This window comes from Paenibacillus sp. DCT19 (assembly GCF_003268635.1).
Lineage (GTDB): Bacteria > Bacillota > Bacilli > Paenibacillales > Paenibacillaceae > Paenibacillus.
Window position 1 is genome coordinate 1509555 of record NZ_CP029639.1, and the last position, 230686, is coordinate 1740240.

Sequence of the window (230686 nt, forward strand, 5' to 3'; positions counted from 1 at the left end):
CCGCCATTTCTCAGTATATTGAATGGATATGTTTAACCTATCACTGTCATAATATACACGCTGTTTTCAGTTTCAGTCCTAGTGTTAGTGTGCGTATGTAAAGTTTTATCTATGCAAAACGTTACGATTAGGGTCAACATTGGGTATCTATGATTAGTTACTCGCTTAATCGTCAAAGATGATGGAGTGAACGTGTAACGGGAAGATGTTTTTGTCACTGAGGGGGAAGTTGAATGTTCTGGCTGCTTATCATATTGCTTATTTTTATTTTTCAAGCAGGCACCATTTTGTTGCTGGAATTCCGTAATCCGGCGAAGGCTGTAGCCTGGTTATTTATTTTGTTTTGCGTTCCCCTGATCGGTTTCGTTGTCTATTATTTCGTCGCTCAGGATTACAATAAACGTAAAAAGCTCCGTAAAGGAGGCTCACGCATTTTTCGTGAGATTAAAGAAACGATATGGCAGCAAGCTCATATCATCGAGGATGCACAGCAGATGAAGGATGACCGTTTTAAGCATCAGCATCGGTTATTCAATTTATTATCTCATCTATCTGAAAGTCCGATAACAGGCTGCAATCGAAGCCAAGTGCTAACGAATGGTGAAGAGGCATTTGCCGCAATGCTGAAAGAGATGGAACAAGCTAAGCATCACCTACATGTCGAATTTTATATTTTCCGTGATGATGTAATTGGTACGAAGTTTCAAGATGTGATGATCCGTAAAGCGCAAGAAGGCGTGAAGGTTCGCTTTATCTGTGATGGGCTCGGAAGTCACAAGATGAGCTGGAATTTTATCCGCAATCTTCAGGAAGCTGGTGTGGAGTTTCATTATTTTCTTCCACCGCTCATTGCTACGATTGATCGCCGGGTCAACTATCGCAATCATCGCAAAATAGTGGTGGTGGATGGACGGATTGGCTTTGTGGGCGGAATCAATGTTGGTGATGATTACTTAGGTCAATATCCAGAGGTTGGATTTTGGCGTGATACCCATGTGCAGATTGAAGGAGATGCCGTCTATTTTCTGCAAAATACATTTCTCAACGATTGGAAGCTTGCTTCCGGTGAGCAGATTACAGAGCCGCAGTTAACAGAGCTATTCCCTCCGCATATATGTAGTGGTGATGAACGCATTCAGATTCTAGGCAGCGGTCCGGATCAGGACTGGGATGCGATTCAGGAGATGTGTTTTGGTGCTATATCGGTAGCTTGTAAACGAATCTATATTACGACTCCTTACTTTATCCCTGACCCTGCATTGTATGAGGCACTTAAGACAGCAGCCGTTAGTGGGGTGGATGTGAAAATTATCATTCCATATCAATCGGATTCTCGGCTTGTGCATCTGGCCTCTCTGTCTTATGTCGAGGAGCTGCTACGTGCAGGTGTGAAGTTTTATCAATATCGGAAGGGCTTCGTGCATGCCAAAGTTATGATCGTGGATGATCTGCTTGCAACTGTAGGCACGGCAAACATGGATATGCGGAGCTTCTTTTATAACTTTGAATTGACTGCCGTGTTGTTCGAGGCTTCGGCTATGGATCATTTAATCCAAGATTTTGAACGTGACCTGCACGTTTGCAGCACAATCGACGTAAAGGTTTTTCAGCAGAGATCACAGTGGCAAAAAGGGGCAGAAATGCTTTCTCGGATGCTTTCACCGCTTCTTTAGCCGTTTTTAGCCCGATTTCTGAAGATAAGTTCACTTTTTGTGAATTTATCTTCTTTTTGCTAACTATTTTGCTCAAATTTGATCTTTTATGATATAATAGATATATAAATCATGTCTTGGCGAAGGAGGGGAGTCTGCGGGAAAACAGGCTCCCTTTTGCTCTCTTTTGGAAGGGTGAACCGGAATGCAGACGATCTTGAATCCATTTTATATCGCCTTTAGGTGCGTGTGCTTAAATGATATATAAAATGGATTCACAAACTGATTTAACGGGGGGATACCATGTCTAATGTAACAGTAAAAGAATTAACATCTAAGGCAGCCGACCGCGGCGTCAAAAGCTCGGTGTTTACATTGAAGCTTCTGCAACGCATTCTAATGATACTCGTTGGTGCTGCACTTATGGCTGTATCACTTGAAGTATTTCTCGTGCCAAATGGCGTTATCGATGGCGGGATTACAGGGATCTCGATTATGGTGTCAGAGCTCACGCATCTGCCACTCGGGATATTCCTGACCTTGCTCAACTTGCCTTTTCTTATTCTAGGTTACAAACAAATTGGTAAAACGTTTGCGTTATCTACGCTGCTTGGGATCGTAGTGATGTCCATTGGGACGTCATTATTGCACAAAGTGCCCGCATTGACGCCAGGAGAGCCGCTGCTCGGAGCAGTATTTGGCGGATTGATTCTAGGGGTAGGTGTTGGTCTGGTTATTCGTTCGGGTGGATCACTTGATGGAACCGAGATCGTTGCTATTTTGCTAAGCGAGAAGTCACCATTATCGGTAGGACAGATCGTATTGTTCATTAACGTATTTATTTTCGCTGGTGCAGGATTTGTATTTGGCTGGCCAAATGCACTGTACAGCATGATTGCTTATTATATTGCGATGAAGATGATCGATATTGTCAACGAAGGATTGGATCAATCCAAATCCGTATGGATTATCAGTGAGAAGTATCGGGATATCGGATCTGCGTTAACAGACCGTCTTGGACGTGGTGTAACCTTTCTCGATGGAGAAGGTGGATTCAGTGGGGATGAGAAGAAAATTATTTTTGTCGTTATCACTCGTCTCGAAGAAGCCAAGTTGAAATCAATCGTAGAAGATTGGGACCCACAAGCCTTTGTAGCGATTGGTAATATACATGATGTGAAGGGCGGACGTTTCAAGAAAAAAGGTATCCATTAGCGAGTTTAATAGCTGAACTGAATGACAATAAACAGCGAGTGCTGGAACGTAATGCACATGTTGTTAGAACAATAGCCGACATCCTTGGTTTGAGGGTGTCGGTTATTTCTTTTTGAGATGTTGGATGATCAGCTCTACCGGCTGAGGTTCAACAGCAGCAATCAGGTCTCCCATCTGTGCAAGCCGTTCAACGATGTTCATCAGATGATAATCTTTGACCGACACATCGTTACGGACTTCCTCCCAGGTGAGAGGTGTGGAGACGGTACCGCCTGGTTTAGCTCGCGGCGTATAAGGGGCTGCCAGCGTTTTCCCGCCATAGTGTTGAAGATAGTCAAAATAAATACGATCCCCGCGATCCTTTTTGAGTCGTTCTAGCGTGAACAGGTTGGGGTGTTTCTGTGTAACATATTTGCCTACAAAGTGGCCGATGTCTCGCAGTTCATCAAAGGTAACGCCCTGACGGATGGGCACAATGATCTGAACACCTGTAGCACCAGAGGTTTTGGGAATAGAACGAAGACCAAGAGACGTGAGCGTTTCCCCTACGATCTGAGCAGCCTGCATGATTCGTGGCTCGTCCTCTTGAGAAGGATCAAGGTCGATCATCCATTCGCAAGGTAAATGACTTCCGACCGCATGAAGGGAAGGATGGAATTCAAGGGATGCCAGATTACCAAGCCAGAGTAATACCGGCAGAGAATTCATCACCACATAATTAATACCTTCGTGATTCTCCGTATGGACAAATTCAGGAATAGGCTCGGGGCATTCTTTTGATAAAAAAATTCACCGCCCACACCATGAGGATAACGAATAGTAGTTAGTAATCGATTGCTGGTGTATGTGAGCAGATAAGGTGCAAGTGCTGCTAACTTCTGTAAATAGATGGCTTTTGTTACCCCGGCTTCAGGCCATAATGGTTTATTGGGATTTGTCACCGTAATCTCCATGCCGTCAATCATAATCGTTCCTTTGATTGTATGTGCCATCCGATCTGCCTCCTATCCCGGTCAAATGTGTATTCACGGATTATTGGTAGGTTATTTTGTCTTCTCTTATCTGTGTGAACGTTTAGTTGATATGATATACATAGAGCTACACTTCCTACGGCTCTTCATGCATAAGCTGACTGGCTGGGCAATCCTCCCGTGTAACTTCGGCAAATGTCTGAATGCTTGGATGGCGCAACGTCCGGTGATGAGTCAGCTCCATGTATTGCACTTTGACTCCGATCTGTGGCTCGATCCACGTCGTCTCTGCACTTCGTTCAGGTATGTTATGAAACGGATTGGTCTCACGAATCAGAGGCTGTATATCTGTAGTGAGCTTGCGCCACGTATCAGAGTTTAGCTTGCCTGTACCAACATGACCGATATAAATAAAGCGTGATCCATCATACACCCCAACGGCTATTGCATTAACAATGCCACTACGAAAAGTAACGCCCCCAATCATGGCATAGAGATCATGCATGATTTTCACTTTCTGCCAGCGTGAATCCTTACCACGGATTCCATACGTGCTGGAGAGATCCTTACAGACGATGCCTTCCATCTGATGCTGTCTCATAACAGTCAATAGGGCGGCTGGATCGGACATATTGGTGACCTCTTGCACATGGGAGGATGGAGTTAGCACCTGATGGAGCAATTGCTGGCGCTGGACAAGCGGCTGATCGGTAACCCATTTTCCATCACAGTACAAAATATCAAACACCATATACGTTATCGGCATTTGATGAACCGCTTGCGCGATTGCATCTGGTTTACTCATGCGATCCCGGCGCAAAACATGATAAAAGGAAGGTTTGCCAGTGTCGGGATCTAAGGCGATAATCTCACCATCCACAATGTAAGTCGGAGCGGAGCAAATATTGCGGCTCAGAGCAAGCTCTGGATACTGCAATGTTCGTTCATGCTGTCTTCGGTTAATCAGCCTAAGCCCTTCACCGTCCTCATAAGCAAGCATACGCACACCATCCCATTTGACCTGGGCAATCCAATTCGATCCGGTCGGTAGAGTTTGTTTTGATATGGGTTCAAAGGGGGTGATTGGAGTGAACATATGTATAGGCTCCTTTCCAAATAAAAGAAGTTATTCAAAACAGTGCGCTTTTGATTACGAAGGATGCCTGATGGCATCTCAGCGCCCGATATGGGGTTCAGCCGAACAATGCTTATATTTTTGACGAACGGAATCGGAGCTTATGTATAAGAATAAGCAGCAAGGGAAGAGCAATTCCACACGTAAGATCCCAGTCGATCCAATAGGGAATGACGACTTTGAGATAGTAGGTTTCGTTTGGCGAAATAAGGATAGACATACTAAAAATGATCAATGCGCTAGGTAAGATGAGTGAGCGGTAGCTGGGCAATCGGAATAGATGGGCAATTCCTGAGATAAAGCCGTAAAAAAACAAAATGGCTTTGAAAAAAACTGCGATAATCCATACGCATGCGATAAAGGCTTCCATTCGCTGTAGAAAGTTGCCTATATTAATTTTCTGAGCCAGCATAAACGAGGCAAACCAGTAATGCTGTGTTAGAAAAGAACCCATGACTAACAAACTCATGGTCAACGTTAGTGTCAACATTAATCCGCCAATCATACCTGTGAGTAGAATATCCTTCTTCATATGGGGCTTTTGATTCGTGTAGGGAAGCAGCATCATAAAAATACATAGTTCACAATAGGGATAGGTTAGTACAGCGACAAAACCTTTCAAAGGATCTAAAATGCCGTTGGAGAGAACAGGTTTGATGTTGCTCAGTTGCACTTGAGGAAGCAGTAAGACAAGCAGAATGATGAGGAATAATACAACCAGAGGAAGGAACACCTCCGCAGTTCTCCCTATGCAAGCTATCCCCTGTATCAGTCCCCATGCAAGTGCACCAACAAAGATTAGATCGATCACCCATATGGGCGATGAAGGTAAGATCTGAGTAGTCATGAAATCGCCAAGTTCCCGGATAAAGGTAGACGCACTGATTAGAAAATAAAACAAATAAAAACAACTGAACAGAGCACCGATCCAAGAACCAAAAGTTTGAAGTGTATTTTCAATCAGGTTCATTCGTGGATTAAGATTATAGGCGGCCAGAAAGAGGATTAATACGCCCATGCCGCCCCCAACGCCAAGTATCGCTGACAGCCACGCGTCTTCATGTGCGTAGGAAGTTATCATGGCAGGGAATACGAGGATCTGTTCTCCAATCGTACAGAGGAATAGCAGGATGGCCAGTTGCCTGACGTTCAACCTTCCCTTCTCAATCATGTGTTATCTCCTTCGAGTATCTTCATTATCTTGAGCATGTGGATAGGATGCACGAAAAGTACCATTTTTATAATAGGTTGTTCAAAACGTCCGCTTTTGATTACGAAGAATGCCTGACGGCATCTCAACATCATGAACACCATCAATAAAAAATCCCGAACAACGGGCAGATCCTCCATGGCGTGAGAGGGTACCGTATGTTCGGGATTTGTAGAATGTGTAGTGTCAATAAAGCATAATGTGAAACTTATTTTTCTGCCGTTAGACGAATGTGAATCTGCTGCGGATCGACGGTAAACCACACATCATTTTGTTGTGTTAATGTCGCTCCGGCTTCACGTAGCTGCTCTACAGCCTGATTGCGTTCCGCCTCGCTGGAGTACACAATCGTAAAGTATTCAATACCTGTAGCATCGCTAGGATTCACAGGTGCTCCTGAACCTGCCCAGATATTGAGGCCGATATGATGGTGGTATCCACCTGCAGAGATGAATAGTGCTGACATGTTGGCGAAATTACCGACGATATCAAAACCAAGTACACCATGATAGAAGCGGCGTGATTCTTCCAGACTACGTACGTGGAAATGAACATGACCTATGACAGTGCCTACCGGAAGTCCTGCCCAAGTTTCATTCGCAGATAGGTCAAACAAACCTTGAACATCGACGGGATCAGTTCCCATGATGTAGTTATTATCTGCATCGCGCCGCCATGTGTCCCGCGGACGATCGACATAAATTTCGATACCATTAAGGTCAGGATCAGAGATGTACAGTGCCTCACTTACAAGATGATCCCCTTGCCCAATCTCAATACCTGAAGCAGCGAGGTTGCGCAGAGCCAGGCCAAGCGACTTACGATCAGGCAATAGGATTGCAAAATGGTACAAGCCAGCAGACGAACGTTCAGGCATCGTAACAGCGTTAGGAATTTCCTCAAGACGCAAGAGCGAGTGCTGTCCATCTACGGTAAACGTTGCAACAGAATCCTTCCGTTCCAGCAGTTTCAAACCTACCACTTGCGTATAGAATTGAATGGAGCGCTCCAGATTGCTGATTCTCAGACTAACTTCGCCTAGATGGGTAGTAGCGGGAATTTGATAAGGTTGGGTCATGTTGATTCCTCCTGAAATGAAAATGATTTTGTGTTTAGCTATTAAGTATTTGTAAGAATTCAGAGTTAATATTAATCAAGATTGGGATTGAAAACTGCTATTGAGTGTTGCGATTAAATGTACTGAAAGCTAGAGATGACTTTAAAATTGCAAATAAGTTACTTTTCATAAGTTAATATAAAATATAAATTGACTTTCGTCAAATGGTTTCTGGGTGGAAGAGAACTCGTATAAAGCTAATCAGAAGGCCAATTTTGACATTTGGTTTAATCAAATTAAGTTTGCTGCCACTAAAACATAAATCCGGCTGGAGCGCCGGATTTAATGGAGTTCTTATTGAAAATTCATGAGTTATGTCTTCTTCGGAGTCGTTTTTCTCTTTTTCGCAGGCGCAGGAGCAGTATCGTTTTCGCCCCCGGCGACAGCTTGAACGGCCGTTTTTTTCGGTGCACGTTTCTTCGGCTTGGCTGTTGATGTACCAGGATCAGTTGGGATCGGCTTAACAGCCTCGATACTTGCCTGCAGGGCGGCCATTAGATCCATTACATTAGCCTCCGGTTTGGCAGGAGCGATCTTAATCTCTTCACCCGCAACCTTGTGATTAATTAGATCCAGCAATTTCCCCCGGTAATCATCCGTGTATTTGCTAGGCTCAAATGGGGTAGAGAGTTGATCAATCAAGAGCTTCGCCATGGTCAGCTCCTTCTCGTTGACTTGCTGTACCTCGGGCAGATTGGGAACTTGTGAGACGGGACGGATCTCATCTGGATAGAATATCGTCTCCATGGAGAGACAATCCTCAAGGACACGAATAGCGGCTAGGCTGCTTTTGGAGCGGATCGAAATTTTGGCAATCCCGATCTTGCCTGTATCTCGCATGGCGTTCATTAATAGCTGATAAGCGTTCCCTCCCGCCTGATCGGGAGATAGATAATAAGTCTTTTGAAAATAAATCGGGTCAATTTCAGTTAGATCCACGAAATCGAGAATCGTGATGGTTTTGCTAGTAGAATCGTTGAGCGCTTCCAATTCATCTTTTTCGAACAGAACAAATTTGCCCTTCTCATATTCGTACCCCTTGGTAATCTCTTCCCACTGCACTTCAACTTCACAGGAAGGACATTTGCGAACATAGGCGAGCGGGCTACCACAGACTTTGTGAATGTAACGCATGGAGATGTCTTTGTCTTCGGTAGCCGAGAACATTTTGACAGGCACGTGTACAAGTCCAAAACTGATAGCACCTTTCCAGACAGTATGCATAGGTATCGGCTCCTTCGTAATTAAAAGTGAACTTTTTGAACAACCTCTTATAATTGCGTGTTCAAAAAGGGTGTTTTTCAGTACCGAGAAGATGGGATGAAGCTAGAGCTGGAGTAGCGGAGCGTAGGCAAACCTACGTGAGCAACGGACATATCGGCTGAATCCCATATTCGACGTAGAGATGCTTTAGGCATCCTTCGTAATCAAAAGCAGACTTTTTGAACAACCTCTATAAGAAACAGTATGGGCATTTCCGTGTACGGATAACCGCTTCATTCCATGGATCATGTGCTGAGTATGCTTCAGCAAGAGTGGGGGATGATAACAGAAACATCCTTGAGATCAATCTGTAGATCAGGCAAGAGCTGGAGAGTGGTCTTCATCATAGGATGAGCAATGGTAACTATATCTAACCTAGGAGGTGTCTCATGAAGAATGGACGTGATGAAGGGGAGGCTCATGCTCACACATTTTCACCTTATCCTCTTGCAGCATCGGAAGGGTCCGAAGATTTCCACACGCCTGCGACATCTGTTAATTGGGAGGCCGTGACTTCAGAGGAATTACCGCTTGACCGGGAATCGTTCATGCTCGATATTGATCGCATGGTCAATGAGGGGCTCGGCGGAGGTCAGGTAACCGATGATAATGGTTATATAGGGGAGAGCACAACCGATACGATGGTTCGTGAATCACATGATGATCCGGAAGGGGAGTATGAGTAAGATGATGGATGTTAAGCGTGCCAAAGCGATATATGATTCCGAGGATACGATTGCTGTTACGCTCGAAGGAGATCCCGTTTGGATTGAAAGCGTTGATGAAGCCAATGGGATGGCTACCGTACAGGTAGGAAGTCGTCCTGGTAATACGCAAACGGTTCGTGTGGATCGACTGGAGGAGTAGCAACTAAGTGTTGTAAACGTTCAGTGCATGAAAGATGCCGTACAAGTGGTTTCGATTGGCGGGTATAGGTCATGATTCCAGAGAAGACAAGCTGATTTTGGTACGACGCTTGCCCCGAGTATACTCCTGCCCTAATTATATCTGAGCGTGCTTTATGACAAGGTTGGTCAGCCGCAGATTCGCAGATATAGTTCGAGATAAGACCGGTGCCATCAGGTGCCGGTTTTTCGTTATTTTAGCGGGGATATCATGCTCCGTTCATTTCTCAAGTGTTGCGGGGAAGAAGGTGACCGATATAATAGTCTTCAAAGTGAACTCAGGCGGCAGAGCCGTCAAAGGTGGGGCGTAAATTGAATCAAGAGCATGAGCAGTGGGTGTATGATTCCCATGGCATTTCAGATACAGAAGCGCTCGCGTCTGCACTCGCTGGACAGGCAATGGCTGGTATGGTGATTGCACTGGATGGTGATCTGGGCGCGGGCAAAACGGCATTTTCACAAAAGTTCGCCTGGCATTTGGGTGTGCAAGGTGTAGTTAACAGTCCTACGTTTACATTGATTAAGGAATATGAGGGACGATTGCCTTTATATCATATGGATGTATACCGTATTTCATTGGAAGAAGCGGATGAGCTTGGACTAGATGAATACTTCTATGGAGCCGGAGTCAGTCTGGTGGAGTGGTCAAGTATCATCCCTGAGCTACTCCCGGAAGAGCATCTGCATATACAGATAGAAACGACCGGGCCAGAGGATCGTAAGATTACGCTGGATGGATACGGTGAGAAGTATGCCGCCATATGCCGGCAGTTCAGACAGAATGGAGTTTAATAAAATGATGGAAGATTTACAAAAAAAGCCGCGTCAGCGGTTTTTGGCGTTGGATACGTCTACAGCGGTGATGGCTGCCTCAGTGATGGAGGATCACACGCTGCTTGAGGAACGAAATGAACGGGCAGAGCGTAATCATTCCGTGCATGTTGTGCCCGTAATGGAGCAGCTCTTGGCTGCGAGTGGAACACAGCCCGGACAATTAGACGGCATTGCCGTTGGCATTGGGCCAGGATCATACACAGGCATCCGCATTGCGGTGACGGCGGCCAAAACCCTTGCCTGGGCATGGGACATCCCCGTTGCCGGGGTGTCCAGCCTTCAGGCAATGGCCTGGGGCGGCTGGCATCATGGCCTCGCCGCCAAGGCCGAAGCTGCGGCAGAGGAACCTGCCGCAGCAGGGGCTGGCGGAACGCCATCCGCGGACGAGGGCAGCCAGTCGGCTGCCAAGGTCCACTGGATCGTTCCGCTCGTGGATGCGCGGCGCGGTCAAGCGTATACCGCGCTGTTCGCCTCCGCCGGGAGCGATGCGCCCCGGCGGCTTGAGCCTGATGCCATCCGCAAGATGGACGGATGGCTGGAAGCCCTCGCCGCCCGCATCGCGGAGGCGGCGCCGGGAGAGCGGCCCGCTGCCGTCTGGCTTGTCGGCGATGCGGGGCCAGTCGAAGCTGCGGCTGCGCTGCGCTGCCCAGCAGATACGGCGCTACAGCTCATTCCATATGAGCTGGAAGGCCGTTGGGTCGGGCGGCTTGGCGCCGCCGCGCTGCTTGCAGGTCAGCGGGATGACGTGCATGCGCTGGTGCCGAACTACACCCAGCTGGCTGAGGCGGAAGCCAATTTACTGCGAAAAGGCTGAAGGGGGTACGGCGAGCGGATGGATCATTTGACAGAAAACGACCAGGATGCAACGCTCCAGTTCAGACTCATGACACTTTCGGATATTCCCGATGTCATGGTCATTGAGCATGAAGCATTTACGTTGCCTTGGACGGAAGAAGCGTTCCAAAATGAATTAACGCACAATCATTTTGCTAAATATATGGTTATGGAAATAGACGGTACGGCAATCGGCTACGCGGGGATGTGGACGATTATGGATGAGGCGCATATCACGAATATTGCGGTGAGACAGGCTTATCGCGGACGCAAGCTTGGCGAGAGATTGCTGGATGAACTGATGAGAACGGCAGCCTATCTGGGCATGGAACGGATGACGCTGGAGGTAAGGGTTTCGAACTTAGTGGCTCAGCGTTTGTATGAGAAAAAAGGGTTTGAATCGGCAGGCATACGCAAAGGATATTACTCCGACAACATGGAGGATGCGATGATTATGTGGGCGAATTTGCCATCTACAGGCCGAGACGGCGCAGAGGAAGGAAGCGTAACGGATTCATGAAGGAACTGAGTGAGAATCAACAAACACAAACGGCTCCATGCTACATTTTGGCGGTGGAGACGAGCTGCGATGAAACGTCTGTGGCAGTGGTCAAGGATGGTCGGGAAGTGCTGTCCAACTTGATCTCTAGCCAGATTGAGACACATAAGGCATTTGGTGGCGTTGTGCCTGAAGTGGCTTCACGCAAACATGTGGAAGTAATCACATTAATGCTTGAACAGGCCATTGAAGAATCAGGCATTCGTCCAAGAGATTTAAGTGCCATCGCCGTAACGCAAGGTCCGGGACTCGTGGGTGCGCTGCTTGTGGGTATCGTTGCAGCCAAGACGCTGGCTATGGCGCTGGGTAAACCGCTAATTGGAACCCATCATATTGCAGGACATATCTATGCGAATCGTCTGACACAAGAACTGAAGTATCCTGCGATGGCGCTTGTCGTATCGGGTGGACATACGGAGCTTGTGCATATGGAATCCGAAGGTAAGTTCAAACTGATTGGTCGCACACGGGATGATGCAGTAGGTGAGGCATATGATAAAGTGGCTCGGGCATTGGGTTGTCCTTATCCTGGTGGCCCGCATGTTGACCGGATGGCATCAGAGGCAGAGCAGGTTGTACCATTGCCTAGAGTGTGGCTGGAAGCTGATTCATATGACTTCAGTCTCAGCGGATTGAAATCAGCAGTACTCAATGTGCTGAATCAGGCCAAAATGCGCGGAGAAACCCTGGAAGCTTCTGCTGTGGCGAGAGGGTTCCAAGAGGCTGTCGTTGAAGTGCTGGTTGAAAAAGCCGTCCGTGCCGTCCGGCAATATGGCTCACAACAACTGTTGTTGTGTGGTGGTGTTGCGGCAAACCGTGGACTGCGCACGGCATTGCAGGAGCGGTGTGAGCGGGAAGGGCTTGAATTGTTAATTCCACCAATGGTGTATTGTACAGATAATGCTGCCATGATTGGAGCTGCAGCATACCTGAAATGGCAACGTGGAGAAATTTCCGAATTCGATGCCAAAGCCGATCCAGGGTTATCGCTGGAGGAATGGTCTGTGCAATCCGTATAGAGGTTGTTCAAAAAGTCCGCTTTTGATTATGAAGGATGCCCTGAGGCATCTCAGCGCCCGATATGGGATTCAGCCGAATGTCAAATGTAACAGTTGACATTCGGATGTGAAGAATGTATATTAGTTACAAATTTAAGCAATAGGTTCTTCTGAACGATAATAGAAAACGCGATGAACAGGAACAGTAAGGAATTTTCCCGGTTGTAGAGAGCTGCGGGTTGGTGCAACGCAGTCGACGGAAGACCTGAAACTCACCTGGAAGCGGAACGATGGAACACGGTTACTCTCTTAGAGAAGCCGAAGACCGATTAACGGTCGAAAGTACATGGTTACGGGTTGCCTCCGTGAATGGGCCGTTGCCTTGAATCACCGGATAGAATGACGGTGGATGAATGGCAATAACTGAGGGGGCTTCTGACGACTTCGGGTGATTCTATTGTGTGCATAGCATACAAGAGTTACGCGAATGAATCGGAGAAGTCAACAAGAGTGGTACCGCGAAGGTGAACAGCCTGTCGTCTCTTGCATATATGCATGAGGTGGCAGGCTTTTTTGATTTTAATTTATCCAATATCAGATAAATGTAATGAACGGGAGCAGTACAAGGATGAGGCGCACAGAGAGCTGCGGGTTGGTGCGACGCAGTGGCATAATTCCTTAGAATCTCGCCCGGGAACAGAGCTATGGATACATGGAAAGACGATCTGAGTATCACGATACTTCCTTGACGGTAGTAGATGATCTAAGTCCATGTTACACAGCGACGGCTAACCTCCGTTATGGGGTGTTTCTCCGTTTTGGTCGTGTTGCGGCTATACTGCCTGTCCGCCAGATCATAAACGGAGACGACGAGGTGGATGGTGATTCGGCTTAGGCCGTAGCCATCAAGCAAGAGTGGTACCGCGGAGGGGAGAATAACCCGCCGTCTCTTAATGGAGATGGCGGGTTATTTGGTTTTGCTGCCGGCAGCAGGGTGGGCATGGAAATTAGAAGCGCTTATGAGAACTGATACTTCTGGTGTGTAAGTCGACGTACACGCTAGAGCCAACGGCATGACATAACCTATTGATGGAGGCTGATGATATATGACAACGACTAACAAACGGCACATTGAGATTTTTGATACAACACTGCGTGATGGTGAGCAAGCACCAGGAGCGAGCTTACAGCCCGAACAAAAAATTGAACTGGCACATCAACTAGCTTCTCTGGGCATTGACGTCATTGAGCCTGGATTCCCGATCTCCAGCCCAGGGGAGTTCGCGGCGGTTCAGGCGATATCCAGACAATTGCAGAACGTAGAGATTTGTGGATTTGCCCGTGCTGTAAAAGGTGATATTGATGCAGCGGTGCGTGCAACGGCTGATGCTGCACGACGCAGAATTCACCTGTTCATTTCTTCTTCAGATATTCATATTGAGCATCAACTGCGTCGTCCACGCAGCGAAGTTGTAGCTACTGCACGTGAAATGGTTTCATACGCAAGACAATTCAGCGATATCGTAGAATTTACGGCGATGGATGCGGCTCGCACCAAAATGGATGACCTGATTGAAATGATTGAAGTGGTCATTGAGGCTGGGGCTTCGATCATTAATCTGCCAGATACGGTTGGTTATGCACTGCCACATGAATACGGGGAAATGTTCCGCCGTGTACGCGAAGGCGCCAGAGGTGGCGATCAAGTTCGTTACAGTGCTCATTGTCATAATGATCTGGGTCTTGCGGTGGCGAATAGCTTGGCTGCCATTGCGAATGGGGCTTCTCAGATTGAAGTGACCATTAACGGTGTTGGCGAGCGGACAGGTAATGCAGCATTGGAAGAGCTGGTTATGGCACTGGAAACGCGGGGTGATGTGCTTGGAGCAACAACGAATATCAAATTGGAGCAGCTGTACGAGACATCACGTCAGATCAGCCGAGCGATGCACTTCCCGATTGCCTATAACAAGCCAGTCGTAGGACGTAATGCCTTCCAGCACGAATCAGGTATCCATCAGGATGGGCTGTTGAAGAATCGGAACACATACGAGATTATGGACCCGGAAGCACTCGGTATTCCGCGTAGCATGATTATTCTGGGTAAGCATTCGGGGCGTCATGCCTTGAAGGATCGGGTTCGTAAATATGGATTTGAGCCGGATGAACAGCAAATGGAGCAGCTCTACAACGTATTCAAAGAAACAGCCGATCAGCAAAAAGTAGTAAGTGATGATCAGCTGCTGCAGATGGTCAGCCAGACGATGAATATTCCTGCACAGGATTATGAGCTGGTCGAATTGCAGGTTACGGCAGGCAGCATGACGGATCGTATGGCTGCTGTACGTATGCGTGCAGGTGGAGTGGAGCAATCCTATTCCGCAGTAGGAAGTGGGCCTGTAGAAGCGGCCATTCATGCGATCGGTCAGAGCATCTCTGACGATATCACATTTGTGGATATGGAGATTCATGCCTTGAGCGGAGGAGAAGAAGCGAATGCTGAGGCGGCAGTTACAGTGGAGCGTGCGGGTCGTGAATTCAGAGGAACCGCTATACACAGTGATATCGTGATGGCTGCTGGACTTGCGTATGTGGCTGCATGTAATGCGGCTGGACTAAAAGCAGAATCATCCGAAAGTGGAGAGGTCGCTCACGTATAAAATGGGCTCCATTCAACGGCAACAGTTTGGAGATCGGTTTGTCGAATTGAAGGAGTGAAATATCAAGCCATTACTTCAGTTTGTCAAGATGTGATTATAGTTATCCACATATTCAGGATAAATTGTGGGTAACTAAGCTAGAGCCAAACCAGTGTAGTTTTCGAAACGATAAGGTTTTAGGGGATAGAATCCGAGGTGTATATCCACAAACTTGTGGATAATGTGCATAAGTTGGTGGATAAATATGGTTTTTTGTTGAAAATGCGATTCTACCGCCGTTTAATTAAGCCTGTTAAGCTGCTTGGTATCTTGCTTAATTGTGGATAAATGCGTAGCTTGTTCAATAAAAAATATTTTTCAAAATTCGAGTGGATTTGACAAATGGGAAATGATCAGGTTATGGCTGACCCACTTGAATATAATCAACAAAAATGGGGCTGACTTAAGAAATCTCTCTTCGCTCCAAGCGCTAACGAACCTACCGCATCTTAATAAGCGGATTATCTTGCTATGCAAGATGTAACGAGCCTCAGTAACGCTATTCCTTCGTATAATGGTGTCACAACCTAAATAATGGACTGAATCCATGAAATAACGACTCTATGATTCGTTAGATATCAGATTTGAGAAAATAGGAGAGAATAGCGTGTATCAGGTTCATTAGCTTAAAAAGACGCTAAAAGGGATGTCCCTCGTCATGTTTGTGACTTTGGGAGATCCCTTTTAATGTGTGAATATTGCATGCATCGTAGGTGATAAAGTAACGCAATGCTTCATTAGAATACTTTATTGCAAGTATGAATATCTATTCCAAAGCGAGTGCTTCCCATTCTTCATAAGCTGTCGCCACTTGCTGTTTAAGCTCCTCGGACTTGGCCTGAAGCTCCTGTAGCTTCATGTAATCCTGATAAACTTCAGGTAGAGCCATCTGTGCCTCAAGCCCTGTAATCTCATCCTCAAGCTCCGCAATTTTCAACTCTAGCGTTTCTTGTCTGCGTTGTCGATTGCGTTCTTCCCGCTTCGCTTGTTTATCCGCTTCAAAGGATGCAGCGCCTGATTTCTCCGTTGATGAGGGAGCAGTGCCCGCTTTAGGCGAGAGTTTGGCAGAAGCTGCCTTGGCTTCAGCGGCTTCACGCGCGATATCTTCCAGCTCCTGTTTTTTCTCTACATAATCATCGTAATTGCCGAGGTAATGCTCCGTTCCACCTGGATGCAATTCAACGATTCGCTCCGCCATTTTATTGAGGAAATAACGGTCATGGGAGATGAACAGCAACGTACCTTCGTAGTCCATGAGGGCGGCTTCGAGCACTTCTTTGGCGAATAGATCCAAATGGTTCGTAGGCTCGTCCAGAATCAGCATATTGGCTTCCTTAAGCATGAGCTTAGAAAGGGAAACACGCGCCTTTTCCCCGCCGCTGAGCGAGGAGATTTTTTTGAGCACATCGTCACCGCTGAACAAGAAGTTGCCCAGAACCGTACGAATACGAGCTTCCTCCATGCCAGGATAAGCACCCCATAGTTCTTCCAACACGGTGTTGGTAGGAGTTAAGCCTGTTTGCTCCTGATCATAATAGCCGATCTGCACCTTGGTTCCCCATTGAATATCTCCGGCTGCCGGGCGCAAGCTTCCTGTTAGGCATTTGAGCATGGTAGATTTACCAATCCCGTTAGGCCCAATCAGGGCAACGGTCTCTCCCCGTCGCAAGTCGAAGGAAACATTGCGGAATAGGGGCGAACCCTCTTCATAAGCAACAGACAATTGATCCACTCGAAGAACTTCCTTGCCCGACATGACGGCTGTTTCAAAAGAAAAGTGAGCCTTCTTCAGATCGCCCATCGGTTTGTCGAGACGTTCCATTTTGTCGAGCGCTTTGCGCCGACTCTGTGCGCGCTTGGTTGTTGAAGCACGAACAATGTTTTTCTGTACGAATTCTTCCATCTTGGATATTTCATCTTGCTGTTTCTCATATTGCTTCATCTGTGTTTCATACTCAGCCGCTTTGAGCTCCATATATCGACTGTAGTTACCTGTGTATTTTCTGGAACGGTGCCGTTCGATTTCGACGATGGTTGTAACCAGTCGGTCGAGGAAGTAACGGTCGTGGGATACGACCAGCAACGCGCCTGAATACCCTCGAAGGTAATCCTCCAGCCAAGTTAGGGTAGGAATGTCGAGATAGTTCGTCGGTTCATCCAGCATGAGAAGGTCAGGTGCTTGTAACAAAATACGAGCAAGAGCAAGTCGTGTTTTTTGCCCACCGCTCAGCGTAGCAATCGGCGTGTCTGCGGCGAATTCGCCAAAACCCATCCCGTGCAGTACGCTTCGAATGCGAGTCTCCATCTCATAACCGCCATGATCCTTGAACCAATCGGAGCGCTTTGCATAACGTTCCAGCAGCTCCACATATTTTTTCTCATCCTCCATGAAGGCAGGGTCGGCGATATCTTGCTCCATCTGTCTTAATTCAGCCTCAGCTTGGGTTAGATGGGCGAAGACGTTCATCATCTCTTCCCAGATGTTGCGATCGGAATGCAGTCCACTATTTTGGGCGAGATAACCAAGCGTTGTTTCTTTTGATTTGAAAATTTGCCCGCCATCATAGGACATCTCACCCGCAATAATTTTGAGCAACGTTGATTTGCCTGCGCCGTTTACACCGACGAGACCAATTCGTTCACGTTCTAATATTTGTAAGTTTACGCCGTCCAAAATTGGATCGACACCATATCGTTTAATAATTCCGGATACTTGTAATAACATAAAATGAAGTTCCTCCATCGGTCCAGTACGTGATTTGATAACAATAAGTGCGTGTTCAAAAAGTACGGTTGTCAGTACCGAGAAGATGGGATGAACTTTTTGAACAACCTCTATAGTCCAGTTTACATGAAATACAGATCAAATGCACCGCTTGGGAGCGGGGGGCCGTGTAGTCTTTTTGGACAATCAATGATAAACTGAAAGAAGGCATGTTAATTCATGAGTATTTTGCAGAAAATGATTCATGATAACCATTTCAACGAGATGACATCACGTCATAACATATAAATATGATTATTAATGCGTGCTTTTTTCACCTTTCACATCAACAGGAGGGTATTCAAAACCATGCAGGATCGGATGGAACACAAGAGCGAGCTTCGTTCTCGGCTGAAGCAAAGTCGGGATCTGCTGGATGAATCGCTTCGTCTCCATGCGATGGGGGACATAAGCCTTGTGGTGAAGCGGGAGCTACAGCGATTGAGGCTGGACAAGCCAAAGTTAACGATCTTTAGCTATTTGTCCTATCGCAGCGAAGCAACGACAGCGTTTTTGTTTGAAGATGGCTGGAAGCATGGGGATGTGATGCTAGCTCCCAAAGTGCTGGCGAACCCCACTCGGATGGAACTGAGGAGGGTGGCTGGAGAACAGGATATTGAATCAGGAGTATGGGGCATACCCGAACCTAAAGATTCCTGTGAAGTATTGCAGCCGGAGAATTGGCCGTATATCGATCTTGTCATTGTGCCTGGTCTGGGGTTTGATCGTCAGGGTGGCCGGATTGGTTATGGTGGCGGTTATTATGACCGTTTTGCCGAGACGTTGGCAGTCCAATGTTCCCAAGCGGGTCAAAGACCACAGATGGCAGCACTTGTGTTACCAGGGCAATTGCAGGACGAGATTCCGATGGAACCACGCGATCTGCGACTGGATCTGTTGATGACGACCGAAGGTGTACTACATATCAATAAAGGGTTGTGATGGTATTGAGTTCAGATGTACACAATGGACAGACTTCCGGAGGGGAGTTTACCCATTTTAATGAACAGGGACGGGCTCGAATGGTTGATATTTCGGGCAAGGAGGCGACCGTTCGTAAAGCAGTGGCGGTGTCCAAAGTAACGATGCAACCAACTACGCTTGAAGCGATTCGTGAAGGACGCATTGGTAAAGGAGACGTATTGGCTGTTGCTCAAATCGCAGGTATCCAAGGGGCTAAGAAAACGTCAGACTGGATTCCGATGTGCCATCCTCTTGCACTTACAGGTGTAGATATCCGTTTTCACGACAACGGTGTGGATGAGATACAGATTGAAGCAACGGTTAAAACCGAAGGTAAGACTGGGGTCGAGATGGAGGCACTTACGGCAGCCTCGGCTGCGGCGCTAACGATCTATGACATGTGTAAAGCCTTGCAAAAAGATATGATTATCGGTCCGACCATGCTGCAATCCAAAAGTGGTGGAAAAAACGGGGATTTCAATCGTTAAGTGCGTGTTCAAAAGCGGACTTTTTGAACTACCTCTTAAACGGACATTTATTTTCATAAAGGAGAAGGGTGATCTTTATGGTGTGGAGAACAGCAATCCTGACAGCCAGCGACAAAGGGGCCCGCGGGGAACGTGAGGATACGAGTGCACAAGTCATCCGGGAGCTTGTAGAAGAAGAACTGGGTGGGGAGATCGTAGAGTACCGCATCGTTCCTGATGAACCCGATGAGATTATCGCGGCACTAATTGAGATGACAGATTACTTCCATGCAGACCTAGTACTGACCACAGGGGGTACGGAGCTTGCGATTCGCGATATTACCCCGGAAGCGACAAGACGGGTAATTGAGAGAGAAGTTCCAGGTATGGCTGAAGCCATGCGTTACAGTGTCATGAGCAAAAATCGTTCTGCCATGCTGTTCCGCGGCTTGTGTGGTATTCGTGGACGAACATTGATCGTCAATTTGCCTGGTACGCCTAAGGGGGTACACGAGCATTTGGCAGCCATTATGGATCAGCTTCCAGAGGCACTACTCATGGTTACAGGACAGTTTAAGCAATAGATTGAGCATGAATCTCCATAGGTAATCCATTCATAAATTTTGAATAATTTATGAATATTATGGGTTATGTAAGTGGTTACATCTGTGGTATGATTGGCGTAAATCAACATTGTTGTTGTTCTTGATCATTGGATTCTTATGAAACAGAGTTTCTGAGCCTTGCAGAAGGAGGAGTATCCATGGGAAGTGCTATAGGTCCAACAGGTTTTATTTTATTAGTTGTTGTGGCGCTGTTGTTGTTTGGTCCAAACAAGCTTCCTGAACTGGGACGTGCAGTTGGCCGTACTTTTCGTGAATTCAAAGACGGCGCACGCGAGATTATCTCGGATGATGACGCATCCAAGCGCAAGGAGCAGGAAAAGGCCAAGCCACTGGCATCGGAGAGTGCACCTGTAGATAAGCCTGAAGACAAACGCTTGCCGGAGTAATGACGGCCATGAATGAGAATTCCCTTCCTGCCGGAAGGGTTTTGTATTTTAAGCTGGCAATAATGGGGGGCAGGCATGACGCAGCAGACAGAAGAAATGACAATTGTGGAACATTTGAGCGAGCTGCGCAAGCGGCTGATTTATGTGCTGAGCGTTTTTGTTTTAGGTTTAATTGTAGGATTTTTTGTAGCAGATCCCGTGTATGAGTACTTAACGAAAGCCGAGTCGGTTAAAGGTTTTGTTCTGCACGCCTTTTCTTTCTGGGATGGTATTGGCATCTATATGAAGATTGCGGGACTGTTTTCGCTTGTTGTGACATTGCCATTTACAGTGTTTCAGATCTGGAAATTTGTAAGCCCGGGGCTACGACCTATTGAGCGGAAGGCTGCATTGAAATATGTACCGTATGTCTTTCTTCTGTTCCTGATTGGTCTGTCGTTTGCCTATTATGTTGTCTTCCCGATGGCACTTGCGTTTACAACATCGATTACGGAGAAAATGGGACTTGTCGAGACATATGGGATGAAGCAATATTTCAGTTTTCTGTTTGGCATTGTGCTGCCTGTATCTTTGTTGTTCGAGCTTCCACTGCTCATCATGTTCCTGACAGCAATACGGATTCTGAATCCGACCCGTCTTCGCAAAATGAGAAGAGTGGCTTACTTCATCCTGATCTTCATCGCTGTAGTGGTTACACCACCGGATTTTATCTCAGATCTCCTAGTGATGATTCCCTTGCTTTTGTTGTATGAGTTCAGTGTGTTTCTATCGGCCTTTGTATATCGTAAGCAGTTAGCTGCCGATGAGGCGTCAGAGTCGCGCTACACCCAGGCGAGTGACGAGAACAGCATGAATAGCTAGATGAGCTTGGAGGACAGACAAACCTGAAGAAGGTATAACTAGAACTTTTCGTTGACCACAAAAGTTTGAGTGCAGCCGTCGGAGGGTAACGCTGTCCTTGAAGGGTTCTATATTCCTGTTTATGTGTGTCGTTCAACCGACTTATATCTTCATCCCATCTTCTCGGTACTGAAAACCGACCTTTTTGAACATGTACCTTAAAGGACAAGCAGGCATATTTTGCCGAGCAATGGATACAATGGAAGAGGGCTGAACACTCCACGGGGATAAGGCTTGTTATTGTCTTGCGTTTGAATTGCACGGTATGAAGGAACAGAGATTCTAGTGCATTTCAGAGGGTTCGGTGTAAAGAGAACGTAAATTATCACATGAATTCGTGAAAAGGACTTGAAATCATGCTTCAAGTTGAGTATCATAAAGTTGGTTGTTAGCACTGAACACTGTCGAGTGCTAATACATAGCTACAACCTACAATGTAACGTTATATAATTTCAAAAGGAGGCTATTTTTCATGATCAGACCTTTAGGTGAACGCGTATTGGTAGAACCATTGGAGCAAGAGCAAACTACTTCTTTCGGGATCGTACTTCCGGACTCTGCTAAAGAGAAGCCACAAGAGGGTAAAGTAATTGCTGTTGGCGCTGGAGTGCTGAAAGACGGCGTACGTGTAGCTCTGGAAGTGAAAGAAGGAGACCGCGTAATCTTCTCCAAATATGCCGGTACAGAAATCAAATTCGAAGGTAAAGAATATTTGATTATGAAAGAGAGCGACATTCACGCGATTCTCGACTAATTCAAATTTTATCGGTTAACCGAACCATATAGCAGTACCATTTTACACAATATACTAGGGAGGTTTTCTTAACATGGCTAAAGACATTAAATTCAGTGAAGATGCTCGTCGCTCTATGCTTCGTGGTGTAGATGCATTGGCTAATGCAGTAAAAGTAACACTCGGTCCTAAAGGCCGTAACGTTGTACTTGAGAAAAAATTCGGAAGCCCGCTCATCACGAATGACGGTGTAACCATCGCTAAAGAAATCGAACTGGAAGATGCATTCGAGAACATGGGTGCACAACTGGTTAAAGAAGTAGCAACCAAAACAAACGATGTTGCCGGTGACGGTACAACTACAGCAACTGTATTGGCTCAAGCGCTGATCACAGAAGGTCTGAAAAACGTAACTGCAGGCGCTAGCCCAATCGGTATCCGTAAAGGGATCGACAAAGCGGTTAAAGCTGCGGTTGCTGAATTGCAATCCATCTCCAAACCAGTTGAAACGAAACAATCCATCGCACAAGTTGCAGCAATCTCTGCTGCTGACGAAGAAGTAGGCGAACTGATCGCTGAAGCTATGGAAAAAGTAGGTAAAGACGGCGTTATCACTGTAGAAGAATCCAAAGGATTCGCAACAGAGCTTGAAGTGGTTGAAGGTATGCAATTCGACCGTGGATACATCTCTCCTTACATGATCACAGATACGGACAAAATGGAAGCTGTTTTGGACAATCCGTACATCTTGATCACAGACAAAAAAATCTCCAGCACGCAAGACATCTTGCCATTGCTTGAGAAAATCGTTCAACAAGGTAAACCACTCGTATTGATCGCTGAAGATATCGAAGGCGAAGCATTGGCGATGTTGGTTGTGAATAAATTGCGTGGTACATTCAATGCTGTAGCTGTTAAAGCTCCAGGATTCGGTGACCGTCGTAAAGCGATGCTGCAAGATATCGCTGCTCTGACTGGTGGCCAATTGATCACGGAAGAACTGGGTCTGGATCTGAAATCCGCTGTTGTGGAACAACTGGGTACAGCTCGTCAAATCCGTGTAACGAAAGAAAACACAATCATCGTTGACGGTGCTGGTAACAAATCCGATATCGATGCACGTGTAAGCCAAATCCGTACGCAATTGGAAGAAACAACTTCCGAGTTCGACAAAGAGAAACTGCAAGAGCGTCTGGCTAAATTGTCTGGCGGCGTAGCAGTAATCAAAGTTGGTGCGGCTACTGAAACTGAATTGAAAGAACGCAAACTGCGCATCGAAGATGCCCTGAACGCAACTCGCGCTGCGGTTGAAGAAGGTATCGTATCCGGTGGTGGTACTGCGCTTCTGAACGTATATCAAGCTGTTGCTGCTGTAGCATTGTCCGGCGATGAGCAAACAGGTGTGAACATCGTACTGAAAGCTCTAGAAGCACCAATCCGTACAATCGCTGCTAACGCTGGCGAAGAAGGTTCCGTAATCGTTGAACGTCTGAAAAAAGAACAAACAGGCGTAGGCTTCAACGCTGCGACTGGCGAATGGGTTAACATGATCGAAGCAGGTATCGTTGACCCTGCGAAAGTAACGCGTTATGCATTGCAAAACGCTGCTTCCGTAGCAGCAATGTTCCTGACGACTGAAGCGGTTATCGCTGACAAACCAGAACCTGCAAGTGCTGGTGCTGGAATGCCTGACATGGGCGGCATGGGTGGAATGGGCGGCATGATGTAATAAAGGTGTAAAAACCTTTGTTAATGCCTTAACGAATGAAGGCTCCCGAGAGGGAGCCTTTTTTCATGTGAATTAAATTAAGATATAGTGAGATTGAAATTCTTACCATTTACTAAGAAGTGAAACCTAAAAGATTATTGTTCGTATGTACAATGATACATAAATGAGAATTTCAGGAATTAAGGAGGAACTTTTTTGCGAAAGAGTACAAAATGGGTATTGTGGATATTAGGTTTAATGCTCGCTGCGATTTTTATTAATTTTTATATGAATCTATATAGCTTGGGTTTTGCTCTAATTGGGGTGCTGTTTATGGTATTTACGGGATGGGGGTTTCTGGTGAAGCTGAAGAATGACGTTCGCCAGCACGAGGATCATCATAGAAGAATGCATGAATCTGTGAACGATGATATTGAGAGATACACCAGGTAAATTAACGTTCTAGATACCTGACATAGAAATAAGAGATGCTAAGCCCACGCACAATTAATTCGTATAATGAAAGAATAGGGACTCCCGTTAGGGAGTCTTTTTAACTTTATAGGTTGAAAACAATAAAACTTTTATGAGAATTACATATTGCTCTGAAAAGAAAATTTGAGTAATATAAACATATGAATAAGTGTTCATGTATTGAAGTGTAAAATGATAATGGAGATGATACATATGTACGATGTATTGGTAATCGGAGCTGGGCAAGCAGGGTTAGCAGCAGGTTATTATCTCAAACAATCAGGATTAACTTTCTTGGTCGTTGATGCAGGCTCATCTATTGGGCAATCTTGGCGTACACGGTACGACTCTTTGCAGCTCTTCACTCCACGAATGTATGATGAGTTACCCGGAATGCCTCTTCAAGGAGATCGTCATGGCTTGCCGAGTAAAGATGAAATTGCAGATTATTTTGAAAAGTATGCTGAACAAATGCAGCTTCCGATCAAGTTAAATTGTGCAATTACCCGTCTCTCTATAGAAGATGAAATTTATTATGCGGAAACTACAGAGGGAACGATTACAGCGCGCAATGTTATCATTGCAACTGGGCCTTTCCAGGTTAAAAATGTTCCTAGCTTTGCGAATTCATTATCTGAAGATATTGTTCAACTTCATTCCTCGGAATATAAAAACCGCTCTCAATTGGTTCCGGGAACAACAGTTGTCGTTGGTGGCGGCAATTCAGGTGCCCAGATTGCAGTAGAGTTAGCATCAGATGATAGACAAATAGTGTACATATCCCTAGCTCGACAGATTACATTTAAGCCATTACATATTATGAAACGAAGTATATTTTGGTATTTGGAAAAGACCGGATTGTTACGTGCGGGTACTGAACGTATGAAGGGGAAGTGGTTACGCAATCAGCCTGAGTATGTATACGGCTACGAGTTAAAAGAGCTGATTGCCAAAGAGCGAGTGAGCATGCGTCCGCGAGCTACCAATGCGATAGATGACCGTATCCTATACGAGGATGGTAGTGAGACAAAAATAAATAACATTATCTGGGCAACGGGTTTTCAGCGAAATGATCGTTGGATTGATATTCATAATGCTTTTGATTCCGATGGGGGAGTCTTGCACGAGAGAGGCATATCGCCAGTTGCTGGACTGTACTTTGTAGGATTACCTTGGCAAACATCGCGTGGTTCGGCGTTGCTAGGCTGGGTTAAATACGATGCTCAGAGTATCGTGAATGCTGTCCTTCAGAGCTAGAACGAACGAATATGGTATCTCATATTTTGGGTATATACCTAAAAGGAGGGATCATATGAAATTAATCAAAATGGCGTGCATGACTTGTTGTATAGTACTAGCATCTCTTTTATCAGCTTGTGGTGCGGATAATATTCTACACGGGAAGAGTGATCATTGGGATGTGTCCCTTCAGCGATCAACGGGTTCATTCAATATTGTCTACATTGGGGAAGAAACCAAGCTTAAGGATATCGAGTACGACATCTCTGGCACGAATATTAAATACCAGGGGAAAGCTTCTAATGAACAAGAGGTACCCTTCCATATATCCGGCCCCATCATAAGTAACGCGGATAAAACAAAAGATCCGATTACGTTTAGAATAAGCTGGAATGATCAAAGCGAGAGTGTGACCTTTGAATAGCTCTCGCTTTGGGAGGTGTTACACGGTTGAAGTGGGCACAATTATGGATTTAGCGGATTCCTAGCTAACACATCAATTACTTTTATTGATCATACTTTACACAATGAGCCGTCCTTCATAGGACGGCTTCTTGCACGTGTGAGACTTACTCCACCGTTGTTATTTCAAAAACGGATGTCCCATCATTTTGAATCTGGAAGCGATATTGGAATCCATCTCGTATCGTCGTTCCATCAAACTCACTCTGATTCACATCACGCTCTAACAATCCGATATCCTGAATAACGTCTTGCGCATCGTTATAGGTATATTCACTGTGAGTGGTTAGGATGAGTGTAGCGATAGCAGTTAGCAGTACGCCACGTGTCGGCTCATTGACATTACCAGTTCCATATAGCTTAATTTCCTGTATTTGTTCATCTGCATTGACTATTCCGATCATGCGCAGTTCGTCATTGAATGCATATTCAAAAGTAGGAGTAGCCTGATCCGCAGATGATTCATTCATGGTTAGTCGAGTAATCGCCAGCCCGTTTAATCGGTATTTTCCTACAGCAGCATTGAACTTGTTTCGGAAATCGCCAGCAGTCATTTGGAATCCAGTAGTATTGTTCGGACTTGAAGCATCGTCGTTACTTTGATCCGACGCAGTACCGGAATTCTGCTGTGTTGTCTGCTCTGAACTAGGCTGTGAAGAGTCTGGAGATAATACCAACATGCCATACATACCTATGGAAGCCATTACGAAACAGAGCGTCGTTAGAATGATATGCTGGATGTTTATCTTGTTACGTTTTCTCATCGATAAGATCATGCGTACAAGAAAAACAAAGAAAGCTAATAATCCAATAATCCATATTACGGTAAACAAAACTTGCAAATTCTCACCTCGTAATCTCTCAATTGATGAAAGCTCATCTATATTCTATTGTTCCAACATTCATTATAATGTTTCTTCGAGTAACTTTAAACTGAGCATGTACACTCACACAACGAACATTATGGATCACATATCTCACATCTCCAGCATACATTCTCAATTCAAACATCACTTATCAAGCATCTCGCATCATGCATCACAGATCTAGCTTCATTCATCACGGGCAAAAAGCACTGCCAGCATACAGCTAGCAGTGCTCTTCTTAGACTTTCCTAACTTACATCTTCTATATAACTTGAACTAAAGAATATTTACACTTGCCACTCCAATGACAGAACAACCTTACGATCGCTGTTATCCCCAGATTTTTTTAATTCCCTCTATAAGGGGAAAATCCGGGGATAAAGGCGACCGCTCCGCTTCTTCAGGTTATTTCTGTCCTCTCCGTTTCCGTGTAAATGTTTAGTTCAATTTATATAGTTATACAGGTTTAACCGTAAAGGTGAAGTGGTACGCACGATTAGCGGGCAATGTATATTCCGCATGAGTTGGCGCACCCCAGCTATCATCTCCGCCTACGCCCATTTGTTTGTAATTGATGCGGGCAACAGTCTGGGTGCTCTGAGGTAGTTTGTACACATGGTCATGTGTCTCAAGTTCCTCAGGCGTCCACGGCAATGCATTAATCTCGAATGGTGTTGCTGATTCGAAGCGGACACCGTTTGTGTTATCGCTGGACGTAATTTCAGCATAACGTACATCGGTTTTGTTACCGCATTCCTGTGGTCTCAGGTACGGAACGAATTGATCGCGTACCGCTCCAGTGTAATATCCTAATCGTGCACTGGTCAGCCGGTCTGCATAGTTATCGTGTGGCCCTCTACCATACCAAGCGATTGTATCCAGCTGGTTATTCAGTTGCAGCAGCATGCCGAATTCCGGTAGCTCGGGTAATCCTTCACCTGGAATAAGATGCTGCTGTATTTCCAGCGTGCCATCTGGGAGCATCTTGTACGTAATGGACAACGTGCACCCTGGATGTGCATTCCACGTATAATCGCTCGTCACGATGCAATTTTGTTCATTCACTTGGTGTTCGAAGCGAATTAATTGGCTAGTCGCGTGTGCATCCTTCCAGAAGCCGGAACGCTCTGGGAGACCGTTACCTAGATCATTATCTGTCACAGCACGCCAGAAATTAGGCCGGACAGGTGCAAGCAATTGCTCTTGCTTGTTGATCTGATAGGAGGTAAGCGCGCCTGTAGTTTGGTCAAAAACAAACGATACATGTTCACTACTTACGCTCAACTCGTTCTGCACATCCTCTACGAGTAACGATTTACCCTTGCCTTGCTCTGCTGCCTTGTTTGGTTGCAATCTTGGCGATACAACGAACTGATCCCAAGCGACCTCATGACCTTCGCCTGCCCATTTGGTTGCAACTTTGGTCACGAGCGACACGGTTAACACCGCTTCTTGGAACAGATCTGCCGATAGTGTATAAGGAATCCGGATTTCGCTTGAGTCTCCAGGTGCCACGGCAATGTCAAGTTGACCGTTCTCAACAGGTTTACCATCGTGTAATAACGTCCATACAAGATCGTATTCGCTCAGATCGGTGAACAGGAAGAGATTACGGATACGCAAAATACCCTCCTGTACATTCACGGCTTCCATGCGAACATTTTGGTAACATTTCTTCACTTCTTCAAGCTTCGGTGTAACTGAGCCATCTGCCAGGATCAGTCCGTTTCCGCAGAAATTACCATCATGCGGTGATTCTCCGAAATCCCCGCCATAGGCGAGATACTCAATCCCATCTGCTGTAGTTGTGAGCAGCGCCTGGTCGATCCAGTCCCAGATAAAGGCTCCCTGCAGAATATCATAACGGTCAAATACATCCCAGTATAAGTGTAATCCACCACATGAGTTACCCATGGCATGGCTGTATTCACAGATGATATAGGGTTTCTTCGGCACCTTCAGCTGGGCATATTCCTCTACTTGTTGAGGTTTGATATACATGGTTGACTCAATATCACTCGCTGAATCCGAAGGTCGATAATGGAACGTTCCCTCGTAATGAACGAGTCTTGTTGGGTCAGCCTGTTTCAGATGATTGTACATGGCGATGAAGTTGTCGCCACCGAAGGATTCATTACCCAATGACCAGATGATGACGGACGGATGGTTCTTGTCCCGTTGGAACATCGAGTTACAGCGATCTAACACATTCTCTCGCCATTCTGGCTTGCTTGCAGGAATGTTGTTCTCATTCAGTTCCTTTTGTCCGTAGTACCATGATCCATGTGTCTCCAGATTCGTCTCATCAATGACATAGAGGCCGTACTCATCACACAGCTCGTACCAGAGCGATTGGTTAGGATAATGTGAGGTGCGAACAGCGTTAACATTGAAAGATTTCATCAGCTCAATGTCACGGATCATATCCTCAGCGGTAATCGCACGTCCTGTTTTCGGAGAGAATTCATGGCGATTAACGCCTTTGAAAACAATACGTTGACCATTGATTTTCATCAAACCGTCCTTCAATTCAAACGTACGGAATCCAACGCGGGAACGAACCGCTTCAACCGTTTCACCATTGTCCGTCTGGATAGACAGAACTACTGTATATAGATTGGGGGATTCTGCACTCCATTTCAGTGGATTGGTAACCTCGGCAGATAAGCGAACACTCAGTTCGTTATCATTGGCAAAAGAAACAGCCGCACGTAATGGTTGATCCAGCACCGCTTGATCCTGTGCATCATAGAGCTGTGCCTGCACGTTCATGCCATCTGTAACGCTGGCATTGTGATTGAACAGTTTCACATCGATCTGTAGCTCAGCATCCTGATAGGCTGCATCAAGGTTAGTCTGTACGAAGAAGTCAGCAATCTGAACCGGTGAAGGGGAATACAGATATACGTCACGGAAAATCCCGCTCATCCGCCAGAAGTCTTGATCTTCCAGCCAGCTCGCATCACACCAACGGTACACTTCCACGGCAAGTGTATTCTCGCCATCACGTAGATACGCACTAATGTCAAATTCCGAAGGTGTAAAGGTGTCTTCGCTATAACCGACTAATTCGCCGTTAACCCACACATAGAACGCAGATTCAACCCCTGCGAAATGGAGAAGAACAGGGCGATCCTTCCAATCAGCAGGAACGGAGAACGTTCGGATATAAGAACCAACAGGATTGTAGGTTGTTGGTGCGAATGGTGATTTTAATTCTGGCTCACGCTCTGACCATGGGTAACGGATATTCGTATATTGTGGGTAATCATAGCCTTGAAGCTGCCAGTGCGAAGGAACCGGGATCTCGTCCCACTGGCTATAATCGTAATTCGTCTCGTAAAAGGACGTGATTCGAGCATCTGGCGTTTCCGCAAAAGCAAACTTCCACACGCCATTCAGGGACTGGTACCAAGGAGAAGATGTTGCTTTATTGTTCAATGCTTCCGCAATAGACGGAAATGGCATCATTGAAGCATGTGCCTGTAATCTGCCAACTTGAAAGATTTCAGGATTATTGTTCCATTCAGGATAACCATTGGCTGGAGGGGTGTAGTTCAATTTGTTTCTCATCACAGCAACTCCTTCAATAATGTTATAATATTGTCATTATAAAATTGAAAAGGCACTTATGAAATAAAGAATATTGCCCACATCTATCACAATATGAAACTAAATTGACAAGGTGGTGAACTAGTGGAAACTCAATTTAGGTTTGGAAAAATAGACGAGACCTCTCGTTTGCCGATATATATGACTACAGTAGGTTATTGGGAGCATCAGAAGGACACAGATCGTCCGCAGGGCTTCCCTGATTATCAGATCCATCAGGTCATTGAAGGGCAGGGAAAGCTGATTATTCAGGATGAAGAGCATATGGTCGGCCCGGGTGATGTGTTTTTCTTATACCCTGACATTCCGCATCGTTATCTGCCTATAAGTGATCGCTGGGAGCTGGCATGGATATCCTTTCAGGGGCGAGAGGCAAGTGAGTTGCTCTCGTATGCGGGCATTACCCATTCACGCGTATGCAGATTGACATCCAACAAGCTATTACAAGGGTTACAGCACATGCTTGTGAGAGAAGAGAATGTGGAAGATACCCAGTATGAAATTGAATGCTCCAAGTGGTTGTACGCCCTGCTGCTGGATCTTAAATCAATGCTGATCGCGCCAGCTAACCAGAATGATGAGTTACAGCGTTTAAAGCCTGTGTTGCGATATATCGCTGAGCATCTGGATCAGTCGTTGTCTCTAGCCGAGCTGGCCGAAGTGGCTGTTGTATCCCCGCAGTATTTGTGCCGCTTGTTCCAGCGGGCATTATCCACCAGACCGTTGTTCTATGTGAATCAACAGCGTATTAATCGCAGCAAGCAATTGATGTTTAGTGAGATGCAGCTGCGAATTTACGAAATTGCCCATCGGGTTGGGTACGAGAATGCCAGTTACTTTTGCGCCATGTTCAAAAGGCATACCGGCATGAGCCCGGAAAGCTTCCGTAAGCTACATGGATTGCAATGATTTCATTAACATCTTATCCGTTGGTTCAACTTATATGGAAGGTGTATGCGTCACAGCGTATACTTCGCTTAAATGAAACGCCAGATAGATTTTCATCCAGCCTTCTGAATCATTCAGATCAACACCTAGAATCTCTTCTATTTTACGTAGACGTAAATAGAGTGTATTGCTATGAATATGCAATCGTTCGGCCGTGGCCTGAACGGAGCGGTTCTCGGAAATATAGGTTTTGAGCGTAAGTTCGAGCTCCCCGATTTCTGCTGCTGGAGCGGTGCTAGAACTTCATGAATATAGTTTTCAATATCCGACGTCTCTTGATTGAGGAAGAGCTTGTTAATGCCAATATCCTCATAGAGCATTATGCCTACTTTATTACGCTTCAGCAAAAAGGAAAGTGCGCGTGTAGCCTCGTCATTGCTCTTGGATACATACTCCAGGCCACGATACATGCCGCCAATTCCCATCAAGAGTTGCGGCGTCTTGGAGGTAGTCCATTTCTGGATGGCGACTTCAAGTGTGCTAATGACGTGCAGCCGGATTTTGGGATCGGAGGCGGCAGCCAGAATCGTTATTTTATTGTGCGTATTAAATAGTAGATGCTCTGTTGTGCCTAACTCCTTGTCGGTAAAGCCAATCAGCTTACGAACCCAATTTTCCGTTGTTTTCATATCCAGGTGTTCACTCTGAAGCTGAACCTGAATGACGAATAAGGATTGATGGGTGGGTAAATGAAAACTGGCAAGCCTGCTCTCTAACTGCTGAGGTTCCCGATATTGAACGAGATCACCGAAATAATCCTGGTTTTTGCGATATGTCATCTCCGTCAGAGAGTAGGTATTCATCATATTCAATGTGACAATAGCTCCGCCCTGTTCCAAAATAACATGGTCAAGCTGACGCAGGGGATGATGCAGGTCAATGAGGAAACAACCGAGCACAAGCGCACCATATACGATCGGATATAAATATACGTCGGGATGCCCATCTCCAGGCAATGACACAGGGTCGAAGCTGTTCTCTATCAAGCTGTAGATATTGATCTCATGAAGCACAGCACTCTCAGGTATCGTAGGATACCAATCGTTTCTCGCCATATCAATATAATAGGTAGGCAAGTTAAGCATCGAACCTACCTTCTCAATGGTATGACCTAAAGAACCGTGTTCAATCGATAGTTTGGTAAACTGATTATGAATTTCATTGCGGCTTACAAGATAACGATTCTTCTCCAGTAGCTCAGAATACATGGTTGCGTTCGAGATGGCGATCGCCGCCTGATCTGCAAACCCTTGCATCACGTTCAGATCATGCGGGGCAAAACGCCTGTATTGCGTGAATTGATAGACGAGCATGACCCCGATTTTCCGCGTGTTCATTGTGACTGGAACAGCAATCATGCCTTTAGCCACACTACCGTCGGGTAACGCACTAACAATAATACTGGCTTTCTCTGGATTAACGTTATCCATATCTCTGTACGCCTCTTCCGGGTTACTGTATATACGGCCGATGCCTTCCTCATATACCTTCCCAGTAATTCCTTCATCGATCTCTCCTTGATACTGAAACACACTATCTTGAAAACCAACCTTGGCTCTGGGAATCATTTTGCCTGATTCGGGATCAACCATCATAAACAAACCACAGGATAGGGATGGGATTACTTTTAGCGCATTCTCCATAATTTTCAGCAACAGATCGTTCAATTCTAGTGAACAGGTAAGCTCTCTTAGCCCCGTCATCCAGCGCTCATTATGTACACGCTCCTTCATAATCTGCTGTTTGAGCAGTTCTTCCCGGATCAATGATTCCAGACGTTCACTCTGTAAGAGGGTCAGCTGCTTCTGAGTATCGACAGCAACACGAATATGGCAATGGGATAGAAATTCAAACGTATATTTAAATATTTTCCACTCTGAACCTGGAGGTATTTCCTCGATATTGTCGGGCATCTCTCCTACAAGCAGCCAGTTATTCCACTGAACATCATAATCATCCTTGAGCCATATGCCATATCGACAGGTGCCAAAGCTAAGTGTCATAAAGGAATGTATCGTCTCATTTAACATGGGTGCGACTCCTTTCGTGTGCCAATACATAACATTAGTCATATCAATTTTAAACGAAGGTTCTTCTTCGCTGTGTATATCACCATCAATATCTATATAAAACTGTTGGTATCAACAATGACATTATACAATTGCAACTTATATAATGTCAGTAACTTTAACGCAATACAATTTCATCGTAGTACAACAGTAGAGCTGTAAATCGAACGTGTGCACGTAATCTTTAAGTTCAACTTAACTTTTACACGAGAACGGAGAGGACAGAAATAACGTGAAGAAGCAAAGCGTTCGGCTGAAAGCTTTCTGAAAGAAAGCTACATCGGAAGCATAGGCTATCCCCGGATTTTCCCTTTGGAGAAGGGGATCAAAAAAATCTGGGGATAACAGCGATCGGAAGGTTATTCTGTCATCGGAGTGGCAGTGTAAATATTCTTTAGTTGAACGTACAACCAAATCTGAAAACGAGGTGGAGTATTGATGAGTCCAATGATTGCTTTTACAGGTGCATTGCTAATAGATGGACAAGGTGGAGAGCCTGTTGCCGATAGTGTGGTTCTGGTAGACAACGGTAAGATTAAAGAGGCAGGTGCCAAGGCAACAGTACAGATTCCAGAAGAAGCTCAGATTGTCGACGTGACTGGAAAAGTTATCATGCCAGGATTGATCGATGCACATGTTCACGTACATGGAGCGAAAAATCTGAACATGGCAGCAGTGGCTCTTGAGCCAAATGAACTTCAGATGGGGAGAGCATTACAGGATTTACCCAAGCTGATTAACGCTGGATTCACAACGGTTCGGGATGTCGGCAGCCATGTCGCTGTGTATATTCGTGATTTAGTCAAAGAAGGTGTCGTTAAAGGGCCACGGATCAAAACGTCTCGTCATATGCTCAGTCAGACAGGTGGACATGCAGATATTCATATGATTCCAACGGAATTGAACATTTTCACGACATGTGACGGTGTGCCAGAAGTCATTAAGGCCGCACGCACGCAGTTCCGTGAGGGTGCAGATTTTATTAAAGTATGTTCGACAGGCGGGGTGCTGTCTGAGAAGGATGATCCACGCTGGTCACAATTCCGCTTGGATGAACTGAAGGCGATTGTCTATGAAGCTGAGGCGGTACAGTCGTATGTAGCATCACATGCACAAGGCACACAGGGGATTAAAAATGCGTTGCTTGCAGGTGTTCGTACGATTGAACACGGAATCTACATCGATGAAGAAGGCATCGGTATGATGCTGGATCAGAAGGCTATTCTCGTTCCAACACTAGCTATCGTGCATCGGATTATCCAAGAAGGGCATAAATACGGTGTACCTGAATTTGGCATTCGCAAAGCCGAGCGTGTATACCAAGAGCATATTGAGAATATGATCATCGCACACAAAGCAGGTGTGACCATCGCAGCGGGTACGGACTTCTGTTCATGTGCACCGGTGGAGCACGGTGGTAATGCGCTCGAAATGCGATTGCTTGTAGATGATGTTGGCTTCACACCAATGCAGGCCATTGTGGCTGCAACGAGAGATGCGGCCAAAGCGATGCAGATGGAGGAGGAGATCGGCACCCTTGAAGCGGGCAAGTCAGCAGATCTGCTGGTTCTGAATGTGAATCCATTGACCGATATCAGTCTGCTTGCTAATACAGCCCATATTGAGCAGGTCTATTTATCAGGTGAGCGCTTGAAATAATAAGCAGACAACATAGAGAATGGGGAGAAGTCACCATGTTTAGTCAACCGATTTATATCGCCACGATATTACTTGTCATTTTAGCTATAGGAGAATTAGTCTCCATCTGGTCGAAAGCACGAATTCCTTCCTTGCTCGTTATTCTAATCGGTTATCTACTACTGAACTGGGCCGGATTCTTTCCGCAAGGCGTGGTGTCGAGCTCTGCACTGAGCGCGTTCGGGGCGTTGATGGTGGCTCCGCTTATTGTTCATATGGGAACCTTGATTCCATTGAAACTGATTCGTTCGCAATATAAAGCGATATTGATTTCACTGTTCGGATCACTTATAGCTACAGGGCTCATTTTGTTAATTGTAACGCCATTTTATGGTTATCCTACAGCCGTTGCCGGATCAAGCCCGGTGGTCGGTGGTATTATCTCTTATCTGATCACGGCTACGAAGCTGCAGGAGATGAATCTCGCGCATCTGATTACGATTCCGGCGGTTATTTTGGGGATTCACTCACTCGTGGGCATGCCGCTCGCAACGAATCTACTTCGGAGATATGCACTGAAGCTACAGAAACAGGGTGCTTTTGAGAACAAGACTCCATCGTCAAGTAACGTAAATATTAAGGAAGCGAATGTCAAAACATTTCTTCCGCAGCGTTTCCACACGGCACCAATCTTGCTATTGTTCTTGTTTATTATGGGCAGTCTGTCCATCTATCTTGGCAATATAACCGGGCTTAGCTACAGTATTTGGGCTCTGCTGTTAGGTGTTATTGGACATCTTGTCGGGCTATTCCCATCACGGATTCTGGATAAAGCCAGTACGTCAGGCATTGCTATGATCGGTCTGATTATCGTGGTTATGACAAGTATGGAGTCGATTACGGTGGATGCAGTGGTCAGCTCTATTATTCCCGTATTGTTCATTATCGCAGTCGGGGTGGTTGGGGTAATGATCGGAGGATTCCTTGGTTCTAAGCTATTCAAATGGGACCCGCTGAAAGGTTTGCCAGTAGCGTTAACAGCTCTATTTGGTTTTCCAGGGGACTACATTATCTGTGAAGAAGTGAGTCGTTCTGTTGGACGTGATGAGAATGAACGTCAAGCGATTCTGGATGAGATTTTGACACCTATGCTGGTCGGTGGATTTACAACAGTCACCACAGCTTCTGTATTAATTGCGTCAGTATTGATCAAGACACTGTAAGAGGTTGTTCAAAAAGTCCGCTTTTGATTACGAAGGATGCGCGAGCGGTATCTCAGCGTTGGTTAGTTTAATTTTCTTTATAAAATTGATCTTCTCTTCATCCCAATTTCAGTTTCTATTAAGGTTCGAGGGCTAAGATAAGTCTTGTAAACCCCTTCTCGTGTTAAATAGATGTGTGACTGGCTCCGCCCGGATCGTCCGGCGGGGCATTTTTTTTGTATCTTTGGCTGTGTAGGGTTATGTGATGATGATATGATAGAAGCATACATAATGGGTATACAGAGCAGAGAGATGAAGAGGAAGGAAGGGTTCTCATGGATGTAACGCTGCATACGATGTTTCGACCAATCCAGATCAATGGTACGGATGATCAATCGTATTATGTAGAGAGAATGCCTTCTCCTGATCTGATGGCGTATATTGCTTGCTATTGGGAATCAGGTTTTTTTCGAACAGTGAAGAGAACATATTGCCTAAGCATACGAGTGGATTACCCACTCGGGTATTGCCAGACGGTTGTACGGATATTCTTATAACATATGATGCGGCTCAGTCGAAGCATACGTTATCGTATTGTGGAAACTACACGCAGCCCCTCGTATTTCCCCAAGGAGTAGGTGTGGTTCCGTCCGGGGATTATACGTTTGGTGTGCGCTTTTTTCCTGGAGGGGCTCGGTCATTTCATGGCTTGCCACTGGATGCGTTCACAGATCTGAGGATCGCCCTTGAGGAATGCTGGCCTACGCAGGTGGAGGAACTTCGGGAACGCCTGGCTGCAACGAACAGCTTCCATGAGCGGGTGCGACTTATGGAGGGAACGTTGAAGCAACTGTCGGTACGTATCTCAGCATACGAGCAGGATCTGATGAAAAATGTTCTGCACCGTATATTCAGTGATGGCGGCAGTATGAATGTGCATGAGCTCGCCATGCGTGAGGTTGTGAGCGAGCGGCAATTGCATCGTAAATTTGCAGGCTGGATTGGCATTAGCCCCAAGCGGTTTAGCGAGATCGTTCGTTTTCACCGTGTACTGGCGAGCATTCATCAGAATCCGGTGAGTGATTGGGCGGCCTTGGCGGTTGAACATGGATTCTATGACCAAGCACACCTGATTCGTCACTTTCGTAAATTTTATGGAGATACGCCACGGATCGCTGCTAAGGAGCATCATTTGATGATGTCCGATTTGTACAATAGATTAGACAAGCCCTCGGTTATACTTAAATCCTAAGATGAATGATAAAGGAGACAACTGATATGAATGGAACTATGCAAATGAGAGATCATCTGCTTCGAGAGTTGGAAACGGGCGTGCGGACTGGCGCATCACTTATCCGTCTGATTCGTCCTGAGGATTGGGCATACCGTCCACAGGATAATATGCGTTCTTTGGTGGAGCTGGTGCACCATTTTATTCAAATTACCGCCTCGGATCTTGCCATCATGCAGGAGAAAGGCGAAGCAGAGGTAGGACAAGTTGAGAATAGTCTAGCAGGCATTGAGGATATCGAGAAATTAGAAGCAACGCTGTGGAGTAATCTAGAAGCGTACAAAGCTTATATCGTTTCACTCAGTGAAGAGGATCTATTAACCCGTTCTACCAAAGCTTTTTATATGGAGCACGGACACCTTCAGGCGCAGTGGCAGATTGAGACGTTAACGCATGTATTCCATCACCGTTCCCAGCTCTATAATTATCTCAAGCAGCAGGGGCATGAGTTAAACTTCTTCATGTTATACGCGTAAGCGCAGGAGATTTATAATCTACTATCAATGAAGTTTGTGTATGTAATTCAGTGCGTTTCTACGTTGAACATAAAGTACGCATTGCAACAGCTCTACCGGATGGTTCGGTAGGGCTTTTTTGCGTTTCAGTCGATCATCGAGTCTTGCTTCTATGAAGTCTAGCAAAAATAGACGTTATAACACTGGCATTTTACCGTTACAATACTAGATTTCAAACATAGAATACCGTATCAAAGCAAAAAGGAGGTGATTCACATGGCTATCCTTTTACCAATTCAGTATTACAATCTTCCAGCGGGTGTAGGTAAGTCCTACTACGAAAATCTGGCTGGAGGCTCCAACGCTACTGTAACAGTCAACAACAATGGACCATTCCCGTATCTCTTGTGATTACTCGTGTCAATGAACCAGTTGTCACTTATGTTGTTCCTGTAAACAGTAGTCTTACGATTGGGGCGGGTCATGTGTTAGTTTTCGCGTTGCTAGCGAATAATGGAGGCGCGGCTTCCGGAACGATTCAATTCGCTGTAGCTGATTTCTAATGCAGACTTGACTGTAGTACACTAACAAGCCCTTGTCTGGTAGGTTATCCTGCCAGGCAGGGGCTTAATTTTTGATAGTGCTAGTTTTGTAGAAAATGGTATGATGTGTAAGCTTGTTATATTTACATAACGCTGTTATAAGAATGAGCGCTTCTTGCACAGCACGAAAGGAAGAATTAAATGTTGAACAAAATGTTGAAGTACATGTTGGGGATTACGTTATGTCTGTCACTGATCTTGCCTGCTGCGAGCACACAGGCAGCTTCTGCCATGACCACGCTGGATTTTAGCAATGGAGCGACCTATTATGGGGAAACGAAGAATGGTAAACCTCATGGTGATGGAACGATGACATGGAGCAAGAGTAAGACTTACAGTGGCAACTGGGTGAATGGCAAACGTTCGGGTTACGGGGTGTACCAGTTAATTACGCGTGACGAATACAGCATTACGACCCTTAAATACGAGGGGAATTGGAAGAATGATAAGAGAGATGGCAAGGGTCAGCTAGAAATCAAGGAAATATCTAATGAAGCAACATTGCTTGAGAATCAGATTCGAACAGGGACGTTTGCCAAAGATCAGTGGGTTGCAGGTTATGATGTTCGACATGGAGAGTACGATCCGCCGTATTCTTTTATGTACAAGGACGCTAAGATGAGCCTGGAGATGATGGGTTCACCAGGGAATATGTTAGCAGGGTTAAAGAGCGGGTATTTCTTCTCATTCAAGTATAAAAAGGGAAATGTCTATCGTAATGTCGGTGTGGGTGATGAGTTTAGTCAGAAGCAGTTTGCTACATTTATTAAGAGTATAGAAAAAGAAATCAAACCACACATCGATCAATTCGAGAAGCTGGCTAAGCAGCTGTAGACGTTATTCTCTTGTTTAACCTAGCTCCCATGCGATTAATTCATTGTAAATGAACCAGTGAATTCGTCATACCAATGGGAGGGTGTAAGAGCATGAAGGAAACTATGAGAAAAGAACGAGCAACGTTTCTTGAAACCGACCGTCTTGAGTTCGCGACATGGACTGAAGAAGACCGTCCTTTGGCATCTGCGCTTTGGGGTGATCCAGAGGTGATGAAGTGGATGAGCAACAAGGGATTTCTTAACGAAGATGAGGTTGAGGCAAGACTCACGCAAGAAATGAAACGGCAGCAGGAAGAGAATATGCAATACTGGCCGATGTTTGACAAAGAAACGGGTGTATTGGTAGGCTGCTGTGGGCTTCAGCCATATTCATCGGATGAGTTCGTGTATGTATTAGGTGTTCATCTGACACGGGATCATTGGGGGCAAGGTTATGCGACAGAGGCCGCTCAGGCGGTGATCCGATATGCATTTGAAGAGTTAGGTGCTAAGAGGCTCGTGGCAGAACACCATCCAGAGAATCAAGTATGCAAAGAAATGCTGCTTAAGCTTGGTTTCACTTATGATCGGGATGAACTGGTCGAGCAGACAGGGAAGATGCATCCATTATATCTGTTGCAGAGTCCATCCCAGAGATAAGATTAATGATTCGTTGAACTTAACATTAGGAAGTATAGCGCTCACACAATGGTACTCTCTTGGCAACTCGTAATGAGTTACGTCGAATGGAGTCCAAATTCATCGATTTTTTATTTCATTTTCAGCTTCTATTAAGGTAGCGAGGGTAAGATATTTCTTGTAAACCCCTTCTCGTGTTAGATAGATGTGTGACTGACCCCGCCGGACGCCGGTGGGGTATTTTTTTGTTTGATTTTGAAATAAAACAGATAAACAAACATAAACAAAAATAAATAAAATAATTTAACGATAATTTTATTGACTTATAAAGATAAACAAAGGTATAATGAATGTGAAAAAAGGAACTTAATAGTACGTGGCAAGCCAAAAAAATGATGTAATCTAAGGAGAGAATGATCATGAACGTGACCCTTACGAATAAAACGAACGAAACGGATCGACCTGCTGGCTGGAATATTCCATTCATCCGTGAGATGGCCGAAATTACACAGCATATGTGGAAAAATGGCTGGGATGAACGCAATGGTGGTAATGTCAGCTATTTGCTGGAGGAAGAAGAGGTTGCTCAGTATATCGATATTCATCAGGTCATCCGTACAATTAAACCCGCATTTGCTGTGCATGAGCTGGCAGGGAAATATTTTATCGTAACGGCTTCGGGTAAATATTTCAAAAATGTGCTTGCTGATCCAGAGAGTAATCTCGGATTACTGCGTGTCTCGCAGGATGGACAGGAATTGGAGGTATTGTGGGGCTTGAAGTCGGGAGCCAACCCGACCAGTGAGCTGCCTACCCACTTCATGAGTCATATCGAACGTTTGAAAATCGACCCGAATCACCGGGTTGTCATGCACAACCATGCGACCAATGTACTGGCGATGACATTCATCCATGAACTGGATGAGGCGAAGTTTACGAAGACGTTATGGCAGATGTGTACGGAATGTGTGGTTGTATTCCCGGACGGTGTAGGCATCATTCCGTGGATGATCCCGGGATCGAATGAGATTGGACGTGAGACGGCTGAAAAAATGAAGAAGTATCACGCAGTGATCTGGCCACAGCACGGTATTTTTGGTACAGGGACAACGATTGACGAAGCTTTTGGACTCATTGAAACGATTGAGAAGGCTGCCCAGGTGTATATGCTGGTTGCTGGTCATGAGATCAAACAACGAATTACGGATGAACAGCTGACAACCCTCGCTGAAGCTTTTGGCGTGACCCCACGTCCAGGCATCATCGGCACATAATATATGTATTGCTCGTAGAGGAATCTTTTACGAGTGAAAAAGGAAATGGTCTTTGGTTCAATGAACCGAAGTCCGTTTCTTTTTTTTTTGGCATCCAAACGTCAATTTAGCTCAAAAAAGTTCAAATAGATCATAAAGAATGGCTTTGTTATTCATTATTGAATTGTAGAATGCATTATCTCACGCTGACGAATTTCGGGTGAAATGACGTATTGTTATTGCGCTCGCGATTTTGCATAATAACAATGCTTCACACATGAAAGACGGAAGGAAGTCATGATCATGATTGGCAAAATGAAGAGGGTCTTAATAGGCAAGCCGATGAAATCGGCGCAACTGGATGGGGAGAAACTGGGGAAATGGAAGGCTCTCGCGATTCTATCCTCGGATGCATTATCGTCTGTAGCCTACGGTACGGAACAGATTTTACTGGTGCTCGTTGCGGCTGGATTTGCCGCTCTGTGGTATTCCGTCCCGATCTCCATCGCTGTGCTTGGCTTACTTGTCATTTTAATATTCTCTTATCGGCAGACGATATTTGCCTATCCTACAGGGGGCGGGGCGTACATTGTAGCGAAGGATAATTTGGGCACAACGCCAAGCCTGATCGCCGGCGGATCATTACTAGTCGATTATATCCTCACGGTTGCGGTAAGCTCATCTGCAGGAACCGACGCGATTACGTCGGCATTTCCCGCTCTACATGATCACAGCATAGCAATTGCGCTGTTGATGATTGTATTTTTAACCATAATGAATCTAAGAGGGGTCACAGAGTCGGCATCCGTGCTGGCGCTCCCGATATATCTGTTTATCTTCTCCATTGCAATACTTATCATCTCTGGTGGGATCAAGTTCTTCACTGGAGGTATGCATGCAGCAGCACCTGAGTTCGGAACCAGTCTATCACACGTAAGTATATTCTTATTGCTTAAGGCATTCAGCTCAGGTTGTTCTGCACTAACCGGGGTGGAAGCTGTAAGTAATGCCATTCCGAACTTTAAGCAGCCTGCGGAGAAAAATGCAGCAGGAACTTTGCTGCTGATGGGGTGTATTCTTGGCGCAATGTTTATCGGCATTACCTTGCTCGCTTTTGGTTATGGCGTGAAGCCTGATCCTCAGGCAACGGTTATTTCACAGATTGCTGAAGCAACGTTTGGCAGAGGCACGATGTATTTTATCATCCAAGGTGTGACAGCACTCATTCTATTCCTGGCTGCGAATACGGCATATTCGGCTTTCCCGCTGTTGTCGTTCATGATGGCGAAAGACAAATATATGCCGCATATGTTCATGGTGAGGGGAGATCGCTTAGGCTTCTCGAACGGTATTATTTTTCTAAGTGTAATGTCTGCATTGCTCGTGGTTGGTTTCAAAGGCAATACGGAAAGTCTCATTCCCCTCTACGCGGTGGGTGTGTTCATTCCATTTACGTTATCCCAACTGGGCATGATGATTCGCTGGATCAAAGTCAAACCATCAGGCTGGCGGACGAAACTACTTGTTAATACGGTAGGTATGCTGACGACCTTGTCGATCACCTTAATTTTTATTTTCACCAAGTTCACACAGACATGGGTTATCTTTATTTTTCTACCACTCGTCGTTTATGGCTTCATGCGCATTCACCGTCACTATTGCAACATTGCTGATGAACTGCGGATTGACATCCAATTAGAGAAACCGATTCGAAAAGGAAATACGATTGTGATTCCAGTGGCTGGTATTACACGGGTAGTGATGAATACGATCAGTTATGCCCAGACGATGTCGGATAACGTTGTTGCGCTATACATTGGTTTCGATGATGAGGCAATTCACAAGATGGAGAAAAAGTGGGAAGAATGGAACCCCGGTGTTCGCCTTGTGGTGGTGAAATCCAGATACCGTAGCATTATGGGGCCATTGAAAAAATTCATCGATACCGTAGAGTGGAAAACATCCGAGACGGATCACATTACCATTCTTATCCCGCAATTCATCACCAAGCATTGGTGGCAAAATGTACTGCATAATCAAACAAGCTTCATGATTCGAACCTACTTGATTAATTACAAGGACGTTATTGTAACAACTGTTCCTTACCATCTTAATCGATAGACGTATGACAAGAGAGGTAGAGATCTATACGTGCAGTGGAAGCTTTACTCCGTTGTTAGAAGTGCTAATATCCTTACGAAGCAATAACCAGAGTGCATTTGTAAATTGTTATTTTCCAGTTTTGTGTTAAATGAGTGATGATCCAGGAAATGAAATGTTCATTTCGCTTTTACAAAGACAGCCGCATGAAACTTCCCGAATGAAGGGAGGACATGCGGTTTTTTTGTCATTTTATCCATTAATATGGAAGCCGTTTCAAGATGCTCCGTTTGGTAAACCCCCTTGTCAACGATTAACATTACGTTGATTCAGAATGGATTCTGCAATGATGTTGAACTTATAGACTGATTAAGGTGGTTATGACGCTTGAGTCATGACCGAATGAGCTAATTGAGGGGGAAGAAAATCCGATGAGTGAGCTTGATAACCGGATCGGCTTGCCTGCTACCAGTCGGCGTATATCGAAGACAAGTGAGCGCCGTACGGCTTCGCTCCGAGTAGGGCGGATGCGGGAGAATATGCTGGCCTATGGTTTCCTGGCACCATCGCTGCTTTTGTTCGCAGTGTTCCTGTTCTATCCAATGTTTAAGTCTGTGTACCTCAGTCTGCATTCAACTGATCCTACGGGACAGATTGCTGCCTATGTAGGACTGGACAACTTTAAGGCGGTTTTCCAATCCGGGCTGTTTCTTCAAGGCATGAAAGTGACGTTGCTGTTTGTTTTGTTCACGGTGCCAACGGGCATCCTGGCCGCTCTCATTCTGGCTGCGCTAACCCATAACAAATTTAAGGGAATGCGTGTTTTTCAGTTTGTGTTTTCTCTACCCGTTGTATTATCTGTAGGTTCGTCCGCAGTCATCTGGAAGTTTCTGTTCCACCCGACGCTGGGCATGCTGAACTATTTATTAGGAAAAGTCGGCATTGATCCGATTCCTTGGCTAACCAGTCCGGATTGGGCACTAATCTCCATTTCGATCATGACCATCTGGATGAATCTTGGATTCAATTACATTATTTTGTCCAGTGGATTGCAAGGCATCCCGGATGAAATCTATGAGAGTGCGAAAATGGATGGAGCAGGACCATTGCTTACATTTCGCAAAATCTCAATGCCGTTGCTGTCACCTACGCTGTTTTTTGTCAGCGTGGTTTCCATCATTGGTGCGTTCCAGTCGTTTGGTCAGATCAACATTCTAACCCGTGGGGGACCGATGGACAGTACGAATGTATTCGTCTACTCGATCTATCAGGAAGCCTTTGTTAATTTCCGTTTCGGAACAGGTAGTGCGCAGGCACTGATTCTGTTCGCGGTCATTATGCTTCTAACCCTAATTCAGTTCAAATGGGTAGAAAGGAAAGTACATTATCAATGAGAACTCCATGGATTAACACCTTATTGTATGTGCTTCTCACGATCTGTGCGGCACTGGTGCTGTATCCGGTCATGTATACCTTCTTCATGGCTGTGATGACGCCCGAGGATGCAAGTGCCTATCCGCCGCATATCATTCCGCAGTCGATTGATCTGTCCAACTTCTCCGAAGTATTCGATATCGTGCCTATTGGTACGTTTATCTGGAATACTTTCCTGGTTGCGGGACTGACCATGCTGGGGCAATTGATTACGGCGAGCATGGCTGCATACGCTTTTGCCAAAATGCAGTTTAAAGGGAAAAACGTCATCTTCAGTATGTTTGTCGCGACGATGATGATTCCTTGGGAAGTCACGATGATTCCAAACTATCTAACGGTTCGTAGTTGGGGCTGGCTTGATACGTATCAGGGCTTAACCGTTCCGTTCCTGGCTACGGCGTTTGGTACCTTCCTGCTAAGACAGTTCTTCATGCAACTCCCCAAAGAGCTGTTTGAAGCAGCAAAAATTGATGGCTGTGGACACATTCGATATTTTGTATCGCATGTACTACCGCTGTCTCGCCCAGCGCTTGGAACACTAGCGATCTACTCGTTCCTCAGTATGTACAATTCGTATCTGTGGCCGTTGCTCGTAACGAACACCCCAGAGATGAGAACAGTACAGATCGGGATCTCGATGCTGGAGTTCCAGGAATCCACTGCATGGAATCTGGTATTTGCCGGCACGGCGATGGTCATTCTACCATCCTTGTTGCTGCTGGTGTTTGGGTTGAAACAGCTTGTCCGCGGGATGGCGGCTGGCGCATTGAAGGGTTAATTCAATCAGAGCTTTACCACCATTGAAAAAGGTTCTTGCATTCCAATGCTACGAGCGAGTAAACCAGGCTCAAGCTTAAAATCAATTTATGAGTAATTGCGAAGGTAATGGAAGGAACGAAATCGATTCTGAAGAAGCAGCGCGTTTGCGTTTATCACCGGATTTTCCCATTTAGAGAATGGGGAGAAAAAATCTGGGGATAACAGCAATCGGAAGAACGATTCGTTACTGGAATGGCCACTTCGCATAACTCCAATGAACTGATTTTTGAAATGAGCCCAAAAAAAGGAGAGAGATCATGGTAAAGGGATTTGGTTTGAAAAAAAGAGGAACGTTCGCATTAATGTTGGCAGCACTGATGTTAGTTATCTCCGCATGTGGTACCAAAGCAGACACAAGCAGCACGCCAGCGGCTGGTGGACAAGCAGATGCCGCTGCAGCTACGACTGAGCCGGTTCAATTGAATTGGTGGCACTCCATGTCCGGTGCAGGGGAGAAAGCGATCAATCAACTTGCATCCGACTTCAACGCTAGTCACCCTGACATTCAGGTAAAAGCGATCTATCAAGGTAAATATGATGAGAGCTTGAATAAGCTGAAAGCATCGATGGGATCAGACAGCGGCCCTGACATCATCCAGGTATATGAGATCGGAAGTAAGTTCATGATTGACTCTGGCATGATTACGCCAGTACAGCAATTTATTGATAAAGATAATTTTGATCTTTCTCAATTGGAGCCAAACATCATTCGTTATTACACCATTGATGGTAAATTGAACGCGATGCCTTTTAATACATCAAACCCAATTCTCTACTACAACAAAGACATGTTCAAAGCAGCGGGCTTGGATCCAGAGAACCCACCAAAGACATATGAAGAGTTCGAACAAGCAGCTAAAGCACTGGGCAAAGACGGTAAACCAGGCGCTTCCATGGCGATCTATGGCTGGTTCATGGAGCAATTCTTCGCTAACCAGAATGCAGATTATGTAAACAATGGTAACGGTAGAGACAGCGCAGCTACTGAATCTCTGCTGAACTCCGAAGCTGGTGTGAAGACATTATCGTGGTGGAAAAAGATGATCGACGAGAAAACAGTATCTAACCTCGGACGTAGCACAGATGATACAACAGCAGCATTCACAGCACAACAAATTGGTATGACACTGGATTCTACGGCTGGATTGCGTAAAATCGTAGAAGGTTCTGGCGGTAAGTTTGAGCTTGGAACAGGATTCTTGCCTCGCCCAGCAGATGCAAAAGATGGCGGCGTTGTCGTTGGCGGTGCAAGCTTGTACATCATGAATAACAAATCCGATGCACAGCAACAAGCAGCGTGGGAATTCATCAAGTATTTGGCGACACCAGAAGTACAAGCGAACTGGAGCGTTGCGACAGGATATTTCCCAATTACGACAGCAGCTTACGATCAGCAAGTATTAAAGGATAATATGGCGAAGTACCCGCAATTCCAGACAGCAGTCGACCAATTGCACGCTTCCGTTGATTCGACAGCAACTTCTGGCGCAGTTATGGGTGTATTCCCAGAAGCAAGACAAATTGTCGAAGGAGCAATCGAGACGGTTCTGAATGGTCAAGGTGAACCTCAAGAAGCTCTGGATGCAGCTGCGAAGCAAATTACAGATAAGATCGCACAGTATAACAGCACAGTGAAGAAATAATGTTAGATTAATCTCATAACTACAACTCAGATGCGGCGGTCGAACATGATCGTCGCATCTCTGTGTTCAAACTGAAAATATCATGTGGGCCTTAAGTCGGATGAAATAAAGATAAACTAAGGATGATCATTGGAAAGATGGTATCGTAAAATGTCGAAAAGATAATAACTATGCACTGAATTTGTTAACTTTTCTGACGTTAATTAGTCATATATGCATAAGTGTATAGTGCGAAAAGCTAAAAAAGTCACGAATTTGAACGGAAAACTGCCTGAATTGAAGTTTTTATTTAACATATATTTTATTTTTGTGAAGTCTATGTTCTATTTTCTATCATTTCATAAAAATAATGTTTACATATAATTCCGGTTCAGTTATCTTATATTTGAACTAATGTACAAGCTGTCTGAACAAATGATTGTCAAAACGAAGATACGGGGGTAGGTAAAGGATGTATAGTAAACAAATGAAGAGTTGGCTCAGGTTATTCTTAGCCATGGTTCTATTGGTTACAGGTACCATACCAATCGGTGTATTCAACAGTAAAGTCGCCGCAGCAGATGAGCCATTGACGGTTGGACAAGCACTCGCTCTTCCTTCAGATGATAGGCCTGCTACAATTGAAGGCTATGTTGTAGGGACCTATAGTAGCGGTCCAAAAGTAAATGTGAATCCGCCCTTTGTAGACACAAATTTTGCAATTGCTGAAAGCCCGACAGAAACAGACATTAATAAAATGATGCCTGTGCTGGTACCCACATCTGCTCCTCGCACCATTTTTGGTCTTAATAGTAATCCTCCTTTGCATCAATCAAAAGTACGCATTACAAACGGCACGTTATCTCAATATTTTTCTACTAAAGGTTTACGTACTGGTACATCGTCAACCTTCCAACTTATTGATGAAACACCTGAAACAGAAGTGGCCAATGTCACTGCTAATCCATCCTCCGGAGAAGTTCCGACGGGCACACAGATCACTTTGGCAACAACTACAGTTGGTGCCACCATTTACTATAAGCTGAATAATGAAGTTGAGTTTCTCCCCTACACTAACCCCATCATAATAAATGACACTACACACATTGAAGCCTATGCACATAAAGAAGGATTACTAGATAGCGCCATCACTCTGCTAAATTACACGATTGTTGACAACACTCCGATTCCAATCGTTGAAGCCAGAAACAAGTCTGAGAATTCTTCGGTTACTGTTCAAGGTATTGTTACGTACCGAGAAGAGTCCGGAGGCATGGCAAACCTCTATATTCAGGATTCCAATGCAGGAATCGTAATACGAGGAACAGATTCTACAGTTGAACTAGGTGATCGGATTGAAGCATATGGCTCACTCACCGTATATAATGGCTTACTTCAGGTAGAAAAAGATAAAGCCGGATTCCCTGGCGGTTATATCAAAATCGTGGATAAGGCTCAAGAAATACCAGAGCCAATCTTACTTACATCTAAAGATTTTGCAACTGCTGCTGGTGGAGGGAAAGGCGCAGGAAGCATATACGAGGGGATGCTTGTCGAAGTGAATGCGGTCACTGTGACAAGAAGCAGCAGCTCCACGTTTTTTGCGACAGATGACGATGGTGGAGAAATTACGATTTATGCGAAAAACAGTCCTACTGCTCTAGCCGCAGGCAAAACATACGAAAAAGTGACAGGAGTCATGACGTACCACACTAGTTATGGGCTTGAACTTATTCCGCGTACCGCAGCAGATGTTGTCGAGAATCTGCTTTCTGTGACAACCAACGTACCTTCAGGTGGAATTGTCAAAGGCTCGACCGTGACATTATCTTCTCCGATGGCAGGGGCAGAAATATATTACACAGTAGATGAGAGCGAACCAACTACGTCATCCGTTTTATATAGTCAACCTATCACTATCAATGAGGATTCCATTATCAAAGCAATTGCTGTGTTCAATGGAAGAGAGAGTGATGTATTTAGTTTTACTTATAAGGTTCTTCAGCAACTGGATAACCTTAGAATTCATGATATTCAAGGGGCATCACATGCATCCTTATACGATGGATTGGCTGTACAGAATGTCGAAGGTATCGTAACCCATGTAGTCAATGGAAGTTCATTCTACATGCAGGAGATCCCTGAGATGGAAGATGATAATGAGGATACATCTGAGGGATTCTGATATATAAACCGACACATGGTATGAATGTAGGCAATAAAGTTAAGGTGTCTGGACAGGTGAAAGAGTATGCAATATCAGCGACAGAACTGGCAACAACTGAGATTGTAGCTACAACAATTACAGTTGAGGATACAGAGCAGCAGCTACCTGAACCAGTTCTTCTGGGAAGTAAAGGACGAATCATTCCTAAGGTGATTGATTCTGATCAGTTTGGCGAGTTCAATCCCGATATGGATGCAATTGACTTTTATGAAAGTTTGGAAGGAATGAGAATACAGATCGATGAGGCAACCATTATTGGACCATATTCCAGTGAACCGGGTCTAGCTGTTGTTATAGATAATGATCCGAACAATCCGCTTCGTACACCTGCTGGTGGTGTCATCTTGACCGGAGACGGTGCAGAAGCGTTTGAAAGTTCACTTAATCCACAGCGATTATTTATTAATAAAAAACCCCCACACGCGGTTAAAACTGGAGATAAGCTCACTGATTCAGTTAGAGGAGTCATGACTTATTCCAATGGTAATTTTAAGATCCTCCCTGAGGGGAATCTTCCAGCTATTACTTCAGGTGGGTTAGAACAAGCAATAACGAAGATTGAACAGACGAATAATAAGCTGACAATCGCAACCTTCAACGTTGAAAACTTCAGCCAGAAGGATGCAGCAAGAGCTATGAAAATCGGTGGTATTATCGTCAATAACCTGAAAAATCCGGATATTATCGGCATTATGGAGGTACAGGATAATGATGGTGCTACGGACAGTGGAACAACAGCTGCGGATGCGAGCTTCCAGACCTTAATTAACGCAATTGCTTCGAATCATGGGCCGACCTATAAATATACGGATATTGCTCCGGAAAATAACAAGGATGGCGGGGCACCAGGCGCGAACATTCGTGTAGGCTTCTTATACAACGAATCGCGTGTTTCGTTGAAGGAAGGAATTAAAGGAAGTGCAACAACATCCATGCAGGTAGGTGTTGACGGTAGTCTATCCAATAATCCTGGCAGAATCGCGCCTAATGATGAAGCTTTCGCTAGTTCTCGCAAACCGCTTGCTGCGGAATTTGAATTTAACGGTGAGCGTGTAGTTGTGATCGCCAACCATTTCAATTCCAAAGGTGGAGACTTGAAGCCTTTTGGAAGTATACAGCCTGCGACAAGAAGTAGCGAAGTTCAGCGCGCGAAGCAAGCGACGCTCGTAAATGGATTTGTGAAAGAGTTATTGAACAAAGATCCTGACGTTAATGTCGCGGTTCTCGGTGATTTCAATGACTTCCAGTTCTCCAAAACACTGAACATTCTCGAAGGAGATGAACTGGACAATCTGGTGAACGATCTACCGGAAAATGAGCGCTATTCCTATATTTACGATGGAAACTCTCAGACACTGGATCACATTCTGGTGAGCAAAAATGTGTCTGATACGGCAGTCATCGAAGTTGTGCATGTGAATGCCGATTTCGAAACAGCAGATGGACGGGTGAGTGACCATGATCCATTGCTGGCTCAATTAAGCATCGGTGATGCTGCGGAAGAAGGCGACTTCAATCTACGTGTATTGCACACTAATGATACACATGCACATTTAGATAATATCCCTCGCCGTGTAACGGCGATAAAGGAAGCACGCAACGATAATACACTGGTGCTGGATGCAGGAGATGTATTCTCAGGTACGCTATACTTCAATCTATTTAATGGTCTGGCGGATCTGGAGTTCATGAATATGATTGGATACGATGCGATGACCTTTGGTAACCATGAGTTTGATAAAGGTACAGGTGTGCTGAAAGATTTCATTGAACAAGCTGAGTTCCCATTCGTGAGTGCTAACATTAACTTTGGGAAAGATGCGAATCTGAGTGGCCTGTATAATGAAAGCATTGGCAAACCGGGGGAGGACGCCCAAATCTATCCGGCTATTATTACAGAGGTAAATGGTGAACAGGTCGGGATTTTTGGTCTGACTACAGCGGATACGGTATCTCTATCCTCACCGGGAGATGAGCTGAAGTTTGAGGATTACCGAGCGAGTGCCCAAGCCACGGTGGACATGCTGCAACAGGAAGGCATTAACAAAATTATCGCCCTGACACACTTGGGTTACTCCGAGGATCTGAAGCTGGCTGAAGCAGTAAAAGGCATTGACATTGTAGTAGGCGGCCATTCACATACAATTCTGAAAGAACCGATTGTTGTGGGAAGCGAGGATGAACCTACACTGGTTGTGCAGACTGGGGAGTATGACGTTTCTCTTGGAAAGTTGGATGTTACGTTTAATGAAGAGGGCGTATTGAAGAAATGGAATGGTACATTGCTGAGTCTTGATGCAAAGGACGCCGCGGGTAACTATATCTACGAGGATGACTCTGTTGCCAAAGCGAAGCTTGCTGAATACGCACCGCAACTGGAAAAATTCAAGAAAACCGTGATCGGCAAAACCAATGTATTTCTGGATGGAGAGCGCAACAGTGTGCGTAAGCAGGAAACGAACCTGGGGAATCTAATGACAGATGGCATGCTGGAAAAAGTGAAATCGATCGTGAAAGAGAATGATGTCAAAGGGTACGTAGCTATTCAAAATAGTGGCGGCATTCGAGCTTCCTTCAAGGAAGGCGACATTACGCTAGGTGATCTGCTCACGGTGATGCCGTTCGGGAATAATCTGTCCGCGCTGAAAATGACAGGTAAGGAAATTACCGCTGCGCTTGAGAACGGTGTAAGTGGAGTGGAAACGGGAGAAGGACGCTTCCCGCAAGTATCTGGAATGCGATTCTATTACGACTCCACCAAACCAAATGAGAAGATTGATTCTGTCACGAACCAAGTAACACAAGTAGGCAAACGGATTATCAAAGTGCAAATTAAGAATGCAAACGGAACGTATACGGATATCGATCCGAATGGGTATTACATCGTAGCGACGAACTCCTTTATGGCCAACGGTGGAGATTTCTATCGTGCAATGAGAGCTGCTAAGGATGACAATCGATTCTACGAATTGAATCTGGTTGATTATGAAATTTTCAATGAACACCTTGATCGAGTAGGTCTGGTAAATCAAGCCACAGAGGGACGTAGTACTGACCTAAAAGGTGGCTCATTGCCAGGGGAAGGAAGTAACCCTGGTAATGGTGGTGGCAATAATGGAAGTAATCCCGGAAGTGGTAACGGGGTGGAGGTGGTGTAACGACACCAGCACCAACGACACCAACCCCGGCACCAAGCAATCCAACACCATCACCAACGCCTACACCAGTTCCAACGAACCCAACACAGCCAACAACTCCACCTTCAGGTTCGAATGGTTCTACAACACCAGGTGTGGTTTTGGGGGATGTGGGGAGTCATTGGGCAAGTGCTGCTATTCAGCAGGCCATTTCCAGGGGAATTGTGAATGGGTATCAGGATGGAAACTTCCGTCCGAATGCTCCAGCTACACGCACTGAATTCATTGTTATGTTGGCAAGAGCATTTGAACTTCCGGCCAGCAACAAAGCGTTGACGTTTAAGGATGCTGCTGGGATACCTGCTTGGGCACAATCTTTTATCGCTCAGGCTGTGGATCAAGGGATTATTAGTGGTTATACCGACGATACATTCCGCTCATCAGGCAAAGTATCGCGTGTAGAGATGACGGTAATGCTGGTTAGAGCTCTTGGGCTTCCGGTAGAATCCAATCCTACACTGAGTTTTGCGGATGCAGATCAGGTACCTGCTTGGGCAGCTCCTTATATCGCTGCAGCCTATGAAGCGGGTCTCGTAAAAGGAACAGGCAAGAACAAGTTTAACCCATTGGCTGAAGCTACTCGGGCTGAAGTGGTGACATTGCTAATGTCAGCAAGTGAGCTTCAATTACAGCCATAAGGTCTGGTATTCTATAGTTACAGAGCAACAGTATATGTGATAGAAAAGTAGCTTGCAGGAATTCATCTTGCGAGCTGCTTTTTTGTGCAAAATAAACCATATGATATATGTGTTGGGGAGTAGTGGATCAGTGTAACGAAAAAGATTGACACCCTAGCGGCTCCTATCATATAATCAGCACGATAAATTGATAATGATTATCATTAATGATTAGGGGAGAAAACAGAGATGAAAAAGAGAATGATCCTGCCGTTGATTGTGATCATGTTGTTCGCGATCATCGCCAGCGCCTGCGGTAACGATGCTTCAAACAATGCTACCAGTAACAGCAATCAGGAGACGGCTGCTGATACGACAAGTTCAGGTGCTGCTCAGGAAGAAACAAAGGACACAATTACCTATCAGTCTGAAACTGGCCCAGTAGAGATTCCGGCCAAGCCCGAGAGAATCGTTGCTCTGTCTAATGGCCCCAATATACTTTCTATGGATGTAACACCAGTGGGTGTAGATGAATGGACTGCGGCGAATCCGCTGTTCAAGGACAAATTAAAAGATGTTGCCATCGTAACGGATTCAGATCCAGAGAGCATCGCAGCATTGAATCCGGATTTAATCATTGCTGGTTCAACGATGAAGAATCTGGAGCAGCTGGCTAAGATTGCACCTACTATTGTGTATACGTGGGGCAAACTCGACTACTTGGATCAACAGTTAGAGATCGGTAAAGTACTGAATAAAGAAGCTGAAGCACAAGCTTGGGTGGATGATTTCACAAAAAGAGCCGAGGACATCGGCAATGAGATCAAAGCAAAATATGGGGATAACGTAACGGTATCCACAATTGAAATATTTGAAAAAGAAGTATTTGTCATGGGAGATCACTGGGCGCGGGGAACCGAAGCGTTATATCAAGCCATGAAGCTGAATATGCCGGAACAAGTAAAGAATGATACATTACAAGAAGGCTATCACTCCTTATCACTTGAGGTTCTTCCTGAATACATGGGTGATTTCGTTGTTGTCAGTAGAGATATGACTCGGGATAACGAAATTATGAAGTCTACCATTTGGAGCAATATCCCTGCTGTTCAGAATAAACACGTCATTGAATTGGAAACCAAAGCTGTCACGTATAGTGATCCAACTACACTAGAATATGTATTGAATATTTTCAAAGAAGCATTTCTTGGCGAAACGAAGTAACGAGAAGGGCTTATGAGTTCTTTTACAAGTACAACGATTTAAAAGGAAACATTTACGTTCACGCACAAGTTTGGGCGTCTCTTTTTTCATAATGAATTAAAAACAAAACAACCTTCTCGATGATCGAGAAGGTTGTTTTGTTGTATAAGAGCAGGATAACACTCTTTGTTTTTTCCAAATTCAGGTTGATGCAACTCGAATTGGTTTAATTATCTTTTAAATCTTCAACTGAATTGATGTCCATGTAGGTTGGAACTACCAGTCCTTGTTTCACACCTGTCATGCTTACAGCAATATCGTCGATCTTGTCTCCGTACGAATCCCAATAGTCGCCGTGAGTGAGTGGCAACCAAACAGCTGGAGAAGCATCGATATCTCCTGCTGCCAAGCCTGCCCACATAGGACCTGCTTCGACTTGCAGTGCTTGAACGTTGTAACCTAGATCCGTCTCAAGGACATATTTCAGTAGATTCGTACTTGCAATCTCAGAGTCCCATGCAACATAACCTAGACGTAGCGTATCACCCTTAACAGGTGTAAGTCCTTTGATCCATTCCTCAATTTGGTCTGGATGTTTCTCAGCATAAGTCTTGGCAGCTTCTTCAGGGGAAATGCCTTTTTGAATGTCGACCATGATTTCACTCATTTCGTCGGCAGTCCAATTAAAGCGAGAGAAGAATTCATAAGCCACAGGATGATCTTCTTTTATTCCCTTACGACCAACAGTGTGAACTTCCTCTGCGTCCCCGAAGATTTTGTCGGGATCATCCAGATACTTGAGATCATACTGATTGAACATCCAGTGAGGTGTCCAACCAGTAACGATGATCGGTTCTTGATTTTTGTAAGCTTTGTCCAGAGATGCAGTCATCGCTGCGCCAGAGCCTTCAACTAGATTCCAGTTCGTTAAACCATAATTCTCAATGGCATTTGCTGTAGCTTTCATCAGACCTGCACCTGGGTCAATCCCAACGATTTGGTGATTAACCTCGTCGCCTACATTCGTACTTGCTGTTGGAGCAGCAGTAGAAGCAGCAGCGCCTGTTTCCAGATCTTCAATGGAATTAACATCTGTCATATAACCTGGAACCACAAGACCTGTACGTACACCCGTCATGTTAGCACCAAGATCGTCAACCTGATCTTTGTACCGATCCCAGTAGTCAGCATGTGTTAGTGGCAACCATGCTGCCGGAGAGGCATCTACGTCACCAGAAGCAACACCTGTCCACATTGGACCTGCTTCAACTTGAAGGGCATTAACCTTGTAGCCAAGTTTTGTTTCCATCACATATTTCAGAAGGTTTGTACTTGCGATTTCGGAATCCCAAGCAACATAGCTAAGTTTAAAGGAATCGCCATTTACCGGTGTCAGACCTTTCGTCCATTCGTCGATCTGATCGGCATGTTTCTCAGCATAATCTTTAGCTGCATCTTCTGGCGATGTACCATCCTGGATGCCAATCATCATTTCACCCATATCATCGGATGTCCACTTGAAGCGGGACAAGAACTCATAAGCGACAGGGTGATCATCTTTTAGGCCTTTACGAGCGATGGTATGAATTTCTTCAGCATCCCCGAAGGATTTTTTTGGATCTTCCAGATATTTAAGATCATATTTGTTGAACATCCAGTGCGGAGTCCAGCCTGTAATGATAATCGGTTCTTCATTTTTGATGGCTTTATCCAGCGTAGCAGTCATTGCTGCACCAGAGCCTTCGATGAGCGTCCAATCTGTAAGATTGTAATCCTCAATCGCTTTTGCAGTTGATTTCATGATACCGGCACCTGGATCGATACCGATAATTTGATAGTTCACTTCATCACCTACAGCATTAGCTGCTGCGTTGTTTCCGCCAGCGGAAGTTGTACCGCCTACGAAATACTGGGAGAAGCCTGCGAGGAGCACGACGAGTGTCGCTACAGAAGTAATCCATGCTTTTTGTTTCGATGTAACGCGTGACGTCTTCTTGCGACCTGGCATGAATAGATTCTGTGTGAATCGGTCAAGCACAATGGCAAGCACGACAACAGCGAGACCTGCTTCAAAACCTTTACCAATTTGCAGTTGAGTAACGGCACGATATACTTCGGCACCAATACCTTGCGCACCAATCATGGACGCGATAACGACCATAGAGAGGGACAACATGATGGTCTGGTTAATACCGGACATTACTGTAGGTAAAGCCAGCGGAAGCTGTACTTTAAACAATTTCTGTGCAGCAGTTGAACCAAATGCATCAGCTGCTTCCACCAGTTCGCCAGATACCTGCTTGATTCCGAGGTGAGTCAGACGAATTGTTGGCGGAATTGCAAAAATGACAGATGCAATAACACCTGGTACAACACCCAGGCTAAAGAAAGTAACCGCAGGCAGCAAGTAGACAAATGCAGGCATCGTCTGCATGAAGTCAAGTAGCGGTGTAATAATTCGTGCCGCCGTTTTGCTGTATGCCAGCCAGATACCAATCGGTACACCGAGTAGGATGGAGATTAACCCGGAAGTAATAACGAGACCGAGTGTATCCATTGATTGAGACCAGTACCCGAGGTTATCTACAAGTAGGAATCCGATCACTGTAAATAGGGTCAGTGGGAGTCGTCCCACAATAAATGCAAGAACACCTAATATCGCAATGAACAGGAGTGGGTGGGGCAGCATAAACAATCCTGAGAAATATCCGACCACGCTCTCAATAACAACAGAAATAACTTTAAACAATCCGGAGAGCGAGGAGCTCATCCAGTCAACGATGGATTCAATCCACGATGCTAGTGGTATTTTGGGAATCATTCACGAGTTCCTCCTTTACTGCAACTTCACCGCTAAGAGCACCCAGCAGGGCACCGCGGACGATAACACCTTGCAGACGGCCATTCTCACCAACAACGGCAAGAGGCACATGGGCAGAACTTGTAATTTCAAACAACTCATGAATCAACGTTTCAGGTGGAACGGTTGGTCCATCCGTAATAAGGATGTCGTTCAATGTCTTACTCTCACGCATTGCACGAGAAGCATCCTCAGCCGTAATGACACCTAGCAATTTCTTCGAACGGTCAATGACAAACAGGTTGGAAATACCACGTTCGCGCATTAATTCGAGGGCAACACGAGGACCACGGTCTAACGTAATCGTTTCTGGGCGACGCATTACGTGAGAAGCGGTAAGGACTTTGGACAAGTCCACGTCTTCGACGAAGCGGGCCACATAGGAGTTGGCCGGTTGAATCATGATTTCTTCCGGTGTACCGATCTGCACGACGGCTCCATCTTTCATAAGAGCAATACGATCGCCGATGCGCAGCGCTTCGTCCAAGTCATGGGTAATGAAAATAATCGTCTTTTTCATTTTATCCTGAAGCTCAATCAGTTCATCCTGCATATCACGGCGAATCAGTGGATCGAGGGCGCTGAAGGCTTCATCCATCAACAGCACTTCTGGATCATTGGCAAGTGCACGGGCAAGACCTACACGCTGCTGCATACCACCACTGAGCTCATCCGGCATTTTGTCTTCCCAGCCTTTTAGGCCAACTAGCTCAAGCGACGTTTTTGCTTTTTCACGTCGAACTTCTTTGTCCACTTTTTGGACTTCAAGTCCATACTCTACATTATCGAGAACGGTACGGTGCGGGAACAACGCAAATTTTTGAAAAACCATGCTGATTGTTTTCCGGCGTACTTCGCGCAATTGTTCTTTGTTCATCTTACGTAAATCTTTGCCATGAACGAGAATTTCTCCAGATGTTGGTTCGATTAATCGATTAAACATACGAACCAGTGTGGATTTACCACTACCGGACAAGCCCATGATAACGAAAATCTCGCCTTCTTTGATCTCCATGTTGACCCGATTGACACCAACCGTTATCTGTTTTTCTTTGGCCAACTTTTCTTTACCCCAACCTTGCTCTAACAATTGTAATCCTTGCTCGGTTTGGGGGCCAAACAGTTTACTTACATTCTTCACTTCTAGTATGGTCATGTTTTCACCCCTTCTGATGTGTTGTGCACTTCGAACGGCTTACAGCATCCACAAGCCCATACACTTGTGCGCCCAGCCACGAAATCCGGTAATCGTTGCTTCGCTTCCCGTCTTTCTGGGTAACGTTTTGTATTCTAACAATACTTAACCAGTATATCAACCGAATAAACAGTACATAATGTTTGTACAGTAAAAACTGTACAAAGTTTTCCTCCCATATGCTCAGTCTATCTCCTTATTCTGGCTAATTAGACACCTTTACTTTTCAGAATGCTTTTCCTAAAATAGAAAATGGGTTGAATTGAAGTTAATTTTTTTGGTTAAAAGAGAGTCATAGGCAAATGTATCTTGGCAAAGTTACCATTTTAATACATTGGGTGATCAAAGCCCTCTGGCGTATAGGATGTCCGGCCGGATGCTTTCCCATGTAAGCAGGACTTTGTAAGGGTGCAATTATTTTTGCCGAGACTGGTAATGTTCAGAATGGAGGTTGCAAGCATGGGCTTGGACCATTTACAAGAAGAGCAGCAGGAAACAGTTCTCAGAATCCGGAAACGCGTCATTGAAGCGATTGGGCGCAATATGGATCTATACGGCGTTACGCTGTCCACCGGACACTTATACGGTTTACTTTTTTTGCAGACAAACCAATGACCCTTGATGATATGGGACGGGAAATGGAAATGAGCAAAACAAGCATGAGTACCGGCGTTCGCACCCTGCTGGATCTAAAAATGGTGAATAAAGTATGGAGTAAGGGTTCGCGTAAAGATCTATATGAAGTGGAGTATGACTGGCACCAAACGTTTACAGACTATTTCGTCATTAAATGGAGAAAAGCGGTGGAGAGCAATCTTCAGACTCTGCGCAAATCCATTGAAGAACTCAATCGTTTAATTCGTGACTCGGATGAACAAGCTGACGCGGAGCTACTTCATATTCTTATGGAGGACAAGCAGAAAATGCTGCAAGCGGAGGCCTATTACAAATGGCTTGATCGATTAATTGATACAATGGAAGATGAAGAAATATACAAGCTTGTCCCTCGGGAAGAAGTTCAAGAACAGTCCTGAATTTAAACAAGATTCCCAACACAAAAAGGCGTTCTCCACATGGAGGACGCTTTTTCTGCGATTATAATGTAAATGCTTGCCATCAGGCATACTTCGTAATCAAAAGCGAACTTTTTGAACAACCTCTTATAGAGTCCAAGCCGTTTGAGAAAAGGCTGTATACTGCTGGGCAATCTGCTCTAACTCATTCATGATCTGAATCTGCCCGCGAGGTGTCCAGCATATCTCAAACCAATGATGAATCTCATGGACATTACCATGAAGTACAGCAGGTGAGCGGTTCCAACCTGTCGTCTGCTTCATTCGGCGCAGCACTTTTTCACTGGCAGCAAGGGTAGGCACACGCTGAATCAATAGGTGATCCGTATCGAGTAATGGGGTACTCTCTGCCAAGAACTCACTTTGTGATTGTTGTGGCGGGACAAGTTGTGCAGGTTGCAGCCCCAGCTCACCATATAACAATTCCGGCAGTGGATGATCAAATGTACCTTGTATGCGAACGAGTTGTGATGTCACTTGAACAAGCGTAATACGCTCGTTAGCGAAATACGTCTGTAGACGCTTGCTCGTTTCCAAGATTCGGAAGGCTAACTCTTTAATATGAAATAACGCCTGTTTCTCTCTTCCGACCAGTTCTCCGATTCGAAGATAACTTTCGCGCCAGTCTTGCACCTTGTTCAAGATCACAGTGGGTGCAATGCTTTTGAGTGAATCCACATATGCCTCATGATACCAATCGGCAATGATTAAATCAGGCTTAGCTCTGCGAAGTTTATCTAATTGCATAGTGAACTGACGATGGGATTCTTTATCAACGACTTCTCTGTCACTCCATGCGTTAACTGATGCAACCGCCTCAAGACCTAGGGAGGACAGGTGTTCAGGCAAGGCAAGCACCGATGCGGTGGCGACTTTTAATTGGTTTTGCTTCATATATAAACTAGGCGATATGCCCACAGTTTGTTTGAATTTGCGATTGAAATAATATTCGTTGCCGTATCCGACGGATTCTGCGATCTCTTTAATAGAACATTCATTTTGTTTTAATTGTGATTTGGCTTTGCAGATTCGAAGTCCGTTGAGATAATCGGTGGGGGACATGCCCTTAGCCTTTTTGAAGCTTCGAGAATAAGAGCTAGGCGTTAGGTTGGCGATTTTGGCGAGTTGATCCATGCTAATCCCGTCTCCCATGAAGCGGTGCATATATCGAATACTGCGCTCAAGCGCCGGATCAACTCTTTCTTGATTCGTTTCTAGCCGATGCTCTGAGACATACTGGAGCAATTCATGGAGCTGGCTATGTATGCTAACAAAATGATCTTGCGTCACACCACGATATGCATCGTACAGTTGTTTAAAACGCGCCACGATCTGATGTTCTTGACGGACAAGTATTCTGCCTGTATGCCAATGCAGCGGAAGCCCAGGAACAGATGTCATTTTCCATTCACCATGCACTTGCTGCACAATTACCGTGCTCATACTCACCAGAATAAACTCCGTTATATTGGACGTTGAGGTAGCCTCGACGTGTGTACCTTCTTCTAAGACAAACAGTTGATTAGCCGTAGCTGGATAGAGTTCATCATTAAGGGACAGAAGCCCTTCACCTTGTAAAACAAGGCACAGCATCGGACGGGACACCGCTCTGCTATTTACACGGAAATTCTCTCCACGTCGAACCCGGCACATGGAAGAGAGCAACGGCAGAGATGAAGTTTCACCATTGAAAGAAAGCTGTTCAGTCATACCGACCATCCTTTTTAGCTCATTTTCTTAATGATAACAATTATCATTCTCATATGGAAGTGTTTTTTGAAATAGAATAACGTATAAACAAAAAATACCCTGAACCTCATGAGGTTCAGGGTATTTCTACAAGCATTAGTATGAATGCTGCTTAGTTTGATGTAACCAATCGGATATCGTCAAGATATACGTCACTAAGTGCTTTTTTGCCTGTGCCGTTGGCATTTACGTGGTACAAGCGATAGAGGTCATCCGCATTGATATAGAACACGCCTGGCACATTGTTTCTAAATAGGAAAGTATCCCACTCTTCGCTGGTAAGCTTCGTCACCTTGAAGGCTGTTGTTACAGAGTAAAGTCCGTTGTTGCCTGAGATGTACACCGTAGTTGGTGTGCTGTTGGTGTACTGATTGGATGCATAGGTTACGTTGTTCAGGTTCAGGGTAGTCGATTTGGATACCTTGTTGCTAGTAAACGTTTTGCCGTAAGCTTTTTTGTCTGCATCAATGATGACTACTTTATCTGTTCCTAGGGCTGTTACTTCTCGAACACTCTTGCTGTGAACCTGGAAGGTCTTGCCCGCAGAAGTCAGAGCGAAGGCTTTACCTGTTGCATAGTTATAATCCTTGTTGCTATCAAGCACGATGCCTTTGTTATAAACGTAAAGGTTGTTTCCCCAGCCACCGGAGTACACCGCGTTCACATCGAGCTTAGACTTAGGGTTAACCGCCGTACCCTTGCCCGTATTATAGTTTACTTTGTACAGAACCATTGCATTGGTGGAATAGAAATCCTCGTAAGGGTTCGTATTCAGCATCACTTGCAATTCATTTTTGGCTTCATTCAACAGGTAACGACTCTCTACAGCACCAGATGCGATCCGTTGCACGGCTCCGCTACCATTGGAAGCTTTGGAGACAAACCATGTGTTGCCATTCACGAGACCGTTGTAGTATACACGACCTTTACTGACAGAGAACATCGGGAATTCTGTATCGGCTTTATCAGCAATCTTCGTAGCAGAAGATGCAGCGCTATTACCGTTTGCCCGATAGATCTGCCCTGTTGTATCTAGATAATAAATGAATCCGTTATCTGTGTAGTAGTCCAGTACACCCGTTGCATATGTTTCTGCAGCATCACTTGATCCATCATTCGGCACTCTAAGCAACGTTGTAGAAGACTTGGATTGCAGGTAATAGAGATATGATCCTGCCTGAACTGGATCAGTACCTTCATAATCGATCAATACTTCAGTAGTTTCACTTCCATCCCCAGTTACCTTGTAGAGAACACCATCCGAATCATAATACACGCTGGACTGACTAAGCGTCGCAGCTTGTACCTCAGCACCACCAACAAGTGTTGCTCCCCCCACTAGTGCACAGATCAGCAATGCTCCCATGGAGCGCTGCAATTTGGCTAACCATTTGTTCATAATGCAATCGTCACCCTTCTTCATGTTATATATGTATAGACCTTTAAGTTATATCGGTAAACAAGGGAAAAAATGTTACAGTTCCCAACTCCATCAGGCCTAAAATGAAATTGAATTTCACAAAAACTACTTCTCGGTGTCCTTCTGTGCAGGGGATGCCAATCCTGTTCTAAAGCATTCCCGATGCAAATGGAGCATGATAACATTCGGTGTATCCTAGAGCAGAGGAGTAATGGCAAATGTTGAATATGGCGATCATTGGATTTGGTAATGCTGTTGTCAATTATCACCTGCCTTATCTGGAGAGATCAGATAACATCAAGGTGAAGAAGATCTATCGGCGTGAGGAAGATCGGATTGGAGATACAGAGAGAGAAGCGTATTATCCCCATATTACGTTTACGATGGATTTCGATGACGTACTTCAAGATAACGAGATTGAATTAATTGTTGTAGCAACACATGTGGACAGTCACATTGAATATGCGAAGCAAGCCTTGGAGCATGGAAAACACGTATTGGTAGAAAAACCGTTTGCTGCAACGTCAGCCGAGGCACAGGACATTTTCGAGCTTGCTGAGCGCAAAAATCTAATCGCTATGGCGAATCAGAACCGCAGATTTGATGGGGACTTCTTGACTTTGAAGAACGTAATCGAGAGTGGAAAATTGGGCAATATCCATGAAATCCAATCTCATTATGATTATTTCAAACCATCCTGGATCAGACCTGGGTTTGGGTTAATGCATGGTTTGGCTGTGCATACCATTGATCAGATGGTATCTCTATTTGGTAAAGCGGATCGCATTCATTATGATGTCCGAAGTCTGGTTTATCCGGGTCAGGCGGATGATTATATCGACATTGATTTTCACTATGGCTTGACCAAAGTAACGATTAAATGCAGTCTGCTAGTCAAGATTGCACATCCCAAGTTTATCGTTCATGGTGACCGTGGTAGCTTCGTTAAATATAGCAGTGGCCATCAAACCAAAAATGGGGAAGGACCAACGCAGGTATCCTTTGAAAGAGAGCCTGAAGAGAATTGGGGCACTCTGACTTATGTAGATGATGAGGGAGAAACTCATACCGAGAAAGTACCTTCTGAAATTACGGATTATGGGCTTTTATATGAGAGATTAGTCCAGGCGATCCGGCATCAAGGGGAATCACCGATCAAGAATGAAGAGGTATTATATGTACTCGATATATTAAAAGATGGGGTCGAGGCTGCGAAGCAAGCCCAATCATACAACTGAACTTAACCATATAGACCTAGTAGGAGTCGCTAATACTGCCCATATATAGGATATCGAAAAGATAGAGCACAGAGACCATAGTGGACATCTTGGAAAGACGTAGCTGTTCATAATATCCATGGGTAAGAAGCGTTTCAGTGCACTGTCTGGACAGAGTTGAATGATTGTTGCTCGTGACTGCGATGACCTTCATGGACTTCTGACTAAGAATTGTGGCTGCATCAATCATAGACAGATTCTCTCCTGTATGCGATATGACAAATGAAAGCGTCGTCTGACTAGGAGTCATGGTGTTCAAATAATGCAAATTAGGACTATTATGAGCAATGGCGGATATGCCCAGTTCGTTCATCTTGGTGCAGGCCTGTTGGGCTAGATAATAGTTCATGTCATTACCATAGATATCAATCCGACTTGATTGTCTCACCCAATCTATAATTCGTTGCAGAACAGAGGGATTTAATAGACGGCGAGTTTCATTCAGTGCTTGTTCATAGAGGTAAGGAACGGATTCAATAGCTGCGAGCACATTACCTTGTTCGGCGATTAGCTGATCCTCAGAGCGGAATGGAGGAGAACTAGGCTGATATTCCAGCGCAAGCTTCAGTTGAAAGTCTGGGTACCCTTGGGTACCCAGTTTTTTGCATAAACGAACGATTGTCGAAGAGCTTGTATAGGTTAACTGAGCAAGTTCATGTGCCGTTGACTGAAAAACAGTGTGGGGATTGTTCAAAATAAAGTCGACAATATGCTTTTCTTGTGTCGTTAGTTTCTCTGCATATTTTAATTTTTGAAGTAGCCGGGATTCCATTCTTGCTCTATGCCTCCTACTAACATTCTGAGTATAAGTAAACCTTCTGATATCATAACCTTTGGGTTTTGTTTTCTCAATGATATGCAGGAGGTGTCCCGGCACCAAGGTTTGTCTCCTAACGTATGATGCTCCTTGATTTTGTTGAGCGCATTCTGATCGTTTTGCACCTTTAGTCCCAAGCGATCAACATAACTATGAACCAAAAGTCTATTGAATTCGGGTCCCAGGTTTGTTTTCATCCGTTCTGCTACCTAGTATCCTGATATATAAGGTGAAAGAAGCCGTTTCAGTGCGATTGCCATTGTGGTAATGATAGGGTAGACCCCCAATTGATCTATATAAAAAACCGTAATATTCGTCTAACGCCGGTCTTGGTGAGCAAGGCCGGCTTGACGCGTGGTTTTACCTATCAGATCGAGCCTATTGTCGCTGAAACAGTCTATTTATATGTATACATATTTAATTCGTCTAACACATCGAATTCCATATAGGTTATGGAGTCTTTCATGTAGTCGGACTTTAAGGAAGGTGAACGAATATGACAGCATCTAATGAGTATCGCTTTCAGGTTAACCTGAGCGGAATGATCCAGATTTTATCGAATCACTTGTACAGTAGCCCTAAAGTATTTTTACGTGAACTGATGCAAAATGCGACGGATGCGATTACAGGCCGCGCGGAAGTGGAGCCGGGATTCAAGGGGAATGTTCGAGTGGAGCTTACAGGTACCGGTGAACAGTTAACGATGATGGTAGAGGATAATGGCGTCGGATTAACTGAAGCGGATATCCATGAGTTTCTGGCGATGATTGGTCAATCATCCAAGCGGGACCCACAGTCACTTTTACAAGGAGAAACCTCATTTATCGGCCGGTTTGGAATCGGGCTATTATCCTGCTTCATGGTGAGCAATGAGATTGTCATGCTGACACAATCTGTGAAGGGCGGACCATCCATGGAGTGGAGAGGGAAGCCAGATGGTACATACACAATTCGGCAGCTGGACACACAATTATCCCCGGGAACCAAAGTATATTTGCGCTCCACGCTCGAAGCAGCCCATTATTTTGAAAAGGATTATGTACAACAGGCGTTATTCTATTACGGCGCTTTGCTACCTTACCCAGTTACGATAGACAGTGAAGGTGTGCAGAGCATCGTGAATGCTGAGTCGCCTGATTGGCTAATTGCGCCTGAACGAGCGAGAGGGCGGAAGGCCGAAGTATTGGCCTTTGGTGAGCGATTGTTAGGTGAGAAATTCCAAGATTTTATTCCACTGACAACCGCCTCAGGGCGCACAGGGGGGATTGCTTACGTATTGCCCCATGCTGTGAATTTGAACGTCAAGCGTTCACACCGCGTTTATCTGAAACGCATGCTCGTATCGGAGAAGGCAGAGAATATTTTGCCAGAGTGGGCATTCTTCGTGAAATGTCTGATCTGGACAGATGAACTTCAGCCGACGGCATCACGGGAGCATTTTTATGAAAATGAGAAGCTGGAAGAGGTACGCTCTGAATTAGGAGACGCGCTTCGTCAGGGGCTCGCTGATATGGCTGAGACTCAGACTGAACGATTACAGAAGATTATTCGTCTACATGCGCTGTCTATGAAGGCTCTGGCTGTGGAGGATATGGAGTTCTTCCGCATGATTCACCGCTGGTTGCCGTTTGACAGCACCCGAGGCCACCGGGAATTAGGAGAAATATTGGATGAACAGGAGACACTCTATTTCACCACAACAGTAGATGAGTATCGTCAGATTCATCATGTTGCTTCCGCGCAGTCCATGCTGGTTATTAATGGCGGTTATATATATGACAGTTCACTAATGGAGAGCCTGCCTATGGTGGCAGAGAACGTCAAGACCGAACGGATAGAGCCAGATGAAGTGTCGATGAGCTTTACCGATGTGCCGCCAGCTGAACGCAATCGTTATTATGATGCTTTGCGTCTTGCGGATTCAGCCTTACAGCGTTTTCGCTGCCGAGCAGAGGTGAAAGGGTTCAAACCGACCGATCTGCCCGTGCTGTTCACACTTTCACAGGAATCCTCAACGCTACGTGCACTTGAGAAAGCAAGTGAAGAGACTACGGATTTATTTTCTTCTGTACTTGGCTCTCTATCTTCAGGCATTGGATCTGCAGGATATTCAACGTTATATCTGAATGTAAGTAATCCCGTAATACAGCGGGTATTAACGTCACCGGATGCTCAGATGACACCGATTGCCATTGAAATGTTGTACGTGAATGCATTGATGATGGGTCATTACCCGATGAACCGCCAGGAGCTTGAAGTAATGAATCAAGGCATTGTTCGTTTCATTGATTGGGGTCTGCAGGCGAATACGAAACCACAGGAGGGAAATGAATGAGAACGGAGATGGATTTTGAAGATTTAATGGAAGAGGCTTATGGGCTTCCGAACGGGCCTGCCAAACTGGGGATGTTAGAAGAAGCAGCTAGAATAGCTGATCTGAATAATATGGAGGAGGAAGCGTACGAAGCGCGTTCCGAAATTGTTGAGGTGGCTTCCTTCTGTGGCTATCCGATGAAAGCCTTGATTGCATTCTCCTGGCAGTTGGGGAAATTCGATCAGCAGCCGGAGTTATATGACGAGGAAACATTGATGTGGTCATATAAATGGATTCTAGGGAAAATGACGATCTTCCCTGAAATTTCACGTGATAAAATTATGGAGCTGCTCGAAGACTTCGGACGTCGTTTCCAATCCTTTGGATATAGTGATCGTTCGTACTGGTATTATCGCTTCCGTGTCTATATGGATCTCGGTGAATTGGATGAAGCAAGCGCGAGCTATGCCAAGTTCATAGACCTCGAACGTGACTATATGAGTGATTGTGAGGCGTGTGAGCAGGATGAGATTATGCGTTACTGGGACAGAATGGGTGATGATGAGAAGGTACTGCAGACAGCCAAGCCCATCTTGAAGGGTCGCATGAGCTGTGCCGAGATTCCACACTTGACCTTGTCCGAGGTTCTTATGCCATTATATCGATTGGGTAAGATAGAAGAGGCGCATGTTCACCAGAAAAAGGGCTATCGACTGATTAAGGGACAGAATGATTTTGTGCAAAGCTTCGGCGAACAGATGGAATTCTTGACGTTAACTAATCCTGCGAAGGGTATTGATATACTGGAGGAAAGCCTTGTGCTGGCGATGGATCATGAAGATCCTTTTGCCAAAATGGTCTACTATGCGCGTGCTGCTTCGCTATTACGGCGCTGGGCAGAAGAGTCACCTGGCTATCGCTTGCGCCTACCCGCATCGTTCCCATATGAAGGAGATCCAGGCGATCTGCCTAAGCTTGCAGATTATTTCGAAGATTACGCTAAGTCAATGGCAGAACGATTTGATCAACGGAATGGCAATCGCCACGTTTCATCGTTGTTAGAGAAGCGTTAAACATAATCATAGTGTAGAACAGCTTTAATGTTCCAACTATTCATGTTCGATAATGCCAGGCGTGCATGTGGCTCATGGCGGGATTTCCAATCCTGCCACGAGCTTTTTTTTATTTGCTAAATGGAATTAAGATTTGCTTGCACGATAGACCTCACGATAATAGATGCCGATGAGGATAACCCAGATTCCAGACAGGACGACAATAGGGAAAGGGGCAAAGGAGAAAAAGATAGAATAGAGCACCATAGAGATCATTCCAATACTAAGGAGGACATTCATGGCGCGGAAGGAACGGTAGGCTGCGCGATAGACAATCCATTTCTCACCTTCATCTAGCTTATTGAAGTGCTCTTGATGCATGTTACGTGCATTGATATCTAGCGTACGATCTGGGAAATAAGTATTATATCGTTTAATTGTTATGTTTTGTAGCAAAACTACTGTAAATATGGCGATGCCAGAAGCAATTAAGTTAATGAGATTGAAAGTTTCAGGAGAGTTAACGACTGTCTGTGTTGAAGCGAATAATGACAGGGAGAGAGCTAACCACGTAAACGACAGGATTACATTAAAACTGCTAATAATCATCGCTCTTCCTAATGAACGTTCAGCCGGTGAATCCAGGGAATCAGCATCACTAGGGAGATCTTCTTCCAGATTAGGGCTAGTAGGCATACGAGTCAGAATCACTGTATTCCATGCAGCGAACATCAGAAATAAGAAGCCAAGTATGCCGAATAGGAGATCATAATCGTAGTATACAGAGAGCTTCCAGTTTAGATCGCTCGGTGCATTCAGTAATCCACTAGCAGTTAAGAAACCAACAAGCGCGCCTCCAGCCATATACATCAGCAGACGTAACCAACGGTGTCTCGATTTTACGGTTGCAGTTGAATTGGTCATGTTAATCTCCACCCTTCAATTCAAAAATTTGTTCAACAGGTTCATTAAAAACTTTGGCTATTTTCAATGCCAGAACGACAGAAGGAGAGTAATCTCCGCGTTCAATGAGGGCAATGGTTTGACGAGAGGCGTTGATTAATTTAGCCAGTTCTGCTTGAGATAGACGGTCTCTGGCTCGTAACTCCCGCACGTGGTTGTGTAATTCTTCCATTTACTCACCTCCTAATTGGATTGTATATTATAATATACAATTTGTAAATGATAATATACAAAATAAATACGATAATATACAAATAAACAAGGATACAAAGTAAAAAAAACCTCCGCGAAACTTTATTCGGAGGGAAAGTAGATAAGCAGTATATAAAAGTGAATTCCATTTGAACGATGTCTTACTTTCAGGCTTGGAACCGACCAATTAAGAAGCATCTGCATGACCTACAGAATCATGTTGAGTTGGTGTAACTGGTGATCGCAACGTCAACGTCCGACGGAAAAAGAATAGAGAAGCGATTCCCAGCAGCGCATAGATGGCTGCCATTCCGTATGAAGGGACGAAGGCACCAAGCGTGAGTCCCAAGCTTCCGAGCAGTGCAGCTACGTTATAGCTCATGCCGTCAACAGCCATATAAGCAGCTCGATTGGAATCAGGGATCATACCTGCAAGCAGAACTTGCCGCACAGGAGAATACATCAGCTCTCCAACCGTAAGTATTACGGTGCATATGATGAGCAATAACGTCCAGTTACTGAATCCGAGAAAGGCAAAACCAGCAGTGTACAGACACATGCCAACCGTCATCACTTTTCGAGAAGGAAACCGTCCCATCCATTTGGTGAAAGGAATAGCAATGAGCACAACGAGTACGGTGTTGATCGCCATAATGAGGCTGAACATTTGCAGACCTGTGATATCCCACTGAAACAGCTGAGCACTGAATTCGTTTTTTAGCCTAACCGCAATATACTTGTCTAATTGGAATTCCAAAGAGAAGGCAAGCACAGTAGCGGTAAGGAAGACCATAAATCGCTTGTCTTTAAGGACATCGATGTATGTATAGAAGATGTTCTTTGGCATGGTTGGTATTGCCATGTGAGACAAAATTGTATGTCTTCTATCCATTGTTTCATGAATATGAAAGATAAGGATAACCAAGGTGACCAGGCTCTCTACCCATACAATACTAAATAGAATGAAACGCAAGGATTCAAATAACAGTCCCCCCATCAAAGCACCGATCGTAACGGCTGCGTTGGTTGTCCAATATTGTAGTCCATATACATAATGGCGCTCAGGTTCACTGCTCACATCGACAATCATGGCATTGGCTATCGGAACCGTGATCCCGGAGCTTAGGCTACTAAGGAAAAACATCAAGCAGGTTAAAGGAACTGAATTCAACCACGGCGAGTTAGCGGCAGCTAGCCAGAACAGAGCGAATACCTGCAGCAGTTGAGCGATGACCATCAATTTCTTTCTTCCGATTCGATCAGACCAATATCCCGCCCATAACCCAACCAGCATGGACCCGATAATGTTAAATGTCAGTAACAAGCCTGCCCAGCCTGCGCCAATCTGAAGACTCAGGTAGATTGCCATAAAAGGAATGATGGATTTCTGCGTTAGATCCGTAAAGAAATCGGTGATGATTCGGATCTGAATATTACGATGTAAGTCGATGTATCTCATATGGTTTCAGTCTTCCTTTCATTGGTGAAACGGCTTTTCCTGAGTATAATGAAGAAAAACCTGAAGAAAAACTGTAGGAGTTCAGCGATGAATTTCAGATTTTAATGAAGGCGATGAAAGGCTGGGACGGTTGTGGAAGTGACGGAACATTATATCCAACTACGGTTGATCTTTTCCCATGTTCATGAAGAGGAAGAAGTAGAGATAACGATGGGTGTACTAGCAACTCATTTGTGCTGTACCATGCGTAATATGAATTTAATCATGAACAAATTTTTGGATAACGGTTGGGTCAGATGGAGCCCGCAGCGGGGAAGAGGCAAAAAGTCGATACTTGTTTTTCGTTTATCGTTACAAGAAGTGGCTGGGGAATGGTTTGAACGTCTACTACATAACAACAAAATAGAAGAAGCATACGCACTGGCTGCATCGTTACCGTTCCTCATTCGAGAAAATGTAATGCGCAGGCTACAGAGTCAATTCGGTCTTCGTTCGGATCAGAGTGCTCGGGGAGGGTGGACACACTCCGTATTCCACAGGAAACGTCGTTCGAGACGTTAGATCCAACCCAGGCTGTTGTGTGGGGCGATGTGGGGATCGTTGCAGAAGTGTTCGATCGCTTGGTGCGTTACAATGCAGAGCGCGATGTTTGTGAGCCAGGACTTGCGATGGCATGGGAGAGCAATCCTGAGGGAACGGAATGGACGTTTTATTTACATAAAGGAGTACTCTTTCACCATGGCAGAGTCCTTGAGGCAGAGGATGTGCAGTATACCTTTGAACGCATCTTATCCAGTGTGGACAACCCATGTAAAGCCTTGTTTGGTTCGATTCAGATGGTGGAGACGTTCGACGATTTGACGGTTCGCTTTATGCTGAAGGCACCCAACTTTATGTTTCCTGATTTGATGAGCAGCATAAATGCATCTATTTTGCCACGAGATGTTGAGATAAACCCGCTTCATCCGATTGGTACAGGACCGTATCGCTTGGTTCGAAATGACCCGAACATCCTGGTTCTGGAGGTCTTCTCTTCTTATTTCCGAGGGCGTGCGTTTATCGATCGTGTAGAGGTATGGCAGCTTCCGGAAGCAGGGCGGGGCGAATCCGTGATCAGACAGGAGCTGTTTCCAGACGGTAACCCACATGCGGTACAGCATGAAGTACAAGGCGGGGTTTTTATGACGTTTAATATGCGCAAAAGCGGCCCCCATCTCGATATCTCTTTTCGTCGTGCCATACGAGAGCTTATGCATCCACAAGCGATGGCGGATGCTTTGAATCGTCCAGCGATCCAGCCAACATATAGTCTGGTTCGTAAGCATGACCAAGGGAATCAGCGGGAGGAAGAGATGAATCCGTTGGATGCAGAGAAGCACCCGAGAGAAGTGACGATGGAACAACAGAAGTGGAATGAAGTGGAGGAAGATATGGCTCCAAATGTAGGTGTAGGCATTGGCGTAGATGGATCTTCTCTGGTAAGAGCTTCGGCATGGTTGAAATGTAGCAATTACGCAGGAGAGACGGTGAACGTGTGGGTTGAAGAGGGCGTGAACATGGAGCATGACATGGTTTGGTTCGCTAAACGGTGTGAACAGATTGGTCTGCATGTAAACATTGTACCTGGCGATGTGGTCAAGGCCATTTACCATAACGAGTTACAGGCGTACGACCTCATATATACTGGAGAAGTCTTTGACGATCATGTGGTGAGGAGTCTCATTACGATGTATACGTTCCAGAAAACGCTCTTTCTCAGTGTAATGGATGATCATTGGAGACATGAGTTGGAGCGGGGTTGCGACCAGATCGTGGCGATGCAGAAGCCAGAGGAACGGATGGAAAGTCTGCTGCAACTGGAGGATCGACTAATTCAGGAGGCGATTTTGCTGCCCGTGTATAGCTTCAGTGAGGTGCATTCACATCATCCATCGCTGCGAGATTATCACGTGATGGGGTATGGTATGCCGGACTTGCGGCGGTTGTGGGTGAAACGCAGTCCTACTGCGCCTGAAGAGTCCTCCAGCTATTCGGCCTATATCCCGCTGTGGTAAGTGATCACTACAACGGGATGGTCGAATATTAGAAGGACGTTTAATCTCTATTCTAAATCCTACCTTAAACTCATGCGTAAGATGGTGCTCAAGGTATTAGGCGTTACTTTTGGGCATTAACAGCAGCTTTTGAAATAGCTTTGGTTTCAACTTTAGTAAATGTAACTTCATTTGCATTGGGCTCCGTCAATAATGGAATCTGGAGAGATTGAATATAGTTCTGATCATCTAAGGTGAATGTGAGCGGGAGCTTCTGTCCCTGTCCCTGTTGAACAAGCTCAACATCGAAGGTTTCGTTGCCAATGTACTGCATACTCATGTCTAAATCGTTAATTGTGGCACGTAATCCGCCTTCAGCAGTGGGTTCGATCAGGATATCGCCATATCCAAGATGGTTGTAAACGCCAGTATAATCGGATATGAGACGTTCCAAGGGTTGAACTTCCGTTTTCTCGAAGTCTGTTGTCTCCTGATGTTCGGATTCTACAAAGGCTATATCTTCTGTAGTTTCGGATGCGTTCTCTGGCTGTGAGCCCTCCCCATTGATGAGTTTGGTCAATCTATCGCTCCAGTCGATTGGTTCCAGTTCAAGTAATCGATCAATAATGTTATAGGAAACGGTATAAGGCACTACGCTGCCATTGCTATTACATAGCACAACAACGCCAATCTGTTCTTCTGGCAGAAAGGCAACCTGGGAGGTAAAACCGTCAATCCCTCCGCCATGATGAATCATTCGATGACCACGATAGGATTCAATGGTCCATCCCAATCCATAGGTGCTAATAGGAACTTCTTTACTACGGAATGATGAATCACACGGCATATGCGGGTCATGCATGGTCTCCATTTCCTCTATGGAAATGAGCGCTTTGCCATCATGCTGTCCTTGATTCAGTTGGAATTTTAACCAGGAAACCATATCTATGAGATTGCTGTTAATCGAGCCAGCAGGGCCAATCGTATCGATATTGCGATAGGGAATTCGAATATGCTGTTCATCCTTCTCCATATAAGGTAAAGCATATTCAGGCTGGAGCTGCATGAAATCCACAGACAGGACGCTTGAATCCATCCCAAGTGGACGCAGTAACGAATCCTCCAATACGCTTTCCCATGATGCTTCCTTTAGTAGCCCGATCAGATAACCTGCTGTCATATACATCATGTTCTGGTACTGCCACTTATTCCTGAAATCCTCATTAGGCTCCAAGTATCGTAGACGATGAACGAGCTCTTCTCTCGAATGAGGAGAGTTATACCAAGCCAGCTCGTGTCTTGGAAGTCCAGAGTGATGGCATAATATATCCCGGATCGTTAGCCGCTCCGTCGCTACCGGGTCGAACATTTTGAAATCAGGCATATATTGCACAATCGGCGTGTCCCAGTTCAATAGCTTTTGGTCTACAAGTATAGCGGCAGTCGCTGCTGTAAAAGCCTTGGTAGATGAACCGATTGCAAAGAGCGTGCTTGGAGTTACGCCCAGCTTGGCTTCAAGGTCACGATAGCCATACCCTTTTTGCCAGATCACCTCATTCTTGTGCACAACCGCAACGGCTGCGCCCACACCTTTCCAGTGTTTCATTTGTTCTTCCACATATTCATCCAATCCATCCAGCAATGAGTGAAGATTAGTTGTTGTCATCCGTTACCCTCCAATGATATGAATTAGGTTTTCAATAAAAACAAGATGATCGTAATCTAGTAGGTATTTCCCTACATCAACTATCCCTTTTCTGTATAAAAAAGGCATCCTTCCCGAGACGGATTTGATCCTAGACCTTAGGAATAAATACGAGCAGATGATGCTTGTCAAACTAGTCCGCATAAATCGAACAAGTCCCTCATAGACATGTACTAATCAAGTAGGGGTTCTGCATCAAGCACAGCCCTGAAGTGAAAACAGTGCTAAAGGGGATGATGTCATGCGCCGAATATCATGGATGCTTGCCATGGTATTGGTCTTATCGGTCTTGCTTGCCGCTTGCGGGAAGAAGGATGCGGCAGCCGTGGTCAAAGATCTGAACGAAGTCGTAGGTGAGATGGAAAGTTACCAGGGAGCAGGCGTGATGACGCTGCACACTGGGGATACGCCGCAGCAGTACAAGGTCGAGGTATGGCATCAGAAGCCTTCCTATTATCGAATTGCGTTAACCAATGCCAAGAAGGATATAACTCAGATCGTATTACGTAATGATGAGGGTGTGTTTGTACTCACGCCAAGCCAGAACAAAAGCTTCCGATTCCAAAGCAATTGGCCAGATAATCAAGGGCAGGTTTACTTGTACGAAACGTTGATTCGCAGCATTACGGGAGATTCGACTCGTCAGTTTGTAGATGAGAAGGATAGCTACGTGTTCGATGTTGCTGCCAATTACAATACACATGCATTGGTTAGACAAAAAATCTGGCTGAATAAGGCAGATTACGCGCCTAAACAGGTGGAGGTATCCGATTCCAATGCCAATGTTGTGGTCGATGTGAAATTCGATAACTTCAAATTCGGTGCTGAATTTGGTAAGGATGCGTTTGATATGCAGCGCAATATGACCGCAGCTACAGAAGGGAATATTGGAGAAGGTGCTCCTGCGAATCAGGCGAAAGAGGAAGGCAGTGCTACCAATCCTCAATCATCAACGGAACAACAGCCGGCATCTGATTCAAGTGGTGAAGTAAGCGACGGTCAGACTGGCATTAGCGGAAGTGATGAGCAAGAGGGGGCTCAAGACCCGGCAAGCACAGAGCAGGGTACAGAAGAGCCAACGATGACAGTGCCAGAGGATAGCGAAGGTTTTGGTGTGATCGAACCAACGTATGTCCCTGAAGGTGTCAAACTGAAAGACGATCAAATTGTTGAAGAATCAGGTAACTATTCAGTACTGCTGCGCTACGAAGGGATGTATAACTATACGATCTTTGAAGCTAGACCACAGGACAGAGCTGTATCGCTTGCTCCATCCCGTGTTGTGGATCTCGGATTCACTTGGGGCATGATGAGTGGAGACGCACTGCAAACTTTAACGTGGATGTACGATGGGATCGAGTACCGGATTACAAGTGCAGATCTACCAGAGAATGAAATGAAACAAATTGCACTATCCATGCAGGAGCAGTCCGGGAAATAATATGATAGCGAACTTTTTGAACAACCTTTTGAAGTGCGTGTTCAAAAAGGTCGGTTTTCAGTACCGAGAAGATGGGATGAAGATAGAAATGGAGTAGCAGAGCGTAGGGAAACCTACGTGAGCAACGGACATTTCGGCTGAATTCCATCTTCGACGCTGAAATGCCGTGAGGCATCCTTCGTAATCAAAAGCGGACTTTTTGAACAACCCCTTAAAAGGTATAGTTGTCATAACAGAAGGAATGCTAAGAAGCATCGGAGACTTGTTCTCCGGTGCTTTTGTGTTGTTCACGCTTACTACTGCAATCGCATAGAATGGCGATACACGTCAGATCAATAATTCAAAAGACGCTTCTACGCACGAGGAACCGGGTAAGTAATACGGTATAGACGGACATATTCTATCGTGAAATAAGAATATTCTCAGACAATGTTCAGTCTATCTGCCGTTTTCTTCCTTAATTCCGGGCTACGTTATGACAAGGTCATTACATTTGAATGAGGCATATATTCAACTCATTTGACAGTCACATGCTTGAGCATTACGATGGAGTCTGATGCGTGAGCCGGATTAAGACGATTAGAGAAGGTGACAGAACGTGCAAGAACAATATCGGCCGACCCAAGCGGAAATTAACTTGGATCATCTGTGTGACAACGTAGAAGCTTTCCGTGAGGCATTGCCGAAAGGGATGAAGCTCCTTGCTTGTGTTAAGGCCAACGCTTATGGACATGGAGCTGTAGAGACAGCGAGAGGACTTGAACAATATGGGGTCGATTATTTGAGTGTTGCTTTTCTAGATGAAGCGCTCGAATTGCGTCAACATGGGATCAAGCTTCCGATTCTCGTGTTAGGTTATACACCGCCGGAAGGTGTTGCTGTAGCCTGGGAACATGATATTACAATTACCTTGTACAGCCGGGAAGTGCTGGATGCGATTCGAAACCTGAATGCAGGCACGTCCCTCGGAAAATTGAAGGTGCATATTAAAATTGATAGTGGTATGGGGCGGCTAGGCTTGCTGCCTGGTAAGGATGCAGTAGCCTTCGTACAAGAAGTAGCTTCGCTGGATCAGGTAATGCTCGAAGGCATGTTCACTCACTTTGCGAAGGCAGATGAAGTAGACAAGACCTATACACTGGAGCAGTATCGACGGTTTCAAAGCGTTGTGGAAACGCTGAGGGATCAGGGATGTGTCATCCCGATTATACATACGGCAAACAGTGCCGCCGCCATTGATACACCGAATCTGTCTTACGACATGGTTCGTGTGGGAATCAGTCTGTACGGATTGTATCCGTCTGCTGAGGTGAATCATCAGGTGGTGAAGCTGTCCCCGGTATTGACACTGAAGACGAAAGCGGTTCTGGTCAAAACGCTACCACCCCACTGGGGCATCAGCTACGGAACACGCTATGTTACACAGGAAAATGAACGAATTGCGACCCTGCCTATTGGCTATGCAGATGGATTCTCAAGAATGCTGACAGGCAAAGCACAAGTGCTTGTACGTGGACGCCGTGTTCCCGTTGTCGGTACGATCTGCATGGATCAGTGTATGGTGTCGCTACAATCTTTCGCTGAAGAAGCGGAAGAAATTCAAGTCGGCGAAGAGGTTGTCCTCATCGGCCACCAGTCTGGCGAATGTATAACCGTAGACGAAGTGGCAGCCCAGCTAGGTACGATTCCATATGAAGTGATCTGTATGATGGCACACCGTATTCCGCGGATCTATCTGCGGGATGGCATAGAAGTTGCCAAGGTTAATCCACTTTTGACCTTCTAAACAGGTTAACTGGACGCTATTCCCAATAAACTTTTTTTCAGAACAGAAGGAAAACTGTCGGAGCATCTCGAATTATGTATGACGATAAGGATTTATAATCCTGGAAAAGAGATGTTTGGTCTGTACGAATATTGTTCCCCGTGTTTATAATGGAGTACAGCATACTTGATATACGCGGGGCATATATATTCCTTTGTATAAAAGTTCTGGAAAAACGTAATACTGGTTCACAATGGCGAAAGGTTTGTGGGGGTGGAAGAAAGGTGGCCAACTTGCAGAACACCAAGCGAATCATGATCAGTCTGCCTGATCATCTTTTGCAGGAAGTGGATGGCATCGTAGCGCTGGAGAACTCCAACCGCAGCGAATTGATTAGGCAGGCCATGAAGCTGTATCTGACGGAACGGAAGAAGCGGTATATCCGTGAGTCTATGCAGCGTGGGTACATGGAGATGGCGAAGATTAACCTAACCATGGCATCCGAGGCCTTTCACGCGGAGGAAGATGCGGACAGCACTCTGGACCGCTTAGTTAGCGGGGTGTAGACATTGATCGTAAAACGCGGTGACGTTTTTTTTGCGGATCTTTCTCCCGTTGTCGGTTCCGAGCAAGGTGGAGTCAGACCGGTGCTGGTCATCCAGAATGACATCGGTAATCGATTCAGTCCAACTTGTATTGTGGCGGCGATTACCGCCCAGATCCAAAAGGCAAAGTTGCCGACGCATGTAGAGATTGATGCGGCGGCACATGGCTTTGACCGGGATTCGGTTATTTTGCTCGAACAAATACGGACGATTGACAAGCAAAGATTGACTGACAAGATTACTCATTTGGACGAGGAGACCATGAAGTTGGTTAACGAGGCCTTACAGATCAGTCTGGGCTTGATCGATTTTTAAGGGTGAAGCAGTTGGTTGAGACTGCCCACCCGCCGTTGACAACGGGAAGTGCCTTAGGTCATCTTGGGCATAACCAATTCAAGTGTATGTTCCAAAGGTATCTTTGGAGCAGCCTTGGTATAGTGCATGTTCAAAAAGGAAGGTATTCAGTACCTTTTAAGGCAGTAATTCACAGGAGCGTACAGCAGCCAATCGGCAGCGGTACGCTCTTTTGAATAAAGCTGGATGAAAGCGTAGAACATTGTCCATCTTTTCGCTATAATGAAACCTGAGAAACCGTTTACCAAAAAGACAGATATAGAGGTGGAGGAGACATATGAGCATTTATATCAATCAGGAGAAACTTCAATTCCATTTACAAACCCGCAATGCAAGTTATGTATTTCAAGTATTGCCTTCAGGGTATTTGGTGCATTTGTACTACGGCAAAAAATTACGCGATACCGATCTGAGCTGGTTGCATGTTCGGACAGAACGCGCATCGTTCAGCCCTAACCCGGTGCCTGAGGATCGGACAATCTCATTCGACACATTGCCAGTGGAACTGCCAGTGTATGGAACGAGCGATTTCCGTAACCCGGCCATCCAACTCCAATTGGAGAACGGCTCAACAATCTCAGAGTTTACCTACACAGGTCATCGCTTGGAGAAGGGTAAACCTTCGCTTGAAGGACTACCAGCAACATATGTAGAAGCTGCGGATGAAGCAGAGACATTGGTCATTGAATTGCAAGACCGTGTTGCTGGCATCAAGATCGAGCTTTCTTATACAGCCTTTACGGCATTTAATGCTATTACACGTTCGATGCGTGTAGTAAATGAGAGCGCTACCGCTGTGAACGTCTTGCGTGCACTTAGTTCTTCAGTTGATTTCCCGCACGCGGATTATGAATTGCTGCAACTGTCGGGTGCTTGGACACGTGAGCGCGACATCGTTCGCAGACCACTTGCTTCCGGTTTACAAGGTGTAGAGAGTCGTCGCGGTTCAAGTAGTCACCAGCAGAATCCGTTTATTGCCTTGATGACGCCAGGGACGGACGAAGACCAAGGTGAGGTATATGGATTCAGCCTCGTCTATAGCGGAGGCTTCACAGCACAAGCGGAAGTGGATCAATTCTTCACGACACGTGTGTCGCTGGGTATCAATCCGTTCGACTTTAGTTGGAAGTTAGAGCCACAGGAAGCCTTCCAGACGCCTGAGACGGTTATGGTTTACTCGGATGCAGGGCTTGATGGAATGTCTCAGTCCTACCATGAACTTTACCGTGAGCGCCTTGCGCGTGGTCAATTCCGGAATGCGGAGCGCCCTGTTCTTGTTAACAACTGGGAAGCAACATACTTTGGCTTCGATGCAGACAAGATCGAACAGATCGCACGTGCGGGACAGAAGCTTGGTATCGAGCTGTTTGTACTGGATGATGGTTGGTTTGGGCACCGGGATAGCGATAATTCCTCCCTGGGTGACTGGATCGTAGATAAGAATAAATTACCACAAGGTCTGGATGATCTCGCGAATCGGGTGACGGGTCTAGATATGCAGTTCGGACTGTGGTTCGAACCTGAGATGATCTCTCCTGATAGTGAGCTGTATCGTGCACACCCAGACTGGTGTCTACATGTGCCTGATCGTCGCCGTACAGAAGGACGTCAGCAGCTGGTACTCGACTTCTCCCGTCAGGATGTGCGTGATGAGATAGTGCGCATGTTGAGTGACGTACTGGGCTCTGCACCGATCTCCTACGTGAAATGGGACATGAACCGGAATATGACAGAAGTAGGCTCTGCGTTGCTGCCAGCAGACAGACAGCGTGAGACGGCACACCGTTATATGCTGGGATTGTATGAGGTGATGGAGCGAATTACGAGCACATTCCCGCATATCCTGTTCGAAAGTTGTTCAGGTGGTGGCGGACGTTTCGATCCAGGTATGCTCTATTACATGCCGCAAACTTGGACAAGTGATAATACCGATGCGGTATCCCGTCTGCGTATTCAATATGGTACGAGCCTTGTGTATCCAGTAAGTTCGATGGGATCACACATCTCTGCTGTACCGAATCATCAGGTGAACCGGATTACGTCACTGGAGACGCGTGGACATGTAGCGATGTCAGGTAACTTTGGTTACGAGCTGGACTTGACTCGTTTCACTGAGGAAGAGAACGAGATTGTAAAAGCACAGGTTGAACTGTACAAAGAAATTCGGGGTACGATTCAATACGGAACATTCCGTCGCTTGCTCAGTCCGTTTGAAGGAAATGAAACAGCATGGATGTTCATCGCACCGGATGGCAGCGAAGCGGTTGTGTTCTATTTCCGTGTGTTGTCTGAGCCGAATGCGCCGTTGCAGCGCCTGAAGCTGAAAGGATTAGACCCTAACGCGGATTACCGTCTGAAGGGCAGTGAAGAGACACTCACTGGCGATGCCTTGATGTATGGCGGTATCGCAGTTGGTGCAGCGTCTGGAGATTACCTGAGCGAAATGTTCCGTTTTGAGCGAGTATAATTTTAGAAGCTATATCAAAGATGCTAATTACATTACACGAGAACGGAGAGGACAGAAATAACGTGAAGAAGCGAAGCGTTCGGCTGAAAGCTTTCTGGAAGAAAGCTACATCGGAAGCATAAGCTATCACCGGATTTTTCCCTTAGGAGAAGGGAAGTCAAAAAAATCTGGGGATAACAGCGATTGGAAGGTTATTCTGTCATCGGAGTGGCAAGTGTAATACGCTTTAGTTCGTTTGATATAGCAAATCCAAAGTAATACTTCGCTTTTATAATTAGTATGGAGAAGACCGGGATGCGTCGAAATGACGTTTTCCGGTCTTTTTTGCCCGTATGCTGCATGCTAGTTGTCGATTAAACTGGGGGATTGGAGAGTGGATAAACTTGTAAGCTCGCCTCATGCTGGAAATTTAAACGGGATTTTGTGATAATATAGGGAAGAAGAATCTGCACGCGTGTAGATTCCATACTGTGATTATTGCAGCGAAGCTGCCCTGGACGTGCTTCTAATGATCGATTCAGGAAGGAAAGAGGGATTTATTTGTCTGAACAGGAAACGGTTCTGGAACCTAATGAAGAAACGATAAAGGCTGAACGCCACGAGCGAATCATTAAGCAGGTAGCCAAGGAACTGGCGCTACCCTGAAGCAGATCCGGACGACGTCCGAGCTTCTGGATGAAGGCAACACAATTCCGTTTATCGCTCGTTACCGTAAGGAAATGACTGGAGAGCTGGATGAGAACCAGCTACGAAATATTGAAGAACGCATCGTATACTTGCGTAACCTCGAAGACCGTAAAGTGGAAGTTATCCGTATTATAGACGAACAAGGCAAGCTGACCAACGAACTGAAGCAGTCCATCACTCAAGCTGTGAAGCTGCAAGAGGTCGAGGATCTGTATCGTCCGTATCGTCAAAAGCGTAAAACGCGCGCCAGCGTAGCCAAAGAGAAGGGTTTAGAGCCGCTCGCTACCTGGATCTGGAGTCAGCCTAAACAGGGAGATGCACTGGAAGAGGCGGCTCGTTATATCAGTGCTAAGCTTGGCGTAGATGACGCTGAGGCTGCGTTACAGGGAGCTAAGGACATACTGGCAGAGAACATTGCGGATGATGCTGCTATTCGTGCATGGATTCGCCGATACACATTAGATCACGGGATGCTGACTTCCGAAGCGAAGGATGCGGAGCAGGAGTCCGTGTATGAAAATTATTATGAGTATCGTGAATTAGCGAAAAAAATGCCACCACACCGTATCTTGGCGATTAACCGTGGTGAGCGTGAAAATATTTTGAAAGTCGGTTTGGACGTGGCAGCAGATCCAGCTCACCGTCACATGGAAGGTCAGATTATTAAGGGCACCTCTGCTGTGCAGGACATTTTGCGTGCAGTCATTGAAGATGCTTATAAACGTCTCATCGCACCTTCCATTGAGCGTGAAGTTCGCGCAGAATTAACGGAAAAAGGGGAGACCCAGGCAATCTCCGTATTCTCAGCTAATCTTCGGAACTTGTTGCTCCAGCCACCGATTCATGGTAAACGTGTGCTTGGTGTCGACCCTGCCTATCGTACAGGTTGTAAACTGGCAGTCGTTGATGATACGGGCAAGCTGCTGGAGGTTGCTGTAACTTATCCAACCCCGCCACATAATAAGAAACGTGAAGCAGCAGAAGTGTTCCACCGGATGATCAAACAGTATGATATCGGTCTGATTGTGATCGGGAATGGTACAGGATCTCGGGAAACCGAGCAGTTTGTGGCCGAGATCATTCAGGAGAATGGCGATGAAAGTCTTGTATATCTGATCGTTAACGAGGCTGGCGCAAGTGTGTATTCTGCATCCAAGCTGGCTCAAGATGAATTCCCAGATCTGGACGTTGCTGAGCGTAGTGCGGCTTCCATTGCTCGTCGAGTACAAGATCCGCTGGCAGAACTGGTCAAAATTGATCCTAAAGCCATTGGTGTAGGTCAATACCAGCATGACGTTTCTCAGAAAGTTCTCGAAGAGAGCCTCAAAGCGGTTGTAGAATCTGCCGTTAACCATGTTGGTGTTGATGTGAACACGGCATCTCCTTCACTGTTGTCCTATGTGGCTGGGGTGAATGCAACCATTGCGAAAAATATTGTGAAATACCGGGAAGAGAATGGCCGCTTCACCAACCGTCGTCAGTTGCAGAAGGTGCCTCGTCTCGGAGCAAAAACTTATGAGCAATGCGTTGGCTTTATGCGGATTGGTGAAGGGGAGAACCCGCTGGATCGTACACCAATTCACCCAGAATCCTACAAGGTTGTGGATCAGCTGTTCAAAGAGCTTCAGGTGGAATTGGACAAGCTGGGCAGCAAAGAACTGGCTGAACTGCTCTCAGAGCAAAAGGCTGATCAGTTGGCTGTAAAACTGGATGTCGGCGTGCCGACACTTCGCGACATTTTGGACAGCTTGCAGCGTCCGGGCCGAGATCCACGTGAGGAGATGCCATTGCCAATCTTCCGTACAGACGTATTGAAGATTGAGGATCTCGACGAAGGTATGGAACTACAGGGTACGGTTCGTAATGTTATTGATTTTGGTGCCTTTGTAGATATCGGTATTAAGAGTGATGGACTTGTCCACATCTCACAGCTCAGCAATGGCTATGTTAAACATCCGATGGATGTCGTTTCCGTCGGTGATAATGTAACGGTATGGGTTATGAATGTAGATACCAAAAAAGGCCGTGTAGGTCTAACGATGAAGAAACCAGCTTCGGCTAAGTAGTTTCCTCAAAGTGCATGTGGGACAAGTGTATGTAGTACAAAGTGCATGTTGAATAAGTACAGATGAAACGATCAAGTATCGATAATGTACGTTTGGAAATGATAGAACAGCCTTCCCAAGTGACAATGTCATTAAGTTTATTTTATCTTAATGACATTGCTCTTAGGGAAGGCTGTTTTTGGTCTGGTTGGATTGTCCTGTGGACTGATTAACATTCGAATGATAGATCACTGATAATATCAATGATAAGTTATATAGAGGAAGAGTAGTTGATCGGACGGAGAAGGGTGGAGCGTTACAGCATCGTTCTTAGAGTTCGCTGTCCGCGCTGCGTACTGTACCACTTTTTGGTTTGTTGCGATAAAAGAACCAACATTCATTAAGTAGCTTAATCTGGCGGCTGTCTTTTTTGTGGAATGCACGCATGAGCTGGTTGCAGAGCCATTGAGGCAAGGGTATCTCCTCCTCTTGCATAATTCATCTGTATGTTAGCATATGTGATAACAGCCTGGCCTGTGCAAATGAACCATTGACAATAGGAAATTCAGGTAGGGGTTAATCGAATATGGATAGCGTGCCATTGTGGTCTAGAGGTACATAGCAAATAAAACGCACACCCATACATGGGAATGCGTTTTGTTTAAGCCGTGTTAACTTTTACAAACAAATTCAGTTGAATTATAGCGCTTCCATCTCTTCTTCATACCATTGTTCCAATTGAGCTTGAAGTGCGCGAATCTCAGTGAGTAAGGAAATTAACGGATAATGGCTCTCATGTAATTCGGCGAAACTACGTTCGAGTGCATTGATGTAGTCTAGACCTCCAACAATTGAGAGTTGTTCATCCAGCAGATCCAGTTGGTCACATTCGGCAATCGCTCGAGGTAGAACGGGTACGTTGGATGCGGTTAGTTTATCGATCTCTTTGTGTAGGCGCAGATTAAGGGCGCTGAGCTGATAAGCATAGTCGGCAGGCATTTCTACAAATTGTAATTGCTGTTCCAGTTGCAGGATGACGTAGCGCATTGTAGGCATAACTAGTATTAATCTCCCCTCATACATTCTACTTGACAGTGTAGCCCAGGAAACGGTTAGAATTCAAGTATTATAAGAGGTTGTTCAAAAAGTCCGCTTTTGATTGCGAAGGATGCCTAAAGGGCATCTCAGCGTCGAATATGGGATTCAGCCGAAATGTCCGTTGCTCACGTAGGTTTGCCTACGCTTTGCTACTCCATTTCTAACTTCATCCCATCTTCTTGGCACTGAAAATCGAACTTTTTGAACTTCAATTGTAAGAGGTTGTTCAAAAAGTCCGCTTTTGATTGCGAAGGATGCCTAAGGGCATCTCAGCGTCGAATATGGGATTCAGCCGAAATGTCCGTTGCTCACGTAGGTTTGCCTACGCTCCGCTACTCCATTTCTAGCTTTATCCCATCTTCTTGGCACTGAAAATCGAACTTTTTGAACTTCAATTGTAAGAGGTTGTTCAAAAAGTCCGCTTTTGATTACGAAGGATGCCTTGATGCATCTCAGCATCGAATATGGGATTCAGCCGAAATGTCCGTGGCTCACGTAGGTTTGCCTACGCTCCGCTACTCCATTTCTAACTTCATCCCATCTTCTTGGTACTGAAAACCGCCCTTTTTGAACACGCATTATGCGGGAAAATCAATCGTGCAATCGGTGTGAAAGGAGATAGAGCGTTGGAGAATGAAGAACTACAACAATGGATTGAACAGGTATCCTTGAATCATTTCGGGGTTCCGTTCACCCATGAAGCGTTGTTTAACCGGCGGCTAACGACCACTGGTGGAAGATATATGCTGAAGAGTCATCGGATTGAGATCAATCCACATCAGCTTGAAGTGCATGGACGAGAAGAAGTCGAGAAGATTATTAAACATGAGCTGTGCCATTATCATCTGCATATTCGTGGACGTGGTTATCAGCATCGTGATCCTGAATTCAAGGCCTTATTACAAAAGGTTGGCGGCTCTCGCTTCTGCCAGTCTCTTCCCGGTAGCAAAGGTCGGAAGCCGCTGCCCTATCGCTATAAACTGGTGTGTAAGAGCTGTGGTACCGAATATTTGCGTAAACGTAAAGTAGATCCCAAGCGTTACCGCTGTGGGCGATGTGCGGGTAAATTGAAGATGGTAGATTTGTAAGACAAGCCCTTTATTAGAATGGAAATTAGTCTTGTTGACTTGGCCCTTTAATCATGATAAATTAAATCTATTCAAGATTAATATTCCCTGATAGCTCAGTTGGTAGAGCACTCGACTGTTAATCGAGTTGTCACAGGTTCGAGCCCTGTTCGGGGAGCCATTCTTGGAGAGATACCCAAGTGGCTATAAGGGGACCCTCTGCTAAGGGTTAGGCTGCGTAAGCGGTGCGAGGGTTCGAATCCCTCTCTCTCCGTATTGATTAAACTTCTCTGCAAAGGGATGAGAACCCTAAAGGTTCGTCGGAGCATAAGCTTCGTTAGCGGTACTTCGCAGTCTCGAATGAAGTGAGAGTATGCCTCTCTCTCCGTTCTGAATAAAACATGTAAATCCCCACCAGATTGAGCGATAACGCTCCATCCGGTGGGGATTTTTTGTTGTGTTGATATGCTCCGTTTACCATGATTTTGAATGATTCTACCTTTTAGAACAACCTCTATAGGGAAATGTTGAGTGTTTCGTATAGCCCTTTCTTACCTTTCTCTGTTAATTCAACGGAGCGGCTCCCCGTAATTTGTCGTGTCCAGTCTAACTGTGATAATCTGCGGTTCAATTGCTCGCCGAGCAAGCCGGAAAGGTGGTGGCGCCGTTCGCTCCAATCCAGACATTTACGAGCCAGCGCACGGCGTGATCCTGGTTTGACCTGAAGCTCGATTCCGAACGAGGCCAACCAGCAGTATCCTTTTGCTGTAATCGTATAGTCTTTGTTTTCCTCATCCTCCGGTTCAATAAGGTACTCCTCACGCAGCAAAGTTTCACACAAGGAGATTCCCAGCTTCCCGGCCAAATGACCATAACAAGTTCTGGCAAAGCTCAGATGCCGCAGCTGATCCGATTGTTTGAGTGAACGCACTTGTACAGGAGGCGCAATGTTGGCCATGGATTCGATCAAAAAGCGATCTCTTGATTCGCCAAACGGTAATAACGATGTCTGCCTTGTTTCTCAACGACCAACAATCCGCCCTCAACTAATTTGTTCAGATGATTACTTGCAGTCTGGGGAGTGATTTTAGCGATATAAGCAAGTTCCCCTGCGGGTAAAGCTCGTCCATCTAGTAATGCTTCTAGGAAAATGGCACGACTTGGGTCAGCAATCAATGATGCAATAATTGTTATATTCGGATATGTACTCATACTTCGATGATACTTGAACTATAGGTGTATTACAATTGATCAGAGGTGAATGCTCCGGACTATGCAAGGAGGAGCTGAATAAACGAATGAGAGCAGGAGAGGGAGAACGAATGAAGAAGGAACAAGAGATAGAGCGAAACTACGCACCGAAGCAGGAACAGCCACAGCCAAATGGAGAACAAGAACGAAGCTCCAACAACGACTCATATCCACAACATACAGGAGATACGCATGGTACGGAAACGATTCAACCAAGTATTTTATACTATGGTACCCCAGTGCTGATGCTTAGCACACTTAATGAAAATGGTTCGACTAATTTATCACCGTTATCGTCCTCTTGGGCATTAGGGATTGTCTCGTGCTTGGTATTGGAATTCAAGGGAAGGCATATGAGAACTTGATTCGACACCCGGAGTGTGTCATTAATCTACCGGATGCTTCGATGTGGAAGCAGGTTGAGGTGATAGGGAAATTTACAGGTGTAACTCCAGTACCTGAGGCCAAGCAACAGATGGGTTATACATTTTTCCAGGATAAATTTAGCATTTCAGAACTTACACCCCAGAATTCTATCGAGGTTATGCCGCAGAGAATTGCAGAATGCCCGATCCAGATTGAAGCTTCTGTCCAGCACATTCGTATTCCGGAGCATACACCGTATATGGCTATTGTGGAAGTGAAGGCGATGAAAGTGCATGCTCATGCCAAGATCATCTCAGGCACAAACAAGATTAACCCAGAGGCGTGGCGACCACTCATCTACAATTTCCGGCATTATTACGGGCTGGGAACGAAGTGTGGAGAGAACTTCCGGGCGGAGAAGGTTTAAGGGGGGAGGGGTTAACATCATAACCTCAAATGTTGAGCAAAAGTAAACAAGCACAGACTCTTATCAAGAGACTGTGCTTGAACTTATGTTTTCAATAAGAATCATATCGCATTCTTTCGTCAGGGTTAGTGATCTAACTAACTACTGCCTGTGGAGCAATAAATGTTATACATAGAATTGTCTGTTTATCTATTACAGATTACCTTCAATAACACCTGCTGGTGGGTTAATTGGTTTACCTTCAAGTACCGAATAAATGGCATGAGCTACGCCGTGCTCTACATTGGTCAATGTTATAGCTTTAGCTAATGCTTTAATTTCGGGTTCTGCGTTGCCCATTGCAATTCCTAGCCCGGCCATCTGCAACATGGATACGTCATTGAAGTTGTCCCCGATCGAGACGGTATCTTCCATAGCAATGTTCAGATGAGCTGCAAGCTTAGACAAGGCATTACCTTTGGATACATCGGGATGCTGCATTTCGAAGTTGTGTTCAGACGATACAACCATCGCGACATCCGAACGTGCTGCGAAGTATTGTCTACCTTCACGTAATTGATCTGGATTCATGGAGAAGGCCATAATGTTGTAAATGTGTGCTTCTGCGGGAATTTCCTGATGTGAGCTTACGCGGTGATAATCTTTTTTGTCATAGTGCTTCTTAACAGCTCGGATGAGGCGTGCAACGTCCTCGCTAGGGCTTGCACCTAGAATGCGATCCATCTCGGCAAGCATCGCGTTATGGCTGTTGATTGGAGCATATATTCCCTGTTGCGTGGAGGCTTCATAATAGCAATCGTGATCCTCTAGCCACTGCATGACAGAGGCGGCTGTTTCACGCTCCAATGGGAGATGGAAGAGACGTTGTCCATTCTCATCATGGATCGTTGCGCCATTTGAACCGATAACCGGTGTTTTGATTCCTCCTTCTAGAGAAATATTAACAACATCGGAATACACGCGGCCTGTCGCGATCGTTACCCGTAGTCCTTCTTGCTGCGCACGGTGAATTGCGGCTGCGTTCTCAGGGCTAATCTGGCTGTCTCTGTTCAATAACGTTCCGTCTAAATCTGTAGCAAATAATTTCATATACTTACAACTCCTTATCTTCTGTAGGTTCAGGAATGAGAATCTCGACTTGTTGTTCGGTTAGAAAAGTACGCCATTCCGGCGATGGCCATTGATTCGTAATTAAAATGTCTACCAGTGACCAATCCGCAAAGCGATAGCCATAACGTTTGTTAAACTTAGAATGATCGGCGAGTACAATAACCTGTTTGGCTGCTTGCATCATGCGGTATTTAATCTTGCCTTCTTCTTCGGAGGCACTGAAGCCATCCATGGTAAGACCACCAATGCCAATAAAGGATTTGTCTACATAATAATGAGAGAGGGTTTCGATCACAGGAGCGCCATAAACATAGCGTTGCTCTTTATCGACCTTGCCACCAAGTAAACGAATTTCGACAGAGGCATGATTGGAGAGAAGATCGGCTGAATGCATGGAGTTAGTTATAACGGTGCAGGATTTACCGTTGAGGTTCTCGGCACAGGCTTGCACTGTAGTTGAAGCATCCAGGATGATATGCTCACCTTGACGAACGATAGCTGCAGCAAGTTTGCCAATGGCTCTTTTTTCCTCTGAGACATAGAGTAGACGGTCTTTGTAGGATCTGAATTCTTGCGGAGGAGAGGGGAGAATCGCGCCGCCACGCGTCCGGATGATACTGTCCTGCTCTTCAAGCTTAATGAGATCTCTACGAGCGGTGTCCCGGGATACGTCAAAGAGTGAACCGATCTCCTCGATAGAGATGCGATTGTGTTTACGTAAGTGTTCTATAATAAGCTGCATTCGTTCTTCTTGGAACAAACGTGCCGCCTCCTTGTACAGGGATGACCGTGTTGTATATCTATATGTTTAATTATAAGTAGTTATAATGTTATTTGCAATATTATAAGTGAATGTCAGTTTTTATAAGTAATTTGACGTATCTTTTACATATACAATAGATTCTAATGACAAATCTCTGAAAGGCCTCCTTGTGTTATTCTTTGTTGTCAACCCTTTTCGATACAACATCTGCGCAAAAATAAGGAAGAATACGTGCTGAAAATTTCTTTCAAAAAAAGTGTTGCACTATTTCGGATAATCGTGGTATACTCATTCTTGTCGCCAAGAAAGACAACTTGTTATTAAGGCCCGTTGGTCAAGGGGTTAAGACACCTCCCTTTCACGGAGGTAACAGGGGTTCGAATCCCCTACGGGTCATATCTTCACCACCTTCCTTAATGAAGGAAACCTCGCAAGTCATTGTTCTATGCAAGAGATGATCATGGCACATCAGGTGAAGTTACAGCAAGAGCCATTAGCTCAGTTGGTAGAGCACCTGACTTTTAATCAGGGTGTCGAAGGTTCGAGCCCTTCATGGCTCACCATTTTTACAATTGAATATGCGGTCGTGGTGGAATGGCAGACACGCTATCTTGAGGGGTAGTGGGCGTACGCCCGTGGAGGTTCGAGTCCTCTCGACCGCATCACAGTATTACGAAATAGACTCTCATGGTTATCCATGGGGGTCTATTTTTGTATAAAAGCCGCATACGGATGTAAACATCGGATTAGTGGCTGAGGATTCATGGAGGTTGTGGTATAATTATGTATATTGCATTGTCCGTGATTCATTAGGATAAGAAGATTATTATCGTTGGAAGGCGGTCCTGTATGCAGTCAATATATGAGCGAATTGAACACCTGATTGCTGAACGAGGAATGACAAAGAAGGCTTTCTGTCAACAACTGAAGATTAGTACAGGTAATTTGGGTGATTGGAAACGTGGGAAATCCACGCCGAGTACGAATAAACTGATTGAGATCGCTTCGTTTTTTGATGTGAGCCTGGACTGGCTCATGATTGGTCGTCCGTCGAAGGAAGCGATGGTACGAGAAAAACGAGAGGATTATTTTTTTGACGTGTTGCGGCAATTGAATTGCCAAGAAAGTGAGTTATCGACTGAAGAGCAGTCTTTTATTAGTGAATATATTGAGTTTACTCGTTACCGTAAATCGAAGGAGAGTCGAAACGCACAGAATTTCCGTTATGAGAAAGAACGCAAGACGGAAGAGGATGAATCATTATAGCTTGAGTAAGTATGAGAAACTCTTGAATACCCTGCTGTTAAGTGGGTGCTCAAGAGTTTTTGTTGTTTCTCGTAAGAAACTGCAGATTTTATATTCATTTGCGGAATTTTAAAGCTCCGCTGCCAAGTAGTTGTGGGCGAAGTGTATTCCAGATGTGCAAGCATTGTTCTTGCAGCTCCCAGGCTGCGGTGCCGAGGATACGGACGCCAATCCCACCGGTGGCAAGTAGGCTTGCTCCAGCCAGCATACGTCCATCTGGAGGGAGGGCTGAACGTATGAGCTCTAATTGCGTTGCACCGAGATTGGGGGCGATCATCCACAATGCTGCGGTATGGGTGTAGTGAAGTAAGGCGGCAGATTGTCTGGGATCGTTGGAATTTGGTTCTAATCCGAATCGATCCCAGACGGCAAGTTGTTGCCCCTGCCATATTTCCGTTAAGCTACGGTAATTATGGAATTGAAAAGATTCTCCTCGGTGAATGCGGCCGGCTGACCAAATATCCGCATAGGCTAGTATGCAATGTTCCCCTAGTTCAAAGGTGGAATGAAGTGAAGAAGAGCTGCCTTTGAATGGGATAACGCATTCGGGGAAATACTCCAGCACCGCTCCTTGCTCCAACCTGAAGTGATGATGGATGGAAGAGGGGAGAGATGGTGTTGGGTGAAGACGAGTGGCTGACGTGCTGCTTAGCATCACATGAGTATCCTTACCTAGCTGCCAGTTGGAATGATAATGATCCCCGTTCAGGACACCTGGCGAGACATCGGAGGTATAGACACAAAGTCCGCCTCCGTCACCAGATGTACGAAAGGAACGGCTGAATCGAAGAGGGGCGCTGTAATATCTGTCTGTCATGACGGTACGCCCGTCTTGAAGGGTGAATGTGGCGTGTAGCTCGCTGCGACGCATCTTGGCACCTTCAACATGAATGTCCGATTCAATTGTACCCTCTGATGCTGAAGCTCTGGAATTAATGGGTGTGGGTGGAACCATGGCCATGTGTATGTGGATGCGCAGCGCCATCGTCATCCATGTATTGATGTTCAAGCCAATGAACAATCTCGGAGACACCTTCGCCACTCATCAGATTGGACATGACGTAAGGGCGACCTTCGCGTACTCGCTCGGTATCTTCCTGCATGACCTGTAAGCTGGCGCCGACATAGGGGGCGAGATCAGTCTTGTTGATGAGTAGCAGATCGGAACGTGTGATACCAGGGCCTCCTTTGCGGGGGAGTTTCTCCCCTTGAGCAACGTCGATAATGTAAATGAAAACATCGGCTAGTTCCGGGCTGAATGCCGCTGATAGATTATCCCCGCCACTTTCGATAAAGATGAGTTGCAGATCAGGGAAACGTTCGATTAACTCGTCCACAGCTTCGAAATTCATAGAAGCATCCTCACGAATGGCGGTATGAGGACATCCGCCGGTTTCAACACCGATGATACGTTCAGGTGCAAGTGCGTTTTGGCGCAGTAAAATTTCAGCGTCCTCTTTGGTGTAAATATCGTTCGTAATTACTGCGAGGCTGTAACGAGTACGTAGTGCCTTGGATAACTTTTCTACTAATGCGGTCTTGCCTGAACCTACCGGGCCGCCGATTCCTATTCTCATCGGACGACTCCGGTCAAACGTTTTGCGTTCCCATTCTGGGTGATGTGTATGATCTGCTCCTCCGCACATAACAATTCCTCCTTTGTTTTTCTTACAATAATGAAAGTTTTTGAATGTTTTTAAATCAGGACATAAACAGACGTGCGGGTAAACTTTCATGCCGGATTGCGTAGATTTCTTGCGCGATCCCGAAGCTGTGCATGTCATCTGGATCGTCTTCGCGGACTTGATTCCATTCCTGTTCAATGACGTCTAATAGCTTATGAATAAGCATCTGAGCTTCGGTCTGTCCGATGGGCAGAAGGCGCAGTGCGCTGTTCACATAGGCGTTGACGGAAGTGTAGAGATGTCCGATGACGGCTTCGTCCAATCCGATATCCAGCCGATGATTGATATAACCGTGAACGGTTGTGATCCCGCAAAAGGCACCATGCTCATGGATGGCGATGTCCATAAGGGAAAAGTCCATCCATGGATAGAGCGAACGTGCTAATTTCAGTAGTCGCTTACCCATTTTATGCCCGCTTTCCCTGAGTTCGCGTGGTGTGCGCTGGGCATGAACCTGTTTGTCATATAAGGCGAGAAGGGATGCGTTCTCCTCGTCTATTGCCTGGTAGACACCCTTGATCGCAAGTCCGTCGAGGCGAACAAGACTGGCATGGAGCTGACTGCGAATGAATGCTTCCAGTTCGGCCGTTGTCCTCACGGTTCCATCATGAGTGTAGGCTTCCAAGCCGAATGAATGTGAGAATCCACCGATAGGTAGAGCGGAGTCCAAGAGTTGCACGTAACGAAGTAGCTTCGTGCCGCTGTGCATCATGGGATACCTCACCCCTTTATCAAAACATGAAGTAACGCTGAGCCATGGGTAATTCATCTGCGGGTTCGCACGTAAGGAGTATACCGTCGGCACGAACCTCATATGTTTCGGGATCCACTTCAATGGTCGGGGTCACATCATTGTGAATCATGTCCTTTTTGCTCACTGTGCGGCAGCCCTTCACAGGTTCAACGCGCTTATGAAGTCCAAGCTGTTCTTTGATGCCGGCATCTGCCGCGGCTTGGGAAACGAAGGTGATGGAGCCTTTGGGCAATGCGCTGCCAAAAGCGCCGAACATCGGTCTGCCAAACACAGGTTGGGGTGTTGGGATCGAAGCATTGGGATCACCCATCTGGGCGAAAGTGATCATACCTCCCTTGATGACCATCTCGGGTTTGACGCCAAAATAGGCGGGATTCCAAAGTGTTAGATCGGCGAGTTTACCAACTTCAACGGAGCCGACGAGATGGCTAATTCCGTGGGCGATAGCTGGATTAATCGTATATTTTGCGATATACCGCTTGATACGATCGTTATCGGCTCTCGCATCGGGATTAGTGTCCAGTTTGCCGCGCTGTTTCTTCATTTTGTCTGCCGTTTGCCAAGTTCGTATGATGACTTCTCCAACACGTCCCATAGCCTGGGAGTCGGAGCTGATGATGCTGAATACACCAAGATCATGCAAAATATCTTCAGCAGCAATGGTCTCGGGTCGAATCCGAGAATCTGCAAAAGCAACATCCTCAGGGATAGACGGGTCTAAATGGTGGCAGACCATTAGCATATCCAAATGCTCTTCTACCGTATTTCGTGTGTAAGGTCTGGTGGGGTTAGTGGAAGAAGGGATAACGTAGGACTCACCGGCTGCTCGAATAATGTCTGGTGCGTGCCCGCCGCCTGCGCCTTCTGTGTGGTAGGTGTGTATGGTGCGACCGTTAATGGCTGCGAGTGTACTTTCCAGGAATCCGGTTTCATTCAATGTATCGGTATGGATGGCTACCTGAACATCATGCTCGTCAGCAGCGGTCAGACAGGCATCAATGGCACTCGGGGTTGTGCCCCAATCTTCATGGAGCTTGAGGCCGATTACACCTGCTTCGATCTGTTCAACTAAAGGTGCTGTAGAGGAGCTGTTTCCTTTGCCAAGGAAGCCAATATTCATAGGAAAGGCTTCTGCTGATTCCAACATGCGATGGATGTGCCAAGCTCCTGGTGTGCAGGTCGTTGCTTTTGTTCCGGTGGCAGGCCCTGTGCCGCCGCCAATCATTGTGGTAACTCCAGAAGATAATGCTGTCTGAATCTGTTGTGGGCAGATAAAATGGATATGAGTATCGATTCCACCGGCGGTTAAGATCATTCCTTCGCCAGCAATGATCTCCGTGGAAGCGCCGATAACGAGTGGAGGATCGACTCCGTCCATCGTGTCGGGGTTGCCGGATTTTCCTATAGCGCAGATGAGTCCATCACGGATGCCGATATCTGCTTTTACAATTCCCCAATGATCGATGATGATTGCGTTGGTGATTACAGTATCGGGGTGCCGTCACTGCGAAGGGCAGATGTGGATTGACCCATGCCATCACGAATGACTTTGCCACCGCCGAACTTGCTCTCTTCACCGTAGACGGCATAATCATGTTCAATCTCGGCCCAAAGATCGGTGTCTGCTAGTCGGACGGCATCCCCGGTTGTGGGTCCAAACATGGAGGCGTATTGCTCACGGGTCATTGATTTCATGGGGAATCACTCCCATTCTGCTTGAGTGGTGCAAAAGTTTTCAGGAAAGTGTCTAACTTCTGGGTGTCGGGAGGGGTATATATAGCGCCTTCGGTTAAACGGTTGAAACCATGAATTTGTCGTTTGCCGCCAAAGGTTGTAAGCTCAATAGGTTTCTCTTCGCCAGGCTCAAACCGAACAGCGGTGCCTGCGGGGATGTGTAGACGATGTCCGTAAGCGGTTGTGCGATCAAAGTCCAATGCGGCGTTAACCTCATAGAAATGCACGTGGGAACCAACTTGTACGGGGCGATCCCCACGGTTCAAGACAAGTAATCGCACTGTTGGGCGATCGGGATGACAGATGATGTCGTCCTGCTTCAAACGATATTCACCAGGGATCATGGCGTTCTCCTGCCTTTCTTAGCGTATGGGCTCGTGTACGGTGACGAGCTTTGTGCCATCGGGAAAAGTAGCTTCTACCTGTACCTCGGGAATCATATCAGGTACACCTTCCATACAGTCCTCGCGTTTCAAAATGGTACCTCCATATCGCATTAATTCTGCAACACTCATTCCATCACGCGCGCGCTCCATGAGTTCAGAGGTCAATAAGGCGATAGCTTCGGGAACATTCAACTTAAGTCCTCGACCTTTACGCTCTCGGGCGAGGTTAGCGGCTACGGTAATCAGGAGTTTTTCTTTTTCCTGCTCAGTCCAGTGCAACGTAATCCGACCTTTCCCTTATGAAGTCTTGATCTCCTATATAAGTGAATAAAATCATGTTCATCTTATATAATTGTTATGTTAAATATACTCACACAGGGTAGGTTCGTTGTCAATGTAATTTGAATAATATTGGTATTTTCTATGAGCGGAAATTCATAAACGTGTTATGTATAGTAACATTGGGAGTTTGTGTTTTCTTTTGATACAACTTTAACAGTCGATTGGATTCTAACCCAGAATTCCGGAATATTGTGGGTACACCCTGCGGATGCAGTCTGGGCAAATGTCATGGGTGAACTCGGCATGGGTGTGCTTTTTGAGATAACTCTCGACGGGATTCCATGTATCCTGTTCGTCCTTAATTTGTTTACATACAGCACATATGGGAAGGAGTCCGCGTAGTGTGCGTACCTCGGATAATGCTTGTTGAAGTTGTTGCTCGGCCTGTTTCTGTTCTGTGACATCGGTGTGGGCGATTAGGGCTAGTTCGGAAGTGCAGGGTGAGTTTGTTGTGGGTAAGGGAGTGAGTTCTAAGCGGAACCACCTCTGTTTCAAGTTGGGCAGGTGGATCGTGATGTCGTATGTATGGTTACTGTCAAAAGGTGTACGAATGTTTTTGAGTCGCTGGATCGTCTTATTGCTCTGATGATCTCGATCAGGTGATGTCCATGCTTCTAATAAGTTGAGATAAGGGAGCGTGCCGGATGCCGAATAATAATACGCTGGTAAGTGCATGTAGTCATGCAATTGGCCAAGTCCTTGTTGCCAAGCGTTGTTGCAGCTACGAATAGTCCAATGGTGATCTACAATAATGAGCTGGTGGCGCATATATTGATAAGATAACTTCTCTAGATCGGTTGTTAAGTAACTCATTGTGTGAAACCCTCCTTGTGGTCAGTTGGCGCATAAGACATGGTGCTCTGCTAGCGGAGATCGTCTGGAATTTGTAAAATATCTGCGACCTGATTGCGGAATCGGGTAGCCTTGCGTGTGCCGTGAATTAGATTCGATAGACGGTATGGTGGAATGTCGTGTTGTTCGCAAAATGTTTTCTGATCCATCTGGAGTTCGGTTAAACGGCGTTTGATAGCCCATCCGAATGGGGTCACGGGTTTCTTTTTGTTCAAAAGGGTTCACCCCTAGGTTAAAAGTAGTATTCAGTCGCTCCTTTTTCGGGTAAAATGTAGGGAGATGCGAGCTGTATATTACATTATATACGTTATTGCGTCATGTAACAATTAAAAAAGACGGAAATAAGTGTATTTTATGATTTAAAATGACGTAAATTCGCAAATTCATCCATAAATGAATCGCAAAAAAACACGCCAACAAAGGAGTTGCGGCGTGTTTTTGTTCAATTAGAGGTGTGTGTTGCGTATGGTGCGTGGATGCGTAAGTGAGTTGTTATGCTTTGAAAGCGTGTAACCCGGCTCCAAGCATGTGGAAGCTTGGGAATAGAGACTTCATTGACGTCGTTGTTGCTTGAGTTGGTTCATCCGCAGCGGAGGCGCTAACGGTGTTCCATTCATGCTCCAGGTCTGCGGTCAGGTGAACCAGCAGTTCCTGTATGTTTTGACGATCGAGGGGAGGGCTTTCGAGGCTTCAATTATGCATGCGTTTGAGGCTGAGTGGAGATAACCGAGTACCGCCTCCTCGACGGGGATATCAAGGTGGTGGTTAATCCAGGCGTGAACAGTGGATAGGCATCCAACTGAATTATAGGTGGACAGCGTGTGTTCGAGTTTTCTGAAGTCGATCCAGGGATGGAGAGCTTGAGCAAGCTTGATTAACCGTTTGCCCATAGCGGAGGACTGTTCCCTGAGATCTGGAGGGGTTCGCTGGACGTGAACCAGTTTGTCAATAAGAGCTGTTCGCCATGTATCCTTCTGATCTGCTGCGCTGTAGATTCCCTTAATCGCCATTCCTTCAAGGCGGACAATGCTTGGATGCAATTGACAACGCATGAACGATTCCAGGTCTGCTACGTCACGGATTGATCCTTCTGCTATAAGTGCATCCATGCCGAATGAATGAGTGAACCCTCCGACTTGAATAGAGGAATCAAGCAGTTTGACATAATCGAGCAGCTTATTCCCACGGTTCACAATCTTTCGCCTCCTATGTTCGTTAAATGTTAATATATATAACATTTTATTGCGTTTAGATGCTGTTTATGAGTTTGAATCCGAATTATATGATATATATAATCACATAATTATCCGCTTTTTGTCAATTAAATCTTGTTATTTTTATTTAAATTTCTTTATTGTGTTAATTATAGTAACATAATGAGTTATGTGTTGAAGTGCGTAATGATATTCTTGTTTATTGGAAGGGAAGTAGGTCGAATTCAAGGATATGCAACTGCTGTGGGAATATGACGATTCATGCAGTTAGAGGTGGAATATCGTGTGAAATAACTGAAATTAAAAAGTGCTTTACTTTTATAATGAAACCCTGTATAATCAATTTTGTTGCCGATAATTTACGACATGCGGTCGTGGTGGAATGGCAGACACGCTATCTTGAGGGGTAGTGGGCGTATGCCCGTGGAGGTTCGAGTCCTCTCGACCGCATCATAATGCAAGATAAGAAGAAGCTTCCGAACATGGAAGCTTCTTTTTTTGTTTCTAACGTTTTATTTTATTCTAATTTCATTAAGCCTGAAGAATGTTGTTCAGTTCTCAAAGATCAAACTTGAAGCAGACGTAAAATTTCGCCATCGATGACCTTTTCACTAATTCGCATAAAACCTAACGATTCGTACAATTTTCCGGCAATCGTAATTCGAATTCGCTAACATATTTAGATTCCGCAATCCAATAAACGACAGGTGCAGGAAATAGAGCAAGCTGTTCTGGCTTAACTTTAAGCTGAGTACATGCATACCAATTTTCAATAGTCACAGGTTGTAAATCGATAAGTGCGTTTTTCATACCACATCACTCCTCTCAACAGAACACTCTAATGTCTATCATAAGTTCTTATGTCAAAATAAGCTCTTGAGTGCAAAAAAAAGCCACCGACTAGAGAATTCCTGCTTAACGCTAGGGTCTCCGGTTAGATGGCTGTTGGTTGTTCAATTTATTTCAATAATTTCTCGATGTCAGCTTCAATCTGATCAGGAGTTGTTTTGGGTGCGTAACGCTTTACGACACGTCCGTCTTGATCTACTAGGAATTTAGTGAAATTCCATTTGATTGCTTTGGAGCCGAGCAGGCCTGGAGCCTCTTTGGTGAGATGCTGGAACAGGGGGTGAGCGTTCGATCCGTTGACATCGATCTTCTCGAACATCGGGAAGCTTACACCATAGTTCATTTGACAGAACTCAGCAATATCATCGGATGAGCCCTTTTCCTGTGCAAATTGATTGCTCGGGAATCCAAGGACTTCAAAATTGCGGTCTTTGAATTTATTGTACAGCTCTTGCAGTCCTTCGAATTGTGGTGTCAGTCCACACTTACTAGCAGTATTCACAATAAGCAGCACTTTGTTTCGGTATTGAGACATTTCTTGTTCTTGGCCTCGAAGGGTATTTACTTTGTATTCATAAACGGTCATGAAAATCGCCTCCAGTATCGAATGAATTAATCCTATTTCGTATATATCTATTATATTGGTTGCAATTAAATAATGCAAAACTAATATTAGATAATTCTAGTTTTGGTGCATTTGGGAGTTCGAATCGGTCTCCATAGGGACGAATAGGCAGATGATTTCTGTGATCACGAGAATTAGAGAGCTTTGAGGAGATGGATGTAGCAAAAATATGTTGTAAGCGATATCATTGGGTTGAAACGGCATAAATCCGTCGATTCGGTGATCTGTGTACACTTTACATCAACATGACCTCGGTGTATGATTCATATCGTAATTTCTAATTTAATTTCTATTGTACATGAAAAAACGAAACAAACGATAATATCGATCTAATCAGTCATGATGTAAGAACGATGTTTTAATCGCTGAGTTTCCATTCATTCATGGGTGGAAAACGGGGGAACCAAAAGGATGCGCTGTTCTAGGGCAGTATGGATCCATGGGGTGAATTTTCCGGTAACAGCCGGAAATAGGGCGACTCTCGCGCCCGAATCCGTCAGCTAACCTCGTAAGCGTTAAAGGGAGAGGCAACAAGCCGTACGCTGGTTCATGGTGTTTTTGCCATGGATTCTTTAAGAAGCGTCCGGGAGGCCTTGGTCCCCACGCTTCTTTTTTGTTGTCTTTTCACGCTAAGGGAGGAACGAATGATGGATAATGAGATGATTTTAGTAACTGCTCCGAACGAAGCGGGGCGCAAATTTATCAAACTATTGATGTACAAAAAAATGCCGTTTGCCGTTCTGACCAACAGTGCAGGGGAAGAGCGGAAACTCCGGAAGTTCGGGGTAGAGCATGTCATTCGCATGAACACGGCTGCGGCTGAAAAATGGTTTTTGCCTCAGAGCAGTGTAGGCAATGTTTTTATTTTCGAGAATAGTCTCAACTTGACCTGCCGTTATTTGCAGATCTGTCGTTCGTGGACATCTAAGTCACTGTGTGTGATTACTGAACAGAGCCATCCAAAAGGAATTTATCGAGGCATGGGTGCCGATCGGATTGTCTATTCATTAAACGGAGAAGTAGGCTTCCTACTTAACGGTTGATGCTGCAACCGATGATTGCTCCCTTGTCAGGTGCCTGATATAATTGAAATAATAGATCATTAAACTTATGAACAAATGGTAAACGGAATTTTGAGGAGACTCATGCATGAAGTGGGTCTTCTTTTTTTATTGTTCAGGGGATGCAGCAAGAGTTTCCCATAGCTGACAAGGAGGAATAGATGTGCCGGATGTACGTGGGTTAAAATGGTTGTTCTTCGATGTAGGAGATACGCTAGTAGACGAATGGGAGCCTGTAGACGATATTATCGGTCAGTTCGTGAGAGAAGCCTGTGCGCTTGGATATCCGGTGCAGATCGAGACTGTGCGGGAGATATTTGTCACCTGTTACCGAAACTACGAGCCGTGGCCAATGAAAGTGGCGATACGCACGTTGATTAGCGATGAACAGCATAGAGAGCAGATTCAGGCTAAATTGAAGTTTCGCAAAGAGCTTGAGCAGCCCTATGCGTGCGCAGGTTCAGTGCTCAAATCACTGTCACGGTTTTATCGCATTGGCATCATTGCTAATCAGAGTCCAGGTACGGAGGAACGGTTAGAGCGTTACGGATTGCGTAAGTATGTGAATGTGCTTGCTTGCTCAGCTGAAGAAGGAGTGTCCAAGCCTGATCGTGAACTGTATGCGGTGGCATTGAAGCAAGCAGGGTGCAAGGCTGAGGAAGCGGTTATGATCGGAGATCGCATCGATAATGACATCGTTCCCGCGAAGAAGCTTGGAATGCGAACGATACGCATTTTACAGGGGTATGGACGGTTCCAGCCTGAGCTTGAAGATCAGGATCACCCGGATTGGACAGTTGATAATCTAGAGCAGCTTCTTCCTTTGCTTCTACCAGATCAAGACTAGGAGATATACTCCAAAATAAGATTTATAGCTGATGACCCTACTAGAGCATATCGTTCTAGAAAAGGATAAAAAAAGAGCCGACCCATTTCAAGTGAACATTTCACTTGGATGAGTGGGCTCTTTTTATTTGAATTAAAACAGCGCGATGGTCTGAATAATGAGGTACACATTCAGGACAACGATGACTGCAGCGATGATCCAGGACGTAATTTTCAACCACAGTTTGTTCGCGAATGCACCCATACTCTTCTTATCGCTCGTAAACATGACCAGCGGAATAACCGCAAAAGGAAGCTGTAAGGAAAGTACGACTTGGCTTAGGATCAACAGTTCCTCTGTTCCGTGCTCTCCTGCGATAGCGGTCACGATTACGGCAGGAATAATTGCAATCAGGCGAGTGACTAGACGTCGCAACCATGCAGGGATTCGAATGTTAAGGAACCCTTCCATAACAATCTGTCCAGCGAGAGTACCGGTAAGTGTCGAGTTCTGACCTGATGCCAACAGGGCAACGCCGAAGAGAACACTTGCAACAGTGGTACCAAGCAGAGGTGTGAGCAGATGGTAAGCATCTGCAATCTCGGCAACCTGTGTCATACCGGCACTGTGGAATACTGCCGCTGATACGATCAAGATCGCTGCGTTGATGAACAGCGCGAGTGTAAGTGCAATCGTGGAATCCATCGTTGTATAACGAATGGCTTCTTTTTTACCCTGCGGTGTCTGTTCGATCTGACGTGTCTGCACAATGGAGGAATGCAGATACAGGTTATGCGGCATGACGGTAGCTCCAATAATACCGATGGCAATATAGAGCATAGCCGGATTCTGAAGGATTTCAGTGCTAGGTACAAAACCGTGAAGCACTCCGCCCATATCGGGTTTTGCCAAGAACAGATCAATACCGAAACAAAGGGCGATAGTCGCCATAAGCACAATTACAAGGGTTTCGAGCGCACGGAAGCCTTTATTCTGTAACACTAAGATTAATAGTACGTCCACAGCTGTAATAATCACGCCGTATAACATCGGAATGTTGAACAGCAGCTTCAAGGCAATAGCGGAACCAATAACTTCCGCGAGATCGGTGGCTGCAATGGCAAGTTCGCAGAGTACCCAGAGCATAATAACCACCGGCATACTGAAGCGTTCACGACAGGCTTGAGCTAGATCGCGTCCTGTGACGATCCCGAGCTTACCCGCGAGTGATTGCAGCACAACAGCCATCAGGTTCGAGATCAGAATTACGGACAGTAGTGTATAACCAAACTGTGAACCACCTGCGATATCTGTTGCCCAGTTGCCGGGGTCCATATATCCAACAGCTACCAAGTAGCCTGGGCCAACAAAGGCGAGGAATTTTTTCCACCAAGCTGCGTTCTGAGGAACCTTCATGGAGTTGTGAGCTTCCCCGAGGGAAGGAGCCATTCCAGCCGTGGATAGTGATTCTCTGGAAGGGGCGTTAAACGGATTTCTTTTACTCATACAATAATCACCTGACTTTGAAATAATGATGTGACAACATGTGATATGTGATATATCTAAATTTTTATGTTTATACTTACATTGTACTCCTTCAATAATTTTTGTCTAGTGCAACTTTTATGTATTAACACAAAAATAAGCCGATGTCCCCATCGTGCGCATCTTTATATTACCCATCGATCAAAAATTTCAGCCTTTGAGCGTTATTTGCATGAAATTGAGAAAGATGTACAAGCTGAATATGAATCTAACATATGAATCCAATATGCGTTTCAAAATGAGCCAGAAGTTTAAAATGAATTGTAGGCAGCAAAAAAACAAAGTGAAGGAGAGATTCTAATGGAAGCTTTATATACAGCAACAGCAACAGTTAAAGGTGGACGTACAGGCTCAGTAACTTCTTCGGACGGCGTACTTCAGCATGATCTGAAAATGCCTAAAGAACTGGGTGGCTCTGGCGGTGAGGGAACGAACCCTGAACAGCTCTTTGCAGCGGGATATGGAGCATGTTACGAAAGTGCACTAGCTAACGTGGCGCGCAAAGCAGGTGTGAAGCTGGAGAATGTGGTTGTAACAAGTAATGTATCCATTGGTAAAGACCCTTCGGATGATGGATTCCAACTTTCTGTGCGTCTGGATGTAAGTATGCCAGGCGTAGACCATAGTCAAGCAGAGGATCTCGCTCGCAAAGCTCATGACTTCTGCCCATACTCCAAAGCAACTCGTGGAAATATCGACGTTGTATTAAATGTAGTCTAACCAATACTTATAGGAAAAGACTTGATTTAAATAGCAGGTATATCTGATATCGATCTGCTATATAAGACAAGCCCTGCTGGTAATCGGCAGGGCTTTCTATTTCAGTTTTGAGTAGCCTCTCTAATTAAATTGGCTGACGGTGCAGGAGATTGTAGGGTCAGGAGCGTACTCTTTTACATAATTATTCTCTTATTTCATGTGAGCTATCCTAAAAAGGGGAACGCAAAAATGAGTATTGAAGAGATGATCGAAAGGCGGTTTGTATGTTCAAAGTGCCGAGGAACCGATTGTGATATTAAAGAAGTGTCGATGTCGGGAGCAGGTTTAAGCAAAGTATTTGATATCCAGCATAATCATTATTTGTTCATCACGTGTACTTCCTGCGGATATGTAGAGGTGTTTGATCCGGATGTGCTCAAGGGAAAAAAACAAGGACAGGTAGGCACGATTCTGGATATTTTGTTTGGGGGATAAGATCACAAAAGGGTGATTGTAGGGAAGTGTTCCGGATTATTCCAGTTCAGGCGTAGCTACTTGAGTTGACATGGGCCTAAAATTTCTTTAATATGACTTAGTACTGAGAAGTATCATTGCATGAACCAAATTTGAATTGACAGGTGATATCCATGTCTTATAGACCGAAAATTGCACAATTGCAAGTAGCTAGCCAAAACGAAAAAGACGGATTGTATGAGTTTACAGTAAAACTCGAAGATGGTACACATTGTCGTGTGTTCTACTCCCGTTCCCCAGAATGGAAGTTGACTCATATCAGTCGTCTGCAAAAAACACCTTGTCCTGTATGCCGCAAAGATTTCATTTGTAAATGTATGGATCAGTGGTCAGAAGATCTGCATCACCAAATGATCGATGAGCAATGGGTGGACAAAGGACTTGCTGAAGTAACTCAAAACTAATTTCGTCTGATTTCGGGTGATTTGCCCAGACAGATACGAGCGTAGGCACCGAGCCTACGCTCTTTTTCTATTTTACTTTCCTTGATCAGAGTGTTAGGTCTGGATATATGTAATTCAGCGTTGCTAGATTTAGGGTACGCCCTAGTTGAACATAGTCTAAAATGGGTAAGTTAGTCTGATAGCATCAACTTGAGGAGGCCTCCATTATGACAGCTAAGGATATCAATCAGCATCAAGGACACCCCATTGTGCTCGTGGACGGCGTATGCCATTTCTGCCAGGGCATTACCAAATGGATTATTAAGCGTGATCCCGAAGGTAAATATCATTTTGCATCACTACAGTCCGATATTGCGAAGGAATTATTGCGGAAGGGCAATCTTTCGCCAGATCAGATGGATACGTTTGTGCTTATTGAAGATGGTGTATATTATACGCGCTCTACGGCAGCGCTTCGCTTAGCCAAAGGTCTCAAATTCCCATACCCATTGTTGTATGGCTTAATCATTGTTCCCAAATTCATACGTAATGCAGTATATAATCTGGTTGCTCGGAACCGTTATAAGTGGTTTGGTAAGGATGAGGCTTGTATGTTGCCGACACCAGAGATCAAAGAACGTTTCTTAGAAATGTAGTTTAAAAAAATTGCTTTTGATTACGAATGATGCCTGTTGGCATCATCAGCATCGAATATGGAATTCAGCCGAAATGTCCGTTGCTCACGTAGGTCTGCCTACGCTCCGCTACTCCATTTCTAGCTTCATCCCATCTTCTCGGTACTGAAAACCAATCTTTTTAAACGCGGATATTTATCAAAAGCCTTCTTGATTAATAACGGGAAAAACTGGGTAATAAATAAGGATTATATTTATTTGGGAGGAAATCAACTTGAAGAAGTGGACTACATTAATTATCGGGGCAATATTATCCATCAGCTTGGCCGCGTGCGGAAACGATACAGATAACAGTGCTGCAACGCCGCCAGCGAGCAATGAATCAACCAATGAAGCGACGAACGAGGGTACAGCAACTGATCAGCAGGAAACGGCAGCAATCCCAACGCTAGATGAGTTAATTACCAAAACAAATGAAGCAACCACAGCGATGAAGAGCTTCACAACAGATGCAACGATCGACCAAAATCTGAAGCTTGAGGCTGGTGACCAGTCACAGGATCAAGAGGTTAAAACTTCGATGAAGATGGATATTATCAAAGATCCAATGATGATCTATCAAGAGATGAAGGTCGAAATGGCTGGGCAGGAAGCACAGAATGTGAAGCAGTATATTACTTCGGATAATATCTACTCACAAGTCGGCGATCAGTGGATTACGATTCCTGAAGATCAGACCAAGGAATTGATTACACAGATGCAAGCAAGCATGAATCCGGAAGCGGAACTGGAGCAATTCAAAAAGATCGCTGAAGATACAAAGATTACAGAAGAAGGCGACAATTATGTGATCAACGCTGACGTATCGGGTGACAATGTGAAAGAATTGGCCAAATCCGTCATGGAGCAAAATGGATCTGATGCTCAGACTCAAGCGATGCTGGAGCAGATGAACATTACAAGCATGAAGATGAAGTATATGGTTAACAAAGAGACATATCTGCCTGCAGCTACCGATGTAACCATGGTAATGGAGATGGAGCAGAATGGACAAAAAGTAACCATGGACATGAAAATGAACTCCACCTTCTCCAACCATGACCAAGTAGAAGAGATTAAAGTTCCACAAGAAGCATTAGATAGCGCGAAGTAAGCTAGCTGGGTGCTAAGTGGTGAGTAATCTTTAAGCCACACGAGTGTAATCAGAGGCATGTCTTAGCACAGTTCTGTGTGTGAACATTATGTTTGCACACATCTGTGTAGGGCATGCTTTTTTATTTGTGTCTATCTTTTCTGGTCATAGATCAGGAATGTATAGTAGAATTTATGTAAACGTTTAAGGGGAACTATAGCTTGCACGGTATCTCACGAGAGGGGATTCAGAAATGATTCAATATGCACATTTACATCATGTCAGTCTGGCTGTACGTGATCTGGAGATTGCGAAGCAATTTTACTCCGGACTACTGCAGATGCAGGAGATTGAACGCCCGCCTTTTCGCTCTACAGGCATATGGTATGCCATTGGCAGTCAGCAACTGCATTTGCTGCAACATCCTGAAGGGCATACGCTGCGTGAAGCGGGGATTGATACGACGGATGGGCATTTTGCCATCTGGGTTACGAGCTATCAGGAAACAATAGACTGGCTCACGAAGCAAGGCATTGAATACGAAGCGAGACCGGATAGTGTGGCTGGCTTTGCACAGATTTTTGTCCTTGATCCGGATCGTAACATTATTGAGTTTGGCGCATTGTATAATTCTTAATCATTGGCTGTATGAGAGATGTCCATATGAATCGCATGAGTTTTAGGTTAATTGCAGCTATAGGATGATTTGTATAAATCTCTTGCTCCCCCAGAAATTGTATGATATATTATCCATACATTCATAGCACGTGACGGAAGCACCGTCCATATGCTGCATGCTCATGCAGTCATTGGACGGTGCTTTTTTGTGCTTTTTTGCGGGGAGGGGAGAACAATTGATTGTTCTAAAAGTAGTGCTTGCTTCTAAAGATCGAGAATATATCAGCGCCTGGTTAGATTTTGTGCAGGGGAGCTCAGCAGGCTCTGGTTTGCGATTCACAGCATTTTCACAATGGGAGCCCTTCAGAGAGCATATGCATGGACAGGGGGAGCGAGAGATACCCGATCTGGTCATCGCGGAGCCGGAGCTGCTGAACGCTTGGCTTAGTAGTGGTGGTGATACCTCGGGAATACCATGGTTAATGCTAAGTGAGGGAAATGATGAGGTACAGGAAGATAAACAGTTGATGAAATATCAACCTCTGCCCTCTTTGTTAGATGCGGTCATGAACGCATGCCGTCAGCCACGTCGCAAGAAGGCGCATCGACCAGGTCAGGATACTCTTTCTATTGGAGTCGTCTCTGCCTCAGGTGGAAGTGGGAAGACAGCAGTTGCTATGCATATGGCGAAGCAGTTAGGACTGGCTGGATATGCTGTGCTTTACCTTAACCTGGAGACGTTGGACAGTACGCAACCCTTCCTTGAGAAAGGTCTAACCCGAAGTCTACAGCGTCAGCCTGATGCCGAAACGGGGCTGTCTCGACTTTTATATGATCTGAAGGTCAGCCGGAAAGAAACAGGGAAAGCGGTACAGTTGCAACCGCAGTCCAAAGGTGTAGATCATTATGTCCTCCGTCATGAAGGACTGAAGTCCGATGTATTCTGGCCTCTAACGAATCGCAAAGAGTTGCTGCAAATGTCCAAGGAGGATACCGCTAATCTCATTCAACACCTGACTCAATGTGGACAATACGACGTCATTATTCTAGATGGAGATTCAGGCTGGGATGGACGTAGTGAAGGGATCATTGAAACAGCAGATACGTTCGTATGGCTTGTAGAAGACGATATTGCTGCGATGCATCGCTGGGGGCAATGGATACAGTACGCTGAGCGGGTGAAGCCAAACTGGATTGAAGGCGTAATGGATCGTGCAAGATTCGTCGTGAACAAATATCGGGACAGTGTTGTGAATGCGACGCCAAGACCTGACCTGCATCTGGATGCCGTACTGCCCTATATTCCATCCTGGAGGCAGATTAGTCAGGAGGAGGTATTGCTTAGCTCACCGATCTTTCAGCGAGAAGTGAAAAGGCTATGCGCGCTGCTGATCCAGAATGGGGAGGAAGAGCTAACGCAGACAGATCGAATTCACCAGGGAGTGGGAGGACGCTAATGACAGACTCATCCCTTAATGATCTAAACCGAGAAGAACTGTTCCAGCATATGCGTCAGGAAGTAAGGGCTGGGCTAGATCTGACCTCATCCGCAGGAGACGAGGAGTTATGGCAGGGAATTGAGCGGAAAGTGCTCTCTGATCCGAATCTTCATGACCTGACATCTGGAGAGCGACATACGTTGGTACAACGGCTATATGACTCCTTCCGTGGGCTAGATATATTACAGCCGCTTGTGGATCATCCCGATATTACGGAAATTATGATTAATAGCCATAGGGAGATATTTGTAGAGCAAGCAGGTGAAGTTAGCCGGATTACACTTGAATTCGAATCCAAGGAACGGCTGGAGGACATCATCCAGATGATTGTGTCTGGGGTAAACCGAATTGTTAACGAGTCTTCTCCAATCGTTGATGCCAGGCTTAAGGATGGTTCACGTGTCAATATCGTATTGCCACCCATCGCCTTGAAAGGGCCTACGATGACGATTCGTAAATTTCCAAGTGAGCCGCTGACAATGTTGAATCTGATTCAGAAGGGCGCATTGCATGAAGAGGCAGCAGAATTATTACAACAGTTGGTACGTAGTAAGCACAATATTTTTATCGGTGGCGGTACGGGTTCAGGCAAAACCACGTTCCTTAATGCATTATCTCAGTTCATTCCCGCTGATGAGCGGATTATTACGATTGAGGATTCGGCAGAGCTACAGATTGTGACGGTACCTAACCTCGTTTCTATGGAGACACGTAATGCCAACACCGAAGGTAAGGGTGAGATATCGATTCGGGATCTAATCAAGTCTTCTCTACGGATGAGACCCAATCGTATTGTCATAGGTGAGGTTCGGGGTGCGGAGGCGCTAGATATGTTACAGGCCATGAACACAGGTCATGATGGTAGCTTGAGCACGGGTCATGCCAATAATATTCGCGATATGATCAGCAGGCTGGAGACGATGGTACTTAGTGGTGCAGACCTTCCGATTGCTGTTGTGCGGCAGCAGATTAGCTCGGCGATCGATATCTTTGTGCATTTGTCCAGACTACGTGATCGTTCACGTAGAGTAACTGAGATTAGTGAGGTTATGGGTATAGAGAACGGGGAAGTAGTGCTTAATCCTTTGTTTCGATTCCAGGAGCAAGAAGAACGTGAAGGGAAGATTATTGGGGACTGATACAGGTTGGCATGCTGAGTCGAATCGACAAAATTCAGATGGCTGGCTTGGGCGACTGGTTTGCAGAATACATAGAACGAACAAAGGAACACAATTCGTTAAAGAGTTAATTTGCGTATAACAACGTTAATTAAATATTAGAAATTGTTTGGAAGGTGATTATTGTTGGCGGAAGCTAGACAAGCATTAACCGATTACACCGTATTCACGTTATCCCGGAGACAGCGATTTACCTGCATGCTGATTAGTGGATTGTTATTTTTCGGCATCGGTATTCTATTCTACCATCACTGGTTGGCTGGCATTATCTTGGCTGCAGGGTGTATCTGGGTGCCTAAACATTGGACTAAGGTGTTGCTCGAGCGAAGGAGAACGACGCTCAGTCTGCATTTCAAACAGGCACTATACGCACTGTCTTCTGCACTGGCTGCGGGTAAATCGGTTGAGAATGGATTTAAGGAATCCGTAGAGGATCTACGGATGTTGAACCCTGAAGCAGATACGGATCTAATTCGAGAGTTTACTATTCTGCGGACGCGGATGGAGTATGGACAGCCTATTGAGGAAGCCTTGCAGGATTTTTCCGATCGAGCACAGGTAGAGGATATTACGAATTTTGCAGACGTGTTTATTACTTGTAAACGAACAGGTGGTGACCTGGTTGAGGTTGTCCGGCGAACATCTTCGGTAATTGGAGAAAAGCTAGATATTCAGCAGGATATTATGGTTGCCATAGCACAGAAAAAGTTCGAATCCAAGGCGATGTTTGCTGCCCCGTTTATATTTCTTATTTTTCTTAATTTGACTGCAAAGGACTTTATGGAACCTCTGTATAGCGGCATGGGATATCTAATCTCCACAGGAGCTTTAGCACTGCTTGCCTGCTGTTATCTGTGGATTACTCGAATCATGGATATCAAAGTATAGGGGGATTTCTCCATTACGAGAGCTGGCTGAACACGGACTACATAATAAGGAGTTGAAACGATGCTACTTCCCGTCATATTCGGAGGGATGCTCGGGATTGGATGGCTGATACTGGATCGTACCAAAGGACAGACCTACCGCCATTTACGCAAGCTGGATATGGAAGGGTTACGATTTAAGAAGCTGCATGCTCCATTCTTGTTTCTATTGGATAAGTTTGAGGTGGGACGTCGATTGCCTGTAGTGATGTTCCGTATGCAGCATGCCATTCAGAAGATGTATGGCATACAGCACAGTGGGGAGAAAACGCTGCTCTACAGTGCGGAGATGCTGACATATACCTGGCTTATGTTATTGGTGGGCTGCTTATTATCCCTTGTTGGGGATATAGGTCTTGGTGGATTGGCAGGTGGTATAGTGCTTGGTGCTCTCCTGCCCTTTGCGTTATATAAGGATCTCAGCAGTAAGGTGCAACGCAGAGATCAGGATATTCTGGTGGAATTACCAGAGCTACTGAATCGAATTGTTTTATTGGTTGGTGCTGGAGAGACGGTACAACGCGCCATTATGCACTGCGTTGCCAGTCAGGGAGAACGAGATCATCCATTGTACAACGAGCTTCGGAAGACAGCCCACGACTTGAATAACGGTTATTCGTTTCAACAGTCGTTCGAGCAGTTCAGCCGGCGCTGTGGGGTACAGGAAGTAACGATCTTCACAACAACGGTGTTACTTAATTTCCGGCGTGGGGAGGTGACTTTGTATTGGCGCTGCGGGATCTTTCGCATGTGTTGTGGGAGAAGCGTAAGGCTGTTAGTCGGGCAAAGGGAGAACAGGCTTCTTCCAAACTTGTGTTTCCGATGGTACTGATCTTTTTTACGATCGTTGTAATGATTGGGGCACCTGCTTTTATGATGATGAATATGTAGGAGGAATTGGGATGCTGGAATTAATGAATAACAAGGTCAATGGATTTTGGAAGGAAGAGGATGGACTTGGTACGCTAGAGCTCATCTTGATTATCGGCGTTATTATCATCATTGCATTGATATTCAAAAAACAAATAACTGAATTAGTCACAAATCTTCTTGGTAAGGTGACGAAGAAAAGTGATGAATTCTTCCCAGGATAACCGGAGGAATAAGGAGGAGGGGAGCTTCACGATTGAAGCCTCCCTAGTCTTCCCAGTTGTGTTGTTTACGCTTGTTATCCTGCTTTTCTTCAGCATGTATATGTATCAAAAAACGTTCTTGAATCAGCATGCATATGCTGCATCCGAGCGTGCCGCTTATAGTTGGGATAACAGTCACAAGCAAGCGATGACCGGAGAATTTGCTACAGGAGAGTACGACAACTTGTACTGGAGATTAAAGGATGACCAATTGCTCGGTGCACTCTTTGGCTGGGCAGGGGCTGACAATCAAGTTACGGTTTCGGTGCCAGCTGGTGAAGGTGGTGGCTTAACTGAACAAAAGTTATCTCAAGCAGTTCAAGGCATGCCTACGGCTATGACTGGAACGATTGAATATCAGAATACGCTGATTCAGCGTAAGGTAACGACCAAGCTTGAACAGATGATATCTTTGCCGCTACCTTCTTTTTTATTTGATTCAGGTAACAGTGTGTTTACAACGGCTTCATCTGCGGTTGTTGAGCCGGTAGAGTTCATTCGAACGGTAGATTTAATTCGTTATTATGGAGCCAAGTTCAAAGGCAAAGGTGGAACTGGAGATAGTAACGCTGCGGAAGCGGGACAGGTCGTGCAATATTTCGGAAACCGTAAAAAGTGACAGAAGGAGGGGGAGCGCTGTTTAGAAAAAAAGATGGTGAAGCGGGAGCCGTTACCCTTTTTTTAATATTAATTTTGGCAGGCGTATACATGTTTGTCGCTGTATTCATTGATTATGCCCGCATTGCCGCTTTCAAAGTGCAGGCTGAACGCATGACACATGCTGCGCTAAGATCCGTCATGTCAGCATATGACCCATCACTGCGCGAATATGGATTATTCGCTTATGGAGACAGCAGCAGCGAAGCAATTATGGCCAAGGTGCTGAATGACAGTGTGAAGCCGTCTGCGGTGAAGGATAGCTTTCCGATTCTTGATATCCAATGGGACACAACATCCTTAAGTATGGATCGGGAATTAGGGAATTACGAGATCTTCAACCGTCAGATTCAAGAGGATATGAAATATCGGGCACCTGTCGATTTTACCCTTGAAGTGGTCAATCGTTTCAAACCGATGTCTGAAGAATTGAAGGAAGCAGCACATACAGTGGATTTGCTCAAGAAACTGCAGAAGCTATATGACAAGCGAGAAAAATTGTTGGATGAAGCGATTGAGAATCAGACAGAATCGGCAGAAAAGCTGAAAAATCTTCCCGATCTGATCATGAACCCGCCTTCGTCTGCCATATATGATGAGATGCTGAGAGAAGCACCAGAGACTGCTGCTGAAGCCGCAGCCCGGTACGCTGATTATCTTAATAAAAAGCAAATCGACGAGGGTCTGCCCTTCACCCAGCAAATGTACATAGTAGAACTGGGTCGTTATCGGACAGGGGTTGGCAAAGTGGCGACAGGCATAAGCATGACTATTCAGCCAGCGTTTCAGACGCATCAAACCAAACTGGAGGAGGCACATGCCAAGATCGAAGAAGCCCGCCAGATTAACGAAGAGATGAAGCGAGTTATTGCTGAGGGAGAGAATCGTTCACAGAATGCCAGCTACGATAACGTAGGTAATTCAACGCTGGCTGGCGCGAGCCCTTCATCTGCTGGACGAGGTGATGAGGCTAAAAGTACACGTTCCCTTGCTTCCGAGCTTGTGAGAGCTGATTCTTTATTCGATCAATTGAATGCACGAGTTCGTTCACAGACGTCAGATTTCAACCTCGTGCGAACGGACAGTATGGAACTCAATATGCAGCTTCATAGTGTCACGGCTGTAAACGGTGTTGCAATTAAACCTGCAGTTACACAAGCAAGCCGGACTACAGAGCAATATATGAATACCTATGTACGCAGCGGCTCTTCAAACGTCATCATGCAAAGTAAAAAGCAGCTTGAAGAGGGGCGAGGCTCAGATGCCCAGCGTAAAGCGAACGACAAAGAATCGAAAGGCAAGCTAAAGGAAGTCAAACGCATGTTGTCACAGATTGAAAAGGGCAGCTCCGGGTCAAAGGAAGCATTCAAGCAGTTAGAGACGTATTACAACGCAAATATTGCTTTTAACGAGGCGAGTCGTGAAGAATCTAAAAAAGCTGAAATTGATGGTGATCCATACGATTCTGGTGGCAATGCCATGAACGGAATGGACAGCTTGTTTGGTGGCATGTCAGGACTACTGGACAGTCTTGGGGATGAGTTATTCCAGAACGAATATGCGCTGGCGTATTTCAACTCAATGGATTTTGGACAACTGTTTAACTGGACAGAGGGTAGTGGAGATGCGGGGATGTCTTTAAGCTTGAAAATCAGGAGCTGGAGTACATCGTTTACGGTTTCCATAATCCTTCAGGTAACATTGCGGCTGCTTATGCCGAAATCTTTGGGATGCGACTAGCGATTCGTACAGCAGAAGGGTTAGTGAAGAATAGCAAATTAGGCAATCCGCTTCTGGTACTCTCCGCAGCGATTTTATACGGGATTACACATGCGATTGCAGACATGGTGGCTCTTGCCAAAGAAGGCAGCGTTGAATTGTCCGATTATATCAAAGTGAAATTGACATACCGAGATCATCTCAGACTGTTTTTGCTTATGCATAGTAATAATGACCGGAAAATGTCGCGGATGCTTGCACTAATTAGGCTGAATACGGGTGTGAACCCAGACGAGAAGCAGACATATGCATCTAGCGAGATACGAAGTAGCATCAAATTATGGTTCTTGCCTGGCGTCGCCAAAAGTATAGGCGCGGTATTAGGCAGCACAGATCAGGTTGAGGATGGGCGGCTTTTCATTGATCGGAAAGTGGATTATTCCTATTAAATGATAGGGCTCGTTCTGGTGGAGGGAATATGGATAAGCAGTATCAGCAGCAGGCTCAGCAAGAGAAAATGTTGGAACGATTGCAGACTCGTCTGACACAGATCAACAGACTAGAGCGCTTGAAAAATCTAAAATCCTTGAAAGAACGTAGCCGTTCTGCAAAAAAGGAACAGGGCAGTATCGTGCTGGAAGCTTCGTTAGTGTTACCTGTGTTTTTGTTCTTCGTCATGTTTCTAATATACATTGTGCAAATGACACTGGTATCTACTGCACTCCAGAGTACAGCAGGCGAAGCTGTAAAACAGCTCTCTACCAAGATATATCCCGTATCTCTTGTATTTACTCCTTCTGATTCAGCAGGTAACGGGAGTGGTGATTCGGGGACTGGTTGGAAAATACCCGAGCTGTCCCTCACAGAGTGGGCAGAAGGGTATGCATCTTCGCTGCCAGAGCCACTTAGTAACTGGGTACGGGCAGCAGCAGCTCGAGGGAGCAGCCTTTACAGGAGATCAAAACATCTGTACTGGAAGCTGTGCTTGACCCAGTTGTAAAGCCGCTGCTACAACCCTTTATGAACACTTCAATACTGGATTATGAACGAGTACATGTAAATGGGGTCTCTATCCCTGATCTTAAAAACAAGACCAATCCATATTTCAGACTTGAGCTGAGTTATGAGTTGCCACTCAAGGTACCTTTTATCGGTAAATCACTACGAATTCAGGCTTCTGCCGCAGAACGATTATGGATTGGAGATACAGGAGAAGGCTCCGACGGTAGTGGGGATGGCACAGATTCAACAGGCTCGGTTACTGTGTTGTCCAAGCCAGAGCCTGCATACATAGGCAATAATGCCATGATTAGGGTTAAGGTAGAGCCCGGAACCACAGCGAATTTAACGATCTTTTACAAGTCGGGGAGAGTACAGCCAAGCACATTGGTTGGGCAACTGCAGATGAGAACGGAGAAATTCAGTGGGAATGGTTTGTTGGCACACGTACAACGGAAGGGACGTGGACGTTTGTTGTAGAGACAGCGGATGGTGTTGTGATGGAAACGGCGTTCGATGTTGCCTCTAGAAAGTAATAGATGTGAGTGTTCAAAAAAATTGGTTTTCAGTACCACCTCTAGAAGGGAGGAGAGTCGGAAGTGACCTGGTTCTCTATTATTTGCGGTTTATATGTACTGGCCGCTTTTGTTACAGATGTACGTTCAATGAAAATTCCGAATCGGTTGACGCTTCCTGTAACTGTTGCGGGACTCCTGGCTCATACGATTTGTCAGGGCTGGGAAGGGTTCATATTTTCAGTAACAGGCTTTGGTGTATGTTTCGGCATCATGTTTCTAATGTATGCATTTGGAGCTGTTGGTGCAGGAGATGTTAAGTTATTTGGCGGTATAGGAGCATGGACGGGGCTTGTGTTTGGCATTCATGTATTGGTCTATTCCATCTTGTACGCTGGTGCAATTGGTCTGATCATCTTGTTGTTCCGTAGAGATTTTGCCAAACGAATTCGTGCCATGGCAAGTGGGATTGCAGGCTTCTTCATGCTTGGCTCACTTCAGCTGGTTAGTAAAGATAAAACATTAAAGTTTCCGTTTATGCTGGCGGTATTACCCGGGTTCATCAGTGTTTATGTATATATGGCTGCGATATAGATTGAATTAAAGCTATTTGGAAAGAGAGGATCGGTATGTATGGATTAACAAGGGATTTTATCCGCAACGGTGGAGCCTTTATGGTTCTGGAAAAACCGGAAGGGCTGAAAATGGAGAGTTTAAGCCGAGTACAGACGGGCATGCTCACTGCCAATTCGATTCCGCGGCTACTACCTATCCATATTCGTGAAGTGGACAGCACGGTGACGTTACAGTATGACATCTCAGGCTATAAAATGCTGTCACAGGTTTTGAAGTCGAGCAGGATTGAAATGGCTGTTCTATACGGTATATTGTACCAGCTTGCGGACACCTTTACCGAATGTCGTCAATATATGCTGGAGTCACGTAAGTTGATGCTGCAAGAGGAGTATATTTTCGTAAAGGGATCGCTTGAGCAGGGTGAGCTTGGTTTAGTCTACGTACCTCTTATGGATACGCCAGAAGTGGATTCTACACCTCTACAATTTCGCGAACTGGTTATTCGCCTAATGTCACATACGAAGGAATTACAAGGACAAGGCATCCAGCGTGTTCTGCAATTATGTGATACGGAGCAATGGGATGTTCAGTTATTGCGAGAGTTGTTGTTGGAGTTGTATGTAGATGAACAGAAAGGTTCAAGTAACGTTGAGTTTCTATCTTCAAGATCGACTGGAAGCGGTGGGGTCGGTAAGCATGCACAACTATCAGGCAATCATGCTTCAGAAGATGTTCGAATAGGCCAGCCACAATTTAGTAGTCGGGAGTCTTACTCGCCGCAGCATGTGCTTTTTGAATCGGAACAACCGCTCCATTGGCGTCAACACGCCAAGAATCCTGATGAGAAGGAACTGGATATAGTGAACAGGTCGATGTCCAGCTCTTCAACTAGACGTTCTCAACGAGATACACCACCTCAGTCATCTCAGTCTAACTTCGGTAATGAGCAGTCATTAGGGCGGTTGCCCAAAGCGTCAGTACAAGATGACATGTATGATGAACAGTTGGACGATCAAGCCGAGCAGAAAGCGGCTTCTTCCAAGGTAACTTATATCCTGTTGGGCTGTATGGTGGGCATGGCATTGATATGGAGATTCATCTACATGGAGCAACCAGTTGAAACACAAATGATCCTGTCTGCTGCATTAAGTGTTGTATTGCTTGCCATCGCTGTATGGGCGTGGATTAGCAAGGGGAGATTCAATACGCCAAAAGGCAACACCAAACGTAACAAAGCAGATCAGAAACAGGATTCATATCCATACTCGGATTCCGATTCGAACGCTATGGACACTTCTACAGATAAAAAATCTACCTTTTTTGGGTTAGGCAAGAAACGCCCTAAAGAAGAGGATGAGATGTTTCAGGAGAACTGGCGTTGGAACGCTCCAGCACCGGCTATCGATCAAGCTTCCACTGCTGCTGGTTACGTAGGTCATGGTACGAGTACTCGTTTGCAGGATTTGCATACAGAAACGCATGATAATCTAACTCCGCAGGCTGCGCCTATCACTCCATCGACCTCTGAATTACCACGTTATCATGTGGCAACAGAGCCAACGGTTAATTTGCAGAATGTAGGAGGTGGGGAACAAGCAATAGCAGGAATGGGTATGTCGTCATTTTATCTGGAACGTCGTTCAGCGACGGGTGAGCATAATGAACGGATGGATGTACGCGGAGCTTCTTTTGTGATCGGAAGATCAGCAGACATGGTGCAGTGGGTCGATACAGCAACCGGTGTGTCCCGTGCTCATGTGGAATTGAGCCGGAACAAAACGGGCTATGTGATCAAGGATTTGGGCTCTGTCAATGGAACGATTCTTCAAGGCAATCCACTTGCCCCGTACAAAGAATATCCATTGCAGGATGGAGATACATTTACGTTAGCTGATTCATCATACACCTATCGATCAGTCGGATAAGTCTCGATGCTTCAGGTCTTCTAGGGCTTTGGTTAACGTAGGGAATGTAAACTCGAACCCGTGATCTAGAGCCTTTTGCGGAATCACGCGCTGTCCTTGCAGCAGCACTACTGAGAGTTCGCCTACCAAGGTCTTGATGAGGAATCCAGGTACGGGGAACCAATGCGGGCGATGGTACACCTTCCCGACAATGCGCCCAAACTCGTCATTTGTTACAGGGTTCGGCGATGACGCATTCACCGGTCCTGAGATGTCTTTGTTCTGAATCGTAAAATCAATCAGTCGCACGATATCCATAATGTGGATCCAACTCGTCCACTGCTTGCCACTGCCGATTCTACCGCCAACCCCCAACATATAAGGTAGTTTCATGAGAGGGAAGGCTCCCCTTTTATGACCGAGTACAAGACTTACCCGGATTTTCACAAGCCGTACATCTTGGATGGCATCGGCTGCTATTTCCCACTGTTCAGATACACGGGATGGAAAATTCATTGATTTTTGCGGACTACTCTCATCAAAGGTCTCTGTTGGAGACGTTCCGTAGATCGCCATCGCAGATGCTTGAACGACAACCTCCGGTTTGTTCTCTAGTGACTTGACGAGCTTAGCTACACGAGCTACCGTCGTTACTCTGGATTCCACAATTTCTAATTTTGCCTTGGTCGTCCAGCGCTGATTCAGTGTCTCCCCAGCAAGGTTCACCAAGGCATCCATTCCTTCTAACAAATGTGGCTGTTCCTCGGCTTGCTCCCAAGAGATGTATGTAAGATTTTCACTAGGGTTATGAAGGTCGGGCAGTTTGCGTGTAATGATTTTCACATGGTATCCGGCCTGCAACCAATAATCAACAAGTGCGCCTCCTACAAATCCGGTTCCTCCACAAATAGCAATTTTCATGCAAAATAACCCTCCTTTTATATCATTATGCTGATAATTACCCTGACAACCGATCAACAAACAGCCCCGACTGGTAAGCAATGCCTCGAATGGGTCTTACCTGACGGAGCTCGTTGGAAATTAAAATAGTAAATTAGATTTCTAGTGAAGATGGCGATTATGATTTGTGGTACAACTATTTAATGATCGCTCGTTTATTTTATCTACGTATTTATTTGTTTATTAGATGTTTATAGGGCAAATAATCAATTTTATTTTTCTCTAAGAATTTCACGAGGAACTTATTATCACGCTTCGGGGTGGCAATAATGTATCCTTTGATGCAATGATCTCTCGAAACTTCTGTAGCCTGATCTTCCACAGCGATTCTACCAATCTCAGCAGCGATGGAATGTTTGGCGATATCACGAAAAGGACCGGGAACAGGTTCCACCAGTTGATCCAAAAATGCCTTGGCTTCGTCTGTCCATAAGTGACGACTTGTCTCGACCCAATGATTCTGCCAATCTAGCTTGGACTTGCCGTCTGCCTTAGGGAGAACCTTCAGGAACTTGCGCATCATAAAAAATCCGCCAATGCACATACTGCCAAGCAAAACAAATGTCCAGAACGCCATGGTATTCATAAACCAATTGCTGGGTGAACTGCTGACCAGCGTCAAAGCATAGGAATCGAAAATCATTGCGGAGTCACCTCGGTTCATTGATTTTCACGGAAAGACGGATTCCGCCTGCCCATGTTCCAGATGTTAGCTGTAAAAATTAGCCTGTATCCCGAATTATAGCGCATTTCTAGATTTATTTCGATAATCGCGTTAGAATAAGGGATAATTCAGATTAAGGGGGATCAATGATGCTGAAAATCGGCTCCCACGTGTCCTTTTCGGACAAGGGATTATTGAGTGCAACGAAGGAAGCGTCCTCGTACGGTTCTAGCTCGTTTATGATATATACAGGTGCACCGCAGAATACACGTCGTAAGCCTATCGAATCCATGTATATTGAAGAAGGTAAACTTGCTATGCAAGCAGGTGGAATGGAAGATATCGTTGTCCATGCGCCTTACATTATTAACCTCGGTTCGTACAAAGAAAATACGTACGAGCTTGCTGTGAGCTTCCTTCAGGAAGAGATTCGTCGTACACATGCCATTGGTGTCAAAAATATCGTATTGCACCCAGGTGCATTTACCGACAAAGATGCACATTATGGTATTGAGCGGATCGCTCAAGGACTAAATGAAGTACTGGACGGTGTGAGAGAGACTGATGTAAATATCGCCTTGGAAACGATGGCGGGTAAAGGAACTGAGATGGGTCGTAGTTTCGAAGAAATTGCCCAAATCATTGAAAAAGTAACGCACAATGAACGCCTTACTGTATGTATGGATACCTGTCACATTCACGATGCTGGATACGATATCGTGAATGATATTGACGGTGTTCTGAAACAGTTTGACGAAATCGTAGGTCTTGACCGCATTGCGGTTATGCATATTAATGATAGTAAGAACCCTGTGGGTGCACATAAAGACCGGCATACGCCGATTGGCTCTGGCTGGATTGGTTATGAAGCGATTCATCGTATCGTTCACCATGAAGCACTACAAGGCCGCCCATTCATTCTGGAGACGCCTTGGATCGGGAAAGAAGCCAAGACACAACGTCCGATGTACGAAGCTGAGATTGCTTTGCTGCGCGGCGATATTGAAGGTCGATTTGGCGGAGAGTTCCTGACAGATGTGGAGCAATTGCATCACTTCTTCCAAGGGAAAGAGATTGAAGCCCGTTCTTATGTACTAGATGTGTGGACTTTGCTCAAGAACGATGCGAAAGCCAAAAAAGCAGATCCACGTGAACCGCTAGAGCGCCTATATGACTTGGTAGCTGAAGCAGCGCTGTTCCCACAACTCAGTGAAGAACAACTGAATCAACGCTTGATTGCTTGGCTTGCAGGCAAGGAAGCACTGGTCACGGTTTAATTTGAAGGAGGAAGAATAACCCGATGGAGATTCATGCTAAACAAGTACGTCCTGATGCTAAAAACCGCGCCGATCGGGCGCGGATGCTCATTTCCTGCCCTGATGGGCCGGGAATTGTAGCGGCTGTTTCACATTTCTTGCACCAACACGGTGCAAACATTGTTCAGTCTGACCAGTACACGATGGATCCAGCTGGCGGCATGTTCTTCATGCGTATTGAGTTTGACCTTCCACAGCTCGAAGCGAGTCTTCCTAAGCTGGAAGATGACTTTGCTGAGGTAGCAACTCGTTTCGAAATGGAGTGGACTTTGTCGGCTGTAAGCCGTAAGAAGAAACTTGCCATTTTTGTATCCAAAGAAGATCACTGCCTCGTTGAATTGTTGTGGCAATGGCAAGCTGGCGACCTAGATGCAGACATTGCACTGGTTGTTAGTAATCATCTGGATATGAAAGATTATGTGGAGTCCTTTGGTATTCCGTATCATCATATTCCGGTTACAGCAGACACGAAGAAGGAAGCAGAACAACGTCAGCTCGACATCATTGGTGACGATATTGACGTCATTATCCTTGCGCGTTATATGCAGATCATCTCACCAATGTTCATCGAACATTATCGTAATCGTATTATTAACATTCATCACTCATTCCTTCCAGCCTTTGTGGGTGGCAAGCCTTATGCTCAGGCATACAACCGTGGTGTTAAAATCATTGGTGCTACGGCTCACTACGTTACGGAAGAGCTGGATGGTGGACCGATCATTGAGCAGGACGTACAGCGTGTAAGCCACGGGGATGACGTCACTGAATTGAAACGTATCGGACGTACAATCGAACGTGTTGTTCTAGCGCGTGCTGTGAAATGGCATGTAGAAGACCGTATCTTGGTTCACGAAAATAAAACCGTTGTATTTTAAGCTTTTGCTTTAATACTGTGCAAGGTTGATTCGGAGCCACATAAACTGGCAAAAGAAAAAGGCGATTCCTATCTATGTACTTCATAGGGGATCGCCTTTTTTGAGCTTAGTAAAGCCTTTTGCACATAATTCAAGAGTTACTCCATAGATGAGGTGGGCAGTGACCCAGTACAGAATGGCGTGTGTATCATTCAAATCAGGAACACGTGTAGACAGTTGGGATAGCGGAATATAGAGAAGAGAGGAAACTGCGCCAATTAGGATACCTTTGAGCATGGCATACTGAGGGCGATTCTGTATCCACCATATGTAGAACACGCCGATGCCGATGGATACAACGAGGTGCAGGGCAAATTCTACGAATTCTGGCAGTATTGGTGGTAGCCCGGGCACGAAATCAATGTTTAGGAGCAAAGTATAGACCGAAATGCCAGTAAATGACTGAATGGCTTTAAGTAAAAATCCAAGTACGAGGCCCGAAAGGACGCCCGTCCATACACCTTTGAACCAAGGGATGGTCTGCCGGTTTAACTCGGAACGTTTAACAATAGGGTCAGAAGACATAGCGAGACCTCCAATCCATGAAATTTACTTCGCTTCCTGAAGTATACTACGTTTTGAATTCCCAATCAGGATCACAAGAGCAAGTTAATATTAATAAAAGCTAAAATGAAATCTACATGCCAAAAAGAGTATGGTTTTCTGGTTAAAGGTTATACTTCTTCCGATGGATGGACGAGGCTCGTCCTGACGAAAGATGGGCTGGAATGTTTTTTTACACGATTTTTTGGCGCTGTGAACCCATCTCTCGCAGCAAATCACCGAATTTTCCCGAACTTCTAAAAGAAGGTTATGGAAAAGCTTCACGCCAAGTGATACAATACAAAAGTGAATAAGTCAAAATGAAACACTCAAGCGGATTCACTTATTGTTATATACGGTTTGCTTGGTATTGATGAGAGGGATTCGCTTGCGCACCCGACTTATCTAAAGACATGAGGAGGACAAACCATGACTGACAAGAACGAAGCGATTCAAAAGGACGAGAACACTACAATCGACAATCTGTCGATTACAACCGTACGTACTTTGGCGATTGATGCAATTGAGAAGGCAAATTCCGGACACCCGGGAATGCCGATGGGCTCCGCTCCAATGGGGTACCAACTTTTTGCAAAAACGATGACTCATAACCCGAACCACCCAACTTGGGTTAACCGGGACCGTTTTGTCCTGTCCGCAGGACATGGCTCCATGTTGCTGTACAGCTTGCTGCACCTGAGCGGCTACGACTTGCCAATGGAAGAACTGAAACAGTTCCGCCAATGGGGAAGCAAAACTCCGGGTCACCCGGAATTCGGACATACTGCTGGTGTTGACGCAACTACAGGCCCACTGGGTCAAGGTATTGCAATGGCAGTTGGTATGGCGATGGCTGAAGCACAATTGGGTGCAACATATAACAAAGAACAATTTAACGTTGTGGATCACTACACATACGCAATCTGCGGTGATGGTGACTTGATGGAAGGCGTATCTCATGAATCAGCTTCCTTGGCTGGACGTTTGCACCTGGGTAAACTGATCATGTTGTTCGACTCCAACGACATCACTTTGGATGGTAAATTGGATCTGTCTTCTTCCGAAAGCATTGCGAAGCGTTTTGAAGCTTATGGCTGGCAAGTGCTGCGCGTTGAAGATGGTAACGATCTTCCTGCAATCGAAAAAGCAATTCAAGAAGGTCAAGCAGACACGCTGCGTCCTACATTGATTGAAGTGAAAACTGTTATTGGTTATGGTAGCCCGAACAAACAAGGTAAAGGCGGCCACGGCGGTACTCACGGATCTCCACTGGGTGCAGATGAAGCTAAATTGACTAAAGAATATTATAAATGGGTTTACGAAGAAAACTTCCACGTACCAGCTGAAGTTCGCGATCACTTTGCACAAGTGAAAGATCGCGGTATCGCTGCTAACCAAGCATGGGATGAGAAGTTTGCTGAGTACAAAAAAGCATTCCCAGAGCTTGCTGCTCAATTCGAGACAGCGATCAACGGCGACCTTCCAGAAGGATGGGATCGTGACCTGCCTAAATATGCAGCAACAGACAAAGCACTCTCTACTCGTGTAGCATCTGGTAACGCTCTGAACGGTCTGGCGCACAACGTGCCACAACTGACAGGCGGATCTGCTGACTTGGAAAGCTCCACGATGACTCACTTGAACAACCTGACTAACTTCACTCCTGAAGATTATGCAGGTCGCAACATCTACTTCGGTATCCGTGAATTCGGTATGGCTGGTGCAATGAACGGTATGGCTCTGCACAGCGGCGTAAAAGTATTCGGTGGTACGTTCTTCGTATTTACAGATTACCTTCGTCCAGCAGTTCGTCTGGCAGCATTGATGAACTTGCCAGTAACGTATGTCCTGACTCACGACAGTATCGCTGTTGGTGAAGATGGTCCTACGCATGAACCAATCGAGCAATTGGCTTCCCTGCGTATCATTCCTAACTTGACGGTGATCCGTCCAGCGGATGGTAATGAAACTTCTGCTGCATGGGCTTATGCGCTTGAGAATAAGAGCAACCCGGTTGCCCTTGTACTCACTCGTCAAAACTTGCCAATCTTGGAAGGAACAGTTGAAGGATCACGTGAGAACGTTAAGCGCGGTGCTTATGTTGTTTCTGATTCAAAAGACGGCAAAGCAGTAGCACAAATCATCGCTACAGGTTCTGAAGTACAACTGGCTGTTAAAGCTCAAGCTGCACTTGCAGAGCAAGGCATCCAAGTTCGTGTAATCAGCATGCCAAGCTGGGATCTGTTCGAGAAACAGGACAAAGCGTACAAAGAATCCGTCCTGCTTCCAGACGTTAAAGCTCGTCTTGCAATCGAGATGGCTCATCCAATGGGTTGGGAGAAATATGTTGGCGATCAAGGCGACATTCTCGGAATCAACACATTTGGTGCATCCGCGCCTGGCGACCGTGTTATCCAAGAGTATGGCTTCACAGTGGATAACGTTGTTAGCCGCGTAAAAGCACTGCTGTAATAGACTGACCAACGCGCAATAGAATAAAAGCTTATTTCCGCAGAGAGGGGTGGGTAACCACCCTGAACTGTTTTGCCTTTTGTTTTCATTAACTTCAGGGGAGCGGGTACGCATGTCACAGTTTGATCAAGTGAGTGTAGTTAAAGAGGCCAACATTTATTATGAAGGTCAGGTAACCAGCAGAACGGTTATTTTGGGAGATGGCAGCAAAGTGACATTGGGCATTATGCTTCCAGGCAGTTACGAATTCGGTACAGATTCTCGTGAGATTATGGAGATTCTGTCCGGAGATCTGAAAGTATTGCTTCCCGGTGAAGAAGATTGGCAAGAGATTCAAGGTCAAGCTACGTTCCACGTGCCTGCCAATTCCAAATTTAAACTGGAGATACGCAGCGTTACCGACTACGTCTGCTCGTACCCGGCGGAATAACATAAGAAGGGTAAGCGGAACCTCGTTAGCGAGTTCGGTTTACCCTTCTTGCTATTTATAACTTAACGACAAAGTTCGCGTTGCAAGCTTGTCAGTAAGGTGGATTTGAAGTATCCTTAGGCTAAGTTGTTTGTATGGAAAACGGAAAATTACTTAACGATTATTAGGAGGTTTTTTAGATCATGGCTAAAAAAGTGACTTTTGACTATAGCACTGCATTACAATTCGTCAATCAACATGAAGTAGACTATTTCGCTGAACCGATTCGTTTGGCTCACGAGCAGCTTCATAACGGAACGGGAACCGGATCAGACTACCTTGGTTGGATTGACCTTCCAACGGCATATGACAAAGAAGAATTCGCTCGTATTCAAAAAGCGGCTGCTAAAATCCAAAGCGATTCAGAAGTTCTGATCGTCATTGGTATCGGTGGTTCTTACCTGGGTGCTCGCGCAGCGATCGAAATGCTGACACACTCTTTCTACAACAATCTGTCAAAAGACAAACGCAAAACGCCTGAAATCTACTTTGCAGGAAACAACATCAGTTCCACTTATGTTACACATCTGCTGGATCTGATCGAAGGCAAAGACTTCTCTGTAAATGTAATCTCCAAATCGGGTACAACGACAGAGCCAGCGATTGCATTCCGTATCTTCCGTGCAGCTCTTGAGAAAAAGTACGGTAAAGAAGAAGCTCGCAAACGCATCTACGCTACAACAGATAAAGAGCGCGGCGCTCTCAAAAAACTGGCGAACGAAGAAGGCTATGAATCCTTCATTATCCCAGACGATGTAGGCGGACGTTACTCTGTTCTGACGGCTGTAGGATTGCTGCCAATCGCTACTGCTGGAATCAACATCGAAGAAATGATGCAAGGCGCTGCTGACGCATCGAAGGAATATAGCAACCCTAATGTAGCTGAGAATGAAGCATATCAATATGCAGCTGTTCGTAACGCACTATATCGCAAAGGTAAAGGTACAGAAATCCTCGTAAACTACGAGCCTTCCCTGCACTTTGTATCTGAATGGTGGAAACAATTGTTCGGAGAGAGCGAAGGTAAAGATTTCAAAGGAATCTATCCAGCATCAGTTGACTTCTCAACAGATCTGCACTCCATGGGTCAATTCATTCAAGAAGGAAGCCGTAACATCTTCGAAACCGTAATCCAAGTGACTGAAGTTTCCGAGCACATCTCAATCGAAGCAGATGCAGACGATCTGGACGGTCTGAACTTCCTCGAAGGTAAAACGATGGACTTCGTAAACAAAAAAGCATTCCAAGGAACGTTGCTTGCACATACAGATGGTCAAGTACCTAACCTGATTGTGAACATTCCAGATATGACTCCATATTCCTTCGGATATCTGGTATACTTCTTTGAAAAAGCATGCGGCATTAGCGGATACTTGCTGGGTGTCAATCCATTTGACCAACCAGGGGTAGAAGCTTACAAGAAAAACATGTTTGCATTGCTGGGCAAACCAGGCTTTGAAGAAGAGAAAGCCGCGCTGGAAGCGAGACTTTCGGAATAATTCATCGCTCTGCTCATATGATGATATCATGTAAGTGTTAAGTCGATTGGGGAACCCAGGGTCATCATTATGATTGATTCAGGTGCCAACCCAAATGTCTAAAACAAGGCAGTTCGTCCGCGTTCTCACGCGGGGAACTGCTTTCTTGTAAAATGGATCAAATTAGAAAGTTGGATTGGAATGATTGAACGCTATCGCACGGTTCGAGAATCGGGCAATCTAGAGATTGTCATTAAAAAGTCCCGATTTATCGGACATATTATGCCAGTAACGACAGAAGAAGAAGCCATAGCTTTTATCGATGACATTAAGAAAAAGCATTGGAATGCAACGCATAACTGTTCCGCTTATATGATTGGAGAGCGGGATGAGATTCAGAAGCAATCCGATGATGGAGAACCGAGTGGTACTGCCGGTAAACCTATTCTAGAAGTCATCAAAAATCAACAATTGAAAAATGTAGCTATTGTGGTTACACGGTATTTTGGGGGAATCATGCTTGGCGCAGGTGGATTAATTCGCGCTTACACAGACGGTGCTGTTGCGGCCATTGAAGCTGGAGAAGCGATCACCAAAGTGCTGCATCGTGAAATATTTGTGGAGCTTGACTACACATGGCTGGGGAAAGTGGAAAATGAATTAAGGAGCCGGGAAGTCCGTACAGGTGAAACTGGATTCACCGATAAGGTTACGTTGACTTGTCTTCCGCCGGATAGTGAATCTGAGGCATTTGTGGCTTGGATCACGGATTTGACGCAAGGGCAGTCCCGGATCACGGAAGGACAGCGGCTTTATTTTATTGAAGGGGAATAAAATATATGGCTAGAAGAGCAGTCGAACAGGAATTGTCGAGGGAGCGGATACTGGAGGCGGCGAGGCATCTTTTTATTACCAAAGGATACCGCGCCATATCGATGCGAAGCATCGGCCAGCATCTAGGCTATAGTCATGGGTCGCTGTATTATCATTTTAAGGAAAAGGCAGAGCTGTTTTATGCCATTGTGGTGGAAGACTTCAACCATCTGGGACATTTGCTGATGCAAGCTATGGTCAGGCCAGTACGTGATGGCGTGAGTAAAGCCGAACATATCATGATGGAGTTTATTCGCTTTGGTTTGGATAATCCGTACCAATACGAGATCATGTTCATGCTGCGGGACGAGGAATTGTTGTCTTATTGTCGTGCCGAACAGGGGCGTTGCTTTGATTTGTTTGCATCCATCATTAGGCAATACATGAAAGAGGAAGGCTGTTCAGAAGAGGATATCGAATGTGTACCACGTACACTGTTTTTGTCTATGCACGGATTCATATCCTATTTTAATCAGGATCGTGTAACCTTTGCTGAGATTGAGTCCTCTGCACTGTCTCATGTTAAAGTACTCTGTCGTAATCTCCACCACCAGCCTGGCGTCCAATAATGACGCTTTTGTTGCACTCATACACTTCAGGGCGGTGAATTGTCATAACATTAATTCTTTATAACGTTGTCTCGCGAAAGTTTTATTATGCAAAACAACAAGTCAGGCGGTTCATAACCCAGGAATGGGTGGGAATCGCCTGTTTGTGTTGTGTAACGATCTAGTTGAAGATAACGCAAAGTTCGTTATCCTTCCATAATTTTGAGGAAATACTGGCGTTTACGTGGGCCATCGAACTCGCAGAAGTAAATTCCCTGCCACTGACCGAGCAGCAGTCTGCCTTCATGGATAATGACCGTTTGCGAAGGGCCGGTTGTAATCGACTTGAGGTGAGAGGCTGTATTGCCTTCAGCATGTCGATATTCAGGGTGCTCCCAAGGATACACTTCATCCAAACGTAGCAGAACATCATGCTTCACGTCGGGGTCTGCATTTTCGTTAATGGCAATGCCAGCAGTGGTATGAGGACAGTAGATTAGCACAGTTCCCTCTTGCACGCCACTAGTTCGGACAATCGCTTCCACGTCCCTCGTAATATCTCTCATTTCATCCCGCCGGGATGTGGATAAACTCTCGGTATATAACACGATACATCGCTCCTTTTGCTCTTTTTGAACATGTATTCTAAATTGAATCTTCTAAATTGTACCTTACCCAGCACATGCCAAACAAACCACTCAATTGATTTTGGTGGAAGGGATCCGATCATACCTGCTACTAAAGCTCCCCTCATAGGACTTTACTCTAAACATTTAGCCTGCCTCTAGTGGCTGATTCTTTGTCGTTAATACATCTTAGATCTGGCTCTAATATATTCAATAAAAGCATTGACGGTTAGTACTGTAAACTGGTAAAGTATCAGATAAGCAAAAAACCAAGTAGACTAATGGGAATAATATTAAAGTAATAATACCCATATTAGGGAAAGCGTTGTGCCATAACAGGAAGACTGCCGACCGGGCAAAGAACCGGAGGCTGGGAGGGAATACGGCAATGAATACCGTTCTTCGTCACAAGGGATGGACTTGGGGATTTCGCAGTACTGTATTGTTATATTTCATCGTACTTATTGTGCTTCCGATTATCGGGGTGTACGTCAATTCGTTCTCTGAAGGCTGGAGTACCTTTGTCGAGAGTATTATGGATCCAATCGCTTGGAAAGCCGTACTGCTTACCGTTCGGTTGGCTGTGGTAGCCACATTGATCAACGTTGTGCTAGGTACGATGATTGCCTGGGTACTCACACGTTATCGGTTTTTCGGGAGATCGTTTCTGAACAGTCTCGTAGACCTGCCATTTGCTTTACCAACAGCCGTTGGTGGATTGATGATCATGTTACTCTTAGGACCGGTTAGTGCCATTGGCAAGCTGGCAGAGTCCATGGGTTTCGAAATTGTGTTTCATCAACCTGCAATTGTTATTGCGATGACTTTTGTTACGTTTCCTTTTGTCATTCGTGCTGTACAGCCGCTACTGGAAGAGATTGATCCTTCCGAAGAAGAGGCATCGTACACGATGGGTGCATCGAAGGCGCGTACTTTCAGAGTGGTTATCTTGCCATCGATGGCGCCAGGCATGATCAGTGGAGGGATGCTGGCATTCTCCAGGGCATTGGCTGAATTCGGTGCGGTTGTGTTGGTAGCAGGCAATATTCCAGGAAGAACGTTAACGGCATCCGTATTTATATACGGCGAGATTGAGAGCGATAACCCCACCGGGGCAGCCGCTGTATCTGTTCTGTTATTGACCCTATCCTTCGTCATTCTCTGGATGATTAATCTAGTGCAGATGCGGGGGAGAAGAAGATGAGACGGCTGTTAATCGGACTGACGTATACGGTATTTGTAATCTTGCTGATTATTCCGCTTGGACGGATTGTTATTGGTGCTTTTGAAGACGGAGCAGGAGGATTCCTGGCTGGACTGATGCGTCCTGAGGCGCTACATGCTCTAATGATGACAGGACTGGTTGTTCTTGTCGTCACTCTGTTAAATACATTGTTTGGTATTATGATGGCGATTTATTTGGTTCGTGCTGGCTGGCTCAGTGAACGAGTCAAAGGATTGCTTAACAGCATCGTGGATCTGCCTTATGCGGTATCACCTGTAATTGGTGGATTGATGATTGTGTTATTGCTCGGCCCAAGCAGTATTATGGGTGGTTTCTTTGAAGGTATTGGGTTCAATGTTGTCTATGCGTTCCCAGGCATGGTCATTGCAACACTGTTTGTCACATTCCCGCTCATGGTTAGAGAAGTTATGCCTGTCTTGCAAGAGCTTGGCTCTCAGCAAGAAGAGGCGGCATCCACGCTCGGGGCGTACGGTTGGAGAACGTTCTGGAGTGTAACATGGCCTTCCATTCGTTGGGCTGTTGTATACGGTCTTGTGCTGACTGTGGCGCGATCATTGGGTGAGTTCGGAGCTGTACTGGTTGTATCAGGCAACATTATGAACAGAACACAGACAGCGACGACGCTTGTGTATCAGGATGTAGAGAACTTTAATGTGTCTGCTGCAAATGGTGTGGCATTGGTGCTGGTGACGTTTTCCGTATGTTTATTGCTCATGATGGAATGGGCCAAGAAGCGAAAGGAAGTGCATTAAGATGCATGTAGAAGTCCGTGATCTGAACAAACATTTTGGTCAATTTCATGCCGTAAAAGATGTTTCATTCGATATTGCCAAAGGCCATCTTATTGGTCTGCTAGGTCCTAGTGGTGGCGGGAAAACTTCAATTCTACGTATGCTTGCTGGTCTGGAAAGTCCAGGTTCAGGAGAGATTCGCTTTCATGGAAAAGTAGTAAACCATCTGCCACCGCAAGAGCGGGGCATCGGATTTGTCTTTCAGAACTATGCTTTGTTCAAACATATGACGGTATTTGATAACATCGCTTTTGGACTTAAGGTCAAAAAGACACCAAAAGCCCAGATTCGTGATCGAGTCATGGAATTGGTGGAGCTGACTGGGCTGAAAGGTTTTGAGCAGCGTTATCCGCATCAATTGTCTGGTGGACAGCGGCAGCGTGTAGCTTTTGCAAGAGCATTGGCACCTGAGCCTCAGTTATTGTTGTTGGATGAGCCGTTTGCCGCGATTGATGCGAAGATTCGTCAGGAGCTTCGTTCATGGTTAAGGGAATTGATTGAGCGTGTCGGCATCACTTCGATCTTTGTCACGCATGACCAGGATGAAGCCATTGAAGTCGCAGATGAAATTATGATTATTAGCCAGGGACGCTTGGAACAGAAGGGTACCCCGTGGGATATTTATAAAAACCCAGAGACACCTTTTGTAGCTACCTTTATCGGTGAATCAACAGTTGTCGAGGATGCTTCCGAGCTGAAAGGCTTCGAACATGCGGTTGAAGGTGAGAATACGCGTGCTCTGATCCGTCCGGAATATATTGAAATTGGCCTCAAAAATGAATTCAGCATGTTGTCAGCGACCGAAAAGGGTACGGTGAAGCACCTTCATTTCCGCGGAAGTGAATGGATGGTTGAAGTCGAGGTACGAGGTCATAAGCTGATCACGTATCGTTCCCTGGAGAAAACAACACTGGAAATAGGTCAACAGATTCGCGTGCTTGTGCACCGGGCATATCTATTCAATGATTCCCATAGTTGGGTTGTCGAGAATCGACTCAAGGAAGATCCAATGCCTGTCATGATCTAACGAATCAAACCAAGTGGGAATTCACCCAGAACGTTTAGAGAGGAAGACGTTGCCGATGCAGACGAGGAAGAAAAAAACATTACCTTACGTTGCTGTTCTCATGTTTCTGCTCGTCTGCATGACGGTTGGATGCAGTAAGCAAGAAGCTGCTAACGAACCCGGCGATGCTGCTGGAACGGATCAATCCAACACGCTGGTCATTGGAGCTTATAGCGTTGTAAAAGACGCGATGGCAGAGCTATTGCCTATTTTCAAGGCAGAATGGGAAGCCAAGACGGGACAGTCGATTAATTTTCAGGAGTCTTATGAAGCTTCGGGTACACAAGCAAGAGCCATTGCAGGTGGTTTCGAGGCGGATGTAGCTCTGCTCGCGATGGAGAATGATATCGATAAACTGGTTAAGGCAGACCTGGTCAACCCTGACTGGAAGCAGGCACCTAATGACGGCATGATTACGAGATCTATTGTTGTGTTAGGTACGAGAGAAGGCAATCCACTGGGCATCCAAGATTTTGACGATTTAACCAAACCGGGTGTGAAGGTGCTGTATCCTAATCCGAAGACCTCAGGCGGTGCACAATGGGATATTAACGCGATCTATGGTGCTGGTCTGAAACTGTCGGAAGAGCAGGGGCAGAAAGATCCTGCGGTAGCCAAGGCTTTTCTGGAAAAGGTACATCAGAATGTTGAATCACTTGATAAAAGTGGCAGATCTTCGATGGCGGCATTTGAATATGGCGTCGGTGATGTCATTGTAACGTATGAGAATGAGTTGCTCGCCCGGATCGCCAAAGGAGTCAAGTATGATATCGTTGTTCCTAAGAACACGATTCTGATCGAAAATCCGGCAACCGTGGTGGATAAATACGTGGATAAACACGGGAATCGTGAATTGGCAGAGGCTTTTGTGGCGTATCTGAGTACACCTGAAGCTCAGCGTATTTTTGCGAAGCATGGTTTTCGTTCGGTAGATCCGGATGTGTATGCGGAGACAGAGTCTACTTTTCCAACACCACCAGGGCTATTCGATATCAACTACTTGGGTGGCTGGGCTGAAGTTCGAACCACACTATATTCCAAACGCGGGGTGTGGTACCAGGTATTAGCGGGCTTGTAGCTGTCTTGTAAGAACTGAAACCTTTGGTTTGCCTTGTCCGGCAGACTGGAGGTTTTTTTGAAGTATCTCGGAGTACTTTATTATTGAGAATCGAACAGGCTATAATAAGATAGGTTAAATATGGTATGGATTTTATAGGAAGGTGTTGAATGAGATGAGTACAGAGGTTAAATTGTCCCAAAGTACAGCAATCCGGCTGGAACAGGCGCGCACAAAAGGCATGTCTGATGCAGATATACTGAAAGCCATTCAGGCGAATGATGTTGCGGCTTTTGATGCTGTGTCCGAGGAGGACTACAGATATGATGAGTTCCTTTCTTATGCGGCGGATCATGGAGAGAACCTAGAAGTAGCGGTTCAAGAAGGCTACCGTATCACGTTTAATACACGTGGTGGATTAGGCATATACTTGGAGAAAGCATTCGGTGTAGTAGCAGAGAAGGATTTCGCAGTGGGTGAAGGCATTATAACAGGGCTAAAGCTTAAGCCAGAACAGGCAGAAGTGTTAGCAGAGCGACTTGCATCCAACTGGGTCATTACGGAATCGAAGGATGTACCTGCGGGGAAAGAATTGACGCTGAAGCTGCGGGCATTGGTGTAGATTAAGTATAAGGCTATATAATTGGACTGTATATTTTCACGAGAACGGAGAGGATAGAAATAACATGGAGAAGCGGAGCGTTCGCCTTTATTTCCGGATTTTCCCTTTAAAAAAGGGATCAAAAAAAATCTGGGGATAACAGCGATCGGAAGGTTATTCTGTCATCGGAGTGGCAAGTGTAAATATTTTTTAGTTCAATAAGATAGCATCGATAGATTAGACATAAGGCTGTCCTGCATTGCGTAATCAATCGCAGCGGGAGAGTCTTTTTTTTGCCAAATCAGAGGTTGGAGAATACAATTTAGATAATAGTTCATTTACATTTACATGAGAATGATGAGAACAGAAATAAAGCGTACTTGAGCTTGAGAGGGGATAACGATCTTGAATCAACTAACATTTCTTGGAACAGGCGATGCGATGGGCGTTCCGCGTGTATATTGTGACTGTAGCACTTGCACAGAGGCTCGGCTTACCGGCATCAATCAACGTAAACGCTCGTCTGTTCTAATCCATAGTGATGGTGTGGAAGAACCTTTTATGATTGACTGTGGCCCAGACTGGGGAACACAGATGGAAGCGCAGAATCTTAGAATGGTACAGACGATGCTGATAACCCATGCACACTTTGACCACATTGGTGGATTGCCTGAGTGGGCGGATGCATGCCGATGGTTAGGAGTAAAGGGTAATTTGTATGCACCACGTGAAGTCATCGTCACCATTCAAAGGCAGTTTCCATGGTTAGATCGTCATATGAATTACATGGAAACGGATGACGATATTGAAGTGCATGGCTGGAAAATTCACTCATGGAAAGTATGTCATGGGAAGAACGGATATTCCTATGCCTATCGTCTGGAACGAGACGGATTCCACTGGGCATACTGCTCAGATGCGATTGATCTGAAGGAAGAAGAGAAAAAGCCGTTGCATGGTCTGGATCTGCTCATCCTAGGAACCAGCTTCGTGCATGAGCTAGCAGAGTTCTCAACACGTTCCGTGTATGATATGCGGGAAGCGCAGGAGCTTTTGCAGGAACTAGAGCCTAAGCGCACGTATTTTACACACATGTCTCATGATGTGGATTTACGTCAGGATTATCATTTAGGTCAAGGCATTACGCTTGCTCTCACAGGCATGAAGGTGTCTCTCGAAAAATAAATACAGAAGAGCGTATCCTTTGCAGGAGGTTCTTCGTTTACATAGTGTAAGTCGACTACAGCAAGAGCACAGCCAGTATGTAAAAGGAAAGCAAGACCAATCAGGAATCAACAAAGGGGGCCCCGTAATGGCCTTTGTGAAATCCGTGGATTGTCGAATCAACAGATCACACGACAATGTTAATCAATCGCATAACCGATATACACCACCACACATGAATGCTGAAGAACCATTTCAAGCGGATGATCTTCATGCTGCATTACTTGATGTACAACGTTCGTTGTATGCGTACTGTTTGTCCATGACAGGCTCTAGAGAAGATGCTGAGGATCTGGTACAGGAGACGTTTGCCAAAGTGTTATCATCCACCTTGGTTCAACCATCGTGTGCAGAAAGGGACATCCATTGGGAAGCTTATCTCATTCGCATTGCCCGTAATGCATGGATGGACGTTCTGCGCAAACGTCAACGTTTGTGTTGCAAAATGGATAGTTTGAAGCCGCTTATCCAAGAGATGGCGGAAGATGAGCCATTAGAAGAGCTTGATACCGCTGTTCAGATCTTAATTAAAGAGCTGCCGTCATGGCAAAGAGTGATATATATGTTACGGGAATTATTAGGATATACGGCGGCAGAGGCTGCTGAGATGTTAGATACAACAGAAGGCGCGATAAAATCGGCGTTACGTCGTGCCCGGATGACCATAGCTGAGATTCGGGATCAACTAACTGATCTAGATGCCGACGAGGCGAGAGAAGTTAGCGAGGAACGAATCCATACGGAAGAGTTGCGCGGTTATTTGCTCGCATTACGCCGCGGTGATACGGCTCGTTTAATTGATCTATGTCTGAATCAAACGGATGATCCGATGGCTGTGGCAAGTACGATTTTGCAGCAGGCTCTGCCGTCTTCAACGACGCAACCGATGATGTACAGTTATGCCATCTCAGATTGTTATGGAGGGGGCTACATGGTCAGCATGGTTGCATAATCTGAGGAGGGATATGCATGAATGTAGTACCTTATGTTGTGGAACAGACGGCTCGTGGAGAACGGAGCTACGACATATATTCTCGTTTGTTGAAAGATCGAATCATTATGGTATCAGGTGAGATTGAAAATCAGATGGCGAATGCCATTGTAGCACAGCTATTGTTTCTAACCGCAGAAGATCCGGATAAGGATATTCAAATGTACATTAACAGCCCAGGGGGTTCGGTGACTGCAGGATTCTCGATCTATGATACGATGCAATTTGTGAAGCCCGATATCTCAACCATCTGCACAGGCATGGCTGCTAGTTTCGGAACGATACTGCTCGTTGGTGGCACCAAAGGCAAACGTCTGGCGTTACCCAACAGTGAGATTATGATCCATCAACCACTCGGCGGGACACGTGGGCAGGCAGCAGATATGCTCATTCACGCTAATCGAATCATTCAGCACCGTCAACGTCTGAACCAGCTGCTTGCAGATCACACGGGTCAACCGCTGGATCGAATCGAAAAGGATACAGATCGCGATTATTTCCTTACCGCTGCTGAAGCTGTGGATTATGGCATCGTTGATAAGGTGATATCTAGCACCTAGGCAAGTTAGCACAAGAATGCATTTAGGACAGCAAAGGACACAAAGAGTGCATCTTCAAAGATAGCTAACACTTATAAGGTAAATAAGCCAGATGTAAACACAGTGCTGAACGTAGGGTTAGGAATGCTGTAAAATTACATTATGTAGAATATTCACAAAGACAAAGCCCAGATGGTCTATGGACCTTCTGGGCTTTGTTGCGGATATAACTTTGTTCGACTAGATTACATTACATATGCTCAGTGGCACACTTTGGAAGAGGGACTGCAAAATGTGCTACAGAAGGCGGTTCAGTGACATGGGATAACGTCTAGATGGTATTTGCTTGGTACATCATTTCAATGAGACAGGCTTGATTATTTTGGAAATATTTAAATTAATCATTGACCTCAATCGCATATAGTGTATATATTAGATATATACACTATATACATGGAACCATGAGAACACCAATGAGGTGAGAGCATATTAAAATTTTATTGTCCAACGCATCCAGCGACCCAATCTATATCCAGATCTTAACTCAGATTAGACAGAGCATCTTGAGTGGTGAATTGGTCGAAGGGGATAGTCTTCCTTCCATCCGGCAGCTGGCCAAGGATCTACAGGTGAGTGTGATTACAACAAAACGTGTCTATGAAGAACTGGAGAAGGAGAATCTAATCGATTCCGTTGTAGGTAAAGGTAGTTTTGTCTCGGGAACCAATCAGGACTTTATTCGAGAGCAGCGAATGAGAAGATTGGAAGAGAAGATGCTTGAAATTATTCGTGAGAGCAGAGAGATCGGCATGAGTTCACAGGAGTTAATTCAACATCTCACTTTGTTGTCAGAGGAGGAACATACAGAATGAACGCCATTGAAATTCGTAACCTTTCCAAAACGTACCCTTTATTTAAAGTAGACAATGTATCTTTGGATGTGAAGCAAGGATATATTACGGGGCTTATCGGCCCAAATGGGGCAGGCAAGAGTACGTTAATTAAATTGATTACCGGCTTAATCCAGCCTGATTCTGGGAGTGTTCATACATTAGGCAGAAAGATGCCTGAGCAGGAAGTTCACATTAAGCAACGTCTCGGTATTGTATCAGACGAATGTTTCTATTATGAGCATCTAACCATCTATGAGATGGGCCGGATGATTGCTCCGTTTTATAAGCGATGGAATGATCAAACATTTAGAGGTTATCTGGATCAATTCGAGTTGTCGCCGAAGAAGAAGATCGAAGATTTATCCAAAGGTATGAAAATTAAATTCTCCTTGGCAGTCGCTTTATCTCATGAAGCGGAATTGCTGATCATGGATGAGCCAACTTCCGGTCTTGATCCTGTATTTAGACGGGAATTGCTGGATCTGCTTGCAGACACGATACAAGATGAGACGAGATCCATTATTTTCTCCACACATATTACAACCGATCTGGAGCGGATCGCAGACTATATTACGTTTATCCATCGCGGACAAATTGTATTTAATGAAGCTAAAGATGATGTGCTCGAAAGGTACACGATTGTGAAGGGGGACATGGAGCTGCTGGATGCAGACACCCGGGCTCATTTGGTGGGAATCCGTGAAACGGCTGTGGGATTTGAGGGGTTGTCTGATAACAAGGTAGAAGCGGAGCAGCTGTTTGGCAGTTATGCGTTGTTACACAGACCCTCCCTTGAAGATCTTATTTATTTTACAGCAAAGGGGGCACGGAAAAATGGTTAACTTACTTCGCAAAGACTTCATTGTACTGAAGAGTTCCCTATGGATCATTCCTTTTTACCTGGCTGTGTTTAGTATCGCCTTTATTCCCAAAAGTGAGATGTCCATGTATCTGGTAGGTATATACACCGCATTTGGTTCCATCATGCTTGCGACCATGATTGATGTCAAAAACCATAATCATAATTTCCTAGTCACACTCCCGATTAGTCGGAAAAACGTAGTGCAGGCGAAGTATCTATCGACCATATTCTATACACTTTTTGGCGTTCTCGCATCATTCGGAATTCATTCTCTCGTTAATATGAATTTCCCCGGGCTCGACAAGCCAGATTTCTCAGTATTGGATATTATGGTTTCAATCGCTATGGTACTTGGCTTAACTTCAATCTATTTGCCTCTCTTTTACGCACTTAGCAAAAAGGGCGCAGGGATCATCAATGTTGTATTCTTAGTTGCGCTCGTTATACTTGCCCAGCCCTTTGCATTACTCATGAATTTGGCGAGCGAGGAAGGCATGGTGACTGGACAGGTAATTGGTATGGTTACCATCGGTATTCTGCTGTTATTCGTGGGTTCTTATCTTCTCACGGTTCGTTTGTTTAGCAAGAAAGATCTGTAAATTTTGAACCCTGTACTATACACTTTGAGTGTTAGCAAAATAAAATCAATCATCAGAGCATAAACTTGCTCGCCTGAAATAGCAGAATGAGCGAGAGGATCGCTCCCATTCAGAAGTCGCCTATATGGCGACTTTTCTTATGAGAAGTCTTTCTCTCCGCACACATCCAACAACCGATTCTCCATACATCTGCCAATTCAACTCTTGTGAACACACTCCTTATAAACGAAGTTCATTTAAACCTTTTTGTGCGCTAGTTCAATCAGTCTACTCATACCTTCGTAAATCTGCTGTTCATGTGCATACGAGTAAGATAAACGTAATTTACGACTTGCCCCAGGATCCGAAGGATCAAACACCGTACCTGGTACAAAGGCGACGGAATGCTCCATACATCGATGCAGCAGTCTGCCCGTATCCATACCTTCCGGAAGCTCTACCCAGATGTTTAGACCGCCTTGGGGTGTAGTCCAACGCCAATCTGTTTCTTTTAAGCATTTCTCCATCACTTCCATCCGTAATTGGATTGCAGTACATAGCTTGGATATATGCTGATACATACGCGGAGATTGAAAGTAGCGTAGAAACAGCTTCTGATTCAGCAGCGGAGATCCGTTATCCGCAAGAGTCTTAATTGCCTGTAACCCAGGCATGAATCGTGGGCGGCACATAATAGCGGCGATTCGAAGACCAGGAACGACATATTTGCTATAACTGCGAATGTAGAGCGTATGTCCGGTTGTGTCATAGGTGAAAATCGGAGCCGGAGGTTTTTCTTTAAAATATATATCATACGTACTGTCATCCTCGACTAGGAAACATCCATATTGCTCAGCCAGTTCCGGTAACTGTTTGCGCTGTTCCACTGGAATATTAATCCCTGTCGGGTTTTGGAAAGTTGGCGTCATATAAAAGAGTTTTGGCTTTTCCTGCTTCATCAGCAGCTCAATCTGATCTAGATCGTAACCCTCTGAGGTGATGTCGGTAAACACGAGCTTAGCACCCTGCTTGCGGAATATTTCCATAGCTGGTCCATACGTAGGTCGCTCCACAAGGACACGGTCGCCCGGTTTGACTAAACTGCGTGCAATGAGGTCGATGGCTTGTTGTGCACCCGAGGTAATCAGGACTTCATCTGCTGAGATATAGAAACGTTCCCGTGAGGTCAGATGGCTTGCCAGTTCACTTCTAAGTTCCAGGTCTCCCTGATTCGTAGAATAGGTTCCGAGTAGGCGAGGGTAATGGTTGAGCAGATCACGCATCAGCTCCCCCAATACCGGTTGGGCAAGAGAGCAGGGTCAATCAATGATTTGGAAAACTGGAATTCCGCCTCCAGAGATTGCACACGGTCAAGGGAGTCCCAATGCAACCAAGCCGAAACGGCGGGGTCATCCGCCTGATCCATAATTGGGGCTGGGTCGGCAGGGCTGACATAATAACCGGATTTATCTTTGACGTAGACGTTTCCACGTTCTTTTAACTCCTGATAGGCTTTGAAAACGGTCAGGCGATGTACACCGAGTAGCTCGGATAGGCTGCGTACAGAAGGCAACTTCTCATGTTCCGTCCATTCTCCTGCTTCAATGCGAACAACAAGATAATGAACGACTTGTTCATATAGTTTAAGGCTGTTATCTGTCATCATGATGGTTTTGCCCACCCGGCTCACGCTCCTTTTGAACTCTATTGTAACAGCATACGGGTCTAACTGTTCTGTTTTCTTCGCTCTGTTCTGTAGACAGTGCTATATGATGGAGAACAGATGAAGGAGGGGCTAGCATGATTGGAGCAGCATTTGCAATAATGTGTCTTGTATTTGGTACGACGTTTCTAGCGATTAAAATTGGAGTTGAGGCAGGCCTGCCGCCATTTATGTCCGCGGGTATACGCTTTATGATTGCAGGTGCTCTGATGTTTACCTGGATGCTGATGAAGGGACGGGTCAAGATGTCCTTGTTGTGGCGCAAAGAAATGCTGCTCACCGGCGCAGGACTCACGTTTGGTACGTTTGCGGCTCTATATTGGGCTGAACAATATGTAAGTTCAGGTGTAGGTGCTATTTTATCAGCGACGGGTCCGATTATGATTATGGTGATGCAAACGGTTTTGTTAAGGCAGAAGACGTCTGCTCGCATAATTACAGGCTGTTTGATCGGCTTTGTCGGCGTTATATTTGTTGTTATGCCTGGTGTCACGATTGGGGGCAGTCCACTGTGGTTATGGGGCTGTATCGTGATTCTGATTGGGGAAGTGTGTTACTCAGCAGGAGCGTTATATTCCAAAAAGGTGATTAACCAGTTCAAGGAAAGTGACCCGGTGGCCATTAATGCCGTTCAGATGATGCATGGCGGACTATTGCTATTAATATTGTCAGCCTTCACAGAGTCATGGAACATATCGGTAATCAACTGGACACCTGCCATTACCTCATTGATCTATCTGACGGTCATTGGCTCGATGGTAGGGCATAGTCTGTTCTATTGGATCATGTCACGAACCAATCCGTTGTTCCCTGCAACCTGGCTGTACATCTCACCACCGATTGCGGTTGTTCTTGGCGCCATTGTCTATAATGAGCATGTAAGCTGGATGACTTGGATTGGTGTAGTACTTATTGTGTCTGGATTATTATTCATGAATGACAAAGTCACAAGTTGGTTCAAAAGTAGGAGAAACAGCAATACGTTAGCCGAAAATCCATAAATTGGTGTACAATGATAGGAGTGGATTTTTAGCAAACGAGGTGAGCGGATTTGAACAGGCAGGCAATAGGTGTAGCGTTGGTATTTGCAGGCATCATTTTATATGGGATCGTGCATATCACAACGCTGATGTATCTCCCATCTGTAATGACCTATTCAACGCAGTGGGGGAAATATCTACAAGCGATGTATGATAGCGGAGGCTTGATCGCATTTATCGTATCTATTGTATTGTTTTTGATCGGGGTATTTTTGCTCTTGCCCAAATCGATCTTCTCTGTGAAGGGTGTCATGAGTGAAATACGTGAGCGAGACCGTGAATTTAATGAGCAGTATGGTACTCGGGAAACGCAATAAGCGAAAGCAAGAGTCAGTTCCCCTTGATTACGTTGGAGTTTTCTTGGGGCGATATAGTTGCTAACTCTCATTAGAGGAGGTTGTAGATTACGAACGTCTACGACTTCCCGTGATGAGAGTTTTTTTATATTTAGCATAGATGATGATGGAGAAAAGAAAGCTGGAAAAATTATCTCAACGTACCTATATTTTCTGATTATGCGGTGGTAACATATTGTAGTTGATTGTAGTTATTGGTCGTTATGAGAATAAATTATTGGAGGGAATGAATGTGATGAATACCCAGCTAGATGTATTGCCTACAGCAAAACTAAGAATTGCGTTGGCACAATGTTCTGCGGTTGATGGGGACATACAGGAAAACGTTAATCGAGCTTATGAGATGATTGAAGAAGCTGGGGAAAAGCGTGCAGATCTTATTATGTTTCCAGAAAAATTTCTAACGGGATATGTCCCGGAAATCGTACAATCCAATCTCTCTGACAATACGCTGTGTATAAATGACGTAAGGATTGAAAAGCTGCGTCAAGCATGCAAAACATATGGAATTTGGGCGATTATTGGAACGCCTGTTAGAAGAGGAGAGGAAGTTTACATATCCTCCATCATTATAGATTCGCATGGAAACGAAGTGGGCGTTTACGATAAGTCGCATTTATTTCAAACGGAGAAGAGCATGTTTTCCACCAATAATGAGCAGGTCATCATTGATATCAAAGGCTGGAATATTGGCATGGCCATTTGTTATGATGCTGGCTTCCCTGAACATTCGCGTCGTTTAGCACAGCATGGCTGTCATTTGTATATGGGTAGCTCTCTCTTTAGCAAAGGAATGGGATACAAGGAGTCACGCGTATGGTTTCCTGCCCGAGCACTAGATAACACCATATTTACTGCGATGTGTAATCATGTTGGTAGAACCGGAGTGTGGGATACGTGCGGACATAGCGGCGTCTGGAATCCATTAGGGGATATTATCGTTGATGGCTCGCCAGACCAAGCTGAATTGTTGATCGCTGATTTAGATCCTGCGCTTCTTAAACAAGCCAGAGATGGTGAGATGATGCTTGCAGATTCTCTTGAGTTAGATCAACAACCGTATTCGCTCCAAACGATTAAGGGCGAACTGGATCGAGATGCCGATACGTGAAATTCGGGTCTACGCCTTTTACAGGTGCGCTGCTATATTGATAAATTTGTCCGTTCTCCTCTTTGTAGAAGTAATGAGCAAGAGGCTCATCCTTGAAAATAACTTCTGTGCTGACGAGTGGTGCTTTACCGAAATGGGTATCGATTTGTTGAATATCTTCGTGACCATATTCTTTGGACGAGAGTAAATACGCTTCAACTTTAAGTTCCATTGTTCGTTGGAAATTCCAAAGGTACAGAGAGACAAGCGCTACTAATGTGATAAGTAGGAACAGAACGAGTTTCGGTTTGCTAATATTCATCGACTCATCTCCTTAGAATCCATCATATATGAGAACGGACTAATGCTACATATAAAATAAGCTTCTTATACACGAAAGAGCCCGAGCTGCACTTCAGTGCAATCTGGGCTCTTTCGTGATGTCATAATCAAACTTTAATATAGCTTCGCTTGGACAGTAGCGTGTCCATTACTCCGCATTCAGTACAAATTTCTCGATAACCTGCTTCACACCATCTTCGTTATTGCTAAGTGTGATGTAGTCTGCGATCTCTTTCAATGCTGGAATGGCATTACCCATCGCCACACCAAGACCGGCAGCTTCAAGCATCTCATGGTCATTCCAGGAATCACCGATGGCGATGCATTCAGACAACTCAACGCCGAAATGATCAGCAAGGAAAGTGAGGGCATGTCCTTTTGTTCCTTCACGGTGCATAATTTCAAGGAAGTAAGGCTTCGATTTCGTAATATGCACTTCAGGTCCAAGCAGCTCGCGCAGGTCAACCGCTACCTTATCCAGATAATCTGGCTCGTCGATAATAAGCAGTTTTGGTGTTTGTTGCTCAATCACTTTGATGAAATCAGATTCAATATAGTATTGTGTGCCGTTCAATTTCGCGTAATCACGCAATTTGTCATTCTCTTCACGGGCATACAATTTGTCGTCAATATACGTTTGCAGGTGAAGGTTGTGCTCCAAGCAGTAGTCATACAATTTGCGGGAAGCTTCCTGTGGAACATAGCGCTCATACAGAACGTTCTCGTCTAGCAAGTTTTTCACCAAAGCTCCTTGGTACGTAATGATCGGCACGTTCAGTTTCGTTTGGCGAGCAAGTGCCTGTGCAGAAGCGTAAGCACGACCAGTTGCCAGTGTAACTACAGCACCGTGTGCAACGGCTTGCTCCAGAGCAGCTTGGGTTGCAGGTGTTACTTCTTTGTTGTCGTTAATGAGTGTGTCATCAATGTCGATTGCGATTAGTTTGTAAGTCATGTCGTTTCTCTCCTTTATTTATCTGTGTATGTTCAACTAAAGAATGTTTATACTGGCCACTCCGATGACAGAACAACCTTCCGATCGCTGTTATCCCCAGATTTTTTTTGAATTCCTTTCTTAAAAGGGAAATCCGGGGATAGCGTATGCTTCCGATGCAGCTTTCTTGCAGAAAGCTTTCAGGCGAGCGCTTAGCTTCTTCACGTTATTTCTGTCCTCTCCGTTATCGCATAAAAAAGTTTAGTTGAACTTATGTGTATCGTGTAGCAAGAACGAAAGTCTATTCTTCCAGGAAAATAAGGCCAATAAAGTCCTCCAGCTCCAGGTTGCCGAAGTAATGCTTCACATCCAAATCTTGCAGTGCTGTGCGCACCTCGGACTCTTCGTAACGTTTGCCACGCAGCATATCCTCGATATCGGCTACATCACCCACACCGAAGAAGTCACCGAAGATTTTCAGATCTTCAATCCGTCCATCCTTAATGTTCATTCGTAGATCAATGATACCGACAGGGAATTTACGTGTGTGCTTCACATTGCTCTCTGGAGACAACCCGTAGTTCCAATCCCAGTTGCTGTAACGCTCCGCAGAGATTTCCTTGATCTTGTCCCAATCTTTCTCAGTGAGTTCGTATTGAGGCACATCTTGTGGCTCCATACGGAAGATGTGCCGGAGCAACTCATCTCGGAATTGTTCAATGGTCATATTGCTGTCCATCAGTTCACGAATGTTAGCAACGCGGCTGCGCACGGATTTGGTGCTTTTGGATTTGAATTTCTCAGGATTCACGTTCAGTGATGCTTGTACATGATCCAGGTTAAGATCAAACATCAATGTACCATGGCTGAACATGCGACCACGTGTGGAGAACTGGGCATTACCCGAAATTTTCTTTTCTCCCACTTGAAGATCGTTCCGCCCAGTCAATTCGGCATTGACTCCAAGCTCTTGCAAGGCTTCAACGACAGGTTGAGTGAATTTGCGGAAATTGTGGAAGGACTGACCGTCATCCCTCGTAATGAAGCTGAAATTGAGGTTGCCCAGATCGTGGTAGACTGCACCACCTCCGGATAAACGGCGTACGACCTGAACTCCATTATCCTGAACATATTCAATATTAATCTCTTCAATGGTGTTCTGGTGCTTACCAATAATAATGGATGGGCGGTTGATGTAGAACAGCAGGTAGCTGTCATCCATCGGCAGATGCTTCAGAATGTATTCCTCGATGGCGAGGTTTACGGAAGGATCTGTGATGCCCTGGTTATCAACAAACAACATGGTCATTCCTCCATTAATGTATGTGAGGGATAATAATCCCTTATGTAGTGTTTGATTCGTAGAAATTAGATTCATCGAACTGACGTTCATGAAACTGAAATTCCTTCTCTATTGTAAACGAATTGCCCTAATGACACAAAGAAATTAGACAAGTCTACGATTTCAGCCAAGCATAGACAAAACAAGATTGACCCCAACCTGTGATCGACTCCATAATAAAATGGACATGCAGAAAGGATGACGGACAGAATGACCGGTATGATCGAAGTATTCGGACATGGTGGTGATGTGGAGACGGCGGCCACCCGTTTCGGGGGCAATCCGGCTGATTTTCTCGATTTTAGTGCAAACATCAACCCGATGGGGCCACCTCAGAACGTTTTACATGCATTGGAACATGGCTTACAAACCATCTTGCGTTACCCTGATCCAGGACACAGAGCCTTTAAAGCACGACTTAGCGAGTATCTTGACGTACAGCCTGATCAAATCTCTGTTGGAAACGGCGCAGCGGAGAGTATGGCATTGATCCTACTGGCTCTTGCACCACGAACTGTAGGTACGGTGGAGCCTGGCTTTTCGGAGTATAGTGCACTATCTAGGCAATTTGGAGCTGAGGTTCTTCATGTGTATGGACGTGAAGAGTTGGACTGGCGAGCAGAGGTAATGGATATCGAGAGGCTAATGGATCAAGTGGATCTGTTATTTCTAGGGCAGCCCAACAATCCTAACGGAGTTCAATATCCTGTAGAGGTGCTTCATCATTTGGCTCGCTCAGCAGAAAGAACGGGCACGATCCTAGTGATTGATGAAGCGTTCATGGACTTTATTCCAGAAGCTCGGCGGCAGTCCCTTGCACCTCGATTAAGTGATTACCCGCAGGTTATGATCATCCGTTCGATGACGAAGTTTTACGCGATTCCGGGACTGCGTCTAGGTTATGCGATGGCACGACCTGAACTAATACAAGCCATGACTGCGAAGCAAGTCACTTGGAGTGTTAACGGGCTGGCGCTGATTGCGGGGGAAGCCTGCCTCCGTGATGGGGAGAGCTTTGAACAGGAAACGCTGGCTTATGTTTCTCGTGAACGGAACCTATTGACTGAGGGGCTGGAGGCATGTGGTTGTCAGGTGACGCGCGGAGAAGCTAACTTTATATTGGCTCGTTTGCCGGAACCATGGTCAGCAGCCTCTATGCAGACTGCACTAGGAGAGCGGGGGATTCTCATTCGGAGCTGTGCCATGTATCCTGGGCTTGGCGAACGACATGTTCGGTTTGCGGTGAAGGATGCGGATGCCAATGGGCGTTTACTGAGCGTGATGCAAAGTGTGATTGCTCAGAGTAATCCTCAACATATCTCTCAGAGTCAATTTCAGGACACTCCTCACGTAAAGGAAGGTGGCTCGAACGATGACCTTACCGTTTCTTGAAGAAGAGTTGAAGGGGAGACAAACCTATCGTTATCCTGGTGAATATGCTTCTTCTGTATGGCCGGGATTGACAATTAGCGCACAAGAACGCCATGTAAAAGCATGCATTCCCTCTGTAGCTACTGCGATCTCCAGTGCAGTTTACGGCGGGGGCATGGTTGAACTGGATCGTATATTTAATATTTATGTAGATAAGCATTATCGCTGTGATGATCCTCCGCGCGATATACAGCGACTACTCCGTGAGTGGAAGGAACGAGAGGATGTGTGTACCGGTCTGCTGACAGCCGTGCGTCTGGAACATACGTCGATTCAAGAGTACGCGAGCCCCGACTTTGGGCTTCTATGCTGTACGACGGCAGGGGTATCGAATGCTGCACGCGCCGGTTCAGCAAGAGTGGTATTTGATGCGATGGGGAACCGAACGGATGCTGTCCAGAAACTGGATGGAGCGTACACACCCGGTACCATTAATATGATGTTGTGGTATAACGGTCGTTTGACGAATGGAGCCATGGTGAATGCGATTCAGACTGCAGTAGAAGCGAAAGCTGCTGCTCTGGCTGATGCTGGTGTGAGCGATTCCGAGAATGGTCTAACGGCTACTGGAACCACCACAGATGCGATCGTGCTCGCGGTGAGTCAGGATCAGCAGAAACCGCTTTTGACTTATGCAGGAACGGCCACCGTTCTAGGGTCGGTCATTGGCAGACTTGTCTATGATACGATTACGGAAAGTCTGCAGGCCGGGCGCTGGTGCAATGTGGCGGGAGGAACAACAAAAAATGATACTTGAATTGAATCAATGGTTTTCTTCGTCATTCTGGATCGGGATGACAGGGGCTTGGATTATCATCGCAGCATACATATTAGATCGTTGTATCGGAGATCCGAGATGGATACCTCATCCAGTCATCGGTATGGGGAAAGCCATTTCTGCACTGGAGCGAACCATACGATCTCGTGTGACTTCCAATCAAGGGCTCAAAAAAGCGGGAATCTGGTTTCCGATCCTGATTGCAGGGGTTCTTTTGCCGTGACTTGGGGACTGATCTATCTCCTTGCACTTATTCATCCAGTGGTTGCGGTGATCGCTGAGGTCATATTGATTGCGACAACGATTGCTTCCAAAGGATTAAAGGACGCAGGGATGGACGTATATCGTCATCTCATTCAGGGAGATTTTCCCGCTGCGAGGCGTGCTCTTGGTATGATTGTAGGACGTGATACAGCGCATCTAGATGAACCTGAGATCGTAAGGGGAACGGTGGAGACGGTAGCTGAGAATATTGTGGATGCAATCGTATCTCCTTTGTTCTACGCCCTTATTGGCGGCGCGCCGCTTGCAATGGCATATCGAGCCGTCAATACACTGGATTCCATGGTCGGTTACAAAAACGATAAATATCTACATCTCGGCTGGGCATCCGCCCGTTTGGATGATTGGGCTAACTGGATTCCAGCTCGAATCACGGCTCTATTATTGATTAGCGGAGCATGGATCATGAAGCTAGATGCAAGAAGAGCAGCACAGATGGTATCCCGAGATGCCAGATTGCATCCGAGCCCGAATAGCGGCTTTCCCGAGTCTGCCGTTGCAGGTGCGCTGGGGATCAGACTGGGTGGGCATAACGTGTATCATGGTGTCTCGTCTTTTCGTGCATATATGGGAGAACCGACTCGCTCAATGGGAGCAGAGGATATCGTGCGAACGACCCGTCTCATGTTCTGGTCGGCAGGTTCCTTTGTAGTACTATGTGTACTCATTACACTTGTCGTCTGGTTGGCTGGAGGTACACTATTATGGTGATTACGAATCTAGAAAATGCCCCACTTTCGCGTGATCTTATTTTTATCCGTCATGGTACAACGTTGTGGAATCAGGAAAAAAGATATCTTGGGCATACGGATATCGGTCTCCTGCCTGAAGCGAAGCAAGAGCTTGCTCCGCTCAGTGAGCAGCTTCAGAGCCTTTGTTGGAGCAAGCTCTACTCCAGTGACTTACTGCGCTGTCAGCAGACCCTCACAAGCGTCACTCCCTTGCAGCGAGAACAAGTACATTTGGATGCGCGACTCAGAGAGATTGATTTTGGGGAGTGGGAAGGGAAGACGTATGATCAGCTCCAACATATTCAACAATATCGAGACTGGATTGATGATCCACAGAACGTGACACCACCTAAAGGGGAGTCATGGCAGGCGTTTACAGCAAGAATTGATTCTTTTCTGGATACTTGCTTGTTGCACGATGTCTTGTCTGAACCAGTAACGGTTGATGTACCTCAGGTTGGTATCGTTACACATGGCGGTGTGATCCGATATGTGATATCTCGCCTAATCCCTGATCTGACCTTCTGGGATACGCAGGTTATTCCAGGGCAAGCCATAAAGGTCAGACTGGATTACGGGCCAAGCGGTTGGGTAGGAAGCCGGGTGGCTTTTCCTTGAATCAGCTTGTAAGGTTGTACAATTTAACCTATAATCACAACAGACGTGTGACCATGCGTAGGAGGCTGTTGGGTCTAATCAAGGATTAGGCGTTCAGCCATACGTATGCGGCTAAGATGCTCACATGAATGGTTATATCATAAGCGACCAAGGGTTTCGTTTGTAATGAGTTGTCATGGTTATGTGTGTTTAGGCCATGTGCGCAAACGGATGAAATAGGGAAGCTGGTGTAAATCCGGCACGGTCCCGCCACTGTGAATCAGGAATAATCCTGTAAGTCAGGTTACCTGCCCTGGACGTATAGACCGGTGTTCCTTCGAGGAAAGGACAGCGTTTCGGGCAGTGTTCTGTTATGAACAGCGCAGGTGATTCATCATGCGTAGAGCACGCCATATGCGAGACGTTATCCCTGATCCTGCTGTAAGGATTGGGGATTTTTATTGTTCCTATTGGGTTCTTCACTCTCCGATAATGTGTAAATGTTGAAGTTCAACCTTACACAGGAACACCAAGACATGGGCAGTTAGAGTTTGAGCACGACACAGGATCAATAGAACAGATAGAGAAGGGGAGAATGAACACAATGAATATTAAGAACTGGAAAAGCGTAGCGTCCCTGCTTAGTGCAGCGGCACTAGCACTGGCTTTGGCTGGATGTGGCAATGCAACAACGAATGAGGGGTCAGGAGCATCACAGCAACCTGCACAGGAGCAGAGTCAAGAACAGACAACAACGGATCTCAAGACACAATATCCACTTACCGTTACAGATGCAACGGGTGAAACGTTCACGTTTGAAAAGGCACCAGCCAAAATTGTATCTGTATCTCCAGCGGAGACAGAGTCGTTGTTCGCTCTTGGATTGGACGAGCAAATTGTAGGTGTATCTGATTTTGATGATTACCCTGAAGCAGCTACAACGAAGCCCAAAATGGGCGGTGTATCTAAACCGAATGAAGAGTCCATCATTGCAGCGGATGCAGACATCGTATTCACAGGTATTTCCATGAATGAAGAAGCGGTGAAGAAATTCCGTGACCTGGGGATTGTTATTTTCAAGACTGATCCAAAATCAGTAGATGATGTGGCGAAAAACATTGAAACATTTGGTCAAATTACGGATACACAGGAAAAGGCCCAAGAGATCATCGCGAAGATGAAGCAAGATGTAACAGATGTTACTGAAGCGGTGAAGGCAGTTAAACCGGAAGAGAAGAAGAACGTATATGTTGAATTTTCCCCAGGCTGGACGGTGGGTAAAGGTGAGTTCATGGATGAGCTGATCACACTTGCTGGAGGAAACAACGTTGCTTCTGATTTGCAAGGCTGGAACGAAATTAATGAAGAAAATATCATTGCTGCGAACCCGGATGTAATTCTGTATGCCAATGATGTCATTGATGAGAATTCCAAAACACTGGATCAAATTATCAAAGCTCGTAGCGGCTGGGATCAGATTACTGCGGTAAAAGACGATGCGGTTATCGGTCTAGATGCCAACCTACTTAGCCGTCCAGGACCACGGGTAACCGAAGGTCTGAAAGCCGTAGCTAAAGCGATCTACCCTGATCTGTTCCAATGAGTAAAAAGCTAGCGGTGTACGGGACGGCTGGGATAGGACTGCTTGTGTTGACGGTGCTGATCTGCACGGGCATTGGTTCAGTATCCTTGCCTGTCCGTGACATTGCAGGTATTCTGCTGCATCACATTCCGTGGATTGGGGATTGGATTACTCCCGATTGGAGCACAGCAGCAGAACAGATTATATGGAAGGTGCGATTCCCGCGGGTACTGCTTGCCGTGCTCGTGGGCGCCTCTCTAGCAATAGCGGGTGCTGGCTTCCAAGGGGTGCTTCGTAACCCTCTTGCAGATCCGTTTACGTTAGGCGTATCATCTGGTGCATCGGTGGGTGCAGCATTTCTGATTTTCTTCGGATTACAATATGCATTAATCGGAATCTGGACCTTGCCTTTGGTTGCGTTCCTAACCGGCGTGTTGACGCTATGGTTCGTGCTGGCACTGGCTCGTGAGGGTCGAAAAATACCAACACATAGCCTGATTCTGGCGGGCGTGGTCATGCAAAGTTTCCTAGGGGCAGTTGTCTCCTTCCTATCGACCATGTCGAAACAGACGATTAATGAAATTATATACTGGACGATGGGAAGTCTGGCACTGCGTGGGTGGTCGTATACGGCCATCCTTTTCCCATATTTTCTGCTTGGTCTGATCTTCCTCTGGAGTCGTGCACGTTCGTTGAATGTGCTTGCTCTGGGAGAGCGGCAAGCGGCTCACATTGGAGTTCAGGTGGATAGATTGAAGCTATCGGTGTTAGCGGTGGGCACGTTGCTCACAGCAGGAGCCGTATCGGTGTCAGGTGTCATCGGTTTTGTAGGCCTTGTCATTCCACATATTCTTAGGCTGATCGTAGGGCCGGACTATCGTCTGCTGGTACCATTATCCGCAATTGGCGGAGCCATCTTCATGGTGTGGGCAGATACGATCGCTCGTACAGTATTGGCACCGACTGAAATTCCACTTGGCGTTGTCACCGCATTTGTGGGTGCACCGTTCTTCGCCTACCTTTTGCACAGAAACAAGAAGCTTCGTAAAGGGATGATGCCATGAGTAAAGACACGAACTATACGGTGCATGCCAATCGGAATGAACCTATCCATACGGGTGAACGGGCAGATCCGAGTTTCGATACTCAGCGTGGTATAAGGAAACCTTTGATTGAAGTCGATGGAGTAGGTAAACGGTATGGTCAGCATCAGGCGTTAAATGGTGTGAGTTGGCAGATCGCAGAAGGCGATTGGTGGGGTGTTGTAGGTCCTAACGGAAGCGGCAAATCAACCTTACTGCAACTATTGGCTGGCACGGAGTCGGTTAGTGAGGGCAGTATTCAACTGAATGGCAGGAATATCACTTCGTATAGCCGCAAGGATCTGTCTCGTATGATTGCTGTTCTGCAACAGGATGGACTGCCTGCAATCTCATATCCCGTAAGGGATGTTGTGGAGATGGGGCGTTATCCCTATCAGAACTGGCTTGGTCGTGATTCGGGTGATGGCGAGAAGATCGTTGATCGTGTGCTAGAGGAATTAGGTCTGTCCGAGCTTGCGGATCGTCCTCTGGATGCGCTCAGTGGAGGACAACGTCAGCGGGTAGCCCTTGCTAAAGTGATGGCACAGGAACCGAGCATTCTTTTGTTAGACGAGCCCACAACGTTTCTGGATATCCGTTATCAGTTGCAATTTATGGAGTTATTATCGACATGGCGTCAAAGAAATCGAATTACGATTGTGGCAGTGTTGCATGATCTGAACCTAGCTGCGCAGTTTTGTGATCATATTCTGGCTTTGAAAGAAGGCGAAACTGCTGGCTCTGGAACCCCTCATGCACTGATGACCGAGGAACATATTCGAGAGATCTTCCAAGTGAACCCTGCGATGGTGAAGCATCCAGATCATGGCATTCCCCAGTTGCTGCTGCGCCGGGAGCATGAAAAGCCGAAGAATTGATCGGGGTATATACCCACATATTGATGAAGGAAGTGCTAGTTGTATGCGTAATGAACAGGTGTTGGAGCAGTTAATACGTCGAATCACAGATCCTCATGAGCAGGTCGCGGCAGAAGCTGCAGCTCATGTGGATATCCTCACGAAGCCGCCAGGCAGTCTTGGCAAACTGGAGGAGCTCGTTATTCGCCTAGCAGGTATTACAGGACAGAGTCGTCCTTGCTTCGAACGTCGAGCGGTGATCGTGATGGCAGCAGACCATGGTGTAGTTGCCGAAGGTGTCAGTGCATTCCCTGCTGAGGTAACACCGCAGATGGTTCTTAATTTTCTGGCGGGTGGAGCGGCCGTTAACGTGCTTGCCCGGCATGCTGGGGCAGATGTGCTCTGTGTAGATATTGGAGTGAATGCTGATCTAGATCACCCCGAGCTCATCTCCCGCAAAGTCCGCAAAGGCACAGCTAACATGGCGAAAGGCCCAGCGATGACTCGGGATGAAGCGATCCAAGCGATCCTCGTTGGCGCCGAAGTGGTCACGTCAGAAGTGGACCGAGGAACGCAGATATTTGTAACTGGAGAGATGGGGATTGGCAATACAACGGCAAGTGCTGCTGTAATGTGTGCTCTAACGGGAATATCACCGGCTTCGGCTGTTGGACGCGGAACGGGGATCGATGATGTTGGGTTACAGCGCAAGGCAACGGTGGTAAGCCAGGCTTTAAGTCTGAATGCACCCCATGCGGAGGATGCGCTGGATGTGCTCAGTAAGGTTGGCGGATTAGAAATTGCCGGACTAACAGGTGTAATTCTTGCTGCTGCTGCGAATGGATGCCCAGTGGTGGTTGATGGGTTTATCTCAACAGCCGCAGCATTGATTGCAAGAGAGCTTGCACCAGCGAGCACGGCTTATATGATTGCTTCCCATACATCCGATGAAAGTGGACATGCGGCACTGCTTCGTGAGATGGATCTGAAGCCAATGCTTGATCTGAATATGCGACTGGGTGAAGGGACAGGAGGCGTACTAAGTCTTCATCTCATCGATGCGGCTTGCCGTATTCTTAACGAGATGGCGACCTTTGCCAGTGCGGGTGTATCCGATGGCTCGTCTCAAGGAGAGGTTTCTTCATGAGTGTGCTTGTAACTGGAGGGGCGCGAAGTGGCAAAAGCTCGTTTGCTGAACGTCTATGCATGCAACGCTCCTCAGAGGCTTGGTATGTGGCTACAGCTCAAGCCTATGATGACGAGATGCGTGAGCGAATCCGCATGCATCAGCAGGGACGTGAAGAAGCGGGATACCTGTGGCATACGGTAGAGGAACCATTAGCATTGCCTGAATGGATCACACGTATGGGAGCATCTCATACTGGGATGTCAGCTCCTACAGTATTGGTGGATTGTCTGACATTATGGCTGACCAATATTTTGCTTGCCCATGAACATGATCCTGCGCATGTCATACAAGGACATATAGATGCGCTCGTATCGGCTGTTAAGTCATATCCGGGACTACTTGTGCTTGTAACCAATGAAGTAGGGGATGGCATCGTTCCTGAATATGCTCTTGGACGAAGATACCGTGACCTTGCAGGCATATTGAATCAACGGATTGCAGCGATTTGCGGGGAAGTATTTCTAGTTACGGTGGGGATTGCGATTGAATTAAAGAGCAAGGAGTACCGTATATGAGTGACCGCAAGCACGATGGGAGAAAACAGCCAGCGGCGGCAGCGTTTCAATTTTTGTCACGTTTTCCGGTTAAGATGCAGATTGACTTTGTCCCCCATTGCTACGTGAAAGCGTGGTTTATTATCCCCTTGTCGGTGCCGCAATAGGGTTAACTGTCTGGCTTGGAGCGGCTGTTTCGGGTGTACTTCTACCCTCGTTTCCAGCAGCGGTATTAACGCTGACCCTATGGGTCTGGTTGACCGGAGGGTTGCATCTGGATGGTTGGATGGATACAGCGGATGGTCTGCTCAGTTATCGCTCTCGTGAGCGAATGTTAGAGATCATGAAGGATAGCCGTGTGGGTGCCATGGGAGTGATAGCCTGTGTTCTCCTGTTAATGATGAAGGCAGCTCTAATTGCAGATTTCATCGCACGTGCTAATTGGATGTATGGTGCACTACTTATGTTACCGATGATCTGGAGTCGCTGGTTCATGGTTTATGCCATCTCCGCATGGCCAAATGCGAGAGGTGATGACGGATTAGCTGTTTTGTTTAAAGGGCTGGGTGAGCGGCGAGAAGTTCAGCGTGCACGTAGCAATGCAATTGGACTCACTGTTCTAGTAGGTGTAATCACATTAGTAGTGGGAATGCTTTTCCAGCCGGAGATGCCAGTCGTAGAGGGGTTACATATTGGGAGCAGTCTAATGACCCTACCGTGGTGGTTATATCCTGTGCTTGCTGTAATTGTTGTTCCGCTCGCTTGTTACGTCATAGGTAAATGGATTGCTGGACGTATAAGTGAACGGCTAGGCGGATTAACAGGAGATACCTATGGTGCAATGAATGAGCTGCTGGAAGTTGCCTTGCTTACAGTGCTTAGTGTATTACAAGGGTTTTTCTATATAAATTGAACTAAACATTTACACGAGAACGGAGAGGACAGAAATAACATGAAGAAGCGGAGCGCTCGCCTTTATCCCCGGATTTTCCCTTTAAAAAAGGAATCAAAAAAATCTGGGGATAACAGCGATCGGAAGGTTATTCTGTCATCGTAGTGGCAAGTGTGAATATTCTCTAGTTCGACATATATAGATATAAAATATAATTGGTGACTGGGGGATGGATCGTGGACAGTGCGTCTGTACAAAAAACAGCGGCAGTCTTAATGCTGCAAGGAACCGCATCGGATGTAGGAAAGAGCGTAATAACGACAGCACTATGCCGGATATTCAAACAGGATGGCTTCAGACCTGCACCGTTCAAATCCCAGAATATGGCGCTGAATTCCTATGTCACAGAGGACGGTAAGGAAATAGGTAGAGCGCAGGGAGCACAGGCAGAGGCTTGTGGCATTGAGGCGACGACAGACATGAATCCAATCCTCATTAAGCCTGTGCGCGATATGCACTCCCAGATTGTTGTGCACGGCGTACCCTTTGCTCAGATGAGCGCGTCAGACTATCGGCAGCATTTTCTGCCTGAGGCGAAGCAGACCGTGATGGAAGCATTGGATCGTCTGCGGTCTACTTATGATGTCGTACTAATGGAGGGTGCTGGCAGCCCTGCAGAGATTAATCTGAAGGATCGGGATATTGTTAATATGAACCTGGCCGGATGGGCAGATGCACCGGTTATTCTGATCTCTGATATTGATCGAGGCGGCGTATTTGCCTCCATTGTAGGTACGCTTGAGTTGTTGGAGCCACATGAGGTACAGCGTGTAAAAGGGTTCATTATTAACAAATTCCGGGGCGATCTGTCCCTATTGCAGCCAGGACTGGATTGGTTGGAAGAACGGACAGGAATTCCAGTCCTCGGCGTGTTACCTTACATAAGAGATATACAGATTGAAGCTGAAGATTCAGTCGTTTTGGATTCCCTGCGTCATGGTAAGTCGGGGCAACAGGAATTAGATCTTGCTGTGATTCGGTATCCGCGAATTTCGAACTTTACCGACTTCGATGCATTGTCTCGTGAACCCGACGTCAATATTAGGTATGTTACTTCACTAGAGGAGCTTGGTTCACCAGATGCAATCCTATTACCCGGGACAAAGGACACCATAGGTGATCTGGAATTCTTGCGTGAATCAGGCTTGGAGCAAGCGATTGCCCGTCATATCGAGCGTGAGCATGTGCAACTCGTGGGGATCTGCGGCGGTTATCAGATGCTTGGTCAGCATCTTCAAGATCCTTTTGCCGTTGAGGCGAATCAGGTTCAGGAGGCAAGAGGCATGGGCATGCTGCCACTATCTACGACCTTCCTACAGAACAAACAGACGGTTAGAGCTTCCGGTTGGGTACAGGTGGAACATCCAATTCGTTTACACGTGGAAATGGACGGAGCCCATTCGGCTGGTCAATCGGCTTCTCCGCTGCCTATTGAAGGGTATGAGATTCATATGGGAGTTACGGAATGCCATGAACCGGAGCGGGTGTCGCCTCTATTTGAAATACGTCATCCAGGGGGACAATCGTTTGATGAGGGTTGGGGAACCCAGGATGGCAAGGTATGGGGAACGTATCTGCATGGCTTGTTTGAAAGTGATCAGTTTCGGCGTTCCTGGCTTAACGGTTTGCGGGACAGTAAAGGGCTTGCTCCTCTCCTTGAAACATACAGTGCGCGTGAGCGTAAGGAGATGGAATTTGATAGAGTAGCGGAATCCTTGCGTTCTGCACTGGATCTGGAGCGGATATATAAAATTATGGATCTGCAAACTCCACAATAGACTGTGACTTAATCATACAGGTGAATGGAATAGTATTCACAAAAAAGTCCCCCATATAGGCAGTAATCCTTAATGAAGGAATATTGCCTTGTATGGGGGACTTTCCGATCTAGCTGCGAATTCGAGCGCAGCTAGTTGAAGGTTGTGATCATTCCCTTTACATTCTGTGTTGATTCAAACAGGGGAACGATGGGTTAATGCTACATTTGATTAGTTGATTTTGAATTTCTTCATGGCAGCCTGTAACTCGACTGCTTGTTCATGCAAGTGACGAACCGTACCAGAGTGGGAATCCATCTCGTTCAGTTGCAGATCTGCGGTAGAGGCAATCTCCTGCATGCTCTGACGGGATTTGGATGTAATCTGTGCCGTCTCTTCAACAGAGGCACTAACTTGCTCCGCCCCAGCTGATACCTGCTGCGTGGAAGCTGATACCGTCTGGATGGTCAGGTTTACGTTCTGAATTAATTCGTTCAATTGCTGGAAGGCTGAGCCTGCTTGTTGAACCACATGAGTACCTGAGCCAATCTCTTGCGTTACCCGGTTCATGGCATCAACAGAACGCTCGGCATCCTCGCGAATCGTGTTCAGATAGTCCGAGATTTCCTCGGTTGCCGTCTTGGATTGCTCCGCAAGCTTGCGAACTTCTCCCGCAACGACAGCGAATCCGCGGCCGTGTTCACCAGCGCGTGCAGCTTCGATGGATGCATTAAGCGACAGCATATTGATCTGTTTCGTAATTTCGAAAATGGAAGTTACGATGGTACCGATGGCGATAGAGCGTTCATTCATCGTTTCCACATAACGCAAGGATTCACTTGCGGTCTGACCTACACGTTCCATCTGTTCTACCGCATTCTGTGCCAAACGATTACCGTTCACTGCTTCACTAGCAGCTTCTCCAATCTGCTCTGATACTTCGGCAGAGGAAGAAGCGATATGCATGATTCCCTGGGTGATTTCCTCCATAGCTCTTGCATTCTCAGCAGCACTCGTGGCAATGCTTACACTGCCTTTCTCGGCTTCTTCGGCAGATTGACTGGAGTTTTTAACCATACTGGACATGGATTCAACCCGATTCAGCAGATCATTCGAACCTTCAACCACTTCATCTGAGGTAGAGAGAACACGACTAATCATTTCTTTGAGGTTATGAGTCATCGTTTGGAAGCTTGTAGCGAGTTGAGCAATTTCGTCTTGACCTTTAATCTGAAGCTGGGTCGTTAGATCACCCTGTGAAATTTGTTTACTATGTTGTACGAGTGAAATAATTGGACGGGTAACTCTCTTAATCATACTCGTTGAGATCAGCCATCCAAGTACAAAGGTCAGTGCAGTAATACCAAGGCACAACCAGAAAATTTGCGCAATCTTGGACTGAATGAATTGTGCATCCATGCTTACCGCCATGAGCATATTACTACCTGCTACAGGTATAAAAGCAGCCTTATGTACGCCAAAAGCGTCGGAATAAACTTCACTAATAGCTAATGCTTTCGTTTCAATTGCTGTATTCATTGCAGATTCAACTACAATTTCTTCTCCAGCCTTCATACCTGAGGCATTGTTGGCAATTACGATTTTGGCAGTTCCGTCTTGAAGAGCAACAACGTAAGCTGCATCCAAGCTATGTTCCTTTGCTTTCTCAGCCAGATAGGATTCAACCGTTAGAGCAGCACCATCGGAACCGGCTCCACCGCTTTCGACTTGCGAAATTTTGGACGAAGAGATGTTTTTGTATATATCCTGAATAGACGTGTTTAAGACCTTGTCGAATTGCGGGAGTACATAACTTTGAATAATATTCATCGATACTGCATAAAAACTGATACTAAACAACAGGGATGCGACTAGCAATACGAGGAACAGCATTCCTCTTATTTTGCCAGCGACCGTGCGATTACGAAACATAAAATCATCCTTTCACGTCATGTTCATTAACATAGTCGCTCTTCCGTACTCATCAGTCCTATCTATCAACGAAGAAAGACCTATTTTTTATATTGAGAAAACTTGGGAATAAGCGGATATACCTATATTACATAATTAACCTGAGGTTGAATACAACAAATTTCATAAATCACTCAGTTTTTTTCAGAAATGCGCAATTACATTACATACATATTACACAAAATAAATTAATGCCTACCGGAATAGTTTGTTATGTGTTATATTGTTCAATACAATATAAGTAAATAGAAAGCCGGAGGTTTCGGCAAGCACATTTAAGAGGAGGATTTACAGTAGTGGATACATTTTTAATTATTTTGAACGTCGTAGTTATGCTCATTCTTCTAGGTGTCCTTTTCTGGATGCAGAAGAAACACATCTCATTTACGAAACGTGTGTTTACAGGTTTGGGCATCGGGGTCGTTTACGGCGTTGTGCTTCAACTGCTCTATTCATCGGGTTCTGATATTATTACCAAGTCAGTCGATTGGTTTAACCTTGCCGGTTCAGGCTATGTTCGTTTGCTACAAATGGTCGTTATTCCTTTAATCATGGTGTCGATCATTTCGGCAATCATGAATCTGAAGGGGAAACAAAATCTAGGTAAGATGAGTATATCCATCATCGCCATTCTTCTTATCACAACTGCAATCGCTGCAAGTGTGAGTATCGTAACAAGCTTGAGCTTTAATCTGACTTCCATTGAGATTGAGGGAGGAGATCGGGAGCTTGCACAAGGTCAACGGATGGAGGAACGTCTCGTCGATGTGAAAGATCAGACGATTCCGCAGCAGGTATTGGAATTTATTCCATCTAACCCATTCGCAGATATGACAGGTGAACGTCGTACATCTACATTGGCAGTTGTTATTTTCTCTGCATTTATCGGTGTAGCGGTACTTGGCTTGGATCGCAAAAAACCACAGCAGGCTGAAACGTTCCGTGGAATGGTGAATGCGGTGTATGCCGTAGTTATGCGGATTGTTACGCTGGTGCTACGGTTGACGCCGTACGGTATTTTGGCGTTGATCACGAAGGTCACAGCGACAACGAATCCGGATGAGATATTGAAGCTCATTAAATTTGTTATCGCGTCCTACGTTGCGTTGTTCGTGATGTTCATTATTCATTTAATTATTATTGCTCTGTTTGGTTTCAACCCTATCACTTATGTGAAGAAGGTTCTGCCAACACTGGTATTTGCATTTACTTCCCGTTCCAGTGCAGCGGCTATCCCGCTTAATGTAGAGACACAGACGAAGAAGTTGGGTGTCTCCGATGGTATTGCGAATCTGTCGGCAAGCTTCGGGGCTACAATTGGTCAAAACGGCTGCGCCGGGATATATCCGGCCATGCTCGCGGTTATGATTGCTCCTACGGTCGGCATCGATCCGCTTAGCTGGGACTTCATTATTACCCTGATCCTTGTGGTCATGATCAGTTCATTCGGCGTAGCCGGTGTAGGTGGCGGGGCAACCTTCGCTTCCCTGATCGTGTTGTCCACGATGAATCTGCCTGTTGCTCTGGCAGGCTTGTTGATCTCCGTTGAACCACTTATCGACATGGGTCGTACGGCGCTTAACGTTAATGGTTCGATGACATCAGGTCTCGTTTCCAGTAAATTGTTGAAAGAGAATGATCAGGATACCTTCAGCAACCCGACTCCTGATCTGGATGGTGCCGCTCAGGCGTAATCTCTATTTTCAGGTTTTTATTGAATGAATCGCTGTTATAGCTCTTCAATGATAGCTCGCCTGTAGCATCTCAATTGTAGTTTACGATTAACCGTTCTTCGGATCATCCGGAGGGCGGTTTTTTGATTTGAATTTTTATGGAAGGTGCATTATGCCAGCAGGCGCACAATGGGTTCATTTTTAGCCTAGTAGCCTTCGTATAATATAGTGCTGTTCAATAGACGGGAAATATGATAGAGTAATCATGTTTTGGCTCTGTGCCAGACCGCGGTTCGTAACCATCCCGCGTAATCAAAACTAGGAAGGCAGTGTATGTATTTATGTTTAATTTAGGGTGGGGAGCGTTATTCGTTCTCGTCACTTATGGTTTCTTTTTGTTATGTTATCGCTTGTTCGGTAAAAAAGGTCTATATGCCTGGATTGGTGTCGCAACGGTTATTGCCAACATTCAGGTGACCAAAACGATAGATATTATGGGGATTGTGTTGACTCTAGGCAATACGATGTACGTAAGTCTATACCTTACCAGTGACTTGCTTAATGAGAAGTACGGTTCAGGAGAAGCGCGCAAAGCTGTATGGTTCGGTTTCTTTACGTTAATTATGACCACGGTACTCATGCAGATGGTGTTGTACTTTGACCCGGCGTCTACAGACTTTGCTCAGAAGCCGATGGAAGCTTTATTCGGGCTATTGCCACGTCTTGCACTGGGAAGCCTGTCAGCGTACTTTATTAGTCAATTCCTGGATGTGCGCCTGTACTCTTGGTTACGCAAAATCACACCTGGTCGTAATCAACTGTGGATTCGTACGAACGGAAGCTCGATTATCAGTTCATTTGTGGATACGCTAGTGTTCACTGCGATTGCGTTTGCATTCATTTATCCATGGGATGTGTGGATTGAGATTTTCCTAACGACCTATGTGATCAAATTTGTACTCACTGCAGTGGGAACACCATTCTTATATGCTGCGCGTAATTTTAAATTTAAGGATGAGTCTTAAATTCGAAGACAATCTACGTGCAGATGGTTACCAGAAGTAAATGAATGAGTGAATGAATGTTCATAGACGAAACTAAAAATGTCCCGCAGAGCCATGTCATCATGGACCTGCGGGACATTTTTGTATAGTTAGGTGGCGACACATCACAGTATGACGGCGTTTCCTATATGATGAAGTAATGAATAAGAAGTATTAGTCTGTTAGAATTTGCAGTTCTTTAGGATAAGAAGTGAGTACTTCTACACCCGTTTCTGTTACGAGTACATCATCCTCAATACGCACGCCGCCAGCTCCAGTTACATAAATGCCCGGCTCAATAGTGAATACGGTTCCTTCTTGCAAGAGATCTGTATTCTGACCATGCAATGACGGATATTCATGAACATCAATGCCTAGGCCATGACCGACGCGGTGCATGAAGCGTTCACCGTAGCCAGCGTCTTCTGTTACTTGGCGTGCAGCACGGTCAATCTCTGCACAGGTTACGCCAGGCTTGACTGCTCGAATGGCTGCTTCATTGGCTGCCAGTACCGTATTATAGATCGTGCGCAGCTCAGGAGAGATGTCTCCAAATGCAAACGTACGTGTAATATCGGAAGCATACCCACCAGCATATACGCCCATATCAAACATCAACAGATCACCATGTTGAAGCTTGCGTTCACCCGGGGTACCGTGGGGCAATCCCGTTTGTGGTCCAGTGAGCACCATCGTGTCGAAGGAAGGGCCGTCTGCGCCCAGTTTCTTCATCTGATATTCCATTTCGGCAACGAGTTCAATCTCGGTTACACCGGTACGAACGTGGGAAAGCCCTTGGCGCAGAACTTCCTCAATCAGATGAATGGCATGACGAATGCGAGCGATCTCATCTGGTGTTTTCTTCACGCGTAGGGAGCGCAGCAGAGGGCCAACATCTTCATAATGGGTACCACCCAATGCAGCGGTTAACTGCTCATAACGTGCGACGGTAACGTACTCCTTTTCCAAACCAATTCGTCCAAGACGTCCTTGGTAACGCTCGAATAGTGCGTATGGATTGTCTGTATCGGTATGTGTTGCGATGTTGGAAACGGAGGAAGCAGCAGCTGCGGCATCGGCGTCTAGCGCAGGTACAATCAGAAGAGGTTCTTCGCCACGTGCGAGCACGAGTCCGAGGAAACGTTCATGCGGATTGCTTGCGAATCCTGTTAAGTAGTAGATATGTTTAGGATCTGTGATCAGCGTGGCATCCAGTCCTTGCACAGAGAGGCTGGCTTCTAACCGGGATAAGGGTGTTTGGTTCGTCATGGGTATGTCCACCTTTCAATTATCTATATCATCTAATCTATTATAAATTAAATCTTCCTAATTCCATAGGCGTGCGTATATGAGAGTATTTATATAGAAGAAAGTAGTAAACGCGGCTACCTCTAAAATAATGAGAATTAGAATGGTTTTTCCGTTTGAGTAAATAGTGGGGCGGGTAACGGGTAATACAGGGCGAAACCTTATTGTATCTGACGTCGTAGAGTTAACGGTCAAGATTGTGGTAATATCCGTAACTCCATTAAATATGAACTCATATCCATTCATTCCAATTCGAAGGGAGAGGTATACATGAATAATCGCTTAAGCGTTCCTCTGTATGCTTCGCTATTAAGCGTGGCGTTATTAACTGCGTGTGTTTCAGGTGATGGCTCCGCAGGATCGCAGCCAATGTCTCAGGGGGCAGGCGGAGGTCAGGGACAGACAGCTAATGGCGGTACTACTAGCGTAGAGAACAATGAAAATGAAGCACAGGAGAATGCAGTTATTCCTTATGAAACTTCAGTTCTGGTGGAAGGGCTTAATGCGCCGTGGGAACTCGTTGAAGTATCCGATGGCCGTATGTTTGTAACCGAGCGTCCAGGTACAATTCGGGTCATTGAGGATGGCGAATTATTGTCTGAACCATTGATTGAATTCACAGCCCCGTTTAATGAGGAAGGCGAGGGTGGGCTACTAGGGCTTGCTGCTGACCCAGAGTTTGAGGATAACGGTTATCTGTATGCCTATCATTCGTACATTGAAGGCGATAACATTGCCAATCGTGTATTGCGTTTGAAGGTAAGTGATGGGACAGCAGTCATCGACAAGGAATTGCTCGGTGATATCCCTGGTGGTGTAAATCATAATGGTGGGCGCATCAAGATCGGCCCGGACAATATGCTCTATATCACAACAGGTGAGCGGTATGAACCAGAGCTGGCACAGGATCAGGACAACCTAGGCGGCAAAATATTACGAATTGGTCTCGACGGTTCGATCCCTGCCGATAACCCATGGAATTCTCCTGTATATAGTATGGGTCACCGTAATGCACAGGGCCTTACATGGAATCCGGACAATGGTTATCTCTATGCGACCGAGCATGGTCAGCGAAATTTAGATGAGATCAACCGAATTGAAGCGGGCGCTAATTATGGTTGGCCTGAGGTAGAGGGTGATGATCATAATAATAGCGAGTATCAGGCTCCGCTTGCACATAGTGACAATGATACCTGGGCTCCCTCGGGTGTTGCTTATATTGAGGAAGGGCCCTGGGCAGGCTCCTTAATTGCGGCTAATCTGCGTGGGGAACAACTGTTGAAGATCACGCTATCCGAGGACGGAACGCAAGTCGATCAGGTTGAACCTGTTTTTGAAGATGAATGGGGACGCATTCGGAATGTAACGACTGGAGCAGACGGACAGATCTATGTACTCACAAATAATCGGGATGGTCGTGGCTCCCGCGTGATGGCGATGATAAGCTAATTGTGCTTACCCCACTGGATCAAGCGAAGTAACCCGATATTCTAATGGCTTGATAGGGCGGCTTGCCAGGTCTCAAACTTAAGTTACTACTGCCAACACATTCAATAAACAATTTATGAAAAAAGGGTCTACTTCATAAAAATATTCTTCTTCGCTCCAAGCGCTAACGAACCTGCAACATCTTAATAGGTGAATTATTTGCATATGCAAGATTTAACGAACCTGAGTAACGCTATTCCGTCATAACACGTTCTCAAAACCTAAAAAATCGAGTGAATCGACGAAATAACGCCTCTGTGATTCATTAGATCTCAGATCCGGGGAAATGGGCGCGAATAGCGTGTTTCAGGTTCATTACATCAAAATAACGCTAAAGGGGCTGTCCCCGTCATCTTCATGACTTATGGACAGCCCCTTCATTTATTACATCTCTGTAGATATGCCATTACAGGTAAGAAGTCGCCTGTCCGTGTGACGATGTACTGTCTGTATCAACTAACTTATTCACCAAGCTCGGCGAGTTCGGCCACTCGCTCACTTGGAGCCTTGGTGTATTCACCGCCGTGATAACACAGCACAGTATCCATTTTCAAGCCGATTAAACGTTTCAGGCTGCGCAGTGCCTCGGGCATGTCCGGTGTTGCTGGAGGAGCAGGGCCTACCAACTCGCCATCAACTACACGAAGCTCGTCGGCTGCGAGTAGAAATTGCTTCTCACGGAAGTACAAGCAGATATGTCCAGGAGTATGACCCGGTGTATGAATGACCTGAACCCCTCCTTGTAAGGGTAGTATGTCCCCATCCTCCAGAATACGAGCGATGTGCAGTGAAGGAAGCCCGGAGAGCAGTTGTTCAGCTAGTTCCAATGTAGGTGGAGCTAACATCGCTCTACGTTCAGGGGTGAATTTGATCAATGGAAGTTTACCTTGAAGATAGGGTGTTTCATCCGCATGTGCCCAGATTTCGACGTCAGGTACGGCTTCGACTAGGGCACCAAGATTACCGATATGGTCGATATCCTGATGCGTGATAATAATGCGTTTAATTTCATGAAGCTTTGCACCCGCTTCTTCAAGTGCAGATTGCAGTTCGGCAAACTGTCCAATCATGCCTGTATCCACCAGTGTAATTCCATCTTCATCGCGCAACATGACGGGATGGATCGGACTGTTACCAGTGGGTGTAGGAATGTTAAGATGAAGAATGGTGATATCAATAGGTTGTAGATTCATATTCGTTACCGGAATTGTTCCGGAGCACCTCCCTAGTTAGTATGTTGCTTATATTGAGTACTGAAAATGGTATGCTGTCAGAATGACAGGGTAGGTACCAAGTTCAGCTCGTCTTTGCAGTAGTGAGTACTGGTATTTCATATTTTAAGTGTTTTCTGTATTGTTTAATGGTATTCAAGATCGATTCTAGCGTTTGTTCTGCATTACTATCCTGTCCGACGATTGAGGCGAAGGTGAAGTTGGAATGAATCAGTCTGTTTCGCGCTTTGAATAACTTGGCTAGTTCGTCATCATCATTCTCTGACCCTGGCTTCACAGCAATGTGTTGGCTTTTCAATTCTGCCTGAAGAATCTCAATATTAGATAAAGATCGGTATGCAGGAGTTTTCATGAGTTGAACCGAATTGAATGTTTTTTGAAAGGTTTGTTCATATAGGCGAAGTAACCATTGTTCAATGATGGAGCATAGTTCAATCGTCCATGAAGCATACTTCCGATCCTTGCGATCATGACTAAGTCGATGGATCTCTTCCTCATCCCATAGGTCATGTTTCTTAAGCAGGGCTCTATCATCCTTTTGCTGGAGCCGTTCATACTCCTGTTCAATCCATTTGATCTCATGCTTAGCTTCTTTTTTTAATTTTTTGAAGTCTTGTTTGGTTAGCATAAGTCATAGCCTCCTATATAGGATCAGATAGTGATACTTCTAGAGGTTGGTGCGAACCATCCTTTGTGAACACACACTTCTATTATCTCACATTGTCTTCATAGGCTCAAAAAGTCATTCGGTACGGGTTCAAATTCATACTCATTCAAGCCTTAGTTAAGAAGGGAAGTGTTATGATGTCCAACATCGTTTCCAACACTGTGTCCACTCCAGAGACTGATTCAACACCCACCAAACCAACATCCAATCCCAACGCCGATCATAAGACGAATCAGATCGCCATTGTAACGGGGGCGAACTCCGGCATGGGGCTAGCGACCACAATAGAGCTTGCACGAAAAGGTTATCATGTGATCATGGCATGTCGCAGTGAGCAGCGTGGACAACAGGCGCTTCAGGAAGCGCTTCGTCAGTCTGGTTCCACTACTATTGAACTGATGCTGTGTGATCTCGGTTCATTGGATAGCATCCGTCGCTTTGCCCATTCGTTTAATGAGCGTTATGACACACTGGATGTGTTAGTAAATAATGCCGGTGTGGTCATGGTGAAGCGTAAGGAGACCTCAGATGGTTTTGAGCAGAGTATAGGGATTAACCACCTGGGTCACTTCCTACTAACACTTCTCCTGATTCCACCGTTGCGACATGCAGAGCAGGGGCGGATTGTGAATGTATCATCCGGTGCATACAAAGCAGGCAAGATTCACTTTGAAGACCCACATTTACATAAAAGGTACAACCCGATCAAGGGCTATGCTCAGTCCAAGCTCGCCAATGTGTTATTCACTCGGGTTCTGGCTCGCAAAGTAGACGATAGCCGAATAACAGTGAACTGCCTGCACCCCGGTGCAGTTGGCACAAGTATTGGTGTCGATCGTAATACCGGATTTGGGACCCGTATTATGGCTGTTGTGGGCAAGCTTCCGTTCTTTCTTACCCCGAGGAGGGGGCAAAAACGGCAGTCTACTTGGCAACCAGCCCCGAAGTTGCAGGTGTGACTGGCAAGTACTTCTACCAGCAGAAGGAACAGAAATTGCAAGCCCACGCCACGGACGATACTGTAGCCGAACGATTCTGGACGTGGAGCGAGCAGCAAGTAAGGCTTGAGCCGAGCGAACAATTGTAATGCCCTGTCATTGAATTACATGATAATCTAGCATGCTGAATGCTTTATTTTTTGGCTTGCACAGCTTCATGGATTTGTTGAATGAGATCATCTATGCGCAGAATGCCTTGATCACCCTGACCGTACGCACGGACAGACGCTGACGAGGCATTTTTTTCATTCTCACCAAGGACGAGGGAGAAGGGCACTTTCTCCATCTGAGCCTCACGAATTTTGTACCCCAGCTTCTCGTTACGCAAGTCTGTCTCCACACGAATTCCTGCTACTCGCAGCGCTTGTTGCACTTCTAGAGCATACTCGGCGTAATGGTCTGACACAGGGAGTAGCTTCACTTGCACTGGTGCAAGCCATAGAGGGAACGCACCTGCGAAATGCTCCGTAAGAATGCCGATGAAACGGTCAATGGAACCGTAGATTGCACGGTGAATGACAACCGGACGGTGCTTCAGACGATCCTCGCCAATGTAAGTGAGATCGAACTTCTCTGGCATCTGGAAATCAAGCTGGATTGTTCCACATTGCCAGCTGCGTTTCAGTGCATCAAGGATATGGAAGTCGATTTTGGGGCCATAGAATGCGCCATCCCCTTCGTTAATACGGTAGCTGACTCCGCGCCGATCCAGCACATTTTGTAGTGCACGTTCCGCCTGATCCCATAATTCCTCTGACCCCATGGAGTCTTGCGGGCGTGTGGATAGCTCAATGCTATATTCGAATCCGAAAATATCGTACATGCGTCCAATTAACGAGATCGCACGGTTAATCTCTTCTTCGATCTGTTCGGGCAAGACATACAGATGAGCATCATCCTGACAGAATGTCCGTACACGCATCATGCCGTTTAACGCACCCGAGTACTCGTGGCGATGTACCTGACCGAATTCCATCATGCGAATAGGTAATTCGCGATAGGAATGAAGTTTGTTTTTGAAGATTAGCATATGCCCTGGGCAGTTCATCGGTTTCAGTGCAAACGTAGCATTATCCACCTCGGAGAAGTACATATTGTCTTTGTAATGCTCCCAGTGACCGGATTGCTCCCACAGCCGATTATTCATCATGAGCGGAGTGCGAACCTCCTGATATCCTTCTTGTAGCTGTAATTCACGGGAGAAATTCTCCAGCTCAGTACGGATAGTCATGCCTTTGGGGAGATAGAACGGCATGCCGGGTGCTTCCTCCGAGAACATGAATAGCTCCAGCTCTTTGCCTAGTTTCCGATGATCTCGTTTCTTCGCTTCTTCAAGCATGTGCAAGTGCTCATCCAGTTGTGCTTGGTTTGGAAAGGCAGTGCCGTATATCCGTTGAAGCATTTTATTGTCCGAGTTACCTCGCCAGTACGCGCCTGCGACATGAAGCAGCTTGAAGGCTTTGATGCGGCCAGTTGACGGAAGATGTGGACCTCGGCACAGATCGAGAAACTCACCTTGTTCATACAACGAAATCTCTGCGTCAGCGGGTAAATCATGAATCAACTCCAGCTTGTATGGATCCTGCATATCGTCAAAAATCTCAAGAGCCTGTTCGCGGTTAACGACGCGACGATTAATTTTCCAATTTTCCCGCACAATCTTGTGCATCTCCTGTTCAATAACTGCGAGATCATGAATGGAGAGGGCGTGCTCCAGATCCACATCGTAATAGAATCCATCGGCAATGACAGGGCCGATGCCAAGTTTTACGTGCTCTGCACCGTAAATTCGTTGGATTGCCTGAGCCAGAACATGCGCAGTAGTGTGACGATAACGTTGAAGACCTTCGTCGCTTTCGAGTGTAACGATAATAAGCTCGCAGTCCTCTTCAAGCTGTCGATCCAGATCGACATGTTGCCCATTCACAATACCTCCTACAGCCTGTTTACCCAGACTTATACGGATGGACGAAGCGACTTCTCCTACAGTAACGCCTGCATGGTAATTCCGTACTGCTCCACCTTGGAGACGGACTTCAATGCGCTGATTTGACTGACTTGCATCATTTGCTTTTGCTTGGCTAGATGCATTGAATTGTTCCTGATTATTCATGTGAACCACACTCCAATTTTCAAATTAGAAGCGCAAAAAACACCCGTCCCGGAAAAGGGACGAGTGCGCTTAGCTCGTGGTTCCACCCTAATTTGGTTATGAAGCCATCCTCATTCGGCCAGCCGCCGGATACAGGAAACATCATAACCCTCATTGGAATCCGTTAACGGGGATTAGGCGGTGAACTCTACTGGCCCATGTAAGCTCCGAATTCGAATAGGAACTTGTTGCTTAAAATGCGTGTTCAAAAAGGTCGGTTTTCAGTACCAAGAAGATGGGATGAAGATAGAAATGGAGTAGCGGAGCGTAGATTAAGCTACGTGAGCAACGGACATTTCGGCTGAATCCCATCTTCGATGCTGAGATGCCGCTAGGGCATCCTTCGTAATCAAAAGCGGACTTTTTGAACAACCTCTTAAAGGGGTGGTTCGAGATCACGGCTGCAGAGGGTAACGCCGTTTCGTTCGCTGAAGAAGGTTTCACCAATCCCTTCTCTCTCTGGGCAGCACGCAAGCGGAATCATGTCTCTGGTCATCGCCAAATATACGAAATGATAAGGTTGATCCGTCCATTGCGGAGGATGCCATATCAATTTTTTGGGAAACAGGTGTTACTTGAGTGTCGATTATATAGATTGAAATTTCAAAGGTCAAGTGATTTTATTTTGAGAGCCATGTAAAGTCCCATCCCAGATCAATTGAATCTGTGTGCCCTGCCCGGGTGCGGAATGTACTTCAATTCGACCCTTCATCGCCTCGATCAGACTCTTGGTCACAGCCATGCCTAGCCCAGATCCCACATCAGGAGTTCCCGTATCTGTTCCGCGATAATAACGTTCGAATAACTTCCATACCGTCTCCGCATCCATACCTCTCCCATTATCGGCAAACTGTATACTGAATTCTCCATCTCGTTGCCAAGCATGAACGCTGACGATGAGCTTGGTGTCTATAGGGTTATGCAGCAGAGCGTTGGCGGTCAGATTATCTACAATTCGTTCAAACGAAGGGATGTGAACCTGCCCATAGACAGGAGTCGGTGCCGGTTGAAACTGGATGCGACCTTGCCCATAGGCTGGATTACGTTCGGCCCGTTTAACGAGATCATGAAGTAGCGTATTCACGTCAGTTCGTTCTACCTCTGGTTGATATCCACCGCTGCGTAAGCGGTAGGTCGTGGCAAGATCATTGACCAACCGATCCATATACATGGATTTGTCCAACATGATTGCAGCAAACTCGCGTACTTCTTCTTGAGACCAGCTATATTTATCTGCTTCAAGCATGTGGGCATAGCCCTGTATAGAGGATAAAGGGGTCTTCAGATCATGTGTGATGCCTGCAATCCATTCCTCGCGAAGAGATTCCGTTTGTTTGCGAAGTTCCTCGTCTTGTTTCAGCGTGCTGGATAACATTTGCATCGAGTGCAGCACTTCGGCATATACACGATATTTCCGCTTCCATTTGCCATTACGTCGTTGACTGCGAGGTATGCCATTGAGCCCAGTAGGCTCTTCGTAATTACCCTTTTCCAGTCGTTGTAGCCATTGGAGCATGTGCAGCATCGGGGAACCGAAACGATTGGCGTACCATAAAGCAAGCAGGATTAACAACATAATTACGGACAAAACCAACACCAGCAGCGCTGGCTCCCATATAAACGTATAGGGATTTCTCTCGTCTTCCGCTGCCGACAAACCGCTAGGGACACTGATCATCCAAGTCGTTCCGGTCTGTTCATCATATAAAGTGGCTGTGAATGCTCCATACCGGCTAGGGTAGCGGGCACGCAAAACGAGATCCTGAATGTTATATTCGCTCGGCACACCTATTGTAGGTTTGTTATAGGAATCTAGCTCCTTACCAGAGGAATCCAATAGTTGAAGGTAGGCCTTGGCTTCGCGAATGGACGCTTGTTGTTCTGGCGCTACGACAAGCTTGCCGTTGGTAAAGGTGCTAGTCTGATGAACCTCGTTAAGTAAGGGTTTGGCTAGACTGCGTTCTCCATATAACAATGTAAAAACAATGCCGTGTCTTTCTCGAATGACCATGACGATCTGATAAGGAAAAGGCTTGATGCCTTGCCAATAAGCAATTAGCTCTCCTGGAGCATAGTGAGTCGGAATATCGGAAGGGGTATGAAAGGCATCGATAACCTTACCTTTATCATCAAGCATTTGCAGCCACCCCTGGTTTTGCTCCACCTGCTTCAGGAGATCAGGGGCATAGTGAACGGTGCCATCAGACGAGATTTTTGCGGTATCAATTAATTGATCTAGACCTGTGGTCGCAAAATCATCGACTAGGTTCACTTCATTCACCTTTTGCACTACCCAATATGTCGCAGCTGATCCAAGTACCACAATCAAAAGAACTGCGCCAGCGAGCATACCGATAAATCGGGTCATCAACCTGCGCCGAATGCTCATAATTGTGGAACCTGCTCAGGCTTAATGAGCTTGTATCCGAGACCTCGTACGTTGACTAGAAATTCTGGCGTGGAAGGGTCTGCCTCAATTCGTTCACGAATGCGATGGATGTGAACCATAACGGTATTGTCGTCACTAATGGCTTCCGATCCCCAGACCCGTTCATATAATTCAGACTTGGTGAAAATACGATTGGGATGCTTACAGAAAAAGAGCAGCAACTGATATACAAGTGCCGGGCAGGTAACGTTCACTCCCTCGACTCGTAGCTCTCCGGCATGTTCCAACACCTGGAATCGTCCAAAATCATAGATATTTTCTTGGAGACTCGAATGTGGCGTAATTACGTCATTTTTTGTGTTTGAGCTGCTTGAATCATTCCCTATCTTAGAAGGCAAGTAACGCTTGAGTAGTGACTTGATTCGGGCGACGACTTCGAGTGGATTAAAGGGTTTGACGACATAATCGTCACCGCCCACAGCGAATCCAGTTAACTTGTCATAATCTGTTGTTTTGGCGGTGAGGAACAGAATGGGTGCATCGGTTACCTCTCGCAGGAATGGGCAGATTTCGAGTCCACTTTTCCCCGGAAGCATGACATCCAGCACGATGCAATGATAGGTTTTGCTTTTGCAGGCTTCGAGTGCTGCTTCACCTGTTGTAACGGTATCGATATCAATAAACTGCTCTTTCAGCAGAACGGTGCGAAGCATATGTAATATGGCTTGTTCATCATCTACAAGGAGTAATGAGACGTGATTCATGCTTGTAAGTGACCTCCTTAGGCTTCTGTCTGGCTCAGTTCATCATATCACTAAGATCGGTGATCTGGAGCATGCGCTATCTTAACAGAATCTTAATTATGAGTTCCGTGGAAGTCAAAGAGTTATGTTAGGTGTAAGCATATGTTAGACGCAGGATAAGATTCATTCTGTAGAGTTAACTGCAAGAGATGACGATTTTAATAAGGGGTGTGGAACAATGAACAATATACATGAAGAACTTGAGCGTACGAGGCAACGGCAAGATAAAGCAACCACAGATTCGAAATCCAAAAATGCTGCACAAGTGAGATCTCAGTCCAAGAAGACCTGGAAGTTATTTGCAATGTCACTGGCAGCCTGTATGATTCTCTCTGCTTGTAGCAGTAATGTTTCATCTGATCAGGCAGGGGAACAGTCCGCAGAGCAGACATCCGGTTCTACTCCAGTAGTTGAAAATAAAGAGAATGATAAGCTAGAGGGTGCTGAAAAACAATCCGGAACAGAGGTGCAAGCTGTGATTACACCAGATAACTTCTTGGATACATTGTTGAATGGTTCGAAAGATGATATCTATAGTCAGATGAGCCCTGCACTGAAGGAAGCGGTATCGCTGGAGGAGTTCAAATCATCTGCCGACAGTTTTTTGCAGGGGGTAACTACGCTTGACCAAGTGGTAGATGTGCAAATGAATAATTTAACTGAGCGTGTCTGGAAGGATGCAACTGGAACGAAAGCTATTCGTGCTTATTTCTCAGAAACACAAATTGAAGGTTTATCCATTCATACTTTGGAAGCTCATGAGGATACAGATAACAAGTTTACCCAAACGGAGTTCCAGTTCCCGATGAAGGGCGACTGGTTTGTATTTTGGGGAGGCAATGATGTTCTGTCCAACTACCATTATGAGCATGAGACTCAGCGCTATGCACTTGATATCGTTCGAACGAAGGGCAATTTCAGTTATCAAGATGATTCGACCAAAAATGAAAATTATTATGCTTTTGGTGAGCCGCTCTACGCTGCCGCGGATGGAACAGTCGTAGAGATTAAGAATAATATCCCGGACAACACACCAGGTGTGATGAATGCTGAAGAACCGGCCGGTAATTTCGTAGTTATTGACCATGGTAATGACGAGTACAGCATTACGGCGCATTTGAAGGAAGGCAGCCTAGCGGTTAAGAAAGGGGATAAAGTGAAGCAAGGAGACCTCATTGGATATTTGGGAAATTCAGGTAATTCCAGTGAAGCGCATTTGCATTTCCAAGTATCCGATGGGGCTGATTTGTTCACCTCACGCTCGATCAACATTCGCTGGGCAGATCAGAGTCAGCAGTTAACACGTGGTAACACCATTCAAGCGAGGTAGCTTCTGCTTAATCCCATAATGGCTTAGAGCATTTCTCGATCAAAGGCGATAGGAAGGAGGCAATCCTTGATCTATCGCCTGTTTTCTTCTATGTGCAACTATACAAATATTATGGGTGACGATTGCGTCTATATCCCGTTATAATATCGTCATAAAGTCGGATTGGACTGGATGATGGAGGCGTTATGATGATGTTAGATCGTGTGCAGATTGAGTATGCCCGCATTGAGGATTTGCCAAGAATTGTAGAGATTTATAACTCGACGATTGAGAGTCGTATGGTGACAGCGGATTTGGAGCCGGTAACGGTTGAACAGCGCATTCCGTGGTTTGAGGAACATTCATCCGATCATCGTCCACTATGGGTGATGAGGCAAGAAGGACAGGTTGTAGCCTGGGCAAGTTTGAGCTCTTTTTATGGACGGCCTGCCTATAATGGGACTGTGGAAGTGAGTGTATACGTGGATCAAAATTGCCGGGGAATTGGCGCAGGCAGCCGACTGCTTAATACCATCTTTGCTGCGTGCCCGCCACTCGGAATTACCACTATTTTAGGTTTTGTCTTTGGACATAACGAACCTAGCATCGGTTTACTACGTAAGCATGGTTTTGAGCAATGGGGGTATTACCCGGAAGTAGCTGTATTAGATGGGGTGAACCGAGATCTAGCGATTTTAGGTAAGAAAATATAGATAGCTCATCATGGTGCATCATGGAAAAGTTATATCGTTGAACGGGATATCGAATGAATTGCGGCCGAAGGGAGGCAGTTTCGTTATGTTACTAGATGATATTGAAATTGTAGTGAAACCTGAGCTCAAGCTGGTGGGGTACCAGGCGCAGGCAAGTCTGAACGAGGACATTCAGGGGAATATTGTGGGAGGATTACGCACGAAGTTGAAGCTGAATGCTCCGCAGATCTCAAACCATACGTATGCCGGGATGTACCTTATCCAGATCTATCCGGACGTGGAGTGGACGCCAGATGTGGTGTTCACTCATATTGTTGCGATAGAAGCCCAGGAATCTCAACAGATCTCTGATGAGATGATTACGCACACTGTGCCAGCAGGGCGCTTTATACGATTTATACACGCAGGGTCAGAAGCTGAGATTGATGATACGTATCAGGCTGTCAATGATTGGCTTGCCGATAACGGGTATGATGAGCCTCGTGTGTTTGATATGGAACACTGGACAGAAGCCATGCTGTCTGGGGACACAGATACTCAGATCCACATTTATGTTCCTATTTAGAGGTTGTGGGAAACTATATGACATGAAAACTCCGATACGCCCAAATAGCGTGTCGGAGTTTTTTTGTTAAGAAGGGCTCGTATGATGAGAACTTGTGTAGAAGAGGGATGCCGTACTTATATTTGACCTAGAATATGGCTGTTAGAGGTTGTTCAAAAAGTCCGCTTTTGATTACGAAGGATGCGCGAGCCGCATCTTAGCATCGAATATGGGATTCAGCCGAAATAAGTGGAGGCTTACGAAGTTTGTTTCCTTCGGAAACAATGTAGTTGCTCACGTAGCTTAATCTACGCTCCGCTACTCCATTTCTAGCTTCATCCCATCTTCTGGGTACTGAAAACCAACCTTTTTTAACACGCACTGTTAGAGGTATTTAATGATACAAAAAAAGCTCGTTGTCATCCAACGGGCTTCTCTCAATAATTACCATCACCAAAAAAGGATTGACGGTTAGACTATGGCATTCTATAATCGGTAGCAAGTAACTTGATATGTAAGGAGTCCTGACATGATATGTTAGTAATTGACGAGGTGTATCACCATACAGCATTGCAAATATCATCGTCCGATTTATTGTACCTTATGGAGCAGCTTAAGGTCAAAAAAGAAAATGAAATAGATACTCTCAAACATAAAATTGAACAATTCGAGCAAAAGAAACGTGCGGAAGAAGTGGCATACCAGTCATTATCCCCGGTGCGTAAATGGTTCGCAGGACGTCCAGCTTCGCATCATCAGGCCGTAGAATATATGGTTCAGGTGAAGGAACGTTTTCGTAAAATGGAACAAATTAGAAGGCGCATCCGAGATCTGGATCGCATGATAGAACGAATTCAACATCCTGACAGCATTGAGCGAGATGAGATCGAGCTTCCGCCCGATACCATCCGCGAGATTAGGCAGCTACGTGAAACGGAGGATGTACAAGCATGACGCTGGAGAGTTTAAGCACGGGAATTGATACGGTCTGGGTCGTACTGAGCGCGGCCATGATCTTGTTGATGGAGGGCGGCTTCGCCCTGTTAGAGGCTGGTTTTGTACGTTACAAAAATAGTGTGAACATTATTATGAAAGTATTTGCTGACATTACGATTGGTACATTGTTGTTCTATGCGATTGGTTTTGGTTTGATGTACGGTTCAGATGTTGGTGGATTGGCTGGTGTTACCGGCTTCTTCTTAAATGGGGATCTATCTCATATCGACGTACCGGTCTCATTAGAGACGTTCTGGCTATTCCAGGCCGCATTCACAATCGCTGTCATTTCAATTGTATCTGGTGCTGTAGCTGAACGGATTAACTTCCGTGCCTACCTGCTCTATATCATCCTGATGACTGCGATTATTTATCCGATTGGTGGCCACTGGGCTTGGGGCGGTGGCTGGCTCAGCCAACTGGGTATGCAGGATTTTGCGGGATCTGCAGTTATTCATGCCTTGGGTGGATTCTCTGCCTTGGCCGCTGCAATTATCATTGGCCCACGTAAAGGGAAGTACACACCACTTGGTGTGAGTGCAATTGCGCTACCAAGTAACTTGCCGTTAGCCTCGGTAGGAGCTTTTCTGCTGTGGTTTGGTTGGTTTGGTTTCAATGCGGGAAGTACACTGAGTGCAACAGATGTAAGGATCGGGCACATTGCTATTGTGACCATGTTATCGGCCGCTTCTGGCGGAGCAGCAACTTTGCTGTATACGTTATTCCGTTTCAATCGTTCAGACGCGCCTTCGGTCATTAATGGATCGCTTGCCGGGCTCGTCGGCATTACGGCAGGTTGTGCTTTTGTAGGCGATATGGCTGCGATCTTTATTGGAGCGGTGTCCGGTCTGCTCATGATGGCTGCAACGAACTGGCTTGATCGCCGGCAGATTGATGATCCTGTAGGTGCTTTCCCTGTGCATGCTGTATCCGGCATGTGGGGCACGATTGCGGTAGGGCTATTTGCAACTGATGGAGGTTTGTTCACCGGTGGAGGCTGGAGACTACTTGGTGTTCAAACACTCGGCCTGGTTGCTCTCGTTGTCTGGGGGTTTGTCATGACCTGGTTCGGACTGAAACTTATTGGCAAGATTGTACCTGTTCGTTCGACAGAAGAAGAGGAGGATCTGGGTCTGGACATCAGTTACCACGGGGTGATGGCAGCTCATCAATCTCATGAATTTCTGGATGGAGAAGAGCACATGCGTGCTTTTCGAGATAATAATAGAGACTAACGGCTATGCCGCTGGTCTTTTTTTATAACTTCTATGTTTCAGTTCTATTGATTTTTACAATTAGGCAGGGAAAGATGTCGTGGCGGAAGAATATACAGGTGTGAACCTGAATATGTCTCACCATAGATGTATTGTAATGTCTGAAGGGGAGGATCTTGATGATTAAGCCTGAACAATGTGAACGCTTGACAAACAAAGCTCGCAAAACACTAGAAGAGTATGGATTGGGTGAAGTTTCCGACATGCTCCTAGCATCTGGCCGCTGGGGCATTCGCCTCGATGTGTCCACGATTGATGAGTATCGTAGAACGGGCAATTCGCGAGTTGGTGGGAATCCTGATCTGCCTGAGAAACTGGAATGGCCTGTGACGCAGGAAGGTGTACCGATGACTTTTTTGGCACAGTTGAACCTTGTGGATCTGTCGCCTTATACACCAAATGATGGGCGTGGAAGTTTGCCGGAGCGAGGGATGCTGTACTTCTTCGTTGGTGTGGATGAACCCGCTTATAATATTGAACATCGTGTGATATTTGAGCCAGATGCTCGTCACTTGGTAAAACGTGAACCGGAAGGCAGCACAGCTCTAGATGAAGCTGATTTTGTAGGTCATGCCGTAACTGTACTGCCGAACCTTGAGTTTCCTACATATGCATATGTTGACTCTAATGCGCTGAGTGCAGCGGTTGTTACACAACCTGCAGACCAGCAAGAAGGTGAAGCGAATATTGACCTGTATGACCGATATCTGGACTTTGAATCGCATTGGAATCATCCGAGTTCGAAGAACTGGGGCGGTATGTTCGGTTATCCAGATGGTCAGCATCCGGATGCCGAACATCAAGCGCTGCTCCAGATTGCGACTGGTGAAGAGTATGGTTATGACGAAAAGGCATGTGAGGATAAGCTAACCGCACATTACGGTGGTGATCATAGCCGAGCTCTGCAAGAACTTGAGGATACACTGCTACTGTTGAAGATTGATACACATGACGAAATTGGTTTCCAGTGGTGGGATTGCGGAGAATTGCAATTTTTCATTCGCAAGTCTGATCTGTTGGCAGGTCGTTTCGATCAAACGTATTGCTCTTTATATTCTAGCTGAGGCAGAATCGTATTTATTCTTAATTAATAAGCGTGCAATTCAAATAGGAAATTCTCTGAAAGAAACGAAATATAATTGTGTGTTCAAAAGGTCGGTATTTTCAATACTGAATTAAAAGCGGACTTTTTAAACAACCTTTATAAGCAACAAAATGTCCCGAAACCCGTCTATTAGAGGGTAGAGGGGCTTTTTTTTATTTGTGATTGTTAGATTTCCTCTAACAGTGGTTTATATATGAAGGAGGAATATGTTGGTTGTAAACCGATCATATGTTCTGTATAATGGAACGAAAAGGAAGTGTAGCTGTTGATTCAATCTGCATTTAAACATATCGACGTGGCAGTGACTTCACTTATTGATATATGTGACCAGCTGTCTGAGCAAGATTTAAAGTTAACTCCCATTGAAGGCAAGAGACCTGTTGGAGAGTTGCTATCCCATCTATCGGTCATTTGCCGAGCGGATGTATACATATCAGAAGGCGCGTCCGAAGAGGATATGGCTGCCTTTTACGAACAGAACAATCCACTTACTTTATGTCAGATCAAGCAAGCTCTCGTGGACAATCAGATGTACCTGTATCAGCGGTATAGGCAGTTTAATACAGAGGAACTGTTGCAAGTGACTGATTCGTATTGGGGTGCTTCGTATAGCCGGCTGGAATGGTTGCTAGAAATTATGGGGCATGTATACCATCACAGGGGGCAGTTGTATACGATGCTCAACATGACGGGAAAAGACCTCAAGGTGAAGTTATTTGAATAGATTAAAGGTTAGTGCGATCCAATGCATGACAAATGAAGGATACATTTTGTGAATCATCGAATACATAGAAGGTAAGGTCGAATACGGAAGATAAGCTTCTTCAAGGGAAACGTAGACACTCACCGGCGAGGTATCTCTCAGGCACACATGAAGTTTATTTGGTGTGCGGGAAGAAATGCAAATCGTTAACCAACGGAGGGTTGCAAGATGGATAAGCAGGATACATATGATATTTTGCAAGAGATGATGGCGAAGATTCCTGAACTACAGGGGGCTTCGATGATTGAACCAATCCACAAAGGCTATTCGACTGATTCGAAATTTAAAGTCCAACGGTCTGGAGGAGAAAGCTGCTTGTTGCGGACTTATGGATGGTCTCAGCATCCTGCGAAGCAGACAGAGTACCGGATCATTGCTGAATTACACCGGAGGGAGTTCGTTGCCCACAAGCGATTGGTATAGGTCAACTGAACGAGCAACAAGGGTATATGCTTCTGAGCTACATCGAGGGGAAGATGCGGAAGAGGTTCTGCCTCGAATGGATGAACAGAAGCAGTGGAGCATTGGGATTGAAGCAGGAGAACAACTGCAACGTATGCATGAATTGCAGATCGAAGAGCCTGCAGAATCCTGGTATGCACGTAAGAGTAAGAAGCATCAGCGCTACGTAGATAAATATCATCATTGCCCTGTTCGTATGCAGCATGATCAGGCTATATTTGCATTTATTGAAGAGAATATGAAGTACATGAAGAACCGTCCTGATCGATTTCAGCATGATGACTTTCATCCAGGGAATCTGATCGTGAAGGACGAAAGGTTCGCGGGAGTTATTGATTTTAATCGTTATGATCAGGGTGATCCAGTTCATGAGTTTCTTAAGCTGGGTCTATTTGCTTCGGAGACAAGTACGCCATATTCGATTGGACAGATTCAGGGGTACTTCAACGGGGGAGATCCGGATGAACTCTTCTGGCGAATGTATTCTCTGTATATGGCAATGGCACTTATATCTTCTGTGGTCTGGATTCAACAAGTGAAGCCAGAAGAAACGGAGGATATGATGGCTAAGGTTGAGCGAGTTCGGGAGGACCATGATGATTTTCGCAGATTGATTCCTAGATGGTATAATGTGAAGAATTACTGATTCGGGACAGAATGGAAAGGAACAATGCCGTGGCACATCCAGCAACTATTCTGCTTGTGGATGATGAGCAGGAGATTATTAAACTCATGGAGATTTATTTTGGCAATGAAGGTTATCGCGTGCTTACAGCACATGATGGTATTGAAGCCCTTGCACAATTGAAGAATGAGCGGGTTGACCTCATTATCCTCGATGTCATGATGCCGAATATGGACGGCATTGAAGCGTGCATGAAGATCAGGGAAGAACAGAAGATGCCAATCATTATGCTGTCTGCCAAAAGCATGGATATGGACAAAATAACAGGGCTTAGCATCGGAGCTGACGATTATGTGACCAAGCCGTTTAACCCACTTGAACTTGTCGCTAGGGCGAAATCTCAGCTTCGTAGGTACCATACGTTTAATGAAGGTCGGGAGAAAACGGAGCATGAGCTAGTCATTGATGATCTTGTCATTAATACAGATACACATGAAGTGTGGGTGGATGAGCAGTCGGTTCGGCTAACTCCCCGCGAATTCGCGATTCTGGAGCTGTTGGCTCGTCATCAGGGTTCCGTGCTGAGTATGGAGCAGATCTACCAACAGGTCTGGAAGGAAGAGTTCATGGAGTCGAACAACACCGTTATGGTGCATATACGCAAGATTCGTGAGAAGATCGAGATGGACAGCAAACATCCGAAGTTCATACAGACCGTGTGGGGTGTAGGCTACAAGATGGTTAAGCCGTAATGAGCAATTGCATGAGCAGTATTAAACCACTGCCAAAGACCTGAACAGGGAGTACCTGAGATGAATTCAACATTGATTAATACAGTTCGTTGGAAATTTATCTATGCATTTCTGCTGAGCGGCATACTGACAGCGGCTATTTTGTATGGGGGCAGCAAGGTTGTTCAATCGATCCTGGCAGCACAGACCTATCCCAATTATTCAATTCCTGCACGGGCAGTGCGATGGCTAATCAACAACATTGGATCTATACCTTTGATGATGGTGATTGGCATTTTGGGGTTTGTACTGTTCTTTTTCTTGTTCACACGCAGGACGATCATGGTTTTGAATGAAATCACAGCGGGAATACAAGAGGTTGCCAAGGGGAGCTATCGCATCGAATTGAAGTGAAGTCATCTGACGAATTCGGCGTAGTTGCGGCCAGCATCAATCAGATGGCAGAGCAATTGCAAATATCGCTGGAAGAGGAACGGAATGCAGTTGCCGCCAAAAATGATCTGATTACAGGTGTATCTCATGATCTAAGAACGCCATTAACTTCGATTCTTGGGTTTCTGGAATACATCGAGAAGGATCGTTACCAGGATGAGATTGAAATGCGTTATTACGTTAGTATTGCTTATGAGAAGTCCCTGACGTTAAGGAAGCTCATTGATGATTTATTTGAATATACCCGGGTAAGTGGTGGGAATCTGCCTTTATCTATGACCACACTGAATCTAAACTCGTTTCTGATGCAGCTTGCCGAGGAATTCACACCTATGTTAGAAGAGGCAGGCATGACGTATACGTTTGTCGGTGGACAGGAACCATTATGGATTGAGGCTGCACCGGGAGAATTAGTGCGTGCATATGAGAACCTATTTAGTAATGCCGTTCGTTATGGCTCCAAAGGAAAGGTTATGGAGATTGGACTTGGTCTCGAAGGACAAGAAGCTGTCGTGCGAATTAGCAATTACGGTGACCCGATCCCAGCACAGGATTTGCCTTATTTATTTGACCGATTCTATCGGGTGGACAAGTCTCGCTCCCGCGAAACAGGAGGTACTGGTCTTGGGCTGGCCATTGCCAAATCCATGATAGAGCTACATCACGGCACGATCGCGGCATATAGCGATAACGGTAGAACCGATTTTGTGACTCGCTTTCCAATAGCCTCGCCACTTGCAAGTGCTCAGTCAGCAGACATTCATGCTCCCCGTTCTTAGATGAACTGTACAATTTTAGCTATGTTAAATGTGCTTGTAGCTTCTATATAAATTGAACTAAACATATACACGAGAACGGAGAGGACAGAAATAACATGGAGAAGCGGAGCGTTCGCCTTTATCCCTGGATTTTACCTTTGGAAAAGGAAATCAAAAAAATCTGGGGATAACAGCGATCGGAAGGTTATTCTGTCATCGAAGTGGCAAGTGTAACCATTCTTTAATTCAATTTATATAGCACAATCGTATGAGGGTGATTAGTTTAACGCATGTTAAGGAAATGATAAGAAGTTAATTACATTTTTATTAAGAAGTACACGGTATCCTAAACTCAATGATCGAAGTTAGATATCTACATTGAGGAGGATACCGATATGAATTCATTACTACGTACGGTTAGATCGCGATACATATACATCTGTGGAGCAAGTGCGCTGCTTAGCGCGGTGCTCCTTTTTGTCGTTTATCAAATGTTACGATTCGTGCTTAATCACCTATCTGCCGGGGGCACGTCATGGTTACCTCAGCTCATTCGCTGGGGAATTCATCATATTGGGACTCGTCCCATCGTGATCGTCGTCGGAGCAGCTTTATTCTTAACATTCTTCTGGATTCGATCACAGAAAATGTCGGATGACCTTCAGCGTATTTCCCAAATGACCCATGCTTTAGCGAATGGGGAGACGGGGGCACGCGTTGAGGTTCTGAGTGGTGGAGAACTGCGCCAGATTGCTGCTCAGCTGAACGAGATTGCCTTTCAGAGGGAACAGGAGCGAATGAATGGATCAGGGCGTGAAAGCGAGGATGACTGGAATCAGAAACAGATAACCAGCAATGAGCATATCGCAAACGTCCAAACTAACGCCGTAGTAGAGGTAGACTTACCTGTGAAACTTACCATCTATAGCATTCTCGCTTCTCTTGAAACCATTATCGAAGGACGGTACCGGGATGAAGCTGAGCTCCAACATTGGGTTCGATTGACGTATCAGAAAACATTAAACCTTCAACAAGCCCTCGATATTGCAGCGTTGCAACAGCGGGTGAGCAAGGGGGATTAACATTGAAATTTGAGATGATACCCAAGGCGAGTTCTAATCGACATGCAGAAAAAAATTCCGAAATGAGTACGCGAGAGCATGCACCGATCATGCGAGAGAAATTATCTAGACTAGAAGACTCCACTGCAAAGGGAGTACTCGGATTACGGCGAAGACTGAAGCTCAATTATAAAGTGAAACGGGGCATATATGTTGCTTTTGATGCATCTGTCGTTATCGTGATGATGTTATTCATTGGATACATGTACATGGTGATCTATGGTGAACGTATGATCCGAAGTCATCCTGTCATAACTTCCAAAATATCCTCAACGACCATTCTGAATTCAGAGGGAGCAGAAATAACCCGGCTACAAGCTGGTAAAAATGGCTATGCAGTTCATGCCGACCTAAGCGAAATGCCGGATATTTTGAAGCAAGCTTTTCTAGCTACTGAGGATCGACGCTTCTATAAGCACGATGGATTGGACTACATCGGTATTGGGAGAGCGGTGGTACAGGATGTGATTAACCTTGATCTGAGTCAGGGAGGAAGCTCTATTACGCAGCAGCTAGCCAGAAACCTATATCTGAATGGAGACAAAACATGGGTGCGCAAATTGAATGAAATGTCCATCGCCATGGCGATAGAGAAAAAATATGCAAAGGATGACATTCTGGAGTCGTATCTGAATCAGATTTACATGGGACAGGGGCAACATGGCGTAAAGGCAGCGGCTTGGCGTTATTTTGGCATTAAGGATCTGCGTCAATTAGAGCTTTGGCAGGTCGCCACGCTAGCAGGGATTCCTAAAGGACCGTCCATCTATAATCCTATAGATGACGCAGGTTTATCCAAGGATCGCCGTGCGGTAGTGCTCACACTTATGCATGAACAAGGAATAATTACGAGAAAACAAATGAAGGAAGCCCGCAAAGTGGATTATGTGCCTCCGGCTACTACAGCTTCAATGAATTCGTCTGCACCCCAGCCTGCTTACGCTTCTGCTATAGATGCGGTCATACAGGAGGCCTCGCAGTTAACTGGAAAAAGTGTAGCGGATATTCAATCTTCAGGCTGGGTCATTCATACTGGATTGAACAGTCGTGCCCAAGCAGCGATGGAAGAGGAGTTTCGCCAATCTACTCACTTCACAGATGACCGTGCCGATGAACGTGTTCAGGCAAGCATGGTCATTATCGATCAACGAAATGGAGAAGTGAAAGCGATGATGGGTGGACGCAGCCCTCAACGAGGTGACATGAATCGCGCCACTAGAGACGCCCGGCAGCCTGGCTCGGCATTTAAACCTATTATTGCGTATGGGCCAGCGCTGGAATCGGGGAAATTCAATGCAAACAGCATCTTACAGGACAAACGAGTGCGATATGGTAGCTATCAACCGAGTAATCTGGGAGGACGTTATCAAGGTTCAATCACGATGATTGAAGCACTCCGCAAGTCAGTGAATGCACCGGCAGTATGGTTGCTAAACGAGACTGGGATGCAGCGTGCTCGCCAGTTTGCTGCGCATTTGGGAATTGAGCTGGGTCAAGAAGATCTTCATTTGTCGAGTGCTCTTGGGGGATTGCATCAGGGGTATCTCCTTTGAAGATGGCTCAGGCTTACACCGTATTTGCGAACCAAGGAAGATTCAATACCGCACACCTTATTCGAGAAATTACCGATGCACAGGGACGGATCATATATGTACGTAAGGCTGAGAATAAGCAGGTCATTTCTCCCAATACAGCCAGCGTAATGACCACCATGCTACAGAATGTAGTTAGTCAGGGCACCGGAAGCAAGGCGCAATTACATGGATACCAGGTAGCGGGGAAAACAGGCACAACACAGGCTGCACTATCTGGCGTGAAGAAAGCAGCGAATAGGGATCTATGGTTTGTAGGTTATACGAATAAGTGGACTGCAGCGGTGTGGATGGGGTTTGATCATACGGATGTAGAACATTATATGCAAGCGAGTAGTGGAGCAGCGGCGAATTTGTTTGCATCGGTCATGAAGCGTGCGTTGCCATAGAGAAATGCGAAGAGGTGAAGAGCTTTCTGGAAGAAAGCGAACTTTCGAGAATTGGTTTCTCCTGAAAGTACTCGAGCAGAAAGTTACATCAGGAGCATAAGCTTCGCCTGTATCCCTGAATTTTATCTGTTCAAACTAAAAGTGCGAGTTCAGCTGAAGACTTATTTGAACGACCTTTAAATCAATAATTTAGGGGGAACAGGCGACCTCTAAGAGGAGAACAATTTATCAACGGAGTGTTGAGCAGTAATGTTCCTGGTTTTTTTATTGTAACAAATCTAACCTAACTAGGTTGTTGCTACAACATTGGTGCTTTTAGGATTTAGTTCGGAATAACTGTGGTGTACGTCGAATCATCTGATTCAGCACCTCGGACAATACCAGTCCAACGGCGATGGCGCCGGATAACATGAGTGCTTTGGCGGCAAGCTCTACGGCGGCATTATAATCATTCTGCACAAAGCTACGCATCGCATTGTAGGCCAGTCCACCTGGTACGAGGGGATAATACCGGCTACACTGAAAATAATGACAGGTGAACGGAACATCCGGGAGAATAACTGACTGATCACACCAACTGCAATCGTGGCAGCAAGTGTAGCAGGAACTGCATCGGCTGCATACTCCAGCACCACATAAATGATCCAACCAATCATACCGACAAAGCCACCGTGTAACAACATTCGCCGCGGGGCGTTGAAGATAATTCCAAACGCTGCCGAAGCAACAAAGCTGGTCAAGGCTTGCTCTATAAAATGAAGCATCATCTGCACTCCTTCGTCTTACATAAAAAGTGAAAATACAACGGCTATACCGGTGCCGATGGCAAACGCGGTTAGAAATGCCTCGGCTCCCTTAGATAACCCAGACACGAGATGACCCGCCATTAAATCCCGGACAGCGTTGGTGATAAGTAATCCAGGTACGAGCGGCATGACAGAGCCGATAATGATTTTGTCCAACTCGTGGCCTAAGCCAAGATAGACCAGCAACAGTGCCAGTATACCGATCAAAAATGAAGCCGTTAGCTCGGCAAAGAATTTGACCAGCACCAGTCGGTGAAAGGCAATCACTGCTGCATAACCGGTGCCGCCGCAGATCAGTGCGGGATAAAATCACTCCAGCCTCCGCCAAACATAATCGTAAAACAGCCGCTAGATAATGCAGCAGCCGTAAGCTGCACGGCAAAGGAGTACGAGGAGGGCTGTCCTTCGATTTGTTGTAACAATCCGTAGGCATCGATGGCAGATAACTCACCTTGCCCAATTCGCCGTGATATGGCATTCACCTCGGATACCTTGTGCAGATCCGTTGTTCGTTCGGAAATGCGAATGAGTTTGGCCGGTTCAGTTGCATCCACTGAGAAAAAAATGCCTGTAGGCACAACATAACTATGCGAATGGGGTAATCCAAGCGCAGCAGCCATACGTTTCATCGTATCTTCTACACGGTAAGTTTCCCCACCGCTCTGTAGCATGATTTTTCCTGCGAGCAGACAAGTGGCAATCACGCGCGATTGTTCTGATGCTGCTGTACTATTCCCCGCCAATTCCGTCTCAGGCTGAGGGATGGGGGGAGGGTCATGCGGTATGTATTTCAACCGGATCATACTCCGTTTCTTATAAGATAGGGCTTAAGCCGACACCATTGTATCATATTTCACACGAGAGGACGGAAACATACTGCACGAATGGGTGAACACCTTTATAAGCAGCACGAATTTACACGATAAACTAATGGAAAGGCTCCGCTTCAATACCCGTAGGGCCGAAACGGAGCCATGTTAAACTTTGAACATGAATTCAAATTACAGATGAAACTTCAAAAGTTGAACTGTTACATCAACAAAGTAATGACTAACAGCTCATACAGCACTAATGGCAAAATCGTTGGGCCAAACAAAGCTCGTGGCTCAGGATAGCCATGCATCGGCGTAACTTGAAGATATAATATCCCCCGGTCTGCGCTAATGACAACACCTTCCCATACTTGACCGTCGATATTCTGAACTTGAACCTTCTTACCAATATGTTGCCGAGCTGTATGATGAATCATATTCCGCACGCTGTGTACGGATTGAAGCATAGGTGTATTCGCCTGATAGACGACGCGTGTCGACGGTGTAGATGTAGACTCAGACATGATGCACAACCCTTCCTTCGAGTAAACTTCTTACTTCAAGGTATGCACCTGCCTATAAAAGGTGACTACACCAGCATTATTCCATAAATACGCCAACGGAGAGGTCAAGATAGGTGCTCCCATCTTCACAGATCATCAATGCAATGACTTCCGATGAAGTAGCTAAGTTTCTAGATCAGTATCAATGAACCTATGGATTCACCGGAATATCAACTGAGAACGGTGATGGGCTTAGTACCGGGTATGAGAATAACTCCATATCCAGAGCGCCTTGGGCAGAAGCACCATTCTCGATGGTAATAGATGCTTCAGCATCGGACGGATACCAGCTAACTCCTTTAATCTCAAACGCCTTTCCTTTGTTATCCTTAATATTGGTAAATGACAAACCTGAGTTGGCATTCTCAGAATCTGTAATATTGAAGTGCAGTATCATATCATTACCTTTAATTTCTTTCTTAAGGAATTTCAAATTCTGTGGACCACCCTCGATCTTACCCGATGTTGGATCAATTTGAATGTGCAGTTTATCTTTGTCCACGGCTCTAATCCCAGACGCATGTAAGGTCAGTTTTTTTGGAATAGAGAAATACATACTTTCGAAGAAAGCAGACATCCCATCCTCGGGAAGCGATGCTTCTTTTGTTGTCCATACTCTACCTTGCTCATCCACGAGCTGTAGATCATCAATGCCAAATATCTTTTTGGTATTCTTCGGATCATAGGTCATGTCCAGCACAAGCCGAGTTGGATATAACGTAGCTTGGTTTACATTAATTTGCTGACCATCTACAACTAAGGTTTCGTTAACAGGGATAACCCTTTTCATGCCTTGGGTTAAGCTGTGATCGACGGGAAATGTAATTCTCCACTCGTTTGCGTCAGCTTCTTTTCTTTCTTTAAACACTACGGTTAACTCTCGTGGAGGTAGAGATTCGGTAAAGGAAACATTGATCATATTCTCATAGATATCCTCGTCTGATGTTGGATTAGGGTACGAATAACTAAATCCAACGGGAAGATCCTCACCGTTTTTATCTAATAATTTGATATCGTACATATGGTTATCTGGGCTTTGAATGCCTTTCATCGTATAGAAAATAACCATGCGTGACTCATCCGTAATAATCCCTTCAATAGTCACAGAAGAACCATTATGCTCGTCAGTGATACCCACCTTCTGTAATAGGGATTGATCGATTGCCATCATCAGTCCTTTGTCCTGACGAATAAGACTCACAATTCCATCCATACCGGGCAATTGCTCTACGAACGAAGCAAAAGCAGGGGACACCCGGATACACCCGGTAAAAATAAGAATGATCACAGCGGCTGACACGGAGCTCATTTTCCAGCGAAGCCGGGATTTACGCTGGCGCGTAGCTTTACGAATGCCAGCTTGCACAGCCTGCTGCGTGGCGGCTTCGGGTACGGACAGGGCATCATATTCTAATTTGCGACGATGAAGTCGTTCTTCAAGGTCTTCTACAGGGTTCATTTCATCAGACATATTATGTATCTCCTTTCGTTCCTAGTTGGTCACGGAGCTGCCCGAGTGCTCGATGCAGTCGTGATTTTACGGTGCCAGTCGGAATTTCAAGAATTTCTGCAACTTCTGTTAACGAGAAACCTTCAAAATAACTCAGGATAATAATCTGTTTGCAATCTCGATCCAATGAAGATACGGCAGCAGCCAAGTCAGGGTCTTCGGGTTGATCCCAGCTACTGGATTCCTGAATATCGGTAATCTGGCTGAATCGGCTTTTGCGTTTGCGTTCATCGGCACAATAATTGAGGAGAATGCGGATTAACCAGGTGCCGAAGTAGGACGGCTCTTTTAACTTTTTGACCTTGCGAAAGGCTCTATAGGTGGATTCCTGTATCGCTTCCAGTGCATCGGCTTCGTTATGCAGATACGCATAGGCGATTCGATATAATCGGCTCTGATGCATTTCCATTAAGACTGCAAAAGCTTCGGCATCCCCTTGTTGTGCGGCAACGGTAAGCTCGGCAGGGTCACATGGCTCCTCCTTTCGTGGGTGTATTGCGTATTAGACGGCGCAGATCGCCAAACGGTTCTTGAATTTTCCAAAAAAATATTAATTCGTTTGATTGAGCCGTTCGCTCAAAATAAATAACCGCTAAACTCCATGACACAGCTAAGGAGCCTAGCGGTTAAACGGGTTTCGACATATGTGAGTAACAATTAGGACTTTGCTGCAAGGGCATCTCTCAGACATTTAGCTGTTGAAGGATTGCCTTTGTTCAGTGCAATATCCAGCGCGGTCTGTCCTGCATCGGAGAGGGCTGATGGATCAGCTCCATGCTGTAGGAGAAGCTGAATCAGTTCTGCTTGATCGGTATGGAACGCAGCAGAGTGAAGAGCATTCTGACCGTCACTATCAAGGATATTCGTCGATGCACCGTGTTCTAGTAATAAACGGACAACCTCCACCGACCGTTCCCCTGCAAGTGCGGCGTGCAGGGCAGTATTGGACGGGATAAATGAGATTTTTGAATGAGAAACAACGTTAACATCTGCTCCATGCGCTAGAAGAATACGCACCGCTTCGGCTTGTCCATAATGCGCGGCGTACCCAAGCGGGGTGAGCCCATCATTGTTTTCCGTATTGGCGAGATCAGGCAGAGAGGCGAGTAATGTTTTTATTTTGACAACATCCCCGTTCTGACTAGCTTTAAATAGTTCGTTAATCTGTTCTTCATGTTCCAAGTGGCAGGCCTCCAATCATTCTCCGAAATACATTTTCTTCACAGCATCAAGACCAGGAACAGCGAAGCAAGCGAGTGGAGATGGTAGATCATCCAGCGGGAACCATCCGATCTCACCGATGGCTCCGCCTTCTTCAAGATTCCGAGCGATACCTCCAATAATCCGTGTGGAGTAGAGAAGAGAAATCCAATGCTCCTGCTGGTCAGGCTGAATCGTCTCTGCTGTGCAGAGCAATCGGTCGATGGCGATATCTAGATTGACTTCTTCCTTAATCTCCCGAATAACTGCTGTTTCAGCAGACTCGTAAGGGTCGATTTTACCTCCGGGTATGCTCCAGGTGAATTGCTCTGGTTCACGGTTGCGCCAGACAAGTAGTACTTCTCTACGATCATTAACAATGACCGCACCTACGCCAATGCGAGGTTGAACAGTGGCGTTTTCACTCGTAGTGGACAGGGAGGGCTCGGATGCATCACCAGAACCAGAAGTAGAGACGGAGGCAGCGCGTTGAAATTGATCTATGTTAACTGACGTTTCGTTTGAGACATTCGCACGAGTAGACTGAAAAGATAGGGGCAGTTCCGTCTGTCTTGACCATTCCTCTGCAAGGATACTCATAGAGATGAGGTCATAGTGCCTTCCATCTCGTAATACGGCTGAACACTGACGTCCTTCTACCTGAAATCCAGCTTTTAGATATGCCTGCATGGCAGACTCGTTATACTCAATCACTTCCAGTGCAATCCGGTTCAGATTCAATTCATGGAAGCCATAACGCATGATCAGGGCAAGCGCATCACTACCGTAGCCTTTGCCACGATCCTTCGCATCGCCGATAGCAATGGCCAGACGCGCGGAGCGATTATTCCATTCGATTCGGTAGAGAGCGGTGAAGCCAATATATCGATTATCCTCTAGCGTACGCAAGGAAAACTCAAATCCATTATCTCTGCGGACAGAAGAAGAACCTGTTTCATCCGGCGTTAGCGGTACTGCAATGTCTGTATCTAGATTACGTAGATAGCCATAATCGTCTGTGAAACGGGATAACCGCATACAATCTTCCGGGCAGGGTGCTGCCAGTCGAACCTTGGAGCCTTGAAAATGATTAAAATGAAGTGGAGCCATGTTGCACCTCTTTTATCGATATGAAATCGTTCATTAGTTATCATTATACTACGAATGAGCCCAGATCCGAAAAATGGAATACCTGATTCACAATTCAATTCAATAATCCGTTCGTTTTGCGAGTATGTGCTTATTCGCGGTTATGTACTTGCTATGCCAAATAAAAAAAAGCAGCCTACGGGCTGCGGAGTCTTGCGTTATTTCAGATCATTTAGAAGGTTCTTTATCTTTTTATAGTGTCCACTTACTCGATCGACCATGTAATTGTACATCAATTGATTCTCCGCAAGATTCGACATTTCCTTGTCAATGTCAACGTTATTGCCGTTGTTGTTCATCGTTGTGTTGTTGTCCTCTACAATGCGGTAGGGTACGACAGGACCAGGAGTGCTAACTGGAAAATGTTTCGGATGAGTCCGGTGTAAATCCAAATTATCTGTGTTGCCTTGCTCAACGATGCGTCTGAGTTCTTCTTGGAACTCTACCGACTTCTTCTTATAATTCGGTGTGTCCGCATTGGCAATGTTGTTAGCAGTTACATTATGCCGGGTGGTTAATACTTGTAACAGCGATTCGTTACGCTTGGAAGTGTTCGTTTCGATCACGGCTCATTCTCCTTCACTGCAAAGTAATACCGTTACTCCTATAATAAGAAAATATGTTGCGTCATGTCAACAAATGACGAAAAGACAAGCGTATGCCAAAGGCTCTCACGAAGTGAAGAACCTTACTGGCATGACTGCTTGTCTGTAAATAGTACTTTTAACGTTGATTAATGGGTTACATAGATTGTTACCGCAACGACGCTAGGAATGTTGTATTTTCGCACCGTATGCAGTCCCAGCACGCATTGTCCCACCTTATGACAAAGGTGTCAGTCACCTTTGAAGTTCAGTCATGGAGTAGGACGGTTAATGTTTTTGCCATAATAGATCTCGTCCATTTCCAGCTTCAGCCACTCCGTAATTTCATGTTGTTCTGCCTTGCTCAGCTTATCCTTGGTGTACCCAAAGAGATAGTTATCCAGATCGAATTCCCGGAGCTTACACTTGGTGTGGAAAATGTTCTCCTGATAGACGTTCACATCAATCATATCAAAGCTGCTCTTAATCTCATCCGGAATGTAATTCTGGATGGAACCAATCTCATGATCGATGAACAGCTTGCGTCCACTTGTATCACGAGTAAATCCACGCACACGGTAATCCATCGTCATAATGTCTGTGTCGAAGGAATGAATGAGATAGTTCAGCGCTTTGAGGGGCGAGATTTCCCCGCAAGTGGACACGTCTATATCGGCACGGAACGTACTAATTCCTTCGCTTGGATGAAATTCCGGGTACGTATGAACCGTAATATGGCTTTTATCCAGCTGCATCACGACGTTATCGGGCAACGGCCCGGGGGATTCATCGAACGATTCCTCCGGAATTTCCACGATCGGCCCTTCGGATACGAGCATGGTTACACTAGCGCCTTGTGGAACGTAATCTTGCTGCGCCACATTCAGAACGTGTGCACCAATAATGTCGGATACATTTCTGAGAATTTTGCTTAATCGAGCCGCATTATACTGTTCATCAATATATTCAATATAAGCCTCACGTTCATCTTTGGTTTTGGTGTAACAGATATCGTACATGTTAAAGCTCAGCGATTTGGTCAGGTTGTTGAATCCGTGCAGTTGAATGCGCTGCTCGGGAGTTAATGTCATGGCTGCAGTTCCCCTTTATCCATACGACATAGTAATCGCAGTTTTAATACTACTTATACCCATATTGCTGCCAAAAAAACATGAGTAAGCCATTCAAGGCTTTTACAGCCTGGCATGACTACGACAGATACCCTAGTAACCCGGTTCGTTGCTTCACAGTATCTAATTCTCTTTTTTTACATTCATCCATTCCTTTGGTAATATTAACCTTTTGATTGTGAAACGTGATTCTTGATGGAGATGTACGAGGCGATTACTGATGAAGAGGAGGGCTATGCCACATGGAATTCAGCTTAGGGAGCGTTACTATTGTTCTCCCACCATTACTCATTTCAATGATCATGGTCATTATTATATTCCTGTTAGTAAGATGGAGCAGACAATTAGAAACAAGACGTTTTACCATTTTCTTTTACTTTTGGATCAGTACGTTTACTACACCAATCTATTCTCATGCTACAACCGAAGGCTTCTTTCAGTTATCGCTACCTATGGGATTTCTATTGATCTTATTATATTTGTCTGGGGGTAACAGCAGATACCATCCGTCTAAAATGAAAGCGAGTCTATTAGGACTCTCTGTAGCGCTATACCAGTTAATTCTTCAATATTTCGGATAGATAGATGAATCAGGATAAATAGGAGATGAGGGGAATGTCCATTTGGAAAAAGCAAATGATAATCTATATGGAATTCATAGGATTTTTGGTTATTGGCTTCATTGTTACAGAAAATGTTTTGAGAAATATTTATGAGCGTTTCAATATTCCTTTTATGGGGAACGTATGGGTTAACTGGTTTGGGGTCTCATATTTTTTGTTTTTCCTTTATACACTCATTTGTGCGCTATGTATAAAAAAGAATGCTGATTTCTTCAGGAAACGCTTCAAATCGTTGATTTTCTGGGCTTTTCTAATGGGCTCTTTGTATGTTATTTTTGTTCCATTTGTTAAAGGAGAGAATCCCTTTTAATAAAACACAAAAAGGGCCATCCCCAGTCATTTATATGACTCATGGGATAGCCCTTTTTACATCCATACAACAATGATTCAGAAGGAAGTATCTTCGTAATGCTGCACATCATTCATCCGTTCATCCTCAGCGATGGATTGAATATCCTCCGACGTTACGCTGATGATGGTATAGTCTTCATTCTGCTGTTTCTTAATCGCCTTTTCCTTCACAAAGCGTGGACTGCCTTCGCCGGCATCCTCATCATACACAAGCAATAAACCGTCGCTTTTGCGTAGCAGAAGATCATCCCGGGCTGTGAACTGCCAAGGGCCAACATACGGTTGCCGACTAATAGCAGCATAGTAATCAACCCCTTGCAGAATGGAGCGATAATACTCTTGCTTATCTTCCTTCCATTGTTCCTCTGGGTTCTGAAAGGCAGTGATGATCGACAATTTCAGATCAGGGAATGTCTCCTTCAACTCCAGCACAACTTCACAGGCCCACAGATCCACCCCATATTGCCCTGGAGTTAGCACCCATTCCAGCCCATCCTCGACAAGCGGCGTGAGGCGGGAGGCAATGGCTTTTTTGATATAAGGAATGCCCTCATGCTTCTGTCCAAAAATCTGCAGTTCATGTGCCCGATAACCGGTAATCAGCAAGTTTTTCAGCATCGGTTGCTCCTTTCAGCGCGACTCCGTACCCGAGAGCTTCGGTTACTCCGCGGTTGCGTTATCTGCACGGAAAGGATGCAGGAATTGCTTCGGAATATCCGTCTCGAATGTCATTAGCTTATCGGTTGTTGGGTGGATAAACGAGAGCACGCGTGCATGAAGTCCAAGGCGTCCGAGGTCTCTCGTGCGCGCACCGTACTTTTTGTCCCCTGCAATTGGATGTCCGAGGTCTTCCATGTGCACACGAATCTGATTTTTGCGTCCTGTTTCCAATCGAACTTCAAGCAGAGAAAACTCACGATTGGATTTAAGACGCTTGTAGTGTGTTATAGCGTGTTGTCCATCGTTCGGACGTGGACTTGAGTACATTTTCAGCGTTTTGGTTTCCTTCAGCCAGGAAGAGATCGTACCTTCCTCTTTGCTCACAGCACCTTCAACTAGAGCAACATAGACGCGATCCTGTACATTATCTTTCCAGTTGTTTTGCAGCTTCTGCTGTACCTCTTCACTTTTGGCAAACATCATCACGCCAGATGTATCCCGATCCAGACGATGCACGACAAATATCCGATTGTTTGGATTCGTACGGCGCACATGCTCCATCAACTGGCGGTAAGCTGTAAGGTCGTTGCTTCGGTCAGCGGCGATGGATAATAGACCAGCTTCCTTACGAATGACGATGATGTCATTATCCTCATGCAAAATAATCACACCCGTCATGGAAGGGGCAGCTACAGCGCCTTCTTTGCTAATGGATACAGTCTGACCCGGCGTGAGCGCCAGGTTGAACTTCGTCACGACCTTCTGATCCACAGATACCTGACCACGACCCAAAATGGACTTCACGGCATTCCGACCATCTTTCAAATGCTTAAGCAGGAACGGCAGCAATTCTTCTGACTCTGTCACTTGATACTGGCGAGGCGGCTCTTGTTTACGATAATAGGAATTGCCAGAGCGTTTCGATGCGCCTGATGATTTGGCTTTCGTAGATCTTGCTTGGTTGCCTGTTGTTGAAGACTTGGCAGCTAGTGGCTTGTTCGTAGCCGCTGTATTACGAGATGTAGATGCAGAGGATCTTGATGAATCGGCAGATGCAGCACCTGATCTCTGGGAACGTGCCGCTGAGGGGCGGTTCGATGACTTTCCTTTGGATGATGAATTGCCTGTGGAACGTTTACGTGTATTCATAAATTAATAATCTCCTTCTGAACAGCCTGTACCGCTTGCGTGCATACGATCCGTTCATTTCGTTATGCAGTTCAATATACCATTAACCGGGTGCAAATAAAAATAGGTGTATAGAAACTGTTATTTATCCAATCGAACGAGAGTTGAGATTCATAGAATAGGATATCTCATTGCATTGGAGGTGTTACTCTTGGGTGTATTTCTCGATATGAGAACCTCAATGAATTCAGGAAGCGTAGGATCGCCTAACACGTCTTTATCCGTATCACCAGAAGTGTTCGGGTCGATTGGGCTGCAAACCTTAGGTATTGCGAATCCCATTATCACCCTGAATGGCACGGTTGGTGTAACGGGAGAAGAGGGAGATACCTTCGTTGTTGAACTGGTACGAGGTACTGTATATGATCCGTTCTTTGTTATCTATCGTGCCGAAGGTACGGTGGGACAGACAGGCGGCGCTGAATTTCATTCTTTTACCGCACAGGATTTGGCTGCACCACCCGCGCTGGAAAGTGTATACACATCGTTTATATCAGGGGTGTCTACCGTAGCAAGAACAGGGCCTGAGATGTTCTATGGCATCGCCGCTACCAACTAGTTTTCTGCAAGGTTACCAAGAGAGAAGTTGCCGATTCATTCAGAAATACTGAACTATGACGTACCGAAATTCCTCTGTGATACTCGTAGAAGAAAATCCCGGCTCCAGTATTGTAGGAGTCCGGGATTTTCTTTGAGTTATATCTAGTCTGTGTGTGAAGCAACATTAGAGGAATTGAAATAAATTGAAGCCAAAAGAAAGCTCAGTTAGCACGTCCTTTCAGAATGATGTTGCCTGCTTTGCCAAAATCAATAGCAACTTTGCCTGCCAGAGCGGCTGTGCGCTCAGCGAGAACAACCGCATTAACGCCACAGGAGAACAGGGCGACATCGAACGTATGCTGGTTCGTTACGATCCATTGCAGCGTTTCATCCGTCTGACCCCAGTTATCGAAAGGAAGGGCTGCTGCGATCTGCAGATGATACGGTTCTTGAACAAGCCGATCGCGAAGGGCATCGATCTCGCGAGTCACGAGCAGCACCCGTTTACCAGCAAGCATGGACCAGAACCGAGGCATCTGTACAAGCTCACGGTTGACACAAGCATGGCAGGTCATTGCTGGAGAGATACCGTAGTGAGCAAATACCATATCGGTGAGCGGCCGTTTGAGATAATCCGGTGCTTTAATCGTCATGTCCCCTGGAGGCAACACCCCAACAAGATTAGCTCTCTGTATAGAAGCAGCGACGTGATCTCTGAGCTGAAAATCGGGGAGACGAAGTCCCTTTTGACCTAAATTGGCCTTGATCGCCCAACGCTCTTGAAGCACCTGCTCCACAGTCCAGACCGTTTCCTGAGACATGACAATATTCTCGCCATCGCCCACGCGAACGAGAGAAAAAGGACGCTGCTCTACAAGTGCTGCTTCGAGCTGATCAAGCACACCATCCGTCTCAAGATAAATAGCATTCATCGTAGATTTGAACCTCCTTCGTATTCTATTGACCTATTCTATGTAGCCGCTACGCTAACGTTTTGTACGTTCGACCTGTAAAAGGCTATTCCATAAGTCCACTTTTGATGAGGGGATTACCTTCATCCCATCTTTTTGGTACTTAAAACCGCTCTTTTTGAACACGCAATATAAGGCGAATCTGCGGTGTATATCAATCTATTTTGTGAAAAGTAGTTCAAGTGTACTGACCGATTCTACCTCTATTTCATACGTTGTAGAGATGGCGGATAAGAGAATTACGCTATGAAAGATAGATGGAATGCAGCAACGCAAACCATTTATTTCTGCAAGGCATAGGCTGCAAAACTATGAAAATGGTTCAAAGGCAACCAGAAGAGGTTGTTCCAGAAGTCCGCATAAACAAGGAGGGATGTTATGTCTAGGAAAGTCGTTATTGAGATCAACTTCAACAATTATGGCATGGATCCGCAGCGGTTAACGAGAGAATGGCTAGAGCGACGGATGAGCATCTTTCGTACTTTTACCTTGCATTGCCTCAAGGCGCAGACGAATCAGGATTTCCTTACCGTAGTGAAGCTGTCGAAGGAATCAGGAGAGTTGATGCAAGAGATTCTTGCGGAACAGGAGCCGTTGCCTTCTAATATTCGCTTTGGAACCAACATCGAGAGTGTACGTGCCATTCTATCTTATGCACAAGGGGCAGAACACATCTATATTGCACGTCTGGATTCGGATGATCTGTACCACCGTACCTTCGTTCAACAGTTGTACGATATTCAGCCACAGCCGGAGACGATGGCATTGATTAATCAGAACGGCTACCTGTGGGATAGTGTGAATCATGAGATGGCACCAGCGTTTCATCGTTCCCCGCAGTTCTATGTCTACCTGTACCGGACGGAGGAATACGCTGCAGGTTATCGGGTGAAGCTGCCAGGCCGCGGAACGCACGGAAATGTAATTGATCTGCCACACGAACTGCTTGCACCTCGCAATTATATCAATATCGTGCATAGCAGCAACACATCAGTCAAAAAGGTACCACCCAAAGATCGTTTAAGCCGAGAAGAAATGGCTCAGGTATTACGTGAATTCATGATCTAACGATCTAATGAAGGAGGCATTCTTGCATGATTAAAGGACAGATTATTTTGATCACTGGAGGAACAGGCTCCTGGGGACAGAAGCTGACCGAGGTACTGCTGGAACAGGATCCAGCTGAGATTCGCATCATGTCGCGTAACGAGTATGCTCAGATCGCGATGCAACGTGATTTTGGTCATGATGCAAGGCTACGTTTTGTCATCGGAGATATTCGGGATTATGGGGCAGTAGAGGAAGCGTGCCGGAATGTGAATGTTCTCTTTCATTTGGCCGCATTGAAGCATGTACCCGTGTGTGAAGACCAGCCAGATGAAGCCTTCAAGACCAATGTCATTGGCACGCAGAATATCATTAAAGCGGCCATTCGTATGAAGATTCCTAAGGTGATTGATGTTTCTACCGATAAGGCGGTCGATCCAATCAACGTATATGGCATGACCAAGGCACTCGGTGAAAAGATGATGATCCGTGCGAATGGGCTGAGTGAGCATACTCGATTTGTCTGCATCCGCGGTGGCAATGTGTTAGGAACAAGCGGCAGTGTTGTGCCATTGTTCCGGCGGCAGATTGATGAGGGCAAGTCGCTTACCATTACGGACAAAGGTATGACTCGCTTTTTTCTGACTCGCACAGAAGCGATACATCTACTGCTTAAGGCGGCTGAGGCGGCGGTAGGCGGAGAGACATTTGTGATGAAAATGAAAGCTTGCAAGATGACCGATCTGGCCTCGGTGATGTTAGAGCAGGCGGGTCGCCCGTCCTTTGACTATAAGGTTACAGGCATTCGCCCTGGCGAGAAGCTGCATGAAGTGCTCATCTCACCATTTGAATCACCGCGTACCTATAAGTATGATGAGCAATATTATGTCATATTGCCGCAGGAACCGGACAAGCGCCTGCAAGATCAGTACAGTAGCCTGCCTCGTGTCACACTTTCCGAATATCGTTCAGACACTGCCATGATGAACAAACAAGCGATAGCTCAGTTTTTGCGTGCCGGCGGATTTATCGATTAATAGAAGGGAGGCGGAGCGCTTGGAGATGGAAGGATTGCAAGACAGCATACACAACCGCTCCCTTCTTGCTGCTGTTATTGGGCTGGGTTATGTCGGGCTTCCGATGGCAGTGGAGATGGCGCAGGCTGGTTATCGAGTACATGGTATTGATATTGATACACTCAAGGTTGCGAGACTTCGAGCGGGAGATTCCTATGTGATCGGTATTGAGGATCAAGTGGTGCAGTCGTTAACTGCAAACGGATTATTCACGGCAACAACGGATTATGCAGCAGTCGCCAAGGCGGATATCATTGTCATCTGTGTACCAACACCACTAACGCCAGGTCATCAACCGGATATTTCATATATCGCCGCAGCAGTGGAAGGCATTACCCCTCATCTGAAGCAGGGAAGCCTCATCATCTTGGAGAGCACCACGTATCCGGGAACGACGGAGGAGCATGTGAAGCAACCGATTGAAGAAGCCACAGGCTGGACAGTGGGCAAACAGTTCCATGTCTGCTATTCTCCTGAGCGGGTTGATCCAGGTAGTGTGAATTATGGGGTGAAAAATACACCGAAGATCATTGGAGGTACTACGTCCTCCTGTTTAGCCTATGGCACAGCGTTCTACGGCTCGTTCTTGAACGAAATTGTGCCTGTGAGCTCGACCACTGTGGCTGAGACCGCGAAGCTGTTCGAAAATACGTTTCGCAGCGTAAACATTGCCCTTGTGAATGAGCTTACGCCTGCATGCGAGCAGATGGGAGTGAACATCTGGGAGGTGCTGGACGCTGCTGCGACGAAGCCGTTTGGATATATGCCTTTCTACCCCGGGCCGGGGATTGGTGGACACTGTATTCCGATTGATCCGATCTATCTGTCCTGGGCGGCAGAGCGACAGGGGTCGGAGCTGCAATTCATCAAACTAGCCGATGCAATGAACCGGGAGATGCCGGAGCGTGTGGTGGCGAGGGCAGTGGAACTCCTGATGCAGAATGGGATTTTCGTAAAGGATGCACGGATTGTGCTGGCAGGTATGGCGTACAAAAAAGATATTGATGATTTGCGTGAATCCCCCGCACTGGATGTCTTCAGACTGCTAAGCGCAGCGGGAGCAGAGGTCGTCTTCACCGACCCGATGGTACCGGTCTTCCGCAAGGATGACGGCACGATTATTCAATCTCAACCAGCCTCGCCGGAGCTATGGGCATGGGCGGATCTTGTGATTATTACAACGGATCATACCGGCTTTGATTATCAAGAGATGGCGGACCACGCGAAACAAATTTTCGATACCCGTAATGCTACCCAAGGTGTCCATGGGGGCAACATTGTGGTGCTCGGGCATCCAGCTCATCATCCTATCGTTACTGATCCAGAGGAAATGGCAAACCATTCACCTCAAAAAGCAGGAGGTAGCGATGGCGAATCATGACCGGGTGAATGAGCGATATTATGGCGAGATTAATTCGGAAGAGTCTCATGAAGCAACGAGGACACGTATTCACTGGATGTGCCGGGAAGCGACAGGTGAGCGAATGCTGGATATCGGATGCAGTCAGGGGATTACCTCCATACTGCTTGCGCGTGAAGGTTTTCGGGTAACCGGCATTGATCTGGAGGAAGAGAGCATCAGGTATGCGAAGGAAGAGCTAGCGAAAGAATCGAAGCCTGTGCGAAGCAAAGTGGATTTTCGGCTGATGGACATTACGCAGTGGAAGGAAAGGGCTGTCTTCGACACGATACTGCTTGGTGAAGTGTTGGAGCATTTTGCCCATCCCGAGAAGTTATTAGTTCAGATCCATCGGTTATTGCATGAAAAAGGGACACTGGTCGTGACGGTTCCCTATGGATATCATCCGTTTCACGATCATAAACAGACTTTCTATGCAGGCAAGCTTGCGATGTGTCTGCTGCCGTATTTCGAAGTGATGAAGCTGGAGGTTCATCATAAATATCTATGCTGCGCTGCACGTAGACGATGGGAAGTCAATCCATATATCTCGCCTACGCCAAGTGAAATGAAAACATGGATGGAACTGGACTATGCCCATTTTGCCGAAATCGAACGTAGCCACCTGCGACTGATGAATCAACGGAAGAAGGCGCTCGACAATGCGGTTGAACAGGTAAAGCGTCTACGTAAACAAGAAGCGGAGAAACAGTCGTCAGAACAGTAAAAGTAGTAAGGATAGTCAGAACGGTTAGAGAAGTAAGATAAGGCGGACACAACAAGTATAGAGGGAGAGTACGATATATCAAGCTAAGCTGCACCAAGGAGACTTATAAAATGGATGTACAACCGGAGGCTATGTTGAAAAATAGGGCGCGTCTCCGTATTAGCAAGTCGGAATATGAAAGTTATCACGAACGTCGAATAAGATGCTTCATCGCATAAGGTGTAGGGGCAAGGAAGGGGTTTATCCGTGATCACTATCAGTCTATGTATGATCGTGAAGAACGAAGAACGCACGTTGGCACGTTGTCTCGATTCGGTGAGTGGAATCGTGGATGAGATCATCATTGTCGATACAGGCTCATCTGACCGAACAATGGATGTGGCTGCGCAGTATACCGACCAAGTCTACACATATGAATGGCAGGATGATTTTGCTGCTGCTCGTAATTACTCATTCGAGCAGGCCACGCAGGAGTATATCCTCTGGTTGGATGCAGATGATGTGTTGTTGCCGGGCGATCAGGCGAAGCTTCGGACGCTAAAAGAGCAGCTTCCGTCAGATGGTGAGACGGAAGCTGTGGTCTTGAACTACACGCTGGCCGAGGGGAGAAGGCAAGTCCGCTCGTGACGGACCGCCGGAACCGCCTGGTCAAGCGCAGCGCAGGGTGCCGCTGGCATGGCCGGCTGCACGAGCAGCTAAGCTTTCCGCGGAGCGGAGTGATGACGGCAGACATTGCCGTCACGCACCGCCGCGAAGCGAGCCATCATTCGGCGCGTAACGTGCGCATCCTGCGCAAATGGATCGCCGAAGAGGGCGTAGCCCAGGGTCGCCTGCTGTTCTATTATGCAGGCGAATGTTATGACCGCAAGCGCTACGGGGCTGCGGTGCAAGGCTACGAGAAGCTGTTGCAGGAGCCGCAGGGTTATCGCGAGGATCGTCTAATTGCCTGCGCGCGGCTTGCGGAATGTTATGAACGACTTGGCAAGCCGAGCTATAAGCTTCGCGCCTTATTTCAGTCGTTCCAGTTTGACCTACCCCATGCGGACTTCTGCTGCGCAATTGCGTCTTGCTTTCAAGAACGTGGGGAGCATATGACTGCGATATATTGGTATATGCAGGCTCTTGATGTAGGCACCCGTGATCCGGGGTTCCGCCCCGTACCTGCGGCATGTCGATCCTGGCTTCCTCATGCCCGGCTCTCCTTGTCCTATGCTCAATTGGGACATTGGGAACAGGCGCTTAAGCATAATGTTCAAGCGCTGGCATATATGCCGACTGATGCCGGATTGCTCAGTAATCGGGAGAAGTTGGAAACGATGGTGCGTCAGACAACATTTGAACCTCGCCAGGATTGACAGTGGGCAGAGTGAAGGAAGCGTAGAGAAGAGCAAAGAACAAGCGAAGAACAAGCGAAGATAAGCAAAGAGTATGCAAAGTAACCAGCACAGAGCCGTGATTAATGAGTAAGCTACGTGCTAGAATGTCTGCTCTAATCGTTTGATTTTGGTGTACTGCAAAAGCAAATAACTTATTTAAACATCACTGTTACTACTGCTTCTCAGGAGAGAGGCAACGCACGTATTCACCTTTCATGCGCAGGCTCTTACATGCAAAGTTCCATCCATCATAGATGTCCTCTTCAATATTCAGCGTTACGGTGTCATCATTATATTCGTTCCGGTTTTCAATCCGGAGCGTTTTTTCATTTTCCCATTCAAGGTGGTTAGCTCCGCGATGTTTAGCGCGATAGATGGTTTTCACAAAACTGGCGTCTGCACCAGCAGATCCGTTTCCGGTTGATCGAACATCGACCCAGATGGTTACTCCTCCTGCGCCCGCACCACCGTAAGGAACACCATAGATTTCGGCTACATATTCACCATGTCGTGAAGGCATCGAATAAGCAAGATATCCTTGTTCAGAACGATCGAATGTCGAGAAGTAGATACGAAGTATGTAGTAGAGAACGCCAACAACGATAAGTGCGATTACAAACAATAGAAACCCAGCAAACATTGGATGGCGCCTAATCCAGGGTTTGGTTAGTTTAGTTTCTGTAGTTGCTGCTTCGTTAGTACGATTGTTGTGCTCCAATAAGGTAAGCCTCCTTTAATCTAATATCTGCTGTGCCGGAATGTAGATATCCAATTCTCCGTAGTTCTCCTCCGCCAGATGACCATCCACCCATTCAAAGTAATACGAATCACGCTTCGCATACCCTGAACGACCCTGCCAATATTCATCAATAAAGGTCCAGACACTGTCTAGATGATCAATGTTGATTCGGCTGGAATGAAAGTCACAGATGAATTTGAAAACTGCATATTGACTGGCAGGTACCTCGATCTGATCCAGACCCGCAGGAGCATGATCAAACGTGTGCACTTCGACAGAAGGCTGATAGATACTATGATTGTTATCCATTTCACGGGTGAAACCAATGTAAACGCCGGGATGCACCGCATCGGGTATCGTTGCAAAATGCTCTTCCATAAAGTTGTTGCCTGCTGTCGTAGCCTCATAATAGGTCTCGTTGTCAATGTACCGTATGCTGCGTTGCTGACCGACAAGCTTCATGGCGGGTTTTCGCACATAAGTTGGACTCAGTACGTAGCCGTGTGGAAGGGTGGTGATCATAGCTGTCGTTAGGCGAGCTGTAATCCGGAGATCATGAGCCCCTTGTTTGCGATATTGTAATGGCGTGATGCCAAAAGCTTGCTTGAATCCCCGTATGTATGACTGTTCATATTCAAATGCATAGTGTGCACTGATATCGATAATCTTCCAGTTCCAATCAACGAGTTGCTCCAAGCTGCGAGCGAGTTTGCGAGCACGGATATATTCCCCGGGAAGTTGACCGCTAAGATGTTTGAACATTCGGTGCAGATGGAATTTGGATATATGAGCAATTGCAGCGAGATGGTCGAGGGACAGTTTTTCTTGAATATGAGTCTCAATATAGTCAAATAACATATCAAAAGTTTCTAGTAGATCGTGTTGCATAGGAATCTCCCTCATAGGTTCAAGTAGTTATAGCAATAAATGTTCATTTTTTCCTTATCTTCAATGATATCATAGCGAAGAGCTTAATTAACAACAAGATCGGAGAAACGTTCTATGATTACCCAAAAAAGAACTTATACCACACGAAGTATGATGATTCGTCTGTGGAAATTGACAGGTCGATATCGCATGTTCATCATCCTGTTGCTATTTGCGGCCTTTGCGGCTTCCTTAATTGAGGTCGGTTATCTGGAATCTATCCGAAGATTGGTCAAGGGAGCGACAGAATCACAGGTTTCCTTGATCTACTCAGGTCTAATCATAGGTGCAGTCATTGTGGTATCACGCATACTTGTAACCGCATTCATGACATGGATTGAGACATTGTTCCAGCAAAAATCACTCTTATCTGTGCAGACTCTATTACTCTCATCTCTTGGCAACACCGAGACACGAGATCTGACACCTTATCACACAGGTGATCTTACGGCTAGAATCTGGACGTCTGCTAAAGAGGCTCAGAAGGGGATCAACCAACATGGTATTGAACTGGCCAAAAATATCATTCAACTCATCCTCGCTTTTGCTTATTTCAGTTGGGTGAACCTGCCGTTGTCATTGGCTGTTATTGCCTTTACGCTAATCTATCCACTTGTAACGGTGGGGTTAGGCAGACGTTTACAACGTCAACATGACCAATTGAATGCTAGTGCGGCAGCAAGGGATGAAATGTTGACTGAGATTATACAAGCTCCTGTTGAGATTCGCAGCTACGGACTTGCGGGATCTGTGCAGCATCATTATAAGGAACGAATGAATCGAGTGTTCAGACAGACGATGTCAGTATCTGTGTTGCAACGCCTCTCGGAGGCGGCTGGACGGATCTCCACGTATGGGGGAATGATCCTGATCCTTTATCTGGGTGGCATACAGGTATTGAATGGACATATGGATGTGGGAGGGCTGGCGGCTTTTCTGGTAGCAAGCAGTCAGTTAACACGCCCGATCGAATCACTCTCAGGGTTATGGAATGACTTTATCAGCTCAGCCTCTCATGCGTCACGAATCTTTGAAGTGTTAGATTTGGAGAAAAAGAAAGCTGGATCAGATGAGCCAATGGCATCCACTCCTGAAACCAATACATATGTACACTTTGAATCAGGTTCAGATCAATTGGCTAAGCAAGATAAATCACATGCGATAGATATACAGCATGTCTCCTTCAGATATGGGGAGCAGGAAGAAGTGTTATCGAATATTTCGTTTACAGCTATGAAAGGCAAACTCACTGTCATTACAGGGTCAAGTGGGTGTGGCAAAACGACGTTATTGAAATTGTTAGCCGGGTTGTATGCTCCTAATGAAGGTGCAATACAAGTTACTGGTTCTACACAGACAGAGCAGATGCATCAGGTGTATGTTCCGCAACAAGCCTTTATTTTCACAGGCTCGGTGGAAGAAAATATCGTTTTTGGACTAGAAGGAATATCGGTTGATCAAGTAGAGGCTGCGGCGCAAATGACTCATGCACATGATGCTATTATGCGTCAGTCACTCGGTTATAAGACTGAGCTTCAGCCACAAGGTGGATCGATGTCTGGCGGGGAGCTCCAACGAATTAGTTTAGCGAGAGCTGTGCTTAGAAACCCGTATATTTTATTGCTGGATGAACCAACATCTTCTCAAGATCCTTGGCATGAGCAGCAATTGAATCGTCTAATGACCCGAATGACAACAGAGCAAGACATGACGATTATTGCGGTCACCCACCGATTGTCATTGATTGAAAGGGCAGATCAGGTCATCTATATCCAGAAGGGGCGCATCCAAGATGTGGGCACACATCATGACCTCCTGAATCGTCCGAATGGATATCGAAGCTATATTACGGAGCAGAGTGCAGCAGGCAATTGAATCACATTTGGGTGTGGAAGTGAGATTGGAGGAACACCATGAGTAGCGAGAATAACAAACCTATCAAGAACGAAGATCCGGTAGATCCGGTATATGACGATGGCACCAAGGGGACGGAGATCAATCGTGAGATGATTACAGCGGATGAAATGAAAGTAAATGATACGAACGAAGAGGATACACGCAAAAATGATACACACGAAAAGGATACGATAAATGAAGGTGATGTGAAGAACGATATATATATCCCACATGAGCGAGAGGATAAGCAAGCTGAAGAGCAAGGTGTGAAGCAAGAGCGAGATCAGGAAAAAGAGAAAGATGAAGTGAAAGACCAAGTTCAAGATAAAGGTCAAGAAGAAAATGAAGAGCAGGATGAGAAGAAATTGGCTTCGCTTACTCAGGTTTGGCCTGTTATTTACCGCTGGATGAAGCCTTACGGATTAGCTGTGGCAATTTTACTTATATTTATCGCAGCAGATGCTGTCTTTGATTGGGGACTTGCCTTTGTGCAGGGATTCTTCATAGATACGATCCAAGATGGTGGACAGCAGCGTCTGAACAATACAGCGATAATTTTCGTTGCCATTCTGGCTGGATTTATCGTATTGCTGGCGATGCATCGTTATGTGCTGGTATGGCTCAAGGAGTCGATGCACCGAGACATGTCTATGTCTCTGCTGAAGCTGTTGAATCGCATGCCCTATGCATGGGTTCGCAGGCAGAAGTCTGGGGATGTGATGCTTCGTATTAAGGAGGACACCAAGCATGGGGCAGAAGTGGTGGAGGCCATTGCGGAGGGTGTTACTGTTGTGTTCATTATTGCACTATCGTTAGGATACTTGTACCGTGCAGATGCATGGGTTGCAGTTATCGCTCTCATTAGTGCAGCTGCAATCTGGTTTACGGCGAGGTTGTACGATGGGCGGATTATACGTTTGTCCGATGAGGTTGAATCACGAGAAGGTGAGTCCCAGCAACAGATTCAACAATATGTGGAGGGCATACCGGTGATTCAGGCGTATCATGCTGCGCCATGGTTTCTGACTCGTTTTCGAACCCAACAGCAATCGCTGAACAAGGTTCAGGCGAAGCTGCAGATGACGTTGAGCATGTCGGATAATGTGGCGATGGCAGTGTTTGGTTTGGCTCAGTTGGCGGCATTGTTCCTTATCGCGTTATCAGCAGCGAGGGGACATTGTCTCCCGGTATGGTAGTGGCAAGTAGTTTACTGTTCGAACTCGTTGTGTGGCCTGTACTTGGTCTATCCAGCCAGTGGAGTCAGATGCAGTCCAGTGTGGGTGCATTTGGGCGTATCTCAGCATGGCTGGAACGAGCGGGCAAAATGGCGAAGATGGATAGATTCGAGGGCATGCAAGAAACCAATGTACATGGACGGGAGATTTCCCATAACAGAAAATCTAATGAAGAACTAGATAGAGCTACGGAGGAAGTGCCGAATCAAGCATTAGATAGAACACTGGAGAAAACCTCAAATAAAACGTTAGAGCAAACAGCACATCAAACAAAAAATCAAGAAAACGAACGTGCTATGCTTCGGCTCAGGCAGGTTATGGTATCGGATGAAGAAAGTGGACGGATCATTCTGGATCAGATTACGCTCAACCTGGTTCCTGGTGAACTGGTTGCTGTTGTTGGTGCCAGTGGTGCAGGCAAATCTACATTATGTCAGGTATGTGCTGGGTTACTTGAGCCTACAAATGGGAACGTAATGTTGCATGATAAGGAAGTTACGCAATATTTGGCTATGGATAGCCAATCCACTCTGACGTATATGCCGCAGACACCGACTTTTTTTACAGGAACAATGGCAGAGAATATTCGGCTGGGAAGAGACGTTGCATTTGATAAGGTAAAGCTTGCAGCAGAGCAAGCAGGTTTACATGAATTTATTGAGGCGCAGGAAGGACAGTATGAAGCACCCCTGCAAGAAAAAGGTGCCAATCTATCTGGAGGTCAGCAGCAACGACTATCTCTAGCCAGACTGTTCTTAAGAACATCTGATGTGTATATTCTAGACGAGCCAACATCATCACTTGATGTGCAGACAGAGCATCATGTAATGAAGCATCTGTTAACCTTTATGAAAGACCAAATAGGATTACTTGTTACCCATCGAATGGAGGTTGCCCAGCAGTGTCCCCGTATTCTCGTGATGGATCAAGGGCGAATTGTTGAAGATGGAACGCATGAGCAGCTGATGTTAAGCAAAGGGTTGTATTATCACATGAATGGTAAGAATTCGTAACTGATGATGAATTAGAGAACAATCGTTTTGTCTAATGAGGACAGGACGGTTGTTTTGTTTGTTGCAAAAGATTAACTGGGCATGGACGTTCACTGCGCCTGAACTGAATTGCTGCTTGGAATGGAGCTTGAGCCGTAGTTGTGCCTAACATAAATCAGCATTAAAAGACGGTTCCTATTCCTAATTAACAGTCTTTATATACCAAAGTACGTTTGACATGAAAACGCGGTTGCTCATTCGGGTCTGTCCCGTTAAACTAAAGGGAGCGGCGTTTTGCTTGACGGACAAGTCATGAGAACGCCATTTTGTTGTCAAGGATACGGCAATGGTGCCGTGTTCGGATGTCAGAATCGGATCGGACCAAGCTGGTGGAGGAACACCGGTGACAAGTAAGGAGTCTTTACATGAGTGTGCAAGCACCTACTTTAGAAGAAGCGCAGGGTCTCCTGCAAAAATATTATGGTTACCCCGACTTCCGCGAGGGTCAGAAAAAAATCGTATCCAGCCTGCTCGAATATGAGGATACGCTGGGCATTATGCCAACCGGGGGCGGTAAGTCGATCTGTTACCAGATTCCCGCTCTGTTATATCCGGGGCTAACGCTTGTCGTTTCCCCGCTCATCTCACTGATGAAAGATCAGGTCGATGCGCTGACGACCGCGGGCATTGCCGCCGCTTATATCAATAGTACGTTAAGCGGCAAAGAAGTGAATGATCGCATCCGCGCAGCGCAGCGCGGTGATCTGAAGTTGCTCTACGTCGCGCCGGAGCGACTGGAGCTGGATTGGTTCCGCGATGAGATGGCGCAGTTGCCCATCTCGTGCGTGGCTGTGGATGAGGCGCACTGTGTGTCACAGTGGGGCCATGATTTTCGGACAAGCTACCTGGCGGTAGCGCCGTTTGTGGATAGTTTGCCGGAGCGGCCGGTGGTTGCGGCCTTTACGGCGACGGCAACGCCCGAGGTCATGGGCGATATTCTGCGGCTGCTGCGTTTGCAGGATCCGCAGACTTACGTGACCGGACTTGGGCGGGATAATCTGGCGTTTAGCGTGCTGCGCGGTGAGAGCAAGAAGGATTTTGTGTTGAACTACGCGCGCGAGCATGAGAGTGAGCCAGGTATTATATATGCCGCGACCCGTAAGGACGTGGACGATCTGCATCAACGTTTATTGCATGCAGGCTTGCCCGCAGGACGTTATCATGCAGGTATGACAGACGATGAACGTGCTCAGAGTCAGGAGCAGTTTTTGTACGATGATATCCGCGTGATGGTGGCAACGAATGCCTTCGGGATGGGGATCGATAAGTCCAACGTGCGTTACGTGCTGCATTACAGCATGCCGAAGAATATGGAGGCATATGTGCAGGAAGCCGGACGCGCAGGACGGGATGGAGAGCCGAGTCAGTGCATATTGTTATTCGGGGCACAGGATATTATCACCCAGAAGTTCCTGATTGAACAGAATCCGATGGAGGGCGACCGGAAACAGAATGATTACCGGAAGCTGCAACAGATGGTGGATTACTGTTATACAACACGTTGTCTGCGCAGTGCACAGTTGGACTACTTTGGTGAGGTGCATGAGGACAAGCCTTGCGGCATCTGCAGTTCCTGTACGGATGATCGCGAGCTGGTAGATATGACGATTGATGCGCAGAAAATATTCAGCTGCATTCATCGTATGCGTGAACGCTATGGTGTATCTCTGGTTGCTTCGGTGCTCAAGGGCTCCCGTGCCAAAAAGGTTCTGGATTACGGCTTCGATTCCTTGCCGACATATGGTGTAATGGGCAATCGCACAGAGCGTGAAATTGCAGAGATCATCAACGTTATGGTATCCGAAGGTTATCTGATGCTGTCCGAGGGACAGTATCCGGTAGTGCGTTTGCAGCCTTTGGCGGTGGAAGTGCTCAAAGGTCAGCGTGAAGTTATGCAGCGGGTGGTGCGCAAGACGGCTGCAACAGCCTCGGGTACCAACTATGGTGGACGTCGTGGTCGTGATGCAATGCCATCTGCGGTTAACGAAACGGTATTTGAGCAACTGCGCTTAATCCGGCGTGATCTGGCGGCGAAGGAACATGTGCCGTCCTACATCATCTTCAATGATGCAACGCTTCGCGAGATGAGTGTGGTATGTCCCAAGACGGAACGTGACATGCTGACTATTAAAGGGGTCGGTGAGGTTAAGTATCGTAAGTATGGATTACCGTTCCTAGAATTCTTCCAGAAACAATCGGGCGAAGAGGTTGATACGGATGATGATGCCTTTTACGAGTATGAGTAAGGTGCTGGGTTGGTAATGAACACTGCTTGAGTTGCTGGAGCGATAAATGAATACTCTTTGTATTGCTCCGGTGGATAAATGAGTAATCAAGAGAATGCAACAGTTCTAAGTAAGAGTAAGAGTAAGAGTATGGGTATGGGTATGAGTATGAGTATGATCTATGAGTACCTGATGAAGTAATCGAGCGTATGAGTGTATGATATTGGTATTTTAGTATTTGAGTTTGGTAATCAGGTTGGGTATTTGGATTTTGTATTTAAGTTGGTTATTTTTTGATTCTAGTCTCTCGGTGATGGACAAATGGTGGAAAATTGTCTTTCATAAGGTGGACATTGTCGATCGAGAGCATGAACCCAAGGGTGTACAATATGTAGGTTGACTCATTGTTGTGTGGTCTATATGTTGTAGTTGGATGACGGCTGAGAGAAGGGTGTCTTTTTAAAAAGTGTGTCCACTCTTTGAAAGACAAAATCCAGATATGTCCATGAGGTGTGGAATATTTGCCTATGGAAGCTGGGGTATATGTACAATTAGTCGTGCAAGTGCAAGTGCAAGTGCAAGTGCAAGTGCAAGTGCAAGTGCAAGTGCAAGTGCAAGTGCAAGTGCAAGTGCAAGTGCAAGTGCAAGTGCAAGTGCAACGCAGGTGTTGATAGCGGGATAAGCTTATTATAGGAGCTTACATGGCTCGGAGCTTGAGCTAGAGTGTGCCTGAACAGCATCCGGGATCGGCTGGCTGTGGAGCTTTACTTTTCCCAAAAAATATGGTCTGGGTGTCCAGGCAAAGGTTGTGAACCATGAAGGTTATTCTTTCTACATTAAATGCAAAGTATATCCATACCTCGCTGGCTTTGCGGTGTCTGAAGTCTTACAGTGAGAAGGATTTTGATATTGATATCGCCGAGTATACGATTAAAGACCCAGTCATGAATATTGTGTCTGATCTGTACCAGCGTGGTGCGGACGTGATTGGGTTCTCGTGTTATATCTGGAACATTGAAGAGACGATTAAGGTTATTGATAATCTGAAAAAGGTTATGCCTGAGGTGAAAATTTTGCTGGGCGGGCCGGAAGTATCCTATGACACGGAATATTGGATGAACCGGATTCCCAATGTGGATTTCATTGTCATGGGTGAAGGCGAAGAGACGCTGCATCAGCTGTTGACGGAGCTTACGAGCAGCAAGAAGTTCCACTTTGTATACGGACTGGCTTATCGCAAAGGGGAAGAGGTCATTCTCATGCCAGGACGCCCGAAGGCGGATCTGAACGATCTGCCGTCACCGCATCGATTTGAAGAGGATATCCCGGATCTCGGGAAGCGGGTTGTTTATTTTGAAACGAGTCGTGGTTGCCCATTCAGCTGTCAGTTCTGTCTGTCCAGTATTGAGGTCGGCGTGCGGTATTACGATATCGAACGGACGAAGTCGGACATTCTGTACCTGATTGAGAAGGGTGCGAAGCTGATCAAGTTTGTAGACCGGACGTTCAACATTAAGCGGGATTACGCGCTGGAGATGTTCAAATTCCTGATTGAGAATCATCAGGGGACGGTGTTTCAGTTTGAAATTACCGCTGACATCATGCGCCCTGAGGTACTCGATTATCTTGCAGAGAATGCGCCGCCGGGTACGTTCCGATTCGAAATTGGGGTACAGTCCACGAATGATCCAACGAATGAACTGGTGAAACGCCGCCAGAACTTTACCAAGCTGAGTCGTACGGTGAACAAGGTCAAAGCTAGTGGGAAAATTGATCAGCATCTGGATCTCATCGCAGGACTACCGGAGGAAGATTACAATACGTTCCGTAAGACGTTTAATGATGTATTTGCTCTGGGGCCAGAAGAGCTTCAGCTCGGATTCCTCAAAATGCTGCGCGGTACGGGTCTGCGTCTCGATGCAGAGAAGTACAACTATACGTACATGGATCACGCGCCGTATGAGATTCTGGGTAGTGATGTGTTGCCGTTCAGCGACATCGTGCGCTTGAAGCGTCTGGAGGATGTGCTGGAGAAGTACTGGAACGCACACCGGATGGATCATACGCTGAAGTATCTGATGGAGCAGGAGTTCAACTCGCCGTTTGATTTCTTCCAGGCGTTCGGGGATTACTGGGAAGGGCAAGGCTGGCAGAAGATTGGTCACCAATTGGAGGATCTATTCACCCGCCTGCACAGCTTCCTAGAGTCGCGGAATACGCCGCATATGGATATTGTGCTTGGTCTGATGAAGCTGGACTACTTCCTCGGTCACAAGTACAAGCCACGCAAAATCTGGTGGGATGATGTACTCCAGAAAGACCAGTGGGCGGGTTATATGAAAACGCTGGCTGAGCGTCCAGAAGACGTTCGTCTGCCGCGTGTTGCCGGTGCCGCAGGCTCGGCATGGCTGGAAAGCAGCGGCACAGGTGCAACTGCCGCTGTGGGAAGCTCGGCTGCTGCCGGGGAAGACTCTGCCGCAGATGCGGCGGGTATGATCGGCAGTGATGGCGAGGATGTTGCGGCGCTTGCAGCGCAGGGCGCAGGAGTTATGTCCGCCGCGGATGGAGCGGCGGACAGTGGGGACGGCAACGCTTCGCGTGCGTTGCCGATGACCTCGGCCATGACCGCACAGACGGTCATGGGTGCCCGTGATTTCGCCGACCTTGGTCTCGGCGAAAAGGAACTGCAGAAGCACGCCGTATTGGACGTGCTTCCGTTCCGGCTTGAGCGGGTGCTTGCTGGCGCTAGCCCGCTTGCCGCGAAAGGCCGGACGCTGCTGGTCGTTGTGTACCAGCAGCATGAAGGGCAGCAGGCGCAGTATTACACGCTGCCGCTGGGAGAAGAAGCCGCTGCTATGTAGGTTGCAGCGGCGTGGATGAGCACCGCGATCATTGACGCGGTGCATCTCCATGAGGTGCTGCCCATTTGGGCGCAGCACCTCACCCTTACGCGGCTTGCCATTGCACAAGCCGCGCTCCGTTCTACCTTCAACAGCATATATGTTCCGAAAGCATCGGAAGGTCGTCTGACTCCCTAGGGGAGGAAGAAGGGCCTTCCTTTTTGTTTTTCAGAATGATAGCAAAAGCAGAATCCACCCAATCTAAGGAGGTTTCCTATGAATGAACATGTTACGACCAAAGAGACGATTACGATATCAAAAGGTTCTGCTGAGGTACTGCACATTTATATCCCGTATAACATTGCACATATTGAGCGGATTCGTCGGATCACAGGCAGAACGTGGCAAGCGAAAGAAAAAGTGTGGGTCATCCCCTACACCACATCAGCTATACAGGAGCTCATGAATCAATTTGATCCAGTAGATGTTCAGATTGCCCCAGAGTTGTGGGTGGAGAGTGAGGATTTACAGCAATGGAAAGCTAGCAAAGAGAGCGGTGTATGGAGCAAAGAGCCATTACAGAAGGCATTAACATTACGAGGATACAGTCGCAAAACGATCAAAGCATATTGTAATCAGATCGAACGCTTTCTGAGTAGCTGCCAAATTGAAAGTGCAACCGTGACTACTTCAGTAGTTCAGACGTACTGTTTAGATTTGCTTGAGCGAGGAATCTCCCATTCCAGTGTAAACCAGACGATCAGCGCGATTCGCTTCTATTGCAAACATGTACTCCATCATCCTACAGAGATCCAGTATATTCGTCCCAAGAAGCAGACCAAGTTGCCACAAGTATTGTCTGAAAAAGAAGTGGCTCAATTACTCACTTCCGTAACCAATCTCAAGCATAAAACGATTTTGTTTCTCACGTATTCGTCTGGTCTTCGTGTAGGTGAAGTCGTTCGTCTACGTTGTAGCGATCTGGATATTGAGCGCCAGACCCTTATTGTAAGGCAGGGAAAAGGTCAGAAGGATCGAAGAACGTTACTCTCCAATATTGCTTGGGAAATTGTGCAGGAATACATAAGCGAGTATAAACCCCATCGATGGTTGTTTCCGGGACAATCTCCGGATCGGCATCTGACCGAGCGTAGTGCGCAAAAGGTTTTTGAAGAAGCTAGACAACGCGCAGGCATTGTGAAAAAGGTTAGTATTCATGTCTTACGACACTCTTTCGCCACGCATTTACTGGAAAACGGAACAGACCTGCGCTATATCCAAGAGCTGCTTGGTCACACGAGTGCACGAACAACCCAGCGATATACGCATGTGAGTACCAAGAATATTCAGCGTATTCAGAGCCCGCTGGATCGTCTGGATCTGGGAGATTGAGTGTTGCTATAAATCTACCTTTTTCGCCAAATTCTTCTTCGCAAATACCACTGCTTGGGGTATCATATACGTAGTCAGATATCAGCCAGGACAAGTGGTATTTACGAAGTGCATAAATTAGATGTTAGCCGAAATTATTGCGATAGTAAAAAGAAAGAAGGATTATTATGGGGAAATATGGTGAAGCAGCAGTGAAAGCTGTCAATTATCTTAAAGAACATAAACATGGTGATCCAATTAAAGCATGGAATGAAGTGACAATGGAAATATTTGGTGAAGGTAGCTCTTCACAGAAAAAGGGATGCGCGAAAAACACTTTTTTAGGTCTATGCGAAGCAGGTCTACTTGAAAGCATTCCAAGAGGAGTTTACACAAATTCAAAAAAGAATAAAGCATACGGGCTAAAGGCAGTAAAAATATTAGGTGAGATTGATAAGGATAAGGATAAGGATATACATCAAAGAGTATTATGGAAAGAAGTAATTGGAGATCAAGACGTTAAGTACAATTCACAAATGGATGTCGTTCTAGGACTATGGAAAGAAGGGATGATCAGGCTTTGAGTGGCTAACTCGAAGAAGACAATAACTCCGGCTAACATAATATTCACGCTGCGGACATTCGTCCTTGGTCTGGCATTCGCCAGACACCCGACATGCGTCGAGTCGTGAATACAGGAACGTTAGATGAAATCGGCTAAATCAAATAACAATACTGCTTATAAGTGATCGAAATCCTGTATTGATTTTCTTTATTAAACTTAGCGAACGGAGAATGATTTCAATGAGTATATACCAGAATAAATTAGTTGCTTTTATTGATATCTTGGGATTTTCAAACTTAGTAAGTGAGAGTGCGACTAATGTTAATAAAGCACAGATGTTACTAAATTCACTTAAAGATATTGAAGCCTTTATTGCAAAAGAAGAAAACCTCTATCGAATTTCGGAAAGCGTAGGTAATAATACTGTTTCAAAATTAAAGATAAACTATACCCAATTTTCCGATAGCATTATTTTGAGCACAGATATTGATGTGCCTGAAATGGAAGGTCGTAAGTTTCATAATATTAACAATTTAATGAATATTTGTATCCTGATTTCCTATTTGCAAGCTAGATTTTTAAACGAAGGGGTGCTGTTAAGGGGAGGGTTGACGTGGGGGCCGATATTCCATGAAAAGAATATATGCTTTGGACCAGCATTTATTAGAGCATATCGCTTGGAGAGTAATTTTGCAATTAACCCTAGAATATTAATTGATCCGGATATTACAAGTTTGAAGTTGATACCAGCAGAATATCATGATTATGATCTCTATCCTTACCTAATGGAAAATAATTTTAAAGGCCATATATTTTTAAAGGACGAAGTAGACGAAAATTATTTTGTGAATTTTATGTTATTGAAAACCTTCAAGGATAACGCTAGTTCTATACTTAGCAAAATCAATGAAAATATAAGTGGTATGAACGATCAAATTGAAGATGAGAAGAAAGTAATAAACAAACATCAATGGGTAACTACAGAAATAAATAAATTTATAGAAAGACATAGTGATTAAGTTCAAAAGAATTTAGAGTTAATTCAGGAAGTTCCGACATCATCTAACATAATATTCACGCTGCGGCTCCGATGGAGCCTTGGTCTGTGGGTGGATTTCAAAGAGGGATTTCAGCAGACAACCCCTTCGGGGTTCATGAATACAGGAACGTTAGCCGAAATTATTGCGATAGTAAAAAGAAAGAAGGATTATTATGGGGAAATATGGTGAAGCAGCAGTGAAAGCTGTCAATTATCTTAAAGAACATAAACATGGTGATCCAATTAAAGCATGGAATGAAGTGACAATGGAAATATTTGGTGAAGGTAGCTCTTCACAGAAAAAGGGATGCGCGAAAAACACTTTTTTAGGTCTATGCGAAGCAGGTCTACTTGAAAGCATTCCAAGAGGAGTTTACACAAATTCAAAAAAGAATAAAGCATACGGGCTAAAGGCAGTAAAAATATTAGGTGAGATTGATAAGGATAAGGATAAGGATATACATCAAAGAGTATTATGGAAAGAAGTAATTGGAGATCAAGACGTTAAGTACAATTCACAAATGGATGTCGTTCTAGGACTATGGAAAGAAGGGATGATCAGGCTTTGAGTGGCTAACTCGAAGAAGACAATAACTCCGGCTAACATAATATTCACGCTGCGGACATTCGTCCTTGGTCTGGCATTCGCCAGACACCCGACATGCGTCGAGTCGTGAATACAGGAACGTTATACGACAGAATCAAATGAAAAGAGAGCCGTTTGGCTCTCAATTAGAAGTTATATTTAATTCATTATGTAATTGAAGAGCATCCTTAAAACCTTGCAAGTAGATTTCACGTTCTAGGATTGTTTGAACTGAAAGGTCTGCATCATCGTAAAGAAATAGAGTTTTATGCATATCCTGGGGTAGAAGTTCATGTAACTGTTTGAAGTAATGATTTCGATCAGATGAGAATTGATTATAGATAGAGTTGTTTTTGAGAAGATCGCTATATAAGGCTTCAATTCGATTACGTATCAACGAATCAAGTAAGACTTCTAAAGAATTGTACATAAATGATCACCGTCCGTTATGTTTTATTTTACGAATAAAAGTTTAACTTATTGAATATTATTTTATCATAACGAAAATTATAGTCAAGACATATCAAAGATATTTTTGATTAAGAAAATATATTTTCATATAATTAAAGAAAAATTCAAATCCGATACGAAGGGATACCATATGATAAGTTATAAACCATTTCAAAAATTATTGATCGACAGGGAGATTAAGAAGCAGGATTTATTGAAAATGACGGGGATTTCATCGGCTACGATGGCAAAGCTCAATACGAATGAATATGTATCGTTAGAAGTCATTGATAAATTATGTACGGCATTGGGATGCCAGCCTGGAGATCTTTTGGAACATCTAGCAGACCAATGAAAGAATAGAATATAAGAGGATGTTGGTTAACTCGAAGACGTGATTCCGTCGTATAACATAATATTCAAGCTGCGGCTCCTTTGGAGCCTTGGTCTGCTGGATGAATTTTGTGGAAGCGTTTCAGCAGACACATCCGACTTCGTCGGACGTCTTGAATACGGGAACGTTATGTGAAATACCCAAGGTCAAGAACATGAAGTAAAGGACGTAAAAACTATGACCATTGATGATTTTGATTACTACACGGACAAAGATTTTGAATGGACTGGAATCATAAATTTATATACTCATGCAGAATTTCGAAATAAGAAAGGCACTGTTTTTAGAATAGATTTATTAGTTGCAGATGAAATTGAAGAATCAGAATTGCTTATTTTAAAGTTTTTAGGACAGTCATGGACATGGGGAGAAGATCGTAGAATAAAAGCTTTCGAACTCTTGGATTTTCAATACATAAATAAAAGGCTTATTTTTGATTTTAGAACGATTAGAAAGAGCCCAAGATATGATGAGATTAAATACTTCTTGTTTGATTTAGGTGCAGGAATTGAAATCGGAGGAAACAAGATTGAAGAAATTCAAGTAAGAGAGCTGAAGTGATTATTTTACAGAAGGGTAGATCACATAACATAATATTCACGCTGCGGGCATACGCCCTTGGTCTGGCAGTCGCCAGACACTCGACATGCGTCGAGTCGTGAATACAGGAACGTTAGACGAAATCGAAATACCAGAAACCATATATTTAAGAGGGAGAAATCATGCAACAAGTGGATAGAACCAAAACGCTTGAAGAGCTTGAAGGCGAAAGTTGGGGAGAACCGAGTTTTAATTCGAGATTAGTTATCCGAGTACATGAATTAAGAAAGCAACCTCTAAATGAATTTAGTCATGAAGATTTAAGGCTGTTGATACTCCAGCAAATTAGCTTGGAATTCCTTTTACCCTTAGCATTCGAGAGGTTAATAATGAATCCATTAGCATCAGGAGATTTATACATTGGAGATTTATTTTGTTCCGTGCTTCAAGTAGATCAAGAATATTGGGAAGACCATATCGAATTAAAAAACGAATTAAATGAAGTGATCAGAATATATAATGAGGCTAGAAAGACAGTAGAAGATCAAATAAGCAAATATAGAAATAATGACATGTAAGTAGAGTCAAGAAGCCTGGTACATCACATAACATAATATTCAAGAAGCGGCTCCGATGGAGCCTTGGTCTGTAAGGTGGATTTCGAGGAGGCATTTCGGCAGACAACCTCTTTGGGGTTCATGAATACAGGAACGTTAGATGAAATTCCGAATAATCATCTGTTTAGGGAGGAATCAGTGATGATAAAAATGTTAAAAGAACAAAATAACCAATTGAATTATTGGGAAGTCTGGTATGACGAGGATTCAAAAGAATATAATATTCACTTTGGATTACTAGGAGACATCGGAAACCATCAAATAGAAGAGAAGAAAAAAGGAATCAATGTACCTAAATATATGGATCAGCTTGCTAAAGGGAAATTAGAAGAAGGATATATGTATCTTGAAGACGGTTTACTACAAGAATTAATGATTCAATATAAAACAGAAGAAAATAAAATAGTAGAAGAAGAATTAGAAAAACGTCATTTTGTTGAATCATTAATGAATGAGTGTCTAGGATGGACTGGAAATGGTCACTGTGATGGAGGAGATTATGGAAGTGGTACAATGAATATTTTTTGTTATGTAATCAATTCAAAAATTGCAATAGAAACAATAATCAATGAATTGAGAAAAAATGACTTGCTTGATAATTGCACTTTAGCAATCTCAAATGGAGAAGATTATATTTCATATTATCCAACTCAAGGTGAAAAAGTAGGAATATTCTAAGAAGTCGGAACTTCATCTAACATTATATCCACGCATCGGAGCCTGGCAGCTCCTCGGTCCGCCCGAAAGAGAATGACAGGGAAGTGGATTCAGGCGGACACATCTGCACCGACTAACCGCATCGCGGCTGGCTCCTGTCGGAGCCTTAAGTCGGTGAGACCTCGTGGATACAGGAACGTTATAAGACATAATTGCAAATCGTTTAAAGAAGTTTTGTGTTAGTATTTCGATGGAACAAATAGATAACGGCGTAGTGAATATGTAATACGGAGAAGTCGGAGTGAATTTAAGGAATATCATCTATAAGTCCCCGACTTGAAGCATGTACTCTAATAAATTATATATAAGTGAGGCGAGAACATGGCATGGAATATTGGATTGCTTTGTATAAAAGCAGGCATAGATGAAGTAGATAGCATTCTCGATATTTTCTATAAATCGAAAGAGGAACTACATTTTGAAGAAGTTACTTCTGTATCAATGGGGTCTGCTCTTGGAGTTGGACAAACTCAATCATGGATATTAATAGTAGATACAGAAGGTCGATTTATCGAAGATTTAAGTTTTCCATTGAAATTATCAAAAAAGTATAAAGTAAAAACATTTTGGATTTCAGAATCTCTAATTTATAGAGATTATTTTTTCAGTATCTTTAAAAAAGGTGGACTAAAAACGGAATTGAAAGGATTAAATAAAGGACTGAAATATTTAAATTCGAAAGGAATTAGAGCACTAGATGAGTGGGGCGAAACAATAATATTTCAGATTATTGAAAAAGAGATATTTGGTAATAAAAAGTGGGGTACTGGTACAAGTTTAATGGAATTACAATTCTCAAAATATGAACTGGACTGATTCCTCTATGTGTTAGTAGCTGATATGGAGAAAACATTTCGAAGATGGCAATTACATCATATAACAACATGTTCCCACTGCGGAAACTACGGAGCTTTGGTCTGCGAGGAGAGTTTTCAGGAAGACGAATCAGCAGACACACCTACATCGACTAACTGCGTCGCGACCACCCTTTGGGCTTAAGTCGGTAAGGCGTCGGGAACATAACAACGTTAGGTGAGTTTCGAGAGTACTATTTCATTATCATAGAGGGGTAAGAATGAAGGATAAAAACTTTCTTGAATTATATCAACAACTTTTCGATCAACTTCCTTTTTTTGATCTTTTTACTATTCAAGAATTTACACGCCCAGAAACTGAAGAAGCAAGTTATTTATTATCAATAAATAAAAATCTAGTTAGTTCAGAACAGGAAGCGTTCTTATTGCTGCTTGAAAAATTAGAGTATCTTGAAGATGGATTGGAATGGGAAGAAACATTAGTTAAAGAAAATAGACAAGAAGTAATTCAGAAAATCCTTTACTACATAAATAAGAATGGAAAAGTAGAGGGAATTAATAGTAATGAAATAATCAAAAAAATTGAAAATTATGGTGGAGATATCAACCATGAAAGTGAGTTTACTAATTCAACAAATACACTAATTTATGATGAGTGGAATCTGTTCCAAGTACTTGGTAGTAATGAAACTAACTATTTTCTTTTCATTTGGTATACAACAGCTTAAGATTCAGTGATTGTTAGTAATACAAAGATGCCCCGAACTTTACCTAACACCATATTCACGCTTGGGCAGACAAGCCGCCTCGGTCCGGATCGGAGTTAGAAGTAGATTCGAAGATGCAATTGGCAGTAGCGAGGAAGTGAATTCAGCTGGACACACCCGCACCACCCAACCGCGTCGCGGCCAGTCGCTACGCTCCTTTAGGGGGGCGACGTGAATACAAGTACGTTAGAAGAAATCAGCTCAAAAAACGAAAAATAAATATAAGAGGATAAGCAAGCTTATTGTGAAATATTTAGAGGAGAAGGGGAATACCACCTATGGAGAAAAATTGCCTTTATTTATCGTAACAGGTGCAAGTGGGTCAGGAAAAACATACGTCATTAAAGAAGTACGGAGAATGATGCCAGATTTTGATGTTTTTGACCCACATAATCTTGTAGAGTTTATTGGACACGATTGGGAAAAAATAAGGAATATTTGGCTTCGGGTTGCACGTAATACCGCTCAAAGTGGGCGAATGACAATAATATGCGGGACAATGATGTCTTGGGATATTGAAAAGTGTGCAGACTTTTCTTTTTTTAACCATGTATATTATATAAACTTACATTGTGATGAAGAAAGTCGCGAGAAACGTTTAAGGGAAAGAAATTGGTCCGATGAAGAAATTGAAAACCACAAGAACTTTGCAAAACGATTGCTTGAGATTGCCGACGAGGCGTATATCCCACCTATGCCTACAATTGATACCTCGAATACGGATGTAACTGAGGTCGCCTCCCAGATAAAAGAATAGGTTCTAAAATACGCTTAACTGAATATTGAACGTATCCCTACGGGGCTTGGAATAAAGATACTCACTATCCTTATTAAACGGGCTTGCCAGCCACAAAATATCCACCCAATTGAAATAGCGAGGAAAAAGATTAAAACAATTCCTTCTAATTGGCTAATAGAACATCTTCCTAATGTAGCTGAAACAGCAATTTGTCTTGACGATGAATGGGAGTATCGTAGATTGCTGCAATGAAATGAGAATTTAGGTGTGGATCGATCGAAGAAGTCGGGACAGTTATAACAACATATCACTTATGGGGTCATTCGGCCCTTATTTCGCCCAAGGGATTTCAGAGAAAGTGGGGTTCAGACGAACAACACTGCGAACCTAACCGCGTCGCTGTTGGCAGCTGAAGCTACCTTAAGGTTCTCGGACTCGTGAATACAGAACGTTATCAGAAAGACTATAAAGGAGGGAGAAGATGAAGCTTTTTTCTGGAGTAGAGCCCTTAATTCAAGAAGCTGATCTTGTACAACCCTCAATATATACGCCTCTTGGAATCATTGAGTTTTCGCTTTCTGTCTCCAACAAATGTTATCTTCCAACTCAATGTTTTCGACTCAAACAAGGTGGTTCATTATACCAGTATAGCTATGACTTGTTTGATTGCGAATTGGTGGTCTGCAAACCTAAGCTCAATCTTGCTTCGCATCTGACAATCGAGGAATGTTGGGGAGCCGTATTTAGAATCCAACCGAACAAAAACCGTCAGATTGATACGTGTAGTTTTTCTGCTTATTGGCAGGAGGGATACAGCTGGAAAGATTACGGCTCTAATACCGGGGAACATCTTGAAGCTTTTGAGTATGAGAACGAGAAATACCGATTACATGTAGGAACTCAGGATGGAGACCTATTAATGGCAAGACGAGATCGAGGTGATAGGATTCCTAAATCGCTAAATTTGAATTCTGATTTTGAGAAATTTGGTTTTATTATAAGTTCAGATAAAGGCATTGAAGTACCTATGACACGAATTGAATCTCAAGAGACATGCCAAGTACATTTTTTAACAGCTTGGAATCGAAAGATAGAAGAAGATGTTTCCACATGGCTAGCGGTAGATTTACTTTCGAAACAAATACTAGAAGGGGAAGAACTTTTGTGAAAATTTTCAAAAGAAGTTTCTAGTCCATCCGATAACATGTTGGCTTAGCTTATACATCACCTAACACGTTGTTCATGTTGTGGACTTTCGTCCCTTGGTTGTGAGGTGTATAATAATGGAAGATAATCAGACAACAAACGCCCCAGCCCAAGATAAGAGCCATCTAAGGCTGGGGCGTTTCATGAATACAGGAACGTTAGCAGAAATCATGGGAATGCCTAATTATTATAAAGATTAGATAAACTATTATCTAAGGGTGGGGATTTCGATGAGTAGCTTGTTACTAACTTCGTGTGGTTTTAATACTGAAGATATTAAGAATCAATTTCTGAGTTTTATTGAAAGAGATATTTCTCAATTAAAGGTATCTATTATTACAACAGCATCCCCTATGAAAGAAAATAATAGATATGCACAAAGGGCGGTGCAGGACTTCAAAGGCATGGGGTTTCAGCATATTGATTTTGTAGATATAGAATTTGATGGCCCGCAACTTCTCATACATAGCGATGTTATATATATCAATGGTGGAAATCCATTTACATTATTGTATTACGCTAAGAAAAGTGGTGCTGGAACGTTATTACTGGGGCCGAATATTAATATTGTCGATTTCTTTACTCCACAGATGAACACAATGGATTTAACAGATTTTAAGGCATTAGGTGTAACCGACAAGCTTATTTTTCCTCACTATGATCGAGAGGACAAATTTAAAGATAATACTAATAAAACAATAGAAGAGAGAATAGTAGCATTTGAATTCAATGAGAACTGTAAGGTGACAAGACTTAAAGATGAAGAATATATCTCAATCTTAATGGACTAAGCACATTTTAGGAGGAGTCTACATGATATTAGAAAAAGTAATAAATAGAATTGAAATACAAAGTGAATATAAGGATTTGGTTGATAAGTATATAGATCATGTACGTACCGAACTCAAAGGTGAAATTCATAGCATTTATATGTGCGGCTCGATTCCCAAAGGAACTGCTACACCTTTTAAGTCAGATGCAGACTTTACGATTGTATGTGAAAATCCCAAAGATATCGATTACGAAAGATTGTCGAATATTAAAGATAGGCTTTTGGAAGAATATCCATTCGTAACTAAGATTGATACGATAATTTGCTCAATAGACGATGTATTAAATAAACCGAATGAGTGGGGTTTCTGGGTTAAGATTATTTGTGTTTGTATACATGGGGATGACATTGGTGAAAAAGTACCCCCGATCATTATTTCTCCAGAATTCATTTTAGACTTAAATACAGAGACTAAGGAGGAAGTAGATCGTATACATCGTTCACTTTCTAATACTAGTGATAACGCATTAAAAACCAGATATATTAAAGGTTACTCTAAGAGATTAATTCGTGCATTATACTCTTTGGTTATAGTAGATACAGGTGTATGGCAAGATGACATGCTTAAGATGAAGAATGCCATAGTAGACTATTGTGATATTGACTCCGCTCTAGTTGATTATCTGTATGCTTGTTACTTGGATTGTAGTAGTGTGCTTGTTGAAGAGTTCCTGGAAATTGCAGATGAAGTATATAGCTATTTTGAGAATGCCTTAAAGGCAATGGCTGCTTCCAGAAAACCCTAGAGTAAAACATATTATTCTATCTTGCAACGAGTACTTGGATATACCTCTTCAAGATCAGGAGTAATCGAGTGTTGACGAGGCACCGGTATGCTGGTGGATCTGTTACGAGATGGGAATAGAAGTGCGAGAAGATCTTATTTATTGAGGGCTTGGTTACAAAGCCGGGGGACATCGTGTAACATTATATCCATGTTTCGAGTAAACTTAATAATACTTTAGGGGGTTAATGATGGGAGCATGGGGAACTGGAATTTTTGAAAACGATGATGTATTAGATTGGAAGGCAGATTTACTTGATTCTGATGACATTGAATTAATTGAAGAAACGATTGAAGAAGTTTTAGAAGAAGAATATATTGAGTCAGATGTAGCTTCCAATGCTCTAGGCGCAATCGAAATCCTTGCAGCTTTACAAGGCAAACCTGGCCAAGAGATATTAAATAGTCAAAGTAATACTGAAGATCTATATGAATGGATCGATGCACATAAAGGTAAAGGGAAAAATCTCATTTCCAAAGCTAAACGAGCAATGAAAAAAATTAAGAAGGACTCAGAACTACAAGAGTTATGGGAAGAATCAGGAGAATATTCGAGCTGGTTGAATACACTAAATGACCTAGAAAGTCGATTGTAAAGAAATTTATTGCTTTCCGAGAAGGAGAGCCTTACATAACAAAATATTCACGATGTGTGCATGCGCCATTAGTCCGGCATACGTTGGGGTGTGAATACAGGAACGTTAGGCGAAACTTCTTGAATTAATAATATTTTGGAGGAATACATGAGGATTTCTAAAATTGAAACTAGTAATCGTCAAAGAGAAGGTTATCCTGGACTTATTAATTACGCTGATATAATTATTGATGGTAAATCTTTATTTGAGATGATTGCACATAAATATGATTTTGTGTCTTGTATAGGATGGGGCAGCATTGAATTCCAAGAACAGCAGATTGCTCGATTACTTTTAAGAGTTGATTCCGATCTACCCAATAATCGAAATTCCATTTATATTTGTCCTGCGTGCGCTGATTTAGGCTGTGGGGCTATAACTGTGGAAATTGAAATAAATGATGATACAGTTATTTGGTCTAAGTTCGGGACACAAAATAATTTGAATGATGGTATAGAAGAAGATACAGATAATGTGCATTATTTTGAGGAAATAGAAAAGTACATATTTAATAAAAGTGAGTATGAAGATGTAATAATGAATTCAAGAGGATCTGGGATGATTAGGTGGCCATGGGACACAGAAGAATGATTATATTCGAGGAAAACCATCATCGCTAAACAATATATTCACGTTACGGAAATGGCTCGGCGTCCGCCTAACATCCATGACACGTTAGGTGGTGAATAAAGGAACGTTATAAAAAGGAGAAGCCTAAATGAAGATTGCAATCCTAACTGATATTCATGGTAATTATCCTGCATTAAGTGCCGTATTCTCTGATATTGATTCTCGTGGGGACATCGAACATACATATTGTCTGGGTGATATGATTGGCATTGGCCCTAACTCTAACGAAGTGCTTGAAGAGATAATGTATCGAAAGGATGTAACGGCGGTTTCAGGTAATCATGAAGAGGCAGTTTTGAAACTACTGCAAGGTGATGATACCTTACCGGGTCATGAAATGATCGCTGAACATCATAAGTGGATCGGCAAACAGCTAAAAAAAGAAAATATCAAGTTTATAGAAAATCTCCCTCAGACATTAGAAGTTGAAATAGAAGGGCAAAAAATATTAATAACGCATTACCATATGAAGAAAGGAGAAAGAGAAATAATAGATGAAACCCCTTCGGGACTGAAATTAGACGCAAAATATGAAGGTTCACCTTATAGTCTCGTTTGTTTTGGTCATCATCATCCGATCCATTACTTCAAGACAACTCAAAGGGTTTATTTGAATCCCGGAGCATTAGGTTGTAATGAACATGCGATTGCAAGATACGCGGTAGTAGAACTCCAAAAAGGAACAATAAGTGTTCAACTTATAGGAACCACATATGATAATAAAGCATTTTTAGAGTCTTTTGAGCAGTTAAACGTTCCAGACAGAGAGTTTATATTAAAAGCTTTTCATGGAAACCAACTAGAGAGAGATTTCAAAGATGGTAACAACATCTGATAACACAACATTCACGTTGCGGGTCTTCGCCCTCGCTCTGGTCTTCGCCAGACTGGCAGCTTAATCTAAATAGTCACAGTGGTGAAGGAAACAGTTAAATATTATCGAAGTATATGTATATACACAGATTATTTTGAAAGTGAGGTAATAGATTATGCGTAAGCGTCCGATCTGCTCCGTGCAAAGTCTTGATCTATAAACAACGGCGGTTGTTTGTATGGAGCTAGCATTTATTTCACCGCCTTCATATTCGTTTTGCGTTTGTTGTTTATAGAATAGACTTTGCGACCTTAATTTAAATTAAATTTAAGGAGCAGAGCTATTATGAAATATGTAAACGCCGATATGATTTTCCCGAAGGAACTATTAAAGGAAATACAAAAATATACACACAGTAGCATGGTATACATCCCAACACCTGATGGACAACGAAAAAAGTGGGGGGAAAACTCGGGAAGTCGCAAGTATTTGAGCCAAAGAAACGAAACAATACGTCAACAATATACGGATGGTTCATCGATAGATGAGCTATCTGATCAGTTCGGTCTTTCTAACGATAGTATTAAAAAGATTATTTATACAAAAATATAAGTTATAGAAATCACATCAGCGATCTTATGATGTGATTTTTTTAGTGTAATAAATGATTTGAATTATTTTATATATATTTTTTCAAGGTTTACACCGCTAAAATGGAAAATACCAGCATTCCTTATTGAACTGGTAGCTAAATGATACATAGAATTCCAGATGACAAAGAAAGGTGTCTTGATATGAATACCCAAGCATTATTAGATAAAATCGTTGCACTTTTTAGAGAAGAGCTTAAAGGGAACTTGATAGGTATTTATTTGCATGGTTCACTAGCCATGGGGGGCTTTAATCCCACAAAAAGTGATATTGATTTTTTAGTTGTTGTAAGAGAAAAGCTTACACCAGTAAATAACTCCAGAATTGCAAAAATAGCTTTATCTTTGCATGATGAAATGTCTGTGATGTTTAATGAGCGTGGAATAGAATTTACCATTATCTTAGAAATGTATTTAAAACCGTTTGTCTATCCTACACCTTTTGAATTCCATTATTCCGATTATCATAGGGAAAAATATCGTACAGATGAGAACTATCTTTGCGGGGGATTGGAAGATAAGGATTTGGCTTCTCAACTTGTTGTTGCCTATGAGCGAGGAAGAACGCTGTATGGAAAACCATTAAGTGAACTTTATGAACCGATTAATAGTCAATATTACCTCGATTCCATATTAAACGATGTGGAAGGATGTGCTAATGAGATCATTGACAATCCTCCTACGAACCTTACTTCTATGTACCTAACCTTAAATTTTTGTCGAGTTCTCTATTACGTAACAGAAGGTAAGATATCTTCAAAGCGAGAGGGTGGAGAGTGGGGAATAACATATCTACCTCAACACTTTCAGCCCTTGGTTTATCTAGCTATATACACGGACGAATCATCCGACAGAGAGAACGACAATAGCAATTTTGATTTACAAAGTTTATTAGCATTTGTTGAATATATGACAAACGAAATAAAGCAAAATATATCTAATCATTAAGCGACATCTTATAACGGGACATTCATACGGCGGCGCTCGTCTTAGTCTGTAGAAGGATGTCAGAGAAGCATTTTAGCAGACAACCCCTTTGCGGTTCTTGAATTCAGGAACGTTACCTGAAATCACGAGAGAAAGGAACAAACGTTATGGAAAAGCACATTAAAGAGCTGTTTACCCAGAAAGTCCTTAATGAAGCAGCTCAAAAGTTCAATATTAATCAATCCAGTCTTAAAGATTTAGAAGGATTCCAGAACTTTGTTTATTTTGGGAAATCAGATGATAGAAGTGTCGTCCTCCGAGTAACACACCAATCACATCGAACTGAAGAAGAAATTTTATCCGAAATTGAATTTATGAATTATTTATTGAATAACAGTGTATCTGTTTCGAAAGCCTTACCTTCTATTCATGGGAAATTGGTTGAGAGAATAAGTGATGGAGAATTTTATGCAACTTCTTTTGAGTTTTCTAGTGGGAGAAATGCTAGAATCGCCGAAGAAAGCAATGTGTTCTATCAAAGAGTTGGTAGTTATACAGGCAGAACACATAACCTTTCCAAGCAGTTGAAT

At 45.3% G+C, this 230686-nt stretch carries 207 protein-coding genes, 6 tRNA genes, 15 pseudogenes, 2 riboswitches and 2 other annotated features (1 of these 232 running past the window's edge); of the genes and pseudogenes, 161 read left to right on the forward strand and 67 right to left on the reverse strand.

Annotated features, from left to right (window positions below; all coding sequences use genetic code 11):
* Window positions 1–233: 233 nt before the first annotated feature.
* Together cls and DMB88_RS06585 are read left to right on the forward strand one after the other, a co-directional pair.
* Window positions 234–1673: a cardiolipin synthase gene (gene cls / locus DMB88_RS06580; RefSeq protein WP_128100710.1), complete on the forward strand. Its 1440-nt coding sequence runs from the start codon at window positions 234–236 to the stop codon at window positions 1671–1673.
* A gap of 282 nt (window positions 1674–1955) precedes the next feature.
* Window positions 1956–2867 carry a YitT family protein gene (locus DMB88_RS06585; protein ID WP_128100711.1) on the forward strand — a complete coding sequence of 304 codons (912 nt, stop codon included), beginning with the start codon at window positions 1956–1958 and terminating at the stop codon, window positions 2865–2867.
* Window positions 2868–2969: 102 nt separating this feature from the next.
* On the opposite strand, the pseudogene ligD reads toward DMB88_RS06585, so the two are convergent.
* The 5 genes and pseudogenes from ligD to DMB88_RS06610 all read right to left on the reverse strand — a co-directional run bounded on the left by ligD (window position 2970) and on the right by DMB88_RS06610 (window position 8524).
* Window positions 2970–3859: pseudogene (gene ligD / locus DMB88_RS06590) on the reverse strand (non-homologous end-joining DNA ligase).
* A gap of 115 nt (window positions 3860–3974) precedes the next feature.
* Window positions 3975–4934 carry an ATP-dependent DNA ligase gene (locus tag DMB88_RS06595; protein WP_128100712.1) on the reverse strand — a complete coding sequence of 320 codons (960 nt, stop codon included), beginning with the start codon at window positions 4932–4934 and terminating at the stop codon, window positions 3975–3977.
* Window positions 4935–5046: 112 nt separating this feature from the next.
* Window positions 5047–6144: a GerAB/ArcD/ProY family transporter gene (locus DMB88_RS06600; RefSeq protein ID WP_128100713.1), complete on the reverse strand. Its 1098-nt coding sequence runs from the start codon at window positions 6142–6144 to the stop codon at window positions 5047–5049.
* A gap of 247 nt (window positions 6145–6391) precedes the next feature.
* Window positions 6392–7261: a VOC family protein gene (locus DMB88_RS06605; protein ID WP_128100714.1), complete on the reverse strand. Its 870-nt coding sequence runs from the start codon at window positions 7259–7261 to the stop codon at window positions 6392–6394.
* A gap of 351 nt (window positions 7262–7612) precedes the next feature.
* On the reverse strand, window positions 7613–8524 hold the full coding sequence (locus DMB88_RS06610; RefSeq protein ID WP_128100715.1) for a non-homologous end joining protein Ku: 912 nt from the start codon (window positions 8522–8524) through the stop codon (window positions 7613–7615).
* Window positions 8525–8952: 428 nt separating this feature from the next.
* On the opposite strand from DMB88_RS06610, the gene DMB88_RS06615 reads away from it, so the two are divergent.
* The 7 genes from DMB88_RS06615 (at window position 8953) to DMB88_RS06650 (ending at window position 15353) form a co-directional block, all read left to right on the forward strand.
* Entirely contained in the window at window positions 8953–9249 is a 297-nt protein-coding gene (locus DMB88_RS06615; protein WP_128100716.1) for a hypothetical protein, read from the forward strand.
* A 4-nt stretch (window positions 9250–9253) separates the two neighbouring features.
* Window positions 9254–9430: an H-type small acid-soluble spore protein gene (locus DMB88_RS06620; RefSeq protein ID WP_056694429.1), complete on the forward strand. Its 177-nt coding sequence runs from the start codon at window positions 9254–9256 to the stop codon at window positions 9428–9430.
* A gap of 350 nt (window positions 9431–9780) precedes the next feature.
* The gene (gene tsaE / locus DMB88_RS06625) at window positions 9781–10260 is read left to right on the forward strand and encodes a tRNA (adenosine(37)-N6)-threonylcarbamoyltransferase complex ATPase subunit type 1 TsaE (protein ID WP_128100717.1); all 480 of its coding nucleotides are present in this window, start codon (window positions 9781–9783) and stop codon (window positions 10258–10260) included.
* A gap of 7 nt (window positions 10261–10267) precedes the next feature.
* On the forward strand, window positions 10268–11116 hold the full coding sequence (gene tsaB / locus DMB88_RS06630) for a tRNA (adenosine(37)-N6)-threonylcarbamoyltransferase complex dimerization subunit type 1 TsaB (RefSeq protein WP_128104344.1): 849 nt from the start codon (window positions 10268–10270) through the stop codon (window positions 11114–11116).
* Between the two features lie 27 nt (window positions 11117–11143).
* Complete coding sequence (rimI, locus tag DMB88_RS06635; protein WP_128104345.1) at window positions 11144–11656, forward strand: ribosomal protein S18-alanine N-acetyltransferase; 513 nt, start codon at window positions 11144–11146, stop codon at window positions 11654–11656.
* Window positions 11653–12714 carry a tRNA (adenosine(37)-N6)-threonylcarbamoyltransferase complex transferase subunit TsaD gene (gene tsaD, locus DMB88_RS06640; RefSeq protein WP_128100718.1) on the forward strand — a complete coding sequence of 354 codons (1062 nt, stop codon included), beginning with the start codon at window positions 11653–11655 and terminating at the stop codon, window positions 12712–12714. The genes rimI and tsaD overlap by 4 nt, the downstream gene beginning before the upstream one ends.
* Before the next feature lie 162 nt (window positions 12715–12876).
* Window positions 12877–13240 (forward strand) — a binding site (T-box leader).
* A gap of 51 nt (window positions 13241–13291) precedes the next feature.
* Window positions 13292–13647 (forward strand) — a binding site (T-box leader).
* 152 nt (window positions 13648–13799) lie between these two features.
* Window positions 13800–15353: a 2-isopropylmalate synthase gene (locus DMB88_RS06650; protein ID WP_128100720.1), complete on the forward strand. Its 1554-nt coding sequence runs from the start codon at window positions 13800–13802 to the stop codon at window positions 15351–15353.
* A gap of 805 nt (window positions 15354–16158) precedes the next feature.
* On the opposite strand, the gene DMB88_RS06655 is transcribed toward DMB88_RS06650, so the two are convergent.
* Window positions 16159–18117, reverse strand: coding sequence for an ABC-F family ATP-binding cassette domain-containing protein (locus DMB88_RS06655; protein ID WP_128100721.1), 1959 nt, complete (start codon window positions 18115–18117; stop codon window positions 16159–16161).
* A 348-nt stretch (window positions 18118–18465) separates the two neighbouring features.
* Here DMB88_RS06655 and DMB88_RS06660 point away from each other — a divergent pair, with 348 nt between their 5' ends.
* From DMB88_RS06660 to DMB88_RS06705, 10 genes are all read left to right on the forward strand, one after another.
* Entirely contained in the window at window positions 18466–19098 is a 633-nt protein-coding gene (locus DMB88_RS06660; RefSeq protein WP_164848626.1) for a 5-formyltetrahydrofolate cyclo-ligase, read from the forward strand.
* Window positions 19098–19607, forward strand: coding sequence for a cyclic pyranopterin monophosphate synthase MoaC (gene moaC / locus DMB88_RS06665; RefSeq protein WP_128100723.1), 510 nt, complete (start codon window positions 19098–19100; stop codon window positions 19605–19607). The genes DMB88_RS06660 and moaC overlap by 1 nt, the downstream gene beginning before the upstream one ends.
* A gap of 77 nt (window positions 19608–19684) precedes the next feature.
* Window positions 19685–20170 (forward strand): MogA/MoaB family molybdenum cofactor biosynthesis protein, encoded by a 486-nt coding sequence (locus tag DMB88_RS06670; RefSeq protein WP_056694365.1) that lies wholly within the window; start codon window positions 19685–19687, stop codon window positions 20168–20170.
* A gap of 179 nt (window positions 20171–20349) precedes the next feature.
* On the forward strand, window positions 20350–20598 hold the full coding sequence (locus tag DMB88_RS06675) for a twin-arginine translocase TatA/TatE family subunit (RefSeq protein ID WP_056694367.1): 249 nt from the start codon (window positions 20350–20352) through the stop codon (window positions 20596–20598).
* Window positions 20599–20673: 75 nt separating this feature from the next.
* Entirely contained in the window at window positions 20674–21459 is a 786-nt protein-coding gene (gene tatC / locus DMB88_RS06680; protein WP_128100724.1) for a twin-arginine translocase subunit TatC, read from the forward strand.
* Between the two features lie 511 nt (window positions 21460–21970).
* Window positions 21971–22252 carry a co-chaperone GroES gene (gene groES / locus DMB88_RS06685; RefSeq protein ID WP_056694371.1) on the forward strand — a complete coding sequence of 94 codons (282 nt, stop codon included), beginning with the start codon at window positions 21971–21973 and terminating at the stop codon, window positions 22250–22252.
* A 73-nt stretch (window positions 22253–22325) separates the two neighbouring features.
* Window positions 22326–23960, forward strand: coding sequence for a chaperonin GroEL (gene groL / locus DMB88_RS06690; protein WP_128100725.1), 1635 nt, complete (start codon window positions 22326–22328; stop codon window positions 23958–23960).
* Between the two features lie 195 nt (window positions 23961–24155).
* Window positions 24156–24392, forward strand: a complete 237-nt coding sequence (locus DMB88_RS06695) for a LapA family protein (protein WP_128100726.1) — start codon at window positions 24156–24158, stop codon at window positions 24390–24392.
* 225 nt (window positions 24393–24617) lie between these two features.
* A complete protein-coding gene (locus tag DMB88_RS06700; RefSeq protein WP_128104346.1) occupies window positions 24618–25670 on the forward strand; it encodes a flavin-containing monooxygenase in 1053 nt (350 codons plus the stop codon).
* A gap of 55 nt (window positions 25671–25725) precedes the next feature.
* Window positions 25726–26076: a hypothetical protein gene (locus DMB88_RS06705; protein WP_128100727.1), complete on the forward strand. Its 351-nt coding sequence runs from the start codon at window positions 25726–25728 to the stop codon at window positions 26074–26076.
* Between the two features lie 145 nt (window positions 26077–26221).
* Here the strand turns inward: DMB88_RS06705 and DMB88_RS06710 are convergent, their stop codons facing one another.
* Together DMB88_RS06710 and DMB88_RS06715 are read right to left on the reverse strand one after the other, a co-directional pair.
* Entirely contained in the window at window positions 26222–26878 is a 657-nt protein-coding gene (locus DMB88_RS06710; protein WP_128100728.1) for a hypothetical protein, read from the reverse strand.
* Between the two features lie 558 nt (window positions 26879–27436).
* The gene (locus DMB88_RS06715; protein WP_128100729.1) at window positions 27437–30553 is read right to left on the reverse strand and encodes a beta-galactosidase, LacZ type; all 3117 of its coding nucleotides are present in this window, start codon (window positions 30551–30553) and stop codon (window positions 27437–27439) included.
* Window positions 30554–30676: 123 nt separating this feature from the next.
* On the opposite strand from DMB88_RS06715, the gene DMB88_RS06720 reads away from it, so the two are divergent.
* Window positions 30677–31501, forward strand: a complete 825-nt coding sequence (locus DMB88_RS06720; protein ID WP_128100730.1) for an AraC family transcriptional regulator — start codon at window positions 30677–30679, stop codon at window positions 31499–31501.
* 30 nt (window positions 31502–31531) lie between these two features.
* Here the strand turns inward: DMB88_RS06720 and DMB88_RS31935 are convergent, their stop codons facing one another.
* Window positions 31532–31684: a helix-turn-helix domain-containing protein gene (locus tag DMB88_RS31935; protein ID WP_368028322.1), complete on the reverse strand. Its 153-nt coding sequence runs from the start codon at window positions 31682–31684 to the stop codon at window positions 31532–31534.
* Window positions 31639–33570 (reverse strand): GAF domain-containing protein, encoded by a 1932-nt coding sequence (locus DMB88_RS06730; RefSeq protein WP_164848627.1) that lies wholly within the window; start codon window positions 33568–33570, stop codon window positions 31639–31641. The genes DMB88_RS31935 and DMB88_RS06730 overlap by 46 nt, the downstream gene beginning before the upstream one ends.
* A gap of 477 nt (window positions 33571–34047) precedes the next feature.
* Between DMB88_RS06730 and DMB88_RS06735 the strand changes: the two genes are divergently transcribed.
* The 16 genes from DMB88_RS06735 (at window position 34048) to DMB88_RS06810 (ending at window position 54744) form a co-directional block, all read left to right on the forward strand.
* Window positions 34048–35268, forward strand: coding sequence for a metal-dependent hydrolase family protein (locus DMB88_RS06735; protein WP_128100732.1), 1221 nt, complete (start codon window positions 34048–34050; stop codon window positions 35266–35268).
* A gap of 35 nt (window positions 35269–35303) precedes the next feature.
* Window positions 35304–36470: a hypothetical protein gene (locus tag DMB88_RS06740; RefSeq protein ID WP_128100733.1), complete on the forward strand. Its 1167-nt coding sequence runs from the start codon at window positions 35304–35306 to the stop codon at window positions 36468–36470.
* A 469-nt stretch (window positions 36471–36939) separates the two neighbouring features.
* Window positions 36940–37701 (forward strand): helix-turn-helix domain-containing protein, encoded by a 762-nt coding sequence (locus DMB88_RS06745; RefSeq protein WP_254438484.1) that lies wholly within the window; start codon window positions 36940–36942, stop codon window positions 37699–37701.
* Window positions 37702–37727: 26 nt separating this feature from the next.
* Window positions 37728–38216 (forward strand): DinB family protein, encoded by a 489-nt coding sequence (locus tag DMB88_RS06750; protein ID WP_128100734.1) that lies wholly within the window; start codon window positions 37728–37730, stop codon window positions 38214–38216.
* Window positions 38217–38471: 255 nt separating this feature from the next.
* Window positions 38472–38606, forward strand: coding sequence for a hypothetical protein (locus DMB88_RS31700; RefSeq protein WP_302476283.1), 135 nt, complete (start codon window positions 38472–38474; stop codon window positions 38604–38606).
* Window positions 38607–38938: 332 nt separating this feature from the next.
* Complete coding sequence (locus tag DMB88_RS06760; RefSeq protein WP_128100735.1) at window positions 38939–39631, forward strand: MORN repeat-containing protein; 693 nt, start codon at window positions 38939–38941, stop codon at window positions 39629–39631.
* 92 nt (window positions 39632–39723) lie between these two features.
* On the forward strand, window positions 39724–40272 hold the full coding sequence (locus DMB88_RS06765) for a GNAT family N-acetyltransferase (RefSeq protein ID WP_254438485.1): 549 nt from the start codon (window positions 39724–39726) through the stop codon (window positions 40270–40272).
* A gap of 398 nt (window positions 40273–40670) precedes the next feature.
* Window positions 40671–41525: a rhamnulose-1-phosphate aldolase gene (rhaD, locus tag DMB88_RS06770; protein ID WP_128100736.1), complete on the forward strand. Its 855-nt coding sequence runs from the start codon at window positions 40671–40673 to the stop codon at window positions 41523–41525.
* A gap of 282 nt (window positions 41526–41807) precedes the next feature.
* Window positions 41808–43625 (forward strand): APC family permease, encoded by a 1818-nt coding sequence (locus tag DMB88_RS06775; protein ID WP_128100737.1) that lies wholly within the window; start codon window positions 41808–41810, stop codon window positions 43623–43625.
* A 410-nt stretch (window positions 43626–44035) separates the two neighbouring features.
* Complete coding sequence (locus DMB88_RS06780) at window positions 44036–44998, forward strand: carbohydrate ABC transporter permease (protein WP_128100738.1); 963 nt, start codon at window positions 44036–44038, stop codon at window positions 44996–44998.
* Window positions 44995–45816 (forward strand): carbohydrate ABC transporter permease, encoded by an 822-nt coding sequence (locus DMB88_RS06785; protein ID WP_056699714.1) that lies wholly within the window; start codon window positions 44995–44997, stop codon window positions 45814–45816. Before DMB88_RS06780 ends, DMB88_RS06785 begins: the two co-directional genes overlap by 4 nt.
* A gap of 298 nt (window positions 45817–46114) precedes the next feature.
* Entirely contained in the window at window positions 46115–47500 is a 1386-nt protein-coding gene (locus DMB88_RS06790; protein WP_164848628.1) for an ABC transporter substrate-binding protein, read from the forward strand.
* A 451-nt stretch (window positions 47501–47951) separates the two neighbouring features.
* Window positions 47952–49664 carry a chitobiase/beta-hexosaminidase C-terminal domain-containing protein gene (locus tag DMB88_RS06795; protein ID WP_128100739.1) on the forward strand — a complete coding sequence of 571 codons (1713 nt, stop codon included), beginning with the start codon at window positions 47952–47954 and terminating at the stop codon, window positions 49662–49664.
* Between the two features lie 56 nt (window positions 49665–49720).
* Complete coding sequence (locus tag DMB88_RS30895) at window positions 49721–52864, forward strand: 5'-nucleotidase C-terminal domain-containing protein (protein WP_254438486.1); 3144 nt, start codon at window positions 49721–49723, stop codon at window positions 52862–52864.
* 149 nt (window positions 52865–53013) lie between these two features.
* Window positions 53014–53541 (forward strand): S-layer homology domain-containing protein, encoded by a 528-nt coding sequence (locus DMB88_RS06805; RefSeq protein ID WP_164848629.1) that lies wholly within the window; start codon window positions 53014–53016, stop codon window positions 53539–53541.
* 228 nt (window positions 53542–53769) lie between these two features.
* A complete protein-coding gene (locus tag DMB88_RS06810) occupies window positions 53770–54744 on the forward strand; it encodes an ABC transporter substrate-binding protein (RefSeq protein WP_128100742.1) in 975 nt (324 codons plus the stop codon).
* A 205-nt stretch (window positions 54745–54949) separates the two neighbouring features.
* Here DMB88_RS06810 and DMB88_RS06815 read toward each other — a convergent pair whose 3' ends face one another.
* Both DMB88_RS06815 and DMB88_RS06820 read right to left on the reverse strand, forming a co-directional pair.
* Entirely contained in the window at window positions 54950–57544 is a 2595-nt protein-coding gene (locus DMB88_RS06815; RefSeq protein ID WP_128100743.1) for a glycine betaine ABC transporter substrate-binding protein, read from the reverse strand.
* Window positions 57510–58739, reverse strand: coding sequence for a quaternary amine ABC transporter ATP-binding protein (locus DMB88_RS06820; RefSeq protein ID WP_128100744.1), 1230 nt, complete (start codon window positions 58737–58739; stop codon window positions 57510–57512). Before DMB88_RS06820 ends, DMB88_RS06815 begins: the two co-directional genes overlap by 35 nt.
* Before the next feature lie 498 nt (window positions 58740–59237).
* On the opposite strand from DMB88_RS06820, the pseudogene DMB88_RS06825 reads away from it, so the two are divergent.
* A pseudogene (locus DMB88_RS06825) lies at window positions 59238–59812 on the forward strand (GbsR/MarR family transcriptional regulator).
* A 126-nt stretch (window positions 59813–59938) separates the two neighbouring features.
* Here DMB88_RS06825 and DMB88_RS06830 read toward each other — a convergent pair.
* On the reverse strand, window positions 59939–61561 hold the full coding sequence (locus DMB88_RS06830; protein ID WP_164848630.1) for a helix-turn-helix domain-containing protein: 1623 nt from the start codon (window positions 61559–61561) through the stop codon (window positions 59939–59941).
* Window positions 61562–61712: 151 nt separating this feature from the next.
* The gene (locus DMB88_RS06835) at window positions 61713–62999 is read right to left on the reverse strand and encodes a DUF5050 domain-containing protein (RefSeq protein WP_128100746.1); all 1287 of its coding nucleotides are present in this window, start codon (window positions 62997–62999) and stop codon (window positions 61713–61715) included.
* Window positions 63000–63238: 239 nt separating this feature from the next.
* Here DMB88_RS06835 and DMB88_RS06840 point away from each other — a divergent pair, with 239 nt between their 5' ends.
* Complete coding sequence (locus tag DMB88_RS06840) at window positions 63239–64258, forward strand: Gfo/Idh/MocA family oxidoreductase (RefSeq protein WP_128100747.1); 1020 nt, start codon at window positions 63239–63241, stop codon at window positions 64256–64258.
* A gap of 16 nt (window positions 64259–64274) precedes the next feature.
* Here the strand turns inward: DMB88_RS06840 and DMB88_RS06845 are convergent, their stop codons facing one another.
* Window positions 64275–65069 carry a MurR/RpiR family transcriptional regulator gene (locus DMB88_RS06845; protein ID WP_128100748.1) on the reverse strand — a complete coding sequence of 265 codons (795 nt, stop codon included), beginning with the start codon at window positions 65067–65069 and terminating at the stop codon, window positions 64275–64277.
* 541 nt (window positions 65070–65610) lie between these two features.
* Here DMB88_RS06845 and DMB88_RS06850 point away from each other — a divergent pair.
* Window positions 65611–67449 carry an HSP90 family protein gene (locus tag DMB88_RS06850; RefSeq protein WP_128100749.1) on the forward strand — a complete coding sequence of 613 codons (1839 nt, stop codon included), beginning with the start codon at window positions 65611–65613 and terminating at the stop codon, window positions 67447–67449.
* The gene (locus DMB88_RS06855; RefSeq protein ID WP_128100750.1) at window positions 67446–68501 is read left to right on the forward strand and encodes a hypothetical protein; all 1056 of its coding nucleotides are present in this window, start codon (window positions 67446–67448) and stop codon (window positions 68499–68501) included. Before DMB88_RS06850 ends, DMB88_RS06855 begins: the two co-directional genes overlap by 4 nt.
* A gap of 126 nt (window positions 68502–68627) precedes the next feature.
* Here the strand turns inward: DMB88_RS06855 and DMB88_RS06860 are convergent, their stop codons facing one another.
* The 3 genes from DMB88_RS06860 to DMB88_RS06870 form a co-directional block, all read right to left on the reverse strand.
* The gene (locus DMB88_RS06860) at window positions 68628–69404 is read right to left on the reverse strand and encodes a DUF3169 family protein (protein WP_128100751.1); all 777 of its coding nucleotides are present in this window, start codon (window positions 69402–69404) and stop codon (window positions 68628–68630) included.
* A 1-nt stretch (window position 69405) separates the two neighbouring features.
* On the reverse strand, window positions 69406–69615 hold the full coding sequence (locus DMB88_RS06865) for a helix-turn-helix transcriptional regulator (RefSeq protein WP_128100752.1): 210 nt from the start codon (window positions 69613–69615) through the stop codon (window positions 69406–69408).
* 207 nt (window positions 69616–69822) lie between these two features.
* The gene (locus DMB88_RS06870) at window positions 69823–71094 is read right to left on the reverse strand and encodes an MDR family MFS transporter (protein WP_128100753.1); all 1272 of its coding nucleotides are present in this window, start codon (window positions 71092–71094) and stop codon (window positions 69823–69825) included.
* Between the two features lie 138 nt (window positions 71095–71232).
* On the opposite strand from DMB88_RS06870, the gene DMB88_RS06875 reads away from it, so the two are divergent.
* Complete coding sequence (locus DMB88_RS06875; RefSeq protein ID WP_164848631.1) at window positions 71233–71655, forward strand: SgrR family transcriptional regulator; 423 nt, start codon at window positions 71233–71235, stop codon at window positions 71653–71655.
* Window positions 71610–73148 carry an ABC transporter substrate-binding protein gene (locus tag DMB88_RS06880; RefSeq protein ID WP_128100755.1) on the forward strand — a complete coding sequence of 513 codons (1539 nt, stop codon included), beginning with the start codon at window positions 71610–71612 and terminating at the stop codon, window positions 73146–73148. The genes DMB88_RS06875 and DMB88_RS06880 overlap by 46 nt, the downstream gene beginning before the upstream one ends.
* Window positions 73149–73251: 103 nt before the next feature.
* Here the strand turns inward: DMB88_RS06880 and DMB88_RS06885 are convergent, their stop codons facing one another.
* Window positions 73252–74793 (reverse strand): serine hydrolase, encoded by a 1542-nt coding sequence (locus DMB88_RS06885; RefSeq protein ID WP_128100756.1) that lies wholly within the window; start codon window positions 74791–74793, stop codon window positions 73252–73254.
* A 280-nt stretch (window positions 74794–75073) separates the two neighbouring features.
* Here DMB88_RS06885 and DMB88_RS06890 point away from each other — a divergent pair, with 280 nt between their 5' ends.
* The 6 genes and pseudogenes from DMB88_RS06890 to DMB88_RS06915 all read left to right on the forward strand — a co-directional run bounded on the left by DMB88_RS06890 (window position 75074) and on the right by DMB88_RS06915 (window position 84217).
* Window positions 75074–76273 carry an outer membrane lipoprotein-sorting protein gene (locus DMB88_RS06890; protein ID WP_128100757.1) on the forward strand — a complete coding sequence of 400 codons (1200 nt, stop codon included), beginning with the start codon at window positions 75074–75076 and terminating at the stop codon, window positions 76271–76273.
* Between the two features lie 598 nt (window positions 76274–76871).
* A complete protein-coding gene (gene alr, locus DMB88_RS06895) occupies window positions 76872–78059 on the forward strand; it encodes an alanine racemase (protein WP_128100758.1) in 1188 nt (395 codons plus the stop codon).
* Between the two features lie 263 nt (window positions 78060–78322).
* Complete coding sequence (locus DMB88_RS06900) at window positions 78323–78604, forward strand: CopG family ribbon-helix-helix protein (RefSeq protein ID WP_056699650.1); 282 nt, start codon at window positions 78323–78325, stop codon at window positions 78602–78604.
* Between the two features lie 3 nt (window positions 78605–78607).
* Window positions 78608–78958: a type II toxin-antitoxin system PemK/MazF family toxin gene (locus tag DMB88_RS06905; protein WP_024630714.1), complete on the forward strand. Its 351-nt coding sequence runs from the start codon at window positions 78608–78610 to the stop codon at window positions 78956–78958.
* Window positions 78959–79274: 316 nt separating this feature from the next.
* Window positions 79275–81464, forward strand: a complete 2190-nt coding sequence (locus DMB88_RS06910; RefSeq protein ID WP_128100759.1) for an alpha-galactosidase — start codon at window positions 79275–79277, stop codon at window positions 81462–81464.
* 540 nt (window positions 81465–82004) lie between these two features.
* Window positions 82005–84217, forward strand: a pseudogene (locus tag DMB88_RS06915) (Tex family protein).
* Window positions 84218–84526: 309 nt separating this feature from the next.
* On the opposite strand, the gene cmpA reads toward DMB88_RS06915, so the two are convergent.
* Together cmpA and DMB88_RS06925 are read right to left on the reverse strand one after the other, a co-directional pair.
* The gene (gene cmpA / locus DMB88_RS06920; protein WP_128100760.1) at window positions 84527–84670 is read right to left on the reverse strand and encodes a cortex morphogenetic protein CmpA; all 144 of its coding nucleotides are present in this window, start codon (window positions 84668–84670) and stop codon (window positions 84527–84529) included.
* 225 nt (window positions 84671–84895) lie between these two features.
* Window positions 84896–85252 carry a hydrolase/acyltransferase gene (locus tag DMB88_RS06925; protein ID WP_128100761.1) on the reverse strand — a complete coding sequence of 119 codons (357 nt, stop codon included), beginning with the start codon at window positions 85250–85252 and terminating at the stop codon, window positions 84896–84898.
* 668 nt (window positions 85253–85920) lie between these two features.
* On the opposite strand from DMB88_RS06925, the gene DMB88_RS06930 reads away from it, so the two are divergent.
* From DMB88_RS06930 to DMB88_RS06940, 3 genes are all read left to right on the forward strand, one after another.
* The gene (locus tag DMB88_RS06930) at window positions 85921–86382 is read left to right on the forward strand and encodes a SprT family protein (protein ID WP_128100762.1); all 462 of its coding nucleotides are present in this window, start codon (window positions 85921–85923) and stop codon (window positions 86380–86382) included.
* A gap of 84 nt (window positions 86383–86466) precedes the next feature.
* Window positions 86467–86542, forward strand: a tRNA-Asn gene (locus DMB88_RS06935).
* 5 nt (window positions 86543–86547) lie between these two features.
* A tRNA-OTHER gene (locus tag DMB88_RS06940) sits at window positions 86548–86635 on the forward strand.
* Between the two features lie 240 nt (window positions 86636–86875).
* On the opposite strand, the pseudogene DMB88_RS06945 reads toward DMB88_RS06940, so the two are convergent.
* Window positions 86876–87573, reverse strand: a pseudogene (locus tag DMB88_RS06945) (ArsR/SmtB family transcription factor).
* A 284-nt stretch (window positions 87574–87857) separates the two neighbouring features.
* Here DMB88_RS06945 and DMB88_RS06950 point away from each other — a divergent pair.
* Window positions 87858–88405 (forward strand): annotated as a pseudogene (locus tag DMB88_RS06950) (flavin reductase family protein).
* Window positions 88406–88597: 192 nt separating this feature from the next.
* Here DMB88_RS06950 and DMB88_RS06955 read toward each other — a convergent pair.
* Both DMB88_RS06955 and DMB88_RS06960 read right to left on the reverse strand, forming a co-directional pair.
* Entirely contained in the window at window positions 88598–89494 is an 897-nt protein-coding gene (locus DMB88_RS06955; protein ID WP_128100763.1) for a Cof-type HAD-IIB family hydrolase, read from the reverse strand.
* 4 nt (window positions 89495–89498) lie between these two features.
* Window positions 89499–90275: a DeoR/GlpR family DNA-binding transcription regulator gene (locus DMB88_RS06960; protein WP_128100764.1), complete on the reverse strand. Its 777-nt coding sequence runs from the start codon at window positions 90273–90275 to the stop codon at window positions 89499–89501.
* Window positions 90276–90602: 327 nt separating this feature from the next.
* Here DMB88_RS06960 and DMB88_RS06965 point away from each other — a divergent pair.
* From DMB88_RS06965 to DMB88_RS06980, 4 genes are all read left to right on the forward strand, one after another.
* Window positions 90603–90674 (forward strand) — tRNA-Glu (locus DMB88_RS06965).
* 91 nt (window positions 90675–90765) lie between these two features.
* Window positions 90766–90841, forward strand: a tRNA-Lys gene (locus DMB88_RS06970).
* Between the two features lie 17 nt (window positions 90842–90858).
* Window positions 90859–90940, forward strand: a tRNA-OTHER gene (locus DMB88_RS06975).
* Window positions 90941–91127: 187 nt separating this feature from the next.
* Entirely contained in the window at window positions 91128–91544 is a 417-nt protein-coding gene (locus DMB88_RS06980) for a helix-turn-helix domain-containing protein (protein WP_128100765.1), read from the forward strand.
* 94 nt (window positions 91545–91638) lie between these two features.
* Here DMB88_RS06980 and DMB88_RS06985 read toward each other — a convergent pair whose 3' ends face one another.
* From DMB88_RS06985 to DMB88_RS07025, 9 genes and pseudogenes are all read right to left on the reverse strand, one after another.
* Window positions 91639–92616, reverse strand: coding sequence for an urease accessory protein UreD (locus DMB88_RS06985; protein ID WP_164848632.1), 978 nt, complete (start codon window positions 92614–92616; stop codon window positions 91639–91641).
* Window positions 92516–93229, reverse strand: a complete 714-nt coding sequence (gene ureG / locus DMB88_RS06990) for an urease accessory protein UreG (protein WP_128100767.1) — start codon at window positions 93227–93229, stop codon at window positions 92516–92518. Before ureG ends, DMB88_RS06985 begins: the two co-directional genes overlap by 101 nt.
* A gap of 55 nt (window positions 93230–93284) precedes the next feature.
* Complete coding sequence (locus DMB88_RS06995; RefSeq protein ID WP_164848633.1) at window positions 93285–93980, reverse strand: urease accessory protein UreF; 696 nt, start codon at window positions 93978–93980, stop codon at window positions 93285–93287.
* A 19-nt stretch (window positions 93981–93999) separates the two neighbouring features.
* Window positions 94000–95717 (reverse strand): annotated as a pseudogene (gene ureC, locus DMB88_RS07000) (urease subunit alpha).
* Complete coding sequence (locus tag DMB88_RS07005) at window positions 95714–96100, reverse strand: urease subunit beta (RefSeq protein WP_128100769.1); 387 nt, start codon at window positions 96098–96100, stop codon at window positions 95714–95716. The pseudogene ureC and the gene DMB88_RS07005 overlap by 4 nt, the downstream one beginning before the upstream one ends.
* Window positions 96101–96118: 18 nt before the next feature.
* Entirely contained in the window at window positions 96119–96421 is a 303-nt protein-coding gene (locus tag DMB88_RS07010) for an urease subunit gamma (RefSeq protein WP_128100770.1), read from the reverse strand.
* 231 nt (window positions 96422–96652) lie between these two features.
* Window positions 96653–97297: a hypothetical protein gene (locus tag DMB88_RS07015; protein WP_128100771.1), complete on the reverse strand. Its 645-nt coding sequence runs from the start codon at window positions 97295–97297 to the stop codon at window positions 96653–96655.
* A gap of 50 nt (window positions 97298–97347) precedes the next feature.
* Entirely contained in the window at window positions 97348–97551 is a 204-nt protein-coding gene (locus tag DMB88_RS30900; RefSeq protein ID WP_056699605.1) for a hypothetical protein, read from the reverse strand.
* Between the two features lie 417 nt (window positions 97552–97968).
* Window positions 97969–98529 carry an urease accessory protein UreF gene (locus DMB88_RS07025; protein WP_164848634.1) on the reverse strand — a complete coding sequence of 187 codons (561 nt, stop codon included), beginning with the start codon at window positions 98527–98529 and terminating at the stop codon, window positions 97969–97971.
* Between the two features lie 389 nt (window positions 98530–98918).
* Between DMB88_RS07025 and DMB88_RS07030 the strand changes: the two genes are divergently transcribed.
* A tRNA-OTHER gene (locus DMB88_RS07030) sits at window positions 98919–99000 on the forward strand.
* Window positions 99001–99177: 177 nt separating this feature from the next.
* Here the strand turns inward: DMB88_RS07030 and DMB88_RS07035 are convergent.
* On the reverse strand, window positions 99178–99360 hold the full coding sequence (locus DMB88_RS07035; protein ID WP_254438487.1) for a hypothetical protein: 183 nt from the start codon (window positions 99358–99360) through the stop codon (window positions 99178–99180).
* 148 nt (window positions 99361–99508) lie between these two features.
* Window positions 99509–99985: a glutathione peroxidase gene (locus tag DMB88_RS07040; protein ID WP_056699599.1), complete on the reverse strand. Its 477-nt coding sequence runs from the start codon at window positions 99983–99985 to the stop codon at window positions 99509–99511.
* A 392-nt stretch (window positions 99986–100377) separates the two neighbouring features.
* Window positions 100378–100554: riboswitch (cyclic di-AMP (ydaO/yuaA leader) on the forward strand.
* A 114-nt stretch (window positions 100555–100668) separates the two neighbouring features.
* Here DMB88_RS07040 and DMB88_RS07045 point away from each other — a divergent pair.
* Together DMB88_RS07045 and DMB88_RS07050 are read left to right on the forward strand one after the other, a co-directional pair.
* Window positions 100669–101067 (forward strand): hypothetical protein, encoded by a 399-nt coding sequence (locus tag DMB88_RS07045; protein WP_235540704.1) that lies wholly within the window; start codon window positions 100669–100671, stop codon window positions 101065–101067.
* A 181-nt stretch (window positions 101068–101248) separates the two neighbouring features.
* Window positions 101249–101932 (forward strand): HAD family hydrolase, encoded by a 684-nt coding sequence (locus DMB88_RS07050; RefSeq protein WP_164848635.1) that lies wholly within the window; start codon window positions 101249–101251, stop codon window positions 101930–101932.
* 132 nt (window positions 101933–102064) lie between these two features.
* Here DMB88_RS07050 and DMB88_RS07055 read toward each other — a convergent pair whose 3' ends face one another.
* Complete coding sequence (locus tag DMB88_RS07055; RefSeq protein WP_128104350.1) at window positions 102065–103360, reverse strand: Nramp family divalent metal transporter; 1296 nt, start codon at window positions 103358–103360, stop codon at window positions 102065–102067.
* A 396-nt stretch (window positions 103361–103756) separates the two neighbouring features.
* Between DMB88_RS07055 and DMB88_RS07060 the strand changes: the two genes are divergently transcribed.
* The 18 genes and pseudogenes from DMB88_RS07060 (at window position 103757) to DMB88_RS07140 (ending at window position 118584) form a co-directional block, all read left to right on the forward strand.
* The gene (locus DMB88_RS07060; protein WP_128100774.1) at window positions 103757–104176 is read left to right on the forward strand and encodes an organic hydroperoxide resistance protein; all 420 of its coding nucleotides are present in this window, start codon (window positions 103757–103759) and stop codon (window positions 104174–104176) included.
* Window positions 104177–104404: 228 nt separating this feature from the next.
* Window positions 104405–104650: a zinc ribbon domain-containing protein gene (locus tag DMB88_RS07065; RefSeq protein WP_056699587.1), complete on the forward strand. Its 246-nt coding sequence runs from the start codon at window positions 104405–104407 to the stop codon at window positions 104648–104650.
* A gap of 152 nt (window positions 104651–104802) precedes the next feature.
* Window positions 104803–105093 (forward strand): hypothetical protein, encoded by a 291-nt coding sequence (locus DMB88_RS07070; protein ID WP_128100775.1) that lies wholly within the window; start codon window positions 104803–104805, stop codon window positions 105091–105093.
* 206 nt (window positions 105094–105299) lie between these two features.
* Complete coding sequence (locus tag DMB88_RS07075) at window positions 105300–105728, forward strand: thiol-disulfide oxidoreductase DCC family protein (protein ID WP_128100776.1); 429 nt, start codon at window positions 105300–105302, stop codon at window positions 105726–105728.
* A 253-nt stretch (window positions 105729–105981) separates the two neighbouring features.
* On the forward strand, window positions 105982–106860 hold the full coding sequence (locus DMB88_RS07080) for a DUF6612 family protein (protein WP_128100777.1): 879 nt from the start codon (window positions 105982–105984) through the stop codon (window positions 106858–106860).
* Between the two features lie 232 nt (window positions 106861–107092).
* Entirely contained in the window at window positions 107093–107476 is a 384-nt protein-coding gene (locus tag DMB88_RS07085) for a VOC family protein (protein ID WP_056699563.1), read from the forward strand.
* A gap of 217 nt (window positions 107477–107693) precedes the next feature.
* Window positions 107694–108914 carry a P-loop NTPase family protein gene (locus DMB88_RS07090; RefSeq protein ID WP_128100778.1) on the forward strand — a complete coding sequence of 407 codons (1221 nt, stop codon included), beginning with the start codon at window positions 107694–107696 and terminating at the stop codon, window positions 108912–108914.
* Window positions 108914–110095, forward strand: a complete 1182-nt coding sequence (locus tag DMB88_RS07095; protein ID WP_128100779.1) for a TadA family conjugal transfer-associated ATPase — start codon at window positions 108914–108916, stop codon at window positions 110093–110095. Before DMB88_RS07090 ends, DMB88_RS07095 begins: the two co-directional genes overlap by 1 nt.
* 165 nt (window positions 110096–110260) lie before the next feature.
* Entirely contained in the window at window positions 110261–111022 is a 762-nt protein-coding gene (locus DMB88_RS07100) for a type II secretion system F family protein (protein WP_128100780.1), read from the forward strand.
* A gap of 60 nt (window positions 111023–111082) precedes the next feature.
* A pseudogene (locus DMB88_RS07105) lies at window positions 111083–111951 on the forward strand (type II secretion system F family protein).
* An 11-nt stretch (window positions 111952–111962) separates the two neighbouring features.
* Window positions 111963–112154 carry a Flp1 family type IVb pilin gene (locus tag DMB88_RS07110; protein ID WP_128100781.1) on the forward strand — a complete coding sequence of 64 codons (192 nt, stop codon included), beginning with the start codon at window positions 111963–111965 and terminating at the stop codon, window positions 112152–112154.
* Window positions 112135–112812 carry a TadE family protein gene (locus DMB88_RS07115; protein ID WP_128104351.1) on the forward strand — a complete coding sequence of 226 codons (678 nt, stop codon included), beginning with the start codon at window positions 112135–112137 and terminating at the stop codon, window positions 112810–112812. The genes DMB88_RS07110 and DMB88_RS07115 overlap by 20 nt, the downstream gene beginning before the upstream one ends.
* Window positions 112809–114590 carry a hypothetical protein gene (locus DMB88_RS07120; protein WP_128100782.1) on the forward strand — a complete coding sequence of 594 codons (1782 nt, stop codon included), beginning with the start codon at window positions 112809–112811 and terminating at the stop codon, window positions 114588–114590. Before DMB88_RS07115 ends, DMB88_RS07120 begins: the two co-directional genes overlap by 4 nt.
* A 23-nt stretch (window positions 114591–114613) precedes the next feature.
* Entirely contained in the window at window positions 114614–115018 is a 405-nt protein-coding gene (locus tag DMB88_RS07125) for a hypothetical protein (RefSeq protein WP_128100783.1), read from the forward strand.
* Window positions 115019–115047: 29 nt separating this feature from the next.
* Entirely contained in the window at window positions 115048–115569 is a 522-nt protein-coding gene (locus DMB88_RS31940) for a TadE/TadG family type IV pilus assembly protein (RefSeq protein ID WP_368028323.1), read from the forward strand.
* A 20-nt stretch (window positions 115570–115589) separates the two neighbouring features.
* Entirely contained in the window at window positions 115590–116048 is a 459-nt protein-coding gene (locus DMB88_RS31945) for a hypothetical protein (RefSeq protein ID WP_368028324.1), read from the forward strand.
* Between the two features lie 119 nt (window positions 116049–116167).
* Complete coding sequence (locus tag DMB88_RS07135; RefSeq protein ID WP_128100784.1) at window positions 116168–116677, forward strand: A24 family peptidase; 510 nt, start codon at window positions 116168–116170, stop codon at window positions 116675–116677.
* 35 nt (window positions 116678–116712) lie between these two features.
* Complete coding sequence (locus tag DMB88_RS07140; RefSeq protein ID WP_128100785.1) at window positions 116713–118584, forward strand: DUF6382 domain-containing protein; 1872 nt, start codon at window positions 116713–116715, stop codon at window positions 118582–118584.
* Here the strand turns inward: DMB88_RS07140 and DMB88_RS07145 are convergent.
* Together DMB88_RS07145 and DMB88_RS07150 are read right to left on the reverse strand one after the other, a co-directional pair.
* Window positions 118573–119484, reverse strand: coding sequence for a TIGR01777 family oxidoreductase (locus DMB88_RS07145; protein ID WP_128100786.1), 912 nt, complete (start codon window positions 119482–119484; stop codon window positions 118573–118575). The two genes, DMB88_RS07140 and DMB88_RS07145, sit on opposite strands and share 12 nt — an antisense overlap.
* Window positions 119485–119695: 211 nt before the next feature.
* Window positions 119696–120166: a DUF2621 domain-containing protein gene (locus DMB88_RS07150; protein ID WP_128100787.1), complete on the reverse strand. Its 471-nt coding sequence runs from the start codon at window positions 120164–120166 to the stop codon at window positions 119696–119698.
* Window positions 120167–120336: 170 nt separating this feature from the next.
* On the opposite strand from DMB88_RS07150, the gene DMB88_RS07155 reads away from it, so the two are divergent.
* Both DMB88_RS07155 and purU read left to right on the forward strand, forming a co-directional pair.
* Entirely contained in the window at window positions 120337–121464 is a 1128-nt protein-coding gene (locus tag DMB88_RS07155) for a deoxyribonuclease IV (protein WP_128104352.1), read from the forward strand.
* 23 nt (window positions 121465–121487) lie between these two features.
* Window positions 121488–122381 (forward strand): formyltetrahydrofolate deformylase, encoded by an 894-nt coding sequence (gene purU / locus DMB88_RS07160; RefSeq protein ID WP_128100788.1) that lies wholly within the window; start codon window positions 121488–121490, stop codon window positions 122379–122381.
* 81 nt (window positions 122382–122462) lie between these two features.
* Here the strand turns inward: purU and DMB88_RS07165 are convergent, their stop codons facing one another.
* Window positions 122463–122945: a hypothetical protein gene (locus DMB88_RS07165; protein ID WP_128100789.1), complete on the reverse strand. Its 483-nt coding sequence runs from the start codon at window positions 122943–122945 to the stop codon at window positions 122463–122465.
* A gap of 447 nt (window positions 122946–123392) precedes the next feature.
* On the opposite strand from DMB88_RS07165, the gene tkt reads away from it, so the two are divergent.
* The 5 genes from tkt to DMB88_RS07190 all read left to right on the forward strand — a co-directional run bounded on the left by tkt (window position 123393) and on the right by DMB88_RS07190 (window position 128824).
* Window positions 123393–125435, forward strand: a complete 2043-nt coding sequence (tkt, locus tag DMB88_RS07170) for a transketolase (RefSeq protein ID WP_128100790.1) — start codon at window positions 123393–123395, stop codon at window positions 125433–125435.
* A 112-nt stretch (window positions 125436–125547) separates the two neighbouring features.
* Complete coding sequence (locus tag DMB88_RS07175) at window positions 125548–125865, forward strand: pyrimidine/purine nucleoside phosphorylase (RefSeq protein WP_056699507.1); 318 nt, start codon at window positions 125548–125550, stop codon at window positions 125863–125865.
* Between the two features lie 182 nt (window positions 125866–126047).
* Window positions 126048–127403 carry a glucose-6-phosphate isomerase gene (locus tag DMB88_RS07180; protein ID WP_128100791.1) on the forward strand — a complete coding sequence of 452 codons (1356 nt, stop codon included), beginning with the start codon at window positions 126048–126050 and terminating at the stop codon, window positions 127401–127403.
* A 180-nt stretch (window positions 127404–127583) separates the two neighbouring features.
* Window positions 127584–128216: a YigZ family protein gene (locus DMB88_RS07185; RefSeq protein ID WP_128100792.1), complete on the forward strand. Its 633-nt coding sequence runs from the start codon at window positions 127584–127586 to the stop codon at window positions 128214–128216.
* A gap of 5 nt (window positions 128217–128221) precedes the next feature.
* Window positions 128222–128824: a TetR/AcrR family transcriptional regulator gene (locus DMB88_RS07190; protein WP_128100793.1), complete on the forward strand. Its 603-nt coding sequence runs from the start codon at window positions 128222–128224 to the stop codon at window positions 128822–128824.
* Window positions 128825–129009: 185 nt separating this feature from the next.
* Here DMB88_RS07190 and DMB88_RS07195 read toward each other — a convergent pair whose 3' ends face one another.
* On the reverse strand, window positions 129010–129411 hold the full coding sequence (locus tag DMB88_RS07195; RefSeq protein WP_128100794.1) for a secondary thiamine-phosphate synthase enzyme YjbQ: 402 nt from the start codon (window positions 129409–129411) through the stop codon (window positions 129010–129012).
* A 406-nt stretch (window positions 129412–129817) separates the two neighbouring features.
* Between DMB88_RS07195 and cysT the strand changes: the two genes are divergently transcribed.
* The 11 genes from cysT to DMB88_RS07250 all read left to right on the forward strand — a co-directional run bounded on the left by cysT (window position 129818) and on the right by DMB88_RS07250 (window position 139298).
* A complete protein-coding gene (gene cysT, locus DMB88_RS07200; RefSeq protein WP_128100795.1) occupies window positions 129818–130633 on the forward strand; it encodes a sulfate ABC transporter permease subunit CysT in 816 nt (271 codons plus the stop codon).
* Entirely contained in the window at window positions 130630–131427 is a 798-nt protein-coding gene (locus DMB88_RS07205; protein ID WP_128100796.1) for a sulfate ABC transporter permease subunit, read from the forward strand. Before cysT ends, DMB88_RS07205 begins: the two co-directional genes overlap by 4 nt.
* 1 nt (window position 131428) lies before the next feature.
* Window positions 131429–132493: a sulfate/molybdate ABC transporter ATP-binding protein gene (locus tag DMB88_RS07210; RefSeq protein ID WP_128100797.1), complete on the forward strand. Its 1065-nt coding sequence runs from the start codon at window positions 131429–131431 to the stop codon at window positions 132491–132493.
* Window positions 132494–132548: 55 nt separating this feature from the next.
* Window positions 132549–133610, forward strand: a complete 1062-nt coding sequence (locus DMB88_RS07215; RefSeq protein ID WP_128100798.1) for a sulfate ABC transporter substrate-binding protein — start codon at window positions 132549–132551, stop codon at window positions 133608–133610.
* Between the two features lie 154 nt (window positions 133611–133764).
* Window positions 133765–134211, forward strand: a complete 447-nt coding sequence (locus DMB88_RS07220; protein WP_128100799.1) for a hypothetical protein — start codon at window positions 133765–133767, stop codon at window positions 134209–134211.
* 384 nt (window positions 134212–134595) lie between these two features.
* Window positions 134596–135375 (forward strand): MBL fold metallo-hydrolase, encoded by a 780-nt coding sequence (locus DMB88_RS07225; protein WP_128100800.1) that lies wholly within the window; start codon window positions 134596–134598, stop codon window positions 135373–135375.
* A 127-nt stretch (window positions 135376–135502) separates the two neighbouring features.
* A complete protein-coding gene (locus DMB88_RS07230; protein ID WP_128100801.1) occupies window positions 135503–136366 on the forward strand; it encodes an RNA polymerase sigma factor in 864 nt (287 codons plus the stop codon).
* A gap of 17 nt (window positions 136367–136383) precedes the next feature.
* Window positions 136384–136965 carry an ATP-dependent Clp endopeptidase proteolytic subunit ClpP gene (gene clpP / locus DMB88_RS07235; RefSeq protein WP_056699465.1) on the forward strand — a complete coding sequence of 194 codons (582 nt, stop codon included), beginning with the start codon at window positions 136384–136386 and terminating at the stop codon, window positions 136963–136965.
* A gap of 467 nt (window positions 136966–137432) precedes the next feature.
* Window positions 137433–137816: a GntR family transcriptional regulator gene (locus tag DMB88_RS07240; protein WP_128100802.1), complete on the forward strand. Its 384-nt coding sequence runs from the start codon at window positions 137433–137435 to the stop codon at window positions 137814–137816.
* Entirely contained in the window at window positions 137813–138679 is an 867-nt protein-coding gene (locus tag DMB88_RS07245; protein ID WP_128100803.1) for an ABC transporter ATP-binding protein, read from the forward strand. The genes DMB88_RS07240 and DMB88_RS07245 overlap by 4 nt, the downstream gene beginning before the upstream one ends.
* A complete protein-coding gene (locus tag DMB88_RS07250; RefSeq protein WP_128100804.1) occupies window positions 138672–139298 on the forward strand; it encodes an ABC-2 transporter permease in 627 nt (208 codons plus the stop codon). Before DMB88_RS07245 ends, DMB88_RS07250 begins: the two co-directional genes overlap by 8 nt.
* A gap of 236 nt (window positions 139299–139534) precedes the next feature.
* Here the strand turns inward: DMB88_RS07250 and DMB88_RS07255 are convergent.
* Window positions 139535–140940, reverse strand: a pseudogene (locus DMB88_RS07255) (PLP-dependent aminotransferase family protein).
* Window positions 140941–141077: 137 nt separating this feature from the next.
* On the opposite strand from DMB88_RS07255, the gene DMB88_RS07260 reads away from it, so the two are divergent.
* The 3 genes from DMB88_RS07260 (at window position 141078) to DMB88_RS07270 (ending at window position 143507) form a co-directional block, all read left to right on the forward strand.
* On the forward strand, window positions 141078–142001 hold the full coding sequence (locus DMB88_RS07260) for a DMT family transporter (RefSeq protein WP_128100805.1): 924 nt from the start codon (window positions 141078–141080) through the stop codon (window positions 141999–142001).
* A 50-nt stretch (window positions 142002–142051) separates the two neighbouring features.
* Complete coding sequence (locus DMB88_RS07265; protein WP_128100806.1) at window positions 142052–142357, forward strand: hypothetical protein; 306 nt, start codon at window positions 142052–142054, stop codon at window positions 142355–142357.
* A gap of 274 nt (window positions 142358–142631) precedes the next feature.
* Window positions 142632–143507 carry a carbon-nitrogen hydrolase family protein gene (locus tag DMB88_RS07270; RefSeq protein WP_164848636.1) on the forward strand — a complete coding sequence of 292 codons (876 nt, stop codon included), beginning with the start codon at window positions 142632–142634 and terminating at the stop codon, window positions 143505–143507.
* Here DMB88_RS07270 and DMB88_RS07275 read toward each other — a convergent pair.
* From DMB88_RS07275 to DMB88_RS07285, 3 genes are all read right to left on the reverse strand, one after another.
* On the reverse strand, window positions 143473–143808 hold the full coding sequence (locus DMB88_RS07275; protein WP_128100808.1) for a DUF3139 domain-containing protein: 336 nt from the start codon (window positions 143806–143808) through the stop codon (window positions 143473–143475). The two genes, DMB88_RS07270 and DMB88_RS07275, sit on opposite strands and share 35 nt — an antisense overlap.
* 168 nt (window positions 143809–143976) lie before the next feature.
* Entirely contained in the window at window positions 143977–144780 is an 804-nt protein-coding gene (locus DMB88_RS07280; protein WP_128100809.1) for a Cof-type HAD-IIB family hydrolase, read from the reverse strand.
* Window positions 144781–145060: 280 nt separating this feature from the next.
* Window positions 145061–146062, reverse strand: a complete 1002-nt coding sequence (locus DMB88_RS07285) for a lipoate--protein ligase (protein ID WP_128100810.1) — start codon at window positions 146060–146062, stop codon at window positions 145061–145063.
* A 258-nt stretch (window positions 146063–146320) separates the two neighbouring features.
* Here DMB88_RS07285 and cobD point away from each other — a divergent pair, with 258 nt between their 5' ends.
* The 11 genes and pseudogenes from cobD (at window position 146321) to DMB88_RS07340 (ending at window position 157854) form a co-directional block, all read left to right on the forward strand.
* Window positions 146321–147493, forward strand: coding sequence for a threonine-phosphate decarboxylase CobD (gene cobD, locus DMB88_RS07290; RefSeq protein WP_128104353.1), 1173 nt, complete (start codon window positions 146321–146323; stop codon window positions 147491–147493).
* On the forward strand, window positions 147474–148289 hold the full coding sequence (locus DMB88_RS07295; RefSeq protein ID WP_128100811.1) for an adenosylcobinamide amidohydrolase: 816 nt from the start codon (window positions 147474–147476) through the stop codon (window positions 148287–148289). The genes cobD and DMB88_RS07295 overlap by 20 nt, the downstream gene beginning before the upstream one ends.
* A 37-nt stretch (window positions 148290–148326) precedes the next feature.
* Window positions 148327–149303, forward strand: a pseudogene (gene cbiB / locus DMB88_RS07300) (adenosylcobinamide-phosphate synthase CbiB).
* The gene (locus DMB88_RS07305) at window positions 149297–149941 is read left to right on the forward strand and encodes a histidine phosphatase family protein (protein WP_164848637.1); all 645 of its coding nucleotides are present in this window, start codon (window positions 149297–149299) and stop codon (window positions 149939–149941) included. The pseudogene cbiB and the gene DMB88_RS07305 overlap by 7 nt, the downstream one beginning before the upstream one ends.
* 159 nt (window positions 149942–150100) lie before the next feature.
* Window positions 150101–150251, forward strand: a riboswitch (cobalamin riboswitch).
* Window positions 150252–150524: 273 nt separating this feature from the next.
* Window positions 150525–151523 (forward strand): ABC transporter substrate-binding protein, encoded by a 999-nt coding sequence (locus tag DMB88_RS07310; RefSeq protein WP_174715271.1) that lies wholly within the window; start codon window positions 150525–150527, stop codon window positions 151521–151523.
* On the forward strand, window positions 151520–152566 hold the full coding sequence (locus DMB88_RS07315; protein WP_128100814.1) for a FecCD family ABC transporter permease: 1047 nt from the start codon (window positions 151520–151522) through the stop codon (window positions 152564–152566). The genes DMB88_RS07310 and DMB88_RS07315 overlap by 4 nt, the downstream gene beginning before the upstream one ends.
* On the forward strand, window positions 152563–153462 hold the full coding sequence (locus DMB88_RS07320; RefSeq protein ID WP_128100815.1) for an ABC transporter ATP-binding protein: 900 nt from the start codon (window positions 152563–152565) through the stop codon (window positions 153460–153462). The genes DMB88_RS07315 and DMB88_RS07320 overlap by 4 nt, the downstream gene beginning before the upstream one ends.
* Before the next feature lie 43 nt (window positions 153463–153505).
* The gene (gene cobT / locus DMB88_RS07325; protein WP_128100816.1) at window positions 153506–154588 is read left to right on the forward strand and encodes a nicotinate-nucleotide--dimethylbenzimidazole phosphoribosyltransferase; all 1083 of its coding nucleotides are present in this window, start codon (window positions 153506–153508) and stop codon (window positions 154586–154588) included.
* The gene (gene cobU / locus DMB88_RS07330) at window positions 154585–155145 is read left to right on the forward strand and encodes a bifunctional adenosylcobinamide kinase/adenosylcobinamide-phosphate guanylyltransferase (RefSeq protein ID WP_128100817.1); all 561 of its coding nucleotides are present in this window, start codon (window positions 154585–154587) and stop codon (window positions 155143–155145) included. The genes cobT and cobU overlap by 4 nt, the downstream gene beginning before the upstream one ends.
* A pseudogene (gene cobS / locus DMB88_RS07335) lies at window positions 155142–156037 on the forward strand (adenosylcobinamide-GDP ribazoletransferase). Before cobU ends, cobS begins: the two are co-directional and overlap by 4 nt.
* Before the next feature lie 254 nt (window positions 156038–156291).
* Window positions 156292–157854, forward strand: coding sequence for a cobyric acid synthase (locus DMB88_RS07340; RefSeq protein ID WP_128104354.1), 1563 nt, complete (start codon window positions 156292–156294; stop codon window positions 157852–157854).
* Window positions 157855–158064: 210 nt separating this feature from the next.
* On the opposite strand, the gene DMB88_RS07345 is transcribed toward DMB88_RS07340, so the two are convergent.
* Window positions 158065–159765, reverse strand: a complete 1701-nt coding sequence (locus DMB88_RS07345) for a methyl-accepting chemotaxis protein (protein WP_128100818.1) — start codon at window positions 159763–159765, stop codon at window positions 158065–158067.
* 335 nt (window positions 159766–160100) lie between these two features.
* Here DMB88_RS07345 and DMB88_RS07350 point away from each other — a divergent pair, with 335 nt between their 5' ends.
* Entirely contained in the window at window positions 160101–161498 is a 1398-nt protein-coding gene (locus DMB88_RS07350; protein WP_128100819.1) for an L-cystine transporter, read from the forward strand.
* A 320-nt stretch (window positions 161499–161818) separates the two neighbouring features.
* Window positions 161819–162502, forward strand: coding sequence for a queuosine precursor transporter (locus DMB88_RS07355; RefSeq protein ID WP_128100820.1), 684 nt, complete (start codon window positions 161819–161821; stop codon window positions 162500–162502).
* A 192-nt stretch (window positions 162503–162694) separates the two neighbouring features.
* Here the strand turns inward: DMB88_RS07355 and DMB88_RS07360 are convergent, their stop codons facing one another.
* Window positions 162695–163789 carry a M24 family metallopeptidase gene (locus tag DMB88_RS07360; protein WP_128100821.1) on the reverse strand — a complete coding sequence of 365 codons (1095 nt, stop codon included), beginning with the start codon at window positions 163787–163789 and terminating at the stop codon, window positions 162695–162697.
* Window positions 163790–164098: 309 nt separating this feature from the next.
* Here DMB88_RS07360 and DMB88_RS07365 point away from each other — a divergent pair, with 309 nt between their 5' ends.
* The gene (locus tag DMB88_RS07365) at window positions 164099–165277 is read left to right on the forward strand and encodes a PQQ-dependent sugar dehydrogenase (RefSeq protein WP_254438488.1); all 1179 of its coding nucleotides are present in this window, start codon (window positions 164099–164101) and stop codon (window positions 165275–165277) included.
* A 500-nt stretch (window positions 165278–165777) separates the two neighbouring features.
* On the opposite strand, the gene DMB88_RS07370 is transcribed toward DMB88_RS07365, so the two are convergent.
* Window positions 165778–166509 carry an MBL fold metallo-hydrolase gene (locus tag DMB88_RS07370; RefSeq protein WP_128100822.1) on the reverse strand — a complete coding sequence of 244 codons (732 nt, stop codon included), beginning with the start codon at window positions 166507–166509 and terminating at the stop codon, window positions 165778–165780.
* A gap of 103 nt (window positions 166510–166612) precedes the next feature.
* On the reverse strand, window positions 166613–167176 hold the full coding sequence (locus DMB88_RS07375; RefSeq protein ID WP_128100823.1) for a hypothetical protein: 564 nt from the start codon (window positions 167174–167176) through the stop codon (window positions 166613–166615).
* A 305-nt stretch (window positions 167177–167481) separates the two neighbouring features.
* Here DMB88_RS07375 and DMB88_RS07380 point away from each other — a divergent pair.
* Window positions 167482–168302: pseudogene (locus DMB88_RS07380) on the forward strand (SDR family oxidoreductase).
* Between the two features lie 44 nt (window positions 168303–168346).
* Here DMB88_RS07380 and thrS read toward each other — a convergent pair.
* The 3 genes from thrS to DMB88_RS07395 form a co-directional block, all read right to left on the reverse strand.
* Window positions 168347–170326, reverse strand: coding sequence for a threonine--tRNA ligase (thrS, locus tag DMB88_RS07385; RefSeq protein WP_128100824.1), 1980 nt, complete (start codon window positions 170324–170326; stop codon window positions 168347–168349).
* Window positions 170327–170975: 649 nt separating this feature from the next.
* Window positions 170976–172754 carry a sensor histidine kinase gene (locus DMB88_RS07390; protein ID WP_128100825.1) on the reverse strand — a complete coding sequence of 593 codons (1779 nt, stop codon included), beginning with the start codon at window positions 172752–172754 and terminating at the stop codon, window positions 170976–170978.
* Complete coding sequence (locus DMB88_RS07395; protein ID WP_128100826.1) at window positions 172751–173518, reverse strand: response regulator transcription factor; 768 nt, start codon at window positions 173516–173518, stop codon at window positions 172751–172753. The genes DMB88_RS07390 and DMB88_RS07395 overlap by 4 nt, the downstream gene beginning before the upstream one ends.
* 217 nt (window positions 173519–173735) lie before the next feature.
* Between DMB88_RS07395 and DMB88_RS07400 the strand changes: the two genes are divergently transcribed.
* The 14 genes and pseudogenes from DMB88_RS07400 (at window position 173736) to DMB88_RS30905 (ending at window position 186392) form a co-directional block, all read left to right on the forward strand.
* Entirely contained in the window at window positions 173736–174887 is a 1152-nt protein-coding gene (locus tag DMB88_RS07400; RefSeq protein WP_128100827.1) for a M23 family metallopeptidase, read from the forward strand.
* A gap of 188 nt (window positions 174888–175075) precedes the next feature.
* Window positions 175076–175579, forward strand: a complete 504-nt coding sequence (locus tag DMB88_RS07405) for a GNAT family N-acetyltransferase (RefSeq protein WP_128104355.1) — start codon at window positions 175076–175078, stop codon at window positions 175577–175579.
* 85 nt (window positions 175580–175664) lie between these two features.
* On the forward strand, window positions 175665–176144 hold the full coding sequence (locus DMB88_RS07410; protein ID WP_164848638.1) for a GyrI-like domain-containing protein: 480 nt from the start codon (window positions 175665–175667) through the stop codon (window positions 176142–176144).
* 513 nt (window positions 176145–176657) lie between these two features.
* Window positions 176658–177077, forward strand: a complete 420-nt coding sequence (locus tag DMB88_RS07415; protein ID WP_128100829.1) for a hypothetical protein — start codon at window positions 176658–176660, stop codon at window positions 177075–177077.
* Window positions 177074–178354 carry an ammonium transporter gene (locus tag DMB88_RS07420; protein WP_128100830.1) on the forward strand — a complete coding sequence of 427 codons (1281 nt, stop codon included), beginning with the start codon at window positions 177074–177076 and terminating at the stop codon, window positions 178352–178354. Before DMB88_RS07415 ends, DMB88_RS07420 begins: the two co-directional genes overlap by 4 nt.
* A 158-nt stretch (window positions 178355–178512) precedes the next feature.
* Window positions 178513–179457 (forward strand): YwqG family protein, encoded by a 945-nt coding sequence (locus tag DMB88_RS07425; RefSeq protein ID WP_128100831.1) that lies wholly within the window; start codon window positions 178513–178515, stop codon window positions 179455–179457.
* Between the two features lie 306 nt (window positions 179458–179763).
* Complete coding sequence (locus DMB88_RS07430) at window positions 179764–180222, forward strand: DinB family protein (RefSeq protein WP_128100832.1); 459 nt, start codon at window positions 179764–179766, stop codon at window positions 180220–180222.
* 207 nt (window positions 180223–180429) lie between these two features.
* Complete coding sequence (locus DMB88_RS30175; protein WP_164848639.1) at window positions 180430–180684, forward strand: hypothetical protein; 255 nt, start codon at window positions 180430–180432, stop codon at window positions 180682–180684.
* Window positions 180662–181369: an aminoglycoside phosphotransferase family protein gene (locus DMB88_RS07435; protein WP_164848640.1), complete on the forward strand. Its 708-nt coding sequence runs from the start codon at window positions 180662–180664 to the stop codon at window positions 181367–181369. The genes DMB88_RS30175 and DMB88_RS07435 overlap by 23 nt, the downstream gene beginning before the upstream one ends.
* An 11-nt stretch (window positions 181370–181380) precedes the next feature.
* Window positions 181381–182100, forward strand: a complete 720-nt coding sequence (locus DMB88_RS07440) for a response regulator transcription factor (RefSeq protein WP_174715272.1) — start codon at window positions 181381–181383, stop codon at window positions 182098–182100.
* A 60-nt stretch (window positions 182101–182160) separates the two neighbouring features.
* A pseudogene (locus tag DMB88_RS07445) lies at window positions 182161–183311 on the forward strand (sensor histidine kinase).
* Window positions 183312–183685: 374 nt separating this feature from the next.
* Window positions 183686–184372: a HAMP domain-containing protein gene (locus DMB88_RS07450; RefSeq protein ID WP_128100835.1), complete on the forward strand. Its 687-nt coding sequence runs from the start codon at window positions 183686–183688 to the stop codon at window positions 184370–184372.
* A 2-nt stretch (window positions 184373–184374) separates the two neighbouring features.
* Window positions 184375–185964, forward strand: coding sequence for a transglycosylase domain-containing protein (locus DMB88_RS07455; protein WP_254438489.1), 1590 nt, complete (start codon window positions 184375–184377; stop codon window positions 185962–185964).
* Window positions 185965–185966: 2 nt separating this feature from the next.
* Window positions 185967–186392 carry a penicillin-binding transpeptidase domain-containing protein gene (locus tag DMB88_RS30905; protein ID WP_254438622.1) on the forward strand — a complete coding sequence of 142 codons (426 nt, stop codon included), beginning with the start codon at window positions 185967–185969 and terminating at the stop codon, window positions 186390–186392.
* A 315-nt stretch (window positions 186393–186707) separates the two neighbouring features.
* Here the strand turns inward: DMB88_RS30905 and DMB88_RS07460 are convergent.
* The 10 genes and pseudogenes from DMB88_RS07460 to speD form a co-directional block, all read right to left on the reverse strand.
* Window positions 186708–187156, reverse strand: a pseudogene (locus tag DMB88_RS07460) (threonine/serine exporter family protein).
* Between the two features lie 18 nt (window positions 187157–187174).
* Window positions 187175–187869 (reverse strand): annotated as a pseudogene (locus DMB88_RS07465) (threonine/serine exporter family protein).
* Window positions 187870–188228: 359 nt separating this feature from the next.
* The gene (locus tag DMB88_RS07470; RefSeq protein ID WP_128100836.1) at window positions 188229–188534 is read right to left on the reverse strand and encodes a hypothetical protein; all 306 of its coding nucleotides are present in this window, start codon (window positions 188532–188534) and stop codon (window positions 188229–188231) included.
* 190 nt (window positions 188535–188724) lie between these two features.
* Window positions 188725–190044, reverse strand: a complete 1320-nt coding sequence (locus tag DMB88_RS07475; protein WP_128100837.1) for a DUF4179 domain-containing protein — start codon at window positions 190042–190044, stop codon at window positions 188725–188727.
* Between the two features lies 1 nt (window position 190045).
* A complete protein-coding gene (locus DMB88_RS07480) occupies window positions 190046–190579 on the reverse strand; it encodes an RNA polymerase sigma factor (protein WP_128100838.1) in 534 nt (177 codons plus the stop codon).
* 161 nt (window positions 190580–190740) lie between these two features.
* Complete coding sequence (locus DMB88_RS07485; protein ID WP_128100839.1) at window positions 190741–191265, reverse strand: ankyrin repeat domain-containing protein; 525 nt, start codon at window positions 191263–191265, stop codon at window positions 190741–190743.
* A 15-nt stretch (window positions 191266–191280) separates the two neighbouring features.
* On the reverse strand, window positions 191281–191682 hold the full coding sequence (locus DMB88_RS07490; protein WP_251383059.1) for an NUDIX domain-containing protein: 402 nt from the start codon (window positions 191680–191682) through the stop codon (window positions 191281–191283).
* A gap of 219 nt (window positions 191683–191901) precedes the next feature.
* Window positions 191902–192393: pseudogene (locus DMB88_RS30470) on the reverse strand (GNAT family N-acetyltransferase); the annotation flags it as partial.
* A gap of 197 nt (window positions 192394–192590) precedes the next feature.
* Window positions 192591–192998: a flagellar basal body rod protein FlgB gene (gene flgB, locus DMB88_RS07495; protein ID WP_128100840.1), complete on the reverse strand. Its 408-nt coding sequence runs from the start codon at window positions 192996–192998 to the stop codon at window positions 192591–192593.
* Window positions 192999–193288: 290 nt separating this feature from the next.
* A complete protein-coding gene (gene speD / locus DMB88_RS07500) occupies window positions 193289–194107 on the reverse strand; it encodes an adenosylmethionine decarboxylase (protein WP_128100841.1) in 819 nt (272 codons plus the stop codon).
* Window positions 194108–194388: 281 nt separating this feature from the next.
* On the opposite strand from speD, the gene DMB88_RS07505 reads away from it, so the two are divergent.
* The gene (locus DMB88_RS07505; RefSeq protein WP_128100842.1) at window positions 194389–194727 is read left to right on the forward strand and encodes a hypothetical protein; all 339 of its coding nucleotides are present in this window, start codon (window positions 194389–194391) and stop codon (window positions 194725–194727) included.
* A gap of 429 nt (window positions 194728–195156) precedes the next feature.
* On the opposite strand, the gene DMB88_RS07515 is transcribed toward DMB88_RS07505, so the two are convergent.
* Together DMB88_RS07515 and DMB88_RS07520 are read right to left on the reverse strand one after the other, a co-directional pair.
* Complete coding sequence (locus tag DMB88_RS07515; RefSeq protein WP_174715273.1) at window positions 195157–195738, reverse strand: SLOG family protein; 582 nt, start codon at window positions 195736–195738, stop codon at window positions 195157–195159.
* 42 nt (window positions 195739–195780) lie between these two features.
* Window positions 195781–196929 (reverse strand): RluA family pseudouridine synthase, encoded by a 1149-nt coding sequence (locus DMB88_RS07520; protein WP_254438491.1) that lies wholly within the window; start codon window positions 196927–196929, stop codon window positions 195781–195783.
* 220 nt (window positions 196930–197149) lie between these two features.
* Here DMB88_RS07520 and DMB88_RS07525 point away from each other — a divergent pair, with 220 nt between their 5' ends.
* Window positions 197150–197527 carry a hypothetical protein gene (locus DMB88_RS07525; RefSeq protein WP_353056291.1) on the forward strand — a complete coding sequence of 126 codons (378 nt, stop codon included), beginning with the start codon at window positions 197150–197152 and terminating at the stop codon, window positions 197525–197527.
* A gap of 202 nt (window positions 197528–197729) precedes the next feature.
* Here the strand turns inward: DMB88_RS07525 and DMB88_RS07530 are convergent, their stop codons facing one another.
* On the reverse strand, window positions 197730–198440 hold the full coding sequence (locus DMB88_RS07530) for a GT-D fold domain-containing glycosyltransferase (RefSeq protein WP_128100845.1): 711 nt from the start codon (window positions 198438–198440) through the stop codon (window positions 197730–197732).
* Window positions 198441–198857: 417 nt separating this feature from the next.
* On the opposite strand from DMB88_RS07530, the gene DMB88_RS07535 reads away from it, so the two are divergent.
* The 6 genes from DMB88_RS07535 to DMB88_RS30915 all read left to right on the forward strand — a co-directional run bounded on the left by DMB88_RS07535 (window position 198858) and on the right by DMB88_RS30915 (window position 204083).
* Entirely contained in the window at window positions 198858–199547 is a 690-nt protein-coding gene (locus DMB88_RS07535) for a glycosyltransferase (RefSeq protein WP_128100846.1), read from the forward strand.
* Between the two features lie 26 nt (window positions 199548–199573).
* Complete coding sequence (locus DMB88_RS07540) at window positions 199574–200563, forward strand: polysaccharide biosynthesis protein (protein ID WP_128100847.1); 990 nt, start codon at window positions 199574–199576, stop codon at window positions 200561–200563.
* A 25-nt stretch (window positions 200564–200588) separates the two neighbouring features.
* Window positions 200589–201983: a nucleotide sugar dehydrogenase gene (locus DMB88_RS07545; protein ID WP_128104359.1), complete on the forward strand. Its 1395-nt coding sequence runs from the start codon at window positions 200589–200591 to the stop codon at window positions 201981–201983.
* On the forward strand, window positions 201970–202728 hold the full coding sequence (locus DMB88_RS07550) for a class I SAM-dependent methyltransferase (RefSeq protein WP_128100848.1): 759 nt from the start codon (window positions 201970–201972) through the stop codon (window positions 202726–202728). Before DMB88_RS07545 ends, DMB88_RS07550 begins: the two co-directional genes overlap by 14 nt.
* A gap of 246 nt (window positions 202729–202974) precedes the next feature.
* A complete protein-coding gene (locus tag DMB88_RS30910) occupies window positions 202975–203355 on the forward strand; it encodes a glycosyltransferase family 2 protein (protein ID WP_254438492.1) in 381 nt (126 codons plus the stop codon).
* 92 nt (window positions 203356–203447) lie between these two features.
* On the forward strand, window positions 203448–204083 hold the full coding sequence (locus tag DMB88_RS30915; protein ID WP_254438493.1) for a tetratricopeptide repeat protein: 636 nt from the start codon (window positions 203448–203450) through the stop codon (window positions 204081–204083).
* 193 nt (window positions 204084–204276) lie between these two features.
* Here the strand turns inward: DMB88_RS30915 and DMB88_RS07560 are convergent, their stop codons facing one another.
* Entirely contained in the window at window positions 204277–204822 is a 546-nt protein-coding gene (locus DMB88_RS07560; protein WP_128100849.1) for a hypothetical protein, read from the reverse strand.
* 15 nt (window positions 204823–204837) lie between these two features.
* On the reverse strand, window positions 204838–205731 hold the full coding sequence (locus tag DMB88_RS07565) for a helix-turn-helix domain-containing protein (protein WP_128100850.1): 894 nt from the start codon (window positions 205729–205731) through the stop codon (window positions 204838–204840).
* A 114-nt stretch (window positions 205732–205845) separates the two neighbouring features.
* Here DMB88_RS07565 and DMB88_RS07570 point away from each other — a divergent pair, with 114 nt between their 5' ends.
* From DMB88_RS07570 to DMB88_RS07615, 10 genes are all read left to right on the forward strand, one after another.
* On the forward strand, window positions 205846–207645 hold the full coding sequence (locus DMB88_RS07570) for an ABC transporter ATP-binding protein (protein WP_128100851.1): 1800 nt from the start codon (window positions 205846–205848) through the stop codon (window positions 207643–207645).
* 38 nt (window positions 207646–207683) lie between these two features.
* A complete protein-coding gene (locus DMB88_RS07575) occupies window positions 207684–208862 on the forward strand; it encodes an ABC transporter transmembrane domain-containing protein (protein WP_128100852.1) in 1179 nt (392 codons plus the stop codon).
* A complete protein-coding gene (locus tag DMB88_RS07580) occupies window positions 208856–209914 on the forward strand; it encodes an ATP-binding cassette domain-containing protein (RefSeq protein ID WP_128100853.1) in 1059 nt (352 codons plus the stop codon). Before DMB88_RS07575 ends, DMB88_RS07580 begins: the two co-directional genes overlap by 7 nt.
* Window positions 209915–210318: 404 nt before the next feature.
* Window positions 210319–212199, forward strand: coding sequence for a DNA helicase RecQ (gene recQ / locus DMB88_RS07585; RefSeq protein WP_128100854.1), 1881 nt, complete (start codon window positions 210319–210321; stop codon window positions 212197–212199).
* A 478-nt stretch (window positions 212200–212677) separates the two neighbouring features.
* The gene (locus DMB88_RS07590; protein ID WP_128100855.1) at window positions 212678–212860 is read left to right on the forward strand and encodes a hypothetical protein; all 183 of its coding nucleotides are present in this window, start codon (window positions 212678–212680) and stop codon (window positions 212858–212860) included.
* A 133-nt stretch (window positions 212861–212993) separates the two neighbouring features.
* Window positions 212994–215039, forward strand: coding sequence for a B12-binding domain-containing radical SAM protein (locus tag DMB88_RS07595; protein ID WP_128100856.1), 2046 nt, complete (start codon window positions 212994–212996; stop codon window positions 215037–215039).
* 255 nt (window positions 215040–215294) lie between these two features.
* Complete coding sequence (locus tag DMB88_RS07600; protein ID WP_302476284.1) at window positions 215295–216410, forward strand: tyrosine-type recombinase/integrase; 1116 nt, start codon at window positions 215295–215297, stop codon at window positions 216408–216410.
* A 167-nt stretch (window positions 216411–216577) separates the two neighbouring features.
* Window positions 216578–216973 carry a DUF6979 family protein gene (locus DMB88_RS07605; RefSeq protein WP_128100857.1) on the forward strand — a complete coding sequence of 132 codons (396 nt, stop codon included), beginning with the start codon at window positions 216578–216580 and terminating at the stop codon, window positions 216971–216973.
* Window positions 216974–217193: 220 nt separating this feature from the next.
* A complete protein-coding gene (locus DMB88_RS07610) occupies window positions 217194–217973 on the forward strand; it encodes a hypothetical protein (protein WP_128100858.1) in 780 nt (259 codons plus the stop codon).
* A 193-nt stretch (window positions 217974–218166) separates the two neighbouring features.
* Window positions 218167–218562: a DUF6979 family protein gene (locus DMB88_RS07615; RefSeq protein ID WP_128100857.1), complete on the forward strand. Its 396-nt coding sequence runs from the start codon at window positions 218167–218169 to the stop codon at window positions 218560–218562.
* A 159-nt stretch (window positions 218563–218721) separates the two neighbouring features.
* Here the strand turns inward: DMB88_RS07615 and DMB88_RS30920 are convergent, their stop codons facing one another.
* On the reverse strand, window positions 218722–219009 hold the full coding sequence (locus DMB88_RS30920) for a hypothetical protein (protein ID WP_128100859.1): 288 nt from the start codon (window positions 219007–219009) through the stop codon (window positions 218722–218724).
* A 171-nt stretch (window positions 219010–219180) separates the two neighbouring features.
* Here DMB88_RS30920 and DMB88_RS07625 point away from each other — a divergent pair, with 171 nt between their 5' ends.
* From DMB88_RS07625 to DMB88_RS07705, 16 genes are all read left to right on the forward strand, one after another.
* Window positions 219181–219384 (forward strand): helix-turn-helix domain-containing protein, encoded by a 204-nt coding sequence (locus DMB88_RS07625; RefSeq protein ID WP_128100860.1) that lies wholly within the window; start codon window positions 219181–219183, stop codon window positions 219382–219384.
* 216 nt (window positions 219385–219600) lie between these two features.
* A complete protein-coding gene (locus tag DMB88_RS07630) occupies window positions 219601–219984 on the forward strand; it encodes a hypothetical protein (RefSeq protein ID WP_128100861.1) in 384 nt (127 codons plus the stop codon).
* A 161-nt stretch (window positions 219985–220145) separates the two neighbouring features.
* Window positions 220146–220541 carry a contact-dependent growth inhibition system immunity protein gene (locus DMB88_RS07635; protein ID WP_164848641.1) on the forward strand — a complete coding sequence of 132 codons (396 nt, stop codon included), beginning with the start codon at window positions 220146–220148 and terminating at the stop codon, window positions 220539–220541.
* Between the two features lie 180 nt (window positions 220542–220721).
* Window positions 220722–221258 (forward strand): hypothetical protein, encoded by a 537-nt coding sequence (locus tag DMB88_RS07640; protein ID WP_128100862.1) that lies wholly within the window; start codon window positions 220722–220724, stop codon window positions 221256–221258.
* A gap of 360 nt (window positions 221259–221618) precedes the next feature.
* Window positions 221619–222113 (forward strand): hypothetical protein, encoded by a 495-nt coding sequence (locus DMB88_RS07645; protein ID WP_128100863.1) that lies wholly within the window; start codon window positions 221619–221621, stop codon window positions 222111–222113.
* Window positions 222114–222372: 259 nt separating this feature from the next.
* On the forward strand, window positions 222373–222840 hold the full coding sequence (locus DMB88_RS07650; protein ID WP_128100864.1) for a hypothetical protein: 468 nt from the start codon (window positions 222373–222375) through the stop codon (window positions 222838–222840).
* 283 nt (window positions 222841–223123) lie between these two features.
* Window positions 223124–223636: an AAA family ATPase gene (locus DMB88_RS07655; RefSeq protein WP_128100865.1), complete on the forward strand. Its 513-nt coding sequence runs from the start codon at window positions 223124–223126 to the stop codon at window positions 223634–223636.
* 463 nt (window positions 223637–224099) lie between these two features.
* Window positions 224100–224786, forward strand: coding sequence for a hypothetical protein (locus tag DMB88_RS07660; protein WP_128100866.1), 687 nt, complete (start codon window positions 224100–224102; stop codon window positions 224784–224786).
* Window positions 224787–225054: 268 nt separating this feature from the next.
* The gene (locus tag DMB88_RS07665; protein ID WP_128100867.1) at window positions 225055–225615 is read left to right on the forward strand and encodes a Type 1 glutamine amidotransferase-like domain-containing protein; all 561 of its coding nucleotides are present in this window, start codon (window positions 225055–225057) and stop codon (window positions 225613–225615) included.
* Between the two features lie 22 nt (window positions 225616–225637).
* On the forward strand, window positions 225638–226402 hold the full coding sequence (locus DMB88_RS07670) for a nucleotidyltransferase domain-containing protein (RefSeq protein WP_128100868.1): 765 nt from the start codon (window positions 225638–225640) through the stop codon (window positions 226400–226402).
* Window positions 226403–226628: 226 nt separating this feature from the next.
* Entirely contained in the window at window positions 226629–227036 is a 408-nt protein-coding gene (locus DMB88_RS07680; RefSeq protein ID WP_128100869.1) for a DUF4259 domain-containing protein, read from the forward strand.
* 147 nt (window positions 227037–227183) lie between these two features.
* Window positions 227184–227666: a hypothetical protein gene (locus tag DMB88_RS07685; RefSeq protein WP_128100870.1), complete on the forward strand. Its 483-nt coding sequence runs from the start codon at window positions 227184–227186 to the stop codon at window positions 227664–227666.
* 127 nt (window positions 227667–227793) lie between these two features.
* The gene (locus DMB88_RS07690; RefSeq protein ID WP_128100871.1) at window positions 227794–228540 is read left to right on the forward strand and encodes a metallophosphoesterase family protein; all 747 of its coding nucleotides are present in this window, start codon (window positions 227794–227796) and stop codon (window positions 228538–228540) included.
* Window positions 228541–228864: 324 nt separating this feature from the next.
* Window positions 228865–229131: a CD3324 family protein gene (locus tag DMB88_RS07695; protein WP_128100872.1), complete on the forward strand. Its 267-nt coding sequence runs from the start codon at window positions 228865–228867 to the stop codon at window positions 229129–229131.
* A 182-nt stretch (window positions 229132–229313) separates the two neighbouring features.
* A complete protein-coding gene (locus DMB88_RS07700) occupies window positions 229314–230117 on the forward strand; it encodes an aminoglycoside adenylyltransferase domain-containing protein (RefSeq protein WP_254438494.1) in 804 nt (267 codons plus the stop codon).
* Window positions 230118–230263: 146 nt separating this feature from the next.
* Window positions 230264–230686: the 5' end (the start) of a phosphotransferase enzyme family protein gene (locus DMB88_RS07705; RefSeq protein ID WP_128100874.1), read on the forward strand. Its footprint extends 573 nt past the window's final position; 423 of the gene's 996 nt are visible here — the first part of the coding sequence; the start codon lies at window positions 230264–230266; its stop codon lies beyond the right edge, outside the window.

Excerpts from the sequence above, each read along its gene's own strand:
- DMB88_RS07205 (WP_128100796.1), top strand. The coding sequence starts at position 130,630 with ATGAGACGGCTGTTAATCGGACTGACGTATACGGTATTTGTAATCTTG.
- DMB88_RS07540 (WP_128100847.1), top strand. The coding sequence starts at position 199,574 with ATGATTAAAGGACAGATTATTTTGATCACTGGAGGAACAGGCTCCTGG.
- DMB88_RS07535 (WP_128100846.1), top strand. The coding sequence starts at position 198,858 with ATGTCTAGGAAAGTCGTTATTGAGATCAACTTCAACAATTATGGCATG.
- DMB88_RS07615 (WP_128100857.1), top strand. The coding sequence starts at position 218,167 with ATGGGGAAATATGGTGAAGCAGCAGTGAAAGCTGTCAATTATCTTAAA.
- DMB88_RS06750 (WP_128100734.1), top strand. The coding sequence starts at position 37,728 with ATGAATGGAACTATGCAAATGAGAGATCATCTGCTTCGAGAGTTGGAA.
- DMB88_RS07660 (WP_128100866.1), top strand. The coding sequence starts at position 224,100 with ATGAAGCTTTTTTCTGGAGTAGAGCCCTTAATTCAAGAAGCTGATCTT.
- DMB88_RS07550 (WP_128100848.1), top strand. The coding sequence starts at position 201,970 with ATGGCGAATCATGACCGGGTGAATGAGCGATATTATGGCGAGATTAAT.
- purU (WP_128100788.1), top strand. The coding sequence starts at position 121,488 with ATGGAGATTCATGCTAAACAAGTACGTCCTGATGCTAAAAACCGCGCC.
- DMB88_RS06585 (WP_128100711.1), top strand. The coding sequence starts at position 1,956 with ATGTCTAATGTAACAGTAAAAGAATTAACATCTAAGGCAGCCGACCGC.
- DMB88_RS07360 (WP_128100821.1), bottom strand. The coding sequence starts at position 163,789 with ATGACGAACCAAACACCCTTATCCCGGTTAGAAGCCAGCCTCTCTGTG.
- DMB88_RS06610 (WP_128100715.1), bottom strand. The coding sequence starts at position 8,524 with ATGCATACTGTCTGGAAAGGTGCTATCAGTTTTGGACTTGTACACGTG.
- DMB88_RS30915 (WP_254438493.1), top strand. The coding sequence starts at position 203,448 with ATGACGGCAGACATTGCCGTCACGCACCGCCGCGAAGCGAGCCATCAT.
- DMB88_RS07040 (WP_056699599.1), bottom strand. The coding sequence starts at position 99,985 with ATGACCGTTTATGAATACAAAGTAAATACCCTTCGAGGCCAAGAACAA.
- DMB88_RS07545 (WP_128104359.1), top strand. The coding sequence starts at position 200,589 with ATGGAAGGATTGCAAGACAGCATACACAACCGCTCCCTTCTTGCTGCT.
- DMB88_RS07400 (WP_128100827.1), top strand. The coding sequence starts at position 173,736 with ATGAACAATATACATGAAGAACTTGAGCGTACGAGGCAACGGCAAGAT.
- DMB88_RS07060 (WP_128100774.1), top strand. The coding sequence starts at position 103,757 with ATGGAAGCTTTATATACAGCAACAGCAACAGTTAAAGGTGGACGTACA.
- DMB88_RS06865 (WP_128100752.1), bottom strand. The coding sequence starts at position 69,615 with ATGGAAGAATTACACAACCACGTGCGGGAGTTACGAGCCAGAGACCGT.
- DMB88_RS07450 (WP_128100835.1), top strand. The coding sequence starts at position 183,686 with ATGAATTCATTACTACGTACGGTTAGATCGCGATACATATACATCTGT.
- DMB88_RS06835 (WP_128100746.1), bottom strand. The coding sequence starts at position 62,999 with ATGAACAAATGGTTAGCCAAATTGCAGCGCTCCATGGGAGCATTGCTG.
- DMB88_RS07515 (WP_174715273.1), bottom strand. The coding sequence starts at position 195,738 with ATGCTGAAAAACTTGCTGATTACCGGTTATCGGGCACATGAACTGCAG.
- DMB88_RS06795 (WP_128100739.1), top strand. The coding sequence starts at position 47,952 with ATGTATAGTAAACAAATGAAGAGTTGGCTCAGGTTATTCTTAGCCATG.
- DMB88_RS07145 (WP_128100786.1), bottom strand. The coding sequence starts at position 119,484 with ATGAAAATTGCTATTTGTGGAGGAACCGGATTTGTAGGAGGCGCACTT.
- DMB88_RS07260 (WP_128100805.1), top strand. The coding sequence starts at position 141,078 with ATGATTGGAGCAGCATTTGCAATAATGTGTCTTGTATTTGGTACGACG.
- DMB88_RS06850 (WP_128100749.1), top strand. The coding sequence starts at position 65,611 with ATGACAGCATCTAATGAGTATCGCTTTCAGGTTAACCTGAGCGGAATG.
- DMB88_RS07115 (WP_128104351.1), top strand. The coding sequence starts at position 112,135 with ATGAATTCTTCCCAGGATAACCGGAGGAATAAGGAGGAGGGGAGCTTC.
- DMB88_RS07285 (WP_128100810.1), bottom strand. The coding sequence starts at position 146,062 with ATGTTGTTTGTTGATAACCAGGGCATCACAGATCCTTCCGTAAACCTC.
- DMB88_RS06705 (WP_128100727.1), top strand. The coding sequence starts at position 25,726 with ATGAAATTAATCAAAATGGCGTGCATGACTTGTTGTATAGTACTAGCA.
- recQ (WP_128100854.1), top strand. The coding sequence starts at position 210,319 with ATGAGTGTGCAAGCACCTACTTTAGAAGAAGCGCAGGGTCTCCTGCAA.
- DMB88_RS06760 (WP_128100735.1), top strand. The coding sequence starts at position 38,939 with ATGTTGAACAAAATGTTGAAGTACATGTTGGGGATTACGTTATGTCTG.
- tatC (WP_128100724.1), top strand. The coding sequence starts at position 20,674 with ATGACGCAGCAGACAGAAGAAATGACAATTGTGGAACATTTGAGCGAG.
- DMB88_RS06910 (WP_128100759.1), top strand. The coding sequence starts at position 79,275 with ATGAGCATTTATATCAATCAGGAGAAACTTCAATTCCATTTACAAACC.
- DMB88_RS07185 (WP_128100792.1), top strand. The coding sequence starts at position 127,584 with ATGATTGAACGCTATCGCACGGTTCGAGAATCGGGCAATCTAGAGATT.
- DMB88_RS06925 (WP_128100761.1), bottom strand. The coding sequence starts at position 85,252 with ATGCCTACAATGCGCTACGTCATCCTGCAACTGGAACAGCAATTACAA.
- DMB88_RS07575 (WP_128100852.1), top strand. The coding sequence starts at position 207,684 with ATGAGTAGCGAGAATAACAAACCTATCAAGAACGAAGATCCGGTAGAT.
- DMB88_RS06830 (WP_164848630.1), bottom strand. The coding sequence starts at position 61,561 with ATGACTGAACAGCTTTCTTTCAATGGTGAAACTTCATCTCTGCCGTTG.
- DMB88_RS06860 (WP_128100751.1), bottom strand. The coding sequence starts at position 69,404 with ATGACCAATTCAACTGCAACCGTAAAATCGAGACACCGTTGGTTACGT.
- DMB88_RS06855 (WP_128100750.1), top strand. The coding sequence starts at position 67,446 with ATGAGAACGGAGATGGATTTTGAAGATTTAATGGAAGAGGCTTATGGG.
- cls (WP_128100710.1), top strand. The coding sequence starts at position 234 with ATGTTCTGGCTGCTTATCATATTGCTTATTTTTATTTTTCAAGCAGGC.
- DMB88_RS07180 (WP_128100791.1), top strand. The coding sequence starts at position 126,048 with ATGGCTAAAAAAGTGACTTTTGACTATAGCACTGCATTACAATTCGTC.
- DMB88_RS06650 (WP_128100720.1), top strand. The coding sequence starts at position 13,800 with ATGACAACGACTAACAAACGGCACATTGAGATTTTTGATACAACACTG.
- DMB88_RS07590 (WP_128100855.1), top strand. The coding sequence starts at position 212,678 with ATGTCCATGAGGTGTGGAATATTTGCCTATGGAAGCTGGGGTATATGT.
- DMB88_RS07595 (WP_128100856.1), top strand. The coding sequence starts at position 212,994 with ATGAAGGTTATTCTTTCTACATTAAATGCAAAGTATATCCATACCTCG.
- DMB88_RS06605 (WP_128100714.1), bottom strand. The coding sequence starts at position 7,261 with ATGACCCAACCTTATCAAATTCCCGCTACTACCCATCTAGGCGAAGTT.
- DMB88_RS06715 (WP_128100729.1), bottom strand. The coding sequence starts at position 30,553 with ATGAGAAACAAATTGAACTACACCCCTCCAGCCAATGGTTATCCTGAA.
- DMB88_RS06615 (WP_128100716.1), top strand. The coding sequence starts at position 8,953 with ATGAAGAATGGACGTGATGAAGGGGAGGCTCATGCTCACACATTTTCA.
- DMB88_RS06595 (WP_128100712.1), bottom strand. The coding sequence starts at position 4,934 with ATGTTCACTCCAATCACCCCCTTTGAACCCATATCAAAACAAACTCTA.
- DMB88_RS07140 (WP_128100785.1), top strand. The coding sequence starts at position 116,713 with ATGTATGGATTAACAAGGGATTTTATCCGCAACGGTGGAGCCTTTATG.
- thrS (WP_128100824.1), bottom strand. The coding sequence starts at position 170,326 with ATGAATAATCAGGAACAATTCAATGCATCTAGCCAAGCAAAAGCAAAT.
- DMB88_RS06885 (WP_128100756.1), bottom strand. The coding sequence starts at position 74,793 with ATGACAACAACTAATCTTCACTCATTGCTGGATGGATTGGATGAATAT.
- DMB88_RS07635 (WP_164848641.1), top strand. The coding sequence starts at position 220,146 with ATGCAACAAGTGGATAGAACCAAAACGCTTGAAGAGCTTGAAGGCGAA.
- DMB88_RS07365 (WP_254438488.1), top strand. The coding sequence starts at position 164,099 with ATGAATAATCGCTTAAGCGTTCCTCTGTATGCTTCGCTATTAAGCGTG.
- DMB88_RS07065 (WP_056699587.1), top strand. The coding sequence starts at position 104,405 with ATGAGTATTGAAGAGATGATCGAAAGGCGGTTTGTATGTTCAAAGTGC.
- DMB88_RS06840 (WP_128100747.1), top strand. The coding sequence starts at position 63,239 with ATGTTGAATATGGCGATCATTGGATTTGGTAATGCTGTTGTCAATTAT.
- tkt (WP_128100790.1), top strand. The coding sequence starts at position 123,393 with ATGACTGACAAGAACGAAGCGATTCAAAAGGACGAGAACACTACAATC.
- DMB88_RS07405 (WP_128104355.1), top strand. The coding sequence starts at position 175,076 with ATGATGTTAGATCGTGTGCAGATTGAGTATGCCCGCATTGAGGATTTG.
- DMB88_RS07690 (WP_128100871.1), top strand. The coding sequence starts at position 227,794 with ATGAAGATTGCAATCCTAACTGATATTCATGGTAATTATCCTGCATTA.
- DMB88_RS07415 (WP_128100829.1), top strand. The coding sequence starts at position 176,658 with ATGTTAGTAATTGACGAGGTGTATCACCATACAGCATTGCAAATATCA.
- DMB88_RS06730 (WP_164848627.1), bottom strand. The coding sequence starts at position 33,570 with ATGTTAAATGAGACGATACATTCCTTTATGACACTTAGCTTTGGCACC.
- DMB88_RS07645 (WP_128100863.1), top strand. The coding sequence starts at position 221,619 with ATGGCATGGAATATTGGATTGCTTTGTATAAAAGCAGGCATAGATGAA.
- DMB88_RS06890 (WP_128100757.1), top strand. The coding sequence starts at position 75,074 with ATGCGCCGAATATCATGGATGCTTGCCATGGTATTGGTCTTATCGGTC.
- DMB88_RS06815 (WP_128100743.1), bottom strand. The coding sequence starts at position 57,544 with ATGATTCCCAAAATACCACTAGCATCGTGGATTGAATCCATCGTTGAC.
- DMB88_RS31700 (WP_302476283.1), top strand. The coding sequence starts at position 38,472 with ATGGCTATCCTTTTACCAATTCAGTATTACAATCTTCCAGCGGGTGTA.
- rhaD (WP_128100736.1), top strand. The coding sequence starts at position 40,671 with ATGAACGTGACCCTTACGAATAAAACGAACGAAACGGATCGACCTGCT.
- DMB88_RS07670 (WP_128100868.1), top strand. The coding sequence starts at position 225,638 with ATGATATTAGAAAAAGTAATAAATAGAATTGAAATACAAAGTGAATAT.
- cobD (WP_128104353.1), top strand. The coding sequence starts at position 146,321 with ATGATCGAAGTATTCGGACATGGTGGTGATGTGGAGACGGCGGCCACC.
- DMB88_RS07165 (WP_128100789.1), bottom strand. The coding sequence starts at position 122,945 with ATGTCTTCTGACCCTATTGTTAAACGTTCCGAGTTAAACCGGCAGACC.
- DMB88_RS07395 (WP_128100826.1), bottom strand. The coding sequence starts at position 173,518 with ATGAATCACGTCTCATTACTCCTTGTAGATGATGAACAAGCCATATTA.
- cobU (WP_128100817.1), top strand. The coding sequence starts at position 154,585 with ATGAGTGTGCTTGTAACTGGAGGGGCGCGAAGTGGCAAAAGCTCGTTT.
- DMB88_RS30905 (WP_254438622.1), top strand. The coding sequence starts at position 185,967 with ATGGCTCAGGCTTACACCGTATTTGCGAACCAAGGAAGATTCAATACC.
- DMB88_RS07075 (WP_128100776.1), top strand. The coding sequence starts at position 105,300 with ATGACAGCTAAGGATATCAATCAGCATCAAGGACACCCCATTGTGCTC.
- DMB88_RS07390 (WP_128100825.1), bottom strand. The coding sequence starts at position 172,754 with ATGAGCATTCGGCGCAGGTTGATGACCCGATTTATCGGTATGCTCGCT.
- DMB88_RS07110 (WP_128100781.1), top strand. The coding sequence starts at position 111,963 with ATGCTGGAATTAATGAATAACAAGGTCAATGGATTTTGGAAGGAAGAG.
- DMB88_RS07475 (WP_128100837.1), bottom strand. The coding sequence starts at position 190,044 with ATGTCTGATGAAATGAACCCTGTAGAAGACCTTGAAGAACGACTTCAT.
- DMB88_RS06670 (WP_056694365.1), top strand. The coding sequence starts at position 19,685 with ATGGTGTGGAGAACAGCAATCCTGACAGCCAGCGACAAAGGGGCCCGC.
- DMB88_RS31940 (WP_368028323.1), top strand. The coding sequence starts at position 115,048 with ATGGATAAGCAGTATCAGCAGCAGGCTCAGCAAGAGAAAATGTTGGAA.
- speD (WP_128100841.1), bottom strand. The coding sequence starts at position 194,107 with ATGACATTAACTCCCGAGCAGCGCATTCAACTGCACGGATTCAACAAC.
- DMB88_RS06660 (WP_164848626.1), top strand. The coding sequence starts at position 18,466 with ATGCAGGATCGGATGGAACACAAGAGCGAGCTTCGTTCTCGGCTGAAG.
- DMB88_RS07530 (WP_128100845.1), bottom strand. The coding sequence starts at position 198,440 with ATGAATGCTATTTATCTTGAGACGGATGGTGTGCTTGATCAGCTCGAA.
- DMB88_RS07420 (WP_128100830.1), top strand. The coding sequence starts at position 177,074 with ATGACGCTGGAGAGTTTAAGCACGGGAATTGATACGGTCTGGGTCGTA.
- DMB88_RS07375 (WP_128100823.1), bottom strand. The coding sequence starts at position 167,176 with ATGCTAACCAAACAAGACTTCAAAAAATTAAAAAAAGAAGCTAAGCAT.
- DMB88_RS06820 (WP_128100744.1), bottom strand. The coding sequence starts at position 58,739 with ATGACCATACTAGAAGTGAAGAATGTAAGTAAACTGTTTGGCCCCCAA.
- DMB88_RS30175 (WP_164848639.1), top strand. The coding sequence starts at position 180,430 with ATGGATAAGCAGGATACATATGATATTTTGCAAGAGATGATGGCGAAG.
- DMB88_RS31945 (WP_368028324.1), top strand. The coding sequence starts at position 115,590 with ATGAACACTTCAATACTGGATTATGAACGAGTACATGTAAATGGGGTC.
- groES (WP_056694371.1), top strand. The coding sequence starts at position 21,971 with ATGATCAGACCTTTAGGTGAACGCGTATTGGTAGAACCATTGGAGCAA.
- DMB88_RS07355 (WP_128100820.1), top strand. The coding sequence starts at position 161,819 with ATGTTTAATTTAGGGTGGGGAGCGTTATTCGTTCTCGTCACTTATGGT.
- DMB88_RS07425 (WP_128100831.1), top strand. The coding sequence starts at position 178,513 with ATGATTAAGCCTGAACAATGTGAACGCTTGACAAACAAAGCTCGCAAA.
- DMB88_RS06710 (WP_128100728.1), bottom strand. The coding sequence starts at position 26,878 with ATGAGAAAACGTAACAAGATAAACATCCAGCATATCATTCTAACGACG.
- DMB88_RS07520 (WP_254438491.1), bottom strand. The coding sequence starts at position 196,929 with ATGAATACACGTAAACGTTCCACAGGCAATTCATCATCCAAAGGAAAG.
- DMB88_RS06790 (WP_164848628.1), top strand. The coding sequence starts at position 46,115 with ATGGTAAAGGGATTTGGTTTGAAAAAAAGAGGAACGTTCGCATTAATG.
- DMB88_RS07220 (WP_128100799.1), top strand. The coding sequence starts at position 133,765 with ATGAGTACAGAGGTTAAATTGTCCCAAAGTACAGCAATCCGGCTGGAA.
- DMB88_RS07410 (WP_164848638.1), top strand. The coding sequence starts at position 175,665 with ATGTTACTAGATGATATTGAAATTGTAGTGAAACCTGAGCTCAAGCTG.
- DMB88_RS07085 (WP_056699563.1), top strand. The coding sequence starts at position 107,093 with ATGATTCAATATGCACATTTACATCATGTCAGTCTGGCTGTACGTGAT.
- DMB88_RS07250 (WP_128100804.1), top strand. The coding sequence starts at position 138,672 with ATGGTTAACTTACTTCGCAAAGACTTCATTGTACTGAAGAGTTCCCTA.
- DMB88_RS06810 (WP_128100742.1), top strand. The coding sequence starts at position 53,770 with ATGAAAAAGAGAATGATCCTGCCGTTGATTGTGATCATGTTGTTCGCG.
- DMB88_RS07565 (WP_128100850.1), bottom strand. The coding sequence starts at position 205,731 with ATGCAACACGATCTACTAGAAACTTTTGATATGTTATTTGACTATATT.
- DMB88_RS07150 (WP_128100787.1), bottom strand. The coding sequence starts at position 120,166 with ATGATTTTCGATTCCTATGCTTTGACGCTGGTCAGCAGTTCACCCAGC.
- DMB88_RS06675 (WP_056694367.1), top strand. The coding sequence starts at position 20,350 with ATGGGAAGTGCTATAGGTCCAACAGGTTTTATTTTATTAGTTGTTGTG.
- DMB88_RS07340 (WP_128104354.1), top strand. The coding sequence starts at position 156,292 with ATGCTGCAAGGAACCGCATCGGATGTAGGAAAGAGCGTAATAACGACA.
- DMB88_RS07245 (WP_128100803.1), top strand. The coding sequence starts at position 137,813 with ATGAACGCCATTGAAATTCGTAACCTTTCCAAAACGTACCCTTTATTT.
- DMB88_RS06785 (WP_056699714.1), top strand. The coding sequence starts at position 44,995 with ATGAGAACTCCATGGATTAACACCTTATTGTATGTGCTTCTCACGATC.
- DMB88_RS06870 (WP_128100753.1), bottom strand. The coding sequence starts at position 71,094 with ATGAGATACATCGACTTACATCGTAATATTCAGATCCGAATCATCACC.
- tsaD (WP_128100718.1), top strand. The coding sequence starts at position 11,653 with ATGAAGGAACTGAGTGAGAATCAACAAACACAAACGGCTCCATGCTAC.
- DMB88_RS07315 (WP_128100814.1), top strand. The coding sequence starts at position 151,520 with ATGAGTAAAAAGCTAGCGGTGTACGGGACGGCTGGGATAGGACTGCTT.
- DMB88_RS07035 (WP_254438487.1), bottom strand. The coding sequence starts at position 99,360 with ATGAAAAACGCACTTATCGATTTACAACCTGTGACTATTGAAAATTGG.
- DMB88_RS07685 (WP_128100870.1), top strand. The coding sequence starts at position 227,184 with ATGAGGATTTCTAAAATTGAAACTAGTAATCGTCAAAGAGAAGGTTAT.
- DMB88_RS07270 (WP_164848636.1), top strand. The coding sequence starts at position 142,632 with ATGAATACCCAGCTAGATGTATTGCCTACAGCAAAACTAAGAATTGCG.
- DMB88_RS07230 (WP_128100801.1), top strand. The coding sequence starts at position 135,503 with ATGGCCTTTGTGAAATCCGTGGATTGTCGAATCAACAGATCACACGAC.
- DMB88_RS07525 (WP_353056291.1), top strand. The coding sequence starts at position 197,150 with ATGAATTCAGGAAGCGTAGGATCGCCTAACACGTCTTTATCCGTATCA.
- DMB88_RS06995 (WP_164848633.1), bottom strand. The coding sequence starts at position 93,980 with ATGATGCACAGCGGCACGAAGCTACTTCGTTACGTGCAACTCTTGGAC.
- DMB88_RS07570 (WP_128100851.1), top strand. The coding sequence starts at position 205,846 with ATGATTACCCAAAAAAGAACTTATACCACACGAAGTATGATGATTCGT.
- groL (WP_128100725.1), top strand. The coding sequence starts at position 22,326 with ATGGCTAAAGACATTAAATTCAGTGAAGATGCTCGTCGCTCTATGCTT.
- DMB88_RS07190 (WP_128100793.1), top strand. The coding sequence starts at position 128,222 with ATGGCTAGAAGAGCAGTCGAACAGGAATTGTCGAGGGAGCGGATACTG.
- DMB88_RS07580 (WP_128100853.1), top strand. The coding sequence starts at position 208,856 with ATGGTAGTGGCAAGTAGTTTACTGTTCGAACTCGTTGTGTGGCCTGTA.
- DMB88_RS06845 (WP_128100748.1), bottom strand. The coding sequence starts at position 65,069 with ATGGAATCCCGGCTACTTCAAAAATTAAAATATGCAGAGAAACTAACG.
- DMB88_RS07275 (WP_128100808.1), bottom strand. The coding sequence starts at position 143,808 with ATGAATATTAGCAAACCGAAACTCGTTCTGTTCCTACTTATCACATTA.
- DMB88_RS07015 (WP_128100771.1), bottom strand. The coding sequence starts at position 97,297 with ATGAGTTACTTAACAACCGATCTAGAGAAGTTATCTTATCAATATATG.
- DMB88_RS07665 (WP_128100867.1), top strand. The coding sequence starts at position 225,055 with ATGAGTAGCTTGTTACTAACTTCGTGTGGTTTTAATACTGAAGATATT.
- DMB88_RS06740 (WP_128100733.1), top strand. The coding sequence starts at position 35,304 with ATGTTTAGTCAACCGATTTATATCGCCACGATATTACTTGTCATTTTA.
- DMB88_RS07305 (WP_164848637.1), top strand. The coding sequence starts at position 149,297 with ATGGTGATTACGAATCTAGAAAATGCCCCACTTTCGCGTGATCTTATT.
- DMB88_RS30920 (WP_128100859.1), bottom strand. The coding sequence starts at position 219,009 with ATGTACAATTCTTTAGAAGTCTTACTTGATTCGTTGATACGTAATCGA.
- DMB88_RS06655 (WP_128100721.1), bottom strand. The coding sequence starts at position 18,117 with ATGTTATTACAAGTATCCGGAATTATTAAACGATATGGTGTCGATCCA.
- DMB88_RS06700 (WP_128104346.1), top strand. The coding sequence starts at position 24,618 with ATGATACATATGTACGATGTATTGGTAATCGGAGCTGGGCAAGCAGGG.
- DMB88_RS07320 (WP_128100815.1), top strand. The coding sequence starts at position 152,563 with ATGAGTAAAGACACGAACTATACGGTGCATGCCAATCGGAATGAACCT.
- DMB88_RS07605 (WP_128100857.1), top strand. The coding sequence starts at position 216,578 with ATGGGGAAATATGGTGAAGCAGCAGTGAAAGCTGTCAATTATCTTAAA.
- DMB88_RS06955 (WP_128100763.1), bottom strand. The coding sequence starts at position 89,494 with ATGAAATTATTTGCTACAGATTTAGACGGAACGTTATTGAACAGAGAC.
- DMB88_RS07640 (WP_128100862.1), top strand. The coding sequence starts at position 220,722 with ATGATAAAAATGTTAAAAGAACAAAATAACCAATTGAATTATTGGGAA.
- DMB88_RS07070 (WP_128100775.1), top strand. The coding sequence starts at position 104,803 with ATGTCTTATAGACCGAAAATTGCACAATTGCAAGTAGCTAGCCAAAAC.
- tsaB (WP_128104344.1), top strand. The coding sequence starts at position 10,268 with ATGGAAGATTTACAAAAAAAGCCGCGTCAGCGGTTTTTGGCGTTGGAT.
- DMB88_RS07700 (WP_254438494.1), top strand. The coding sequence starts at position 229,314 with ATGAATACCCAAGCATTATTAGATAAAATCGTTGCACTTTTTAGAGAA.
- DMB88_RS07045 (WP_235540704.1), top strand. The coding sequence starts at position 100,669 with ATGATGGATAATGAGATGATTTTAGTAACTGCTCCGAACGAAGCGGGG.
- DMB88_RS07345 (WP_128100818.1), bottom strand. The coding sequence starts at position 159,765 with ATGTTTCGTAATCGCACGGTCGCTGGCAAAATAAGAGGAATGCTGTTC.
- DMB88_RS07210 (WP_128100797.1), top strand. The coding sequence starts at position 131,429 with ATGCATGTAGAAGTCCGTGATCTGAACAAACATTTTGGTCAATTTCAT.
- DMB88_RS07215 (WP_128100798.1), top strand. The coding sequence starts at position 132,549 with ATGCAGACGAGGAAGAAAAAAACATTACCTTACGTTGCTGTTCTCATG.
- DMB88_RS07680 (WP_128100869.1), top strand. The coding sequence starts at position 226,629 with ATGATGGGAGCATGGGGAACTGGAATTTTTGAAAACGATGATGTATTA.
- cobT (WP_128100816.1), top strand. The coding sequence starts at position 153,506 with ATGCGTAATGAACAGGTGTTGGAGCAGTTAATACGTCGAATCACAGAT.
- DMB88_RS07155 (WP_128104352.1), top strand. The coding sequence starts at position 120,337 with ATGCTGAAAATCGGCTCCCACGTGTCCTTTTCGGACAAGGGATTATTG.
- DMB88_RS07095 (WP_128100779.1), top strand. The coding sequence starts at position 108,914 with ATGACAGACTCATCCCTTAATGATCTAAACCGAGAAGAACTGTTCCAG.
- DMB88_RS07505 (WP_128100842.1), top strand. The coding sequence starts at position 194,389 with ATGGAATTCAGCTTAGGGAGCGTTACTATTGTTCTCCCACCATTACTC.
- DMB88_RS07630 (WP_128100861.1), top strand. The coding sequence starts at position 219,601 with ATGACCATTGATGATTTTGATTACTACACGGACAAAGATTTTGAATGG.
- DMB88_RS06620 (WP_056694429.1), top strand. The coding sequence starts at position 9,254 with ATGGATGTTAAGCGTGCCAAAGCGATATATGATTCCGAGGATACGATT.
- cysT (WP_128100795.1), top strand. The coding sequence starts at position 129,818 with ATGAATACCGTTCTTCGTCACAAGGGATGGACTTGGGGATTTCGCAGT.
- DMB88_RS07005 (WP_128100769.1), bottom strand. The coding sequence starts at position 96,100 with ATGATCCCTGGTGAATATCGTTTGAAGCAGGACGACATCATCTGTCAT.
- DMB88_RS07280 (WP_128100809.1), bottom strand. The coding sequence starts at position 144,780 with ATGACTTACAAACTAATCGCAATCGACATTGATGACACACTCATTAAC.
- DMB88_RS06780 (WP_128100738.1), top strand. The coding sequence starts at position 44,036 with ATGAGTGAGCTTGATAACCGGATCGGCTTGCCTGCTACCAGTCGGCGT.
- moaC (WP_128100723.1), top strand. The coding sequence starts at position 19,098 with ATGGTATTGAGTTCAGATGTACACAATGGACAGACTTCCGGAGGGGAG.
- DMB88_RS07370 (WP_128100822.1), bottom strand. The coding sequence starts at position 166,509 with ATGAATCTACAACCTATTGATATCACCATTCTTCATCTTAACATTCCT.
- DMB88_RS06600 (WP_128100713.1), bottom strand. The coding sequence starts at position 6,144 with ATGATTGAGAAGGGAAGGTTGAACGTCAGGCAACTGGCCATCCTGCTA.
- DMB88_RS07175 (WP_056699507.1), top strand. The coding sequence starts at position 125,548 with ATGTCACAGTTTGATCAAGTGAGTGTAGTTAAAGAGGCCAACATTTAT.
- DMB88_RS07610 (WP_128100858.1), top strand. The coding sequence starts at position 217,194 with ATGAGTATATACCAGAATAAATTAGTTGCTTTTATTGATATCTTGGGA.
- DMB88_RS06765 (WP_254438485.1), top strand. The coding sequence starts at position 39,724 with ATGAAGGAAACTATGAGAAAAGAACGAGCAACGTTTCTTGAAACCGAC.
- DMB88_RS07310 (WP_174715271.1), top strand. The coding sequence starts at position 150,525 with ATGAATATTAAGAACTGGAAAAGCGTAGCGTCCCTGCTTAGTGCAGCG.
- DMB88_RS07650 (WP_128100864.1), top strand. The coding sequence starts at position 222,373 with ATGAAGGATAAAAACTTTCTTGAATTATATCAACAACTTTTCGATCAA.
- DMB88_RS07625 (WP_128100860.1), top strand. The coding sequence starts at position 219,181 with ATGATAAGTTATAAACCATTTCAAAAATTATTGATCGACAGGGAGATT.
- DMB88_RS07695 (WP_128100872.1), top strand. The coding sequence starts at position 228,865 with ATGAAATATGTAAACGCCGATATGATTTTCCCGAAGGAACTATTAAAG.
- DMB88_RS07295 (WP_128100811.1), top strand. The coding sequence starts at position 147,474 with ATGACCTTACCGTTTCTTGAAGAAGAGTTGAAGGGGAGACAAACCTAT.
- DMB88_RS06980 (WP_128100765.1), top strand. The coding sequence starts at position 91,128 with ATGCAGTCAATATATGAGCGAATTGAACACCTGATTGCTGAACGAGGA.
- DMB88_RS07470 (WP_128100836.1), bottom strand. The coding sequence starts at position 188,534 with ATGTCTGAGTCTACATCTACACCGTCGACACGCGTCGTCTATCAGGCG.
- clpP (WP_056699465.1), top strand. The coding sequence starts at position 136,384 with ATGAATGTAGTACCTTATGTTGTGGAACAGACGGCTCGTGGAGAACGG.
- DMB88_RS07600 (WP_302476284.1), top strand. The coding sequence starts at position 215,295 with ATGAATGAACATGTTACGACCAAAGAGACGATTACGATATCAAAAGGT.
- DMB88_RS06735 (WP_128100732.1), top strand. The coding sequence starts at position 34,048 with ATGAGTCCAATGATTGCTTTTACAGGTGCATTGCTAATAGATGGACAA.
- DMB88_RS07440 (WP_174715272.1), top strand. The coding sequence starts at position 181,381 with ATGGAAAGGAACAATGCCGTGGCACATCCAGCAACTATTCTGCTTGTG.
- DMB88_RS07055 (WP_128104350.1), bottom strand. The coding sequence starts at position 103,360 with ATGGCTCCTTCCCTCGGGGAAGCTCACAACTCCATGAAGGTTCCTCAG.
- DMB88_RS06775 (WP_128100737.1), top strand. The coding sequence starts at position 41,808 with ATGATTGGCAAAATGAAGAGGGTCTTAATAGGCAAGCCGATGAAATCG.
- ureG (WP_128100767.1), bottom strand. The coding sequence starts at position 93,229 with ATGTGCGGAGGAGCAGATCATACACATCACCCAGAATGGGAACGCAAA.